The sequence below is a fragment of the Leisingera aquaemixtae genome (assembly GCF_019801145.1).
Taxonomy (GTDB): Bacteria; Pseudomonadota; Alphaproteobacteria; order Rhodobacterales; family Rhodobacteraceae; genus Leisingera; species Leisingera aquaemixtae_A.
In genome coordinates, this window is record NZ_JAHVJQ010000006.1 from 165,303 (window position 1) to 342,880 (window position 177,578).

Annotated in this window: 170 protein-coding genes, 6 tRNA genes and 1 riboswitch (1 of these 177 only partly in view); of the genes, 99 read left to right on the forward strand and 77 right to left on the reverse strand. The window is 65.1% G+C overall.

The annotated features are described in order from the left end of the window. Positions 1-858: the 5' portion of a pirin family protein gene (locus KUW17_RS15825; RefSeq protein WP_222480845.1), read on the reverse strand. The gene continues 54 nt to the left of window position 1, outside the view; 858 of the gene's 912 nt are visible here — the first part of the coding sequence; its start codon is at positions 856-858; the stop codon falls past the left edge of the window. A gap of 215 nt (positions 859-1,073) precedes the next feature. Between KUW17_RS15825 and KUW17_RS15830 the strand changes: the two genes are divergently transcribed. Then, positions 1,074-2,267 (forward strand): adenylate/guanylate cyclase domain-containing protein, encoded by a 1,194-nt coding sequence (locus tag KUW17_RS15830; RefSeq protein WP_222480848.1) that lies wholly within the window; start codon positions 1,074-1,076, stop codon positions 2,265-2,267. A 34-nt stretch (positions 2,268-2,301) separates the two neighbouring features. Here the strand turns inward: KUW17_RS15830 and KUW17_RS15835 are convergent, their stop codons facing one another. Together KUW17_RS15835 and KUW17_RS15840 are read right to left on the reverse strand one after the other, a co-directional pair. Then, a complete protein-coding gene (locus KUW17_RS15835; RefSeq protein WP_222480850.1) occupies positions 2,302-3,489 on the reverse strand; it encodes a reductive dehalogenase in 1,188 nt (395 codons plus the stop codon). 54 nt (positions 3,490-3,543) lie between these two features. After that, entirely contained in the window at positions 3,544-4,419 is an 876-nt protein-coding gene (locus KUW17_RS15840; protein ID WP_222480852.1) for a LysR family transcriptional regulator, read from the reverse strand. Between the two features lie 121 nt (positions 4,420-4,540). Here KUW17_RS15840 and KUW17_RS15845 point away from each other — a divergent pair, with 121 nt between their 5' ends. Together KUW17_RS15845 and KUW17_RS15850 are read left to right on the forward strand one after the other, a co-directional pair. Then, positions 4,541-5,497: an NAD(P)-dependent oxidoreductase gene (locus KUW17_RS15845; protein ID WP_222481172.1), complete on the forward strand. Its 957-nt coding sequence runs from the start codon at positions 4,541-4,543 to the stop codon at positions 5,495-5,497. Positions 5,498-5,601: 104 nt separating this feature from the next. Continuing rightward, positions 5,602-6,078, forward strand: coding sequence for a hypothetical protein (locus KUW17_RS15850; RefSeq protein WP_222480854.1), 477 nt, complete (start codon positions 5,602-5,604; stop codon positions 6,076-6,078). A 16-nt stretch (positions 6,079-6,094) separates the two neighbouring features. On the opposite strand, the gene KUW17_RS15855 is transcribed toward KUW17_RS15850, so the two are convergent. The 3 genes from KUW17_RS15855 to KUW17_RS15865 are packed head-to-tail and all read right to left on the reverse strand — an operon-like array spanning position 6,095 to position 8,938. Continuing rightward, entirely contained in the window at positions 6,095-6,727 is a 633-nt protein-coding gene (locus tag KUW17_RS15855) for a TadE/TadG family type IV pilus assembly protein (RefSeq protein WP_222480856.1), read from the reverse strand. A gap of 4 nt (positions 6,728-6,731) precedes the next feature. Further along, entirely contained in the window at positions 6,732-7,268 is a 537-nt protein-coding gene (locus KUW17_RS15860; protein ID WP_222480858.1) for a TadE/TadG family type IV pilus assembly protein, read from the reverse strand. Then, entirely contained in the window at positions 7,265-8,938 is a 1,674-nt protein-coding gene (locus KUW17_RS15865) for a TadE/TadG family type IV pilus assembly protein (protein ID WP_222480860.1), read from the reverse strand. The genes KUW17_RS15860 and KUW17_RS15865 overlap by 4 nt, the downstream gene beginning before the upstream one ends. 338 nt (positions 8,939-9,276) lie before the next feature. On the opposite strand from KUW17_RS15865, the gene KUW17_RS15870 reads away from it, so the two are divergent. The 18 genes from KUW17_RS15870 (at position 9,277) to ribD (ending at position 26,199) form a co-directional block, all read left to right on the forward strand. Further along, complete coding sequence (locus tag KUW17_RS15870; RefSeq protein ID WP_222480862.1) at positions 9,277-10,707, forward strand: Glu/Leu/Phe/Val family dehydrogenase; 1,431 nt, start codon at positions 9,277-9,279, stop codon at positions 10,705-10,707. 268 nt (positions 10,708-10,975) lie between these two features. After that, positions 10,976-12,229: a sarcosine oxidase subunit beta family protein gene (locus KUW17_RS15875; RefSeq protein WP_222480865.1), complete on the forward strand. Its 1,254-nt coding sequence runs from the start codon at positions 10,976-10,978 to the stop codon at positions 12,227-12,229. A 66-nt stretch (positions 12,230-12,295) separates the two neighbouring features. Further along, on the forward strand, positions 12,296-12,565 hold the full coding sequence (locus KUW17_RS15880) for a sarcosine oxidase subunit delta (protein ID WP_222480867.1): 270 nt from the start codon (positions 12,296-12,298) through the stop codon (positions 12,563-12,565). Further along, complete coding sequence (locus KUW17_RS15885; protein ID WP_222480869.1) at positions 12,562-15,507, forward strand: sarcosine oxidase subunit alpha family protein; 2,946 nt, start codon at positions 12,562-12,564, stop codon at positions 15,505-15,507. Before KUW17_RS15880 ends, KUW17_RS15885 begins: the two co-directional genes overlap by 4 nt. After that, positions 15,500-16,045 carry a sarcosine oxidase subunit gamma gene (locus KUW17_RS15890; RefSeq protein WP_222480871.1) on the forward strand — a complete coding sequence of 182 codons (546 nt, stop codon included), beginning with the start codon at positions 15,500-15,502 and terminating at the stop codon, positions 16,043-16,045. Before KUW17_RS15885 ends, KUW17_RS15890 begins: the two co-directional genes overlap by 8 nt. A 37-nt stretch (positions 16,046-16,082) precedes the next feature. After that, positions 16,083-16,421, forward strand: a complete 339-nt coding sequence (locus tag KUW17_RS15895) for a hypothetical protein (protein WP_222480873.1) — start codon at positions 16,083-16,085, stop codon at positions 16,419-16,421. A gap of 1 nt (position 16,422) precedes the next feature. Further along, entirely contained in the window at positions 16,423-18,420 is a 1,998-nt protein-coding gene (gene dnaG, locus KUW17_RS15900; protein ID WP_222480875.1) for a DNA primase, read from the forward strand. Positions 18,421-18,552: 132 nt separating this feature from the next. Next, on the forward strand, positions 18,553-20,535 hold the full coding sequence (gene rpoD, locus KUW17_RS15905; RefSeq protein WP_222480876.1) for an RNA polymerase sigma factor RpoD: 1,983 nt from the start codon (positions 18,553-18,555) through the stop codon (positions 20,533-20,535). A 32-nt stretch (positions 20,536-20,567) separates the two neighbouring features. Then, entirely contained in the window at positions 20,568-20,921 is a 354-nt protein-coding gene (locus KUW17_RS15910; RefSeq protein WP_222480878.1) for a hypothetical protein, read from the forward strand. Between the two features lie 27 nt (positions 20,922-20,948). Next, a complete protein-coding gene (locus KUW17_RS15915; protein ID WP_222480880.1) occupies positions 20,949-21,380 on the forward strand; it encodes a thiol-disulfide oxidoreductase DCC family protein in 432 nt (143 codons plus the stop codon). Next, entirely contained in the window at positions 21,377-21,922 is a 546-nt protein-coding gene (locus KUW17_RS15920; protein WP_222480881.1) for a DUF4166 domain-containing protein, read from the forward strand. Before KUW17_RS15915 ends, KUW17_RS15920 begins: the two co-directional genes overlap by 4 nt. An 86-nt stretch (positions 21,923-22,008) precedes the next feature. Beyond that, complete coding sequence (locus KUW17_RS15925) at positions 22,009-22,305, forward strand: hypothetical protein (protein ID WP_222480883.1); 297 nt, start codon at positions 22,009-22,011, stop codon at positions 22,303-22,305. Positions 22,306-22,411: 106 nt separating this feature from the next. Next, positions 22,412-22,813: a hypothetical protein gene (locus tag KUW17_RS15930; RefSeq protein WP_222480885.1), complete on the forward strand. Its 402-nt coding sequence runs from the start codon at positions 22,412-22,414 to the stop codon at positions 22,811-22,813. 385 nt (positions 22,814-23,198) lie between these two features. After that, entirely contained in the window at positions 23,199-23,564 is a 366-nt protein-coding gene (locus KUW17_RS15935) for a hypothetical protein (RefSeq protein ID WP_261397238.1), read from the forward strand. Between the two features lie 48 nt (positions 23,565-23,612). Next, the gene (locus KUW17_RS15940; RefSeq protein WP_222480890.1) at positions 23,613-24,038 is read left to right on the forward strand and encodes a hypothetical protein; all 426 of its coding nucleotides are present in this window, start codon (positions 23,613-23,615) and stop codon (positions 24,036-24,038) included. A 57-nt stretch (positions 24,039-24,095) separates the two neighbouring features. Next, a complete protein-coding gene (locus KUW17_RS15945; RefSeq protein WP_222480892.1) occupies positions 24,096-24,512 on the forward strand; it encodes a secondary thiamine-phosphate synthase enzyme YjbQ in 417 nt (138 codons plus the stop codon). A 122-nt stretch (positions 24,513-24,634) separates the two neighbouring features. Beyond that, positions 24,635-25,102: a transcriptional regulator NrdR gene (nrdR, locus tag KUW17_RS15950; RefSeq protein ID WP_027236911.1), complete on the forward strand. Its 468-nt coding sequence runs from the start codon at positions 24,635-24,637 to the stop codon at positions 25,100-25,102. Further along, on the forward strand, positions 25,102-26,199 hold the full coding sequence (ribD, locus tag KUW17_RS15955; protein WP_222480894.1) for a bifunctional diaminohydroxyphosphoribosylaminopyrimidine deaminase/5-amino-6-(5-phosphoribosylamino)uracil reductase RibD: 1,098 nt from the start codon (positions 25,102-25,104) through the stop codon (positions 26,197-26,199). The genes nrdR and ribD overlap by 1 nt, the downstream gene beginning before the upstream one ends. A 36-nt stretch (positions 26,200-26,235) precedes the next feature. Here the strand turns inward: ribD and KUW17_RS15960 are convergent, their stop codons facing one another. From KUW17_RS15960 to KUW17_RS15970, 3 genes are all read right to left on the reverse strand, one after another. Continuing rightward, complete coding sequence (locus KUW17_RS15960; RefSeq protein ID WP_222480896.1) at positions 26,236-28,248, reverse strand: capsular polysaccharide biosynthesis protein; 2,013 nt, start codon at positions 28,246-28,248, stop codon at positions 26,236-26,238. Between the two features lie 5 nt (positions 28,249-28,253). Further along, a complete protein-coding gene (locus KUW17_RS15965; RefSeq protein ID WP_261397249.1) occupies positions 28,254-29,351 on the reverse strand; it encodes a polysaccharide biosynthesis/export family protein in 1,098 nt (365 codons plus the stop codon). A gap of 133 nt (positions 29,352-29,484) precedes the next feature. Then, a complete protein-coding gene (locus tag KUW17_RS15970) occupies positions 29,485-30,777 on the reverse strand; it encodes a capsule biosynthesis protein (RefSeq protein WP_222480900.1) in 1,293 nt (430 codons plus the stop codon). 163 nt (positions 30,778-30,940) lie between these two features. On the opposite strand from KUW17_RS15970, the gene KUW17_RS15975 reads away from it, so the two are divergent. The 6 genes from KUW17_RS15975 to KUW17_RS16000 all read left to right on the forward strand — a co-directional run bounded on the left by KUW17_RS15975 (position 30,941) and on the right by KUW17_RS16000 (position 35,241). Next, positions 30,941-31,528, forward strand: a complete 588-nt coding sequence (locus tag KUW17_RS15975) for a riboflavin synthase (RefSeq protein WP_222480902.1) — start codon at positions 30,941-30,943, stop codon at positions 31,526-31,528. Between the two features lie 214 nt (positions 31,529-31,742). Beyond that, a complete protein-coding gene (ribB, locus tag KUW17_RS15980) occupies positions 31,743-32,870 on the forward strand; it encodes a 3,4-dihydroxy-2-butanone-4-phosphate synthase (RefSeq protein ID WP_222480904.1) in 1,128 nt (375 codons plus the stop codon). Position 32,871: 1 nt separating this feature from the next. Then, a complete protein-coding gene (locus KUW17_RS15985) occupies positions 32,872-33,423 on the forward strand; it encodes a 6,7-dimethyl-8-ribityllumazine synthase (RefSeq protein ID WP_222480906.1) in 552 nt (183 codons plus the stop codon). Beyond that, entirely contained in the window at positions 33,420-33,902 is a 483-nt protein-coding gene (gene nusB / locus KUW17_RS15990; protein WP_222480908.1) for a transcription antitermination factor NusB, read from the forward strand. Before KUW17_RS15985 ends, nusB begins: the two co-directional genes overlap by 4 nt. Positions 33,903-34,072: 170 nt before the next feature. Continuing rightward, a complete protein-coding gene (locus tag KUW17_RS15995; RefSeq protein ID WP_222480910.1) occupies positions 34,073-34,402 on the forward strand; it encodes a hypothetical protein in 330 nt (109 codons plus the stop codon). A 356-nt stretch (positions 34,403-34,758) separates the two neighbouring features. Continuing rightward, positions 34,759-35,241 (forward strand): MmcB family DNA repair protein, encoded by a 483-nt coding sequence (locus KUW17_RS16000; RefSeq protein WP_222480912.1) that lies wholly within the window; start codon positions 34,759-34,761, stop codon positions 35,239-35,241. Between the two features lie 123 nt (positions 35,242-35,364). On the opposite strand, the gene KUW17_RS16005 is transcribed toward KUW17_RS16000, so the two are convergent. Continuing rightward, positions 35,365-35,550 (reverse strand): DUF6324 family protein, encoded by a 186-nt coding sequence (locus KUW17_RS16005; RefSeq protein ID WP_222480915.1) that lies wholly within the window; start codon positions 35,548-35,550, stop codon positions 35,365-35,367. 90 nt (positions 35,551-35,640) lie between these two features. On the opposite strand from KUW17_RS16005, the gene KUW17_RS16010 reads away from it, so the two are divergent. Then, on the forward strand, positions 35,641-36,138 hold the full coding sequence (locus tag KUW17_RS16010; protein ID WP_222480917.1) for a GNAT family N-acetyltransferase: 498 nt from the start codon (positions 35,641-35,643) through the stop codon (positions 36,136-36,138). 187 nt (positions 36,139-36,325) lie between these two features. Then, positions 36,326-36,402 (forward strand) — tRNA-His (locus KUW17_RS16015). Positions 36,403-36,694: 292 nt separating this feature from the next. On the opposite strand, the gene KUW17_RS16020 is transcribed toward KUW17_RS16015, so the two are convergent. Then, positions 36,695-37,015: a hypothetical protein gene (locus tag KUW17_RS16020; RefSeq protein WP_261397239.1), complete on the reverse strand. Its 321-nt coding sequence runs from the start codon at positions 37,013-37,015 to the stop codon at positions 36,695-36,697. A gap of 196 nt (positions 37,016-37,211) precedes the next feature. On the opposite strand from KUW17_RS16020, the gene KUW17_RS16025 reads away from it, so the two are divergent. Continuing rightward, a complete protein-coding gene (locus KUW17_RS16025) occupies positions 37,212-37,793 on the forward strand; it encodes a hypothetical protein (RefSeq protein WP_222480921.1) in 582 nt (193 codons plus the stop codon). A gap of 11 nt (positions 37,794-37,804) precedes the next feature. Here the strand turns inward: KUW17_RS16025 and KUW17_RS16030 are convergent, their stop codons facing one another. Next, positions 37,805-38,110 carry a DUF6476 family protein gene (locus tag KUW17_RS16030; protein ID WP_222480923.1) on the reverse strand — a complete coding sequence of 102 codons (306 nt, stop codon included), beginning with the start codon at positions 38,108-38,110 and terminating at the stop codon, positions 37,805-37,807. Between KUW17_RS16030 and KUW17_RS16035 the strand changes: the two genes are divergently transcribed. From KUW17_RS16035 to KUW17_RS16050, 4 genes are all read left to right on the forward strand, one after another. Next, positions 38,109-39,134, forward strand: a complete 1,026-nt coding sequence (locus tag KUW17_RS16035; RefSeq protein ID WP_222480925.1) for an RluA family pseudouridine synthase — start codon at positions 38,109-38,111, stop codon at positions 39,132-39,134. The genes KUW17_RS16030 and KUW17_RS16035 overlap by 2 nt on opposite strands. 161 nt (positions 39,135-39,295) lie before the next feature. Beyond that, positions 39,296-40,192 (forward strand): RNA polymerase sigma factor RpoH, encoded by an 897-nt coding sequence (rpoH, locus tag KUW17_RS16040; RefSeq protein WP_222480926.1) that lies wholly within the window; start codon positions 39,296-39,298, stop codon positions 40,190-40,192. 62 nt (positions 40,193-40,254) lie between these two features. Continuing rightward, positions 40,255-40,494 carry a hypothetical protein gene (locus KUW17_RS16045; protein ID WP_222480928.1) on the forward strand — a complete coding sequence of 80 codons (240 nt, stop codon included), beginning with the start codon at positions 40,255-40,257 and terminating at the stop codon, positions 40,492-40,494. Between the two features lie 212 nt (positions 40,495-40,706). Continuing rightward, positions 40,707-40,976 carry a DksA/TraR family C4-type zinc finger protein gene (locus tag KUW17_RS16050; RefSeq protein WP_222480930.1) on the forward strand — a complete coding sequence of 90 codons (270 nt, stop codon included), beginning with the start codon at positions 40,707-40,709 and terminating at the stop codon, positions 40,974-40,976. A 16-nt stretch (positions 40,977-40,992) separates the two neighbouring features. Here KUW17_RS16050 and KUW17_RS16055 read toward each other — a convergent pair whose 3' ends face one another. The 6 genes from KUW17_RS16055 to KUW17_RS16080 form a co-directional block, all read right to left on the reverse strand. Beyond that, entirely contained in the window at positions 40,993-42,318 is a 1,326-nt protein-coding gene (locus KUW17_RS16055; protein WP_222480931.1) for a methyltransferase family protein, read from the reverse strand. A 191-nt stretch (positions 42,319-42,509) separates the two neighbouring features. Further along, positions 42,510-42,734, reverse strand: a complete 225-nt coding sequence (locus tag KUW17_RS16060; protein ID WP_222480934.1) for a hypothetical protein — start codon at positions 42,732-42,734, stop codon at positions 42,510-42,512. After that, entirely contained in the window at positions 42,735-43,214 is a 480-nt protein-coding gene (locus KUW17_RS16065) for a GNAT family N-acetyltransferase (RefSeq protein ID WP_222480936.1), read from the reverse strand. Continuing rightward, the gene (locus tag KUW17_RS16070; protein ID WP_222480939.1) at positions 43,214-45,034 is read right to left on the reverse strand and encodes a M3 family oligoendopeptidase; all 1,821 of its coding nucleotides are present in this window, start codon (positions 45,032-45,034) and stop codon (positions 43,214-43,216) included. Before KUW17_RS16070 ends, KUW17_RS16065 begins: the two co-directional genes overlap by 1 nt. A 156-nt stretch (positions 45,035-45,190) precedes the next feature. Next, positions 45,191-46,153 (reverse strand): alpha/beta fold hydrolase, encoded by a 963-nt coding sequence (locus KUW17_RS16075; protein ID WP_222480941.1) that lies wholly within the window; start codon positions 46,151-46,153, stop codon positions 45,191-45,193. Then, positions 46,153-46,443 (reverse strand): SCP2 sterol-binding domain-containing protein, encoded by a 291-nt coding sequence (locus tag KUW17_RS16080; protein ID WP_222480943.1) that lies wholly within the window; start codon positions 46,441-46,443, stop codon positions 46,153-46,155. Before KUW17_RS16080 ends, KUW17_RS16075 begins: the two co-directional genes overlap by 1 nt. Positions 46,444-46,542: 99 nt before the next feature. Between KUW17_RS16080 and KUW17_RS16085 the strand changes: the two genes are divergently transcribed. The 5 genes from KUW17_RS16085 (at position 46,543) to KUW17_RS16105 (ending at position 51,685) form a co-directional block, all read left to right on the forward strand. Beyond that, positions 46,543-47,109, forward strand: a complete 567-nt coding sequence (locus KUW17_RS16085; protein WP_222480945.1) for a tetratricopeptide repeat protein — start codon at positions 46,543-46,545, stop codon at positions 47,107-47,109. A gap of 28 nt (positions 47,110-47,137) precedes the next feature. Then, positions 47,138-50,092, forward strand: coding sequence for a helicase-related protein (locus KUW17_RS16090; RefSeq protein ID WP_222480947.1), 2,955 nt, complete (start codon positions 47,138-47,140; stop codon positions 50,090-50,092). A 7-nt stretch (positions 50,093-50,099) separates the two neighbouring features. Beyond that, positions 50,100-50,474, forward strand: a complete 375-nt coding sequence (locus tag KUW17_RS16095) for an RNA-binding S4 domain-containing protein (RefSeq protein WP_222480949.1) — start codon at positions 50,100-50,102, stop codon at positions 50,472-50,474. Between the two features lie 62 nt (positions 50,475-50,536). Further along, entirely contained in the window at positions 50,537-50,875 is a 339-nt protein-coding gene (gene fdxA / locus KUW17_RS16100) for a ferredoxin FdxA (RefSeq protein ID WP_019294695.1), read from the forward strand. Between the two features lie 300 nt (positions 50,876-51,175). After that, positions 51,176-51,685: a CarD family transcriptional regulator gene (locus tag KUW17_RS16105; protein WP_222480951.1), complete on the forward strand. Its 510-nt coding sequence runs from the start codon at positions 51,176-51,178 to the stop codon at positions 51,683-51,685. A gap of 67 nt (positions 51,686-51,752) precedes the next feature. Here KUW17_RS16105 and cobS (KUW17_RS16110) read toward each other — a convergent pair whose 3' ends face one another. Next, positions 51,753-52,511 carry an adenosylcobinamide-GDP ribazoletransferase gene (cobS, locus tag KUW17_RS16110; RefSeq protein WP_222480952.1) on the reverse strand — a complete coding sequence of 253 codons (759 nt, stop codon included), beginning with the start codon at positions 52,509-52,511 and terminating at the stop codon, positions 51,753-51,755. A 100-nt stretch (positions 52,512-52,611) separates the two neighbouring features. On the opposite strand from cobS (KUW17_RS16110), the gene cobT (KUW17_RS16115) reads away from it, so the two are divergent. Beyond that, positions 52,612-53,628 (forward strand): nicotinate-nucleotide--dimethylbenzimidazole phosphoribosyltransferase, encoded by a 1,017-nt coding sequence (gene cobT, locus KUW17_RS16115; protein WP_222480954.1) that lies wholly within the window; start codon positions 52,612-52,614, stop codon positions 53,626-53,628. Positions 53,629-53,684: 56 nt separating this feature from the next. On the opposite strand, the gene KUW17_RS16120 is transcribed toward cobT (KUW17_RS16115), so the two are convergent. The 3 genes from KUW17_RS16120 to KUW17_RS16130 form a co-directional block, all read right to left on the reverse strand. Next, positions 53,685-55,574: a monovalent cation:proton antiporter-2 (CPA2) family protein gene (locus KUW17_RS16120; RefSeq protein ID WP_222480956.1), complete on the reverse strand. Its 1,890-nt coding sequence runs from the start codon at positions 55,572-55,574 to the stop codon at positions 53,685-53,687. Between the two features lie 90 nt (positions 55,575-55,664). Next, positions 55,665-56,885, reverse strand: a complete 1,221-nt coding sequence (locus tag KUW17_RS16125; protein ID WP_222480958.1) for a PAS domain-containing protein — start codon at positions 56,883-56,885, stop codon at positions 55,665-55,667. Positions 56,886-56,952: 67 nt separating this feature from the next. Beyond that, positions 56,953-57,408 carry an Lrp/AsnC family transcriptional regulator gene (locus KUW17_RS16130; RefSeq protein ID WP_222480960.1) on the reverse strand — a complete coding sequence of 152 codons (456 nt, stop codon included), beginning with the start codon at positions 57,406-57,408 and terminating at the stop codon, positions 56,953-56,955. A 151-nt stretch (positions 57,409-57,559) separates the two neighbouring features. Here KUW17_RS16130 and hppD point away from each other — a divergent pair, with 151 nt between their 5' ends. Then, positions 57,560-58,660: a 4-hydroxyphenylpyruvate dioxygenase gene (hppD, locus tag KUW17_RS16135; RefSeq protein WP_222480962.1), complete on the forward strand. Its 1,101-nt coding sequence runs from the start codon at positions 57,560-57,562 to the stop codon at positions 58,658-58,660. A 254-nt stretch (positions 58,661-58,914) separates the two neighbouring features. Here hppD and KUW17_RS16140 read toward each other — a convergent pair whose 3' ends face one another. Next, positions 58,915-61,503 carry a hypothetical protein gene (locus KUW17_RS16140; RefSeq protein ID WP_222480964.1) on the reverse strand — a complete coding sequence of 863 codons (2,589 nt, stop codon included), beginning with the start codon at positions 61,501-61,503 and terminating at the stop codon, positions 58,915-58,917. A 176-nt stretch (positions 61,504-61,679) separates the two neighbouring features. On the opposite strand from KUW17_RS16140, the gene KUW17_RS16145 reads away from it, so the two are divergent. Then, positions 61,680-62,411: an SIMPL domain-containing protein gene (locus tag KUW17_RS16145; RefSeq protein ID WP_222480967.1), complete on the forward strand. Its 732-nt coding sequence runs from the start codon at positions 61,680-61,682 to the stop codon at positions 62,409-62,411. 52 nt (positions 62,412-62,463) lie between these two features. Here KUW17_RS16145 and KUW17_RS16150 read toward each other — a convergent pair whose 3' ends face one another. The 3 genes from KUW17_RS16150 to KUW17_RS16160 form a co-directional block, all read right to left on the reverse strand. After that, positions 62,464-63,756, reverse strand: coding sequence for an O-acetylhomoserine aminocarboxypropyltransferase/cysteine synthase family protein (locus KUW17_RS16150; RefSeq protein WP_222480968.1), 1,293 nt, complete (start codon positions 63,754-63,756; stop codon positions 62,464-62,466). A 338-nt stretch (positions 63,757-64,094) separates the two neighbouring features. After that, positions 64,095-64,170: transfer RNA gene (locus KUW17_RS16155), tRNA-Thr, on the reverse strand. Between the two features lie 211 nt (positions 64,171-64,381). Next, complete coding sequence (locus tag KUW17_RS16160) at positions 64,382-64,873, reverse strand: hypothetical protein (protein WP_222480970.1); 492 nt, start codon at positions 64,871-64,873, stop codon at positions 64,382-64,384. A gap of 166 nt (positions 64,874-65,039) precedes the next feature. On the opposite strand from KUW17_RS16160, the gene KUW17_RS16165 reads away from it, so the two are divergent. Further along, positions 65,040-66,029 carry a hypothetical protein gene (locus tag KUW17_RS16165; protein ID WP_222480972.1) on the forward strand — a complete coding sequence of 330 codons (990 nt, stop codon included), beginning with the start codon at positions 65,040-65,042 and terminating at the stop codon, positions 66,027-66,029. Positions 66,030-66,035: 6 nt separating this feature from the next. On the opposite strand, the gene KUW17_RS16170 is transcribed toward KUW17_RS16165, so the two are convergent. The 8 genes from KUW17_RS16170 to thiC form a co-directional block, all read right to left on the reverse strand. Next, positions 66,036-67,394, reverse strand: a complete 1,359-nt coding sequence (locus KUW17_RS16170; protein ID WP_222480974.1) for an amidase — start codon at positions 67,392-67,394, stop codon at positions 66,036-66,038. Between the two features lie 115 nt (positions 67,395-67,509). Then, entirely contained in the window at positions 67,510-68,214 is a 705-nt protein-coding gene (locus KUW17_RS16175) for a hydroxymethylpyrimidine/phosphomethylpyrimidine kinase (RefSeq protein ID WP_222480976.1), read from the reverse strand. After that, a complete protein-coding gene (locus KUW17_RS16180) occupies positions 68,211-69,179 on the reverse strand; it encodes a HesA/MoeB/ThiF family protein (protein WP_222480978.1) in 969 nt (322 codons plus the stop codon). Before KUW17_RS16180 ends, KUW17_RS16175 begins: the two co-directional genes overlap by 4 nt. Further along, complete coding sequence (locus tag KUW17_RS16185) at positions 69,176-69,781, reverse strand: thiamine phosphate synthase (protein ID WP_222480980.1); 606 nt, start codon at positions 69,779-69,781, stop codon at positions 69,176-69,178. Before KUW17_RS16185 ends, KUW17_RS16180 begins: the two co-directional genes overlap by 4 nt. Continuing rightward, positions 69,781-70,548, reverse strand: a complete 768-nt coding sequence (locus tag KUW17_RS16190; protein WP_222480982.1) for a thiazole synthase — start codon at positions 70,546-70,548, stop codon at positions 69,781-69,783. Before KUW17_RS16190 ends, KUW17_RS16185 begins: the two co-directional genes overlap by 1 nt. Before the next feature lies 1 nt (position 70,549). After that, a complete protein-coding gene (gene thiS, locus KUW17_RS16195; RefSeq protein ID WP_222480984.1) occupies positions 70,550-70,747 on the reverse strand; it encodes a sulfur carrier protein ThiS in 198 nt (65 codons plus the stop codon). Next, positions 70,716-71,684 carry an FAD-dependent oxidoreductase gene (locus KUW17_RS16200; RefSeq protein ID WP_222480986.1) on the reverse strand — a complete coding sequence of 323 codons (969 nt, stop codon included), beginning with the start codon at positions 71,682-71,684 and terminating at the stop codon, positions 70,716-70,718. The genes thiS and KUW17_RS16200 overlap by 32 nt, the downstream gene beginning before the upstream one ends. After that, complete coding sequence (thiC, locus tag KUW17_RS16205) at positions 71,681-73,495, reverse strand: phosphomethylpyrimidine synthase ThiC (RefSeq protein WP_222480987.1); 1,815 nt, start codon at positions 73,493-73,495, stop codon at positions 71,681-71,683. Before thiC ends, KUW17_RS16200 begins: the two co-directional genes overlap by 4 nt. A gap of 139 nt (positions 73,496-73,634) precedes the next feature. Then, a riboswitch (TPP riboswitch) is annotated at positions 73,635-73,763 on the reverse strand. 213 nt (positions 73,764-73,976) lie between these two features. On the opposite strand from thiC, the gene bioB reads away from it, so the two are divergent. The 12 genes from bioB (at position 73,977) to KUW17_RS16265 (ending at position 86,368) form a co-directional block, all read left to right on the forward strand. Next, a complete protein-coding gene (bioB, locus tag KUW17_RS16210; RefSeq protein ID WP_019294655.1) occupies positions 73,977-74,954 on the forward strand; it encodes a biotin synthase BioB in 978 nt (325 codons plus the stop codon). Continuing rightward, positions 74,954-76,093, forward strand: coding sequence for an 8-amino-7-oxononanoate synthase (locus tag KUW17_RS16215; protein WP_222480989.1), 1,140 nt, complete (start codon positions 74,954-74,956; stop codon positions 76,091-76,093). Before bioB ends, KUW17_RS16215 begins: the two co-directional genes overlap by 1 nt. Then, complete coding sequence (bioD, locus tag KUW17_RS16220) at positions 76,090-76,716, forward strand: dethiobiotin synthase (protein ID WP_222480991.1); 627 nt, start codon at positions 76,090-76,092, stop codon at positions 76,714-76,716. The genes KUW17_RS16215 and bioD overlap by 4 nt, the downstream gene beginning before the upstream one ends. Continuing rightward, complete coding sequence (gene bioA / locus KUW17_RS16225) at positions 76,713-78,011, forward strand: adenosylmethionine--8-amino-7-oxononanoate transaminase (protein WP_222480994.1); 1,299 nt, start codon at positions 76,713-76,715, stop codon at positions 78,009-78,011. Before bioD ends, bioA begins: the two co-directional genes overlap by 4 nt. Before the next feature lie 3 nt (positions 78,012-78,014). Next, positions 78,015-78,629: a pimeloyl-ACP methyl esterase BioG family protein gene (locus tag KUW17_RS16230; protein WP_222480995.1), complete on the forward strand. Its 615-nt coding sequence runs from the start codon at positions 78,015-78,017 to the stop codon at positions 78,627-78,629. Next, positions 78,629-79,420, forward strand: coding sequence for a malonyl-ACP O-methyltransferase BioC (gene bioC / locus KUW17_RS16235; RefSeq protein WP_222480997.1), 792 nt, complete (start codon positions 78,629-78,631; stop codon positions 79,418-79,420). The genes KUW17_RS16230 and bioC overlap by 1 nt, the downstream gene beginning before the upstream one ends. A 164-nt stretch (positions 79,421-79,584) precedes the next feature. Next, positions 79,585-80,553, forward strand: coding sequence for an ABC transporter substrate-binding protein (locus tag KUW17_RS16240; protein WP_222480999.1), 969 nt, complete (start codon positions 79,585-79,587; stop codon positions 80,551-80,553). Positions 80,554-80,936: 383 nt separating this feature from the next. Beyond that, a complete protein-coding gene (locus tag KUW17_RS16245) occupies positions 80,937-81,902 on the forward strand; it encodes an ABC transporter substrate-binding protein (protein WP_222481001.1) in 966 nt (321 codons plus the stop codon). 10 nt (positions 81,903-81,912) lie between these two features. Next, positions 81,913-82,965, forward strand: a complete 1,053-nt coding sequence (locus KUW17_RS16250) for a glycine betaine/L-proline ABC transporter ATP-binding protein (RefSeq protein WP_222481003.1) — start codon at positions 81,913-81,915, stop codon at positions 82,963-82,965. Further along, positions 82,965-85,001 (forward strand): ABC transporter permease, encoded by a 2,037-nt coding sequence (locus KUW17_RS16255; protein ID WP_222481006.1) that lies wholly within the window; start codon positions 82,965-82,967, stop codon positions 84,999-85,001. Before KUW17_RS16250 ends, KUW17_RS16255 begins: the two co-directional genes overlap by 1 nt. Positions 85,002-85,124: 123 nt before the next feature. Then, positions 85,125-85,787, forward strand: coding sequence for an NnrU family protein (locus KUW17_RS16260; protein ID WP_222481173.1), 663 nt, complete (start codon positions 85,125-85,127; stop codon positions 85,785-85,787). 62 nt (positions 85,788-85,849) lie between these two features. Then, positions 85,850-86,368: a DUF2478 domain-containing protein gene (locus KUW17_RS16265; RefSeq protein WP_222481175.1), complete on the forward strand. Its 519-nt coding sequence runs from the start codon at positions 85,850-85,852 to the stop codon at positions 86,366-86,368. 134 nt (positions 86,369-86,502) lie between these two features. Here KUW17_RS16265 and KUW17_RS16270 read toward each other — a convergent pair. Continuing rightward, positions 86,503-86,586 (reverse strand) — tRNA-Tyr (locus KUW17_RS16270). A 120-nt stretch (positions 86,587-86,706) separates the two neighbouring features. Here KUW17_RS16270 and rlmB point away from each other — a divergent pair. The 3 genes from rlmB (at position 86,707) to KUW17_RS16285 (ending at position 88,719) form a co-directional block, all read left to right on the forward strand. Next, a complete protein-coding gene (gene rlmB / locus KUW17_RS16275) occupies positions 86,707-87,483 on the forward strand; it encodes a 23S rRNA (guanosine(2251)-2'-O)-methyltransferase RlmB (protein ID WP_222481008.1) in 777 nt (258 codons plus the stop codon). A gap of 111 nt (positions 87,484-87,594) precedes the next feature. Further along, on the forward strand, positions 87,595-88,044 hold the full coding sequence (locus tag KUW17_RS16280; RefSeq protein WP_261397241.1) for a YHS domain-containing (seleno)protein: 450 nt from the start codon (positions 87,595-87,597) through the stop codon (positions 88,042-88,044). Positions 88,045-88,248: 204 nt separating this feature from the next. Beyond that, entirely contained in the window at positions 88,249-88,719 is a 471-nt protein-coding gene (locus KUW17_RS16285; RefSeq protein WP_222481010.1) for a CoA-binding protein, read from the forward strand. 241 nt (positions 88,720-88,960) lie between these two features. On the opposite strand, the gene KUW17_RS16290 is transcribed toward KUW17_RS16285, so the two are convergent. Together KUW17_RS16290 and hisF are read right to left on the reverse strand one after the other, a co-directional pair. Continuing rightward, positions 88,961-89,278, reverse strand: coding sequence for a phosphoribosyl-ATP diphosphatase (locus KUW17_RS16290; RefSeq protein ID WP_222481012.1), 318 nt, complete (start codon positions 89,276-89,278; stop codon positions 88,961-88,963). 11 nt (positions 89,279-89,289) lie between these two features. Next, the gene (gene hisF / locus KUW17_RS16295; protein ID WP_222481014.1) at positions 89,290-90,051 is read right to left on the reverse strand and encodes an imidazole glycerol phosphate synthase subunit HisF; all 762 of its coding nucleotides are present in this window, start codon (positions 90,049-90,051) and stop codon (positions 89,290-89,292) included. Positions 90,052-90,261: 210 nt separating this feature from the next. On the opposite strand from hisF, the gene KUW17_RS16300 reads away from it, so the two are divergent. Then, positions 90,262-90,708 carry a DUF302 domain-containing protein gene (locus tag KUW17_RS16300; RefSeq protein ID WP_222481016.1) on the forward strand — a complete coding sequence of 149 codons (447 nt, stop codon included), beginning with the start codon at positions 90,262-90,264 and terminating at the stop codon, positions 90,706-90,708. Positions 90,709-90,710: 2 nt separating this feature from the next. Here the strand turns inward: KUW17_RS16300 and KUW17_RS16305 are convergent, their stop codons facing one another. Next, positions 90,711-90,998 carry a hypothetical protein gene (locus tag KUW17_RS16305; protein ID WP_222481019.1) on the reverse strand — a complete coding sequence of 96 codons (288 nt, stop codon included), beginning with the start codon at positions 90,996-90,998 and terminating at the stop codon, positions 90,711-90,713. Between the two features lie 35 nt (positions 90,999-91,033). Beyond that, the gene (hisA, locus tag KUW17_RS16310) at positions 91,034-91,756 is read right to left on the reverse strand and encodes a 1-(5-phosphoribosyl)-5-[(5-phosphoribosylamino)methylideneamino]imidazole-4-carboxamide isomerase (protein ID WP_222481021.1); all 723 of its coding nucleotides are present in this window, start codon (positions 91,754-91,756) and stop codon (positions 91,034-91,036) included. 135 nt (positions 91,757-91,891) lie between these two features. Here hisA and KUW17_RS16315 point away from each other — a divergent pair, with 135 nt between their 5' ends. After that, positions 91,892-92,278: a DUF2147 domain-containing protein gene (locus KUW17_RS16315; RefSeq protein ID WP_222481023.1), complete on the forward strand. Its 387-nt coding sequence runs from the start codon at positions 91,892-91,894 to the stop codon at positions 92,276-92,278. A gap of 18 nt (positions 92,279-92,296) precedes the next feature. Here KUW17_RS16315 and KUW17_RS16320 read toward each other — a convergent pair whose 3' ends face one another. Then, complete coding sequence (locus KUW17_RS16320) at positions 92,297-92,548, reverse strand: WGR domain-containing protein (protein WP_222481025.1); 252 nt, start codon at positions 92,546-92,548, stop codon at positions 92,297-92,299. Positions 92,549-92,658: 110 nt separating this feature from the next. Next, positions 92,659-93,195 (reverse strand): peroxiredoxin-like family protein, encoded by a 537-nt coding sequence (locus KUW17_RS16325; RefSeq protein ID WP_222481027.1) that lies wholly within the window; start codon positions 93,193-93,195, stop codon positions 92,659-92,661. Between the two features lie 114 nt (positions 93,196-93,309). Here KUW17_RS16325 and KUW17_RS16330 point away from each other — a divergent pair, with 114 nt between their 5' ends. Continuing rightward, positions 93,310-94,041, forward strand: a complete 732-nt coding sequence (locus KUW17_RS16330; protein WP_222481029.1) for an AraC family transcriptional regulator — start codon at positions 93,310-93,312, stop codon at positions 94,039-94,041. 66 nt (positions 94,042-94,107) lie between these two features. Here KUW17_RS16330 and hisH read toward each other — a convergent pair whose 3' ends face one another. Together hisH and hisB are read right to left on the reverse strand one after the other, a co-directional pair. Further along, complete coding sequence (gene hisH, locus KUW17_RS16335) at positions 94,108-94,746, reverse strand: imidazole glycerol phosphate synthase subunit HisH (RefSeq protein WP_222481031.1); 639 nt, start codon at positions 94,744-94,746, stop codon at positions 94,108-94,110. Positions 94,747-94,881: 135 nt separating this feature from the next. Further along, a complete protein-coding gene (gene hisB / locus KUW17_RS16340) occupies positions 94,882-95,469 on the reverse strand; it encodes an imidazoleglycerol-phosphate dehydratase HisB (protein WP_027236985.1) in 588 nt (195 codons plus the stop codon). 196 nt (positions 95,470-95,665) lie between these two features. Between hisB and KUW17_RS16345 the strand changes: the two genes are divergently transcribed. After that, complete coding sequence (locus tag KUW17_RS16345) at positions 95,666-95,905, forward strand: Lrp/AsnC family transcriptional regulator (RefSeq protein WP_039179418.1); 240 nt, start codon at positions 95,666-95,668, stop codon at positions 95,903-95,905. A gap of 73 nt (positions 95,906-95,978) precedes the next feature. Here KUW17_RS16345 and KUW17_RS16350 read toward each other — a convergent pair whose 3' ends face one another. The 7 genes from KUW17_RS16350 to KUW17_RS16380 all read right to left on the reverse strand — a co-directional run bounded on the left by KUW17_RS16350 (position 95,979) and on the right by KUW17_RS16380 (position 100,466). After that, positions 95,979-97,331 (reverse strand): aminotransferase, encoded by a 1,353-nt coding sequence (locus KUW17_RS16350; protein WP_222481033.1) that lies wholly within the window; start codon positions 97,329-97,331, stop codon positions 95,979-95,981. Positions 97,332-97,483: 152 nt separating this feature from the next. Beyond that, positions 97,484-97,558 (reverse strand) — tRNA-Gly (locus KUW17_RS16355). A 143-nt stretch (positions 97,559-97,701) separates the two neighbouring features. Beyond that, positions 97,702-97,776 (reverse strand) — tRNA-Gly (locus tag KUW17_RS16360). Between the two features lie 90 nt (positions 97,777-97,866). Continuing rightward, positions 97,867-98,280, reverse strand: coding sequence for a very short patch repair endonuclease (locus tag KUW17_RS16365; RefSeq protein WP_222481035.1), 414 nt, complete (start codon positions 98,278-98,280; stop codon positions 97,867-97,869). Further along, positions 98,265-99,167, reverse strand: coding sequence for a NaeI family type II restriction endonuclease (locus KUW17_RS16370; protein WP_222481037.1), 903 nt, complete (start codon positions 99,165-99,167; stop codon positions 98,265-98,267). The genes KUW17_RS16365 and KUW17_RS16370 overlap by 16 nt, the downstream gene beginning before the upstream one ends. 120 nt (positions 99,168-99,287) lie before the next feature. Continuing rightward, the gene (locus KUW17_RS16375) at positions 99,288-100,247 is read right to left on the reverse strand and encodes a DNA cytosine methyltransferase (protein WP_222481039.1); all 960 of its coding nucleotides are present in this window, start codon (positions 100,245-100,247) and stop codon (positions 99,288-99,290) included. A gap of 144 nt (positions 100,248-100,391) precedes the next feature. Then, positions 100,392-100,466, reverse strand: a tRNA-Gly gene (locus KUW17_RS16380). A 157-nt stretch (positions 100,467-100,623) separates the two neighbouring features. Between KUW17_RS16380 and KUW17_RS16385 the strand changes: the two genes are divergently transcribed. After that, positions 100,624-100,809, forward strand: a complete 186-nt coding sequence (locus tag KUW17_RS16385; protein WP_222481041.1) for a hypothetical protein — start codon at positions 100,624-100,626, stop codon at positions 100,807-100,809. Between the two features lie 178 nt (positions 100,810-100,987). Here KUW17_RS16385 and KUW17_RS16390 read toward each other — a convergent pair whose 3' ends face one another. The 3 genes from KUW17_RS16390 to KUW17_RS16400 all read right to left on the reverse strand — a co-directional run bounded on the left by KUW17_RS16390 (position 100,988) and on the right by KUW17_RS16400 (position 107,772). Next, on the reverse strand, positions 100,988-104,431 hold the full coding sequence (locus KUW17_RS16390) for a pyruvate carboxylase (RefSeq protein WP_222481043.1): 3,444 nt from the start codon (positions 104,429-104,431) through the stop codon (positions 100,988-100,990). A gap of 324 nt (positions 104,432-104,755) precedes the next feature. Beyond that, positions 104,756-105,901: an alpha-hydroxy acid oxidase gene (locus tag KUW17_RS16395; protein WP_222481045.1), complete on the reverse strand. Its 1,146-nt coding sequence runs from the start codon at positions 105,899-105,901 to the stop codon at positions 104,756-104,758. An 80-nt stretch (positions 105,902-105,981) separates the two neighbouring features. Continuing rightward, complete coding sequence (locus tag KUW17_RS16400) at positions 105,982-107,772, reverse strand: sensor domain-containing diguanylate cyclase (RefSeq protein WP_222481047.1); 1,791 nt, start codon at positions 107,770-107,772, stop codon at positions 105,982-105,984. 204 nt (positions 107,773-107,976) lie between these two features. Here KUW17_RS16400 and KUW17_RS16405 point away from each other — a divergent pair, with 204 nt between their 5' ends. Next, positions 107,977-110,334: an ATP-dependent helicase gene (locus tag KUW17_RS16405; protein WP_222481049.1), complete on the forward strand. Its 2,358-nt coding sequence runs from the start codon at positions 107,977-107,979 to the stop codon at positions 110,332-110,334. Positions 110,335-110,361: 27 nt separating this feature from the next. On the opposite strand, the gene KUW17_RS16410 is transcribed toward KUW17_RS16405, so the two are convergent. The 3 genes from KUW17_RS16410 to KUW17_RS16420 all read right to left on the reverse strand — a co-directional run bounded on the left by KUW17_RS16410 (position 110,362) and on the right by KUW17_RS16420 (position 112,538). Further along, entirely contained in the window at positions 110,362-111,225 is an 864-nt protein-coding gene (locus KUW17_RS16410; protein ID WP_222481051.1) for an EamA family transporter, read from the reverse strand. Then, complete coding sequence (locus KUW17_RS16415) at positions 111,226-112,014, reverse strand: phosphodiesterase (protein WP_222481053.1); 789 nt, start codon at positions 112,012-112,014, stop codon at positions 111,226-111,228. It lies immediately after the preceding gene. Positions 112,015-112,328: 314 nt separating this feature from the next. Then, entirely contained in the window at positions 112,329-112,538 is a 210-nt protein-coding gene (locus KUW17_RS16420) for a DUF1127 domain-containing protein (RefSeq protein WP_222481055.1), read from the reverse strand. 341 nt (positions 112,539-112,879) lie between these two features. On the opposite strand from KUW17_RS16420, the gene KUW17_RS16425 reads away from it, so the two are divergent. From KUW17_RS16425 to mraY, 8 genes are all read left to right on the forward strand, one after another. Continuing rightward, a complete protein-coding gene (locus KUW17_RS16425) occupies positions 112,880-113,944 on the forward strand; it encodes an Mrp/NBP35 family ATP-binding protein (protein WP_222481057.1) in 1,065 nt (354 codons plus the stop codon). 887 nt (positions 113,945-114,831) lie between these two features. Beyond that, positions 114,832-115,335: a division/cell wall cluster transcriptional repressor MraZ gene (gene mraZ / locus KUW17_RS16430; RefSeq protein ID WP_222509711.1), complete on the forward strand. Its 504-nt coding sequence runs from the start codon at positions 114,832-114,834 to the stop codon at positions 115,333-115,335. A gap of 3 nt (positions 115,336-115,338) precedes the next feature. After that, the gene (gene rsmH, locus KUW17_RS16435; RefSeq protein WP_222481061.1) at positions 115,339-116,331 is read left to right on the forward strand and encodes a 16S rRNA (cytosine(1402)-N(4))-methyltransferase RsmH; all 993 of its coding nucleotides are present in this window, start codon (positions 115,339-115,341) and stop codon (positions 116,329-116,331) included. Then, positions 116,328-116,681: a cell division protein FtsL gene (locus KUW17_RS16440; RefSeq protein WP_222481063.1), complete on the forward strand. Its 354-nt coding sequence runs from the start codon at positions 116,328-116,330 to the stop codon at positions 116,679-116,681. Before rsmH ends, KUW17_RS16440 begins: the two co-directional genes overlap by 4 nt. Next, on the forward strand, positions 116,678-118,462 hold the full coding sequence (locus KUW17_RS16445) for a peptidoglycan D,D-transpeptidase FtsI family protein (RefSeq protein ID WP_222481065.1): 1,785 nt from the start codon (positions 116,678-116,680) through the stop codon (positions 118,460-118,462). Before KUW17_RS16440 ends, KUW17_RS16445 begins: the two co-directional genes overlap by 4 nt. 19 nt (positions 118,463-118,481) lie before the next feature. Beyond that, entirely contained in the window at positions 118,482-119,969 is a 1,488-nt protein-coding gene (locus KUW17_RS16450) for a UDP-N-acetylmuramoyl-L-alanyl-D-glutamate--2,6-diaminopimelate ligase (protein ID WP_222481068.1), read from the forward strand. Then, positions 119,966-121,366, forward strand: coding sequence for a UDP-N-acetylmuramoyl-tripeptide--D-alanyl-D-alanine ligase (murF, locus tag KUW17_RS16455; protein ID WP_222481070.1), 1,401 nt, complete (start codon positions 119,966-119,968; stop codon positions 121,364-121,366). Before KUW17_RS16450 ends, murF begins: the two co-directional genes overlap by 4 nt. A gap of 20 nt (positions 121,367-121,386) precedes the next feature. Next, complete coding sequence (gene mraY, locus KUW17_RS16460) at positions 121,387-122,469, forward strand: phospho-N-acetylmuramoyl-pentapeptide-transferase (protein WP_222481071.1); 1,083 nt, start codon at positions 121,387-121,389, stop codon at positions 122,467-122,469. Positions 122,470-122,801: 332 nt separating this feature from the next. Here mraY and KUW17_RS16465 read toward each other — a convergent pair whose 3' ends face one another. Beyond that, positions 122,802-123,716: a glutaminase gene (locus KUW17_RS16465; protein ID WP_222481073.1), complete on the reverse strand. Its 915-nt coding sequence runs from the start codon at positions 123,714-123,716 to the stop codon at positions 122,802-122,804. Between the two features lie 129 nt (positions 123,717-123,845). Between KUW17_RS16465 and murD the strand changes: the two genes are divergently transcribed. Next, a complete protein-coding gene (murD, locus tag KUW17_RS16470) occupies positions 123,846-125,246 on the forward strand; it encodes a UDP-N-acetylmuramoyl-L-alanine--D-glutamate ligase (protein ID WP_222481075.1) in 1,401 nt (466 codons plus the stop codon). Positions 125,247-125,253: 7 nt separating this feature from the next. Here murD and KUW17_RS16475 read toward each other — a convergent pair whose 3' ends face one another. Continuing rightward, positions 125,254-125,418: a hypothetical protein gene (locus tag KUW17_RS16475; RefSeq protein WP_222481077.1), complete on the reverse strand. Its 165-nt coding sequence runs from the start codon at positions 125,416-125,418 to the stop codon at positions 125,254-125,256. Between the two features lie 92 nt (positions 125,419-125,510). Here KUW17_RS16475 and KUW17_RS16480 point away from each other — a divergent pair, with 92 nt between their 5' ends. Continuing rightward, the gene (locus tag KUW17_RS16480) at positions 125,511-126,407 is read left to right on the forward strand and encodes a LysR substrate-binding domain-containing protein (protein ID WP_222481079.1); all 897 of its coding nucleotides are present in this window, start codon (positions 125,511-125,513) and stop codon (positions 126,405-126,407) included. 58 nt (positions 126,408-126,465) lie between these two features. On the opposite strand, the gene KUW17_RS16485 is transcribed toward KUW17_RS16480, so the two are convergent. Then, positions 126,466-127,647 (reverse strand): NAD(P)/FAD-dependent oxidoreductase, encoded by a 1,182-nt coding sequence (locus KUW17_RS16485; RefSeq protein ID WP_222481081.1) that lies wholly within the window; start codon positions 127,645-127,647, stop codon positions 126,466-126,468. 234 nt (positions 127,648-127,881) lie between these two features. On the opposite strand from KUW17_RS16485, the gene ftsW reads away from it, so the two are divergent. The 16 genes from ftsW (at position 127,882) to KUW17_RS16565 (ending at position 146,013) form a co-directional block, all read left to right on the forward strand. Beyond that, the gene (ftsW, locus tag KUW17_RS16490; RefSeq protein WP_222481083.1) at positions 127,882-129,048 is read left to right on the forward strand and encodes a putative lipid II flippase FtsW; all 1,167 of its coding nucleotides are present in this window, start codon (positions 127,882-127,884) and stop codon (positions 129,046-129,048) included. 27 nt (positions 129,049-129,075) lie between these two features. Further along, positions 129,076-130,167 carry a UDP-N-acetylglucosamine--N-acetylmuramyl-(pentapeptide) pyrophosphoryl-undecaprenol N-acetylglucosamine transferase gene (locus KUW17_RS16495; RefSeq protein ID WP_222481085.1) on the forward strand — a complete coding sequence of 364 codons (1,092 nt, stop codon included), beginning with the start codon at positions 129,076-129,078 and terminating at the stop codon, positions 130,165-130,167. A 5-nt stretch (positions 130,168-130,172) separates the two neighbouring features. Further along, a complete protein-coding gene (gene murC / locus KUW17_RS16500) occupies positions 130,173-131,570 on the forward strand; it encodes a UDP-N-acetylmuramate--L-alanine ligase (protein ID WP_222481087.1) in 1,398 nt (465 codons plus the stop codon). Positions 131,571-131,649: 79 nt separating this feature from the next. After that, positions 131,650-132,837 carry an APC family permease gene (locus KUW17_RS16505; RefSeq protein WP_222481088.1) on the forward strand — a complete coding sequence of 396 codons (1,188 nt, stop codon included), beginning with the start codon at positions 131,650-131,652 and terminating at the stop codon, positions 132,835-132,837. After that, positions 132,834-133,082: a DUF2484 family protein gene (locus KUW17_RS16510; RefSeq protein ID WP_222481090.1), complete on the forward strand. Its 249-nt coding sequence runs from the start codon at positions 132,834-132,836 to the stop codon at positions 133,080-133,082. Before KUW17_RS16505 ends, KUW17_RS16510 begins: the two co-directional genes overlap by 4 nt. Positions 133,083-133,209: 127 nt before the next feature. Further along, positions 133,210-133,542, forward strand: coding sequence for a hypothetical protein (locus tag KUW17_RS16515; protein WP_222481092.1), 333 nt, complete (start codon positions 133,210-133,212; stop codon positions 133,540-133,542). Continuing rightward, positions 133,467-134,408: a UDP-N-acetylmuramate dehydrogenase gene (murB, locus tag KUW17_RS16520; protein ID WP_222481094.1), complete on the forward strand. Its 942-nt coding sequence runs from the start codon at positions 133,467-133,469 to the stop codon at positions 134,406-134,408. Before KUW17_RS16515 ends, murB begins: the two co-directional genes overlap by 76 nt. Before the next feature lie 334 nt (positions 134,409-134,742). Further along, positions 134,743-135,621 (forward strand): D-alanine--D-alanine ligase, encoded by an 879-nt coding sequence (locus tag KUW17_RS16525; protein ID WP_409996781.1) that lies wholly within the window; start codon positions 134,743-134,745, stop codon positions 135,619-135,621. After that, a complete protein-coding gene (locus KUW17_RS16530) occupies positions 135,609-136,502 on the forward strand; it encodes a cell division protein FtsQ/DivIB (RefSeq protein ID WP_222481098.1) in 894 nt (297 codons plus the stop codon). Before KUW17_RS16525 ends, KUW17_RS16530 begins: the two co-directional genes overlap by 13 nt. Before the next feature lies 1 nt (position 136,503). After that, positions 136,504-137,838, forward strand: a complete 1,335-nt coding sequence (gene ftsA, locus KUW17_RS16535; RefSeq protein ID WP_222481100.1) for a cell division protein FtsA — start codon at positions 136,504-136,506, stop codon at positions 137,836-137,838. 386 nt (positions 137,839-138,224) lie between these two features. After that, a complete protein-coding gene (gene ftsZ, locus KUW17_RS16540; RefSeq protein WP_222481102.1) occupies positions 138,225-139,943 on the forward strand; it encodes a cell division protein FtsZ in 1,719 nt (572 codons plus the stop codon). A 212-nt stretch (positions 139,944-140,155) separates the two neighbouring features. Then, positions 140,156-141,091, forward strand: a complete 936-nt coding sequence (lpxC, locus tag KUW17_RS16545) for a UDP-3-O-acyl-N-acetylglucosamine deacetylase (RefSeq protein WP_222481105.1) — start codon at positions 140,156-140,158, stop codon at positions 141,089-141,091. 237 nt (positions 141,092-141,328) lie between these two features. Next, a complete protein-coding gene (locus KUW17_RS16550; RefSeq protein ID WP_222481107.1) occupies positions 141,329-142,177 on the forward strand; it encodes an outer membrane protein assembly factor BamD in 849 nt (282 codons plus the stop codon). A gap of 27 nt (positions 142,178-142,204) precedes the next feature. Continuing rightward, a complete protein-coding gene (recN, locus tag KUW17_RS16555) occupies positions 142,205-143,854 on the forward strand; it encodes a DNA repair protein RecN (RefSeq protein ID WP_222481110.1) in 1,650 nt (549 codons plus the stop codon). A gap of 88 nt (positions 143,855-143,942) precedes the next feature. After that, positions 143,943-145,625: a chloride channel protein gene (locus KUW17_RS16560; RefSeq protein ID WP_222481112.1), complete on the forward strand. Its 1,683-nt coding sequence runs from the start codon at positions 143,943-143,945 to the stop codon at positions 145,623-145,625. A gap of 169 nt (positions 145,626-145,794) precedes the next feature. Beyond that, positions 145,795-146,013, forward strand: a complete 219-nt coding sequence (locus KUW17_RS16565) for a hypothetical protein (RefSeq protein WP_226429710.1) — start codon at positions 145,795-145,797, stop codon at positions 146,011-146,013. A gap of 238 nt (positions 146,014-146,251) precedes the next feature. Here KUW17_RS16565 and KUW17_RS16570 read toward each other — a convergent pair whose 3' ends face one another. The 5 genes from KUW17_RS16570 to KUW17_RS16590 all read right to left on the reverse strand — a co-directional run bounded on the left by KUW17_RS16570 (position 146,252) and on the right by KUW17_RS16590 (position 153,398). After that, positions 146,252-146,593 (reverse strand): DUF427 domain-containing protein, encoded by a 342-nt coding sequence (locus KUW17_RS16570; protein ID WP_222481114.1) that lies wholly within the window; start codon positions 146,591-146,593, stop codon positions 146,252-146,254. 63 nt (positions 146,594-146,656) lie between these two features. Beyond that, entirely contained in the window at positions 146,657-148,447 is a 1,791-nt protein-coding gene (locus tag KUW17_RS16575; RefSeq protein WP_222481116.1) for an aminopeptidase P family protein, read from the reverse strand. An 815-nt stretch (positions 148,448-149,262) separates the two neighbouring features. After that, the gene (cobT, locus tag KUW17_RS16580) at positions 149,263-151,140 is read right to left on the reverse strand and encodes a cobaltochelatase subunit CobT (protein WP_222481118.1); all 1,878 of its coding nucleotides are present in this window, start codon (positions 151,138-151,140) and stop codon (positions 149,263-149,265) included. Positions 151,141-151,334: 194 nt separating this feature from the next. Next, a complete protein-coding gene (gene cobS / locus KUW17_RS16585; protein WP_039179315.1) occupies positions 151,335-152,321 on the reverse strand; it encodes a cobaltochelatase subunit CobS in 987 nt (328 codons plus the stop codon). Positions 152,322-152,774: 453 nt separating this feature from the next. Further along, positions 152,775-153,398: a DnaJ domain-containing protein gene (locus tag KUW17_RS16590; RefSeq protein ID WP_222481120.1), complete on the reverse strand. Its 624-nt coding sequence runs from the start codon at positions 153,396-153,398 to the stop codon at positions 152,775-152,777. 105 nt (positions 153,399-153,503) lie between these two features. Between KUW17_RS16590 and KUW17_RS16595 the strand changes: the two genes are divergently transcribed. Further along, positions 153,504-153,758, forward strand: a complete 255-nt coding sequence (locus tag KUW17_RS16595; protein ID WP_222481122.1) for a BolA family protein — start codon at positions 153,504-153,506, stop codon at positions 153,756-153,758. A 73-nt stretch (positions 153,759-153,831) separates the two neighbouring features. Here KUW17_RS16595 and KUW17_RS16600 read toward each other — a convergent pair whose 3' ends face one another. The 4 genes from KUW17_RS16600 to KUW17_RS16615 all read right to left on the reverse strand — a co-directional run bounded on the left by KUW17_RS16600 (position 153,832) and on the right by KUW17_RS16615 (position 158,376). Continuing rightward, on the reverse strand, positions 153,832-154,326 hold the full coding sequence (locus KUW17_RS16600) for a DUF4177 domain-containing protein (protein ID WP_222481124.1): 495 nt from the start codon (positions 154,324-154,326) through the stop codon (positions 153,832-153,834). 170 nt (positions 154,327-154,496) lie between these two features. After that, the gene (gene pepT / locus KUW17_RS16605) at positions 154,497-155,738 is read right to left on the reverse strand and encodes a peptidase T (RefSeq protein ID WP_222481126.1); all 1,242 of its coding nucleotides are present in this window, start codon (positions 155,736-155,738) and stop codon (positions 154,497-154,499) included. 212 nt (positions 155,739-155,950) lie between these two features. Beyond that, positions 155,951-157,462 (reverse strand): Asp-tRNA(Asn)/Glu-tRNA(Gln) amidotransferase subunit GatB, encoded by a 1,512-nt coding sequence (gatB, locus tag KUW17_RS16610; RefSeq protein WP_222481129.1) that lies wholly within the window; start codon positions 157,460-157,462, stop codon positions 155,951-155,953. A gap of 179 nt (positions 157,463-157,641) precedes the next feature. Continuing rightward, positions 157,642-158,376, reverse strand: coding sequence for a hypothetical protein (locus KUW17_RS16615; RefSeq protein ID WP_222481131.1), 735 nt, complete (start codon positions 158,374-158,376; stop codon positions 157,642-157,644). A gap of 105 nt (positions 158,377-158,481) precedes the next feature. Between KUW17_RS16615 and KUW17_RS16620 the strand changes: the two genes are divergently transcribed. Both KUW17_RS16620 and KUW17_RS16625 read left to right on the forward strand, forming a co-directional pair. After that, on the forward strand, positions 158,482-158,814 hold the full coding sequence (locus KUW17_RS16620) for a winged helix-turn-helix transcriptional regulator (protein ID WP_222481133.1): 333 nt from the start codon (positions 158,482-158,484) through the stop codon (positions 158,812-158,814). A gap of 100 nt (positions 158,815-158,914) precedes the next feature. Next, positions 158,915-161,272, forward strand: a complete 2,358-nt coding sequence (locus KUW17_RS16625; RefSeq protein ID WP_222481135.1) for a Tex family protein — start codon at positions 158,915-158,917, stop codon at positions 161,270-161,272. 42 nt (positions 161,273-161,314) lie between these two features. Here KUW17_RS16625 and KUW17_RS16630 read toward each other — a convergent pair whose 3' ends face one another. The 3 genes from KUW17_RS16630 to pepN form a co-directional block, all read right to left on the reverse strand. Beyond that, on the reverse strand, positions 161,315-162,601 hold the full coding sequence (locus tag KUW17_RS16630) for a hypothetical protein (protein ID WP_222481137.1): 1,287 nt from the start codon (positions 162,599-162,601) through the stop codon (positions 161,315-161,317). A 183-nt stretch (positions 162,602-162,784) separates the two neighbouring features. Then, the gene (locus KUW17_RS16635; RefSeq protein WP_222481139.1) at positions 162,785-163,243 is read right to left on the reverse strand and encodes a hypothetical protein; all 459 of its coding nucleotides are present in this window, start codon (positions 163,241-163,243) and stop codon (positions 162,785-162,787) included. Beyond that, positions 163,236-165,788, reverse strand: coding sequence for an aminopeptidase N (pepN, locus tag KUW17_RS16640; protein WP_222481141.1), 2,553 nt, complete (start codon positions 165,786-165,788; stop codon positions 163,236-163,238). Before pepN ends, KUW17_RS16635 begins: the two co-directional genes overlap by 8 nt. Positions 165,789-166,010: 222 nt before the next feature. On the opposite strand from pepN, the gene KUW17_RS16645 reads away from it, so the two are divergent. The 3 genes from KUW17_RS16645 (at position 166,011) to KUW17_RS16655 (ending at position 169,575) form a co-directional block, all read left to right on the forward strand. Next, entirely contained in the window at positions 166,011-168,158 is a 2,148-nt protein-coding gene (locus KUW17_RS16645) for a malate synthase G (RefSeq protein ID WP_222481143.1), read from the forward strand. Positions 168,159-168,267: 109 nt separating this feature from the next. Further along, on the forward strand, positions 168,268-168,696 hold the full coding sequence (locus tag KUW17_RS16650) for a GlcG/HbpS family heme-binding protein (protein ID WP_222481145.1): 429 nt from the start codon (positions 168,268-168,270) through the stop codon (positions 168,694-168,696). A 102-nt stretch (positions 168,697-168,798) separates the two neighbouring features. Further along, positions 168,799-169,575, forward strand: a complete 777-nt coding sequence (locus KUW17_RS16655) for a gamma-glutamyl-gamma-aminobutyrate hydrolase family protein (protein WP_222481147.1) — start codon at positions 168,799-168,801, stop codon at positions 169,573-169,575. A gap of 105 nt (positions 169,576-169,680) precedes the next feature. Here KUW17_RS16655 and KUW17_RS16660 read toward each other — a convergent pair whose 3' ends face one another. After that, entirely contained in the window at positions 169,681-171,921 is a 2,241-nt protein-coding gene (locus tag KUW17_RS16660) for a xanthine dehydrogenase family protein molybdopterin-binding subunit (RefSeq protein WP_222481149.1), read from the reverse strand. A 3-nt stretch (positions 171,922-171,924) separates the two neighbouring features. Continuing rightward, positions 171,925-172,389, reverse strand: a complete 465-nt coding sequence (locus KUW17_RS16665) for a (2Fe-2S)-binding protein (protein ID WP_222481151.1) — start codon at positions 172,387-172,389, stop codon at positions 171,925-171,927. 93 nt (positions 172,390-172,482) lie between these two features. Between KUW17_RS16665 and KUW17_RS16670 the strand changes: the two genes are divergently transcribed. Then, entirely contained in the window at positions 172,483-173,064 is a 582-nt protein-coding gene (locus KUW17_RS16670) for a TetR/AcrR family transcriptional regulator (protein ID WP_222481152.1), read from the forward strand. A 31-nt stretch (positions 173,065-173,095) separates the two neighbouring features. Here the strand turns inward: KUW17_RS16670 and kynA are convergent, their stop codons facing one another. From kynA to KUW17_RS16690, 4 genes are all read right to left on the reverse strand, one after another. After that, positions 173,096-173,929: a tryptophan 2,3-dioxygenase gene (gene kynA / locus KUW17_RS16675; protein WP_222481154.1), complete on the reverse strand. Its 834-nt coding sequence runs from the start codon at positions 173,927-173,929 to the stop codon at positions 173,096-173,098. Between the two features lie 148 nt (positions 173,930-174,077). Further along, positions 174,078-175,271: a kynureninase gene (kynU, locus tag KUW17_RS16680; protein WP_222481156.1), complete on the reverse strand. Its 1,194-nt coding sequence runs from the start codon at positions 175,269-175,271 to the stop codon at positions 174,078-174,080. 81 nt (positions 175,272-175,352) lie between these two features. After that, positions 175,353-175,730: an MmcQ/YjbR family DNA-binding protein gene (locus KUW17_RS16685; protein ID WP_222481182.1), complete on the reverse strand. Its 378-nt coding sequence runs from the start codon at positions 175,728-175,730 to the stop codon at positions 175,353-175,355. Next, positions 175,730-176,482 (reverse strand): SDR family NAD(P)-dependent oxidoreductase, encoded by a 753-nt coding sequence (locus KUW17_RS16690; protein ID WP_222481158.1) that lies wholly within the window; start codon positions 176,480-176,482, stop codon positions 175,730-175,732. Before KUW17_RS16690 ends, KUW17_RS16685 begins: the two co-directional genes overlap by 1 nt. Before the next feature lie 356 nt (positions 176,483-176,838). On the opposite strand from KUW17_RS16690, the gene KUW17_RS16695 reads away from it, so the two are divergent. Both KUW17_RS16695 and KUW17_RS16700 read left to right on the forward strand, forming a co-directional pair. Beyond that, positions 176,839-177,288, forward strand: coding sequence for a methyltransferase family protein (locus KUW17_RS16695; protein ID WP_222481160.1), 450 nt, complete (start codon positions 176,839-176,841; stop codon positions 177,286-177,288). 138 nt (positions 177,289-177,426) lie between these two features. Then, positions 177,427-177,578 (forward strand): hypothetical protein (locus tag KUW17_RS16700; RefSeq protein ID WP_222481184.1); only part of this gene is annotated, 152 nt, incomplete at its 3' end.

The window sequence follows — 177,578 nt, forward strand, 5'->3', positions numbered from 1 at the left end:
CAGTTCGGCCTGCGTGTTCATCACGATCGGCCCGTGCCAGGCCACCGGCTCGTTGATCGGCGCGCCGGAGATCAGCAGGAAGCGCACGCCATCCGGCCCGGCCTGCACGGTGATCTCATCGCCGGTGCCAAAGCGGATCAGGGTGCGGTCGCCGGACAGGTCGCGGATGTTGACCTCCTGGCCTGCGACTTCCTTCTCCAGCAGCACGCCTTGCGGGGCGGAGGCATCGGCGAAGGCCGCTTCACCTTCGAACACATAGGCAAAGGCCCGGCGGTAGGTGTCGATCGGCAGGGTCTTTTTCACCCCTGCCGGGATGAAGACGTCCAGATACTGCGGGTCGGCGGCGATGCCGTCGACCAGCCCGCGCTTGCCCCAGAAATCGCCGGCAATCACTTTTACCCGGGTTCCGTCGTCGTCGATGATCTCAGGGATTTCGGTGCCCTTGATGTCTTGGTAGCGCGGCGCGGTCATCTTCTGGCTGGCGGGCAGGTTGCCCCACAGCTGGAAGCCGTGCATCTGACCCTTGGCGTTGCCCGCGGGCATCTCCTGATGCAGGATGCCCGATCCCGCGGTCATCCACTGCACGTCGCCTGCGCCCAAGGTGCCTTCATTGCCCAGCGAGTCACCGTGTTCGACCGTGCCTGCCAGCACATAGGTGATGGTCTCGATGCCGCGGTGCGGGTGCCAGGGGAAGCCGCGCAGGTAGTCCTCCGGATTATTGTTGCGGAAGTCGTCGAACAGCAGGAACGGGTCCAGTTCCGACGGGTCCTGAAAGCCGAAGGCGCGGTGCAGTTTGACGCCCGCGCCCTCGGTATGCGGCTGCGCCGGGCGGGTTTCGAGGATGGGTCTGAGGGACATTTGCCTGCCTCCTGTGAACGGTGTGTGCCGTTAAGATAGGTTGTGCGGAGCAGCGGGGAAACCAGGGCGGTTTCACGCGCCCTGTGCGCGGGTGAACAGAACGCGGAGCAGCCCGCAGGGCTGCCCGGCCCAACGGGACGCGGTGCCGCAGGCGCCAAGGACGGGCGGGAGCTTCCCTGTTGCCGGGTGCGGAGCAGCCGGCGTAGCCTGTGCATATGACGGATGCTCCCGATCTTTTACTCCGCTTGCCGCCGGACCGGCGCGGCGCGGCGGTGCGCCTGATCTCCTATATGCTGGGGGAGGGGCGGGCGGCCAAGGACCCGGACAAGGTGCTGGAAAAGATGTGCAGCCTGATCCGGGCTGCGGGGGTGCCCTTGCAGCGGGCGGCCTCCATCGTGCAGCTGCTGCACGCGGAGGCGGTTGCTAGCGCCCGCTTCTGGGAACACGGGCAAGGCACCCGTAGCGAGTTGTTTCCGTTCAACGCGGATAGCGGCGACGGCTACGCGCGTTCCCCCGCTGCCGATGTGCACCGGACCGGAGAATGGGTGGTGCTGTGGCTGCCGGACACGCCGGATGACCGCTACGGGATCGTTCCGGACCTGAAGGCAGAAGGGTATACCCACTACATCATGGCACCGGTGTTCATGGCGATCGGCACCGCGGGCATCTTCAGCTTTGCCACCCGCGAGCCGCAGGGGTTTTCGCAGGATGACCTCCTGTTTCTGCGCGCCGTGCTTCCGGCGATGGCGGCCTGCCAGGAGGTGCTCGCCACGGCCCGGGCCATGCAGGAGGTGCTGAGGATCTACGCCGGCGAGGAGCCGCAGCGGCGGATCCTGTCGGGCGACGTGCGCCGGGGCGAGGTGATGCGGATCCGCTCTGCCATCCTGTTTGTCGACATGCGACGGTTTACCGAACTGACAGCAGGCATGAGCGCCGAAGGCGCCACCGGGCTGCTCAATGCCTATTACGATTGCATCGTGCCGCCCATCGAGGCGGCCGGCGGGGAAGTGCTGAAATTCATAGGTGACGGCGTCCTTGCGGTTTTCCGGGATGAGGAGGACGGGGCGCAGACCTGTGCCCGGGCGCTGGGCGCCTCCCGGGAAGCGTTGGCACGGGTTGCGGCCCGTACCGCTGCGCCGCAATTCGATGTTGGCATCGCCCTGCATTTTGGCGAAGTGGCCTTTGGCAATGTCGGCTCCGGCATGCGGCTCGACTACACCGTGATCGGGCGCGACGTGAACCTGGCGGCGCGGGTGGCGGGGCTATGCGGCTCACTGGGCGAACCGCTGCTGGTGTCGTCCGAGTTCCGGCAGAGGGCGGGGCTGGAAGGGTGTTCGCTGGGGGCGCAAAGCCTCAAGGGGTTGCAGACAGAGGAGGAGGTGTTTGCGCTTCCGCTGCTGTCATCCTGAAGCCCCGCCCGGCGCTTGTTCACGGCGGCGCGGGCTATTGCTTTCCTCCGGCGGCTTGCTGCCACCATTCAGATGGTTTTCTGCGGCCGCCATGGCTTCCGGCCAGCCGCAGTGCCAGCTTGCGCAGCGGTCCCAGCGCCAGTTTCAGCCACAGCCGGTTCCGGCGCTTGGAATAGTCGCGGTTGAACGGGCAGACCCGCATGCATATGGCGCAGTCCGAGGACATCTTGGCCCAGAAGGAAAAACATTTCTCGGCGTCAGAGGTCCATTTCCTTACACCTTTGATTGCCGAGACATTGGCAGTTTCGGTGGAGGGCGGCCCATAGGGCAGCGCCTTGACCGGGCAGGCGTCTGCGCATTTGGTGCAGATGTTGCAGAACTCTTTCACACCTAGCGGCTGCGGCCCATCATGGGAGAGCGGCAGATTGGTGAAGATCTTGGAGAACCTGAGGCGCGGCCCATACTCGGGTGTGATCACCATCTGGTTGCGCGCGTATTCGCCGAGGCCTGCCTTCACCGCGTAGGGGATCACCAGCCCGGTGTCATTCATTGACGGCACCGCCTCATACCCCAGGTTGCGGATATAGGCGGCAAGCTGCATCACGATAGAGGCTTCGTGGCTGTATTCCCGCCCCGTCGCAGCGCCTGCCAGCGCCGAGGGGTAGGTGGCAACCAGCTCCTTGTCCATCTCATGGCCCAGCACGATCACGCTGGTCAGCCCGTCTGGCAGATCATGCGGCGCTTCGGACATGTCGCGGGCATCGACGCGGGCGGTGTAAAGCCAGCGTTCATCCAGATCGGTGATACCGCAGAGGTCGGCACCGAAGAATTTGGCGATGCGCTTCATCTCGGCGGACATCTTTGCCGGGTCGTCGATCTCCAGGGCGTCCTTGGCCACCGGAGTATCCGGGCGGATGGCGGCCTGGAACCCTTCGCGGATGCCCTCGTGCGCCCGCCGTGAGGAGACCACGTCGGAAATCAGCCAGGCCGCATTGCGCAGGGCGAAGTCGCGCTGTGTAAACCCGTCGCCGCGCCGGGGCGCCGCTTCCATCCGGTAGGAGGAGAAGAATTTCGCTGTGTGCTTGGACTTTACCCGGTCATCCCAAAAGGCGCGGGTGAAGATGTCGTTGCGTTGCGAGAACCGCTCGAATCCGTCGGTGACTTCGATTCCCGCGGCTGCGTCGCCGTCGCGCTGGGGCGGGGTGTTCTGTGGCCAGGGCATGGGCGGACGGTATCCGTCGTCAAGCCGCCGGGCAAGACGCGCCGGAGGCTTTTCTTAACAAAACAAGGAGACGACCCAGTCCCGCACCATGGCAACCTCAGCACTGTTGGGGGCCTCGCCGGCGGCGGGCATCAGGTAGTGGCCCTGGCCCATCGGGATCTCCGCGCCCGCCACAGGCGCCAGCCGGCCCAGCGACAGCGGCAGTTCGGCATAGCGGCGCATCAGCATGGCCACACCGGCGCCGGAGGCTGCCATTTCGATCGCCGCCAATGAGGTGTCGACATAAAGCGGTGCGGAGCGGTCCTTGAGCGGCACGCCCGCCTGCTCCGACAGGCGCAGCCAGTGGTCCTGGTAGCCGTGGATGTGAATCAGAGTCTGGCCGAACAGCTGATCCACCGATTTCAGCTGCTCCGCCAGCTGCGGTTGGGCCACCGGAATCACGCTTTCGGTTGCCAGCAAATGCGCGCGGCGGTCGAACCAGCCGGACGGCCCCAGCCGCAGGTCGATATCCACGTCCTCGTCCTGGGTGCTGTCGGCCCAGACAGCGGAGATCAGACGGATGCGGATATGCGGGTGCGCCGCGTGAAAGGCCCCCAGCCGCGGCGCCACCCACAGGACCGCAGTAGAGACCGGCGCCCGCAGGGTCACGGTCCGGGTCTGCGCATGCCCCAGCAGCCCGCGCGTGGAGTAGGCAATGTCGGTCAGCGCCTGCGCTACCGAGGGGTAGTAGGCGTGGCCCAGCTGCGTCAGCTCCAGATGACGGGCGCGGCGGATGAACAGAGTGATGCCAAAGCTTTTCTCCAGGCTGCGGACCTGGTGGCTGACGGCGGCCTGGGTCAGGCCCAGCTCATCAGCGGCAGCGGTGAAGCTGTGCAGACGGGCGGCGGCCTCAAAGGCGCGCAGCCAGACGAGGTTGGGCAGATCGGACATTTACGTTGCAAAAATTCTTGGGGTCAGGTCGCGTTATTATTCGTTTTTGTTTTAGTTGAGGTCAAGCTAGCCCTTTTGCAAGCGATTACCCCGGGAGGAGAAACGGGACATGAAAACGGATATGAAGATCGGCTTCATCGGCCTCGGCAATGTTGGCGGCAAGCTGGCGGGCAGCCTAGTGCGCAACGGGCTGGATGTGGCTGTGCATGACCTGGACGCGGCGCTGGTTGAAAAATTCATGGAGCGCGGCGCCAAGGCAGGCGGCAGCCCGGCACAGATGATGCAGGACTGCGATGCGGTGATCACCTGCCTGCCCAGCCCGGCGGCCTCTGATGCGGTGGTCACTGAGATGCTGCCGCATGTGAAACCCGGTAAGATCTGGATGGAAATGTCCACCACTGACGTGGAAGAGGTGAAACGCCTCGGCGCCCTGATTGTCGAGCGCGGCGGCGAGCCGGTCGACTGCCCGGTCTCCGGCGGCTGCCACCGCGCCGATACCGGAAATATCTCAATCTACGCAGGCTGCGAGCGCGCGACCTTCGACCGCATCTTGCCGATCCTGACCACCATGGGCCGCCGCATCCTGCATGTGGGGGAGATCGGCAACTCCTCCACCCTCAAAGTGATGACCAACTACCTGGCCAACCTGAACCTGCTGGCAGTCATGGAAGCGCTGACGGTGATGAAGGCCTGCGGCATGGATCTGGGCATGACCTTCGAGGCGATCTCGATGTCGTCGGGCACCTCCTTTGCGCATGAGACCGAAAGCCAGCTGATCCTGTCGGGTTCGCGCGATGTGAATTTCACCATGGATCTGGTGATGAAGGACATCGGCCTGTTCCAGACCCTGGCCGACCGCCACAACGTGCCGCTGGAGCTGTCGCCCCTGATGATCGAGATGATGAAGGACGGCCAGCGCCGCTATGGCGAGCGGGCGCAGTCGGACCGGATGATCGAGCGCCTGGAAGAGGCCACCGGCCTGTCGATCACCGCGCCGGGCTTCCCGCAGGAACTGATCGACGATGAGCCGGAAGAGCCGGGTTACGAGGTGGTCGTGCGCCGCGCTGCTGCGGAATAAGTTTCCCCGACCAGCACGGCTGCATTCAGCCCCCGGTGCGCCGGGGGCTGTTTTCTTTTGCCGATCCGGTCTATGCCCGGCAGGGCAGCAAAGGGGAGCAGCGAATGAGCAAGGAAGTTCTGGCCACGATTGAGGCATCGGCCGGCCGGCGTGTCATGGGAACGGCGATGCTGGGGCTGACGGGGGGGCTGCTGGTCTACGTCGCCTTTGCCGCGCCGCCGTCGCCTGCCTGGCTGGTGTTCCTGGTGGCGGTCGGCACTGCCGCGCTGTGGCTGGCGGTGCGGATGTGGCAGGCAACTGTCCACCGGATCGAATTGACGGCAGAAGAGCTGCGCTGCTCGGACGGACAGGTGATCGCGCGGGTGGAGGATATCGAAGCTATCGACCGCGGCTTCTTTGCCTTCAAGCCGTCCAACGGTTTCCTGATCCGAACCGGCACCCAAGGCAGCAGGGCCTGGATGCCGGGGTTGTGGTGGCGGTCAGGCCGCCGGATCGGCATTGGCGGGGTGACGCCGGGATCGCAGGGCAAGGCGATGTCAGAAATTCTGGCCGCGATGCTGATGCAGCGCGGCCAGGGCTGATTGAGTCGGAGGGTGATCAGGCGGGCGGCGAAACCTTCTCCGCGTTGTCGTTGTGGTTGTTGCCGTTGCCCTTGTCCTCCAGGAACACGACTTGCGGTGCAAAGCGCGGGCGGGTGAAGACAAAGTTCTCCAGATCGAACATCGGGATGCCCACGTCAAAGGCCGGCTGGACCTCGTTCCAGGTTTCCACCAGGATCACACGCTCCTGATCGGGCACCGCCGGAAGATTATCTTTGACGGCATTGATTGTTCCATCGGCCCATTCGTCGTAGGCGCTGCCGCGCACCTTGGACCAGTCGACATAGTAACGCTCATCGGCTTCGTCCCAGCGGATGACCGAGATGCGGGTCGACAGGGTGCTGTCGCCGCGCACCAGTTCCTGGGCGAGCGCGTACATGCTGTCGATATAGTCCTCGTTCACATAGTTGGTTTCCCGTGAAATCAGGTCTGACACGGTATAGGCCGCCTTCATGTTGATGCTTTCCTGCCGGAAGGCGTCAAAGAAGGTGTAGATGGCGGTGAACATGCCAAGAAGCAGCGGGACGTAGAGAACAAACTCCAGCGTGATGTTGCCATCGGTCCTGTTTACGAAGCGGCGGGCGGACCCGGGCAGATGCCGGGACAGGCGGCGGGAGAGGAGAGTCAGCATGGCGTTACCTCGGTTCCTGGACGAAGGCGGATGATGCGATCAGATTGACGCGGCCGTCGCCGTCCTTGCTCAGATCTTTGCCCAAGCCCCAGGTCGGGAAGATCGGTTCGAACTTCATGCAGGCGCGGATGAACATCAGCTCGTTGGACTGGCCGTTGACGAAGGTGCGCACTGGCTGAACGTCCTCGGCGTTGTCGATGCAGTCCGGGGTCGGGTCGATCGGCGTCCAGGCAAAGGGGTCAAGCCGCAGCATTTCCAGGCGCAGCGACGTGTCGCACTCGTCAATGAAGCCGGAGAGGGTGCAAATCTGGTCGCGCAGCTCGTCATGGGTCATGTCGCCGCCGGTGCTGAGGCGGATGTCGCGGACGGTCTGGTCCACCGCCCGCTCCAGTTGCGAGTGGCGGAGGTTGATCATGCCCAGTTCGACGGTGGACATCAGGACCATCAGGAAGGCTGGGAGAACGATGACGAATTCCACGGTGAAATTGCCATCTTCGCGCTGCCTGAAACGGCGCAAGGCTTGTGTGGTACGGCGTATCATTGGGTCAGCCTCAGCTGGCGGATGGAAGTTGCGATCGAGGAGAAGGCGTCGGAGATTTCCAGGCCTTCCACGTCAAAGAAGTGGGCCGGCGAGCTGGCGCAGTCCTCCAGCACCTTGATGCCGCCGGAGGGGGCTTCAAAGCCGACCGAGTAGATGATCACGCCCTGATCCTTGGTGATGTTGCACATTGTCTTGGTGTGCTGGTCCTTGGCGGTCCGGTTGTGGAAATAGCGGCCGGCGTTGAACCAGTCGGCCCAGGCGCTGCTGCTGAACTCATAGAGATGTTTCGCGATATGGGCCAAGGAGACCTGGGCATGCAGTTCCTGATAGGTCAGCTGCTTAAGGCTTTCCCCGCCTTCCTCTGCTTTTTCTTCGCATTGCCCGCTTTCATTGCATTGCTGGTAGGTGCCCTGACCGTACGGGTGGTCCTCCCACCTGCCCATATGGGGCCAGTAGTAGTTCTTTTCCCCGTTCGAGTGGTAGATGGAGTAAACGCCGACGGAATCGTCGTCCGAGTAGATCTTGTCGGTGTGGGGGGCCGCTGCGTTATACCAGACATCCGACATCCCGTCCCGGCGGGAGGGATTGAGCATGTACTGGTTGGTGTTCTGCCCGTCCGACATCAGGATGATGATCTTCAGGGTGTCGCCGCTGCCATAGTCGGTCGGCCGGTTCAGGAAGTTCGCGTCGATTTCGCCGTCAGCAACCAGCGCGTTCACGACGTTGCGTGCGGTCGGATCCAGCAGGGCGCTGCCCCACTTCATTCCGATATCGATCGAGGTGTTGCCATAGGCTGTCAGGCTGTCGATGTAGGCATGCAGTTCGGCGGCATCGTTGGTGAAGGGCAAGATGGCCGAACCGTCCCGGGTCGGGCAGACCGGGCGGTCGATCATGTTCTCGGAGTAGGTGAACGTGTCGAAATGCGCGGTGCGCTCCATGACTTCATTCTGGTACAGAGTGTGCTTGCTGAACTGGTCAGACACGAAGTTCACGCAGTAAGAATAGTCATGCTCTTGCGAGACATTGGGATACTTGCTGAGCAGAGCCTGGCCTGCATTCACCTGGGTGGCATAGGGAATGATCGAGATCGACAGGTTGCTGATATCCGTGTTGCTGGTGATTTGTGTCACGAAGGATTTCGCGGCTGCCTTCAGGTTCACCAGGCGGTTGCCCGAGTTCATCGAACCCGAAATGTCCAGCACCATGGAGATTTCGACGCTGCCGATGGTTTCCTCGGCGCGTGAGTTCGCGTAAAGCGGCATCTCCTCGACGCCGGCGAACCTCAGAAGATGAACTTCGAAGTCCGTGTCGATCGTGGCTTCGACGCTCTTGTAACCCAGACCTTGCTGGACGGTCGGGGTGCTGTAGTATTCGCTGAGCCCGGCTTTGCTGAGGTAGTCCTGCACAACCACCGCGGGCTCCAATTCCTGATCGAGGTCGGCAGCGGCCAGAACCGCGCGGTCCAGCGTATACTGCAGATGCGTCCGGTCGCGTTCCATCCGCATCAGGTCGACCCCGATGCCGCCGATGGCCAGCATGGCAAGGAAGCAGAGCAGCGCCTGATTGGCGAGCACGCCGTCCTCTTCCCTGAGGAACCCCCTCACCTTTGCCAGGCATCGCCGCATCAGCGGATTGGCAAGTGCGGTGGAACTTTTGTGACGTATACTCATCTGAATACCCCCTGCCGGCTTGGGAACGGGTCAGCACGGCTTTCGCAGCGGAATTTACACTTATTAATGCTTGGTAAAGGTGGCGGAATTGGGGCGGGATTGAGCCGGAAAATCTCCAATTGCCACCGATTGGGTTTTCAGTAGAGGGGCGCATTCCGGTGTTGTTGCGCTGCCGGGGACAATCGCCTCCCCATAAATAGCGAATCGCGCATCAGTTTCTAAGATACGAATCTTTTTGGCCGGAAAGGGTCAAAAAGGTCGCACTCCCCCGGTAACTCTGCATAGAGTGAGGGGGCCATCGGCAGCGAGTCGATGTTTGAGCACGGAGATGATTTTAAATGACCATCCGCACAGAGCCGAGCTTCCGCGAGAGCGTGGACCTGATGTACAACCGGGCCGTCAAGCTGATGGACCTGCCGCCAGGGCTGGAAGAGAAGATCAGGGTCTGCAACGCGACTTACACGGTGCGGTTCGGTGTGCGCCTGCGCGGTTCCATGCATACGTTCACCGGCTACCGCTCAGTGCATTCGGAACACATGGAGCCGGTAAAGGGCGGCATTCGCTATGCCACCGGCGTCAATCAGGACGAGGTGGAGGCGCTGGCGGCGCTGATGACCTACAAATGCGCCCTGGTGGAGGCGCCGTTCGGCGGCTCCAAGGGGGGCTTGTGCATTGATCCCCGCGAATACGAGGAGCATGAGCTGGAGCTGATCACCCGCCGCTTTGCCTATGAGCTGGCCAAGCGCGACCTGATCAACCCGTCGCAGAACGTGCCTGCGCCCGACATGGGCACCGGCGAGCGCGAGATGGCCTGGATTGCAGACCAGTACGCGCGCATGAACACCACCGATATCAACGCCAAGGCCTGCGTCACCGGCAAGCCGCTGAACGCAGGCGGCATCTCGGGCCGGGTGGAGGCGACAGGCCGCGGGGTGCAATACGCCCTGCGCGAGTTCTTCCGCTATGAAGAGGACAAGGCTGCCGCTGGGCTTGCCGGGAAGCTGGATGGCAAGCGGATTATCGTCCAGGGCCTTGGCAACGTGGGTTACCACGCAGCCAAGTTCCTGTCCGAGGAAGACGGCGCGCGCATCACCGGTATCATTGAGCGTGACGGCGGGCTTTTCAGCGTCGACGGCCTCGACGTGGAGGCAGTGCGCAACTGGATCGTCAAGCACGGCGGCGTGTCAGGCTACCCGGATGCGCAGTTCGTGGAGGACGGCAGCCAGCTGCTGGAAGAAGAATGCGAGATCCTGATCCCCGCTGCGCTGGAGGGGGTGATCAACCTTTCCAATGCCGAACGTGTCAAGGCGCCGCTGATCATCGAGGCCGCAAACGGACCTGTCACCGCCGGCGCGGATGAGATCCTGCGCAAAAAGGGCTGCGTGATCATTCCGGACATGTATGCCAACGCGGGCGGTGTGACTGTCTCCTACTTTGAATGGGTGAAGAACCTCAGCCATATCCGCTTCGGCCGCATGCAGCGCCGCCAGGAAGAGGCGCGCCACCAGCTGGTGATCGACGAGCTGCAGCGACTGGATGACGTGATGGGCGATACCTGGTCGATGTCGCCGGACTTCAAGGACAAGTACCTGAAGGGGGCGGGCGAGCTGGAGCTGGTGCGCTCCGGCCTGGATGACACCATGCGGGCGGCTTACCAGTCGATGCGCGAAGTCTGGCACAGCCGCGACGACGTGACCGACCTGCGCACCGCGGCCTATCTGGTGTCGATCGACAAGGTCGCCAAGAGCTACCACGCCAAGGGTCTCTGACAGGGCGCAACTTTGAAAACTGTCTGCCGGGGCGGAGGGGAAACTCTCCGCCCTGTTTTTCTGCAGCCGGTTCACAATACGTCATCTGCCGTCGCAAATAGAACTAGACACAAGTGATCAGTTCATGTGATTTGCGGCAAAGCCGTGCTGAAGTGCCGCAAAACAAGCCTTGGGGCTAGGAGCAGCACGCGAAAGCGGATAGCAATGCCGCCAAGGCCCGGGTTGAATTTTGCCGGGCGGCGGAAGTGATTTGACGGGGAGGGATGACATGCGGTTTTCGGGCTGGCGTGTGCTTCGCGAGGGGCTCACCGGAAACAAGGGGTGGAAGCCTCACTGGCGGGACCCTGAACCCAAATCCGAATATGACGTGGTGATCATCGGCGGCGGCGGCCACGGGCTGGCAACCGCTTATTACCTAGCCAAGGAGCATGGCATCACCAATGTCGCGGTGCTGGAGAAGGGCTACCTTGGCGGCGGCAACGTCGGTCGCAATACCACCATTGTCCGGGCAAACTACTACCTGCCGGGCAACTCGGAGTTCTATTCCCATTCCTTGCGGCTCTGGGAAGGGATGGAGCAGGACCTCAATTATAACGCGATGATGTCCCAGCGCGGTATCATCAATCTGTTTCACAACGACGGCCAGCGCGACGCCGCCGTGCGCCGGGGCAATTCCATCGTCAACCAGGGGGATGACGCGGAGATCCTGAGCCGGGACGACCTGCGCCGGATGGCGCCGTTCCTGAACTTCGACAATGCCCGCTTTCCGATCATGGGCGGCCTGATGCAGCGCCGGGCTGGCACCGCGCGCCATGACGCGGTCGCCTGGGGCTATGCCCGCGCTGCCGACATGCGCGGGGTGGATCTGATCCAGAACTGCGAAGTTACCGGCATCGACGTCGAGAACGGCAAAGTGGTGGGCGTGCAGACCGCGCGCGGCCCGATCCGCGCCAAGAAGGTGGCGCTGGCGGCCGCGGGCCGCTCCGGCCAGGTTGCGGCGATGGCAGGGCTGACGCTGCCGATCGAAAGCCATGTGCTGCAGGCTTTTGTCTCGGAAGGGCTGAAGCCGATCGTGGACCATGTGATCACCTTTGCCGAGGGGCATCTTTACATCAGCCAGTCGGACAAGGGCGGCATGGTGTTCGGCAGCTACCTGGATTTCTACAGTTCCTACGCTGCGCGGGGCAATCTGCCGATGGTGGAGCATACGATGGAGAGTTTTGTGGCGATGGTGCCTGCGCTCAGCAAGGCGCGGCTGTTGCGCAGCTGGGGCGGCATCATGGACATGACGCCGGACGGCTCCCCGATCATTGATCATTCGCCGATTGATGGCCTCTACCTGAACTGCGGCTGGTGTTACGGCGGCTTCAAGGCAACGCCGGGATCGGGCAGCGTTTATGCGCATCTGATTGCCACGGACCGGCCGCACGGGGCAGCCACGAAATTCAAGCTCGACCGCTTCCGCAGCGGCGTTGGCCTGATGGACGAGGAGGGGACCGGTGCGCAGCATAACCTGCACTAAGCGTTTGAAGCGCGCCGGGCATGCCTCCGGCGGGAGTATTTTTGCAAAGATGAAGGAGCGCCGGTCATGAGAATTACCTGTCCGCTCTGCGGCGAGAGGGACCGCCGCGAATTCTATTACAAAGGCGCTGCACTTGTGCGCCCGGCTGAAGGCGAGGATCTGGATGCCTGGCATCAGTATGTGAACCTGCGGGAGAACCCGGCAGGGCCGCTGGATGAGCTGTGGTATCACGAGATGGGGTGCAATTCCTGGCTGAAGGTCACCCGCAATACCGCGACGCATGAGATCCTGGCGGTGCAACTGGCATCCGAGGCCGGGCTGGGAGGGCAAAAATGAGACTTCCCGGAAAAGGTTTGAACCAGGGTGCGAAGCCGATCACCTTCGCCTTCAACGGCCGCCACATGATGGGGCTTGAGGGCGACACGCTGGCCTCGGCGCTTTTGGCAAATGACGTGCATCTGGTGGGGCGGTCGTTCAAATACCACCGCCCGCGCGGGGTGCTGACCGCGGGCAGCGAGGAGCCGAACGCGCTGGTGACCATCGGCACCGGCGGCCAGCAGGATCCGAACGTGCGGGCCACCCAGCAGGAGCTGTTCGAGGGGCTGGAGGCACGCAGCCAGAATTGCTGGCCTTCGGTCGAGCGCGATCTGATGGCGCTGAACGACCTGGCGGCGCCGTTCTTTGGCGCGGGGTTCTATTACAAGACCTTCATGTGGCCGGCGGCGTTCTGGGAGAAGGTCTATGAGCCGCTGATCCGCAACGCGGCAGGCCTTGGCGCGCTGTCGGGCCAGGCGGATCAGGACCGCTATGAGAAGGCCTTTGCGTTCTGCGACGTGCTGGTGATCGGCTCCGGCCCCGCCGGGCTGATGGCGGCGCTGACTGCGGGCCGGGCCGGGGCCGATGTGATCCTGGCAGAGGAAGACAGCCGCATGGGCGGCCGCCTGCTGGCAGAGCGCGAGGAGATCGGCGGCAAGCCGGGTCATGCTTGGGCGGCAGAAGTGCTGGCCGAGCTGGAGGCGATGGATAATGTGCGGCTGATGACCCGTACTGCCGTCACCGGCGCCTACGACCAGGGCACCTACGGCGCGCTGGAGCGGGTCTCGCACCATCTGCCGCGGCGGCATTCGCTGAAGGGCAGCCATCTGCCGCGCGAATGCTTCTGGCGGATCGCGGCCAAACACGCAGTGCTGGCGGCGGGCGCGATCGAGCGCCCGGTGGCGTTCCGCAACAACGACCGGCCCGGCATCATGATGGCGGGCGCCGTGCGCGCCTATCTGAACCGCTGGGGGGTGGCGCCGGGCGAACGCGTCACCGTCTTTGCCAACAACGATCAGGCGCACCGGACGGCGCGCGACCTGCATGACGCGGGTGTGCATATCGCGGCGGTGATCGACAGCCGCCACGAGGCGCCGGATGGCGGCCCCTATCAGGTGATCAAGGGTGCGCAGGTCTGTGACAGTGCCGGGCGTCAGCGGCTGGAGAGCATCACCGTGCGCTCGGTCAGGGGCGAGGAGAAGATCCAGACCGACTGCCTGGCGATGTCCGGTGGCTGGAACCCCTCGGTGCATCTGACCTGTCATCTGAACAGCCGGCCGGTGTGGACGCGCGAAGCACTGGCCTTTGTGCCAGCCGAAGGCGCAGTGCCGGGCATGGTCACAGCTGGCGCCTGCAATGGCACATTCTCTACCGCAGGTGCGCTGCGCGAGGGCGCCGTGGCTGCTGGCAAAGTTCTGGAGGCGCTGGGCCTGAAATCCTCCGCGGCCGAGCTGCCAGATGCAGAGGATGACCCTTACCGCATCTCGGCGCTGTGGGCGGTGCCGGGCAAGGGCCGCGCCTGGCTCGACTTCCAGAATGACGTAACCGTCAAGGACGTGAAGCAGGCGGCCACCGAAAACTTCCGCTCGGTCGAGCATATGAAGCGCTATACCACGCAGGGCATGGCGACCGATCAGGGCAAGAACTCCAACGTCGCAGCGCTGGCGGTGCTGGCGGATGCGACCGGCCGGACAATCCCTGAGACTGGCACCACCACCTTCCGCCCGCCGTTTGTGCCGGTGTCGCTGGGGGCGATGGGGGCAGGGGCCACGGATGAGGGCTTCAAGCCGCAGCGCTTCCTGACCTCGCACGGCGAGAGCGACACCCGCGGGGCGCATCAGCTGGAAGTGGGCCTGTGGTACCGCGCTGCCTATTTCCCGAAGCCGGGCGAGACCAGCTGGCGCCAGTCCTGCGACCGCGAAGTGACCACGGTGCGCAATGCTGTGGGCATCTGCGATGTCTCCACCCTGGGCAAGATCGACATCCAGGGGCCGGACGCGGGCAAATTCCTGGATTTCCTCTACACCAACACCTTCAGCACGCTGAAGGTGGGCAGGGTCCGTTACGGGCTGATGCTGCGCGAGGACGGTTTTGTCATGGATGACGGCACCACCGCGCGGGTGGGCGAAAACCACTTTGTCATGACCACCACCACCGCCGCCGCAGGGCAGGTGATGGCGCATATGGAGTTCGTGAGCCAGGTGCTCTACCCGGAATGGGACGTGCGCTTTACCTCTGTGACGGAGCAATGGGCGCAGTTTGCCGTGGCCGGGCCGAAATCGCGGGAACTGCTGAACGGGCTGATCGACGAGGAGGTGAACGGTGAGACCTGGCCCTTCATGGGTTGCGGCGGGGCGACCGTTCTGGGCGTCAAGGGGCGGCTGTTCCGGATCTCCTTCTCGGGCGAGCATGCCTATGAGGTGGCGGTGCCTGCGCGCTATGGCGAGAGCCTGTACCGCGAGCTGCTGAAGCGGGCGGAGGCGATGGGCGGCGGCGCCTATGGCATGGAAGCGCTCAATGTCCTGCGGATCGAGAAGGGCCTGATCACGCACGCCGAGATCAACGGCACCGTGACCGCCTTTGACCTGGGCCTGCAGGGGATGATGTCCAAGAAGAAGGATTTCCTGGGCAAGGCCATGTCCACGCGCGAAGGCCTGATGGCCGAAGACCGGATGCGCCTTGTGGGACTGAAACCCGTTGGTGCTGCCAAGGAAATCACCGCCGGCGCGCATCTGTTCACGCCGGGCGACCCGGTCGAGCGGATTTATGACCAGGGCTATGTAACCTCGGCCGGCTATTCGCCGACGCTTGGTCATTCGATTGGCCTGGCATTCCTGAAAGAGGGGCCGGAGCGGATTGGCGAGACCGTACGCCTGGTCGATCATATGCGCGGTGTGGATACCCTGTGCGAGGTTGTTTCGCCTGTGTTCTTTGATCCCGAAGGAGACCGTGCCCGTGGCTGATTTGATTGCAAAGAGCCCCTGCGAGGGGCTGCTGCCGGTAACCATTGGCGGCATAAGCCTGACTGAGGAACAGCCCGGCAGCATGTGGGCCTTGGCGCCATTCAAGGGGCAGGAGAAGGCGCTGGGCAAGGCGCTGGAGGCGGCGCATGGCATGGCCTTCCCGGCGGTGAACCGCGCAACCGGCAAGGCAGGCAGCCGGGCTGTCTGGTTCGGCCGGGAGATGGCGCTGCTGATGGGGCCGGAGCCTGACGCCAATCTGGCCGAGCATGCCGCGCTGACGGATCAGAGCGACGCCTGGGCAGTGGTTCGGCTGGAGGGGGCTGGGGCCGAGGACGTGCTGGCGCGGCTGGTGCCGGTGGATCTGCGCCCGCACGTCTTCAAGCGCGGCCATACCGTGCGGACGGAACTGAAGCACATGATGGCCTCGGTGACCCGCACCGGGCCGCAGGCGTTTCAGATCATGGTGTTCCGCTCGATGGCAAAAACGCTTGTGCATGATTTGAAAACAGCGATGGAAGCCGTCACGGCGCGGGGGTAACCTGCGGGGATCACCAACTGATTCCCGGAGCGCATCTATGATCCGCATCGCCCTTGCAGCCGCCTTGCTGGCGGCGCCGGCCTATGCTTCTGAAACCAAAGAAGAAAGCTGCAAATACCAGGGCCAGGTCATGGCCGCGGTGCAGCAGGCCCGGCTGGACCGGGTGAAGCAGGAAGAGGTGGAACAGGTGATTCTGGACAGCGATCCGGAATGGCCAGATGCCTATTCCAATGCCATCCCGCAGCTGACGCAGCATGTCTATGCAATGAAGCGGCGCGACCTGAAGAGCACCGATCTCGGCGCGCTGTTCGAACAGCAGTGCCTGCAGAACTGGGATCAGATCCAGGCGATGCAGAAACAGCTGAAGTCGAACTGATATGTCCCTGCCGCCCGGCTTTCTGGATGAACTGCGCACCCGCATCAGCATATCTGATGTTGTCGGGCGCAAGGTCATGTGGGACCAGCGCAAGTCGCAGCCGGGCAAGGGCGACTACTGGGGGCCGTGCCCCTTCCACCACGAAAAGACCGCTTCGTTTCACGTCGAGGACCGCAAGGGATTCTATTACTGCTTCGGCTGCCACGCCAAGGGTGATGCGCTGAAGTTTGTCCAGGAAACCGAGAACGTCGGTTTCATGGAGGCGGTGGAGATCCTGGCGAATGAGGCGGGCATGGAGATGCCCAAGCGCGATCCGCGCGCGCAGGAAAAGCAGGACCGCCGGACGCTGCTGGCAGAAGTCATGGAGCAGGCGGTGCAGTTCTTCCGCCTGCAGCTCAAGACCAATGCCGCCCAGGACGCCCGCGCCTATCTGCAGCGGCGGGGCATGACGGCGCAGGCGCTGGACCGCTGGGAAATCGGCTTTGCTCCTGACGGCTGGCAGAACCTGTGGGACGCTTTGCGCGGCAAGAACGTGCCCGAGGATCTGATCATCGGCGCGGGGCTGGCCAAGCCGTCGAATAAGGGCGGCAAGCCCTATGACACCTTCCGCAACCGGATCATGTTCCCGATCCGCGATGCGCGCGGCCGTGCGATTGCCTTTGGCGGCCGGGCGATGGACCCCAATGACAACGCCAAATACCTGAACTCGCCTGAGACCGAGCTGTTCGACAAGGGCCGCAGCCTTTACAATCACGGGCCGGCGCGGGCGGCCTCCGGGCGCGGTTCCACGCTGGTTGTCGCCGAAGGCTACATGGATGTGATTGCGCTGTCGGAGGGCGGTTTCCAGTCCTCCGTGGCGCCGCTCGGCACCGCGATCACTGAAAACCAGCTGCAGATGCTGTGGCGCATGTCGGATGAGCCGATCATCGCGCTGGATGGTGACACTGCAGGCATTCGCGCCGCCATGCGGCTGATCGACCTGGCGCTGCCCCTGCTGGAAGCGGGCAAGTCGCTGCGCTTTGCCATCATGCCGGAAGGCAAGGACCCGGACGACATGATCCGCAGCGAAGGGCCGGAAGCGGTGCAGGCGGTGCTGGATCAGGCGATTCCGATGGTCAAGCTGCTGTGGCAGCGCGAGACCGAGGGCAAGGTCTTTGACAGCCCCGAGCGCAAGGCCGCGCTCGACAAAAGCTTGCGGGAAAAGATCAAGCTGATCCGCGATCCGTCGATCCGCAAGCACTACGGCGAGGACGTCAAGGAAATGCGCTGGCAGCTGTTCCGAGGCAGCCGGGGCGGCAGCGAGGGCGGTTTTCCGCAGCGCGGCGGCAAGGGCGGCGGCTTCCGCGACGGCGCCCGCGCGCCCTGGAAGCCAGGAAAGGGCTTTGGCGCGATCCCGCAGCCGCGGGCAACCACCCGCGCCTCGCTGGTGGCAGGCGCCAATGATGAATCCTTTGCCGCCATGCGCGAAGCGGTGATCCTGGCGACAGCCATCACCACGCCGGAAGTGATCCCGGAATTCGAGACCAGCCTGGAGCGCCTGCAATGCGCCGACCCGGACCTGGCAGCGCTGCGCGACATGGTGCTGCGCCACGGCATCGACGCGCCGGAGCGGCTGCGCGAGGAAATCGACTGGTCTTTGGGCCCTCATGCCCTTGAAAACCTCTTTGCCCTTCGCCACGTTGCAATCATCCCCTGCCTGCGCAAACCCGGCGACACCGAACTGGCCAGCATGACCCTGGCGGAAGAGCTCGCAAAACTCGAAGCGCGGCGCGGGCTGGATGCGGAACTGGCAGAAGCCGAAGAGGATTTGCACGGCCTTGCGGATGAGGCGCTGACCTGGCGGCTGCGGCAGGCGGCAGAGGCCAAGAACAAGGCCGTGCGCAGCGAAAATGAGGACAAGGCGACATATGACGTGGGCAAGAATGGCGCGCGGCTCAACCGGGATGAGCGCGATGCCTTCGGTGCCCTTTTGGACCGGATCGGCTTTTCCGAGAAGTGACGCGCAGTGTGATTCTGCGTTTTGCTAAGGAAGAGCACAGGAAAATTGGGTAAACGGGGTGACGAATCGGATGATCGCGCTAATGATTCGCGTGATTCGAACCGCCCCGCAGCCCCTGAGTAGGAGCAATGAATGGCCGCCAAAGACACCGACGACCGCAAACCTGACGATCAGGACGCCGAAATCTCCCTTGATATGAGCCAGGCTCAGGTCAAGAAGATGATCGCGGAAGCCCGCGAGAAAGGCTACATCACCTACGATCAGCTCAATCAGGTTCTGCCGCCGGATCAGGTCAGCTCGGAACAGATCGAAGACGTGATGTCGATGCTCAGCGAGATGGGCATCAACATCATCGAGGACGAAGAGGCCGAGGAAGAAGAGAACAAGGGCACCACCGACCTTGTGACCACCGAAGGCCCGCGCGAAGTTGCGCTGGCCGGCGCCCAGACCGAAAAGCTGGACCGCACCGACGACCCGGTGCGCATGTACCTGCGCGAAATGGGCTCGGTCGAGCTTTTGAGCCGCGAAGGCGAGATCGCGATTGCGAAACGCATCGAGGCGGGCCGCAACACCATGATCGCCGGCCTGTGTGAAAGCCCGCTGACCTTCCAGGCGATCACCATCTGGCACGACGAACTCCTGTCCGAGGACATCCTGCTGCGCGACGTCATCGACCTGGAGGCCACCTTCGGCAACCAGCTGGATGAGGACGGCGAAGAGGAGCCGGTTGTCGACACCTCCGCCGTGGCAGCATCCAAGCCGGCCAAGGAAGAAGGCCCGGAGCTGGACGCCGACGGCAACCCGATTGCCAGCGATGATGATGACGACGAGGACGATCAGGCCAACATGTCGCTGGCCGCGATGGAAGCCGCGCTCAAGGACCGGGTGCTGGTCACGCTGGAGCGGATCTCCACCGACTTCGCCGAGCTTAGCGAAATGCAGGACAGCCGGATTTCGGCAACTCTGAACGAGGACGGCTCTTTCAGCACTGATGACGAGGCGCGCTATCAGTCGCTGCGCTCGGAAATCGTTGAGCTGGTGAACGGCCTGCACCTGCACAACAACCGTATCGAAGCGCTGATCGACCAGCTTTATGGCATCAACCGCCGCGTCATGCAGATCGACAGCTCGATGGTGAAGCTGGCCGACCAGGCCCGCATCAATCGCCGCGAGTTCGTGGACGCCTACCGCGGCCGCGAGCTGGACCCGAACTGGCTGTCCGACATGGGCGAGAAGCCGGGCCGCGGCTGGCAGATGTTCATCGAACGCTCCACTGACAAGGTCGAGGAGCTGCGCGCCGACATGGCCCAGGTGGGCCAGTATGTGGGTCTGGACATCTCCGAATTCCGCCGCATCGTGCAGCAGGTCCAAAAGGGTGAGAAGGAAGCCCGCCAGGCCAAGAAGGAAATGGTCGAGGCCAACCTTCGCCTGGTGATTTCGATCGCCAAGAAATATACCAACCGCGGCCTGCAGTTCCTGGACTTGATCCAGGAAGGCAACATCGGCCTGATGAAGGCGGTGGATAAGTTCGAATACCGCCGCGGCTACAAGTTCTCGACCTATGCGACCTGGTGGATCCGCCAGGCCATCACCCGTTCGATTGCCGACCAGGCCCGCACCATCCGGATCCCGGTCCACATGATCGAGACCATCAACAAGCTGGTCCGCACCGGCCGCCAGATGCTGCACGAGATCGGCCGCGAGCCGACCCCGGAAGAACTGGCCGACAAGCTACAGATGCCGCTGGAGAAGGTCCGCAAGGTGATGAAGATTGCCAAGGAGCCTATCTCTCTCGAAACCCCGATCGGCGACGAGGAAGATTCGCAGCTGGGCGATTTCATCGAGGACAAGAATGCCGTGCTGCCCTTGGACAGCGCCATTCAGGAGAACCTCAAGGAAACCACCACCCGGGTTCTGGCCTCGCTCACCCCGCGTGAGGAGCGGGTTCTGCGGATGCGTTTCGGCATCGGCATGAACACCGACCACACCCTGGAAGAGGTCGGCCAGCAGTTCAGCGTGACCCGCGAACGGATCCGCCAGATCGAGGCGAAGGCGCTCAGGAAACTGAAGCACCCCAGCCGCAGCCGCAAGCTGCGCAGCTTCCTGGATCAATAAAGTTGAAGGCGCCCTGCGGGGCGCCTTTTCATTTGCGAGGAACCAATGGCTTCAACGAATATTGGGCAAATCGAATTTTCAATGAATATGTCAAGCTGCGGCAATCAAGTGACAAGGTTTTTGTTACATACGGAGACTTGGCAGAGATGATTGGGCGTCAGGGGGAGCATAGATTGCTGGGGGCTCCCTTAGATCTGGTGCGGGCGATCTGTGAAAAGGAGAAACTTCCTGACTTTGCAACTGTTGTTATAGATCAGAAAAGTTTGAAGTCAGGGGAAATGAAACCATCGCCGAAGGCTTTGGAAAAGTACGGTAGTTGGCCCGGTTTGAGAGCTGAGCAGGCGCGTGTTTTGGCGTTTGATTGGAACACGGTTGAAGTCGAATAGGCAACTTTCTGAAAGAGACAGTAAACGGTGGAGAGCACCCGGCTAACAATTGACAACCTCATCGTCTTCGACGGCGAATGCGTGCTGTGTTCAGGCTTCTTCCGCTTCATGCTGCTCCATGACCGGTCTCGGCTGTTTGCATTTGCCACCGCGCAATCGCCGCTGGGGCAGCGGCTGTACCGTGAGCTGGGCCTGCCTGCGGATGACTTCGAGACCAACCTGGTGATCGTCGGTGGCCGCACCTATCAGCGGCTTGATGCCTTCGCCGCGGCGATGCGGGCGCTGCCGTGGCCCTGGCCGGTGTTGTCATTATGCCGGTTTCTGCCGCGCGGGCTTAAGGATGCGCTCTATTTCAGCATCGCCCGCAACCGCTACAGCCTGTTCGGGCGCCATGAACGCTGCATGATCCCCGGCCCCGAGATCCGCGTCCGCTTTGCCAGCGGGGGCTATGGCGCATGAGGGATGCCTTTGGCGAGATCATAGCCGTGCATAGGCTGCAGGTGCCGCCGGCCCTGATGCGGTTTCATACCGCGCCTCCTGCGCGCAGCCTTGGTGTGGTCAGGGTTGAAGGCGGCAACCGCTGGGCGCGGCTGCTGGCCGGGCTGGCGGGCTTCCCGCCGCCGATGGCGCAGACCCGTTTCCGCCTCGACGTCGCGCAGCAGGGCACGGGCCACGTCTGGCGGCGCTGCTTCGGCAGGCATCAGACCCGGTCCCACCTGCGATTCGATCCGCGCCGGGGCAGGGCGGTGGAACGCTTCGGGCCGGTCGAGCTGGAGCTTTCGGCCAGCGTGCAGCAGGGGGCGCTGCTGGTCACGGTCGAAAGGGCCCGCCTGTTCGGGCTGCCGCTGCCGCGCGCGCTGTGCCCCGTCAGCGCGGCGATGGAGTTCGAGACCCCGCAGGGGCACCTGGGTTTTGACATCTCTGCCAGCCTGCCGCGCATCGGCCTGCTGGTGCGCTACAGCGGCCATATCGCGCTGCCGGAGCTGAACCTGAAGCGTTAACCATTTGCTAACCCTGTCGTTGCCTGCCCGCGCGGTGAACCGTAGGTTTTCCGTATCCGCATGGAACTTCCGGGGGGGGGAAGAAGATGTCCGCAGAAGCCGATCTGGACCGGGCGCTGGATGCGCTGGCACAGAAACTCGAAGAGCTGAACGACCTGACGCGTGCCAACCGCTTCATGGTCGAGGCAATGGCTGGGCAAGGGGATGCGCTGAAGCAGATGAGCCGCCGCCGCACCAGGGACATGCTGCGCTGCCAGGCCCGGGCGCAGTTTCACCCTGATACCGGAACCGCGCCTGACGCGGCAGTGCTGGCCATTCTGGAAGAAGTGCTGGGCAGCCGAGGGGAAAGCGCCGAGATCATTCCGTTTCCTGCCCGCGCCTGAACCCGGCACCGCACACATTTGCGAGAGGCCGGGGGCAGGGCCGCGAACACCTCTTGAGGCTGTTGCGCTACTCCCTATGCTGACTTCAGCAAAGGGATATTTCCGGATGAGAAACCTCGTTACCGCCGCCGCCCTGGCCTGTGCCACTGCCTTGCCGGCGGCAGCTGATACCTTTATCGCGAACCGCGGCGTGCGCGTGCTGCCGGTCAATGACATTGTCTACGAGGTGGTGCCGGGCCGTTCCGGCGGCACCTGGGAATACTGGTGCGCTGCTGCCGAATACGCCCGCCGCGTGCTGGGCGCGAACTGGACGGACCGTTACTACGTTGTGCGCGGCCGCGATGTCAGCGTCACAACCGGGCGCCGCTCGTCGGTGCAATTCACCCTCTATCCGGACCGGGCAGGGGTGCCGTCCAGGATCGGCTGGCTGTCTCTGGGCTTCCGTCCCGGCGACAGTTTGTCGGTGCAGCAGGGCTATGGCTACTGCTCGCAAGCGTCGCCGCTTTAACCGGCAGCCAGCGGGCGGCCATAGCCGATGCGGGGCGTTCACAAACGGCCACGGCAAGGTGTTGCTGCAGACCGGCCGCGGTGCGAAACCGGCTGCCGCAAATGCCTCCGAACACTTTTCTCCGCCGAATGCCGGGCAGGGGCAGGCATCTTGAGACCGGCTTAAGCTTTTGAATGGGGGCAGCTTTCAGGGTGCCGCAGCTCTTTCTGCGACAGCCTGCACCTTGCTGCCATAAACAATGGCGCCGCCGCACGGCAGTGTGAGTGGCCCGTGTGTCAATTCTCCCTATCCTAGAAGCGGGGGGCACCGGTCTGTGCCCCGTTCGTCTAAGGGAGCTGCCATGAAACCTGTTGCCGCCGCTGCAATCGCTGCCACGTCGCTGATGATGGCCTTCCCGGCAAGCCTGGACGCCAAAGCCAGCCGTCACAGCATCCGCGTCAATCCGGTGTCTGACGGTATTTTCGAAGTCATCCCCGGGGCTGGCAATGGGATACTGTTCTGGTGCGGGGCTGCGGATTACGCCCAACGCGTGCTCCGGGTGCCCTGGAGCGCCAAATTGCACATCTCCCGCGGGCTGGGGCCCAGCGAAACAACCGGCCGCCGCTCAGCGGTCCAGTTCACGCTGGATGCAAATCTGGCCGCAGCCGCCCCAACCGGCGGATACGGGTCTGTTAACAGCCTGCAAGCTGGTGATACAATGAATGTTCAGAGAGCTTTTGATTATTGCTTTGTGCCGTTCGGGCGGCCGTGAATTCATTCAGGTCCGCGGCCTTCCCGGAACAGCGAGATGGAGGTTGAGATGACCAGCAAGAAACTGTGGCTGCCGGGCGTGCTGGCACTGGTTCTGTCCGTTCCGGTGCCTGCATCCGCGTGGCGTTCGATAAACCGGAATGAGGTGCTGCCGGTGTCCGAAGGCGTTTGGGAGGTGGTGGCCCGGAGCCGGTCCGGCGCGCAGGATTACTGGTGCAGCATTGCCGATTTTGCCATCCGCCAGCTGCGGGCGCCCGCGAACCAGCGGATCTACGTCTGGCGCGGCGAGGGGCCGTCAGTGAACCGGCCCGGGCGCAAGGCGGTGCAATTTGCCTTTGGCCTGCCGCCTGGGGTGCCTGACCGCTCCGGCAGCCTGTCGCTGAATGTGCGCGAGGCGGGCGACAGCCTGCGGGTGACTTCTGCGCAGAACTACTGCTACGACCGGCTGCCCGGGCGCGACCGTTTTCTGCCATAGGAGCGGCTGCTGAGGGAGCGGGTTGCCTGAGCCGGGGGTTTCAGCCAGAAAGACTTCATGCATCACGACTTCACCATCCCGACCCGCGGGCAGGGGCTTTATGAATTCACCCGCGATGTGCGGGCCTGGGTGGCGGACAGCGGCTTGCAGGACGGGCTGCTGACCCTGTTTGTCCGCCATACGTCCTGTTCCCTGCTGGTCCAGGAAAATGCCGACCCTGAAGTGCAGAGCGATTTGCGCGCATTCTTCACCCGTCTGGTGCCGCCCTCATCCGATCCTTCGATGGCCTATTTGCGCCACACCTATGAGGGGCCCGACGATATGCCAGCGCACATTAAGGCGGCGATGATGCCGGTCAGCCTGTCCATTCCGGTCCGCCGCGGCGCGCCGGTTCTGGGGACCTGGCAGGGCATTTTTCTGTTCGAGCACCGCGATGCGCCGCATCAGCGGCGGGTGGCCGGACACCTGGTCTGAACCTCTTTATCTAGCGGCGGTAATTCCCCCCTACCCAAATTCTGGAGGGTGGCCTATAGTTGTGGATAACCGGGGAAATACCGGCACAATAAACAGGCTGACAGGATTGAGGGAGCAGGCGGATGCGCTGCCCATTTTGCGGAAATATCGACACTCAGGTCAAGGATTCACGCCCTGCCGAGGATCATGTTTCGATCCGGCGGCGCCGGTTCTGCCCGGCCTGCGGCGGCCGTTTCACCACCTACGAACGGGTGCAGCTGCGCGATCTGGTGGTGATCAAGTCCAATGGCAAGCGCGAGGATTTCGACCGCGACAAGCTGGAGCGCTCGATCCGCATTTCGATGCAGAAACGCCCGATTGAGCCGGAGCGCATCGATCAGATGATTTCCGGCATCGTGCGGCGGCTGGAGAGCATGGGCGAGACCGATATCCCGTCGAAGAAGATCGGCGAGATCGTGATGGAGGCGCTGGCCCGGATCGACACCGTGGCCTATGTGCGCTTTGCCAGCGTGTACAAGAACTTTCAGGCGGCGGATGATTTCGAGGATTTCGTTCACGAGCTGCGCCCGCCGGTGGCGCCGGAAGAATAATGGACACAGACCACCGTTTCATGGCGCTGGCGCTGTCGCTGGGACGGCGCGGGCAGGGCAATTGCTGGCCGAACCCGGCTGTCGGCTGCGTCATCGTGCAGGGCGGCCGCGTGGTCGGCCGCGGCTGGACCAAGCCGGGCGGACGCCCGCACGCCGAAACCGAAGCTTTGGCGCAGGCCGGAGAAGCCGCCCGCGGCGCCAGGGCCTATGTCACACTGGAGCCTTGTGCCCATCAGGGCGAAACACCGCCCTGCGCCCAGGCTCTGATCGATGCCGGGGTGGCGCGGGTTGTCGTCGCGATCGGCGACAGCGATCCGCGGGTTTCCGGCCACGGGATCCGGATGCTGCGTGAAGCGGGCATCAGGGTGGACACCGGCGTCTGGGGCGCCCAGGCGGCACGCGACCATGCCGGGTTTTTTCTCAAGACGGAACAGGGCCGCCCGCTGGTGACGCTGAAGCTGGCCAGCAGCTTTGACGGCCGCATCGCCACCGGATCGGGGCGCAGCAAATGGATCACCGGACCGGAGGCGCGCCGCGCCGTGCACGCGATGCGCGCCCGCCATGACGCGGTGATGGTCGGCGGCGGCACCGCGCGGGCGGATGATCCCTCGCTGACGGTGCGTGATCTGGGGGTGGAGCGGCAGCCCGTGCGGGTGGTGATCTCTCGCCATCTGGACCTGCCGCTGATGGGGCAGCTGGCCCGTACCGCCCGGGAGGTGCCGGTCTGGCTGTGCCACGGCCACGGTGCCGACCATGAGCGCCTTCAGGCCTGGGAAGGCCTGGGCGCCAGGCTGATCCCCTGCGCGTCGCACGGGGTTCAGCTTGATGCCGGAGACGTGCTGCAGCAGCTGGGGCAGGCGGGGCTTACCCGGGTGTTCTGCGAGGGCGGCAGCGCCTTGGCGGCTTCGCTTCTGGCGTTTGATCTGGTCGACGAGCTGATCGGCTTCACCGCCGGTCTGGGCATTGGGGCCGAAGGGCTGCCGTCGATTGGTGCGCTGGGCGTCGGCCGCCTGGAGGAGGCGCCGTGCTTCGAACTGGTCGAGACCCGCGCTGTCGGCAAGGACATCCTGCACCGCTGGACCCGCGCGCTGCGCTGAACCCGGTAATGTCTCCAGGGATCAGCCGGGCGCACGTCAGCGCCAGAGGCGGGCGTAGGTGGCGAACAGCCCCTGCAGCTTTGACAGCATCCGGTTGCCAAGGCCCGGATGCGGCAGGCGGCCCTCGCGCAGCCGCATCACCGCTACCTCTGCAGGGCAGGGTTGTCTGGTGACCGGGTCGAAATAGCGCGGGTAGTCGATCAGGGCAGCATGGGCGAGGCCCAGAAGCGGCACCTGCGCCTGCCGCCAGGACGGCGCTGGCGCCAGATCCCGGGTCAGCCCCCAGCCCGCGTAGAAAGGCGTGCCGAGCGTGGTGACTTTGACCCCGCGCAGCAGCGCCTCGAACCCCAGCAGAGAGGTCATCGTCCAGACTTCCTGCACATTCTCCAGCAGGGCCATCGGATCCGCATGGGCCGCAACCGCATCCGCCACTCCTCCGGCATCGATACGCCCGGCCCGCAGGCCTGCCTCCACGTCTGGATGCGGTTTGTAGATGATCACCGCGTCCGGGTTGGCTTCCCTCGCCGTGCGCAGGAGATCCAGATTGGTCCGGACCGTTCCAGCACCGCAGAGGATCGAGGCATCATCCTCCACCTGGCCCGGCACCAGGATCCGGCGGCCCTCAGGCAAGGCAGGAACGGCGCCGCCGAGATTGTATTTCGACACATGGTCCCGGACCAGGGATTGCACCAATCGTTCGGCCCGTAGCGCCTGCGCCAGGGTCAGCTCCGCGCGGCTTGCAATCAGCGCATCAAGGTCCGAGGGCTGGCGCGGATCGTAGTAGATCCCGCGCCGGTCGGTGACCAATGACAGCGGCGGCACCAGCTGCGCCCCCAGCCCGCGCGAGCGCAGGAACCCGTCCTCCACCCGCACCGCACCGGCGTGGACGTCTGCGGCCTTGCCTGCCCAGACCATCCGGTTGCGCCCGCCGGCCTGCGCCTTGGCAGGATCTTCGGTGAACTGAATCCGTTTTTCCGAACCAAAGAACTTCTGCAGCGGCTTGCGCTTCCACATCCGCATGCCTGAGGCCGCCCAGCCGCGATGGTCCTGCCGCCAGGCCCGTGCTTTTGCTTCCAGATTGTCCAGCACCGTTTCCAGGCTGCACAGCTCATCCCGGAACGGGTCGTACCATTTCGGATAGAGGATCATCGCGGCCGCAAACAGCTGCGCCCGTGTCAGCTGCCGCTGGCGCCGGGGCGGGGCGGCATCGTCGATGCTCAATCCCCAGCCCGCATAGAACGGCTGTCCGAACACCCGCGGCTTGTGGCCGGCCAGGATCGCTTCGAACCCCAGCTGCGAGGAGACGGTATAGACCCCGACTGCGCCCTCCAGCAGCGTCCAGGGAGAGACAGTGCCGGTGAACAGTTCAACCCGTCCCTGCGCATCACCGGTATCGTAGTATCCCGCCCGGTAGCCGCGCAGCGTCTCGGGGTGGGTCTTGATCAGAACGCGGGCACCGGGATGCTCCTCCTGTGCAAAGGCCAGCATCTCCAGAAACCGTGCCCGGTCCGCGCGCGAGGCGGTGACAGAGGCATCGTCCCGCGCCTGATCCGCGACCAGAACATAGCCGGGCGCCGGCATCGGTGTTTCAGGATCAAACGCGTTGTACTTGCTGAGATGCGCTTCTTTCAGGCGGGTGATGGCGTCGCGCGCCCGCTGCATCAAGTGGGCGTCGTCGAGCGGATGGCCGGCCAGTAATTGCTCCAGATCCGAAGGCACGGAGGCATTGAAATGCACCCCCGCCCGATCCAGCAGCAGCCCTATCGGCGGCTCGCCCGCGCGGCCGGGGTGCAGCGAGCGCAGAAACGCGTCCTCCACCCGCAGCAGCCCGCAGCCGCGCTTCTCCGCCACCGCAAGGCCGCGGTGGGCGGTGGGGGAGGCCCCCCAGATGCCGACCAGGTCGTCTGCCTGCGGCAGCCCCAAGCGGATGTTGTAGCCGGACAATTCCAGGATCCGCCGCACCCGGCGCTGGGTCAGAAAACCGCCGTTGTAAACAAAAAGCCGGGATGCAGTGCTCCCGGCTTCGTGGCGGCCTGAATTCAGGCTCATTCTGTTTAGCTGCCGCTGATTGCGGTAGAGGTACTGGCCAGCGATCCCACCGGCGCCAGAAGCAGCGAGATGGTCTTGGTCCACTGGGCATAGGGCGCTTCGGTGACGTAAAGCGTGTCGTCGTCGCGGATCACAAAGTCGCGGGCCATGAATAGCCCGTTCGGCTGCGTCAGGTTCAGCACATAGACCATGCGCTGGGCGCCGATCAGGTCATTGCGGCCCAACACCTGGTTGGCAATCTCGGCCGGCTCGTTGCGCAGCACGAACACGCCCGTCGGGTCTGCGGCGGTGGAGATCAGCCCGCCCACCTGGGCAATGGCTTCCAGTGCTGAAAGGTCCTGGCTTTCGAACGGCACCCGCGCCTGGGCAGAGGTCGCGCCGAGAGCGGTGAAGGACCGGGTGTCCTCCTCCACCAGAATGCGGTCGCCGCCGCGCAGGGCGACGTCCAGCTCGGGATGGTCAAACAGGTCCTGGAACCAGATCTTGCCCTTCTGGCTGCCGCGGATCACGGTGACCTGGGCGATCTCAGGCTGGATCGTCACGCCGCCGGCCTGGGCCAGCATCGCGGACAGGGTCCGGGTCGGGCGTTCGATCGGGTAGATGCCCTGGGCGCCCACCGAGCCGGTCAGGCTGACGGTGGCGCCATCACCGGCCAGGCGGCGCACTTGCACCTGCGGGTCGGGGGTCTGGTCTTCGAGCTTGCTGGTGATGGTCTCGCGCAGCTGCTCCGGCGTGTTGCCGGAGGCACGCAGACGGCCGGCGTAGGGCACGAAAATATAGCCGGCGCTGTCGACCTGCACCTCTTCCAGCACGGTGGAGTTGGAGGTCTCGGCGGCCAGCAGGCCGTCATCGACGTTTTCCCAGACGGTCAGGCCCAGCACGTCGCCGGGGCGGATGGTGTCTGAGGTCAGCTTGCCCGCAGAGGTGAAGCTGGAGGCAAAGCCAAGCGCGGGAACCACTGCGGTTGCCCGGGCGACGCGGTCATTGACCGAAACGATGAAGGCATCGCCTTCGCGCTGCACCGAACCGGCAAAGATCTGGCTCTTGCTGGGGCCGACTTTCGGCAGGCCGCAGGACGCAGCAAGGGTCAATGCCGCCAGCATTGCCACGGGGCGCGCCCAGCGAAGGGGAACGGATATCACTGCTCGGTCTCCTCGACCTTTATTGTTTGCCTCAAGTTTTACCGGCAAACTAACCGGCTGGCTGAAAAAAATCCAGTCTTTGGAAGGATCCGCTTCAGGTCACCAGCCGCAACTGTTGCCGCGGAGCCGCTGTTCCCAGCCGCAGCGCGTCATAGGGATCTTCGTCCGCCAGCATCATATCGGCGACCTGGCGCAGCAGCTGGCGGCGCCCTTCGCGGGAATAATAGCCGCCCGGCACTTGCGAAGTTTCCAGCAGGAACCGCCGGTAATCCTTGTAGGCGCGGCTGTCTGGGCGGGAGGGCGCGGCAAAGAACTGGGCCAGCGGCTGTTCCGAGACGAACTCCGGCTTGCCATAGACAGCGCGCCCGAACACCCGCAAGGGAATGCCGCGCCACAGCACCTGCTGGCCGGCCGTGGAATTGACCGTCACCGCGCTGCGCGCTTCGTTCAAGAGCTGTGCCAGCTTGCCGCCGCGCACATAATGCACCCGCCCGGCAACGCCATGCTCCCGCGCCAGCCGGCGCAGGGTGCGGCGCACCTGGGCGCGGCCGTCTTCCAGCGGATGCGCCTTGATCACCAGGTGATGGTGGCGCGGAGCGCCTTCGGCAAAGCCGGTGATCACCTCGGCCAGAAAATCCCCCATGCTGGTGAATGGGGAATGCATCTGGAAGGAGCTGTCGTGCTCCAGCTGCAGCAGCGCCAGATGGTAGGGGAAGCCACCATTGCGGATGCGCCGCTCTGCCAACCGCCGCTCCAGCGCCTGTGCGGGCATCAGCAGCAGGCGTTTGAGGTAAAGCTGGAATTCCTTGGTCACCGGCAGCGCCCGGTGCGGGCGGAAATTGCGGTATCTGCGGTTCTGGAACATCACGAACCAATGGTACAGCGCGCCGTAGAACACGTGCTGGCGCATGTCGCCCCAGTGTGCAGGGGGCAGCGGCGCCTCCATGTCCGAGAGCGCCAGCGCTTCCTGCATCTCGGGAACCGTCATTTCCATCAGCCGCGAATGGCCATTGGCGCCGCCGCGTTCATAAGTGACCCAGTAGGGCCGCAGGTAGCCTTCCTCGAACACATGTACGGTAATGCCGCGCTGCCGGGCTGTCTCAACCGCGGCGGCATGGATCGGGCGGGTGTCGCCGTAAAGCACGATATCAGTGATGCCGCGGCTCTCCAGCAGCCCGGCCAGCACCTCCGGCCAGTCCTGCAGGCAGCCGGTGAACGGGATATAGCTGTCCCTGCCGCGCCAGAATGCCTGGTCGCCGGCATTGAACCCCACCCGCGCGACCTCGCACCCTGCGGCCCGCAGCATCCGGCCAAGCGCGGCAAAGAACGGCCCGTGCGGGCCTTGCAGGAACAGGAAGCTTCGGTGTTTTACAGGGGGGCTTGGCATCACATGGGCGGCTGTACAGGGGCGTATTCGGGAATTGATTAACATTTGACTGGGGCGAAACTATGGCTGCGCCACCAGCAAAGGCAAGCCGGGGCTTGTGAAGGCTGCGCGGCTTGGCTACCTCTGCGGCAGGAATGACATATGACCTGCGGGGAGCGCACCCATGTTTACTGGCATCATCACCGATGTGGGCACCATTGCCGAGCTGGAGCAGCAGGGCGATCTGCGCGCCCGCATCCGCACGGCCTACGACACTGCCACCATCGACCTCGGCGCCTCGATTGCCTCGGACGGCGTCTGCCTGACGGTGATCGCCCTGGGCGAGGATTGGTACGACGTGCAGATTTCGGCAGAGACCGTGTCCAAGACCAACTTGGACAGCTGGGCCGTGGGCAAGCGGGTGAACCTGGAGCGCGCCCTGAAGGTGGGCGATGAACTGGGCGGCCACATCGTCTCCGGCCATGTGGATGGCGTCGCCGAAGTGGTTGAAATGAAGGACGAGGGCGACAGCACCCGCGTCACCCTGCGCGCGCCAGAGGCGCTGGCCCGCTTCATCGCACCCAAGGGCTCGGTTGCGCTGAACGGCACCTCTTTGACGGTGAACGATGTGGACGGCCGCGACTTCGGTATCAACTTCATCCCGCACACCAAGGAAGTCACCACCTGGGGCGATGTGAAGACGGGCGACCGCATCAACCTGGAAATCGATACCCTGGCCCGCTACGTTGCGCGGCTGCAGGAAGCGGGCTGAGCGGGCCCGCCCTTCATCTTTCGAAAATACTCCGGGGTGAGGCCGGAGGCCGAGGGGCAGGGTTCCTCATCATCTTGTGCGCAGATGCACAGGACGCGTCCGGACGTCTGGTTGCCGTTTGCAGGACTGGCATTTGCCGCCGGCCTGGGCTATCTGGCTGGGAAAGAACCCGCAGTGCCAGGCGTGCTGCCCATGCGCATCGAAAGGCTGCCATATGAGTTTTGAAACACCGGGGCCGGTTGAGGCGCAATTGCGCGATGCCATCAGCCCGATCGAAGAGATCATCGAAGAGGCCCGCCAGGGCCGCATGTTCATCCTTGTGGACCACGAGGACCGCGAGAACGAAGGCGACCTGGTAATCCCCGCCCAGCACGCCGATGCGGCTGCCATCAACTTCATGGCGACCCATGGCCGCGGCCTGATCTGCTTGACCATGCCGGCCGAGCGGATCGAGGAACTGGGCCTGCCCATGATGGCCATGCACAACTCCTCGCGCCACGAAACCGCCTTTACCGTTTCCATCGAAGCCCGCGAGGGCGTGTCCACCGGCATCTCCGCCGCCGACCGGGCGCTGACCGTGGCCACCGCCATCGACCTGAAAAAGACCGCCGCCGATATCGCGACGCCGGGCCATGTGTTTCCGCTGCGCGCGCGCCGGGGCGGGGTGCTGGTGCGCGCGGGCCATACAGAGGCAGGCTGCGACGTCGCCCGTCTGGCCGGCCTCTACCCGTCGTCGGTGATCTGCGAGATCATGAGGGAAGACGGCACCATGGCGCGGCTGCCCGACCTGGTGGAATATGCGCAGAAGCACGGACTGAAGATTGGCACCATTTCCGACCTGATCACCTACCGCGCCCGCAACGACAACCTCGTGGTGGAAACCTCGCGTGAGACCGTGATTTCGGAGTTCGGCGGCGAGTGGGAAATGCGGCTGTTCACCGACCAGACCCACGGCATCGAACACGTGGTGATGATCAAGGGCGACATCACCACGCCGGAGCCGGTGCTGGTGCGCACCCATGCGCTGCATGAGGCGACCGACCTGCTGGGCCTCGGACCGAAATCGGCGCGGCAGCTGCCGCGCTCGATGGAGATCATCGCCGAGGAGGGCCGCGGCGTGGTGACCCTGTTCCGCCAGCCGCGCAACGCGCTTTATGCTAATGAGGACGAAGGCCCGCGCACGGTGACCATCAAGCAGACCGGCATCGGCGCCCAGATCCTGTCGAGCCTGGGCCTGCATGAACTGGTCCTGCTGACCGACTCGCCCTCGACCAAATATGTCGGGCTGGATGCCTATGGCCTGTCCATCACCGGCAGCCGCCCCATTCTGAAGGACGCTTGATATGGCTGGACATGAAACCCATTACACGCTGCCGCGCGCCGAGTTCGAAAAGCCGGTGAAGCTGCTGATCGTTGTCGCGCCGTACTACAAGGACATCGCCGACAACCTGGTTGCGGGCGCCGCAGCCGAGATCGAAGCCGCAGGCGGCACCTTTGAGATCGCCGAAGTGCCGGGCGCGCTGGAAGTGCCGACCGCAATTGCCATCGCCGACCGCACCTCCAACTTCGACGGCTACGTGGCGCTGGGCTGTGTGATCCGCGGCGAGACCACCCATTATGACACCGTCTGCAACGACAGCTCCCGCGCGATCCAGCTGATGGGGCTGCAGGGCCTGTGCATTGGCAACGGCATCCTGACCGTGGAAAACCGCAAGCAGGCCGAGGTGCGCGCCGATACCGCCGATCAGAACAAAGGCGGCGGCGCGGCAGCTGCGGCCTTGCATCTGATCGCGCTCACGCGTAAGTGGGGCGCCCAGACCAAAGGCATCGGCTTCAAGGCGCCCGCAGGGGCGTATCGGGTTGCCGGTTCAGACAACGGATCCACCAGCGCATGAGCACCCAGGACAGCCGCCCCAAGGGCAACGGCAAGAATCAGATGAGATCGGCAGCGCGGCTTTACGCCGTGCAGGCGCTGTTCCAGATGGAACACAGCGGCCTCACCTTCGACAAGGTGATCGTCGAATTTGAGGACCACCGTTTTGGCGCTGTCTACGAGGGCGACGAAATGGCGGAAGGCGACACCACTGTTTTCCGCAAGCTGGTGCGCGAAGCGGTGAACCATCAGGCGCGGATCGACCAGATGACCGACCGGGCGCTGGTGGCGAAATGGCCGATTGCCCGTATCGACCCGACCCTGCGGGCGCTGTTCCGCGCGGCCGGCGCCGAGCTGACCCAGTCCGACACCCCGCCCAAGGTGGTGATCAACGAGTTTGTCGATATCGCCCGCGCCTTCTTCCCCGAAGGCAAGGAGGCGAAATTCGTCAATGCCGTGCTCGACCATATGGCGCGCGAGGCGCGGCCGGAAGCGTTCTGAGCCGCCATCTGCCGCAGAATTGAGCTGAAAAAAGGGCGCGCCTCCGGGCGCGCTTTTTTCGTGCGGCCAAGGCGGGCAAATGGTGCGGCAAAATCCGCTCATTCCCTCCGGAACCGCTGGACGGCGCCGCAAAGGCTGCTAACCTCTTCTTGCATATCTGGAGGACTCAGATGCCTGAACTGGTGAAAATGTATATCCGCAACGTGGTGATCGGCTTTGGGATTGCAGCCGCCTTTGTGGCGGTTCTCCTGTGGTTCAACGTGGCGAACCTGTGGTCGCTGGTCGCCGCCTCCGACGTTGGCCTGCTGGCAGTGTTCTTGTTGTGGTTCATGCACGGGATCGTCTTTGCCGGCGTGCAGTTCGCCTGGGCCGTAATGGCAATGGCGGAAAAGGACAGCGGCCCGCGCCGCGGCACCCCGGTGGCTCATGAATTTCAACCGGTGCGCGTCCCGGCCGAGGAGCAATCCCGGCAGAAGCGCCAGCTGAACAGCGGCCGCTGAGCAGCGAAGGCAGCCGAAATTCAGCCGCGCTTTCCGGACCGGAAGGCGCGGTTTTCTTTTGCGGGGCAGGAGAAGAAAAGCGGCGGGACCACCAGTCAACCGTGCGGCTTTGATTCCCGAGGACCTGTATATACAGGTGGGCGCCAGGTAAACGGACCAGGATCCGGACAGAGCCAGCTCCCTCGGAATTGCTTAAGGCCACCGGAATGCTGCCTGTCACGAGAAGGGCAGAACCCGCCAAGCCCGTAAGTAAGCCGACAAGGGCGCCGTTACAAGAGGGCCGGTGCCATCCATTGGCGATTCGCTGCGAAAGCGCGGGATTGCAATTTGTTCCCTAATTGTTCACATTTGTCCGCATGATGGAAGATCTGCAGCCTGGACAGAGACTTGCCCGCGGGGTGTCGCGCTATCTGCGGTCCCTGGGCTTTGCCCCGCTGGAGGAGTTCGTGCCGGCCCGCGGCTTGCGCGTCGATGTCATGGCGCTGGGCCCCAAGGGGGAACTGTGGGTGATCGAGTGCAAGTCCAGCCGCGCCGACTACCAGTCAGACAGCAAGTGGGAGGGCTACCTGGAGTGGTGCGACCGCTACTTCTGGGCGGTGGACATGGATTTCCCGGCCGAATTGCTGCCCGACGGAACCGGGCTGATCATCGCCGACCCCTATGATGCTGAAATCATTCGCATGGCGCCGGAGGACAAGCTGGCGCCGGCCCGGCGCAAGAAGCTGGTGCAGAAATTCGCCACGGACGCTGCCCGCCGCCTGCAAACCCTGCGCGATCCGCGCCTGGGAAAGGACGGGCTGCTGCTGGGCGGGGCGGGAGAGGAACTGCCGGAGGCGTGAAGCTAAGCAGGGGCCGTCCCGCGCCTGCAGATGCCCCGGCTGCGCCGGCGCCCTTTGGCACCCTCGGGTCCGCCGCGCGTCTGCGGCGCACCACGGTTCAACAGGGGGCTCAGGGGGCCGGGATTACTTGATGCTGCGCGCTGCCAGGGCTGCGGCGCGGAGTTCGTCGGCAATCTCTTCGGCTTCCTCGGGGTCGAAGTCCATCGGGATCTCGACGCCGCCCGCCTCGATGAAAATCCGCACCATGCCCTGATCGGTCGGGCCGATCTGCATGTTTGCTTCCACGTCGCGTTCGGTATTGATGCCCATTTTGCACTCCACTGGCGGCCAGCCGCTTGAATGCCGGTGCTAGCCCGGCACAGGCTGAAACGCAAGCCGGGTTTGCGCTACACTGCCTGCATGAAGGATGTGACTCTGCGCCGATTCGCCCCGACCGACATGCAATGGCTGGTGGCTCGCCACCAGGACCTCTATGCCCGCGAGGCCGGTTTCGACGACAGCTTCGGGCCGCTGGTCGCCGATATCCTGCACAGCTTTTGCGCCGGCCACGATCCGGCCTGCGAACGGGGATGGATGGCCGAATGCGGCGGCGAAAGGCTGGGCACGGTGTTCTGTATGAAGAAGGATGACGAGACGGCGCAGCTGCGGTTGTTCCTGCTGACGCCCAAGGCGCGCGGCAAGGGGCTGGGCAAGCGGCTGCTGCGCGACTGCATGGAATTCGCCCGCGCCGCCGGCTATCGCGGCATGATGCTGAAAACCCACCAGAGCCACCGCACCGCCTGTGCCCTGTACCAGGCTTTCGGCTGGCAGTTGCAGGACAGCCGCCCGGTGCGCAACTATGGCCAGGATCTGATGGAGCAGACCTGGAGCCTGTCTTTCCAGAACGCAGAGGCGTGATGACGGCAGGACGCGGCGCCGCGGGAAAATTGGGTGTAAACGCAAGCGGTTGTGGATAACTTTCCGCTCCGGTTCCCATGCCGGGCGGAGCGTTTGACGGCCGGAAAACGGCGCGGTTGTTTTCTGAAAAAGAATGGTGAAAAACCTCTTGCACGCCCCCGGGGTGTGCTATAAATGCCCCCTCAGTGCCGCCTTAGCTCAGTTGGTTAGAGCGCTGGATTGTGGATCCAGAGGTCCCCCGTTCAAGCCGGGGAGGCGGTACCATCCTCTCTCACAGATCTGCCTGCCTTTTGTGCTCTTTTGCGGCTGCATTAGAGCAAAGCGCGTGCCGCCTCCTGCCATTCGCGCAGAGCACCTCCGGGGCATGCGGTGCCACTAACAAGGCGGCCGACGGGCGGATTTTCATGTTTTTTTAGGGGTGCCCCGGTGGCGGCCTGCACTAGCTCAGCGCAACGGAAGCTGGCTTTCGGGTGCTGGCAGAAATGGCCGTGCGGCGTCCAGCCGGAACCGGGTATTGCTTGGACGGCGGAAGTATCCCGCCGCCCCGGCGGAGGGCTTAATCTGCTGGACCGGTTGTCGTCGTTGTTGTTGTCGAGCTGTCATCGTCGTCAGCAATCACAACCAGAAGCAGGGCGCCGCCGACAACAGCCGCGGTGGCTTCGGCAGAAAGGCCGGTCTCAGGCAGCCCGTTGGTATTGGCCTGTGCCACGGTCTGGGCACCGGGAGCCTGGCATGTGACCTGCAGCGAGCCGTTCGCAAGATAGGTGGCAGAGACAGGCGTTCCGGCACCGCAGGCCAGGCGCCGCTTGGCCTCTTCCAGTGCCGGATCCGCCTGGGCAAATGCGGCCTGGCTGGCGAAAGTCAGCGGAATTATCATGGTGATTGCCTGCAAGATACTGGTACGCATGGGAAAAAGCCCTTATGATTTGTGAACACTTTTAGGTTAGCCAGCGGCCGGCTGCCAAGCAACATAACGCTGCAGCCGCGGCGGGGCTCCGGCAAAATGCCGCGCAGCGGTGCTGAGCGATAAGCGGTTTCGGGCCACTGTTAAGAGTCTTAGTGAGGGTGAGGACATGTTCAAGGCAGCGATAAGCAGTGTGATTGCAGGGGTTTCCAGCCTGGGGGTGGCTGCTGCGCCCGCCTTGGCTCAGGCGCCCGGGCCGATTGTCTACTCAGTTGTGGTGCCCGCCGGGGAGTTCGGTTCGGCGGCGTATTTGGCAGAGCTTCTGGGAACTCTGGCCGCGGCCAAGGCCTTTTGCCGGGCCACCGGTGATTCTGCGCTTCAGGTGGATTGCTTGTCGGAGCGGCTGGAGACCGCGGCCGGCGGCATTCCCCAGGGCACCGACTATGACGAGGTGCGCGGGGTGCTGCAGGACACGTCAGCGCGGCTGAAGCGGCTGGCCCGCCAGAACAGGGATCCGGGCCGGGGCCGGGTGACTGTCACCAGCTCTGCGAACCCGGCTGAACGCACCGCCCGCCCGCTGACCCCGGTGACCGCCGCGGCCCAGGCTGCGGTGAACCAGGAAGCCGCCCGTATCCTCGAGGAAGCCGCAACCGTTCTCTTGCGCAGTGCCGAGGCCGCTCAGGAGCGCCAGACACAATATGCCCAGATTGCCGCGGCAATCGATTCCAACAAGGTGCTGCTGAGGTCCTGACCGGACCCGGCTCAGTCGGCGATCTGAATGTCCTGACGCAGCGCGCCGGACTCGCGGTCGAAGATCAGGATGCGGTTGTCCCGGCTGACAATGGCGATCCAGCCGCGCCCCAGCGTCACCGCTTCGGCTTCCACGCCCTCGGGCAGGGCGATTTCTGCGGGAAGCGTTGCCTCATTGCCTTGCAGGCGGATGACAAGCAGCGAGATTATCAATACAAGCCCGCCAATCATCACCACCGTCAGGGTGGTCACCAGCCGCCGCAGGAACCGGATCTGCGGCGGTTCCTGTTGGATTTCGGTCTCGGAAGGATCAGTCATGGGCAGCCGCCGGATTGAGTTTGTCATCGCGGAAAACCCGCCTAAGCGGCTTGATAAAGCGGTTTCGCGCGATGTGCCAGAGGAGGCGTCGCTGTCGCGCACCCGGCTGGCCCGGCTGATCGAGGAGGGCGCGCTGACGGTCGACGGCGCCGTGGTGCAGGATGCTAAGGCCAGGGTCGAAGCGGGCGCGCTGATCGCCATTCTAGTGGAGGAGGCTGAGGACAGCCACATCGGCCCCGAGGATATCCCGCTGGAGATCGTCTATGAGGACGATGACCTCATCGTCATCAACAAGCCTGCGGGCATGGTGGTGCATCCGGCGCCGGGATCGCCCTCGGGCACGCTGGTCAACGCGCTGCTGCACCATTTCGGCGGCAACCTTTCCGGCGTCGGCGGCGTCAAACGCCCCGGTATCGTGCACCGGATCGACAAGGAAACCAGCGGCCTTCTTGTGGTGGCCAAATCCGACGCTGCCCACCAGGGCCTGGCGGCGCAGTTCGAGAAGCACACGGTGGAGCGTTACTATCAGGCGGTCTGCTACGGCGTGCCGGACGGCAACGACCCCCGCCTGCGCGGGGTGAAGGGTGCCAGCTTTGAACCCGGCAATATCCTCAAGCTCACCACCCAGCTGGCGCGGCACAAGACCGACCGCCAGCGTCAGGCAGTTCTGTTCCAGGGCGGCCGCCACGCGGTGACCCGGGCCCGGATCTGCGAAAGCTTCGGCAATCCGCCCTCTGCGGCGCTGATCGAATGCTGGCTGGAGACCGGCCGCACCCACCAGATCCGGGTGCATATGGCCCATGCCGGCCACGGGCTGATTGGCGACCCCACCTATGGCGGCCGCCGCAAATTGGCCGCCAAGGCGCTGAGCCCGGCGGCGCAGGCCGCGGTGCAGGCTTTCCCGCGTCAGGCGCTGCATGCGGCGGTGCTTGGGTTTGATCATCCGGTGACCGGTGAGGCTCTCAGATTCGAGGCCCCGCTGCCGCAGGACATGGCTGGTCTGCTGGCGGTTTTGCGCCAGTAAACTGACAGCAAATAAGCGTGTTCCGTCCTGTGATGCAATTCACAGACGAAAAGACTCGGGCTAACATAGAAGAATTCCTTAAGCGGTCCTTGAAAAGGACTTAGCGCTAACACATATGCGCTAATGTTAAGTCCTTATACATTTTGGGAGGGACACTTTATATGGCGAATTATGCAAACTTGCCTGCCCCGACGCCCGAAGGCGGCCTGAACCGGTATCTCCAGGAAATCCGCAAGTTTCCGCTATTGGAGCCGGAAGAGGAATACATGCTGGCCAAGCGCTGGGTCGAGGAACAGGATGCGGCTTCGGCCCACAAGATGGTGACGTCCCATCTGCGGCTCGCGGCCAAAATCGCCATGGGCTACCGCGGCTACGGCCTGCCGCAGGCGGAAGTGATCTCCGAGGCCAACGTCGGCCTGATGCAGGCGGTGAAACGTTTCGACCCGGAAAAGGGCTTCCGCCTGGCAACCTACGCCATGTGGTGGATCCGCGCCTCGATCCAGGAATACATCCTGCGCTCTTGGTCGCTGGTGAAGCTGGGCACCACCTCGGCGCAGAAAAAACTGTTCTTCAACCTGCGTAAGGCGAAGGCCCGCATCGGCGCGCTGGAGGAGGGCGACCTGCGCCCCGAAAACGTCGCGCAGATTGCCAATGACCTTGGCGTGACCGAGGAAGAAGTGATCTCGATGAACCGCCGGATGTCCGGCGGCGATGCGTCCTTGAATGCCACTGTCGGCTCTGAGGGCGAAGGCACCATGCAGTGGCAGGACTGGCTGGAGGATGAAGACGCTGACCAGGCCGGCGACTACGAAGCCCGCGATGAGCTGGAAGCCCGCCGCGAGCTGCTGGCAGAGGCGCTGGACGTGCTGAATGACCGGGAGAAGGACATCCTGACCCAGCGCCGCCTGATGGATCAGGTGGTCACCCTGGAGGAACTGAGCACGCAGTACAACGTCAGCCGCGAGCGGATCCGCCAGATCGAGGTGCGCGCGTTCGAGAAACTGCAGAAGAAGATGCGCGATCTGGCAATGGAAAAGGGCATGCTGACCGGCGCCTGATTTCCGGAATTGGCAGCAAAGTTGAAAGGCGGTGCAGTGCACCGCCTTTTTTTTCCCTGGCGATGATGCTGGCTTTACGGCATTGGTGCTGCCGCCATGTTTCGCGTGCGAAACATTGGGTCAACAACGCTGACCCGGAGAGCTGGCGGATGCTGGCGGTAAACCTGTCTGGCACGGGCCTGGCGGAATACTGGGTGCGCGGCTGGATAGGGAGGCTGGCAGAATTGCTGGCGGACTGTGCTAGGCGCGGCTGGCTGAAATCACTCTGGTTGCTGGCGAAGCTTGCTGTCTGGCTGCCCTGACGGGTGGCTGGAGCGCTGGCTGCTTGCTGCCGGTGATTCTGGCTTGCTTGCAATTTCTGCATTCTATGTAGCTGGCAGCTGCAGGGCGGTCAATGGAAAATGCAATAAAATCAAATAGTTGACAGAATCGCTCAGAAATTGCCGCCAGCTGCCTCTGGTCAGGCCTCCCTCCCGCTCCTAAAATCACATCCTCTGGCACGGGAGGAAGGATCATGGCAGGCGGCTGGGCGCAGGACGGCGCGGTGAATGAGCAGATCGAGGCGTCGATCAATGATGAGCTTGCACGGATGAAGGCCCAGAAACGGCCGGTGGGCGAAAGCCTCACCCATTGCGCCGAATGCGAGGAGCCGATCCCGGAAAAGCGCCGCATCGCCATTTCCGGCGTTAAGCTCTGCATCGACTGCCAGCAGGAGCGCGACGGCGCCCATCAGGCCCGCGGCGGCATCAACCGGCGCGGTTCCAAGGACAGCCAGCTGAAATAACTTTACCTGCCTCCGGTCAGGTTGGTTTGCCGTCCGGTACGTGGACGGGCGCGGGCGCAAGGCCGTTAGGCGGGCAGTAGCGCAGCATGGGGATCAGGCGGCCTAGCCAGCGCAGTTTGCCGTGTTGTTCGATCCACAGCGCATAGGCGACATAGGTTGGATCCTCGGACAGGTGCTTTTCCTCGGCCTTGGCACGCAGGAAATAGATTCCGTTGATGCCCAGCAGCAGCAGGCAGTGGCGCAGCGCCTCGGCGGCGCCTTCGGTGGTGAAGAAGGGCACCGACAGCAGCCACCAGGAGATGTTCTTGAACAGATACGACGGGTGGCGGGTCCAGCGGTAGGGGCCGTTGGTGATGATGCCGCGGTGGGTCAGGTTGGAAAACCGGATGCCAAAGGAGGCATTGGCCCAGGCCCACAGCACCTTGGATGTGATGATGGCAGCGCCCCAAAGGAACACCCAGGGCCCCCAGCTGTCTCCGAACATGTCCAGCCAGCCGATGCCGTCGTTGTACTCCAGATACTTGCGGCCGATGACGGAAAAGAACGGCACATACATCGCCAGGGTCACCACCCAGCCCCAGAACAGCGGGTTGCAGGAGCGGATATGCGAATTGGTGAGCCGCAGGGTCAGAACATAGCCGATGCTGACAAAGGCCAGGTCGACACCTACCGCCAGCCGGCCGGTGTAGCTGACAAAGGCGGGAAAGCTCTCCACCGCCGCGGTCAGCGGGGTTTCCAGCAGATAGGCGGCATTGCCGCTGAAATAGACAAACATCAGCGGCAGAAAGAACCCCTTGATCAGCCAGCCGAGGCCGAAGTCCAGCAATGCTGCCCGCTCCGCCAGGGGCAGGCGGCCCAGAAACAGATTGCCGGCGTGGAAATAACCGTCCTCTGGCGCGTCCATCCAAGGATCGGTGGCGATGAAATAGGGAACCGCCAGAAGCAGCAGCACCGGGAGGCAGGTGCGGCATGCCTCCCAGAACGGCGAGTAGAAAGAACGGTGGTACTCCGGAAACAGCCAATAGGCCGCGGCGATCACGGCCAGGGTGCCCCAGAGGCCGATCAGCTTCACCAGGATCCGGGGCCAGTTGATGCGCTGCCATTGCAGCACTGCAGGCTGCACAAGCCCGGCTGTTTTATGGCGGTACACCCGCAGCACCAGGACTTCATGCGCCATCATCGGCAGCGCGGTGGCCAGCATCGCAAAAACCCCGGCCTCGACCCGTCCGGTTCCGGTGCCCCGCATCAGGATCAAGGCGGCAAAGTAGCCTGCAAGGCCGAGCAGCATGGTGACTTGGCTGGTCGCTGAGGTTGGCGGGGCTGATCTGGGGTGTTCACTCATTCTGCTCGAACCGGATGCTCATTCCGTTGCCACATGATGCTAGCCCGCGCCCGCGCGGTTTCATCTTTTTTACTGCGGATTGCCTGCGGGAGCGTGCCGGAGGGCAGTCAATTGAAGTGAGTGCGGGCAGGGGGACGCCTGATCCTGGCAGAGCCGTTGCGGCCCGGCACTCCGCCATGAACTGCGGGCTTTCATCGCCTTTTGCGCCGCAGCCAGCGGCGGATCAGCTTTATGTCCATGGCGGCGATCAGCACGCCAAGCGGGATCATCCAGAAGCCGAGGACCGGCAGGAACCCGAATATCCCGCCCAATATCAGCAGAACCCCCAGCAGCAGCCTCAGCCCGGGCGGAACCCGGGCGCGCACCCAGGCAAAGAACGGGCGGAAGCGTTCTTTCAGGGAGGGCTTTCGCGTCATTCAGCGGCCTTTCAGCTCCATCCTCAGAATATGCTGGGGGCCGGCCAGTCCGTGGGGGTGGATGCCGCCGGTATCCTGAAATCCGCCCTTCAGATAGCAGCGGATGGCGCCGGGGTTCTGCAGGTTGACTGTCAGCACCACTGCGCCGCGGCCGGGGTAAAGGGCGGGCAGATAGGTTTTCAGGGCCGCCACGGTGGCGGTGGCAAGGCCTTTGCCCTGTTCGCCGCGGTCGATCATAAAAGCTCGCAGACCCAGGTCTTGCGGTGCAGCGAAGCTGTAAGTCTCATGATACAGCCGGTCGATCTTGAAAAAGCCGGCCGCGCCGCTGCCGTTGAGGATGGCGTGGAAATCCACGCCATCCTCATCTTCTTCAAAGGCCTGCGCCACGGTCCCGGAAAAGCGGGTCTGATCCGGCTCCACCTGAATATGGCGCACCAGGTCAAACTCGCTGCGGGCCACCGGGCGCAGGCTGAGGGTCATTACTCCTCCATCGCCTCCAGCTCATCAATGAAGCCGGAGATCATGCTGAGGCCCTTGTCCCAGAATTTCGGATCGGTGGCATCGAGGCCAAAGGGCGCCAGCAGCTCCTTGTGGTGCTTGGAGCCGCCCGCCTTGAGCATCTCGAAATACTTGTCCTCGAAGCCCTCTGCGCCGCTGGCGTAGACAGAATAGAGCGCGTTCACCAGCCCGTCGCCAAAGGCATAGGCGTAGACATAGAAGGGCGAATGCACGAAGTGGGGGATGTAGGCCCAAAAGGTCTCGTACCCGTCCATGTATTCAAAGGCTTCGCCCAAGCTTTCCGCCTGCACCGACATCCAGATGGCGTTGATGTCATCCGGGGTCAGCTCACCCTCGGCTCGGGCGGCGTGCAGCTTGCATTCGAAGTCATAGAAGGCGATCTGGCGCACAACCGTGTTGATCATGTCCTCGACCTTGCCCGCCAGCAGCACCTTGCGCTGCTCTTTGGTTTCGGCCTTGTCAAGCATCTTGCGGAAGGTGAGCATCTCGCCGAACACGGACGCGGTCTCCGCCAGGGTCAGCGGGGTGGAGGAGAGCATCTCGCCCTGTTCCGCCGCCAGCACCTGGTGCACGCCGTGGCCCAGCTCATGCGCCAGGGTCATCACGTCGCGCGGCTTGCCCAGATAATTCAGCATCACATAGGGGTGCACGTTGGTGACGGTCGGATGGGCAAAGGCGCCGGGGGCCTTGCCGGGCTTCACGCCGGCGTCGATCCAGCCTTTGGAGAAAAACGGCGCGGCGATCTCCCCCATGCGGGGATCAAAGGCGTCATAGGCCTCCATCACCGTCTTTTCGGCCTCATCCCAGCCAATCGTGCGGGTGTCTTCCAGCGGCAGCGGCGCGTTGCGGTCCCAGACCTGCATCACATCCAGCCCCAACCATTTGCGCTTCAGCTCGTAGTAGCGGTGGCTGAGCTTGGGGTAGGCAGCAACCACCGCCTCGCGCAGCGCCTCGACGACCTCGGGCTCCACGTCGTTGGACAGGTGGCGGCCGGTCTGCGGGCTGGGCATGCCGCGCCAGCGGTCGATGATTTCCTTTTCCTTGGCTTGCGTGTTGTGGACGCGGGCAAAGGTCTTGATGTTCTCGCTGAACACGCGGGCCAATTCGCGGGCCGCGGCCTCGCGCTTGCTGCGGTCCTGCTCGGTCAGCAGGTTCAGGGTGCCCTCGATGTTCAGCTCTTCGCCGTTCACGGTGAAGGTGAGGCCCGCGATGGTCTCGTCGAACAGCTTCTCCCAGGCGTCGCCGACGATGCCGAGATCGTGCATGAACTTCTCCAGCTCGTCCGACAGCTGGTAGGGTTTCATCGCGCGGATGCGGCGGAACACACTGGCATAGCGGGCAAGCTCCGCATTGGCGGCCAGATGCGCCTGCATCGCGTCGTCTTCGATCCGGTTCAGCTCCAGCGTGAAGAACACCAGGGGGGTGGTGGCGATGGTGACCTTCTCCTGGCAGTCTGACAGGAAGGCGGCGCGGTCGGCGTCGGTGGTCAGCTGGTAATAACGCAGGCCGGCAAAGGACATGATGCGGCCGGCGATGTTGTTGATCTTCTCATTGCGCTGCACGCATTCCAGCAGCCCGTCTGCATCCAGATCCGCCAGCTTGCCCTCGTAATCGGCGGCAAAGGCGGCGCATTCCTTCTCCAGCCAGTCCAGGTCGCGGGCCAGTTCGGGGGCGTCCTCAGACGCATAAAGATCGCTGAGGTCCCATTCCGGCAGATCGCCGAGGCCGCCGGAACCGGCAGTGGCGTTTGCGTCGCGAACGGGGAAGGGAAGCTGGAACATGGGGGCTCCTGTCATGAGAAATGCTTTGACCCAACATCTAAGGGCGGGCTTGCGGGATCACAAGCAGCCGGCTGCGGAACCGGGAGAGAATGGCAGAAGCGGGTAAGGGCCTCGTAAACGGTGCGTGCGCAGCCTGCGCAACGGGGCAGCGGAGAGTCAGCGGCTGTACTGGTCAAACAGGCGGCACATGCGGGAAAACACGCGGGTTCGGATTTCCGGGGTTTCCATCATCACCTCGTGCTGGGCGCCCTTGATCAGCTCCAGCTCGCCGCCCGGCCAGCGGTTCATGCGGTCGTGGACCGCCTCTGGATTGACGATCTGCTCTTCGGTGCCCAGGAAGGTGATGCAGGGCAGGGCAGGCGAGGGCATGGCTGCCAGTTCGGCGCATTCCTGCAGGCTGACACGCAGCCATTGGATGGTGGGGCCGCCAAGCGCCAGATCGGGCTGGGCCGCCAGCTGAGCATGCATCAGCCGGTACATCTCGGGGTCTGTGGTCAGCGTGTTGCCCTCAAACGGCGTGATCTGAACATACTGATCCAGCGCGGTGGTCGGCAGCAGCCGTTTGTCCAGCCGCAGATACGGCGCGATGCTGCCCAGGAGGCTGGCAAGCGGCCGCAGCAGCGGTGGGATCTGGATGCCCCACATCGGGCCGGTGAAACAGCAGGAATTGACTTCCAGCCCCTCGATCAGCGCCCGCAGGCCGATAGCGCCGCCCATCGAATGGCCAACCAGGTGCCAGGGCCGTGGCAGCTCCAGCTGCGCGGCCAGCGCGGCCAGCGCCTGCACATCTTTCTGAAAATCGGTGAAATGCCCGACATGGCCCAGCCGCCGTTCCGCCAGCATTCGCCCGGACAGCCCCTGGCCGCGCCAGTCAACCGTCAGGGTGGCATAGCCGCGGGCGGCAAACTCCGCCGCGGCGAGCCCGTATTTTTCGACATACTCGGTGCGCCCCGGGAACAGCAGGACCGTGCCCTTTGCCTCCCCGTCCGGGCGCCAGTGGCCCGCGCGGATGCGCAGGCCATCCGATGTGTGCACCCAATGGGCTGCGCCGCCCGCCGGTCCCCGCGCGATCTCCGCGAACAGGGGGGCGGGCTGCAGATCCACCGGGGTTCCGTCCATCAGGCCAGTGCCGAGGCGAGCTGCATCGCCGTGCCCATGTCGCCGTCAATGGTCAGCTTGCCGGACATGAAGGCGGCAGTCGGGTTCAGGTCGCCTTCCAGGATCGACTGGAAGGTGTCGGCGTCGGCGGACATGGTCACATCCGCCTCTTCGTCGGCGACGCGGGCGCCTGCGCTGTCCAGCATGATGGCGCCCAGGCCTTCGATCTGGAATTTGGCGGAGGCGGTGAATTCGCCTGCGTCCAGTTTGCCGTTCAGGGCTTCTGCCGCCTGCTCAAGGGTAACGCTCATATCGGTCCTCAATCTGTTTGGCGCGCTTATAGCACAAACCTGTGAAGCCATAGCAGCTAATACTGGAAAATGCAGCGCGCGGGATTACACTGGGGTATCATGCTGGCAAATTTCCCAAAGCTCAAAGCTATCGTGGCGGCAGCGGCGGCCACTGCCGCGCTATCCCTGTCCGGAAGCGGCGCGGCGCAGCAGCTTACCGCCGAGGTCCTGCTGCAGGACCTGGCGCAATCGGAGAAGTCCGAGGCTGCAGCGATCGACCGCGAGCTGCAGGCGCTGTGGGCCAGGAGCGGCTCTCCGGCGATGGATCTGCTGCTGCGGCGGGGACGCGACGCAATGGAGCGCGGCGACCTGCAGGAGGCGGTGGAGCATCTGACCGCGCTGACAGATCACGCGCCGGAATTCGCCCGCGGCTGGTACGAACGCGCGCGGGTCTATTTCGAGATCGGCCTCTACGGCCCTTCAATAGCGGATCTGGAACGGTCGCTGGCGCTGAACCCGCAGGATTACAACGCGATCTATGCGCTGGGCGTGGTGTTTGAGCAGTTCCGCCAGCCGGAGCGCGCCTATGAGGCCTACCAGCGCGCCAAGGCTATACATCCGCACCACGAGGAAGTAAGCAGCGCCCTCGAACGTCTGAAGCCCTCTATCGAGGGCAGGGAACTGTAAGCCCCTTTGGGGCGCGGGGGCTGAAGATATGGCAAGCGCATCGCGGATCGTGGCCGTCCTGGGCCCGACCAATACCGGCAAAACCCATTATGCCATCGAACGGATGCTGGGCTACCGCACCGGGGTGATGGGCTTTCCGCTGCGCCTGCTGGCGCGCGAGGTCTACGACAAGGTCGTGGCGGCACGCGGGCCTTCGGTGGTGGCGCTGGTCACCGGCGAGGAGCGCATTGTGCCGCCCCGGGCGCAGTACTGGATCTGCACGGTGGAGGCGATGCCGGAGGGCATGGGCTGCGACTTCCTGGCCATCGACGAGATCCAGCTTTGCGCCGACCCGGAGCGCGGCCATGTGTTCACCGACCGGCTGCTGCGCGCCCGCGGCACCCAAGAGACGCTGTTCCTGGGCGCCGACACCATGCGCGGGCCGATCTCGGCGCTGGTGCCGGGCGTCGAATTCCACCGCCGCGAGCGGATGTCCGATCTGGTCTATGCGGGTTCGAAAAAGATCAGCCGGATGCCGCCGCGCACCGCCATCGTCGGGTTTTCGGTCGACAGCGTCTATGCGATTGCCGAGCTGATCCGCCGCCAGAAGGGCGGCGCGGCAGTGGTGATGGGCGCGCTTTCCCCGCGGACGCGGAATGCCCAGGTGGCGCTGTATCAGAATGGGGAGGTCGACTACCTGGTTGCCACCGATGCCATCGGCATGGGCCTCAACCTCGACATCGACCATGTGGCGTTTTCTTCTACCACCAAGTTCGACGGCCGCCGGATGCGCCCGCTGGCGCCCAATGAACTGGCGCAGATCGCAGGCCGCGCAGGCCGGGGGATGAGCCACGGCACCTTTGGCGTCACCGGCGATGCCCGGCCGCTGGACGAGGGCACCGCCTCGGCGATCATGAACCACCAGTTCACACCGCTGAAAAAGCTCAACTGGCGCTCTGCCGATCTGCAGTTCGGCACGGTCGAGGCGCTGATCAATGCGCTCGAATCAAGCCCGGCGAATGAAAACCTGACCAAGGCGCGCGAAGCCGATGATCTGGGTGCGCTGAAGATGCTGTCGCGGGAATCCGCCGTTATTGCCCGCACCACCAATGCGCAATCGGTGAAACTGCTGTGGGATGTCTGCCGGATCCCGGATTTCCGCGGCATCTCCCATGCTGAGCACGCCTCGCTTCTGGGGGTGATTTTCGAGCATCTGCACGGCGGCGGGGTGGTGCCGGACGACTGGATGGCCCGCCAGATAAAGCGGATTGACCGCACCGACGGAAACATCGACACATTGTCCAAGCGTCTGGCATTTATCCGGACGTGGACATATGTCGCGCAGCGGAATGGCTGGCTGCGTGACGAAAGCCATTGGCGCGGGGAGACGCGCGCTGTAGAAGACAGGTTGTCAGATGCTCTGCATGAGCGCTTGACTCAGCGATTTGTGGACCGGCGCACGTCTGTGCTGTTGCGGCGGCTCAAACAGAAGGAGGCCCTTTTGGCCGAAGTGAATGACAAGGGTGAAGTGACGGTCGAAGGCGAATTCGTCGGCCGTCTGGAAGGGTTCCGGTTCAGCCCGGACAAAGGTGCGCAGGGTGCCGAGGCGAAAGCCTTGAAGGCGGCCTCGCTGCAGGCTTTGGCGCCGCAATTCCATCTGCGTGCGGACCGGTTCTACAACGCGCCCGACACCGAGATCGATTTTACCGAGCAGGGCGGCCTGATGTGGGGCGAGCACGCGGTGGGCAAGCTGGTTCCCGGCGCAGACGCGCTGAACCCGCGGATCGAGGTCTTCGTCGATGACGCCGCCGGGCCGGATGTTGCCCAGAAAGTCGAGCGCCGCCTGCTGCATTTCATCACCCGCAAGATCAACGCGCTGTTCGAGCCGCTGTTGAACCTGCAGAAGGATGAGGAGCTGACTGGCCTGGCGCGCGGCTTTGCCTTCCGCATGGTCGAAAACCTCGGCGTGCTGCCCCGTGCCGGTGTGGCGCAGGAGGTCAAGGACCTGGATCAGGACGCCCGCGGCGCGCTGCGCAAGCATGGTATCCGGTTCGGCCAGTTCACCATCTTCATGCCGCTCTTGCTGAAGCCCGCGCCGACCCGTCTGCGCCTGGTGCTGTGGTCGCTGGCCAACGGCCTGCAGGACTTCCCCGAGGCGCCGCCGCCGGGCCTGGTCACCGTGCCGTCGATCAAGGACGCGCCCGAAGGCTATGACACCATGTCCGGCTACCGTGCGGCAGGCGAGCGGATGATCCGCATCGACATGCTGGAGCGCCTGGCCGACATGCTGCGCAGCGAAGACAGCCGCGGCGGCTTTGAAGCCAAGGCCGACATGCTGTCGATCACCGGCATGACGCTGGAGCAGTTCGCCGATCTCATGCAGGGCCTGGGCTACAAGGCCGAGAAAGGCGAGCGCGAGAAGGTGAAGCCGGCCGATGCCGTGGTTGCCGAAACCGGCGCGCCTGCCGAAGGGCAGCCGGTGATGGATGCCGCCGCAGAGGCGGAGAGCACCCCGGCCGCGGCACCGGCCGCCGAGGGCGAGCCTGCGCCGGCGGATGTGCCTGCCGGCACCGAAGCCATCGCGGACGAGGGCGTTGCCCCCATCGCCGAGGAGCCGGCCGAGCCGGCAGCCGAAGCGCCCGTTGCGGAAACGGCCGCGGATGAAACCCCGGTTGGCGAAGCTGCCGATGCGGCCGTCGACGCGCCGGAGGTGGAAGTCTTCTATACCTTCACCTGGGGCGGCAACCGCGGCGGACGCCAAGGCGGCGGCCAGCGCCAGCAGAACCGCCGCCCGCAGGGCGAGGGCAAGCCTGGCGGCAAGGGCAAGCCGCGCGGCGCCAAGGGCGGCGACCGCGGCGACCGCGGTAAGCCGGGCCGCAAGGGCGGTCCGCGCCAGGATCAGGGCGCCAAGACCTATTCCTCGCGTCCCGCCAAGAAGGAAAAGCAGATCGACCCCGACAACCCCTTTGCCGCAGCGCTGATGGGGCTGAAGCAGGGCGACTGATCCGGCCATGGCCGAAGGGGCGCCCAAGATCCGCATCGACAAGTGGCTGTGGCATGCGCGGTTTTTCAAAACCCGCAGCCTGGCCGCGAAACAGGTCAGTGCGGGCCATGTGCGCCTCAACGGCACCAAGGCCCTGAAACCGGCTCAGAACGTCACCCCGGGCGACGTTCTGACCTTTGCCCAGGCCAAGGTGATCCGCGTGGTGCGGGTGGAGGCCATCGGCGAGCGGCGCGGCCCGGCGCCGGAAGCGCAGGCGCTGTACTTCGACATGACGGAAAGGCAGGAAAAAGTTCCGGCCAATCCGAAGTTCGAGGGAAAAGGCCGCCCGGACAAAAAAGCCCGCAGGGCGCTTGATCTTACCCGCAAGCCCGAGGGCTTTTGACGCCTTGAAGTGCAGCCGCGTCTGGATTAGCTAGGCGCAAACGGATAACGGGACTCGGTACAATGACCTATGTCGTGACGGAAAACTGCATCGCCTGCAAATACACCGACTGTGTCGAGGTGTGCCCGGTGGACTGTTTTTATGAGGGTGAGAACACTCTGGTGATCCATCCCGACGAATGCATCGACTGCGGCGTCTGCGAACCGGAATGCCCGGCTGATGCGATCCGCCCGGATACCGAGCCGGACATGGACAAATGGGTTGAGTTCAACCGCAAGTACGCCGAGCTGTGGCCGGTGATTGTCTCCAAGAAAGACCCGATGCCGGGTTACGAGGAGCGCGACGGCGAAGAGGGCAAGATGGAGAAGTATTTCTCCGAGGCGCCCGGCGAAGGCGGCTGATTCTCTGCCGCCAGGGGCGATGCCGCATTTGTGCGGAAAACCGCCGCATTGCACGGGGAATTTACGCCCCCTTGCCAGCAGGCCGCCTTTCGGGCGGCCCTGTTTTATGATATACTTAAGGCGTAAATGACATAAACAATCGGAGTCCGCCCCCGGCGCACGCCTCTGGCGGTGCGCGTTATTGGGCGGTATTTCTGCGGAGAAAATGTCCTGGAACTGGTCAGAGCAAAATGACCGGAGCCGGGTGTTTTGTTCGCCTTAGTGCCGGTTCTGCCCGGCTGTGAGTGAGGAAAAACCTGTATGACCAAGTCGAAGAAGCTCGAATTCCGCCCCAATGATTACGTGGTCTACCCGGCGCATGGCGTGGGTCAGATCATCTCGATCGAGGAGCAGGAAGTCGCTGGCTTTGCGCTGGAGCTTTTCGTGATCACCTTCGAAAAGGACAAGATGACCCTGCGGGTGCCGACCAACAAGGCAACTGAAGTGGGTATGCGTTCGCTGAGCTCGCCGGACGTGATCGACCAGGCGATGAAGACCCTCAAAGGCAAGGCCAAGGTCAAGCGCGCCATGTGGTCGCGCCGCGCTCAGGAGTATGAGCAGAAGATCAATTCCGGCGATCTGATCTCAATCGCCGAGGTGGTGCGCGACCTGCACCGCACCGACGACCAGCGCGAGCAGAGCTACTCCGAGCGCCAGCTGTACGAAGCTGCGCTAGAGCGCCTGACCCGCGAAGTGGCTGCCGTCTCCGGCAACGACGAGATCGCCGCGGCCAAGCAGGTGGATGAGGTTCTGACCTCCCGCGCTGCCTGATCTTCCGGACCTAATGACTGATGGGCCGTGCCTGAAAAGGCGCGGCCTTTTTCATGGCCGGCCCGGTTCAGCCGCAGATGGCGAGGAGCGCAAGCAGCCCGGCAATCTCAGCCGCCTGCTGCGAGGCCCCCAGGATATCGCCGGTCTGGCCGCCGATCTTGGCCTTGGCCAGGGCGCCCAGGCACAGGGCGGCCGCGGCCATCGCCAGGGCCGCGCCCAAGGCCGCGCTGCCAATCAGCGGCAGCGACAGGGCAACCGCCAGCCCGGCTGCCAGCAGGCAGGGCAGGGCGCGGGGGCGGCCCACGGTTTGCGACAGCCCCGCCGCCCGCGCATTGGGCAGCGCCGCCATCAGCGCGGGCATTGCGGCCCGGCTCATCATCGCCAGCGCCAGCAGCGGCCAGACCCCGGCCGCATCCAGCAGCGCGGCAAGGGCGCTCCAGCGCAGGCCCAGCCCCAGGATCAGCGCAATCACCCCGTAGGCGCCAATGCGGCTGTCCTTCATGATCTCAAGCCGCCTCTCGCGGCTGAAACCGCCCCACAGCCCGTCGGCAGTATCCGCGAGCCCGTCTTCGTGCATGGCGCCTGTCAGCAAGACCTGCATTGCCAGCGCCAGACCGGCCGCCACCATGGCGGGCAGGCCCGCCGCCAGCGCCAGCGCGGCCAGCAGCGCTGCGGGCAGCGCAACCGCGAGCCCGGCCAGCGGAAACGCCCAGACCGCCCGGGACTGGCGCTGGAAGGCTTGCGGCGGCAGATGCGGCAGCGGCAGCCGGGTCAGCAGCACCAGCGCCAGCAGGATGTCTTTTGCCTGAATGTCGTTTTTTTGCATTTGCGGGCCTATTGCAGTGCTTGCGGCAGGGCTGCCAGCGGGTAAACAGGGTGAAACCGCTTTATCCGCGTCACCCGCTCAGATGCAACGAGGCTTTCCCATGCTGCCACAGCTTTCTTCCCTTGATGATTTCCGCGCCGCACTGGCTGGCGCGCCCGCGCAGGACCAGACGGCGCTGGATGGCGCCGCCGAGCGCAACGGGCAGCTGACCAAGCCGCCGGGCGCGCTGGGGCGGCTGGAGGACCTGGCAGTGTGGTACGGCGGCTGGCGCGGCAGCGCGCGGCCCCAGATCGCCGCGCCGCAGGTGATTGTCTTTGCCGGCAACCACGGTGTGACCGCGCAGGGCGTATCCGCCTTCCCGCCCGAGGTCACCGCGCAGATGGTGATCAACTTCGAGCATGGCGGTGCCGCGATCAACCAGCTGGCCAAGCTGGCGGGCGCCCGCATGGATGTGCATGCGCTGGAACTGGACCACCCGACTGCCGATTTCACTAAAGGCGCCGCGATGCGCCAGGACGAGCTGCTGGCGGCGCTGCAGACCGGCTGGGACGCGGTGGACCCGAGCGCGGACCTGCTGGTGGTCGGCGAAATGGGCATCGGCAACACCACCCCCGCCGCGGCGCTGGCCTGTGCGCTGTTCGGCGGCGAAGCGGCGGACTGGACCGGGCGCGGCACCGGTGTGGACGACGCGGGCCTTGCCAACAAGACCCGTGTGGTGGCCGAAGGCGTTGCCCTGCACCGTGATGCGGTCCGCGACGGGCTGGACGCGCTGGCCTGCCTGGGCGGGCGCGAGATTGCCGCCATGGCGGGCGCCATTGCTGCGGCCCGCGTGCTGCGCATCCCGGTGATCCTGGACGGCTTCATCTGCTGCGCTGCCGCCGCCTGCCTGCTGCAGACTTCCGATGGGGCGCTGGACCACGCGGTGGCAGGCCATCAGAGCGCTGAGGGCGCGCACAGCGCCTTGCTGGCTAAACTGGGCAAGCAGCCGCTGCTGTCGCTCGGCCTGCGGCTGGGCGAGGCCTCCGGCGCCGCGCTGGCAATCCAGGTGCTGAAAGGCGCCATTGCCTGCCACAGCGGCATGGCGACATTTGCAGAGGCGGGGGTGGCTGACGGCTGATAGGTCCGCTGGCCCTGCGCATCAAAACAAAGCCCCGGCCAGTGCCGGGGCTTTTCTCATTCAGCAGCTTCAGCTGATTTCTTGCGCTTGCGTTCCGCCATTTCGAAGATGGCGCTTTCGATCGCCTTCTCCAGCTCCTGCGCGCGTTCGATATAGGCAGGGTTCTGGCTGGCGGGCACGCCGGGCATCCAATGCTGCGCCAGGTCGCGCAGGTTCTGGCGGTCATGGGCATAGAAAGTCTGCGCCGCCTGCGCTGCCTCATATTCGCTGAGGCCGACGTTCTCCAGCACATAGCGGCCGGCGCGGACCGAGCTGTCGAACAGCTCGCGCACGATGTCGTCGGCGCCGGCCTGGTACAGCTCATAGACATGATTGCGGTCCTTGGCGCGGGCGATGATATGCAGGTCCGGGTAGGACCGGCGCACATGGGACACCATCTTGACCACGCCCTCGGGGTCATCCAGCGCCACCACAAAGACCTTGGCCTTGGCGATGCCCGCGGCTTTCAGAAGCTCCGGGCGGGTGGGGTCGCCAAGGAAGCTCTTGACCCCGAAACGGCGCATCAGCTGCACCGCCTCCATGTCGTGATCCAGCACCACGGTCTTGAAGCCGCTGGCCTGCACCAGCCGGTTGACGATCTGCCCGAACCGCCCGATGCCCGCGATGATCACCGGGCCTTCCTCGTCGATCTCGTCCGGCTCCTGCGCCTGCAGCGGCTCGCCCATGCGCTTGGACAGCAGGTCATAGGCAATGAACAGCAGCGGGGTGATCAGCATCGACAGCGCAATCACCAGCAGCAGTTTCTCCGACAGCGCCTCCGGCAGGACGTTGAGCTGGGTGGAAAAGGCCAGCAGCACAAAGCCGAACTCCCCGGCCTGCGCAAGGCTGAGGGTGAACAGCCACAGCCGGCGGCGGCGCAGGCCAAAGGCGCGGCCGACAACAAACAGCACCGCGCCCTTGGCGATGATGACCAGGAGCGCAAGGCCGATCAGGTCGCCGGGGTCGGCTAGGAACAGGCGGTAGTCGATGCCGGCCCCGACGGTAATGAAGAACAGGCCCAGGAGCAGACCCTTGAAGGGGTTGAGGTCGCTTTCCATCTCGTGCCGGAATTCCGAGTTGGCCAGCACCACCCCCGCGAGGAAGGCGCCGAGCGCCGGCGACAGGCCGACCAGGGTCATCAGGAACGAGATGCCGACCACAATCATCAGCGCCAGGGCAGTGTACATTTCACGCAGGTTGGAGGCGTGGATGAAGCGGAACAGCGGCCGTGTCAGATAGATGCCTGCCAGGATGATGAAGGCGATGGCGGCGAGGGTGACCAGCGCCACCGCCCAGCCCGGCAGCCCTTCCACCAGAGACAGGGAGCCGTGGCCGCCATGGCCGCCCACGCCCTCGCGGCTGATGGAGCCGTCAGCGGTAAACTGGGGGATAGCGTAGCTGCCTAGGAGCGGCAGAAACGCCAGAATCGGGATCACCGCAATGTCCTGGGTCAGCAGCACCGAGAAGGCGGCGCGGCCGCCGCCGGTGCGCATCAGCCCCTTCTCCGAGAGCGTCTGCAAAACGATCGCGGTGGAGGACAGCGACAGCGCCAGGCCGACCGCGAGGCTGACATGCCAGGTTTCTCCTGCAGCCATGGCAGCGCCCATCAGGACAACGGTCGAGGCGGTAATCTGCATGCCGCCCAGGCCGATCAGCTTGTCCCGCATCGCCCAAAGCGCCCGCGGCTCCAGTTCCAGGCCGATCAGGAACAGCATCATCACCACGCCGAACTCGGCGAAATGGCGCAGATCCTCGGTTTCGGTGCCGGTCAGGCCCAGCACCGGCCCAATAGCGATGCCCGCCGCCAGGTAGCCCAGCACCGAGCCAAGCCCGAGCCGGGCCGCCAGCGGCACCGCGATGACGGCGGCCGCCAGATAAATTGTTGCCTGATAGAAAAACTCTTCCATGGAAAAGGTATCGCAAGCCTGCCCCGGCCTTGGCAATGGCTTTCCCGGCTGCGCCGCCATGTTCCGGGCAAAACGGCGCCTGCCGGGCGGTTATTGCTCCAGCATTCTGATCTCTTCGCTGAGTTTGCCGATCCGGTCCAGGCGCCGCGAAATCCGTTCCTGGAAGCCGCCCAGCTGGTCGATGATGTCCGCCAGGGTTTCGCCGGAATCGGTCAGCCGTGCGCTTTCGATCTTGAGCAGCACCCGGGTGGAGCTGAGGCCGAGGAAATGGCGGTGCATGATCTGGCAGGCCGCGGTGATCCGCGAGGCTTCTCCGTCCACCTCTCTCATGCCCTCCTCGGAGCGTTTCACCTGCTCCTTCACCAGATTGCTGAGGATGTCTCGCTCCGCTTCCATGTCTGCTTCGCCCATATTGCGGCGCTCTTCCTGCAGCTGGTTGTCGCATTCGATCAGGATCCGCGCCATGCCTTCGACAAACAGGCTGGCATTCACAGAGGACTTGATCTTGGCAAAATTGCTGTTCTTGCCCATCACGTGGGCGGCAAACCAGTCCGACATCTGCCGCGACATGGCGCCATAGTTCTGCGACAGCACTGTCACCGGCCCGCCGGAGGGCTCGATCCGCGACGCCAGAACCCGAAGATTGTGGGGAATGGTGTGCATCGCATCGAAATCGGTGATCAGGCCCTCGGTTTCTTCAACCAGGGTTTCGGCGTCCTTCAGCATGCTGGTCAGCTCCCGGACCCGGGCGTGCGGCTGGTTGCCCAGCCCCTGGTCGCGGGCAATCAGCTCCTGGCTGAGGGCATGGGCGGCAAACTGGTGGTAGTTCTCATAGCCCTGGCCGGCCAGCCAGTCGAGCAGGTACCGGGCGCTGTCCTCCGGGCTGGCGCCCTCGTCCTTTTCGCGCTTCAGCATTTTGGCATAAAGCCCGCGCACCTCGTCAAACAGCTTGCTGCTGGGTTTGATCCGCGCGGACAGATAGCCGTCCTGGCAGGGCACGACCACGGCGAAGACCCAGTAGTACAGGCCGTCCTTGGCCTTGTTCTTGACATAGGCGCCAATCGCCTCGCCGCGCTGGATGGTTTCCCAGAACAGCGAAAACACGCCCTTGGGCATGTCCGGGTGGCGGATCACTTTGTGGGGGGCGCCGATCAGCTCAGACCAGGAGTAGGCACCGACGCGGCGGAACACATAGTTGCCGGCCTGGATCACCCCGCGGCTGTCGGTTCTGGAAAAAAACACCTCGTTCAGGCCAAACGGAGCCTCCCCGCTGGAGGGGCGGGTTTCGACACGGCGGTCTACAAATGACACGGAACAATTCCACTTTAGGTTACAGTAGTCGTTGCCGCATCTTTACGCCCAATTCCTTCCCGCTTGGTTAAGTCGGCAGCGGCGCATCGCGTTTTAATTGAGCCATGACGATCTGGCTCTGGACACGCGAAACGCCGGGATGAGGCAGCAGAATGTCGTGGATCAGGGCGTTCAGCGCCTGCAGGTCGGTGCAATAGACCCGCAGCAGGTAGTCGGCCTCGCCGGTCATGGTCCAGGCGGAGGTGATTTGCGGCTGGCTGGCGACCAGGCGGGCGAATCCCTTGGATTGTTCAGGCCCGTGGCTGCCCAGATGCACCTGGATGAATCCCTGCACGGCCAGCCCCAGCTTGGCAGGGTTCAGCCGGGCAGCGTAGCCTTCGATGTAACCTTCTGCCTCCAGCCGCTGCCGCCGCCGCCCGGCCTGGCTGGGGGACAGATTGAGAATCTCGCCCAGTTCCTGCGCGGTCAGATGGGCGTTCTTCTGCAGCGATGCGAGCAATTTAGTGTCTGTAGGATCCAGCATGCGTATATTCCTCTTGTCCGCACCATTTGGCGCGTGAAACTCGCGTGTTTCAAGGCCTGTCTGCAGAACTACGCGGAAAACATGCATCGCGAATGCGGTATTCTTGATTCAAGAATTCACATTGTCCCGCATGACATGAAGGAGACGCGCAATGGGTCCTTTCCCGCACAACGCCCCGAGATCCGAAATCACCCCCGAGAACCCGGCCGGCACCGATGGCTTTGAGTTTGTCGAATTCGCAAGCCCCGAGCCGGAAGAGCTGCGGGCGCTGTTCGCCCGCATGGGCTACGAGCTGGTCGGCCGCCGCAAGGACCAGCCGCTGGTGGAACTGTGGCAGCAGGGGGATGTCACCTACATCCTGAATGCCGACCCGGAGAGCTTTGCCGCCAAATTCGTGGAAGAGCACGGCCCCTGCGCCCCGGCGATGGGCTGGCGCGTTGCCGACGCGCAGAAGGCTTTCGCGCACGCGGTTGCCAAAGGCGCCGAGGCCTATGAGGGGCCGGGCAAGGTCATGGATGTGCCGGCGATCAAGGGCATCGGCGGTTCGCTGATCTACTTCATCGACCAGTATTACGACACTTCGCCCTACAACACCGAGTTCGAGTGGCTGAAACAGTCCAAGCCGCGCGGCGACGGGTTCTACTACCTCGATCACCTGACCCACAACGTCTACAAGGGCAACATGGACAAGTGGTTCAAGTTCTACGAGGAGCTGTTCAACTTCAAGGAGATCCGTTTCTTCGATATCCAGGGCAAATACACCGGCCTGTTCAGCCGCGCGCTGACCTCGCCCTGCGGCCGCATCCGGATCCCGATCAACGAAGACCGCGGCGAGACCGGCCAGATCGTGTCCTACCTCAAGAAATACAACGGCGAAGGCATCCAGCACATCGCGGTCGGCACCGAGGACATCTATGCCAGCACCGACGCGATTGCCGATAAGGGCCTGAAGTTCATGCCCGGCCCGAACGACACCTATTACGAGTTGTCCAAGGAGCGGGTGCACGGCCATGACGAGCCGCTGGACCGCATGAAGAAACACGGCATCCTGATCGACGGCGAAGGCGTGGTGGACGGCGGCGAGACCCGCATCCTGCTGCAGATCTTCTCGAAAACCGTGATCGGCCCGATCTTCTTCGAGTTCATCCAGCGCAAGGGCGACGACGGCTTCGGCGAAGGCAACTTCAAGGCGCTGTTTGAATCGATCGAGCGCGAGCAGATCGAAAGCGGTGAGATCCAGGCCGCGGAATAAGCGCTGCAGGAAACCGGAAGAGAACCGGACTGCGCCGGGCCTGCCATGCAGGCCCGGCTTTTTTGCGGCTGGCCGTCAGCGGGGAGAGGGGGGAACCTGCCGCCGCTCCCCAAACCCGGGCGGATACCATGAGGGGCTGAGGGGCATGGGACCTAACGGGGATAAGCAAAGGCAGTGGCTGAGGGGCGAGCAGCGGCGCAGAAAGCTGCGCGCGAAGCCAGCTGCAAGCGGCAAAGCTGCCTGAACGCGGCAGCTTAGCCGTTGGGCATGGTCAGGGTGCGGTTGCGGCCGCCTTTCTGGTACTGCAGCTGGCTTTCGCCAATGGCGATCACCCGGCCGCCGTCGATGCGGTCGCCGACCTGCACCTTCTTGTAGCGGCCCGAGGGCAGACGCACCAGCGCGCGGCGGTCGGAGGCGGTGCCATAGACCCCGATCAGGTTCAGCTTGCGCAGGTTGAGCGCCTTGCTGACGGTGGCGCGGCGCGCGACCGATGCGCTGGTCGGAATGCGCGGCGGCGTGGCGGCCGCGGCGGGCGGCACGGCGGCTGCAGTCTGCACTTGGTTCTGCGCGTTGCGGCGCGCGCGGTCGACCAGATTGGCGAAATTGGCAGGCCGGCCGCGCGGCACGACCGAGGACGCGATGGCCTGGGCAGTGACCGGCAGCTGTTCCTCTTCGGCCGGCTTCAGGCTGGCCGGGCGCTGCCGCGGGCGCAGGCTCGCCAGTTCAGCCCGGCTGAGGCCGCCGTTCTGGGCCCGCTCCACCTGCTCCGCCAGGTTTTCCGGCCGGGCCTTGGGCCGCTTGCGCGACAGCACCTGGTTGCGGGCGACCTCTTCCGCCAGCGCCTCGGCGGCCGGATCGGCGCGGTCCGGCGCGCGCGGCGGCACCTTCTTGGGGCGGCCGAGGTAAACCGTGATGCCGTCGGGGTTCACCGCGCCCTCGGGCGTGGCCTTGACCAGCCCGCGCGCATCAAGGTCAAACGCAGACCCTGCCGCGGCGGGGGAGGCGATGGCGGCCGGAACGTCGTCGCGGGCAAAGGAGTCCGCTTGCGGCAGCGCCACCGCGTCGGCGGCGATTTCCGTGTGGTCGACGGAAGCGGTGTAGAGCTCATCAAGGCCGGTTGCGGCGGGGAAATCGTCCAGTTCCGGCGCTACGGGCCAGACACCGGTGGCCGCATAGCGCGCGGCCTGGGCCAGCTCATCCAGCGGCTCTGGCGCTGTATCTTCAGCCGCGCCAGGCAACAGGGCCTCGGAGTCCAGGAAGGCGGAGCCGGTGCCTTCTTCCGGCAGGTCTACCCCGTCGGCAGCGGCTTCATCTTCGGCTGAAGGGTCCGCAGCGCTGTCTTCGACCTCCGGCAATGCGGTCTCACCGGTGTCCTGCAAACCCGGGTCGGGCTGATCCGCCAGCACGCTGACCTGCGGCGCAATTTCTTCCGGCTGCCCGCCTGTCCCGGAGGACGGTGCAGCGGCGGTTCCGCTGCTCTGGCCGTCACCGGTGCTGATTGCCGGGGCAGGGGACAGATCCCGGTTGTCCACGGGGCCGGCGCCGAAGAAGCCGTCCTCGCCGAACAGGGCCCAGACCGCAACCGTGGCCAGGATGAGCAGCAGCAGTGCCGTCAGGGCGAGGCCAAGGAAGCGCGGTTTACCGGTGCCCGCGGTCTTGCGGTCCGCAGCCGGTTCCGGCGGCGGGGCGGGGGCGGCGGGGGACGGCGCGCGCAGGGCAGCCGGGGCTGGCGGGATTGTCCGCGGCGGCGCGGGCGGCCCGGCCTTGTCTTCTGCCAGGTCAGCACCCGGGGCGCCCAGCGGCTTCACCGGTCCGGGCGCATTTGCGGGCTGGAGGCCGGCGGACAGCGCCGCAGCAGGTTTCTCCGGTGCGATCTTTCCTTCGGGTGCGGGCGCAGGCGGCACAATCCTGCTGCGTATTTCAGGCGCCGCGGCCCGGCGGCTGGAAAACCCCGAGGCCTCCGGCGCCGGTGCCGGCGCAGCCTGGGCGGGCGGCGGCGGTGCCGGCGGCAGCGTTACCGGTGCCGCAGCAGGCGCCGCAGTCTGCGGGGCTGCTGGTGCCGCCTTGGCGGCAGACTCCTCAGTCTTGTCCGGCCCGGTCTCTTGCTCCGGTTCCGGCGCCGAGGTCTCGGCGATTTCCTCCGCGGCAGAAACCGGTTGCCGTGCGGCTTCGGGCTGCGCCGGTTCCCTCTCGGCCGGGGCTTCTGCGACTGCGGATGTGCTGCTTTCGGTGGCGATTTCAGCTTCACCCTCAACCCCGGTCTCACCGTCAGCCGCGGTGTCAGCGTCAGCCCCAGGCGCGGGCAAAGCCGCGGGGCCGATCACTTCAACCGCCTGATCGTCCGGTTCCACCTCGGTGCCGCGGATCGCCCGCGTGGTGCCAAAGAAAGGTTCGCCCTGAAATCCGCCGTCTTCCGGCGCCGCGACGAAACTCACCGGGCCGAACCCGTGTTCGACCGCAAATGTCTCTGCCTCATCCAGCGTTTCCAGCGCCACTGCGGCCACATGGGTCACGCCGCCGTTGGCGCAGATGTCAAAGGCCAGCTCATCCACCGTGTAAGGCGTGGCTCCTTCCAGCGCCTGCCGCGCCGCCTCGATGCGCTCGCCGGCAGGCAGATCGCCGGTTTCAATGCTCAGATAGCGGATCTGGTCATTCGGCAGGATCAGCTTGCTGTGAATCCCGTCCGGCGCCAGCCGCAGCGCATCGACGCGCATTGCCGCCAGTGCGGCGGGCAGATCCTCGGTGTCAAACGGCGTGCTGCCGACGCTCCTCCAGCCGTCCTTGGCACGGTGGATCAGAGCGATCCCGTCAGCGGAAAGCGAAAGAGCAAAGGCCGGTTTCATGCTTTGGGTCAAACCATCCAAATCCATACTGCCCGGGGCTGTCTGGCGTGCCCGGTGTTTTGCCGCGGACCTTAAAGCAGGAACCTGCCGAGTTAAAGGAAAAGACGGGCGGCCGGCCTTGCGGGCGGCGGATTGCCGTCCCCATGTAAAAGGCATTCGAAAAGGAGCTTTTTAGGATGAAAGCAAAGAAACTTCTGGCCGCCGCCCTGATGCTGTCGATGAGCGCAGGCGCCCTGGCAGCAAGCGAAGCAGCAGCCCCGCGGCAGATCACGGTCACCGGCGAAAGCACCCTGCAGGTGGCGCCTGAACTGGCCACCATCACCCTGGGCGTGACGGAGGAGGCCGGGGAAGCCGCCGCCGCCATGGCCGCGGTGTCTGACGCCATGACAGCAGTGATTGCCCGGCTCAAGGATGCCGGCATCGCAGCAGAGGACATGCAGACCCAACAGATTTCCATGCACCCCGTCTGGTCGCAGGACCGCTCTTACGACAGCGGCGGGCGGCGCGAGATCACCGGTTTCGAGGCGTCGAACACGCTGATGGTGCGGGTGCGCGATCTGGATGGTCTGGGACCGGTGCTGGACAAGGTGCTGGCCGCCGGCGCCAACCGGTTTCAGGGTCTGAACTTTGGTGTCGAGGACCCCTCGGCGGTCACCGGCAGGATCCGCGGCGAGGCGGTCAAGGATGCGATCCGCAAGGCGCAGCAGCTGGCGGAAGCAGCCGGCATGGAGCTGGGACCGGTGCGCTCGATCAGCGAGCACGGCGGCGGCGGCGGGCCGCGGCCGATGATGGCAATGGACATGGCGCGCCAGGAGTCGATGCCGATCGAAGCGGGGGAGCTGACCTTCACGCACAATGTCTCGGTGGTGTTCGACATGTCCGTGCCGGGCGGCGAGAGCAGCGAATAGCAAAAAGGCCGGGCAGGGCGCCCGGCCAGTCATTTCATAGGGCTGCAGCGTTTCAGCCGCAGGCCTTGGCCAATGCCTGGTCAAGATCGCGGATCAAATCGTCCGCATCTTCGATCCCGATCGACACGCGCACCACGTTGGGGCTGGCGCCCGCGGCTTCCTGCTGTTCCGGCGTCAGCTGCCGGTGGGTGGTGGAGGCCGAGTGGATGATCAGCGAGCGGGTGTCGCCGAGGTTGGCCACATGGCTGAAGATTTCCAGCGAGTCCACCAGCTTGATGCAGGCCTCATAGCCGCCCTTGACCGCAAAGGTGAACAGCCCGCCGGTGCCCTTGGGATAGAGCTCGCTGGCGCGCTCGTAATAGGGCGAGGACGGCAGGCCTGCATAGGTCACATAGTCGATCCGGTCGTCATTCTCGAGCCATTCGGCAACCTTGCGGGCGTTCTCGCAATGACGCTGCATTCGCAGGGACAGGGTCTCGACGCCCAGCAGCGTGTAATGCGCCGCCTGCGGGTTCATCGTCATGCCCAGGTCGCGCAGGCCGATGGCAATGCCGTGGAAGGTAAAGGCCAGCGGGCCGAAGGTCTCATGGAACTTGAGCCCGTGATAGGCCGGTTCCGGCGCCGACAGGGACGGGAACTTGTCATTTGCCGACCAGTCGAACTTGCCGCTGTCGACGATGCAGCCGCCGGTCACGGTGCCGTTGCCGGTCAGGTATTTGGTGGTTGAATGCACCACCAGCGTCGCGCCGTGCTCGATCGGGCGGCACAGGTAGGGCGTGGCAGAGGTGTTGTCGACGATCAGCGGGATGCCGGCGCCATCGCTGATATCCGCTAGCGCCCGGATGTCGGTCACGTAGCCGCCGGGGTTGGCCACGGATTCGCAGAACACCGCGCGGGTGTTTTCGTCGATCGCCGCCTTGACCGCCTCCAGGTCATCGGTGTCGACGAATTTCGCCGACCAGCCGAAGCGCTTGATGGTCTGGCTGAACTGGGTGACGGTGCCGCCATAAAGGCGGGTCGAGGCGACCACGTTGCAGCCCGGCCCCATCAGCGGGAACAGCGCCATGATCTGCGCCGCATGGCCGGAGGAGCAGCAGACCGCGCCAACACCGCCCTCCAGCGTCGCCAGCCGCTCCTGCAGCACCGCAACGGTGGGGTTGGTCAGGCGGGAATAGATGAAGCCGACTTCCTGCAGGTTGAACAGCGCCGCCGCGTGCTCGGCATCGCGGAAGACGTAAGCGGTGCTCTGATAGATCGGCGTCTGCCGCGCGCCAGTGGCCGGATCCGGTTTGGCGCCGGCGTGGATCTGCAAGGTGTCAAAACCATAGGACGGGGCGTCGGTCATCAGTGGGTCTCCCTGAAAGCTCTTCTGTTTCGCGCGCACCACAGCATGGCTGGGTCCGGAAGGCAATCGCGCGAATGCCGCAGCGAAACCCTGCCGCCCGCCGCCCGCCGCCTTGCGGCGCCTGCGCTCTCCGGGTTGCGAAAGCCGGGTATTGGAGTGTCTCTGCGCGCGAGGCGCGGATGGGGCCCTGACATTTGGGGGCTTAGGGGATGCGGCGGCTGAAGTAGAAGACGCCATCCTTCACGAAAGTGAACGCAGGCGAAATGGTCTCCGACATGGTCTACGGCTCCTTGCATGTGCAAAAAGCTGGAGTAAAACCAATGCTTTAGCTGAAGTAGTGGTGCCCCCACACGGACTCGAACCGCGGACCTACTGATTACAAATCAGTTGCTCTACCAGCTGAGCTATAGGGGCACTTAGCTGTGGAACCGCGCTTAGCATCCTTCGCGGGTCCCTCGCAAGAGGTCTTTTTCAGCAAAGGAACAGGCTGGCTGGCACGCGTGGCCGCCGCGCAAATGGCCGGTGCCCAAAGGGGCTGGTCCCGGATATGCTTGCGCGGCATTGCGGCGAAGTTTCCGGCAACTTCAGCCGCCAGCCTCGGGCCGGATCCGGGGGCCGGTCAGGCTCACTGCAGGGGCTGGCCGTTGCGACCGAAGGTCAGGCTTTCGCGGCTCAGGTCGTCATAGGTCACCTCGACAGAAACCTGCTGGATCGAGCCCAGCGGATAGCTGCGGTAGGGCAGGCCGTCTTCTTCCTTGATCATGTTGGGAAAGCCTTCCTCCAGGTGGCAGTCCGGCAGCGGCCAGATTTCCGGCGCCTGTCCGTTCACCCCCAGCTTGACCTGCGCCAGGCCGCAGCGCCAGGACCACAGATGGGTCACATAGAGCAGGTCCTGGCCGTCGAATTCGCGCACGTGGATCCAGTTGCCGTGGGTGGCGGCCAGGATCGGCTTCACTTCCAGCGCGGTGGTGAAGCGGCCGGTGGCCTCCTGCGGCTCTGCCGCCAGTGCGGTTTGCGCAGGTGCTGGTTCGGGTGCCGCCGCCGCGGCTTCCGGTGCGCTGCTGTCCGCCCCGGGCTGCGCCGCAGCCGCGATGATCGCCAGGATCACATCAATCATAATCTGTCTCCGCTTGCGGCGCCCTATGCGTCACAGGGCCGCCCGAATGTCCCAATGGCCTGTTGCGCGGCATCCTGCCGGCTTATAGCTACCGTAGCAGGCAGGTCTGCCCGCACCCTTAACAGCAGTCCTAACCGCCCGGCAGAGACGGAAAACGGGGAAAACAATGGCAAATGCCCCCTTCAACGTGATGGTTGTCGGCCAATCTGGCCGGCTGCAGTACGAGGCGCTGCTGTTTGCCGCGTCGCTGCGCCAGTGTTCCCCGGGGTTTGCCGGCCGCCTGTTTGTGGCGGTGCCGCAGCCGGGCCCGCTGTGGGACAAGGACCCCGGCATCCGCAATCAGGATGTCCTGCAGGCGCTTGCGGATCTGGGCGCGGAGATCCTGCCGTTCGACAGCACGGTGTTCGGGGCGGCTTACCCCTATGGCAACAAGATCGAAGCGCTGCAGGCGCTGCCGCAGGGCGAGCGGTTTGTGTTCTTTGACACCGACACGCTGATCACCGGCGAACTGGCGGAGGTTCCGTTTGATTTCTCCCGCCCCTCGGCGTCCCTCAGGGTGGAGGGCACCTGGCCCAAGCCGACGCTTTACGGGCCGGGCTACGCCGGGATCTGGCAGGCGCTGTATTCCCGCTTCGGCCTCGATTTCCAGGCCAGCCTCGACTTCAGCCAGCCGGATGAATACTGGAAGCGCTACCTCTACTTCAATGCGGGCTTCTTCTATGGCGCCTGCCCGCGGGCCTTCGGCAAGCGGTTCCTGGTCTATGCGCAATCGGTCCGGAACGACCCGCCGCCGGAACTGGCGGGCCAAAGCCTGGACCCCTGGCTGGACCAGATCGTGCTGCCCCTGGTGATCCATTCCTTCGGCGGCGGCCGGGATGCGCTTCCGGCAGGCTATCTCGACGGCGAAACCAGCTGCCATTACCGGTTGTTCCCGCTGCTTTATGCGCGCGAAAGCGACCGGGTGGTGGAGGTGCTGCACGAGGTTGCCGCGCCGAACCGGATCAAGAAGGTGCTGAAGGGCTACGAGCCGATCAAGCGCATGGTCTACCAGGGCCGCGGCGAGAAAGTGCGGGCGCTGTTCGACCGCGAAAACCTGCCCCGGCGCGAGCAGGCGATCCGCAACCGGATCAAATCAGAAGGCTTCTGGATGCGCTGAGGCGGGTCAGCCCTGAAGCGCCCGCTCGATGCCGCGGGCAAACTGCAGCAGCCGCGCATCCGATCCTTTCGGCCCGGTGATATGCAGCCCGGCCGGCATCCCGTCAGCGGATTGACCAAAGGGGATCGAGATTGAGGGCAGCTCCATCGGCGGCGTCAGCGTCACCGTGCACCAGTCCTCGGTGATCTCTCCGTCGCGCAGGTCCGCGGAAAACGGCATGCCTGTGGCGGTGGGCCAGAGGGCGAAGTCATAGCGTTCAAAGAATGCGGTTACGTCCGTCCAGACCCGGGCGCGGGTTGTCTGATAGGCAATCAGCTCCGTCAGGCCGCGCCCTTCGGCCTGGGCACAGGCGGTGCGGTAGCTTTCGCCAGCCAGCGCCATGTCCGGCGCCAGCGCCGCACGGATCTGAAGCGCGCATTGGCCGCGGATGATATCGCCATGCGCCATGAGCGGCTCCAGCGGCGGTGCGTCTTCTGCCACTTGCCAGCCCATGTCCTGGCAAAGCCTTTCAACCGGGGCAATCGCGGCCAGCACCGACCGCTCCACGCTGGCCCCGAACGGCGCTAGCGACAGCGCCACCCGGCCAGAACGCGGGGCAGGAGGCTGTTCCAGGTCCGCCAGCCGCGGCAGCGCCTGCCAGAAGCCCAGCGGCTGGCAGGCCGCATTGCCCTGCATCACCTCCAGCATCAGCACCAGGTCCCGCACTGTCCGCGCCATCGACCCCGGCACCGACAGCCCGTCAAAGGGCGCCGGGTTCGGGCCATAGGGGATCAGGCCGGAGGTCGGGCGCATCCCCACGACGCCGCACCAGGCGGCGGGCGTGCGGGTGCTGCCGCCAAGGTCGGAACCATCGGCCAGCGCCGCCATGCCTGCCGCCAGCGCTGCCGCCGCGCCGCCGGAACTGCCTGCTACCGATTTCTGGGGGGCCAGCGGGTTGCGGGTGGTGCCCGCGACCAGATTGGTTGTCTGGCCGGACAGCGTGAACTCTGGTGTATTGGTCTTGCCGGTAATCACCGCACCGGCTGCGCGCAGCCGGGCCACATGCAGCGCGTCGTGATCCGGCACATGTGATTCAAAGCTCCGCGAGCCCCAGGTGGTGCGCAGGCCCTCGGTTTCGAAGCAATCCTTGATGGCTACTGGCAGCCCATGCAGCGGCCCGGCAAATTCCCCGCGTGCGGCCATCGCATCCAGCTCCGCAGCCCGCGCCTCAGCCGCTGCCCAATCCAGTGTGATGAAAGCGTTAACCGTGCCCTCCCGCGCCTCGGTCTGCGCCTTGTGGGCCGCCAGCACCTCCCGCGCGCTTAGCTCCCGCGCACGCAGCTTGGCGGCCATCGATTCGGCGGTGAGCGCGGTGATATCGGTCATGCGGCGGGTCTCCGGGTCGAGGTGGCAGCGGTGCTGCCGCGACCCTAGGGAGCCTGCCCGCTCAGCTCCGTCCTGAAACCGGCCTGAAAACCGCCTGCCAGCGACCTTGCCGCGGTCAGCGGCGCAGCCAGCGGTGCACGGCATCTTTGGCCTTGCTGCAAGCATCCGGCAGAGCGGCGCCCTGCGCCAGATGGCAGGCGGCGGCGGTGGCAAGGCTGCATCCAGTGCCGCGTTTTGAAACCGGCAGCCGCTGCGCCGCAAGGGGAATGACAGCGCCGTCCTGTGTGAACAGCAGGTCGGTGCACTCGGTGCCGGTTCCGTGCCCGCCCTTGACCAGCACAGCCTGCACGCCTTGGGCCAGCAGCGCCGCAGCCTTCACTTCAATTGAGCCGCCGACGCCTGCCAGCACTTCCAGCTCCGCCAGATTGGGCGTGACCAGCGCCGCGCGGCGCAGCAAGGTGCCAAACCCGTCCGCGTCCATCAGCGTGCCGCCGGAACTGGCCTTCAGAACCGGGTCCAGCACAATGGGCAGCCCGGCTGGCAGGGCAAGGCCCACAGCCTCTGCCGCCTCAGCAGAGCCAAGCATGCCGATCTTGACGGCTCCCGGCGCCGGGGCTGTTGCCAGGGCAGCGTGGACCTGTTCTGCCACAGCCGTGGGCGGGCAGGGGTGAACACCCAGAACCGCCGCATCTGTCTGCACGGTGACGGCTGTCACCACCGGACGGACCGTAACGGCCAGCTCTGCGGCCATTGCCGTATCCCGTGTCAGCCCCGCACCGCCGCTGCTGTCGGTGCCGCCAATGGCCAGGATCACCGTCATGCGCTGTTCCCTGCGGCGAGCAGGGCCAGATCGCTGTACCCCGCTTGCCGCAGATCCTGCGCCGCGCCCCAGGCCCGCAGCCCGCTGCGGCAGCACAGCACGACCCGCCCTTCGCGCGGCAGACCCGCGGCGGGCAGATCCGCGCGGGCGATCCGCAGGGCCTGCGGCACCGGCAACTCAGGCGCCTCCGTGGTGTCACGCAGCTCGATCACCGTGTCCTGGGCCGTGATGTGGCTGGCAGCGATGAATGGCAGGGCACCCTCCGGCTCCTCGGCTTCGTCAAAGCGGAAGGAACTAACCTGCAAATCCTCCAGCCGGAAAACAAACAGCTGCCCCAGTGGCGAGGGCCGGTGATCCAGCAGCGCCTTCAGCGCCAGTTGCGCCTGCAGGGCGCCGACCATGCCCACCACAGGCCCCATCACACCGGCGGTTGCGCAGGTTGCGGCCTGTGCGGGCAGGTCCGGGAACACCGCCCGCAGCGACGGCGCGCCGCCGCAGAAGCCCCCGGCATAGCCCGACTGCCCAAGCGCAGAGGCCGAAATCAGCGCCTTGCCCTGCCTCAGGCACTCGTCCGAGAGGATATAAGTTACCGCAAAACTGTCCGCCGCATCTACCACCAGATCGGCGTCCGCCACAATCTGCTCCGCGTTAGCTGCGTCAAGGCGCCGGGCCTGCGCTGTGACCTGTAGGTCCGGATTGGCCGCCAGCAGGTGCTGCCGGGCCGCCTCCGCCTTGGGCAAACCGATGTCTGCGGTGGAATAGAGCACCTGCCGGTGCAGGTTGCTCTCCTCCACCACGTCGCCATCCATCACCGTGATCCGCCCGACACCCGCGCCGCCCAGGTATTGCAGCACCGGACAGCCAAGCCCCCCGGCGCCTACCACCAGCACATGGGCGCGGGCGAGGCGTGCCTGGCCCTCTGCACCGACCTCCGGCAGGATCATCTGGCGCGCATAGCGGCTCATGCGTCCTCCCGGATCCGGCAAGCCTCCACCCATTCGCGGGTGCGGGCCTCAGGATCATCGGCTATCTGGATGTCTGTCACCACCGCAGCGCTGTCGGCGCCCGCTGCAAAGACCCCCGGCAGCCGCTCCGGCGTCAGCCCGCCGATGGCCACCAGCGGCACATCGCCTGCCATTTGCTTCCAGCGCGTCACCCGCTCCAGCCCCTGCGGCCCCCATTTCATCTTCTTCAGGAGCGTCGGATAGACCGGACCCAGCGCCACATACTCCGGCCCAAGGGACAAGGCGCGGTCCAGCTCCGCCTCGTCATGGGTCGACAGGCCAAAGCGGACCCCCTTGCGGCGCAGCGCGGCAAAGTCGGCACTGTCCATGTCCTCCTGCCCCAGGTGCACAAAGCCGCAGTTCAGATCCAGCGCCGCCTGCCAATAGTCATTGACCACCAGCTGCGCATCATGCACCGCGCAGAAATCCCGCGCCCGGGCGATCTGGCGGCGCACCTCGGCCTCCGGCTGGTCCTTGATGCGCAGCTGCACCAGTTTGGCGCCTTGAGGAACCAGCAGCTCCAGACGGCCGACATGACCGGCAATCAAATAAAACCGTTCCATCATGCAAACTCCGCCATTCCCAGAACCGGGGTTGAGGGCACCGCCATGTCGCGCCGCTCCATCGGATCGGCAGCAAAGCCGGCACGGCCTGCCTCAACCGCCAGCGCCATTGCCCGGGCCATCCCGGCAGGGTCGCCGGCCTTGGCCACGGCAGTGTTCAGCAGCACCGCGTCCATGCCCAGCTCCATCGCCTGGGCCGCGTCCGAAGGGCGCCCGATGCCGGCGTCCACAATCAGCGGGACATCCGGAAAATGCGCCCGCATCGCGCGCAAGGCATCCGGGTTGCGCAGGCCCTGGCCGGAGCCGATCGGCGCGCCCCAGGGCATCAGCACTTCGCAGCCCGCCTCCAAGAGCTTCGCCCCGACCACCAGATCATCGGTGGTATAGGGGAACACCTGGAACCCCTCGCCGCACAGGATGCGCGCCGCCTCCACCAGCCCGAACACATCCGGCTGCAGCGTGTCGGAATGGCCGATCACCTCCAGCTTGATCCAGGGCGTATCGAACAACTCCCGCGCCATTTGGGCGGTGGTCACGGCCTCCTGCACCGAATGGCAGCCGGCCGTATTGGGCAGGATGCGGCAGCCGGTTTCCCGCAGCCCCTGCCAGAAGCCCGCACCCGAGCCATCGGCGGTCTCGCGGCGCAGGGAAACGGTGAGGATCTCCGTGCCGCTGGATTTCACCGCCTCCGCCAGAACGGCGGGTGAGGGGTATTGCGCGGTGCCCAAAAGCAGGCGCGAGGTGATTTCACTTCCGTAAACCCTCATCTCAGCCTCCCTGCATCGGGGCGAGCACTTCCAGCTGGTCGCCTTCGGCCAGCTGCGTCACCGCCCGCTGGCTGCGGGCCACAAAGCTGCCGTTCAGCGCGGTGGCAACCGCAGGGCTGGCAAACCCCAGTTCCTGCAGTGCGGCCTCCACGGTGCCGCCCGCAACCTCATGCGGTTTGGCGTTCACAATGATCTGCATGGCTATGGTCCTGACAAAATTGGGCGGCAAGTTCCTTGGCCAGTGCTGGGGCCAGAAGGAAGCCGTGGCGGTAAAGGCCGTTCACATGGGTGGTGTCGCCGCGGTGGCTGAGCCGCGGCACATTGTCGGCAAAGGCCGGGCGCAGGCCGGTACCGGTCTCGATCACGCTGGCCTCGCCCAGCCCGGGGTGCAGGGCAAACGCGGCGCCCAGCAGTTCCAGCAGCGAACGCACGGTGATGGGCCGCCAGGAGCTGCTTTCGATCATGGTGGCACCGATCATGTAGATGCCGTCCCCGCGCGGCACCAGGTAGACGGGAATGCGCGGATGCAGCAGGCGGATGGTGCGGGTGATCCCGATGTCCGGCGCCTCGATCACCGCCATTTCGCCGCGCACCGGGCGCAGGCCCGGCAGGCTGGCTGCCATGCCGCGGCAATCGACGTCCACCTGTTCCGGGGCAGGGGTGCCATAGCGGATCTGGACCCCAAGATCCTGCACTGCACGGGTAAGGTCGCGCAGTGCCCGGCGCGGGTCGAGATGGGCTTCCTCCGCAAAGAACAGCCCCTGTTGGAACCGCCCGGCAAGGGCCGGCTCCAGCGCCGCGATCTCAGCTGCGCCCACTGCGCGGTGGCTTTCAGTGCGGCGGGCAAAGCGGGTGAGCTCGGCGGTGTCGCGCGGCGGCGCCACGACCAGCGTGCCGCGTTTCACCACTTCGGTCACCTGCTGCCACCAGGCGATGGCCCCGGCGCCCAGCCGAACCACCTGCGGATCGGCGGTTTCGCCCTCGCACCAGGGCGCGAGCATGCCGCCCGCGAACCAGGAGCAAGGGTTGTTGTCCGGCGCATCCCCGGCCTCGTAGATGGTCACCGCCAGCCCCCGGCGGGCAAGCTCATAGGCGCTGGCGAGGCCGGCCACGCCGGCCCCTGCGATGGTGATCATTCCGCCGGCTCCGCAGCCTCGGCGGCAGGCACATACAGCTCGCCGCCCTCGCGGAACTTGGCGGCCATTGCCTCCATGCCTTCCTTCTGCGCCTCGGAGCGGATGTCGTGGCTGATCCGCATGGAGCAGAACTTCGGCCCGCACATGGAGCAGAAATGGGCGACCTTATGGGCCTGTTTCGGCAGGGTCTGGTCGTGAAATTCGCGCGCGGTGTCGGGGTCCAGCGACAGGTTGAACTGATCTTCCCAGCGGAATTCGAACCGGGCGCGGCTGAGGGCATCGTCGCGGCGCTGCGCCCCCGGCAGCCCCTTGGCGAGGTCGGCGGCATGGGCCGCGATCTTGTAGGTGATCACCCCGGTCTTGACGTCGTCGCGGTCGGGCAGGCCTAGGTGCTCCTTGGGCGTCACGTAGCACAGCATCGCGCAGCCGAACCAGCCGATCATCGCCGCGCCGATGCCGCTGGTGATGTGGTCATAGCCCGGCGCAATATCGGTGGTCAGCGGCCCAAGGGTGTAGAACGGCGCCTCGTGGCAGCACTCCAGCTGCTTGTCCATGTTCTCCTTGATCTTGTGCATGGCGACATGGCCCGGCCCTTCGATCATCACCTGGCAGTCCTTGGCCCAGGCGATCTTGGTCAGCTCACCCAGGGTTTCCAGCTCGGCAAACTGCGCCTCGTCATTGGCGTCCGCAATGGAGCCCGGCCGCAGCCCGTCGCCCAAAGAGAAGCTCACATCATACTGGCGGCAGATGTCGCAGATTTCCTCAAAATGTTCATAGAGGAAGCTCTCCTTGTGGTGATGCAGGCACCACTTGGCCATGATCGACCCGCCGCGCGAGACGATCCCCGTCACCCGGTTCACCGTCATCGGCACCATATGCAAACGCACGCCCGCATGGATGGTGAAGTAGTCGACGCCCTGTTCCGCCTGCTCGATCAGCGTGTCGCGGAACACTTCCCAGGTCAGGTCCTCGGCGATGCCGTTCACCTTCTCCAGCGCCTGGTAGATCGGCACTGTGCCGATCGGCACGGGGGAGTTGCGCACGATCCATTCGCGGGTGTTGTGGATGTTGCGGCCGGTGGACAGGTCCATCACCGTGTCGGCGCCCCAGCGGATCGCCCAGACCAGCTTGTCGACCTCTTCCTCCATCGAGGAGGTCACGGCGCTGGTGCCCATATTGGCGTTGATCTTCACCTTGAAATTGCGGCCGATGATCATCGGCTCGATTTCCGGGTGGTTGATGTTGGCGGGGATGATGGCACGGCCTGCAGCGATTTCCTGGCGTACGAATTCCGGCGTGACGTAGTCGGGGATATTGGCGCCGAAGTCATTGCCGTCGCGGTTCGCGTGGCAGGGCGACAGCTCGCGCAGCTGGTTTTCGCGGATCGCCACGAACTCCATCTCCGGCGTGATGATGCCCGCACGTGCATAGGCCAGCTGGGTCGGCGCCTTGCCGTCCTTGCCGCGCAACGGGGCGGGCTTCACCGGGAACTCCGGCGTCAGACGGTCGCCTTCGACAAACCCGTTGTCCTCCGGCTTCACGTCGCGGCCCTGGTAGCTCTCGACATCGCCCCGCGCCTCGATCCACTGGCGGCGCAGCTGCGGCAGGCCCTGGCGGATGTCGGTCAGCACATCCGGGTCGGTATAGGGGCCGGAGCTGTCATAGACCGGCAGCGGCGCCTCGCCCGCGGTGGGGTGGGTGGAGATCTCGCGCATCGGCACGCGGATGTCCTCATGGACCTCGCCGCTGACGTAGATCTTGCGCGATGCGGGCAATGCGCCCGTGGTGATCTTGGGGTTGGGGACGTTCATCTGGTGTTCCTCCGGGCCTTCGGTTCAAAAACACCAATTGAGCCGGGACGGAGGAAAACGGGCAGGGGGGGTGTACAGCCGGTGTACGGCCGGTGCACGCATGCTGCCTGTTCGAAACACGGGTTGCCGCCGGGGGCGCCGCGCCATGCTTCTAGCTTCCTACGCCAGTATCAACTGGGTCAGGTTCAAAGGGTCGCGCCGCCGGTCCGGGATGCCCCGTACCATGACGCCTCTCAGTCCCTTGGGCGGGACTCCCCTGCGTGCCTATAGGGCTAGGGGAGGTGCGGGGTTTGCGTCAACCGGAATCTTTGTAGATTATTTTTTGGTATTAATATCAATTCTGTATTGGCCTTATTGGCGCGGTATTGGGGCAAATCGCTGCAGCGCAGCTTTGATGCTTGATCGGGGGCTGCAAAATTATCTATAAAAACCGGAAGCGCCATCCGCGCATGGCCAACAGGTATAGAGAACAGGAGACAGCATGCTGGACGCTGCACCCATCCGCACCGACTGGACCCGCGAGGAAGCGGAAGCGATTTATAACAAACCTTTCATGGACTTGCTGTTTCAGGCGCATACCGTGCACCGGCAGTATTTCGACCCCAACCAGGTGCAGAAATCCAAGCTCCTCAGCATCAAGACCGGCGGCTGTGCCGAGGACTGCGCCTATTGCTCCCAGTCGGCCCGCAACGGCGCGCAGCTCTCGGCCTCCAAGCTGATCGAGGTGCAGCGGGTGATCGCCGAGGCCAAAAAAGCCAAGGAAGGCGGCGCCACCCGTTACTGCATGGGCGCCGCCTGGCGCTCGCCCAAGGACCGCGACATGGCGGCGCTGGAGGCGATGGTGCAGGGCGTCAAGGACCTGGGCATGGAAACCTGCATGACCCTGGGCATGCTGGACGAGGAACAGGTGTTCCGCCTGCGCGATGCCGGTCTCGACTACTACAATCACAACATCGACACCTCGGAGCGCTACTACTCCGAAATCATCACCACCCGCACCTTTGCCGACCGTATCGACACCCTGAACCGGGTGCGCGAAGCGGGCATCAAGGTCTGCTCCGGCGGCATCGTCGGCATGGGGGAAAAGCAGCTCGACCGTATCGACATGATGCTGGCGCTGGCCACGCTGGAGGTGCATCCGGATTCGGTGCCGGTCAACATGCTGATCCCGATCGCCGACACGCCGCTGGCCAATGTCGAGAAGCTGGACCCGATCGAATTCGTGCGTTCCGTGGCGCTGGCCCGCATCCTAATGCCGAAATCGCATGTGCGCCTGTCCGCGGGCCGCACAGATATGTCGGACGAGATGCAGGCGATGTGCTTCTTTGCCGGTGCCAACTCGATCTTTGTGGGCGACACGCTGCTGACCGCGGACAACCCCGAAGAGGACAAGGACCAGCAGCTGTTCGACCGTCTGGGCATCACCGCGATGGCGGCAGGCTGCGACGGCAGCCGCTAATGGCGGGCGCCTTCCCGAGGCATGAGAAATCGCTGGAAGCGCTGCGCACGCGCGGGCGCTACCGGCAGCTGATGCCGCGGGACGGGTATGACTTTGCCTCCAACGACTACCTCGGGCTGGCGGGCAGCGATGTGCTGCGCGCGGCCGCCGCAGACGCGCTGGCGCGCGGGGTGCCGGTGGGGGCGGGCGGCTCGCGCCTCTTGCGCGGCAATGACGCGGAACACCAGCGTCTGGAAGCTGAGGCGGCTGAATTCTTCGGCACTGAGGCCGCGTTGTTCATGGGTGGCGGTTTCAACGCCAATCAGGCGATCTTCTCCACCCTGCCGCAGCAGGGCGATCTGGTGCTCTATGATGCGCTGATCCATGCCAGCACCCATGACGGGATGCGGCTGGGCCGGGCAGAGACCCGCAGCTTTGCACACAGCGATGCGGAGGACGCGGCACGGGTGCTGAAGGACTGGCGCTCGTCAGGCGGTTCAGGCCAGGTCTGGATCGCGGTTGAGGCGGTCTACTCCATGGATGGAGACCTCGCCCCGCTGGAGGCGCTGTTGGCGCTGGCGGATGCAGAGGGCGCCGTGCTGGTGGTGGATGAGGCGCATTCTTCCGGCGTGTTCGGCGACCTGGGCTGCGGGCTGGCGCATGAAATCGCCCGCCGCCCCAACGTTCTTTCCTTACACACCTGCGGCAAGGCGCTGGGCGCCTCGGGCGCGTTGATCTGCGGTCAGCGGGTGCTGATCGAGACGCTGATCAACAAGGCGCGCGGGTTCATCTTTGCCACCGCGCCGTCGCCGCTGAACGCGGCGCTGGTGCGGGCGGCCTTGCAGGAACTTCAGCAGAACCCGGGCCGCCGCGAACAGGCGTGGCAGGGAATTACCCATGCGCAAGGCGAGGCCAAGCGCCTGTGCGGGCTGGAAGGGTTCCAAAGCCAGATCCTGCCGGTGGTGATCGGCGATGACAAGCGCACCATGGCGCTGGCTTCGCGGATGCAAGGCCATGGTTATGACATCCGCGGCATCCGCCCGCCGACAGTGCCGCGCGGCACCTCGCGGCTGCGGCTGTCGATCACGTTGAACACGGGGGCAGAGGTCATCACCCAGATGTTCGAAGACCTCGCCCGGGAAATGGAGACAACCCCATGAACGCGCTGATCGTGACCGGAACCGATACCGGCATCGGCAAGACCATCTTCTCGGCCGGCCTGGTGCAGGCGCTGGGCGCCACCTATTGGAAGCCGGTGCAATCGGGGCTGGAGGACGAGACCGACAGCCAGACCGTGGCCCGCCTGTCGGGCCGCCCGGCGCTGCCGGAAGGCTATCTGCTGCAGCTGCCCGCCTCGCCGCATCTGTCGGCAGAGGCCGAAGGCGTGGAGATCGACCCGGATGCGCTGCCCTTGCCCGAGGTTGACGGCGTGCTGGTGGCCGAAGGCGCAGGCGGGCTGATGGTGCCGCTGAACCGCAAGGTGCTGTATCTCGATCTGTTTGCCCGCTGGGGCGCGCCGGTGATCCTCTGCGCCCGGACCCAGCTGGGCACGATCAACCACACGCTGCTGTCGCTGAAAGCGCTGCGCGATGCGGGCTGCCCGGTGGTCGGCGTGGCCTTCATCGGTGACGCGGAACCGGCGGTGGAGGAAACCATCTGCCAATTCGGCCAGGCGGCGCACCTGGGGCGGCTGCCGGTGCTGGGCGAGCTGACCTCTGACGCGCTGGCCGTGGCCTTTCAGGCCAGCATCCGGGTGGATCTGATCAAGGAGGCGCTGGCATGAGTGCCGCAGACCTCACCCAGCTGGAGTTTGACCAGCAGCATCTCTGGCATCCCTACACCAATGTCGCCAAGCCCGGCCCGACCTTCGTGGTGAAGGAAAGCGAAGGTATGTACATCACCCTGGACGACGGCACCCGGCTGATCGACGCCATGTCGTCCTGGTGGTGCATGATGCACGGCCACAAGAACCCGGCGATCACCAAGGCAATCCACGACCAGCTCGACACCCTGCCGCATGTGATGTTCGGCGGGCTGACCCATGACCCGGCCATCGACCTGGGCCGCAAGCTCTTGGAGATCACGCCCGAAAGCCTTACCCGCATCTTCTATTGCGACTCTGGATCGGTCTCGGTGGAGGTGGCGATGAAGATGGCGGTGCAATACCAGCACGCTATCGGCCAGGCGGGGCGCAAGGAATTTGCCACCATCCGCTCCGGCTATCACGGCGACACCTGGAAGGCGATGAGCGTCTGCGACCCGGATACCGGCATGCACCACCTGTTCCAGGGCGCGCTGAGCGTGCAGCACTTCGTCTCCCGCCCGCCGATCCGCATTCATCAGGACTGGAATGACGACCCGGCGCAGAACGGCCTGGGCGAGCTGCGGGCAGTGCTGGAGGCCAACGCCGAGAGGATCGCCGCCTTCATCCTGGAGCCCGTGGTGCAGGGCACCGGCGGGATGTATTTCTATCACCCCGAATATCTCAATCAGGCACGGCGCTTGTGCGATGAGCTGGGCATCCTCCTGATCTTCGACGAGATCGCCACCGGCTTCGGCCGCACAGGCGAGCTGTTCGCAACCAATTTCTGCAGTGTCGAGCCGGACATCATCTGCCTCGGCAAGGGGCTGACCGGCGGCCATATCTCTTTCGCCTGCACCATGACCAACGACCGCGTGGCGGAAGGCATCGGCGGCGGCAACCCCGGGCTGTTCATGCACGGGCCGACCTATATGGGCAACCCGCTGGCCTGTGCCGCGGCCAAGGCGTCGCTGGACCTGCTCACGGGGCAGGACTGGCGCGGCACGGTGGCGGCAATCGGCGAACAGATGCAGGCCGAACTGGCCCCGGCGCGCGATCTGCCGAATGTGGCGGACGTGCGGGTGCTGGGCGCCATCGGCGTCATAGAGATGAAGCACCGCGTCTCAGCCGACGAGGCGCATGCCCGGGCGCATGACATGGGCGTGTTCCTGCGCCCGTTCGGCACCAACATCTACACCATGCCGCCCTTCATCACGGCGCCGGAGCAGCTGAGCGAAATCACCGCAGGCATGCTGCGGCTGGCGCGGGAGCTGTAGAACATGGAGTTCCGCTGGCTCAAACAGGACAGTGCAGCCGAGGCCATCGTGGTCTTCGGCGGCTGGGCTGTGGGGCCGGAGGTGTTCTGGCACCTGGATGGCCCGCAGGACATCCTGTTTGCCAGTGATTACACGCGTCTGGACGCGGAGCTGCCGGATCTGTCCGGTTACGGGCGGGTCAGCCTGCTGGCCTGGTCGTTCGGCGTCGCCTCATATGCCCATTGGCAGCAGGGACGCCCCGACCCCTTTGCCCGCAAAGTGGCAGTAAACGGCAGCCTGCAGCCGGTGAACCGCAGCGCGGGCATTCCGCCCGCCGTGTTCCGCCGCACCGTGGAGACCCTGAGCCTGGAAAGCTATCAGCAGTTCCTGGCCCGCGTGTTCGGCGCCCCGCAAGAGGCCGAGGCGCTGGACGTGGAGGCGCGGCGGGCCGAGCTGCTGGCGGTTGAGCGCCGCGGAGACGCGCCGCAGATGCGGTTCAGCCGGGTCTGGATCAGCTCCGGCGACAAGATTTTTCCGCCCGCCAATCTGGCCCGCGCCTGGGCCGGGCAGAACGTGTCGCATCTGGATGCGCCGCATGCGCCGTTTGACCGGTTTGCCCAGTGGGAGGAGCTGTTCTGATGAAGGATATGCAGCCCCCGCATCTGGATCAGTCCCGCGTGCGCCAGAGTTTTCGGCGCGGGCTGGAGAGTTATCACGGCTCGGCCTCCGTGCAGGCGGATATTGCCGGCCAGCTGGCCGCGATGCTGCAGCAGCAAGGCGCGCCGCGGCGCTTCGCCAGCGTCCTGGAGTTCGGGTGCGGCACCGGCCATCTGACGCGGCAGCTGCTGCAGCGGTTCCAGGCGGACAGCCTGATCCTGAATGACCTGGTGCCGGAAGCCGCACAGGTGCTGCAGGCGCTGGATGGCACAGCCCCGGCGCAGGCCCGGTTCGCGGGCGGCCCGATCGAAATCCTGCCGCTGCCGCAAGAGCTGGATCTGATCGCCTCTGCCTCTACCGTGCAGTGGATCCCGGATTTGGCCGGCTTGGCCGCGCGGCTGGCAGCGCATCTGAAACCGGGCGGCTGGCTGGCGCTCTCAGGCTTCGGCCGCGGCCAGTTCCGCGAGCTTGCGGCGCTGGGTTCCGCCGCTGCGGCCCCCAGCTATCTGGACGCGGATGAATGGCCGGCGGTCCTGCCGCACGGCATGGAAATCCTTCAGATTACACAGCGCCCGGTGGTGCTGGAGTTCAGCTCTGCTATGCACTTGCTGAAGCACCTGCGCCAGACCGGTGTGAACGGCCATGCCCAGCAAAACTGGAGCCGCCGGCGTCTGCGGGAGTTCGAAGAGGCCTACCGCGCGCGTTTCGGCCGCAACGGCATTCTGCCGCTGACCTATGATCCTGTGCTGCTGGTGGCCCGCAAGGCCGCCTGAGCAAAGCCAGCGCGCTTTGCGCAAGTTTTAGGTTTTTTCCTGTCCGGCCGGGCTGCGGTTCCGGGGCGGCGTTAATCTTTGTCAACTCCCGCCTGCTATCCCGGGTCCCGGAGCTGCGCCGAGGCGCGGCGCGTGGGACGACTGGCAGTACGGGAGTTGCGCCAATGAAATTCAATGTTTTTGCCGCGGCATTGGCGGCGCTGGCGGTTTCGGGGGCCGCCGAAGCAGCTGATATGGGGGATGCCGGTACACCGATCCGTCTGTCGCTGAACAACTGGACGGGCCAACACCTGTCGACCTACATCGCCGGCGGCATGCTGGAGGAGGCGGGCTATACCGTCGAATATGTCGAGGCGGACCTGAACGACCTGTACGGTGAAATCGCCACCGGCGACGTGCATGCGATGGTGGAGATCTGGACCAGCAGCGACCCTGCAGAATATTTCGATCTGGTGGATGAAGGGCGGCTGGAAAACCTGGGCGACATGGGGCTGGACGCGCGCAACGGCGTGGTGTTTCCGCCTTACGTGGCGCAGATGTGCCCCGGCCTGCCCAACTGGGAGGCGCTGCGCGACTGCGCCGGCATTTTCTCAGAGGACGGCAAGGGCAAGCGCGGCATCTACCTGGCCTACCCGGAATCCTGGGGCTCGCCCGGCGCCGACCGGATCCGTGCGCTGGAGCTGCCGTTCGACGTGGTCGCGGCCGAGTCCGAGGCGGCGATGATCGAGGCCTTCCAGACGGCCTACCGCGAGAAGCGTCCGGTGATCTCCACCTTCTGGGCGCCGCACTGGGCAATGTCCTCTTATGCGCTGCAGTTCGTGCGCCTGCCCAAGCCGGAGCCCGCCTGTTACACTGATCCGTCCTGGGGGCCGAACCCCAAGGCCACCGGCGACTGCGATTTCTACCGCGGCGGCGTGGTCAAGGCGAGCTGGCCGGGGCTCAAGGACCGCTGGCCTGCCGCTTATGAAATCCTGAAGAACTACCAGCTGAGCATCTGGGATCAGCAGCCGCTGATCGGGCTGGTCGATGTCCGCGGCGAAACCCCGCGGGGCGCCGCCCGCGGCTGGCTGGCAGTGAACCGCGCCAAATGGATGCCGGTCGTCGAGGAGGCCACCGGCAAGGGCCGCTCCTGACCCCGGAAATCCGTGCAGTATTCCGAACCGGCGCCTCCGCAATGCGGGGGCGCTTTCTTATTCGCGGCAGGCGGCCTGCAGCTGCCGGCGCCGCCGCGCAGCCCCTGGCGGGGCGGGAGCGGGTGATTCCAGAACTTGTCTGTTTGCACAAAATCTTAAACCGTCAATCAAAATATTTCGCCTTTTGTGCCGCATTCACTCGACAAACTGTCGTAATATGTTCCAATACTTGCATTATCCCCGGCCACACTTGGGTCATGGGTGCCTGCCGCAAATAACAACACTGGCCGCAAGGCCGGGCAGGCGCCATGAACCGCCGGGTTCCAAAAGACGCGCCAGGCCGGAAAACAGGCCGCGCAAGCACAACGACAGGGAGTATTGAGATGAACTTCAAGGGATATGCGCTGGCGCTGGGCGCCGCAACAATGACGGTTGCCGCGGGCATCGCCTCCGCCGCCGAACTGGGCGACACCGGCAAGCCGATCAAGCTGGCGGTGAATGAATGGACCGGCCAGCATGTGACCACCCACATCGCAGGCGAGATGCTCAAGGCCGCGGGCTACGACGTTGAATATGTCTCTGCCGGGATGATGAACCAGTTCCAGGCAATTGCCGATGGCGACATCCACGCGACGCTGGAAATCTGGTCTTCCAACGTGTCCGACGAATACGCCAAGAAGGTCGAGGAAGGCACCGTCGTCGAGCTTGGCGATCTGGAGCTGAACGCCCGCGAAGGCATCGCCTATCCGGCGCATGTGGCCGAGATCTGCCCCGGCCTGCCGGCCTGGGAGGCGCTGAAGGACTGCGCCGCGCAATTCGCCACCGCCGAAACCCTGCCCGAAGGCCGCCTGGTTGATTATCCGGCCGACTGGGGCACCCCGGGCGCCGACCGCATGACCGGCCTGGCGCTGCCATTCAAGGCCGTGCCAGCGGGCTCTGAGGCAGCGCTGATCGTTGAGCTGCGCGCTGCGACCGAACGCAAGACGCCGCTGCTGATCACCTTCTGGCAGCCGCATTGGGCGATGTCGGCCTATGACGTGAAATTCGTCGACCTGCCGCCGGGCGAGGATGCCTGCTTCTCCGATCCCGCCTGGGGCCCGAACCCCGATGCGGTGAACGATTGCGACTTCTCTCCCTCGCGCATCTTCAAGGCCGCTTGGTCCGGCACCGCGGAAACCTGGCCTGCGGCGTTTGAGATCCTGTCAAACTACACCCTGGCTGTTGAGGACCAGCAGCCGATGATGGGCGCGATCGATGTGGACGGCGGCAAGGTCGAAGAGGTAGTTGCCGAATGGATGGCCGCCAACGAGGACAAGTGGCGCCCGGTTGTCGACGCCGCAATCAACTGAGCCCAGCCCAGTGAGCGGCTCAGAGACGCCTGCCATCACCTGCCGGAATGTCTGGCAGGTGTTTGGCAACAACGCAGACAGCGCCCTGAAAGAGGCGCTGTCGCGGCACGAAACACCCGAAGCGGCTGCCCAGGAACTGCGCGGCAAGGGGCTGATCCCGGCGGTGCAGGACGCCTCCTTTGACGTGAAGGAGGGGGAGCTGTTTGTGATCATGGGGCTGTCGGGTTCCGGCAAGTCGACCCTGATCCGCTGCATCTCGCACCTGCTGCACGCCACTGGCGGCGAAATCCGCATCGACGGCGAGAATATCGTCGAGGCCAGCCCCAAGCGGCTGATCGAGTTGCGCCGCAAGAAGCTGGGCATGGTGTTCCAGCACTTCGGCCTGTTCCCGCATATGACCGTGGCCGAAAACGTGGCCTACCCGCTGCGGGTGCAGGGCGTGAAGAAGAAACAGCGGCTGGCCAAGGCGCAGGAGGTGATCGAACTGGTCGGCCTCGGCGGGCGCGAAAAGAACTTCCCGCGTGAACTTTCAGGCGGCCAGCGTCAGCGCGTCGGCATCGCCCGCTCACTGGTGGCCGATTGCTCGGTCTGGTTCCTGGATGAGCCGTTCTCGGCGCTGGACCCGCTGATCCGGCGGCAGCTGCAGGATGAGTTCCTGGAGATCCAGGCCAAGCTCAGGACCACCATCGTATTCATCACCCATGACATCAACGAGGCGCTGAAACTGGCTGACCGCATCGCCATCATGCGCGATGGCAAGGTGGTGCAGATCGGCACGCCTGCTGACATCGTGCTGCGCCCGGTCGATGACTATGTGCGGGAGTTCTCCAAGGATGTGGCCAAGGGCCAGCACGCGCATGTGTCCTCGGTGATGCAGCCAGGCGAACACCATGTCTACGGCGCCGACGATCCCGGCCTGCGCCAGGACATGACGCTGGACGCAGCCCTTGCGCGCTGCATGGAGCTGTACGAGCCGGTGCCGGTCCGCACGGATGACGGCAAGCTGGTCGGCGTGGTGAACCCTGCAGACCTCGCTGCCGCGCTGCAGGTGGAGCAGGGCTGATGGCGTCTCTCTCAAAAGGCTCGATTGCGGCGCTGATCGCGGCCGTGGTGGGCGCCCTGTGCCTGCTGCTGGAAAGCAGCGCGCCGTGGCTTGTGAAATTCCCCGCCGCCTGGGTACTGCCCGCCACCGACTGGGTCGGGGCCGCCATGGAATGGTTCCTGGCGCTGATCAAACCCGCCGCGCGCAGTTTCTCGGCGCTGATGTTCTATCCGATGGAAGCGGCGAACTACGTGCTGAGCCACACGCCCTGGCCGCTGGTCATCTGCGCCACCACGGCGCTGGCCTGGACCCTGGGCGGCGTGCGGATGGCGCTGATGGCCGTTGTAGGTTTGGGCTTTGTGCTGGCGTCGGGGTACTGGCCCGAAAGCATGAACACCCTGGCGCTGGTTGCCGTCTCGGTCCCCTTGGCGCTGATCATCGGCGGCGGCATCGGCATCCTTGCCAATGAATATCCGCGTATTCGCCAGCCGGTGCAGGCGGTGCTCGACATCATGCAGACGGTGCCGACCTTTGCCTACTTGACGCCGTTGCTGGTGCTGTTCGGCTTTGGCCCTGTGGTGGGCCTCATCGCTTCCGCCATCTACGCGGCGCCGCCGATGGCGCGCAACGTGCTGTTGGGTCTCGAACGGGTGGAGCCGGAAATCAAGGAAGCTGCCATTATGGCTGGCGGCACCCGCCTGCAGCAGCTGTTCCAGTGCGAGATCCCCTCCGCCGGGCAGCAGATCATGGTGGGCGTCAACCAATGCCTGATGGCGGCGCTGTCGATGGTGATCATTGCCGCCGTTATCGGCGGCTTTGACGACATTGGCTGGGAGGTCCTCCTGACCATGCGCAAGGCCCAGTTCGGCCAGAGCCTTCTGGCGGGCCTGGTGATCGTGATCTTCGCGATCCTGATCGACCGGATGAGCGGCACGCTGACCCAGGACCGGCGCGACAAACACGATGTGCGCGTTGCCTGGGGCATCCTGGCGCTGGGCGTCCTGGTCAGCGCGGCCTTCTGGGGCAGCGTTCAGCAACCTGGCAACTACGGCTTGTTCAACCCGGTGGCGGATAGTGTCGACCGCGGCCTCTCGTCCTTTACCAGCGCCAATGCAGAGTTCCTGACCGCGCTCAAGAACAACGTGCTGTTCTATGTGCTGCTGCCGATGCGGATCGGGCTGGATCAGGCGGTTCTGCCCTTCACCTGGGGCTTTTCCTGGACTCCGATGATGAGCCTGGGGCTGTTCGCCGCGGGCGCCGCTGCCGGAGTTGTTTTTGCCTTGCGCGGCCAGATGGCGCTGGGGGTGATGCTGCTGATTGCCGCCGGCATGCTCGAGACAGGCATCTCCCAGCTGCCCTGGCCCTTTGTGCTTGTAGGGGCGGGCGCGCTGGCCTGGGTCGCAGGCGGGCGCGGGCTGGCCATCCTGACGGTGGTGCTCTTGGGCACCATCCTGCTCTCCGGCCTGTGGGAGCGGGCGCTCCTGTCGCTCTATCTGTCCGGTGCAGCGGTCTTTGCCTGTGCGGTGATGGGCGGGGCCATCGGCCTGGCCTCCGCCGTGTCGCCCGGTGTCTGGCGCGTGGTGCGTCCGATCTGCGACATGCTGCAGACCATTCCGCTGTTCGTGTTCCTGATCCCGGTGCTGATGGTGTTCCAGATCGGCGAGTTCTCCGCCTTCCTGGCGATCATCGCCTATGCCATCGTGCCGATGATCCGCTACACGCGGCACGGGCTGGTCTCGACGCCGGAGGAGATGATCGAGGCCGCGACCGCCTCCGGCGCCACCAAGTGGCAGATGCTCAAGGACATCCGCGCGCCTTATGCGGCGCCGTCGATCCTGCTGGGGCTCAATCAGACCATTCTCTATGCCTTTGCGATGCTGGTCATTGCGGCGCTGATCGGCACCACCGGCCTTGGCCAGTCGATCTATCTGGCGCTGGGGCAGGCGGATGTGGGGCTGGGCATCTCGGCTGGCGCGGCGATGGCGATCCTTGCCCTGATCGCCGACCGCATGGTGCAAGGTTTTGCAGAGGAGCGGCGCAAGGCCCTGGGTTTGTGAACCTCTGGCATAACAATGAAAAGGGCGCCCGCGCGGCGCCCTTTTTTGATTTGGGGCAACGTTATACACTGCCCGCCCGCCTATAGCTGCACAGAAGACTGATCTATGACCGGAGAGACCCCGATGGGCTGGCTTGAATTCACCGCTGCGCTGCTCTTGTTCCTGGCCAGCCACGCCATCCCTGTGCGCCCGCCGGTGCGGCCCTGGCTGGTCAGCCGCCTGGGCCTGCGCGGCTATATCATCGCCTACAGCCTGCTGTCGCTGGCTATCCTGGCCTGGCTGGTCGTGGCCGCCGCCCGCGCGCCTTATGTCGGCGTGCTGCCCTATTGGGAGGGCTTCCGCTGGGTGCCGCTGCTGGTGATGCCGCTGGCCTGCCTGCTGGCGGTGGCGGGCATGATGCGGCAGAATCCGTTCAGCTTTGGCGGCCTGGGGTTGCGTGCCTTTGATCCGGCGGACCCCGGCATCCTGGCTGTCAGCCGCCACCCGCTGCTGGCGGCGATGGCGCTCTGGGCCGGGGCGCATCTGCTGGCAAACGGCGACCTGGCGCATGTGATTCTGTTCGGCCTCTTTGCGGGCTTTGCCTGGATGGGCATGGCGCTGATCGACAAGCGCAAGCAGCGCCAGATGGGGCAGGGCGAATGGCGCCGCCTCAGCCGCAACACCGCGCGGCTGAACCTTGCCCGGCTGCGGCCCTCGGGCAGCGAGGCCGCGCTGGCCGCGGCAGTGTTCCTGGCTCTTCTGCTTCTGCACGCCCCCGTCATCGGCTACCAACCGCTGCCCTGGTAGGGGTTGACCCCGGCGCCCGCATGACCACCTATGAAACGACACGAGACTGGAGAATACAACCGATGCACCTGGCCTATGTGATGACCGAAGAACGCGGTGCCACTGACCGTTTGCTGAGCGAACTGGCCGAACGGCTGCAGGCCAAAGGCATCCGCCTGGCCGGCATCGTGCAGACCAATGTGGAATGCTACGACAAGGAGCTATGCGACATGGATGTGCGGGTGCTGCCGGACGGCGAGACCATCCGCATTTCGCAATCCCTGGGCGCCGGCGCCCGCGGCTGCCGCCTGAACCCGGAGGCGCTGGAACAGGCGGTCGGGCAGGTCTCTGCCACCCTGCAGTCGGACCCGGCGCCGCAGCTGATGATCGTCAACAAATTCGGCAAGCACGAGGCCGAGGGGCGCGGCATGCGGCCCATCATCGGCGAGGCGCTGGCGCTGGGCATCCCGGTGATTTCCGGCGTCAACAAGATGAACGTGGAGCCGTTCCAGGCCTTTGCCGACGGCATGGCTGTTGCGGCGGGCCCTGATCTGGATGCGCTGGCCGAATGGGCGGAGCAGGCCGTGGCCGAGACTGCCTGACCAAAACTTTGCCGTTTGAAATCAAAGGAAAGGCCCGCGAAGTTCACGCGGGCTTTTTTTGCCGTGCTGCGCAGCGCGCGGCTTGTCCAGCCTGCTGCTGAACCACCTTCGTCTAGTCTGAAAAAAAGAGAAGATGGTGGGCGACCCTGGAATCGAACCAGGCGTGCGTCTCCGCGAGGGAGTTACAGTCCCCTGCCACACCTTGCGGCCTGTCGCCCACTGTCAGTTGCTTGTTGCACCTGATGTGGAGGCGTGATTACAAGCAGGCCAAACGGGCGTCAACCGGAAAAACGCAAGTTTTTCGCACGCCCCGCAAATTCTTTCTGCCGGAGAGCAAAATGTCCAAGAAACCCAAATGGGTCGTCGAAAAAGAACAGGCCAAACGGGCCGCCGCAGCGGAAACCGTATGGCTGTTCGGGCTGCATGCGGTGCGCGATGCGCTGCTCAATCCCAAGCGCGAAAAACTGCGCCTGATGGTGACCATGAACGCGCAGGCGAAGCTGGCGGATGCCATTGCAGAGTCTGGTATCGAGGCAGAGGTCATCGACCCGCGCAAGTTCAACCCGCCGATCGACCCGCAGTCGGTGCACCAGGGCGCGGCGCTGGAGGTGAAGCCGCTGAACTGGGGCGGGCTGGCCGAAAACTGCATCGGGGCTGAGGCGCCGCGGGTGCTGTTGCTGGACCGGGTCACCGACCCGCATAATGTCGGCGCGATCCTGCGCTCAGCCGAGGTGCTGGGCGCCAGCGCGGTGATCGGCACCCGCCACCACTCGGCACCTGAAACCGGGGCGCTGGCCAAGACCGCCAGCGGCGCACTGGAGCGCCAGCCTTATCTGCGGATGCGCAACCTGGCCGACACCATCACTGAACTGCAGGGCATGGGTTTTACCGTGCTGGGCCTGGATGGCGAGGCCGATCAGACCATCGAAACCGCGCTGGAGGGCAAGCAGCACCTGCCGGTGGCGCTGGTGCTGGGGGCCGAGGGGCCCGGCCTGCGCCAGAAGACCAAGGAAACCGTGGACGCGCTGGTCAAGATCGACGCCGCGGGCGGTTTCGGCTCGCTCAATGTCTCCAACGCAGCCGCCATCGCGCTTTATGCCTCGATAGCGCGCTAGGCGCCTGCACGAACTGTCACAGCGCGATCACATCTGCGTATGCTCTCTTTGCAAGCCCAACCCGGTGCGGCAGAGTCGGAAGCCTGTTACGAGACTGAAAAGGAGAGCATCTTGGCCTTGCGTCTGGTCCTGATGTCAGTTGCGGTTTTCTTCCTGTCCCTGGCTGGTGCGGCCAGGGCAGACATGGCTGTTTTCTCCTCCCAGGGCGGTGTTGCAATCGGCGGCTATGATGCGGTCGCCTTTTTTGAGCACGGCGCGGCAGAACAGGGGCGGCGCAGCCATGCGGTGATGTGGAAGGGGGTCGTGTGGCGCTTTGCCTCCGCCGGCAACCAGGCCCGGTTCGAGTCGAACCCGCGGGCCTATGCCCCGGCCTTTGGCGGCTATTGCGCCTATGCGATGTCGCAGGGACAGGTCCATTCCGGCGATCCCAGGATCTGGGCCATCGTGGACGGCGAACTGTTTCTGCTGAACAACCGCAGGGTTCACCAGCTGTGGCAGGCGGACAAGGTGCAGATGATCGCGGATGGGCATTCGCATTGGCCGGCAGTCCTGCGCAGATAGCTTGTCACCTCACAAATTCGCGATTACCCCTTTTTTTTCTCAGACTGTGACCCATATTCAATACAGACTGCGGAGTGGAACCACCGCAGATCTTTTTCACTGTCCCTCGTTCCATACCTTGCGCCCGGTTCGTCCGGGCGCATTTTTATTTGCGGGCAGCGAATCCCGCTTTGCCGCGGCCGGCGCCGCGGCTAGGGTGCGGGCATGACAGACTACAGCGATGAGCATCTGAAGAAAGTCTTGCAAAGGGCCAAGACCGTAGCGGTGGTGGGCGTGTCGATGAACCCAGTGCGCCCCAGCTACTATGTGGCGCGCTATCTGGGCCTCAAGGGGTTCCGGGTGATTCCGGTGAACCCGGGCCATGCCGGCAAGACTCTGTTCGGTGAAACCGTGCGGGCCAGCCTGTCGGAGATTGATCTGCCGGTGGATATGGTCGACATCTTCCGCCGCTCAGAGGCGGTTCCGCCGGTCGTGGACGAGGCGCTGGAGGCGTTTCCCAAGCTGCAGACCATCTGGATGCAGATCGGGGTGGAGCACGCTGAGGCGGCTGCCAAGGCCGAGGCGCGCGGGGTGACGGTGATCCAGAACCGCTGCCCCAAGATCGAATACCAGCGCCTGTTCGGCGAGCTGCGCATGGGCGGCTTTGCCACCGGAATCATATCCTCGAAACTCTGACAGCCGGCGCGGGGCAGGGCGCTCCCGCCCGCAGCCGCCGTCCTGCCGGACGGCATGCACGCTTGGGCCGGGCGCCGCTGCGCGGCGCAAGGGAATTTCTGAGAAGCCATTGAGGGGCAAAGGTGCCCTCAATGGCCGAGCCGATTGTGTTTTTCTTGGCGCGTCAAGGACAAGCCGCGCGTGCCGCGCGGAGGCTGCGCCTCCCTTGACCCGCCGCAAACGGGCCGGCCGAGCGCTGGGTTCAGCCCTTGGGCCGGCTGGCCTTCTCGGCAATGCCGCTGAGGCCCTGGCGTTCTGCAAGCACCTGCAGCACATCATCCAGCGCCACATCGCGGGCCGCCAGCATCACCAGGAAATGATAGAGCACATCGGCGCCTTCGGAGGCGAGCCCTGCCTTGTTATCTTTCACCGCTTCGATGATCGCCTCAATGGCTTCCTCGCCGAATTTCTCGGCGCATTTCTCCGGCCCCTTGGCGAGCAGCTTGGCGGTCCAGCTGGTCTCCGGATCGGCCCCTTTGCGCGCCAGTATGGTGGCTTCGAGATCGTGCAGCAGGCTCATCACATGCCCCTTCAGTTCAGCCGCATCGGAATGCCGGCGGCAGCCATGTGTTCCTTGGCTTCCTGGATCGTGTATTCGCCGAAGTGGAAGATCGAGGCCGCCAGCACCGCGCTGGCGCCGCCCTTGGTCACGCCTTCCACCAGGTGATCCAGGTTGCCGACGCCGCCCGAGGCGATCACCGGCACGTCCACCGCATCGGAAATCGCCTTGGTCAGCGGCAGGTTAAAGCCGGATTTGGTGCCGTCCCGGTCCATCGAGGTGAGCAGGATTTCCCCGGCGCCCTTGGCCACCACGGTCCGTGCGAATTCCACCGCGTCAATTCCGGTCGGCTTGCGGCCGCCATGGGTGAAAATCTCCCAGCGGCCCGGCTCCACCGTCTTGGCGTCAATGGCGCAGACGATGCACTGGCTGCCGAACTGATCCGCGGCTTCGGCGATCACATCCGGATTTGCCACCGCGGCTGAGTTGAAGGAGACCTTGTCGGCGCCTGCCAGCAGCAGCGCCCGCACGTCATCCTTGGTCCGCACCCCGCCGCCCACGGTCAGCGGCACAAAACATTGCTCGGCGGTGCGCTGGACCATGTCGAACATGGTGCCGCGGTTTTCATGGGTCGCGTGAATGTCGAGAAAGCAGATCTCATCCGCGCCGGCCGCATCATAGGCCTTGGCGCATTCCACCGGATCGCCCGCATCGCGCAGGCCGACAAAGTTGACACCCTTGACCACGCGCCCGTCAGCGACGTCGAGACAGGGAATGATACGGGTTTTCAGCATGGATCGTGCCTTTCAAGCTGCTTGCCCCGTGGGTACGCAAAGCCTGCGGCAAGCGCAACAGATATGGCAGATGCTGCGCGTTTTGGTCCGGCCCTCTTGCGCGGTCCGCACGGAACCGCCGGAACCGGGTGGTCTCGCAGAAGTGAATTGCCCCTGCGGGATGACAGCCCCGATGATGTGCAGATGTCCCTGATTTCCGGAGTATCCGTTATGAAAAAATCTCTTCCCCTCGCAGGCGCCATCGCGATTGCCTCCGCACTTCCTGCCGCCGCAGAACTGGTGACGGTCCCAAGCCAGAAGCCCGTCGGCGAAACCATGGACGCGCTGCAGGCCGCGGTGGAGGGCGCGGGCGCCACTGTCTTTGCCCGGGTGGATCACGCCGCAGGTGCGCAGGCGGCGGGGATGGAGCTGGCGGGATCGCAGCTCCTGATCTTCGGCAACCCCAAGCTCGGCACCCCGGCGATGCAGGCGGATATGCGGGCAGGGCTCTATCTGCCGCTCAAGGTGCTGGCTTACCAGGATGCGGATGGCCAGGTCTGGCTGACCTATCAGGATCCGGCAGAAATGCTCTCAGGCCTCGAAATCCCCGCTGATGCAGAATTCGTTGCCAAGATGCAGGGCGCCTTGGGCAAGCTGACCGCAAAAGCGGCGGAATAGGCTCAGCGCCGGGACGCCAGATAGCGCGAGACCGCAATGGCGATGCCCCACAGCAGCCCGGCCCCAAGCGAAACCGGGCCAAAGATCAGCGGCCCCCAGGCGGCAAAGACCCCCATGGAATAGGCGGTCTCTCCAATGTCGCGGCCCAGCACCACGCAGGGGTTGGCGAACCCCTCGTGGATTTCGCAATCAAAGCCGAACCCCAGCAGCATCACAAACGCGATGCACAACAGCCAAAGCACGATTGGCCCTATGGTCAGGACGGCAAGGATGCGGCGGACAAGGCGCATGCGGTTTCCTTTCGCCGGGGCTCACCGGGCAGGCGTCAGGCTTTCAGAACCGCCAGCGCCTCTTTCAGGTCAATGGCGCCATCATACAGCGCCCGGCCCGAAATCGCACCGTTCAGCGGTGCGCCGCAGGATTTGAGCGCCCGCAGATCGTTCAGCGAGGAGACGCCGCCGGAGGCAATCACCGGGATGCTGACCGCATTGGCCAAGTCGGCGGTGGCCTCGACATTCGGGCCCTTCATCGCGCCGTCGCGCAGGATGTCGGTATAGATGATCGCGGCCACGCCGGCGTCCTCGAACGACTTGGCGAGGTCGGTGACCATCACGTCGGTTTCCTCGGCCCAGCCCTTGGTTGCGACCTTGCCGTTGCGGGCGTCGATGCCGACCGCGACCTTGCCGGGGAATTCCCGCGCCGCCTCGCGCACCAGGTCCGGGTTCTCCACCGCCACGGTGCCCAGGATCACCCGCGCCAGGCCCTTGCTGATCCAGCGCTCAATGGTAGCCATGTCGCGGATGCCGCCGCCCAGCTGCGCGGGCACCTTGGTCTGCTTCAGGATCTCCTCCACCGGCGCCGCATTCACCGGCTCGCCGGCAAAGGCGCCGTTGAGGTCCACCAGATGCAGCCACTCGCAGCCCGCCTCGACAAACTCCAGCGCCTGCGCGGCGGGGTTGTCATTGAACACTGTGGTCTTGTCCATCTCGCCATGCAGCAGGCGCACGGCCTGGCCGTCTTTGAGGTCAATCGCGGGGTAGAGGATCATCCGGGCGGTCCTTCGTGAAATCAAGCTGGCGGTGTTTTGCACAAGCGCGGTCTGAAATGCAACGCGACCCGAAGTCAACCTTGCCTCAAAGACCGCATCAGGGACAGGCTGCCTGAAAAACAGGGAGGAAATGGAATGAAACATCTACTGGCAGGCATTGCTGTTGCCTTGGGGCTGGCAGGCGCCGCGGCGGCGGACCCGGTGCTTGGCGTCTGGAAGACCCAGCCCGACGACGGCTCCTATGCCCACATCCAGATGGCTCAATGCGGTGCCGCGGTCTGCGGCAAGATCGCCCGCACCTTCAACAGCGAAGGCGAGTACAAGTCCCCCAACATCGGCAAGACGCTGGTGATCGACATGGTTCCGAACGGCGACGGCTCATATGAGGGCAAGGTCTGGCGGCCGTCCAACGACAAGATCTACACCGGCAAGATGGATCTGGCGGGCAGCTCCCTGGCCTTGCGGGGCTGCGTCGCGGGCGGGCTGATCTGCTCCAAACAGACCTGGACCCGCGTCCAGTAACCGCCTCGGGGGCTGCCGCTACAGCAGCCCCAGCTGCACCGGGATCGGCGCATAGCCGCGTTTCAGCTGCCGGTCCCGGAACCCTTCAAAGATTGCCAGCGCCTCGTCGTGCGCCGCAAAATAGGTCCGCTTCTGCGCGCCGCCGGGCGCGTTCAGCGGACCGGACACACGCTCAACACACCAGTCGCCGAACAGCGTCGGCGTCAGGCTCAGCTGGCAATAGCGGTGCTTGCCTTCGGCGTGGTCGTATTTCTCGAAACGGATGTGCAAGGGAGGGGCTGCCGCAGTGACAAAAGGTCCGCTCCGTATGCCTCGAAGCGGACCCCTTGTCTATTGCTCAAACCGGCGAAGTGCACCGGCCCCCGCGGCAGCTGTGACGCTTACACATCACCCGTGTATTCGCCGCGCGCCGGGTAGTTGTTGGGAATGGCAAAATCCAGCGCCGCCACCAGCTCGGCGAAATGCGGGCGCACAAACGGCATGGTCTGCACCGAGCCGTAATACAGCGTCTGCTCCGGCGTCACCAGGAACAGGCCGGGTTCCGAAAACAGCGCCGGCTCTTCAATCCCGATCGAGGTCTTGCCGCGCGAAGTAGAGATATACAGCCCCCATTCCTTGGCCACAGACAGCGGCAGGCCGTACCCGAACCGCAGTTCCTTGGCTTCGATCTTGTCGGCCATTGCACGTGTGCGGTCCTCGCCGTCAGAGCTGATGGCGATGCAGTTGACGCCGCGCTCGGCAAAGGCTGCGACCTTCTTCTCGAATTCCTTCAGATAGGTGGCGCAGATCGGGCAGTGCAGACCGCGGTAGAAGCAGATCACGGTGCCGCGCTCGGCCGTTTCCGAGGACAGGTCAAACTGCCCGTGGTCCAGTGTCGGCAGGGTCAGGTCCGGGGTCTTCTGGCGGGGGATCAGCATTCAATTGGTCCTCGTGAGTGGTGGGTAAGTTGTGTGAGCGGTGGTGCTTGCCTCAATGTATCGCGCAGTTTACTGTCGTATAAATCCGAAAAACCTGATGGAAACACCGAAAACATGGACCGCCTCACGACTTTAATGGATCGATTCCAGCTCGCCGTGCGGGCCGCTGACCCGGGCGAGGCCAACCTTCTCTCTCTGGCGGACGCGGCAGGGGAGCCGGTGCGGATCCTCTACAGCACCCGCGGACCGTTGGCGGATCCGGCTCCGGGCGCGGTCATGTGGGCAGCGCGGGTGGAATGGTCGGGGCAAAGCAACCCGTTCCTGGCCGCCCTGCCGCCGGTGGTGGAGTATGACGTTTCAGGCAATGCCGAGGCGCAGGGGCTGGTCAGGCTGATGCGGGACGAGGCAGAGGGCCAGCACTGCGGCGCGCAATCGGTGATCAACCGGCTGGGCGAGGTGCTGATGGTGCGCCTGTTGCGCAACCAGATCCGGAAAGGCGCGACAGAGCCGGGGCTGCTGGCGGGCCTCGCCGACCCGCGCCTCAGCCGGGCCATCGTGGCGATGCATGACCATCCGGGCCGCCTTTGGACCAATGCCGACCTGGCGCAGGAGGCGGGCCTGTCGCTGTCGCGCTTTGCGGAACTCTTTGCGGCAGAGGTCGGCGAAACCCCGATCGGCTACCTGCGCCGCTGGCGGCTGATTCTGGCGCATCAGGACCTCGCACGCGGCGACCGGGTGGAGGCAGTGGCACGCCGATATGCCTACACCAGTCCCGAGGGCTTCACCCGCGCCTTCCGAAAAGCCTATGGCGTCGCACCGGTTTCGCTGCGCACCGCTGCTGCTTGAACGCTGCAGCTTTCATCTTTCCCAAAGTACTCCCGCCGGAGGCCACGGCGCGCCAGCGCCGTCCCCTTACGGTTTCCAGGTCAGGAAGTTCCCGATCATCCGCAAGCCAGTGGCCTGGCTTTTCTCCGGGTGGAACTGCATGCCCACCATCGTGTCCCGGCCGATGACCGCGGTCACATCGCCGGCATAATCCACATGCGCCAGCCGCTCCGCCGGATTCGCTACCCGGAAATGGTAGGAATGCACGAAATACACGTGATCGCCGCTCTGGATGCCGTCAAACACCGGGTGCGCGTGGTCGATCACCAGATCGTTCCAGCCCATATGCGGCACCTTAAGGGAGGCATCCGCGGGCGTGATCTTCACCACATCGCCGCCGACCCAGCCTAGGCCCGGTGTCTCCTCATACTCATGCCCGGTGGTCGCCATCAGCTGCATGCCGACGCAGATGCCGAGGAACGGACGGCCCTTCTGCTCCACCGCCTCGACCATGGCGTCATAGATGCCCTTGTGGCCGCGCAGTTCAGCCGCGCAGGCGGGGAAGGCGCCGTCGCCGGGCAGCACCAGCCGGTCGGCCCGCGCGACCACTTCGGCGTCAGAGGTCACCACGACCTCGCCCGCATCCATTTCCCGCGCCATGCGCTGAAACGCCTTTTCGGCGGAGTGCAGGTTGCCGGACTCATAGTCGATGATGGCGGTGAGCATGGGAATTCCCCTTTGGTTTCTGCGAGGGGCCAGTGATGGCCCGGCTGCAAGCCGGGCAGCGCCCGTCCGCCCCCATGGGCGGGCGCTTTGCTTCCGCCCGCGGTCGGGCGCCGCCCTCAGCGTGTCGCTTGCAGGTTACAGCGCGCCCTTGGTGGACGGAATCGCATCCGCCTTGCGCGGGTCGGTCTCCACCGCCAGCCGCAGCGCGCGGGCCACTGCCTTGAACGCCGCCTCGGCGATGTGGTGGCTGTTGAACCCGTGCAGCTGGTCGATGTGCAGGGTGATGCCGCCATGGGTGCTCAGGGCCTGAAAGAACTCGCGTACCAGCTCGGTATCGAATGCGCCGATCTTCTGGGTCGGCAGTTCAACATTCCAGATCAGAAAGGGGCGCGCCGACAGATCCAGCGCGCAGCGCACCTGGGCGTCATCCATCGGCAGGTGGCACTCGCCGTAGCGGCGGATGCCCTTCTTGTCCCCCAGCGCCTGCACCAGCGCCTGACCCAGCGCGATGCCGGTGTCCTCCACCGTGTGGTGGTCGTCGATGTGGTAATCGCCCTTGGCGCGGATGGTCATGTCGATCAGCGAATGGCGCGCCAGCTGGTCCAGCATATGGTCGAAAAAGCCGACCCCGGTCTGGTTGTCATAAACCCCGGTGCCGTCGAGGTTGATCTCGACAGAGATATCGGTTTCCGCAGTCTTGCGGGTCACTTTGGCGGTACGCATTGCGGGCTGTCCTTCGTCATGCTGCACGCGCGCTTATAGGGCGGGCAGGGGGCACGGCTCAAGTGCGGCATTGTGCATGGGGGTCAATCTGTTGCAGCAATCCCGGCCTTGTCCTGGTCCCATCCCGGCCTATTGCACCCGGATGCGCCGCATGCGAGCTTGGGCGCAAATCCGTGACCATTCAAAAGGGGCACCCATGTCCACCTGCGTCTTTGTCCAGATCCGCTGCAAACCCGGCACCACCTACAAGGTGGCCGAAGAGATTGCCCTGCGCGAAATCCATTCCGAGCTTTACTCCACCAGCGGCAACTTCGACCTGCTGATGAAGCTCTACATCCCGACGGGTGAGGATGTCGGCAAATACATCAACGACCAGCTGTTGCAGATCGAAGGGATCGAGCGGTCGCTGACCACGATGACCTACAAGGTGTTCTGAGGCATCCGGAACTCAGGCCGCAGACAGAAAAACGCCCCGCAGTGCGGGGCGTTTTCTTTTTCAGTGCAGGGGATCAGGCGGCGATCAGCCCCTGCTCCTGCAATTCGGCATACGCCGCATCAACACCTGCCTTCATCCGCGCCAGCATGTCGTCCACCTCGGCTTTGGTGATGATGATCGGCGGGCACAGCGCCAGCGCGTTGCCCGCGACCGCCCGCAGGATCAGGCCGTTCTCCTGGCAGGCCTTCTGCGCCGCCGCGCCTGCTGCGCCTTTGTCAAAGCTGGCACCGGTGGTCTTGTTCGACACCAGCTCCAGCGCCGCGATCAACCCCTTGCCGCGCACCTCGCCGACCAGCGGATGATCGGTGAAGATCTCGCGCAGCTGCGCCTGCATATAGGCGCCCACGTCCGCGGCGTGCTCGAACAGGTTGTCGCGCTCATAGATCTCCAGCGTTTTCAGTGCCGCGGCACAGGCCGCCGGGTGGCCGGAGTAGGTGTAGCCGTGACCAAAGACGCCGACCTCATTGGTCTGGTCAATCATCGCCTCATACATGTAACCCGGGATGACCGAGGCCGAGATCGGGAAATAGGCCGAGCTCAGCTGCTTGGCAAAGGTCATCAGGTCGGGCTTGATGCCCATGGTGGTGCAGCCGAAATCGGCGCCGGTGCGCCCGAAGCCGCAGATCACCTCATCGGCCCAGACCAGGATGCCATGCTTGCGCAACAGCGCCTGCAGCTTCTCGTAATAGCCCTCCGGCGGCACGATCACGCCGGACGCGCCGGTGATCGGCTCGACAATCATCGCTGCGATGGTGTCGGGGTCCTCCGCCAGGATCTGCTGTTCCAGGTTGCTGATGATCCGGTCGACAAACTGCTCCTCGGTCTCATTGCCCTGGCGGCCGGTATAGTAATGCGGCGCGTCCGAGCGCAGGATGTGCAGCGCCTCCAGCGGCGCGTCGAAATGCGCCAGATTCGCGGGCAGGGAGGTCAGCGAACCGGCCGCCACCGTCACCCCGTGATAACCGCGCTCGCGGGTGATGATCTTGCGCTTCTCCGGCTTGCCGATGGCGTTGAAGTAATAGCGCAGCATCTTGTAGTGGGTGTCATTCGCGTCCGAGCCGGAGTTGCCAAAGAAGATATAGGCATCCTCCACCGGCACCATCGCCTTCAGCTTCTCGGCCAGCTCCATGATCGGCTTGTGGGTCTTGCCGCCGAAGGTGTGGGTGAACGGCAGCTTGTGCAGCTGCTCGGTGATTGCATCCATCACCTCGGTGTTGCTGTAGCCCAGCGAGGTGCACCACAGGCCTGCCAGCCCTTCGATGTATTTGTTGCCGTCCGTGTCATAGACATAGATGCCTTCGCCGCGGTCCAGGCACAGCTGCTCGGTCGCGGTGAAATTGGTGGTGGGATAGATGACTGGGGCCATGGCCAAACTCCTGCGATGATCTGCCCGTGAGCATTGTTTGGCAGTAGCATTGGCCTGTTTTTCAGCCCGCGTCAAAGGAATTTGATCAAATTTCACGAGGGCGTTTGAAAAAGCGAAAGGCCGCCCTGGAGGGCGGCCTTTTCGTTTCCCGATGGAGCGGGCGATGAGATTCGAACTCACGACCCTTACCTTGGCAAGGTAATGCTCTACCCCTGAGCTACGCCCGCGCTGCCATCCGGTGACGCGGTGAATAGGAAATCCGCGCGCAGGCCGCAAGCGGAAAATGACAGTTCAGTGAAGAAAGTGCCGCCGGTGCCGCGGTGCAGAAAAGCGAAAGGCCGCCCCGAAGGCGGCCTGTCCGTTTTCCCGATGGAGCGGGCGATGAGATTCGAACTCACGACCCTTACCTTGGCAAGGTAATGCTCTACCCCTGAGCTACGCCCGCGCTGCCATTCGGTGAGGCGGTGTTTAGGGTTTTCCCAAACGGGCCGCAAGAGGAAAATTTCAGAACCTCGCAAGTATCTGTGGATAAGCATTATTCTGCCGCTGTAAGGAAGTCTGCGAGGCGGTCTTTCAGGGCGGCAAGATCCTTGGTCTCGCATTCCCAGATTGTCAGCACCTGCCAGCCCGCCGCCTGCAGCGCGGCCAGATGCTCGGCGTCGCGCTCCGCATTCCGGTGCAGCTTCGGCTCCCAATAGTCGCGGCGCGAGGCCGGGATGCGCCCGGCGCGGCAGTCATGCAGATGCCAGAAACAGCCATGCACAAAGATCACCTTGCGGCGCGGCCCGAACACCAGGTCGGGCTTGCCCGGCAGGTCCTTGCGGTGCAGGCGGTAGCGGTAGCCCATGCCATGCACCATCCGCCGCACCAGCATTTCCGGCTTGGTGTGCTTGGCGCGGATCTTGGCCATATTGGCGCTGCGCCGTTCCGGTGTCAGGGTGTCGGCCATTCCACGTGGTGCCTGGATTGTTCCACCATGCGGGCATGGTAGCTGTTTTCAATCCGGCAGGAAATGAAGGCGCTGGCCGGGCAGGGCGGCAGCCCCAGCGCTTTGATCAGCTGGGCATCCTTCTGGCCTTCCAGCAGCACGATCCGCTCGCGCGCCAGCATGTCGCGGGTGCCATGGCCGCCGTCGGCGCGGATGCGGCGCATGAAATCCTTCTGCTGCGCCACCGCCTCAACCACATCACGCGGCACCGGGCGGCCCTGGATCAGCCGGAACAGCCGCGCCATACGCTCGTTGCCGGTCTCTCCCGCAAAGATCTGCTCCACCGCCGCCTCATCTGCGGTGCGCCAGAAATTGGCGGGGTAGGGCTGGTCCTTCAGCAGCCACAGGATATGGCGGAACCCCTCGGCGGAAATGCTGCGCTTGGCATCCTTGTTCTGGCCTTGGGTCAGGTATTCCGGCCGGGCGATGATCAGCCCCAAATAGCAGCGCGCCCGCACTTCATCCGCGGCGACCAGCAGGCAGGCGCAATCAATCGCCTCGGTGGGGATCATCCAATTGCCGCCCATCGTGTGCTTGATGTCGACATCCTGGCCCAGGATTTCTGTGTCCAGCCGCCCCTTGCGCAGCTTCAGCAGCGCCCGCAGCTCGATCTCGACCCGGGTGCCGATATAGGTTTTTTCGGTTTTCTCCAGCTCTTCATAAGCGCGCCGCCCGGTCTTGGGCGTCATGATCACATCGTCGATGCATTGGCGCAGCATCTGCGGCACATCGTATTCCAGCGCCAGCGCGCCGCCGGCACGGGTGGTGATCTCCTCCGCCAGCGGAAAGAGGACGCCAAAATCCGGATGGCCGGGGAGCACAAGGCTGTCGGGAAGTTTCTGTTTCATGAATGTCCACGCCCGGCCGCAAGGCCGGGCAGCGCCCGTCCCGCCCCCCATGGGGCAGGCGCGACGCTTCCACCGCGCCGGGCCGGGCGCTGCCCTTGGCTCTGAGATAAGAGAGAGGCTTTACGCCCGCACGGCATGCAGCTTCGGCTTGGCAATCGCCGCCTTCAACTCACGCGCCACCGCCTCTGCCACCGGCGGCGGGAAGGCGTTGCCGACCTGGCGGTAGGCATTGGTCTTGGCGCCGGTGAAATGCCATGCGTCCGGGAAGCCCTGAATGCGCGCCACCATCCGCACCGTTAGGCGCGGCATGTCGTTGTGGAACGGATCCGGGGCTTCATTTGCGATGGTGCGCCCCTCAACCCCCAGCGCCGCCCAGGCGCGCCGCGCGCGGGTCGGCCCCAAATCGGGCCCCCCGTGTTTCTTGGAGCCGCCGACGATGGTCGGCGCAATCTCATCCGCCTTGGCGGCCCAATCATCCGCCCCGCGCCAGCCGCGCTCCTTCATCAGGTCGATCAGGGTTGCACCAACGGTCGGCGGGTTGTGCGGCAGCGGTTCGGGCCAGTTGAACTGGCCGGCAAATTCCTTGCGCAGGGCAACAATCGCCACACGCGGCCGCAGCTGCGGCACACCGAAGTCGGAAGCATTCAGCAGGCGCCAGTCGGTTTCATAGCCCAGCTTCGACAGCTGCTTTTTCAGCTTCTCGCGGTAGTCATGGAACACCGCATCCAGAAAGCCGCGCACGTTCTCGATCATCACCGCGCGGGGGCGGGTCGAATCCACAATCTCGATCGCATCATCGAACAGGTTGCGCTCGTCCTTCTCGCCCAGCTGCTTGCCCGCGACCGAAAACGGCGGGCAGGGCAGGCCACCGGCCAACAGGTCGATGCCTTTGTAGTCGCCCGCGACGTCCTTGAACTTGCGCACGTCTTCTTCCAGCACGTTCCACGCGGGGCGGTTGTGGCGCAGGGTGGCGCAGCAGTGCTTGTCGATCTCAACCAGCGCCGTGTGGTCAAAGCCCGCCGCCTCGAGACCGAGGGCCTGGCCGCCCGCACCTGCGCATAGTTCTACCGATGTCAGCATTCTGCTCTGCCTGTCCGTTTCTGTTCTTGCTCTGTTCCTATGCGGTAAAGCGATTCCGCACAAGGTTTTCTGCACCCGGCCAGACTAAGCGGAAATGCTGAAAAGCGAAAGGCCGCCCCGAGGGCGGCCTGTCCGTTTTCCCGATGGAGCGGGCGATGAGATTCGAACTCACGACCCTTACCTTGGCAAGGTAATGCTCTACCCCTGAGCTACGCCCGCGCTGCCATCCGGTGAGCGGTGAAATAGGGTCTCCGCCCGCTGCCTGCAAGAGGAAAATCGGCAGCGGGAGAAAAAAATCCGCACCGGCAGCGACGGAACGGCGGGGGATCGGCGTACCACCTGCAAACAACCGGATTTTTCAGGGGAGACCGAGGCTATGAATTGGAAGGATTACTTGCGGATCACCAGCCTGGGCGCAGCGATTGCCCTGGGGATGCTGGTGCACAGCGCACAGCACGCCAGTTCACCGCAGGCTGACAGCTGGGCCGGGCAGGTCGAGGGGCTGAAACCTGTGCATGTTGAAACCGTGACCCTTCCAGAAGCCGCAGCATTCAACGCCTGACGGCCTGGCAACAGCCAGAAATCCTGCGCGGCTTTTCGGGTGCGAAACACCGGGCCGGCGCTAGTTCTCCGCGCCGGAAAACTGGCCGGAATTCGCGCCGAACTTCGGTTCCCCTCACAAAGAGAAAGGGCGCCCCGCTGCCGGCAGGGCGCCCTTCCGAATTTTCCAGCCTTCCGGCTTATTCCAGCTCGACCAGCAGATCCTTGGCGTCAATCTGGCCGCCGGCCTGAACGTGCACGGCCTTCACAACCGCGTCGCGCTCTGCGTGGATGCCGGTTTCCATCTTCATCGCTTCGATGGTCAGCAGCATGTCGCCTTCGTGCACCTGCTGGCCCACCTGCACCGCGACAGAGGCCACAACACCCGGCATCGGCGCGCCGACGTGGTTCGGGTTGCCTGCTTCCGCCTTGGCGCGGACTTCGGTCGAGGCCTTGACCAGACGGTTCGGCACCCGGATCACGCGGGGCTGGCCGTTCAGCTCGAAGAAGACCTTCACTTCGCCCTTCTCGTCGGTCTCGGAAATCGCCTGCAGGCGGATTTCCAGGGTCTTGCCCGGATCGATCTCGGCGGTGATCTCCTCACCTGGCTCCATGCCATAGAAGAAGGTCTTGGTCGGCAGGGTGCGCACCGGGCCGTACTGGCGGTGGCGGCCCATGTAGTCGAGGAACACCTTCGGATACATCAGGTAGCCGTTCAGGTCCTCGTCATCGACCTTGAAGCCTTCCAGCTCTTTCGACAGCTCCGCGCGGACCGCTTCCAGATTCACCGGCTCCAGATGCTTGCCCGGGCGTTCGGTGTTGGGCGCTTCACCCTTCAGAACCTTGGACACGATACCTTCCGGGAAGCCGCCCGGGGGCTGGCCCAGGTTGCCGCGCATCATGTCGACCACCGAGTCGGGGAAGGCCACGTCGGTTTCCGGGTTTTCGACCTCTTCGCGCGTCAGGCCCTGGGAGACCATCATCAGCGCCATGTCGCCAACCACCTTGGACGAGGGGGTCACTTTCACGATATCGCCGAACATCTGGTTCACGTCGGCATAGGTCTGCGCCACGTCAGCCCATTTTTCTTCCAGCCCCAGCGAGCGCGCCTGCGCCTTCAGGTTGGTGAACTGGCCGCCCGGCATCTCGTGCAGGTAGACCTCGGAGGCCGGGGCCTGCAGGCCGCTTTCGAACGCCGCATACTGCGCCCGCACCTGTTCCCAGTAGCCGGAGATCTCGCGCACCTTGGAAATGTCGATGCCGGTGTCGCGGTCGGTGTTGCGCAGCGCCTCGACGATGGAGCCCAGGCAGGGCTGCGAGGTGCCGCCGGAGAAGGCGTCCATCGCCGCATCCACCGCATCCACGCCGGCATCCGCCGCCGCCAGGATGGTGGCACCGGCCACGCCGGAGGTGTCATGGGTGTGGAAGTGGACCGGCAGGCCGACCTCTTCTTTCAGCGCCTTGACCAGCTGGCGGGCAGCGGCAGGCTTCAACAGGCCAGCCATGTCCTTCAGGCCCAGGATGTGGGCGCCGGCTGCTTCCAGCTCTTTCGCCATGCCGACATAGTACTTGAGGTCGTACTTGGCGCGGTTCGGGTCCAGGATATCGCCGGTATAGCAGATGGTGCCTTCGCAGACCTTGCCGCTCTCGACCACCGCGTCCATGGCAACGCGCATGTTCTCGACCCAGTTCAGCGAGTCGAAGACGCGGAACACGTCGACGCCGGTGGTGGCCGCCTGGCGCACGAACTCCTGCACCACGTTGTCCGGATAGTTGGTGTAGCCGACGCCGTTGGAGGCGCGCAGCAGCATCTGGGTCATCAGGTTCGGCATCCGCTCGCGCAGGTCGCGCAGGCGCTGCCAGGGGCATTCCTGCAAAAAGCGGTAGGCCACGTCAAAGGTCGCACCGCCCCAGCACTCGACCGAGAACAGCTGGCTCAGGTTTTGCGCATAGGCCGGCGCCACCTTGATCATGTCGATCGAGCGCATCCGGGTCGCCAGCAGGGACTGGTGGCCGTCGCGCATCGTGGTGTCGGTCAGCAAGAGCTGGCGCTGCGACTTCATCCAGTCGGCCACCGCCTGGGCACCCTTCTGCTCCAGCAGATTGCGGGTGCCATAGGGCAGGTTGCCCACTTCCGCTTTCGGTGCGCGCGGCTCCTTCAGGTCGGCGGCGGGAGCGGCGCGGCCTTCGGTCTCCGGGTGGCCGTTCACGGTGATGTCCGCGATATAGGTCAGCACCTTGGTGCCGCGGTCGCGGCGCTTCTTGAACTGGAACAGATCCGGCGTCTCGTCGATGAACTTGGTGGTGTATTCATTCGACAGGAAGGTCGGGTGCTTCAGCAGGTTTTCGACAAAGGCGATGTTGGTGGAAACACCGCGGACCCGGAATTCGCGCAGCGCGCGGTCCATGCGGGCAATCGCCTTTTCCGGGGTCGGCGCCCAGGCGGTCACCTTGGTCAGCAGCGAGTCATAGTAGCGGGTGATCACGCCGCCCGCGTATGCGGTGCCGCCGTCCAGGCGGATGCCCATGCCGGTGGCGGAACGGTAGGCGGTGATGCGGCCGTAGTCCGGGATGAAGTTGTTCAGCGGATCTTCGGTGGTGACGCGGGTCTGCAGCGCGTGGCCGTTCAGGCGGATATCGTCCTGGCTGGCCTTGCCGGTCGCCTCGGCAATGGTCTTGCCTTCGGCGATCAGGATCTGCGCCTGCACGATGTCGATGCCGGTGACCTCTTCGGTCACGGTATGCTCCACCTGCACCCGCGGGTTCACTTCGATGAAGTAGAACTTGCCGTCGTTCATATCCATTAGGAATTCGACGGTGCCCGCGCATTCATAGTTCACATGCTGGCAGATCTTGCGGCCCAGGTCGCACAGTTCTGCGCGCTGTTCTTCGCTCAGGTACGGGGCAGGGGCGCGCTCAACCACTTTCTGGTTGCGGCGCTGGACCGAGCAGTCCCGTTCGTACAGGTGATAGATCTCGCCGTGCTTGTCGCCCAGGATCTGCACCTCGACGTGGCGGGCGCGGGTGATCATCTTCTCCAGATAGCCCTCGCCGTTGCCGAATGCGGCTTCCGCCTCGCGGCGGCCTTCCAGGACTTTCTCTTCCAGCTCCTTCTCGGCATGGATCGGACGCATGCCGCGGCCGCCGCCGCCCCAGGAGGCCTTCAGCATCAGCGGGTAGCCGATCTCGGCCGCTTCCTTGCGGATCGCGTCCATGTCGTCGCCCAGCACCTCGGTTGCCGGAATCACCGGCACGCCGGCGGCAATTGCCACCTTGCGGGCAGAGGCCTTGTCGCCAAGGGCGCGCATGGTTTCGGCCTTGGGGCCGATGAAGGTGATGCCGTTGCGGGCGCAGGCATCCACGAAATCCGGGTTCTCGGACAGCAGGCCGTACCCGGGGTGGATCGCATCGGCGCCGCTTTCCTTGGCCACCCGGATGATCTCGTCGATCGACAGATAGGCCGCAACCGGGCCCATGCCTTCGCCGATGCGGTAGGCCTCGTCCGCCTTGAACCGGTGCAGGCCGAGCTTGTCTTCCTCGGCATAGACGGCGACGGTGCGCTTGCCCATCTCGTTGGCTGCGCGCATCACGCGGATCGCGATCTCGCCACGGTTGGCAATCAGGATTTTTTTGAAGTCGGTCATTTCACCCTCGGGGTCCGTGCAAGTTGGTGCAGTGTTAGGCGGATATTAGCGGCTGGTATAGACGTAGTTCTGGGTATTTCCGGCATGATTGCGCTCTCAAGCGGCCTGTTTTTCCATTCCTGATCCGCGTTTTGCCCATTCCGGCTGTCAGGCGGGTCCAGCCGCCCAATCTGCTAACATTTACAGATTCCGCCAAAATTTTGCATCTGCAGCATGGTTTTGTAACTATTTTTTCCGCGCCGCAGCGAAAATATGACGTTGCGGATGCGTCATTTTGGCGCAATTTTCCCGGTTTTGCACGAAATGCGCCGGCCGGCAGTGCAGTCAGGCCAATTTCCGCAGCTGCAGGCTGCGCGCCTCCGTCAGGCTGGACAGGCCCAGCTGGCCCATATTGGCTTCCAGATCCTTGGTCAGAATGCTGATCAGATGCGCCGGACCGGCCTCGCCCAGGGCGGCCAGCGCATAGTGGAAGGCGCGCCCCAGCATGATGAAATCCGCCCCCAGCGCCAGCGCCCGCAGGATGTCCAGCCCGCCCTCGATGCCGCTGTCGAAAATGACAGGAACGGTAACGGCCTCGCGCACCTCCGGCAGCAGGCTGATGGCGGGCGGGCAGCCGTCGAACTGCCGGCCGCCGTGGTTGGACAGCCAGATGGCATCGGCGCCCGCCTCCTGCAGCCGCCGCGCATCTTCGGCCCGCTGCACGCCTTTGATGATGAACGGCCCGTCCCAGTTGTGCCGCAGCCAGTCGACATAGGCCCAGTCGGGCGAGGTCCGCAGCAGATAGCCGATATGCGCGGTTGGCGGCAGGTTGGCCTGTTCGCCGCCGATGTATTTATCCAGCGTCCGCATGTGCGGCATCCCGGCCCGGGCCATTCCCAGCGCCCAGGCGGGCCGCATTGCGATCTGCGCCAAGAGCCGCGGGGTCAGCCGGGGCGGCTGCGTCAGGCCGGAGCGGGTCTGCCGTTCCCGGCGCGAGGCGACCGGCACATCCACCGTCAGCACCAGGGTGCGGAACCCCGCATCCCGCGCCCGCGCCAGCAGGTCGGTGCGGATGCCCTCATCCTTCGGCGGGTAGAGCTGAAACCAGGCATCCTTGCCCAGATGCGGCGCCAGATCCTCCGGCATCTGGCTGGCCACGGTGGACAGGCAATAGGGGATGCCCGCGGCGGCGGCGCTGCGGGCCAGGATGCCCTCGGCATCGGGCCAGATCAGGCCGGACATGCCGACGGGCGCCACGCCAAAAGGGCAGGCGTATGCGGCCCCCAGAAGCTCAATCGACAGATCCGTCTCCAGCGGCCCGTGCAGCACCGACGGCAGCATGCCGATCCTGTCCAGCCCGGTGCGGTTCTGCGCCTTGGCGGCCTCAGTCCCGGTGCCGCTGTCCAGATACTCCCAGACGAACTTCGGCAGCCGCTGTCTGGCGCGGTCTTTCAGATCGCTAAGGCCCGGGTAATTCTGATGCAATTCCATGCAGCTATTGGTACGCGGCCGTCAGGAGAGTGCAAGAAAAAGCGCCGGAACCGGCCAGCGGCCCCGGCTTCTTGCGGCGCCTAGGCCGCTGCGTCCTTGTCCTGAGCGCTGCCGGCGGCGGCGATCTGCGCCGGCGGGTTGCGCGGCGCCGCCGCCGTTCCCTCGGCAACGCAGACCTGGTTGCGCCCCTTGGCCTTGGCCTCATACAGCGCCTCGTCGGAGGCGCGCAGCAGATCCTGCGGCATGGTGCCATGCGCCGGGTAATGGGCAACGCCCAGCGAAATGGAAATCCGCGGCAGCGCCTTTTCGCCGTAACGCACCACCACGTCCTCGACGGCCTGCCGCAGCAGCTCCGCCTTGGTGACAGCATCCTCCGGGCGCACGCCCGGCAGAAGCAGCGCAAATTCCTCGCCGCCGGGACGGCAAGCCACCTCTTCGCCGTCACAGGCCTGCTCCAGCGCCGTGCCCACCGCCCGCAGCACCATGTCGCCTGCATCATGGCCGTGATTGTCATTGAATTTCTTGAAGTGGTCGACGTCGATCGACACCACGCTCAGCGGCCGTCCGCGGCTCTGGCTGGCACCCACGAATTTGCGCAGGCACTCGGTCATGTGGCGGCGGTTGAACAGGCCGGTCAGCGGGTCGCGCACCGACTGGTCGTGCAGCTGGTCGCGCATCCGCACGTTGGCAATCGCCATGCTGATCTGCTCCGCGCACATCTGCGCCAGCTGCTTGCAGCCGGAGAAATCCCCGGCCCGGCTCGGCCGCGACCGCAGGTGCATCAGGCCGACGGTCTCGCCATGCGCCAGGATCGGGAAGCAGAAATAGGGCCGCCCGTCATGCGGTTCCGCGTGGGCGCAGGTGAACTCCACTTCCGAGGCGCCGAACTCATAGGTCCGGCCGCGGCGCAGCCCCCAGCATTCGCCCGGCTGGATGTGGTCCTTGTGGCTGCCGCCGTTCCAGCTGGCACAGCCGTCCAGCACGTCGCGCGAATTGGAGAACACATAGATGCTGCCCTCGGAATCCGGCAGCAGATGGCTCATGAATTCGGACACCATGTCGAACAGCTCATCCAGCGAGCGGCAGGATTGCAGCCATTCGTTCAGCTCGCCCAACAGCTTCACTTCCCGTGCCAGCTGCAGCTGGTTTGCCATGATCTCCTGATCCTTGGCAGACCGCTCCTCAACCTGGCGCAGGCTGCGGCGGTTGGATTTGAAAACAACCGCCGACACGATGGCCATCGCCGTCACTGTCACCAGCGAAATCAGCGCCAGAGACATGCGGACACGGGAAATGAAGGTGTTCCGCACATCGGTAATGTCCGAGTAGAACTCGATCGCCCCGATGAAAATGCCATCGTGCATGACCGGGGAATAGACTTCGGCCACCTCGCGGTTCGGGATGGAGCCGTCGGGATTGACCGCGGTCATCAGCCCGTCCACCTCGGTCGCGGGCTTTTCTTCATGCTTGTAGTAGACGACGCCCTGCGAGACGGCGGTCTGGAAATACTCCTTGGTGTTCCGCTGGCCGATTTCCTCGGCGCGGGTGGACCAGAAAATAGTCCCGTCCGACTCGAACAGTTTCAGCCGGTACACGTCCGAGGTTTTCGGCACCAGGTTCAGATATTCCCGGTCGTGCTCATCCAGTTCGCCGAGCACAAAAGCGTCCTTGCTGTTTGAAAGGTGCAGCAGAACCGCCCGCCGCCAGGTGTCGGCCTGCTTGCGCAGGTCCGCTTCCAGCATCCGGTCCACGATGGGCGAAGGGACGGAATAAACGGCCCAGGCCGACAGCGCGGCCGCTGCCAGCATCAGGGGCAGCAGCAGCAGGGTCTTGAGCTTGGAAAGAAGCTTTCCGGCGGGCCGGTGTGTCATGATGGTCCCCAGTCAAACGGCGTTTGCGTTAATATTGCGCAGCAGGCTTTACAGAACATGAATTTCCCGCCTCCGCTTGTGCTGAATAGGCAAAATGCACGCTAAAAGGTGCCTTGACGGTGTCGCTGATTTTCCTGCGATCCGGGCGAACAGACTGTGAACGTCCTCTTTCCGCCGGACCTGAATCACGCTAGGATCACGGCCATGAGCAGTTTTGACGAAATGGACGCCTTTGAGGGCGCATCGCTGTCGTCCCGCGCCATGGGCGCGCGGGTGATGCCCTATCTGGACACGCTGAACCCGGCCCAGCGGGAGGCGGTGGAATGCCTCGACGGCCCGGTGCTGATGCTGGCGGGCGCCGGCACCGGCAAGACCAAGGCGCTGACCACCCGCATCGTGCATCTCCTCAGCACCGGTCGCGCGCGCCCGAACGAGATCCTGTCGGTGACCTTCACCAACAAGGCCGCGCGCGAGATGAAAGAACGGGTCGGCGGCATGCTCGGCCAGGCGGTCGAGGGGATGCCCTGGCTCGGCACCTTCCACTCGATCTGCGTCAAGCTCTTGCGCCGCCACGCCGAACTGGCGGGGCTGAAATCGAATTTCACCATTCTCGACACCGACGACCAGATCCGGCTCTTGAAACAGCTGATCCAGGCCGCAGGCATCGACGACAAGCGCTGGCCCGCGCGGATGCTGGCAAACATCATCGACGACTGGAAGAACCGCGCCCTGACACCTGAAAAGGTGCCGGTTGCAGACGCCAGCGCCTACAACAGCCGCGGCACCGAGTTTTACGCCCAGTATCAGACCCGCCTGCGCGAACTGAACGCGGTCGATTTCGGCGATCTGCTCCTGCACATGGTGACGATCTTCCAGAACCACCCGGACGTGCTGGAGCAGTACCAGCGCTGGTTCAAATACATCATGGTGGACGAATACCAGGATACCAACGTCGCCCAGTACCTCTGGCTGCGGCTGCTGGCCGGCGCGCACAAGAACGTCTGCTGCGTCGGCGACGACGACCAGTCGATCTATGGCTGGCGCGGCGCCGAGGTCGGCAACATCCTGCGGTTCGAGAAGGATTTTCCCGGCGCCATGGTGGTGCGGCTGGAGCAGAACTACCGCTCCACCGGCCATATCCTGGCCGCCGCGTCCAACGTGATCCGCGGCAATGCCGGCCGTCTGGGCAAGGAGCTGTGGACCGATGCCGGCGACGGCGAAAAGGTCCGCCTGATCGGCCATTGGGACGGCGAGGAAGAGGCCCGCTGGATCGGCGAGGAGATCGAGGCGATGCAGCGCGGCACCCGTGGTCAGTCGCCCATCGGCCTCAACAGCATGGCCATCCTGGTCCGCGCCTCCCACCAGATGCGCGCGTTCGAGGACCGCTTTCTGACCATCGGCCTGCCGTACCGGGTGATAGGCGGCCCGCGGTTCTATGAGCGGATGGAGATCCGCGATGCCATGGCTTATTTCCGCGTCGTGGTCTCCCCCGACGACGACCTGGCGTTCGAACGCATCGTCAACACCCCCAAGCGCGGCCTTGGCGACAAGGCGCAGCAGACCATTCAGACCATCGCGCGCGAGAACGGCGTCTCTCTGGTCGAGGGCGCCCGGCTGGCGGTCGAGAGCGGCCAGATCAAGGGCAAGGGCGGCGGCGCCCTGCGTGAACTGGTCGAGGGCATTGCCCGCTGGGGCCGGATGGCCGGCGACGCGGACATCACCCACATGGAGCTGGCCGAGATCATCCTGGACGAGTCGGGCTACACCGCCATGTGGCAGAACGACAAGAACCCGGACTCACCGGGCCGCCTGGAAAACCTCAAGGAACTGGTGAAGGCGCTGGAAAGCTTCGAGAACCTGCAGGGCTTCCTCGAACACGTCAGCCTGGTGATGGACAACGACAAGCAGGACGCGGACGAGAAGGTCTCGATCATGACCCTGCACGCCGCCAAGGGCCTGGAGTTTCCCGCCGTTTTTCTGCCGGGCTGGGAGGACGGGCTGTTCCCCTCGCAGCGCTCGATGGACGAAAGCGGCCTCAAGGGGCTCGAGGAGGAACGCCGCCTGGCCTATGTCGGCATCACAAGGGCAGAGGAAATCTGCACCATCTCCTTTGCCGGCAACCGCCGGGTCTTCGGCCAGTGGCAGTCGCAGCTGCCCTCGCGCTTCATTGACGAGCTGCCCGAAGAACACGTCGAGGTGCTGACCCCGCCGGGCCTCTACGGCGGCGGCTATGGCGCTGCAGCACCGGGCGCGGGGCAGGTGCGGTCCACCATCGAGGAAAAGGTGGCGCAGGCCGACGGCTACAACTCCCCCGGCTGGAAACGGATGCAGGCCCGCGCGGGCCAGTACGGCATGTCCCAGCCCAAGGAGAGCAAGCATCAGGTGATCGATCTCACCGCCACCTCCAGCTTCACCCTGGGGGAGCGGGTGTTCCACCAGAAGTTCGGCTATGGCGCCATCACCGGCATCGAGGGCGACAAGCTGGAAATTGATTTCGAGAAGGCTGGCCCCAAGAAGGTGGTTGCCAAATTCGTCACCGCCACAGACGACGTGCCGTTCTGACCGGCGGCGGGGACAGCCCCGCCGCGATCACCGCAGCGCAATCATCGCAATGCCGATGGCAATCAGCACCGCCCAGCCGAGGCGGCTGAGGCCGCGCGGCTCCTTCAGCACCAGCGCCGCCAGGATCACCGACACCGGGATCGACACCTGCCGCACCGCGCTTACCGCCGCCGCCTCGGCGCCCAGCTGGAACACCCGCAGGATCAAGAGGTACGACAGGTAGGACGACAGCCCGGCAAACAGGATGCGCCAGGGGTTCTGCGCCCAGCCCCGCACCACGCCCAGCAAGGGCGCCGACTGCCCCCGGTCCTCCCAGGCGCGCAAGGCCCCCATGGCCGCCGTCACCAGGATATAGGTCCAGAACAGGAACGGCGCGCTGGTGGTGCCCTGCATCGCCGCCGCATCGGAAATCGAATAGGCAGCCGACCCCAGCATCGCCATCGCCGCCATGGCAAAGGCGCGCGGATCATCCAGCAAGCGTCCCTTGCCCTTCTGGATCATCAGCCCGGCCCAGATGATCAGCCCCATGCCCAGCAGGGCCGCCCCGGTATAGCTGCGGTCCAGCACCAGCCAGCTGAAGGCGGCAATCGCCAGGGGCGAGGAGCGCACGATCGGGTAATAGGCCGACAGGTTTCCCCGCCGCAGCGCCGACAGGGTGCCGTAGTAGTAAACCGTCAGCCCCAGTGCCGAGGCCAGAACCAGCGGCCAGATCCCGGCGGGCAGGGCGGGGGTCTGCCCGGCCAGCGCCATGTGCAGGCCTGCAAACACCACCCACGACAGGCACACGCCGGTATAGCAGGACACCGGATGCGCCACGCCCTTCAGCGTCAGGTCCCGCAGCGGGTGGGTGACCGCCGACAGCAGCACCAGCAGGATCCACAGCAGTTCCACTTAGGAGGCAGCCCCCTGGCCCGGCCGGTCCAGATAGGCGTCGAAATGCACCGTCACCTGATCGCTGCTTACCTGCACCACGCCATAGGCCAAGGGCTCGACGCTGTATTCGCTGCCGGCCCGCTCAGGCACCAGCGGGATCTGGTGGTTGGTGCTGGGCAAAGAGGTGAAGCTGTATCCGCGCCAGTTCACATAGGTCATCCGGTGCACATGGCCGAAGAAGATGTGGCGGATGTTCCGCCCTTTCTGCAGTGCTGCGTGAAAACCTTCCGGATCGCGCAGCTTGATGTCGTCGACATAAGGCAGCCCGATATCAAACGGCGGGTGGTGCAGGAACAGGAACACCGGCGCCTCACCCGCGGCCTCCAGCTCCGCCTCCAGCCAGGCCAGCCGGTCCGCGCACAGCTCCCCGTCATGTACGTCCGGCCCGCCGGTGAGGGTGTCGAGGAACAGGAACCTGGCGCCGCCGGCTGCGTGGCTGTGCTGCACGAACCCGCCGCCGTCGCGCGGATGATCGGCAAAGACGCTCAGGAAGTTCCCCCGTACGTCATGATTCCCGAGCATCAGGAAGGCCGGCAGCGGAAGCGCCGCCAGCTGCTCCTGCAGCCAGCCATACGCCGCGGGATCGCCCTCGTCGGCCAGATCGCCGGAGATCACGCAGAACGCGGCGTCCTGGTGCCATTCGGCGATATCTGCCAGCACCCGCTGCAGATTCGCCGCCGGATCGCCGCCGTTCAGCGGCACGCCGGGCGCCATCAGGTGAATATCGGTGAGATGGATGAACTTCATGACGCGGTCCCGCAAATGCCTGTTGCCATTGCTGGCACTAGACCCCGAGGCGCGCGCTTTGGATAGCGGAAAAACGTCAGCCTCCCGGTCCGGGCGCGGCAATACCTGCCCCCGGAATCAAGAAACGGCGGCGCCCAGGGAGGAGGAGGGGCACCGCCGTTCTGTCAAACACCGGGAGTTAGGGAGGAGGAGTTCCCGGTGATCCAAACCCGGCTTTTGAGGCCGGTATAGGGTGCGGTGGCATCAGGGAGGAGGAGGATGCCACCGCCAAAGACAGGTCCCTCAAGGGAGGAGGAGGAAGGACCTGATCTCTATCAGTTGTTCTCGTAAGCCGCCTGATAGGCGACGCGCTTGATTTCGGACCGGTTCAGGCCCAGGTCTGCCAGGTCGCGGCCGGACAGCGCCGACAGCTCGTTGACGGTCTTGCGGTACAGGCGGTAGCGGACGAACTTGACCAGCAGGGCATCCAGGAAGCCAACCGGGGATGCGACGCTCACCGCGGAGATCTGTTGTGCTGCTGCCATAATCATGTTCCTTCGTCTAACCGTACCGTCTTGTGCCGTCGTGGCGTTTCTTGAATGACAATTTAAGGAAATGCCGCGGATGCACAATCCCGCGCGTCGTCAATGCCGCTATGCAGCATCTGCATGGGTGACGCAGGGTAGGCCTTTGTAATTGGCCAAGATTTTCAGCAGCCCGTTATCCGCCTGTATAATTTCAGGGCACTGCGCTGCGGCCTGCGCATGGCTGGCGGGGCGGCAGCTTGACAGGCCCGGGCTTTTTGCTGCGGCAAACGCGCTGGCCGGGTTCCAAGCGCGGCGGCGCACACATATATATGGGCCGGATTTGACGCAGGAGAGCAGCCATGGGTGTCACGCAACAGCAGATTCACGCAGTATTGGAACGGCTGGCCCTGCCGGACGGCGGCACCCTGGTCTCGCGCGACATGCTGCGGGCGCTGCGCATCGAGGGCAGCAAGGTGAGCTTCGTGATCGAGGCGCCGAGCCCCGAGATCGCCAAGCTGATGGAGCCCTTGCGCAAGGCCGCCGAGGCGGCGGTGCTGTCGCTGGAGGGAGTCGAAACCGTCTCCGCCGCGCTGACCGCCCACGCCCCCCAGCAGCCCGCCCCCAGCCTCAAGGTCGGCGGCCACCCGAAACCGCAGGCCGGGCCGCTGAAACCGGCGGGCGTCAAGCGCATCCTGGCGGTTGCGTCCGGCAAGGGCGGGGTGGGCAAATCCACCGTGTCGTCGAACCTCGCCGTGGCGCTGGCCAAACAGGGCCGCAAGGTCGGCCTGCTGGATGCCGACATCTACGGCCCCTCCCAGCCCCGGATGATGGGCGCCACCGGACGGCCGGCCAGCCCCGACGGCAAGACCATCGAGCCGCTGCACGCCCATGGCGTCACCCTGATGTCGATCGGCTTCATGCTGGAAGAGGGCAAGGCGGTGGTCTGGCGCGGCCCGATGCTGATGGGCGCGCTGCAGCAGATGCTGGGGCAGGTGAACTGGGGCGAGCTGGACGTTCTGATCGTCGACCTGCCGCCCGGCACCGGCGACGTGCAGCTGACGCTCTGCACCAAGGCGGAGCTGTCCGGCGCCATCGTGGTCTCCACCCCGCAGGACGTGGCGCTGCTTGATGCGCGCAAGGCCATGGACATGTTCAAGACGCTGAAGACCCCGGTGCTGGGGCTGATCGAGAACATGTCCTTCTTCACCTGCCCGGACTGCGGCGGCGAGCATCACATCTTCGGCCACGGCGGCGTTGCGGCCGAGGCGGAGGCGCTGGGCCTGCCGCTGCTGGGCGCGCTGCCGATTGACCTGGAAACCCGGCTGGCCGGCGACAGCGGCACGCCGGTTGCTGCGGGGGAGGGGGCGATGGCCCGGGCCTATGCCCGGATCGCCGAAGGGCTGATCGGCGGCGGCATGGCCTGAGACGCGCAGCCGACCCTCTATAAAAGTGTCCTGAAAGGCCCGCCGCTCTGGCGGGCCTTTTGCCTGGCTGGTGGTGACGGGATGCTGCCGCTTGGGTGCACGGCGGCCTTCGGCCTTGTCCCGCGCTGCAATTTGGGCGCCGATGGGATTGCCTGCCCGAAATGGGACTGCATGGCACCTGCTGCACCCCGCGGAATTTTGCGGGACGGCCGGGAATGCATGGGACGGCTGGGAATTCACGGGACCGGCGGGAATTCATGGGCGGCATGGGAAATCATGGCCCTTTTCCCGTTATTGCCCTCTTGCGGTTGCGAATCACTTGGTGCCGAAACGCTGCCGCAGGGCGTTTCCGGTGCTGCCGCAGGTCGAAAGCTGAGAACGTAAGGGGAACTTCCTGAAATTCTGGAGCCGCTGCAGCGGAATCGCGGGAAACTATGGGAAAAAAATTGCGGCTGCAACTCATCTCTATATCTAGTGTTTGCGCTGGAGTTAATCACAAGAAGTTCCGGAATTGGCTCTGAATCGGCTGCGAATCCCGGTCGAATCCGTGGAAACATTGTCAAGGCTTCGGCGGTTTCCCGCAGAAAACAGTTGCAGGGCCATCAATTCCCATAGTATCCCTAATTCATCAGATGAGACGAGGGACGGGGCGCTAAACGACCCCAAAACCAAAAACAAAACAAGCAGGTTTCATACAGGCCTTCGCTTTCATCAAACAAGAGATCCGGCGCGCGGGCGAGCAGACATCCCCCCAGGTGGCGCGTGCAGTCGGACATCCCGCAAAGCGGGCCAAGGCGGCGGGTTGATCAGTGGCAGCAGATCAACCCGCCCCTTTTCATTCTGGGGGACGGATCAACGCGAGGGACGCGCGAAAAGGGAACGGTAACTTGGGCCGCAGGTTCAGAGGCGAAAGCCACCACAAGGTGGACAGCAAGGGGCGGGTGTCAATCCCGGCCTCTTTTCGCCGTGTGCTGGAGGCCGCCGACCCGAACTGGCAGCCGGGCCAGAACCCGGAACTGGTGATCGTCTACGGCGACCAGCGCCGCAATTTCCTGGAATGCTATACTATAGAGGCGATCGAGGAGGTCGACGCCAAGATCGACCAGCTCCCGCGCGGCTCGATGCAGCGCAAGATGCTGCAGCGCATGTTCCACGGCCAGTCGTTCCCGACCAACGTGGATGAGACCGGCCGCCTGGTGCTGCCGGCCAAGCTGCGCCAGAAGATCGACCTTGAGGCAGAGGCCTTTTTCATCGCCGCAGGCGACACCTTCCAGATCTGGAAGCCGGAAACCTACGAGGCAGAGGAACTGGCCCAAGCCGAAAAATGGATGGAGGACCTGCCCGAGGACTTCGATCCGATGGAATTCCTAGATGGCGCCGGGGGCGCTTGAGACATGACCCAGGACCAAACAGCTGCCAATGGTCCCCACATTCCCGTCCTTCTGCGCCCGCTGCTGCAGGCGGTGGCGCCGGTCACGGGGCGCTGGCTTGACGGCACTTTCGGCGCGGGCGGCTACACCCGCGGCCTGCTGGAAGCCGGCGCCGAGCAGGTCATCGGCGTGGACCGCGACCCGCTGGCCTTTGAACTCGCCAAACCCTGGGCGGGGGAGTACGGCGACCGCCTGATCCTGCAGCCCGGCGTCTTTTCCCGCATGGATGAATACGCCCGGGACCTCGATGGCGTGGTGCTGGACCTTGGCGTCTCCTCGATGCAGCTGGATCTTGCCGAACGCGGCTTCTCCTTTATGAAGGACGGCCCGCTGGATATGCGGATGTCCCAGTCCGGCCCCTCTGCTGCCGACCTGATTGCGGAACTGACCGAGGCGCAGATCGCCGACATTCTGTTCCACTACGGCGAGGAGCGCGCCAGCCGCCGCATCGCCAAAGCCATTGTAAAAGAACGCACAATCGAGCCGATCACCACCACCCTGCGCCTTGCGGGCATCATCGAGAGCTGCCTGCCGCGCCCCAAGCCCGGCCAGTCGCATCCCGCGACCCGCAGCTTCCAGGGCCTGCGCATCGCAGTGAACGCCGAATATGACGAGCTGTTCGAGGGCCTTCTGGCCGCCGAGCGCGCGCTGAAGCCCGGCGGCCTCTTGGCGGTTGTCACCTTCCACTCGGTCGAGGACCGCATGGTCAAGCGCTTCTTCCAGCACCGCGCAGGGAAAACCGGTCGCGCCAACCGCTATGCGCCGGAGCAACAGGAAACCCCAGCCCAATTCGAGCTGGTCACCCGCAAGGCGGTGGGGCCGGACGAGCAGGAGCTGGCCGAAAACCCGCGCTCCCGGTCCGCCCGCCTGCGGGTCGGGCGCCGCACCGATGCCGCACCCGGGCCGATCTCGGCCAAGGAGCTTGGAATGCCGCAGCTGAAAGAGGCGCGTAAATGAAGACTTTGCTGTATGCCGCAACCTGCCTGGCCGTCTTCGGCCTCGCCTTCTGGGCCTACCGCGAAAATTACGCCACCCAGCAGGTGCTCAAGGAAACCCGCGCGCTGCAGCGCGAGATCGGCGCCGCCCAGGTGCGTCTCAGCGTGCTGCGCGCCGAATGGGCCTACCTCAACCGCCCGCAGCGGCTGCGCGACCTGGCCGACATCAATTTCGACCGCCTCGGCCTCTTGCCGCTGCGCCCGGATCAGTTCGGCCGCGTGGATGAGGTCTCCTACCCGGCGCCGCCGGAGCTGGAGATCGAAAACGAGATCGAAGTCTCCGGCCTGAACGCAGGGAGCAGCCAGCCATGATCCGCACGCCGCTCCGCCCGCTGGCCCGCATCCTGCACGCCCGTGCCTCTGGCGAGAACCCGGACGTGATCGAAAAGGAAAACATCAGCCTGCGCCATCAGGAGATGCAGGTGCAGGCCCGCCAGCGTGCCGAGGGGCGGCTCTTGGTACTGGGGCTGTTCTTTGTCTGCGCCTTCGGGGCGATCATCGCCCGCATGGGCATGACCGCGGTATCGGAACCGGCGGAACCCATTGCCAGCGTTCCCGGCGCGGCCATCGCCGCGCAGCGCGCCGATATCGTTGACCGCAACGGCAGCCTGCTGGCCACCAATTTCGAAACCCATTCCCTCTACGCCCAGCCGCCGCAGATGATTGACCCCGTCGGCGCCGCGGAAAAGCTGGTGGAGATCTTCCCCGACCTCGACCGCGAGCGGCTGATCAAGGATTTCACCGGCAAGCGCAAGTTCCTGTGGGTGAAGAAGAAAATCAGCCCGGAGCAGCTCCAGGCGGTGCATGACATCGGCGATCCCGGCCTGATGTTCGGCCCGCGCGAGATGCGCCTGTACCCCAATGGCCGCCTCGCCGCCCATGTGCTGGGCGGCGCCGGCTTTGGCAAGGAGGGCGTGAACGCCGCCGAGGTGATCGGCGTCGCCGGTGTCGAACGGCAGTTCGACGATTACCTGCGCGACCCGGCAAATGCAGGCAAACCGCTGCAGCTGTCCCTCGACCTCACCGTGCAGGCGGCGGCAGAGCAGGTGCTTTATGGCGGCATGAAGCTGATGAACGCCAAGGGCGCCACCTCGATCCTGATGGACGCCCACACCGGCGAGGTGATCTCGGTGGTGTCCTTCCCGGATTTTGACCCCAACGACCGGCCGCGGCCGCCGACCTCCGGCTTTGATCCCTCCGACAGCCCGCTGTTCAACCGCGCGGTGCAGGGGGTCTATGAGCTCGGCTCCACCTTCAAGATTTTCACCGCCGCCCAGGCGATGGAACTGGGGCTGGTCGGCGCCGACACCGTGATCGACACCCGCGGGCCGCTGCGCTGGGGCCGTTTCGCGATCCGCGATTTCCGCAACTACGGCAATGAGATGTCGGTGACCAAGATCATCGTCAAATCCTCCAACATCGGCACCGCGCGGCTGGCGCAGCAGATCGGGGTGGAGCGGCAGAAAAGCTTCCTCAGCGATCTTGGCATGCTGGAGCCGACCCCGTTTGAAATTTCCGAGGCCAAGGGCGGCAAGCCGCTTTTGCCCGGCAACTGGTCGGAGCTGTCGGCGATGACCATTTCCTACGGCCACGGCATTTCCACCACGCCGATGCATCTGGCGGCGGGCTATGCAGCGATTGCCAACGGCGGCCGCTACGTGGCGCCGACGATTCTGAAACAGGCCGCGCCGCAGCTGGGCGAACGGGTGATGAGCACCGCAACCGCCGCCGCCGCGCGCAAGATGTTGCGCAAGGTGGTGAGCGAAGGCACCGCGTCTTTTGCCGAGGTCGAGGGCTACCAGGTCGGCGGCAAGACCGGCACCGCGGACAAGCCCAAACCCCGCGGCGGCTATTACGAGGATAAGGTGATTGCCACTTTTGCCTCTATTTTCCCGGCACATGACCCGAAATACGTGCTGATCGTGACGCTGGACGAACCATCCATCATTGCCCACGGCGAGGAGCGCCGCACCGCAGGCTGGACTGCCACCCCGGTGGCGGCGGAGATGATCGGCCGCGTCGCGCCGCTCCTGGGCCTGCGTCCGCAAGTTGAACCCGCAGAGGTGACTGGTATAACCCTCACCTCGAACTAACCAAGGGTAGAGGGCCGCCATGAGCAGCAGCAGACCAGACCAGCCCCTGAGCCAATTGGGGCTGACCGCCCGCGGCGGCGCCGACCCGCAGATCCGCGGCCTGGCGGTGGACAGCCGCGAGGTGCGCGCGGGGTTCCTTTTTGCAGCGCTGCCGGGCAGCCAGGTGCATGGCGCCAAGTTCATCCCCGCCGCGCTGGAAAAAGGCGCCGCTGCGATCCTGACCGACGCTGCGGGCGCGGGCATCGCCGCCAAGGTGCTGGACGAAAGCCACGCCGCGCTGGTGGTGGTCGAGGACCCGCGACAGACGCTGGCCTACGCCGCCGCCCTGTGGTTTGGTGGCCAGCCGCAGACCGTGGTGGCCGTGACCGGCACCAACGGCAAGACCTCGGTCGCCACTTTCGTGCGCCAGATCTGGACCGAGCTGGGCCATGAGGCCGTCAACATGGGCACCACCGGCATCGAGGGCGCCTGGAGCTACCCGCTGGCCCATACCACGCCGGAACCGATCACCCTGCACCGCGCCCTGGCAGAGGCCGCGGCGGCAGGGGTCACCCACGCGGCGATGGAGGCGTCCTCGCACGGTCTCGACCAGCGGCGTCTGGACGGGGTTCAGCTGGCCGCCGCCGGGTTCACCAATTTCACCCAGGACCATCTGGACTATCACGAGACATTCGACGCCTATTTCACCGCCAAGGCGGGCCTGTTCCGCCGGGTGCTGCCGGAGGAGGGCGTCGCCGTCATCAACATGAACGACCCCCGCGGCGCCGAGATGCGCGCCGTCGCCGCCGCCCGCGGGCAGGAAGTGATTTCCGTGGGCCGCGGCCTGGGCGATCTGAACCTGATGGGGATGCGCTATGACGGCACCGGGCAGGACGTGCGGTTCTCCTGGCATGACAAGCCCTATCAGGTGCGCTTGAACCTCATTGGTGGCTTCCAGGCGGAAAACGTGCTCTTGGCCTGCGGGCTGGTGATTGCCGCCGGCGAGGACCCGGAGCGGGTGTTTGAAACCCTGCCGCATCTGACCACCGTGCGCGGCCGGATGCAGCTGGCGGCGTCGCGCGACAATGGCTCTGCCGTGTTTGTCGATTACGCCCATACCCCTGATGCCGTTGCCAGCGCCATCAAGGCGCTGCGCCCGCATGTGCTGGGCCGGCTGATTGCCATCGTCGGCGCCGGCGGCGACCGTGACACCACCAAGCGGCCGCTGATGGGGCAGGCGGCGCACGAGAACGCCGATGTGGTGATCGTCACCGACGACAACCCCCGCAGCGAGGATCCGGCCATCATCCGCGCCGCGGTGAAGGGCGGCGCGCCGGACTGTATCGAGATCGGCGACCGGGCTGAGGCGATCCTGCGCGGCGCTGACATGCTGCAGGCGGGCGATGCGCTGATCGTCTGCGGCAAGGGCCATGAGACCGGCCAGACCGTGGGCGACACGGTGCTGCCGTTTGACGATGTGGAACAGGCCAGCATTGCCGTGGCCGCGCTGGACGGGAGGATCGCATGACGCTCTGGACCGCAGATGAGGCAGCCGCCGCCACCGGCGGGCGGGCGCAGGGGGACTGGGCCGTCTCCGGCCTGTCGATCGACACCCGCACCATCGAACCCGGCGATATGTTCGTGGCGCTGAAGGCCGCGCGCGACGGCCATGACTTCGCGGCGCAGGCGCTGGAAAAGGGGGCAGGCGCGGCGCTGGTCTCCCGCATTCCGGATGGGGTGCCTGAGGATGCGCCGCTTTTGATCGTCGACGATGTGCAGGCGGGGCTGGAGGCCTTGGGCCGCGCGTCGCGCGCCCGCACGCAGGCCAAGGTCGTTGCGGTGACCGGCTCGGTCGGCAAGACCTCGACCAAGGAAATGCTGGCGCGGATGCTGTCGGACCAGGGCCGCACCCATGCCGCCGTTGCCAGCTACAACAACCACTGGGGCGTGCCGCTGACGCTGGCGCGGATGCCGCGCGATACCGAGTATGCGGTGATCGAGATCGGCATGAACCACCCCGGCGAGATCGCGCCGCTGGCAAAACAGGCGCGCCCGCATGTGGCGATGGTGACGACGGTGGCCGCGGTGCATCTGGAGGCTTTTGAAAACGTCGAGGGCATCGCGGCTGAGAAGGCTGCGATCATGGAGGGGCTGGAGCCCGGCGGCGTCGCGGTTTTGAATGCCGATATTGCTGAGGCCCATGTACTGCGCGACGTGGCCGCTGGTCTGGGTGCGACCGCCCGCTGGTTTGGCGAAAGCGCCGCAGACTACACCCTGCATTCTGCCGGGATCGAGGGCGAGGAGACCGTTGCCCGCGCCACCGCAGCGGGGCGCGAAGTTGAGCTGCACATTCAATCGCTTGGCGCCCATTTCGCGATGAATGCGCTGGGCGCGATGGCCTGTGTTGAAGCCTTGGGGGCCGACCCGGTTAAAGCCGTCGAAAGCCTCGCCCTGTGGTCGCCGGTCAAGGGCCGCGGCGTGCGCGAGACGGTCCGGCTGGTGAGCGGCGCCATTACCCTGCTGGACGACAGCTATAACGCCAACCCGACCTCGATGGCGGCGGCGCTGGCAGTGCTGGCGGCCACGCCGGGGCAAGGGCGCAGGATCGCCTATGTCGGTGACATGAAGGAGCTTGGCCCGCAGGAGGTGGAGCTTCACGCCGGGCTGGCCGGTCTGGCCGCGGTTGAGGGCATCGACAGGATCCACTGCATCGGTCCGCTGATGCAGGCTTTGCATGGTGCTTTGCCGGAGGGCAAGCGCGGCGGCTGGTACGCAACCAGCGCCGAGGCGGTGCCCGGCCTTGCAGAGGAAATCCGCGGCGGCGACATCGTGCTGGCCAAGGGCTCTCTCAGCATGGCGCTGGCCAGGATTGTTGACGGCATCCGCGAAATGGGCCACTCCGGCCCCACAAAAGAAAACGCGTAAAACACGAGGGAAGGGCCCAGATGCTCTATTGGCTGACCGCTTTGTCGGACGGAGGGGATTTTTTCAACCTCTTCCGCTATATCACCTTCCGCGCAGGCGGCGCCTTCATGACCGCGCTGATCTTCGGCTTCCTGTTCGGCAAGCCGCTGATCAACGTGCTGCGCCGCAAGCAGGGCAAGGGCCAGCCGATCCGCGATGACGGGCCTGAGGGGCATTTCTCCAAGGCGGGCACCCCGACCATGGGCGGCCTCCTGGTGGTGGGCGCGCTGCTGACCGCGACGCTGATGTGGGCGCGCTGGGACAATCCCTTTGTCTGGCTGGTGCTGTTCGTGACGCTGGCCTATGGCCTGATCGGCTTTGCCGATGATTACGCGAAGGTTTCCAAGCAGACCACCGCGGGCGTGCCGGGCAAGCTGCGGCTGGCACTGGGGATCATGATCGCGGTCACTGCGGCGCTGTGGGCTGCGGCCTATCACCCGGCGCCGCTGCAGAACCAGCTGGCGCTGCCGGTGTTCAAGGACACGCTGATCAATCTCGGGATCTTCTATGTTCCGTTCTCGATCTGTGTGGTGGTGGGCGCTGCCAATGCGGTGAACCTGACCGACGGGCTGGATGGCCTTGCGATCATGCCGGTGATGATTGCGGCCGGAACCCTGGGCGTCATTGCCTATGCGGTGGGCCGCGTCGACTTCACCGAGTATCTGGACGTGCATTATGTGCCCGGCACCGGCGAAATCCTGATCTTCTGTGCGGCGCTGTTCGGCGCGGGCCTTGGCTTCCTGTGGTACAACGCGCCGCCCGCGGCGGTGTTCATGGGCGACACCGGCTCGCTGGCCCTGGGCGGCGCGCTGGGCGCCATCGCCATTGCCACCAAGCACGAACTGGTGCTGGCCATCGTCGGCGGTCTGTTCGTGGTCGAGGCGCTGTCGGTAATCATTCAGGTCCTCTACTTCAAGCGCACCGGCCGCCGGGTGTTCCTGATGGCGCCGATCCATCACCACTACGAGAAGAAGGGCTGGGCCGAGCCGCAGATCGTGATCCGCTTCTGGATCATCTCGTTGATCCTGGCGATGATCGGCCTGGCGACGCTGAAGGTGCGGTAAAACACACCGTTTGGCCGCCGCGCCATGTCTTTGGCGGGGCGGTTTTCTGTCAACTCTGGTTTATGGAACCGCCCGGGGCTGCTGCGTCGGGCGGTTTGTCTTTTGAAGAAGGCGGCGCCGCCGGAGGGGCGGAGCATCGGATGGCCGTTGTCAGCGGCCATGTCCGTCTATCGGCCTGTGCGGACCCGCCCTGCACCCAATGAGGAGGTGGTCTGAGGGGGCCGGTCTCCTGGTCTTCTCGTTGCAACGCTTGGAGACTAACCCGGCCGGGTGAAGATGTGGTGAGGGCAGCGTACGGTGGGTGCGCAACAGCCATGCAGGCAAGCCGGTTTTCAGAACACCGACCAATCCATCTCGCGCGCCAGCAGCTCCATCGCCTCGGTGCCCAGCTTGGAGTTTCCATTGTGGTCCAGTCCCGGCGACCAGACCGCGATGCTGGCTTTGCCCGGCACGATGGCCAAAATGCCGCCGCCAACCCCGCTTTTGGCGGGCAGGCCGACGCGGTAGGCGAACTCGCCCGACCCGTCATAATGGCCGCAGGTCAGCATCAGCGCATTCAGCCGCCGCACCCGGTCCTGCGACACCAGCGCCGGTTTGGCGCCGCCGCCGATCAGGAAACGGCCCGCCTTGGCCAGCTGCACCGTGGTCAGTTCGGTGGCGCACTGGTGGAAATAGGTGCCCAGTGTTTTCTCCGGCGGGTTCTTGAGGTTGCCGAAGGACGCAAGGAAATTCGCATGGGCAAAGTTGCGGTGGCCGTGGCGGGTCTCCGAGCTGGCCACCGCCTTGTTGATGTGGATGTCCTCGTCCTCTGCCGCGGCGCGGATGAAGGCGAGGATTTCCGCCAGCGCCTCCTTGGGCGCGCGGCCGGCCAGCAGCTCATCCGTGGTGACGATGGCGCCTGCGTTGACGAAAGGGTTGCGGGGGCGGCCGCGCTCATGCTCCAGCTGGACGATAGAATTGAACGCTGTGCCCGAGGGCTCGCGCCCGACACGGCTCCACAGCTGGTCGCCCGCGCGGCCAAGCGCGATGGCCAGGGTGAACACCTTGGTGATGCTTTGCGCGGAGAACCGGGTCAGCGCGTCGCCCGCGTGGAACAGGCTGCCATCCGCGGTGGCCACCGCGATGGCGAACTGGTCCGGGTCGACCTGTCCCAACTCCGGAATATAGCCGGCGACGGCGCCGCGGTCGGTGCGGCTCTGCATTTCAGCACTGATCCGGTCGAGCAAAACCTGCAATTCCGCGGCCACGGGGGATCCTTCCTTCTTGATTTGCCCGGAATCTCCGGCATGGGCCGGCGCTTGTCAATCTGACGGCTCTGGCAAAGCCTGAGCGGATCGGTTAGCGGTTCTGGCAACAGGTCTAAGGGAGGGCAGGTGATGATCCCGGTCAAAGGATATGAGGGCGCCAAGGTGGCGGTGCTGGGGCTGGGGCGCTCTGGCCTGGCGACGGCGCGGGCCCTGCGCGCAGGCGATGCGGAGCCCTTGTGCTGGGACGACAACCCGGCAGCGCGCGAGGCGGCGGAGGCGGAAGGCTTCACCTGCCGCGGTCTGCACAAAGCCGGCGCCTTTGACGATGTGGCGGCGCTGATCACCTCGCCCGGCATTCCGCATCTCTATCCCAAGCCCAACCCGGTGATCCGCGCCGCGATCGAGGCCGGGGTGCCGGTGGACAATGACATCGGGCTGTTCTTCCGCTCCTTTGCCGATGCCGAGTGGCAGATGTATGACCAGCCGCCGCGGGTGGTGGCGGTCACCGGATCCAACGGCAAATCGACCACGGTGGCGCTGCTGCACCACATCCTGCAGGAAGCGGGCCGCGAGAGCCAGCTGGCGGGCAATATCGGCCGCGGCGTGCTGGATATCGACCCGCCGGGCGAGGGCGGCGTGGTGGTGCTGGAGCTGTCGAGCTACCAGACCGAATTGGCCCGTGCGCTGACCCCGGATGTGGCGGTGTTCACCAACCTGTCGCCTGACCATCTGGACCGGCATGGCGGCATGGGCGGCTATTTCGCCGCCAAGCGCCGCCTGTTTGCCGAGGGCGGGCCGGACCGCGCCGTCATTGGCATTGACGAGGACGAGGGGCTGTTCCTGGCGGGCCAGCTGTCGGAGGGCGCGGGCGACGACCGGGTGATCCGGATTTCCGCCGCGCGCAAGCTGACCGGGCCGGGCTGGCAGGTCTTTGCGCGTAAAGGTTTTTTGAGCGAGTACCGCAAGGGGCGGCAGGCGGCCTCCATCGACCTGCGGGAGATGATGGGCCTGCCGGGCGCGCATAACCACCAGAACGCCTGCGCGGCCTATGCGGCGGCGCGCACCCTGGGGCTGGCGCCGCGGCTGATTGGCGAGGCGATGGCCACATTCCCGGGCCTGCCGCACCGCAGCCAGACCATCGCAGAGGCAGATGGCGTGCGCTATGTGAATGACAGCAAGGCCACCAACCTGGACAGCGCGGTGAAGGCGCTGAGCGCGTTCAAAAACATCCGCTGGATCTGCGGCGGGCTGGAAAAGGACGGCGGGCTGGACGCCCTGCAGGGGCAGACTGCCAATGTGCGCAAGGCCTATGTGATCGGCCGCGAGGCGGCAGGGTTTGCGCTGCAGCTGGATGTGGAGGCCGAGGTCTGCACCACCATGGCAGCGGCTGTGGAGCGCGCCATGGCGGAGGCTGAGGACGGCGACACGGTGCTGCTGGCGCCGGCCGCGGCGAGCTTTGATCAGTATGACAACTTCGAGCAGCGCGGCGATGACTTCGTGGCCGAGGTAAAGGCGCGGCTGGAAACCTAGGCTCGGGTCAAAGACCGATGTCGCGCAGCAGGTGCTCTGGCAGGTGGCTCAGCCGCCTGCGGGCCAGCTGCTGCCCGGCGGCCTGGCCGGCCGGGGCGTCCTTGTGCCGCTGCGAGGCAAAAAAACTGCTGATAACGTGCCAGATGTTCATCTGTGAAAGCATTTCAGCCATGGGCTTGATCCTTGTTCTGTCTGAACAAGATGTGGCCGCTTGCCGCGTCAATGACCAATTGAATCTCAGCGGTCCTGGTATAAGCTGTGTTGATGGATCGTTCTGTAAATCCCCTGCCGCCGCTGCCGGCGGTGCGCGTCTTTGAGGCAGCGGCCCGGCTGGGCAGTTTCAGCCGCGCGGCTGAGGAGCTGGCGATGACGCAGGCGGCGGTCAGCTATCAGATCAAGCTGCTGGAGGACCGGGCGGGCCGGCCCCTTTTCAAAAGGCTGCCGCGCGGGGTGGCCCCGACCGCGGCGGGCAAGGCGCTGCAGCGGCATGCCGGCGAGGCGCTGGACCTGCTGCGCCAGGGGTGGGCGGACCTGCGCGGCAGCGGCGGCGAGGAGCTGGTGATTAGCACCATCACCAGCTTTGCCGCCTTCATTCTGGGCCCCCGGCTGGGCCTTTTCCAGGTGGCGCATCCCGGCATCACCACCCGGGTCGATGTCAATCCGCGGGTGGCGGACCTGCTGGCAGGGGAGGCCAGTGTGGCGATCCGGGCCGGCCGCGGCAGCTGGCCGGGGCTGGCGGCGGACCTCTTGATCCGCGGCAGCTACACGCCGCTGCTGACACCGGCGCTGATGGAGGCCTACGGCCCCATCGAGGAACCGGCGGACCTGCTACGGGTGCCGCTGGTCGATGCCGGCGACCCGGCCTGGGCGCTGTGGTTCCGCGCTGCCGGCGTTGAACCGCCGAAGCAGGCGGAGCAGCACAGTCTGGGCACCCAGATGCTGGAAGTGCAGGCGGCGCTGGCCGGCCACGGCGCCTGCCTGATGACACCGGCCTATGCCCGCGGCCTGATTGCCAGCGGTGCGCTGGTGCAGCCGTTCGATCTGGTGACGGAAGATGATATTTCGGTCTGGCTGGTCTGCCCGGAGGCACGCCGGGATGCGCCAGCCATCGCCGCCTTCCGCAGCTGGCTGCTGGCAGAGGTGGCGGAACTGGCCGGGTAAAGTTTAGCAGGAAAGGGTGGGGCGGCTTCAGGCTCACCCAAGCGGAAAACCTTGAGGCTCAGCCCTTGGCGGCGATGGCAGTGCCGGCGGCGAAACCTGACGACCAGGCCCATTGGAAGTTGTAGCCACCGAGCCAGCCGGTCACGTCCACCGCTTCGCCGATGGCATAGAGACCGGGGGCCGCTTTGGCCTCCATCGTCTTGGAGGAGAGGCCGTCGGTGCAGATGCCGCCCAGGGTGACTTCGGCGGTGCGGTAGCCCTCGGTGCCGGCGGGCAGCAGATGCCAGTTCTGCAGCGCCTCGCACAACGCGGTGAGCGCGGCGTCGGACTGGTCCGCCAGGCGGCCCTTGAGGCCGAGCTGCGGGGCGAGGAAATCCACCAGCTTGCCCGGCAGATGGCGGCTGAGTTCGGTGGTCAGGTCGCGGCGGCCCTCGGCCTGGCGCTGCTCGCGCAGGAGATCGTAGAGAGGTATGTCCGGGATCAGGTTCACCGAGATCTCCTCGCCCTCGCGCCAGTAGGAGGAGAGCTGCAGAACCGAGGGCCCCGAGAGGCCGCGGTGGGTGAACAGCAGCGCCTCGTCGAAGGAGGTGCGGGCGTTCGAGAGCCGGGCGGGCAGGGAGACCCCGGCCAGCGGCTGGAATCGGCCGTCGGGGAAGGTGAAGGGCACCAGGCCTGCGCGGGTTTCGGTGACTTCCAGCCCGAACTGACGGGCGAGGTCATAGGCGAGGCCAGTGGCGCCCATCTTGGGGATCGACTTGCCGCCGGTGGCCAGCACCAGATTGCGGCAGGCGACACTCAGCGGTTTGCCCTCGCGCAGCAGCTGGACACGGTAGCCGCCGGCAGTCTGCTCAACGCTTTCGACGGAGGTTTGCAGCCACAGGTCCGCGCCGCCCGCCCGCATCTCCTCCACCAGCATGGCGATGATCTGCTTGGCGGAGCCGTCGCAGAACAGCTGGCCCAGGGTCTTTTCGTGCCAGGCGATGCCGTGGCGGTCCACCAGTTCGATGAAATCCCACTGGGTGTAGCGGGCCAGCGCCGACTTGCAGAAATGCGGATTGGCGGACAGGTAGTTCTTCGCCTCGGCATACATGTTGGTGAAGTTGCAGCGGCCGCCGCCGGAGATGCGGATCTTCTCGCCCGGCGCCTTGGCGTGGTCGATCACCAAGGCGCTGCCGCCGGCATGGCGGGCGCACATCATGCCAGCCGCGCCGGCGCCGAGAATCAGAGTGTTTACCTGCATGGGCCGCATCGACCATGGAACCGGAAGCGGCGCAAGGGGGATGCCGGGCGGCGGAGATTTGCGGATTGCCCCCGCCGTGCGGGCAGCTTCTTGCTGTCAAGACCGCCTCAGCGCGGGGCGGTGGTTTTCCGCCGAACTGTGTTCTTTTTCTGGCGCCGCGGCTCACGTTTCGTTACAGTTTCTGTGAGACCCCGAAAAATGGGGCGGAACGAGGCATATAGTGGCGGTATTCCCATGACTGAGATGGTCTATGGCGCGGTTCCCGTGCAGGCTGGTGAGCCGATTCTTCCTAAGTGGTGGCGGACGCTGGATAAATGGACGATGTCCTGCATCCTGATGCTGTTCGTGATCGGTTTGCTGCTGGGGCTGGCGGCCTCGGTGCCGCTGGCGGAGAGGAACGGGTTCGGCAATTTCCACTATGTGCAGCGCCAGGCGGTGTTCGGGCTGACGGCGCTGGCCGCGATGCTGATGACCTCGGTGATGTCGCCCACGCTGGTGCGGCGGCTGGCGGTGGTCGGCTTTGCCGTGGCCTTTGTCGCGCTGGCCTTCCTGCCGATTTTCGGCACCGATTTCGGCAAGGGCGCGGTGCGCTGGTATTCGCTTGGTTTTGCCTCGCTGCAGCCCTCGGAGTTCCTGAAGCCGGGCTTCATCGTGGTGGCCGCCTGGATGATCGCCGCCAGCCAGCAGATCAATGGCCCGCCGGGCACGCTGATGTCCTTTGCGCTGTGCATGATGGTGGTGATGATGCTGGTTTTGCAGCCGGATTTCGGCCAGGCGAGCCTGATCCTGTTCGGCTGGGGGGTGATGTATTTCGTCGCCGGCGCGCCGATGCTGCTGCTGGTCTGCATGGCCGCGGTGGTCGTTATGGGCGGTGTGTTTGCCTATAACAGCTCCGAGCATTTTGCCCGCCGCATCGACGGCTTTCTGAACCCTGACATCGATCCGACCACCCAGCTGGGCTATGCCACCAACGCGATCCGCGAGGGCGGGCTGTTCGGGGTCGGCGTCGGCGAGGGGCAGGTGAAATGGTCGCTGCCGGATGCCCATACCGATTTCATCGTCGCCGTTGCGGCAGAGGAATACGGGCTGGTGCTGGTGGCGGTGCTGATCGCGCTTTACGCCTCCATCGTGGTCCGCTCGCTGTTCCGGCTGATGCGCGAGCGCGATACTTTCATCCGTCTCGCGGGCACCGGCCTCGTGTGCATGTTCGGCGTGCAGGCGATGATCAACATGGGGGTTGCGGTGCGGCTCTTGCCCGCCAAAGGCATGACCTTGCCGTTTGTCAGCTACGGCGGATCCTCGCTGATTGCCACCGGCATCGCAGTCGGTATGCTCCTTGCCTTTACCCGGACGCGCCCGCAGGGCGGGATTGCCGACTACCTGAACGGCCGCGGCCGCTGACGAGATTTGGGAAAGAGACCAGCTGCGATGGCACAGAAAATGCTTTTGATGGCTGCCGGGGGAACCGGCGGCCATATGTTTCCTGCACAGGCGCTGGCCGAGATGATGCTGGCACGCGGCTGGCGGGTGAAGCTGTCGACGGATGCGCGCGGCGCGCGCTACACCGCGTCTTTTCCGAGCGCGGTTGAAATCTCGCAGGTGTCCTCCGCCACCTTTGCCCGCGGCGGGCTGCTGGCCAAGGCGCTGGTGGGGCCGAAGATTGCCGGCGGTGTCTTGTCGATGGCAATGCAGATGCGCCGCGACCGGCCGGATGCGGTGATCGGCTTCGGCGGCTACCCGTCGATCCCGGCGCTGGGGGCGGCAACGCTGCTGAAGCTGCCGCGGATGATCCATGAGCAGAACGGCGTGCTGGGGCGGGTGAACCAGGTCTTTGCCACCCGCGTGGCGGGCGTCGCCTGCGGCACCTGGCCCACCACGCTGCCGGACGGCGTGCCGCATGAGCATGTCGGCAACCCGGTGCGCAGCGCGGTGAAGGAGCGGGCAGGCGCCGGCTATATCCCGCCGGGGGATTACCCGATGTCGCTGCTGGTCATGGGCGGCAGCCAGGGCGCGCGGATCCTCAGCGATGTGGTGCCCGCCGCGGTGGCGGCGCTGCCGGAGGGCATCCGCAGGCACCTGCGCGTCTCGCATCAGGCGCGCGAAGAGGACCTGGCGCGGGTCAGTGCCTTCTACGCCGAGCACGGCATAAATGGCGATGTGCAGACCTTCTTCACCGATGTGCCCGCCCGCATGTCGGAGGCGCAGCTGGTGATCTCGCGCTCGGGCGCGTCCTCGGTCGCTGATATCTCGATCATCGGGCGGCCGTCGATCCTGATCCCCTTTGCCGCCGCCGCAGGCGACCACCAGACCGCCAACGCCCGCGGGCTGGTTGACGCCAATGCCGCCGTGATGATCCCGGAAAGCGCCCTTGATATCCCGGTGCTGGCAGAGCATATGGGCGCAATTCTGAGTAACCCGCAGGCTGCCGCGCAGATGGCAACCGCCGCACTGAGCGCCGGGGTCCCCGATGCCGCCGAACGTCTGGCGGCACTGGTGGAGCAACTGGCCGAGGAAGGATAAACGTTATGAACCCAGCAACCAAACTGCCCGGTGACGTCGGCCCGATCCATTTCGTGGGTATCGGGGGCATCGGCATGTCGGGCATCGCCGAGGTGCTCTTGAACCTCGGGTACATGGTGCAGGGCTCGGATCTGAAATCCTCCAAGATCACCCAGCGGCTGGAGAAGCTGGGCGCGCGCGTTTTCACCGGCCAGAAGGCGGAGAACCTTGAGGAGGCCGCGGTTGTGGTGATCTCCTCGGCGATCAAGCCAGGCAACCCGGAGCTGGACGAGGCCCGCCTGCGCGGCCTGCCGGTGGTGCGCCGGGCCGACATGCTGGCGGAGCTGATGCGGCTCAAGTCCAACGTCGCCATCGCCGGCACCCACGGCAAGACCACCACCACCACCATGATGGCAGAGCTGATGGTGGCCGGCGGCTTCGACCCGACCATCGTCAACGGCGGCATCATTCACGCCTATGGCTCGAACGCGCGGATGGGGCAGGGCGAATGGATGGTGGTCGAGGCGGATGAGAGCGACGGCTCCTTCAACCGGCTGCCCGCAACCATCGCCGTGGTGACCAATATCGACCCGGAGCATATGGAGCACTGGGGCGATTTCGACACGCTGCGCGACGGCTTCCTGGAATTTGTCTCCAACATCCCGTTCTACGGCATCGCCGTCTGCTGCACCGACCACCCCGAGGTGCAGGCGCTGGTGGGCCGGATTTCCGACCGCCGGGTGGTGACCTATGGCTTCAATGCGCAGGCCGATGTGCGCGCTGTCAATCTGACCTACAAGGCCGGCGTGGCGCATTTCGACGTGGTGCTGCAGGCCGAGGACCGGGTGATCGAGGGCTGCACCCTGCCGATGCCGGGAGACCATAATGTCTCCAATGCGCTGTCCGCGGTTGCGGTGGCGCGGCACCTGGGCATGAACAGCACCGAGATCCGCGAGGCGCTGGCGGCCTTCGGCGGGGTGAACCGGCGGTTCACCAAGGTGGGCGAAGTGAACGGCGTCACCATCATCGACGACTACGGCCACCACCCGGTGGAGATCGCCGCAGTGCTGAAAGCGGCGCGCCAGGCCTGCGAGGGCCGGGTGATCGCGGTGCATCAGCCGCACCGCTATTCGCGCCTGTCGAACCTGTTCGACGACTTCTGCGCCTGCTTCAACGAGGCCGACGTGGTGGCGATTGCCGAGGTCTTTGCCGCCGGCGAGGAGCCGATCGAAGGCGCCAGCCGCGATGATCTGGTCGAGGGCCTGATCCGCCACGGCCACCGCCACGCCCGCGCCATTCTGAGCGAGGACGACCTGGAACGCCTGGTGCGCGAGCAGGCGCGGCCCGGCGACATGGTGGTCTGCCTGGGCGCCGGCACCATCAGCACCTGGGCCAACGGCCTGCCTGAACGGCTCCTGAGTTGATTTTGCCAGCGGCGGCCATATCCTGCGCCGGATTGGCGGGTGCTTGTGGTTTTGCCGGGTGCAGAACGGGGGACGGGATATGAATGCGCCGCTGAAGCGCCGAATAGGGCTGGGGCTGCTGACGGCCTATGGCGTCGGGGTAATGGTTGGCGCGGGCATCTACGTGCTGGTTGGCGCGGTTGCTGCCGATGCTGGCATTTGGGCGCCGGTCTCCTTCCTGATTGCTGGAATAATCGCGGCACCGACGGCACTGAGCTATGCCGAGTTTTCAACACGGCTGCCGGAGGCAGCGGGCGAGGCCGCTTTTGTCGGCCAGGGGCTGTCCTCGCAAGCGCTGGCTGTGATCGTCGGCTTTGCTATCTCGGCGGCGGGCGCTGTGTCGGCAGGCGCGGTCCTGCGCGGCGGGGTTGGGTATCTGACGCAGGTTCTGCCGGTCGGAAGCGAGCTGGCGATGATCTGCCTGGGCGCGGCGCTGGTGGCGGTGGCAGTGCTGGGGGTGCTGGAGAGCCTGGCCCTGGCGGCGGTTTTCACGGCGGTTGAGGTGCTGGGGCTTGCGCTTGTGGTCTGGGCCGGGGCGGGCAGCGCCCCTGCGCAGGACTGGATTGCCGCGGAACCCGTGGCCTTGACCGGGATAGGCCTGGGGGCGGTGCTGGCTTTCTTTGCTTTTATCGGCTTTGAGGACATCGTGAATATGGCCGAAGAGGTCGAGCGCCCGCTGGTGACCCTGCCGCGGGCGATCCTGATTTCGCTGGCCATTACATCGGTTGTCTACGGGCTGGTGTCCTGGGCCGCCGTGCGGACGGTGCCGCTGGCACAGCTGGGAGCGTCCGAAAGCCCGCTGGCATTAGTCTGGCAGACTGCGCGCGGCGGTAACGCAGAGTTTCTGTCCGCAATTGCGGTTTTTGCGGCTTTGAACGGGGTGCTGGCGCAGATTGTCATGGCTTCCCGCGTGCTTTTCGGGCTAGGGCGGAGAACGTCGGCGCTGGCGGTGTTTCACACGGCAAGCCCGCGGTTTGGCACGCCGGTGCTGGCCACATTGCTGGTTGGGGCGGCGGTCATTCTTTGTGCGCTGTTTGTGCCTGTAGCCAGGCTTGCAGGGGTCACCTCAGCACTTCTGCTGTCAGTATTTGTTCTGGTGAACCTTGCATTGATCATTGAAAAAAGGCGTGCTCCGCAAGCCGGTTTCCGTATCCCAATGGCGGTGCCCGTGCTGGGAACGGTCTTGTCTGCCGGAGCGCTCGCCATAGCCGTTTGGGGGCTGCTGTGACCTTATCCCTGACCCTTGCCGCCGTCTGGGCGCTGTCCGCCAATATCCTGGCGATGATCCCCAGCCGCGACAACCACTGGCGGCGTGCCTATGTGCTGATTGCACTGGGCATCCCGCTCTTGGGCTATGTCACTTATGAAAACGGCCCCTGGTGGGGGCTGGCGGTGCTGCTGGCGGGGATGTCGGTGCTGCGCTGGCCGGTGCTGTATTTCGGGCGCTGGCTGAAACGTGCGCTCGGGCTGTAAATCTCCGCAAAACTGCCGCTCTTGGGAAAAGCTTAACCTTTTCTTCCGGCCGTCCTGATAATCAGACGGGAATATCTCGTGTTCCCGTTTGACGCCGGCGCGTTTCCGCTGGCGGTGGAGGCTGCCTTTGGCTGCTGTTTCGGCGATTTGGCTGGTTTTCGGCATGGTTTGGCTGGCCGCGTTCTACGTTCTGGCGCGGGCAAAGCGGCGCGGCACGGCGGCGGCTGGCGCCCTGGTCTGGCTGACGGCGCTTGTCTGGCTGGCCGCGCGGCTGCTGTTTGAGGCGGAGACCGGCCGCCGTGGCCTGTTATCCCTTTATCTTGGCGGCCACCTCGTCTACGGACTATGTTCGCTTGCAGGCTGGAACATGGGACGGAAACGAAAATGGCGGCGCAGAGTGAAATTATTCTTCCGGCGGTGCGCGGGCGGCTTACCCGGCAGAAACCGCTTGCAGAGCTGACCTGGCTGCGCGTCGGCGGCCCGGCGGAGCATCTCTTCCAGCCCGCTGACATTCAGGACCTCGCGGACTTCCTGCGCCAGCTGGACCCGGACGTGCAGGTGTTTCCCATGGGGGTGGGCTCCAACCTGATCGTGCGCGACGGCGGCCTGCGCGCGGTGGTGATCCGGCTGGGCCGGGGCTTCAACGGCATCGAGGCGGACGGCGGTACCGTTACCGCGGGCGCGGCGGCGCTGGACGCGCATGTGGCCAAGAAGGCCGCGGATGCAGGCATCGACCTCACCTTTCTGCGCACCATTCCCGGCTCCATCGGCGGGGCGGTGCGGATGAACGCGGGCTGCTACGGCAGCTACACCGCCGATGTGTTCGTGTCGGCGACCATCGTGACCCGCCAGGGCGACATCCGCGAGATTACCGCGCAGGAACTGGACTTTCAGTACCGCCAGACCGCCTTGCCGGAGGGTGCGGTGCTGGTCTCCGCCACCCTGCGCGGACCCAAGGGCGACCCGGCAGAGCTGCACGCAAGGATGGAAGCGCAGCTGCAGAAACGCGATGAGACCCAGCCGGTCAGGGACCGTTCGGCCGGTTCCACCTTCCGCAACCCGGCGGGGTTCTCTTCCACCGGCCGGGCCGATGATGTGCATGATCTGAAGGCCTGGAAGGTGATCGACAACGCCGGCATGCGCGGCGCCCGGCGCGGCGGCGCCCAGATGAGCGAGAAGCATTCCAACTTCCTGATCAACACCGGTGGCGCAACTGCCGCAGATCTGGAGGGGCTGGGCGAAGATGTGCGGAAAAAGGTTTACGAGGATTCCGGCATCACGCTAGAGTGGGAAATCATGCGGATTGGTGATCCGCTTCCCGAATAACTGAAAAACCGGCGCGTTTTTAAGGGGGTATCCCCCGCTGCACGGGCCGGGCAGCTGCCAAAGCTGGCCCTTGGGGAGCGGTCAATCTTAACCGTGGTAAAGATCCCGTTAACGTGCCGGTAAGATTTTCGGCGCTAGGGTGCGGAAGAGGCGGCAATGGACTGCCGGTTACAGGGGCGCACAGCCCCGCAGGCATCAGCCGGGACGCTCCGGCGCAAAGACATAAGAACGGCCCGCAACGGGTCCCAAGAAACAGGGGCGCAAAGCCCCGCGTATATTGAGGCGCTTCGTGGTGAGTAAGTCGAGCAGGGCACTCCCGAAAGTCGCGGTGCTGATGGGCGGACCGTCAGCCGAACGCGAGGTATCGCTGTCCAGCGGCCGTGAATGCGCGGCAGCGCTGCGCGGCGAGGGGTTCGAGGTTGTTGAGGTGGATGCAGGCGCGGACCTGCACGCGCGCCTGTTGGACATCAAGCCGGATGTGGTGTTCAACGCGCTGCACGGGCGCTGGGGCGAGGACGGCTGCGTCCAGGGCGTGCTGGAATGGCTGCAGATCCCCTATACCCATTCCGGTGTGCTGGCCTCGGCGCTGGCAATGGACAAGCAGCGCTCCAAGGAGGTCTACCGCTCTGCCGGGCTGCCGGTTGTGGACAGCGGCCTGTTTGCCAAGGAAGACGTGAGCGCCGGCCATGTGATGGCGCCGCCCTATGTGGTTAAGCCCAACAACGAGGGCTCCAGCGTCGGCATCTATATCGTGCATGAGGCTGCCAACGGCCCGCCGCAGCTGGCGCCGGAAATGCCCGCCGAGGTGATGGTGGAAACCTATGCGCCGGGGCGTGAGCTGACCACCACCGTGGTCGGGGACAAGGCGCTGACTGTCACCGATATCCTGACCGACGGCTGGTATGATTACGACGCCAAGTACAAGCCCGGCGGCTCGCGCCATGTGCTGCCCGCAGACGTGCCGCGGGAAATCTTCGACCTGTGCCTGGAATACGCGCTGAAGGCGCATGACGCGCTGGGCTGCCGCGGTGTCAGCCGCACCGACTTCCGCTGGGATGAGGCGCGCGGCGCCAGCGGCCTGGTGCTGCTGGAGACCAACACCCAGCCCGGCATGACGCCGACCTCGCTGGCGCCGGAGCAGGCGGCCCATTGCGGCATGACATTCGGCGAACTCTGCGCCTGGATGGTGGAGGACGCCTCATGCAACCGCTGAAGGGCTGGTTCCGCAAGCCGGAGGAGGGGCGGTGCGACCCGGCGCCGTCGCGGCTGAAATACCGGCTGCAGCGCTGGATGCTGACGCCGGGCATCCGTTTCGGCCTGCGCTTCGGGGTGCCGTTCTGCCTGGTCTTTGCGGCCGGCGCGGCCTATCTGGCCGACGAGGGGCGCCGCGACACGCTGCAGGCGATGGTCAACGATGCCCGCGCTGCGATCCAGGAGCGCCCTGAATTCATGGTCAATGTGATGGCGGTGGACGGGGCCGGCACCAGCGTGGCGCAGGACATCCGCGAGGTGGTGCCGGTGGATTTCCCGGTCAGCTCCTTTGATCTGGACCTGGAACAGATCCGCGACGTGATCACCGGGCTGGACCCGGTGAAAACCGCCAGCGTCAGGATCCGCCCCGGCGGCATCCTGCAGGTGGACGTCGAGGAGCGCCAGCCGGCGCTGATCTGGCGCAGCCGCGAAGGGCTGGCGCTGCTGGATGAGAACGGCATTCACGTGGCCGAGCTGGGCCGCCGCAGCCTGCATCCGGATCTGCCGCTGATCGCAGGCAAGGGGGCGGCCAAGCACGCCGCAGAGGCGCTGCGGCTGTTTGCGGCGGCAAAGCCGCTGGGGCCGCGGCTGCGCGGCCTGGTGCGGGTCGGCGAGCGGCGCTGGGACGTGGTTCTGGACCGCAAGCAGCGCATCATGCTGCCGGCCGGGAACCCGGTGCGGGCGCTGGAGCGGGTGCTGGCGGTAAGCGAAGTGCAGGATTTGCTGGAACGGGATGTTGCGGCGGTGGACGTGCGCCTGGCTGGGCGCCCGACCGTGCGGATGACCGAAAACTCAGTGGAAAACTGGTGGCGGATCCGGCAGTTGAATGGGGGCGGGCAGTAACATGACAGATCTCTATCAATCGCAGCGGGCGATGCGGCAGATGCGCCGCCAGGCGATGCAGCGCGGCGTGGTCGCGATCCTGGACGTGGGCAGTTCCAAGATCGCCTGCCTTGTGCTGCGCTTTGACGGCACCGGGCGGCTCAGCGAGGACGGCTCGATCGGGGCCCTGGCCGGGCAGTCCGGGTTCCGGGTGATCGGCGCCGCCACCACGCGGTCGCGCGGGGTGCAGTTCGGCGAGATCACCGCCATGCAGGAGACCGAGCGCGCGATCCGCACCGCGGTGCAGGCGGCGCAGAAGATGGCAGAGGTGCGGGTCGATCACGTGATCGCCTGTTTCTCCGGCGCCAATCCGCGCTCTTACGGGCTGGATGCCAAGCTGGACCTTGAGGGGCAGGTGGTGTCCGAGCATGAGGTGGCGCAGGTGCTGGCCTCCTGCGAGGTGCCGGAATACGGCGCGGGCCGCGAGGTGCTGCACGCGCAGCCGGTGAACTTCGCGCTCGACAACCGCTCCGGCCTGGGCGATCCGCGCGGCCAGATGGGCCAGACGCTGGCGGTCGACATGCACATGCTGACGGTGGACGCGATTGCGGTGCAAAACCTGGTGCGCTGCATCCAGCGCTGCGACCTGGAGCTGGCGGGGATTGCGTCCTCGGCCTATGCCTCCGGCTTCTCGGCGCTGGTCGAGGATGAGCAGGAGCTGGGCGCCGCCTGCATCGACATGGGCGGCGGCACCACCTCGATCTCGATCTTCATGAAGAAGCACATGATCTATGCCGACGCGGTGCGGCTGGGCGGCGACCACATCACCAGCGACATCTCTATGGGGCTGGGGGTGCCGCTGGCGAACGCCGAGCGGATCAAGACCTTCAACGGCGGCGTGCACGCCACCGGCGCCGACGACCGCGAGATCATCGACATCGGCGGCGACACCGGCGACTGGGAGCACGACCGCCGCACCGTCAGCCGGGCCGAGCTGATCGGCATCATGCGGCCGCGGGTCGAGGAGATCCTGGAGGAGGTGCGCGCACGGCTGGATGCGGCCGGGTTCGAATGCCTGCCCAGCCAGCAGATCGTGCTGACCGGCGGCTCCAGCCAGATCATGGGGCTGGACGGGCTGGCCAGCCGCATCCTCGGCCAGCAGGTGCGCCTGGGCCGCCCGCTGCGCGTCCACGGCCTGCCGCAGTCGGCGACCGGGCCGGGCTTTGCCTCGGCTGTCGGGCTGTGCCTGTTTGCCGCCCACCCGCAGGATGAGTGGTGGGACTTCGAGATGCCGGCAGGCCGCCACCCGGCTGGCACCCTGGGCCGCGCGGTGCGCTGGTTCCGGGACAACTGGTAAAGCCGGGAGCAGGGCTGCAAATCAATTCACCCGGAACGGGCAAAGAGGGCGTGACAGCGTCTTAATGACCCGTTAGGTTGTTCTTAACGTCCGCAAAAATGCGGCGAGTCAGCAGGCCGGGCAGTGGCCAGCCAAATTTCGGAACCAGACCTCCTCTGCAAAGCATTTTGCGGCCGGAGAGGTTTTGTTGTGTGTGGCTTGTGCTTGATCCGCAATATCTGCTAGGGACGGCGAAATACCGCGGCTTTAGCCTTAGAATGAGGCCTTATTTTGTGGCTCGTCGCGCTTTTTGGGATGACGAAACACCCTCTCCGCGGTAAGATTATGGTGAATAGGACAGGAATAAGCCCTTTGCGGGAAGGGCAGGTAACACAGGCGGTATGAGCATGACGTTGAACCTTTCGATGCCCGGGAATGAAGAGTTGAAGCCGAAGATCACCGTGTTCGGTGTCGGCGGCGCCGGCGGCAATGCCGTGAACAACATGATCGCCAAGGAACTGGACGGCGTCGAATTCGTCGTGGCCAATACCGACGCGCAGGCGCTGCAGCAGAGCTCGGCCAAGAGCCGCATCCAGCTGGGCGTGAAAGTCACCGAAGGCCTGGGCGCAGGCGCCCGCCCGCAGGTGGGCTCTGCCGCGGCTGAGGAAAGCATCGAACAGATCGTCGATCACCTGGCGGGCGCGCATATGTGCTTCATCACCGCCGGCATGGGCGGCGGCACCGGCACCGGTGCGGCGCCGATCATCGCGCAGGCGGCCCGTGAGCTCGGCGTGCTGACCGTCGGCGTTGTCACCAAGCCGTTCCAGTTCGAGGGCCTGAAGCGGATGCGCCAGGCCGAAGCGGGCGTTGAAAGCCTGCAAAAGGTGGTCGACACCCTGATCATCATCCCGAACCAGAACCTGTTCCGCCTGGCCAACGAGAAGACCACCTTCACCGAGGCGTTCTCGATGGCCGATGACGTGCTGTACCAGGGCGTCAAGGGCGTCACCGACCTGATGGTCCGCCCCGGCCTGATCAACCTCGACTTTGCCGACGTCCGCGCGGTGATGGACGAGATGGGCAAGGCGATGATGGGCACCGGCGAGGGCGAGGGCGAGGACCGTGCGGTGCAGGCCGCCGAGAAGGCGATTGCCAACCCGCTGCTGGACGAGATCAGCCTGAAGGGCGCCCGCGGCGTGCTGATCAACATCACCGGCAGCCACGACCTGACCCTGTTCGAGCTGGACGAGGCCGCCAACCGCATCCGCGAGGAAGTGGACCCGGACGCCAACATCATCGTCGGCTCCACCCTGGACACCGGCATGGAAGGCCGGATGCGGGTGTCGGTCGTTGCCACCGGCATCGACGCCGTGGATGTGAACTCCGAAGTCCCGGTGCCGCGCCGCCCGATGTCGGCGCCGCTGCGCCAGACCGTCAGCGTCGAGGAAAACCGCGCCGCGCCGCTGGAGCTGGAAACCCCGGTGGAGCAGCCGGCAGTTGCCGCATCCGCGCCGGCGCCGGCCGCGGCCGAGCCTGCCCCGGTTATGGAAGAGCCCTCCCTGTTCGAGGAAATGAATGTGCAGCAGGCTGCTGAACAGGAGGAAGAGGTCTTTGAAGAGGTGGAGCAACTGAACGACGACGGCCTGCCGCCGCCCGCTTACCAGCCGAAGGTTCCGGAATTCCGCCCGCAGGCGGATGCCGGCGAAACCCCGCAGGCCGCCTTTGTCGCGCCCAAGGCGCCGGCCCCCGGCACCCCGTCGCCGCAAGCGCTGGAGCGCCTGCAGGCCGCCGCCCAGCGGGCGCAGCAGCCGCAGGCTCCTCAGCAGCAGCCGGTGCGCCCGGTTGCCCCTGCCGCCCAGGCCCCGCAGCAGCAATCCCAGCAGCCCCAGCAGGGCCAGCAGCAGCCCGAGGGCCAGCGCCGTTTCGGCCTCAATTCGCTGATCCACCGGATGACCGGCAGCGCCGATGCGCCCGCGGGCAAGCAGCAGCCCCAGGCAGTGCGCCAGCAGCCCGCAATGCACGCGCAGGCGCCGGCAGCCCAGCCGCAGCCGGTGCAGCAGCAACAGCAGGATCCTGACCAGGAACGCATCGAAATCCCCGCTTTCCTGCGCCGCCAGGCCAACTGACACATCACATATCGCCAGGAAAAAGCCGCCTTCGGGCGGCTTTTTTTATTTTATTATCAGCGTATTGAGTGGTTCTGAGCGGTGTTTTGCTTATCTGTTACGGTCATGTTTCAAACCGTTACAAAGATTGAGTTGTAGGAATTTTTGCAAAACCTTAACTCTCGTCCGCAACACGGCCCCCTGAGGCCGGACATAGTGGAAAGAGGCGCAAAGTGCAGAATACGCTCAAAGCATCGGTGGCATTCGAAGGGGTCGGACTGCACTCCGGCAAACCCGCGCGCATGGTCTTGATCCCGGCTCCGGCGGGGCATGGCATCGTGTTCAAGCGCACCGATATCGCCTTGGGCAATACCGTGGTTCCGGCACGCTGGGACCTGGTTGAGCGCAGCCCGCTCTGCACCCGCCTGGTCAACGCGGCCGGCGTCAGCGTCTCCACTGTCGAACACATCATGGCGGCCCTGGCTGGCTGCGGCGTGCACAACGCGCTGATCGAGATCGACGGCCCGGAAGTTCCGATTTTGGACGGCTCCTCGGCCCCGTTCGTGCGCGGCATCATGAGCCAGGGCGTGCAGAGCCTGGGCGTGCCGGTCGTGGCCTATGAAGTGCTGAAGCCGGTGACGGTCGAGAAGGACGGCGCCCGCGCCACCCTGCTGCCCAGCGACCGGCTGACCATCGAATTCCACATCGATTTTGCCGAGGCCGCCATCGGCCGCCAGAGCAAGGAACTGGACATGCGCAACGGCAGCTTTGCGCGCGAGCTGTGCGACAGCCGCACCTTCTGCCGCCAGGCGGATGTCGAAACCATGCAGGCCAACGGCCTGGCTCTGGGCGGTGTGCCCGGCGAGAACGCCGTTGTGTTTGACGGGGAACGGGTCGAGAGCGGTGCGGGCCTGCGCCACTCGGACGAGCCTGTACGCCACAAGATGCTTGATGCGCTGGGTGACCTGGCGCTGGCTGGGGGGCCGGTCTTGGGGCGCTACGTTGGGGAGCGTGCGGGGCACGCGCTGACCAACACTTTGCTGCGGGCCCTGTTTGCGGAGCCGGGTGCGGTCCGGGCCGTCGCCTGCGATGCAGCGATGACCGCACGGCTGCCAGGGCAGGGGCTGATCTGGTCGGAAATCCCGGCCGAACAGCGCCGCGTGGCATAAGGCAGAAAACCAGGAACGAGCGGCAGACTGGCCCGGGACCCCAATTGTCCCGGGTCTTTTCCTGTGGCGGGCGCGCGGAAGCGGCCCGGCACGTCCGGGCAGCCTTGACCGCCGGCGGCTTTCGATGCCATGTGAACGCGGAAATAGCGAAAGGCGTTTTGCGCGCCATTTGAATATGCTAGAGACGGCCTAACCGGGGCGGACACCCGTAAGGCAACGACGGTGAGGTGAGGCACTATGAACGGCATCAGGGCAGGAGCCAAAACCCTCGGCGCGGTCCTTCTGATGGCGGCCCTTGCGGGCTGCGGCGGAGACGGCGGCGCGGTCAAGCGGGGCGAGTCGCTGGAGGCCTTCTCACCGGAGCACATCTATGAGCGCGGCGAGTTCGAGCTGGCCAACCGCCGGGCCAAGGATGCGGCCTATTACTTCTCCGAGATCGAGCGCCTGTATCCCTATTCCGAATGGGCCAAGCAGGCGGTGATCATGCAGGCCTTTGCCCATCACACCAGCAAGGATTACGAGAACAGCCGCGCCGCTGCGCAGCGGTTCATTGACTTCTATCCGGCGGATGAGGATGCGGCCTATGCCCAGTATCTGCTGGCGCTGAGCTATTACGACCAGATCGACGAGGTGGGCCGCGACCAGGGCCTGACCTTCCAGGCGCTGCAGGCGCTGCGCACCGTGATCGAGGTCTATCCGGACAGCGAATACGCCAATTCCGCGATCCTGAAGTTCGACCTGGCCTTTGACCACCTGGCGGGCAAGGAAATGGAGATCGGCCGCTATTACCTGCGCCGGGGCCATTACACCTCTGCGATCAACCGCTTCCGGGTGGTGGTGGAGGATTTCCAGACCACCAGCCACACCGCGGAGGCGCTGCACCGGCTGGTCGAGTCCTATCTGTCGCTGGGCCTGACAGCGGAGGCGCAGACCGCCGCCGCCATTCTGGGCCACAACTTCCAGTCCACCGAATGGTACGAGGACAGCTACCGCCTGCTGGGGGCAAACGGGCTCAAGCCCAAGGACCGCGGCAACAACTGGCTGAGCCAGATTTACCGTCAGACGCTGAAAGGGCAGTGGCTGTAACGGCCGCTGCGGCAATGGGGCGGGGCAATGCTGCGCGCGCTTGAGATCCGGGATATCCTGATCATTGATCACCTGGAGCTGAATTTTCAGCCCGGGCTGAATGTGCTGACCGGCGAGACCGGGGCAGGCAAATCCATTCTGCTGGACAGCCTGGGCTTTGTGCTGGGCTGGCGCGGCCGTGCCGAACTGGTGCGCCAGGGCGCCTCCCAGGGCGAGGTGCTGGCGGAGTTCGACCTGGGTCAGGGCCATCCGGCCCATGCCATCCTGGAAGAGGCGGGCCTGCCGGGCGGCGACAGCCTGATCCTGCGCCGGGTGAACACGGCGGAAGGGCGCAAGACCGCCTGGGTCAATGACCGGCGCTGCTCGGGCGAGGTGCTGCGGGCGCTGTCGGAGACGCTGGTGGAGCTGCACGGGCAGCACGACGACCGCGGGCTCTTGAACCCGCGCGGCCATATGGCGCTGCTGGATCAGTATGCCGGGGTGCAGGCGCTGCTGGGGGCGGTGCGCAGCGCATGGAGCGATGCGGCCAAGGCCCGCAAGACGGTGGCGGCCACCCGCGCGGCGCTGGACGCGGTGCGGGCCGAGGAGGAGTTCCTGCGCCATGCGGTTGCCGAGCTGGACAAGCTGAACCCGCAGCCGGGCGAGGACGAGGCGCTGGACACCCGCCGCCGCCAGATGCAGGCGGCCGAGCGCATCCGCGGCGACATCGCCCGCGCCCATGCGCTGCTGAGCGAGGGCGCCGAAAGTGCCATGGGCGAGGCGCGGCGCTGGCTCGAGGGCGTCGCTGGCCGCGAGGACGAGACCGGCCTGGATGAGCCGCTGGCGGCATTGTCGCGGGCGATGATCGAGCTGGGCGATGCCCAGGACGGCGTTGAACGGGTGCTGGGGGCGCTGGACTTCAATCCCGGCGAGCTGGAGGACTGCGAGGAGCGCCTGTTTGCGATCCGCGCCCTGGCGCGCAAGCACGGGGTGGCCGCCGACGAACTGGGCGGCTACGCCGAAACCCTGCGCGCCAAGCTGGCCGCGCTGGATGCGGGCGACCAGGATCTGGCGGACCAGGAGGCTGCGCTGAAGGCGGCAGAGGCGGCCTATGCGCAAGCCGCGGAGCAGCTGAGCGCCGCCCGCCGCGAAAGCGCCGCGGCACTGGATCAGGCGGTGATGGCCGAACTGGCGCCGCTCAAGATGGAGCGGGCGGTGTTCGAGACCCGCATCAGCGCCGCTGAGCCGGGGCCGGAGGGCACCGACACGGTGGCCTTCACCGTCGCCACCAACCCGGGCGCGCCCGCAGGGGCGCTGAACAAGATCGCCTCCGGCGGCGAGCTGAGCCGGTTCCTGCTGGCGCTCAAGGTCTGCCTGCGCGGCGACGACGCCAGCAAGACGCTGATTTTCGACGAGATCGACCGCGGTGTCGGCGGCGCCACCGCGGATGCGGTGGGGCGGCGCCTGCGCAGCCTTGCCAGCGGCGGCCAGGTGCTGGTGGTGACCCACTCGCCGCAGGTGGCGGCGCTTGGCGGCCATCACTGGCAGGTGCGCAAGCAGGTGGTCGACGGCATGACTCTGTCGCAGGTGGTGCCGCTGGCCGAGGCCGAGCGGGTGGATGAGCTTGCCCGCATGGTCTCAGGCGATACCATCACCGAGGAGGCCCGCGCCGCGGCCCGTGCTTTGCTGGCCGGATAACCTGTCCCGGCGGGACGGCGGGTGAGGGTTCCTTAACCGGCTTGCGGCAATTGTAGGCCATTGAAAACAAAAGGCCCGCTTGCAGCATATGGCAGAAGAAATCCGATCCGCCCTCATCGCCCATCTGATGCAAATGCTGGCTGGCCTGAAGGATATCTGGCGGGTGCTGCGTAACCGCGGCCCCAGCCAGTTCCAGTTCTGGCTGATCGCGCTGCTGATCGGCATCGCGGCAGGCTTTGCGGCGCTGTTCTTCCGCAAGGGGATCACCGCGCTGCAGGCCTGGGTCTATGGCGCGCCGGATCTGGACTACCTGCATTCCTTTGCCCAGGGGCTGCCCTGGTACACGCTGGTGGCTATTGCTGCGGGCGGCGGGCTGGTGGTGGGCATCATCCTGGACCGGTTCACCCCGGACGGGCGGGTGCGCTCGGTTGCCGATGTGATCGAGGGCGCCGCGCTGCATGACGGGCGGGTCGAGCACAAGGCAGGGCTGGCCTCGGCGCTGTCGTCCTTCATCACCCTGTCCACCGGCGGATCCACCGGCCGCGAAGGGCCGGTGGTGCACCTTGCGGGGGTAATCGCCAGCTGGGTCAGCAACCGCATTAATGCCGACGGTGTCACCGGGCGCGACCTCTTGGGCTGCGCGGTGGCGGCGGCGGTCTCGGCCAGTTTCAACGCGCCGATTGCCGGGGCGCTGTTTGCGATGGAGGTGGTGCTGCGGCATTTCTCTGTCAACGCCTTTGCGCCGATCGTGGTGGCCTCGGTCGCGGGCACCGTGATCAACCGGCTGGAATACGGCGACGTCACCGAATTCACCCTCAACACCCCCGGTGCGCTGCAGTTCTATGTGGAGCTGCCGGCCTTTCTGATCCTTGGCCTGATCTGCGGCCTGGTGGCAGTGGCGCAGATGCGCTCGATCTTCTTTGCCGAGAAGGTCGGCAACGCGGTGCAGCAGCGCCTGTGCCTGCCGCGCTGGCTGCGCCCGGCGGTGTCAGGTGCCATGCTGGGGGTGATCGCGGTGTGGTTCCCGCATATCATCGGTGTCGGCTACGAGACCACGGTGCTGGCGCTGACCGGCGGGCTGCTCTTGGGGCAAGCGGTGGTCTTCACGGTGGTGAAGACCGCGGCGGTGGCGATCACCATGGGCGGGCGCATGGGCGGCGGGGTGTTTTCGCCGTCGCTGATGATCGGGGCGCTGACCGGGCTGGCCTTCGGCCTCATTGCGACCTCGGTGCTGCCGGATGTGTCCGGCACCCACACGCTTTATGCCTTTGCCGGCATGGGGGCGGTTGCGGCAGCGGTTCTTGGCGCGCCGATCTCCACCACGCTGATCGTGTTCGAGCTGACCGGCGACTGGCAGATCGGCCTGGCGGTGATGGTGTCGGTCTCCATGTCCACCGCGCTGGCCTCGCGGCTGGTCGACCGGTCCTTCTTCCTTACCCAGCTGGAGCGGCGCGACATCCACTGCGCCGCCGGTCCGCAGGCCTACCTGCTGTCAATGCTGCGCGCCGGTGCGGTGATGCGGCCGATGGGCGACAGCCGCTGCGCTTCGCTGGAGGACTGCCAGGCGCTGGTGGAGCAGGGGCTGTGCATCCGCGCCTCCGCCTCGCTGGAGGCAGCGATGCCGGTGTTCGACCGCGCCGAAATCCCCTATTTGCCGGTGCACCTGGTGGAGGATGGCAAGGAGGAGGTGATCGGCGCGCTGTACCATGTGGACGCGCTGAAGGCTTACAACCGCGCCCTGGCGGCCACCGCCGCGGAAGAGCACAGATAGGCCGGGCCGGGCGGTTGCGGCTGCTGCAATAAGAACCCGCGCGGGTTTAGGGGAAACTTCCCAAGGTTTTCCCCGTAGCTGTGAGATTTCCGCTACAGGTTAAGGATTAATTAATCTGTGCATTGCCCTGCGACAATGTCTTGCTGAACATTGCAGGTGAAATATCGCAATGCACACTCACACGGCAGGCAACAAAATGCGAAACTTCGAAACCGGCCCAGAAGAGGCTGGTGCGAAAACCAAGGCGGACGAGCGGGAAAACGAACGGGCGGCACTGGAAGCGGTGATCAATTACGCGATCCAATGCGCGCGTGAAACGGATATTCTGGGCGCCGGCGACGCGCTGGAGGAAGCCAGGCTGAACCTCAGCCGGGCGGTGCTCGCCTAGAGGCCGGTTCCCGATCCTGATCCGCAGCACATGACACCGGACCCCGCCGAATGGGCGGCAGGCCCGCGCCTGTGCCGCTGGCTGTCGGCGCCGGCAGATGAACAGGCGGCAACGTCAGGCTGCAATGGAAAACACCGGCGCCAGGGCGCCGGTGCATCTGTTCTCCGGATAAATTAAACCATCCGCGTGCTAGGCCCGCGCGGCCAGGCTGCGCCCTGGCCGCTGCCAGATGAATGGCTCAGACCTGCTCCACCTTGACCGAGTCGCTCAGCACAAAGGCCAGGTGGCCCTTGATCTCCGCCACGTCCTCCTTCGGGTCCTCATAGCTCCAGGCGGCGTTTTCGGTCACCGAGGATTTGTTGGCGATCGAGAAATAGCTGGCGTCGCCCTTGTGCGGGCAATGGGTGGTCTTGCTGGTGCGGTCCAGGAACGCCATCGCGATGTCGTCGCGCGGGAAATAGATGACCGGATCCAGATCGCCCTCCGTCAGCTCCAGTGCATTGGCGGTTTCCCCCAATACGGCGCCGCCGGAGCGGACAGTCCAGGTGCCTTCGGCCTTGCGGATACGGATATTGGTCATGCGTGTTTTCCCATTCTCTTCGTTCGTGTCGTCTTTGTGTTCAGTCTATGTAACAGCCAGGTGTCACAAGGGGGCGGTCGCGGCATCAAGCCACGCCTTTGCGGCGGGGCTGAGCAGCGGGCCGATCTTGGCTGCAACCTCCAGGTGGTAGCTGTCGAGCCAGTCTCTTTCGTCTGCGGTCAGCATGGAGGCATTCACCAGCCGCCGGTCAACCGGGGCAAAGGTGAGCGTGCGCCAGCACAGCATGTCGCGCTCCGGGTCGCTGGTGTCAAGGGCCGGGGCCGTTTCAACAACCAGAAGGTTCTCGATCCGGATGCCAAAGGCGCCTTCCCGGTAGTATCCGGGCTCATTGGACAGGATCATGCCGGGTTCCAGCGGCACATGGCTGGTGCGTGCCAGCCGCTGCGGGCCTTCATGCACGCTGAGATAGGCGCCGACGCCGTGGCCGAGCCCGTGGTTGAAGTCCTGGCCTGCCAGCCACAGCGGCATCCGGCCGATGCATTCGATGTCGCGGCCCGCCAGCCCCTTGGGCCAGCGCAGGCGGGACATGGCGATCATGCCCTGCAGCACGCGGGTGAAGGCGGCGCGCTCCTCCTTGCCGGGGGTGCCGATGGCGATGGTGCGGGTGATGTCGGTGGTGCCGTCCAGATACTGGCCGCCGCTGTCCATGACCAGCAGGTGGCCGTCCTCCAGCCGTGTATCCGTCTCCTCGGTCACGCGGTAATGCATGACGGCGCCGTTCTCGCCGGTGCCTGCAATGGTCTCAAAGCTGATGTCGCGCAGGGCGGGGTCTTCGCTGCGCAGGGCCTCCAGTTTTTTCACCACATCGATCTCTGTGATGGTGCCGGGCGCCTGGGCGTCGAGCCAGGCCAGCATCTCCACGATGGCGGCACCGTCGCGCAGGTGCGCCGCGGCGCTGCCCGCGATTTCGGCCCCGTTCTTGCGCGCCTTGGGCAGGGCGCAGGGGTCGCCGGCGGGGACCATGCGGTCGCCAAGCGCGTCGGCCACGATCTGCGGCACGGTGCCGGAATCGGCGGCGACGGAGCCATTGAGGGCGGCCGTGGCCTTGAGGAAGTCCTCAGGCGCATGAATGGTGACGGAACTGTCGAAATGGCCTTCAAGCCCTTCCAGTTTCTCTGCCGCCATGAACAGGTCCACCCGCGCGTCACCGTGCAGGATGGCAAAGCCATGCGCCACCGGGTTGCGGGCCACGTCGCTGCCACGGATGTTCAGCAGCCACATGATGCTGTCGGGCAGGGTGATGACGGCCGCTGCCTGTCCTGCATCGCGCAGTTCCTTAGCCAGCCGCGCGCATTTGTCTGCGGCGCTTTCGCCTGCGTAGTCCAGCGGGTGGGCAGCAACCGGCTGCATCGGCGGCGCGGGCTGGTCTGCCCAGATCCGGTCCACCAGGTTCCCGCATTGCACCAGGGTGATGCCGCTGCCCTTCAGCTCTTTTTCCAGCGAGGTGATCTGCCCGGCAGCATGCAGCCAGGGGTCGAAGCCGACCTTGCCGCCACTGGGCAGCTGTTCCTTCAGCCAGTCCGCCAGCTGCACGTCGGGCCAGGGCACGGGGGTGTAGTCCGCGGCGACCTGGCGTTTCACCTGGGTGCGGTAGCGGCCGTCGATGAAGACGCCGGCGATGTCCTGCAGCACTGCGCAGAACCCGGCCGAACCTGTGAAGCCGGTGAGCCAGCTGAGGCGCTCGTCATGCGGCGCCACATATTCGCCCTGGTGGGCATCGGCGCGCGGCACCAGGAAGCCGTCCAGCCCTTCCGCCGCCAGTTCCTTGCGCAGCGCCGCCAGCCGGGGCGGCCCCTGTTCCGGGCGGGCAGTCACATCGAAGGTCTGATACATCGGCGTCTCTCCTGCTTAAAAGGGCGGGCGGCAGCAGGGGACACCCCGGGGCCGCGGCAAAGAAAATGCGCGGGCCCGGAGCGCGCGCCCCTTCTTGTCCCAAATCGCCCTGCTGCTGGCAAGGGCGGCGGAGGAGAGAATGTTGCCGACCTGACGGAACAAGCGGGAAGGCTTGGGCGCAGCGGCGGCTCCCGCCCGGCCTGACGGCATCAGAGATGCCCTGCGGCCGGTTGGGCCAAGCGCCGGATGCGAAGCATCCGGCGCCGCCGCGCGCGTCAGCGCGCGGCCATGCCCAAGGCTGAGGGCGGCATCGCAAGATGCTGGCCAAAGGCGCGGGAGCACTACGCTATCTCAGTCGTATACTGATTTGGGTAAAGCGAACCGTCTTACGGGCAGGGCTGGGGCACAAGCCCCTTGGCCAAGAGGTACCGGACGAGCTCATCCGCGCTACTGGTCAATGCAAGGTTTTCAGCAGTGAGACGAGCCATCTCCCGCTGAGCCGAACCAGTTTTACATAGCCCTGATACACTAGAAAGGTGTCTAATTCGGTCTTTCTGCTGTTTAACGCACGAACGGTAGCAGTTGATTGTTTGATTGATCTGCGAACAAGTCTGTTTTTCAGATCGGGGGTGGGAAGGAGGCATGTCGGTTTTCCTAATCCGTTTTGTTTCAGACCATAGGAAATAAAACAGTTCGCCCGCACCCTAACTATGCAGCTGCAGGAACCAGTATGTCATTTAACCCGTTAACTTTCCAGGGCAAAAAATAACCCGCTCTGCAAGAGCGCACTGCGGGTTATCGTTCTTAGTGACAACTTAGCTCGCCCGTTTGATGCCCATGACGCGGGCGCGGGCGCGCGGATCGCTGTCGAACAGGGCGGCCAGCTGCTCTGTCATCGCCCCGGCCAGCTGCTCCACATCGGTGATCGTCACCGCGCGCTGGTAGTAGCGGGTCACGTCATGGCCGATGCCGATCGCCAGCAGCTCCACCTGCTTGCGCTTCTCCACCATCGCAATCACGTCGCGCAGGTGTTTTTCCAGGTAGTTCGCCGGGTTCACCGACAGCGTCGAATCATCCACCGGCGCGCCGTCGGAGATCACCATCAGGATCTTGCGGGCCTCGCGCCGCGCCACCATGCGGCGGTGCGCCCATTCCAGCGCCTCGCCGTCGATGTTTTCCTTCAGCAGGCCCTCTTTCATCATCAGGCCCAGGTTGGTGCGGGTGCGGCGCATCGGGGCGTCGGCGGCCTTGTAGATGATGTGGCGCAGGTCGTTCAGGCGGCCCGGCTGCTGCGGGCGGCCGTCGTTCAGCCAGGCCTCGCGCGCCAGCCCGCCTTTCCAGGCGCGGGTGGTGAAGCCGAGGACTTCGACCTTCACGTTGCAGCGCTCCAGCGTCCGGGCCAGCACGTCGGCGCAGATTGCCGCGATGGAGATCGGGCGGCCGCGCATCGAGCCGGAGTTGTCGAGCAGCAGCGTCACCACGGTGTCGCGGAACTCGGTGTCCTTTTCGACCTTGAAGCTGAGCGGCGTGGTCGGGTTGGCGACAACCCGCGCCAGGCGGCCTGCATCCAGGATGCCTTCCTCGCGGTCAAACTCCCAGGAACGGTTCTGCTGCGCCTGCAGGCGGCGCTGCAGCTTGTTGGCAAGGCGGCTCACGGCGCCCTTCAGCGGCTCCAGCTGCTGGTCGAGATAGGCGCGCAGACGCTCCAGCTCGGCAGGCTCGGCCAGCTCCTCGGCGTTGATTTCCTCGTCATGGGCATCCTGGAACACCTTGTAATCCGGGTCGGCGTCGGAGACCGGCGGCGGGGCAGGCGGCTCCAGCGGCGCCTCGCCATCGGGCATCTCGGTGTCCTCGGCCAGATCGTCGTCGGCCATCTCGTCCATCGAGACCTGGGCCTGGCTTTCGTCCTGCTGCTGCTCCTGGCTCTGCTCGGGTGACGCGTCGGCCTGTTCCTCCTCGCTATCGTCCTGGCCGGTGCTGTCCGGGTCCTGCTGCTCCTCGGCGTTCTCCTCGGCCTCGTCGCCCGCGTCGTCGTCCATATCATCCGGGTCATCGCCCAGCTGGTCGCCATAGCCGAGATCGGAGATCACCTGCCGCGCCAGCTTGGCGAAGGCGGCCTGATCGGCAATGGTTTCGTCCAGGTTCTCCAGCGTGCCGCCGGCCTGGGATTCGATAAAGCCGCGCCACAGCTCCATGATGTTGGAGGCGCCTTCGGGCAGGTCGCGGCCCGTCGCCAGATGGCGGATCAGATACCCCGCGGCAGCAGCCAGCGGCGCCTCGGAGGAGGATTTCATCTGATCATAACCGCGGCGGATCGACTCGTTGCGGATCTTCACGTCGATGTTGGACGCGGTGCCGGGCATGTGGCGGGCGCCCATCGCCTCGCAGCGGGCGGTTTCCATCGCCTCATAGAGGTCGCGGGCCATTTCGCCCTGCGGCACGTATTTTGCGTGGGTCGCGTCGTCGTGGAACTTGTGGCGCAGCGCCAGCGCGTCCGCGGTGCCGCGGGCCAAGAGCACCTCCTCGCGGGTCATCCGGCGGGAGACCTGCGGCAGCCGCATGGTGTCGCCGGACAGGCCCGAGGGGTCGACCGTGTAGCTGACGGTCAGCTCCGGGTCGTTGGCCATCACCTTGGTGGCCTCAGAGAGAGCCTTCTTGAACGGATCGGCTGGGTTGTCGTTCGGCTTTTTCATGGTCGCACCTTATCCGCTTATCAGCATCGCCTTAGCCTCCGGCAAAGTCCAGTGCGCGTCCTGCGGAGAGGGCAGCGCCCGGCCCGGCGGGGCGGGAAGCAAAGCGCCCGCCCGTTTTGCCGGAGGCAAACCTTCGGTTTGACGGGGGGCGGGTCGGGCTCTGCCCGGCCTTGCGGCCGGGCGGCACATTGCTGTTAGCCCAGCGAAACGCTCGCGGCGCTCTCCGGCAGCTCCTCGTCAAAGCAGCGCTGATAGAACTCAGCCACGGTCTGACGCTCCAGCTCGTCGCATTTGTTCAGGAACGACAGGCGGAAGGCATAGCCCACGTTGCGGAAGATCTCGGCGTTCTGGGCCCAGTTGATCACCGTCCGCGGCGACATCACGGTCGACAGATCGCCGTTCATGAAGGCGGTGCGGGTGAGGTCGGCAACGGTCACCATCTGGGAGATCTTCTTGCGGCCCTCGGCAGTGTTGTAATGCGGCGCCTTGGACAGAACGATGGCGCTTTCGGCGTCATGGCTCAGGTAGTTCAGGGTCGAGACCAGCGACCAGCGGTCCATCTGCGCCTGGTTGATCTGCTGGGTGCCGTGGTACAGCCCGGTGGTGTCGCCAAGGCCAACGGTGTTGGCGGTGGCAAACAGGCGGAAGAACGGGTTCGGGGTGATGATCTCGTTCTGGTCCAGCAGGGTCAGCTTGCCGTCATGCTCCAGCACCCGCTGGATCACGAACATCACGTCGGCGCGGCCGGCGTCGTATTCGTCGAACACGATCGCAACCGGGTTGCGCAGTGCCCAGGGCAGGATGCCCTCGTGGAACTCAGTGACCTGCTTGCCGTCGCGCAGCTTGATCGCGTCCTTGCCGATCAGGTCGATACGGGAGATGTGGCTGTCCAGGTTCACCCGGACGGAGGGCCAGTTCAGCCGCGCCGCAACCTGCTCGATGTGGGTCGACTTGCCGGTGCCGTGGTAGCCCTGGATCATCACACGGCGGTTGTGGCTGAAGCCCGCCAGGATCGCCAGCGTGGTTTCCGGGTCGAACTTGTAGGTGTGGTCCATCGCAGGCACCCGCTCGGAGCCCTCGGCAAAGCCCTTGACCGTCATGTCCGTGTCGATCCCGAACACATCGCGCACCGAAATTGTTTCGGTCGGTTTCGCATTCATATCCACAAAGCCGTCGGTCATCGCAGTCGATCCTTATCCCTCTTCCCTGCTGTCAGGGGCCAATTCGCGGGATTGGTGCCTGATCTGACGGGCAAGGGCAAGGGAAAGTCGCGCCGGAATCCAGCTGAAGCAGAGATTGTTCCCGAACTGGACAGGCAGGTCCGGGGCAGGCAGGAGCTGAATGAGCTGCGAAGGACGAGGCGGCGCCGGTGCCAGGCTGGCGGTTCCAGACGTACTGCGCCCCCGGCCGGGCAGCAGGGGGCGCGAATTACCGGATCATTGTTAGCTATGGGGGGACAAGCTGCGTCCGGTATGTCCCTGCGTAACGGTTCAGTGCCGGGGGCGTCAAAGAAATAAAATCTCTATCATAAATTTTCGGCAAAAGACCGCCCATTGCCGCAGGCGCGGGCAGGCGCTGCGGCAAGGAAAAAGGGCGGCTGCCGCCGCCCTGCTGTCCGGAAATTTCTGCGGCGCTTACTTGAAGCTGCGGCTGTCCTTGATCTGGTCCCAGGCCCAGCGGACTTCCTGCAGCTGCTCCTCCTGGCTGCGGTCGCCGCCGTTCATGTCCGGGTGCAGCACCTTGATCAGCTTCTTGTAAGCCTTGCGGATGTCGGCCTTGGACCAGTCGTCCTTGGCCTCCAGGATTTCGATGGCGCGGCGCTCGGTGGGCGGCAGGCGGCGGCCCGCCTTGGCGGCGCGGCCCGGGTTCTGGGTGGCGTTGGCGCCCAGCACCTGGTGCGGATCCTCGATGCCCAGCCGCGCCCAGGCGCGGGCCTCGGGGTCGCCCATCGGCTTGGTCTCGCGCTCCCAAACCTTGTCCTTGGAGCGCTGTGCGTTCAGCTCCGCCTCGGTGGTGCCTTCGAAGAAGTTCCAGCTGTTGTTGTACTCGCGCACATGCTCCTGGCAGAACCAGTAGAAGTCATCCAGCACGTCCGGCGCCTTGGGGGCGCGGAACTTGCCGGCTTCCTGGCAGCCTTCCTTGTCGCAGACGCGCTGGGACGTCTCAGACGCACCCGTGGCAGCGCGCCGCCCGCGCGGGTTCTTCTTCTTGGCGGAGCGGACGGACATATCGAAGCCAAAGGGATCGGATTTGGACATGGGCGCACCTTCTAGACGCATCTGTTCGACTCGGAGGCAGCAGTTTAGTCTAAGGGGCGCCAGATTGAAGGGGGCGCAGGCAAAAAATATGGGGATGAGCGGAAAATGAGCATGAAGCAGGAAATGGAAGCGGCGTTGCAGGCGGCCTTTGCCCCGAGCGCGCTGGAAGTGGTCAACGAAAGCCACAAGCACGCGGGCCACGCAGGCGACGACGGCTCGGGCGAGAGCCATTTTGCGGTGATGATCCGCGCCGAGGCCTTTCAGGGCATGAACCGGGTGCAGCAGCACCGCGCGGTGCACAAGGCGCTGGGGGGTATCGTGCCGCGCATCCACGCGCTGGCGCTGGATACCGGCGCCTGAGGCGCCGCGGCGCACGGACGCGCCCGCCCTGAGAGGGGGCTAGGGCGGGCAGTCTGCCCGCCATTCACGGGCTCTACTTATCGCCGTCTTTCAGACCGGCCCGTGCCTTCAGCGCTGCGGTCATGCCGGAAACCGGGCTCAGTTCCTCAACCCCGTCGTCGGCCTGCATCCTGGCCGCACCCGGTCCCGGAACCTGTTCCGCTTCCGGCGGCGCTTCGGGATCGCCTGCCGCGGCCGTCAGCCGCGGTGTTTGCGGTTCGCTGTGGCGGAACGCAACGGAGGGCGCGGCGGGCTCCTTGCGGCTTGCTGCCGGGGCCTGTGCCGGTTTCTCCGCCGCGATGGCGCGGCGGAACACCATCACGTTGCGCCAGTTGGTCGTCGATCCGGTCAGGCCGGAGCGTTCCTCGCTGGGCAGCAGTTCGGCGCGCTGGAACTCCCAGCCTTCCGCGGCCATCTCATTGAGCAGGATCTCCACCGAATTGGCAAAGCGCGCCTCCGGTGTCTTCACCCCCTTGGCCTTGGTGCCTTTCTGCGGTGCCGGGACAACCTTGTACTCGAATGCCTGCATGAACGTCTCCTGTCTTGCCGCGCAGGTTTAGCCGAAAGAGGGATGCGGTCAAGGGCGCGGCATCCGGCCCATGCGCGGCAGGGCGCCGTTTCCCTGCGAGGAGAACGGCCCGGAAAACACGCGTTTCCCGGGCCGGAGTTTTTGCAAAATTCCGCTTGCCGCAGCCGGTCTCAGCCTGTTTCCGCCGCCATCTGCACCAGCGTCAGGCAGACCTCCGTGGCCTTGGCCATGTCTTGCACCGAAATCCATTCCAGCGGCCCGTGCACATTCTGCATGCCGGTGAAGATGTTGGGCGTCGGCACCCCCAGCTCGGTCAGCCGCGAGCCGTCGGTGCCGCCGCGGATCGGGGCCGTGACGGGGATGATCCCATGCGCCTCGCAGGCCGCCAGCGCCAGCTCCACCGGGGTCATGTCGTTTTCCAGCCAGTACCGCATGTTACGGTATTGCGGGAAGATTTCGCAGGTGATCCCGGCCCGCGGCTCCGAGGCCTGCACCGCTTCGCAGACCTTTTGCAGCAGTTCGCCCTTAGCGGCCAGCCCGTCGAGTTCGAAGTCGCGCAGGATCAGCTTGATCTCCATCTCCGAAGACCCGCCGTTCATGTCGGTGATATGGATGAACCCCTCGCGCTCCTCGGTGGTTTCCGGCGTCATGGTGGCTTGCGGCAGGGTCTGCACGATCTTTGCCGCCAGATGCGCGGCGTTCACCATCTTCTCCTTGGCCCAGCCGGGGTGGATCGACACGCCCTTGACGCTCACCACCGCGCGGTCGGCAGAGAAGCTCTCATAGACGATCTCGCCTGCTTCGCCGCCGTCCAGCGTATAGGCGAAATCCACGCCCAGGTCCTTGGGCAGCTGCGCGCCGACGCCGCGGCCGATTTCCTCGTCCGGGGTGAAGGCGAGGCGGATCTTCGGGTGTTTGATCTTCGGGTTCGCCAGCAGATGCCGCGCCAGGGTCATCACGATGGCGACGCCCGCCTTGTCGTCAGCCCCCAATAGGGTGAGGCCGGAGGCAGTGATCAGGTCGTCCCCCTGTTTGGAGGCGAGGTAGGGGGATTTTTGCGGCGACAGCACCAGGTCCGGGTTGTCGGGATAGGTGATATCACCACCGTCATACCCTTTGATCACCCGCGGCTTGACGCCGGTGGCATTGAACTGCGGCGCGGTGTCGACGTGAGCGAGCAGGCCGATAGCCGGCCCCGGCGCAGTGGCGGGAATGGTGGCCAGCACGACGCCGTAATCGGTGAGCGTCACCTCCTCAGCACCGGTCTCCTGCAGCTCTGCCACCAGCAGGTTCAGCATGTCGAACTGGATTTCGGTGCTGGGCGTCGTGGCTGAGGTCTCGTCGCTCTGGCTGTCGATGGCGGCGTAGCGGACCAGGCGGTCCTCGAGTTCCTGATCGAAAATGCGTTCCATGAAACCTCCGGTATTTTGGCGGGAGCAAAGCCGTTGTAGCAAGGAAGGTCAATGCATGTGTTCCGCCCGGCCGGGACGGGCGTTGCCCTCAGTGAAACGGCACCACCCGGTGCACAAGGGGTGTACAGGGGGTGCACGCATATCACCCCGCCTTCCGGCACAAAAAAAGGGCGCCGCGAGGGCGCCCTTTAGAATTTCCTGTCCCGCGGGAATCAGCCGCCCAGTTTCTTGGCGACCAGCTCGTTCACCGCCTTGGGATTGGCCTTGCCGCCGGTGGCCTTCATCACCTGGCCGACAAACCAGCCCGCCAGCTTCGGGTTCACCTTGGCCTTCTCCACCTGCGCCGGGTTGGCGGCGATGATTTCGTCCAAAGCGGTCTCGATGGCGCCAGTATCTGTAACCTGCTTCATGCCGCGTTCCTCGACGATCTGGGCCGGGTCGCCGCCCTCGGTATAGACGATCTCGAACAGGTCCTTGGCGATCTTGCCGGAGATCGCATCCGAGGAAATCAGGTCGATGATGCCGCCCAGCTGGGCAGGGGAGACCGGGGATTCGGTGATCGTGTGGTCTTCTTTCTTCAGGCGGCCGAACAGCTCGTTGATGACCCAGTTCGCGGCCAGCTTGCCGCTGCGGCCCTTGGCGGTTTCCTCAAAGAAGGCCGCCGATTCCACATCCGCGGTCAGCACCGAGGCGTCATAGTCGGAAAGGCCGAAGTCATTGATGAAACGCGCCTTTTTCTCGTCCGGAAGCTCCGGCAGGTTGGCGGCGATATCATCGACCCAGGCCTGCTCAATTTCCAGCGGCAGCAGGTCAGGATCGGGGAAATAGCGGTAGTCATGCGCCTCTTCCTTGGAGCGCATGGAACGGGTTTCGCCCTTGTCCGGGTCGTACAGGCGGGTTTCCTGCACCACTTCGCCGCCGCCCTCAAGGATGGCGATCTGGCGGCGCGCCTCCACTTCAATGGCCTGCTGGATAAAGCGCATGGAGTTCATGTTCTTGATCTCGCAGCGGGTGCCGAGGTGGCTGAAGTCCTGGGTTTCCTGGTACTTCTCGTACTGGCCCGGCAGGCAGACCGAGACGTTCACGTCGGCGCGCAGGTTGCCGTTCTGCATGTTGCCGTCGCAGGTGCCCAGGTACTGCATGATCTGGCGCAGCTTGGCGATATAGGCCGCCGCTTCTTCCGGCCCGCGGATGTCGGGGCGGGAGACGATTTCCATCAGGCAGACGCCGGTGCGGTTCAGGTCGACAAAGGACATGTTGGGATCCATGTCGTGGATCGACTTGCCCGCGTCCTGTTCCATGTGGATGCGTTCGATCCGCACGGTGCGCGCGGTGCCGTCGCCCAGTTCCACCAGCACTTCGCCTTCGCCCACAATGGGATGATAAAGCTGGGAAATCTGGTAGCCCTGCGGCAGGTCGGGGTAGAAATAGTTCTTGCGGTCAAAGGCGGACCACAGGTTGATGTCCGCTTTCAGGCCCAGGCCGGTGCGCACCGCCTGCTCGACGCAGTATTCGTTGATCACCGGCAGCATGCCGGGCATCGCCGCGTCCACGAAAGCCACGTTGGAGTTCGGCTCGGCGCCGAATTTGGTGGAGGCGCCGGAGAACAGCTTGGCATTGGAGCTGACCTGGGCATGCACCTCCATGCCGATGACCAGTTCCCAGTCATGCTTGGCGCCCGCGATCACCTTGGGCTTGGGGAGTTCATATGTCAGGTCGAGCATGGTTTTCCGCCGTATCCGAATGTCCTTGGTTGGCAAGCGTTCTAGGCCAGTGCGGCAGGGGGAGCAAGAGCCGCGAGGGCGGGAAAAAGCGGCCATTGGGCGGAAATCAGGCTGTTATGTTCCGGCGCGGAAGCGGAAGCCGGAAGGCGGCAGCTCAATTCAGCTGCCGCGAGGTGCCTTTAGGCTGTGGCCAGCCGCTGGCTGCTGCGGCGCAGGGCGCCGAGGGAAAACAGCTGGAAGGCAATGAACACCGGCACGAAGTATTCCGGGAACAGGGCCAGCGGATAGGCGTTGATGATATTGGGATTGTCAAAGGACATCAGCTGCAGGGCGCCTGCCGAGGTTGCGATACCAAGGCTGACCGCTACGGCGAAATCCAGCAGGCCGATGTAGCTGGCGCGGCGCACCAGGGCCTCGGCGTTCGCATCGCCGCGGTTCAGGGCACGCATCGCCTGGATCGCCGCGATGCCCGCGAGAATGTCGCCGATGCCCGCGGGCAGTGCGAATTGCCAGGGCAGGTCCCCCATCAGCCAGCCGATCAGAAACACGCCGCCCATCAGCCGGAGGCTTTGAATGCTGATCAGATGCGCGTGGCTGAGCCCGTGCAGGATAGCCCGGCCCGTGACTGTCAGGCGGCCCATGGCCCAGAGAAGCAAGGCCCCGCCGATAAGCGGCATCAGCGCGTAAGGCGGATCGGTGATTTCGAGGGGCGGCATGAGTATGCCGGCTTTGGCCAGTATTGTGACCAGCGGATACCATAGTCCAAGCAGGGCGGTGGTGACGGCGACACCTGCCGCCGCTTGTCTCGGCGGCAGGCCTGACCTGAGAGCGCCGATGCTGACAAGGCCAATTGCAAAGGCTGGCAGGATGACCGCGAAGGTTTGAACGTAAACAGTGGCGAGAGATTCGAACATTTGCCTTACTCCTACTGGACTGGCTGCATGTGAGTCCTGTTGTGGTAGTGACTATCAAATATGTAGTAACTTCACATTTGCAAGCTGGGCGCTTAAATTATCCCTATGAGCCAGCAGCCACGCGAAAATTGCCCGGTTCTGCGGGCGTCGAATGTCATGGGGGACCAATGGGTTCTTCTGATCCTGCGGGAGTTTTTTCTGGAAGGGCCGCGCCGGTTCCAGGACCTGCAGGACATCTTGAAGATCTCTCCTAACACCCTGTCAGGACGGCTGCGCAGGCTGGAGGAAAACGGCGTGCTGGAGCGGCAGGCCTATTCGCAGAACCCGCCGCGGTGGGAGTACCATCTGACCAAAAGCGGCGAGGCCCTGGCCCCGGTCATGAATGCGATCCGGGCTTGGGGTGAGGCGCATACTCCGGATCTGCCGGAAGGGTCCTGAAATCACTGGCGGGTGGCCGCCGGATACGCATTGAGCTCTTGGCGGCGTGCGCCGGCAGGGCTAGAACTGGCAGCCCGAGAAGAATTTTGAGGAGGCCGCCATGGACACATCCGCCCGCATCAGCCAGACCATTGCAACGGAAATCGGCGCCGCCGCCAAGCAGGTGAGCGCGGCTGTGGCGCTGCTGGACGAGGGCGCCACGGTGCCGTTTGTCGCGCGCTACCGCAAGGAGGCGACCGGCGGGCTGGACGACACCCAGCTGCGTACCCTGGCGGAGCGGCTGGAATATCTGCGCGAGCTGGAAAAACGGCGGGCGGCGATCCTCGAGTCGATCAAGGGGCAGGACAAGCTGACCGATGATCTGGCGGCCTCGATCGCCAAGGCGGAGACCAAGGCGCAGCTGGAGGATATCTATCTGCCCTACAAGCCCAAGCGGCGCACCAAGGCGATGATCGCCAAGGAAAACGGGCTGGAGCCGCTGACGGATGCCATCCTGGCGGACCGCAGCGCCGATCCGGAGAAGCTTGCGGAAGGGTATATTTCCGAGGCCGTCGCCACAGTGAAGGACGCGCTGAACGGAGCGCGCGATATCCTGACCGAGCGGCTGACCGAAAACGCCGCCCTGCTGGGCCGGCTGCGGGAGTTCCTGCAGCGGGAGGCAGTGCTGACAGCCAAGGTGGTCGAGGGCAAGGAGCAGGAGGGCGCCAAGTTCTCCGACTACTTCGCGCATTCCGAGCGCTGGGCGGATGTGCCCTCGCACCGGGCGCTGGCGATGCTGCGCGGCTCCAACGAGGGCGTGCTGACGCTGGACGTCGGGCCGGAGCCGGAAGAGGGCGTGGCACGGGCCGAGGCGATGGTCGCGGCGGAGCTGGGCGCGGGCGGCAACGGGCCGGGCGACAAGTGGCTGCGCAAGGTGGCGGGCTGGACCTGGCGGGTGAAGCTGAGCCTCTCGATGATGCTGGAACTGATGGGTGATCTGCGCGGGCGGGCGCAGGAGGACGCCATTCAGGTTTTTGCCCGCAACCTCAAGGACCTGCTGTTTGCAGCTCCGGCCGGTGCGCGACCGACTCTCGGGCTGGACCCGGGCATCCGCACCGGCGTCAAAGCGGCAGTGGTCGATGCAACCGGGAAACTGGTGGCCACCGAGACCTTGTACCCGTTCCAGCCAAAGAACGATCTGCGCGGGGCGCAGGTGTCGATTGTGAAACTGATCGCCGAACACGGGGTGGAGCTGATCGCCATCGGCAACGGCACCGCCAGCCGCGAGACCGAGCGGATGGTGGCCGAAGTGCTGAAACATATGCCTGCCAAGATCAAGGCGCCGACCAAGGTGGTGGTGTCTGAGGCCGGCGCCTCGGTCTATTCCGCTTCCGAGCTCGCAGCGCGGGAGTTCCCGGATCTGGATGTGAGCTTGCGCGGGGCGGTGTCGATTGCCCGGCGCCTGCAGGACCCGCTGGCGGAGCTGGTGAAGATCGAACCCAAGAGCATCGGCGTCGGCCAGTACCAGCATGACGTGGACCAGCATAAGCTGTCGAAGTCGCTGGAGGCAGTGATCGAGGACGTGGTGAACGCAGTCGGCGTCGACCTCAACATGGCCTCAGCCCCGCTGCTCTCTCATGTCTCGGGCCTCGGCCCCGGCCTGGCGGAGGCGATTGTGGCGCACCGCAACATGAACGGCGCATTCAGCTCGCGCAAGGAACTGCTGAAGGTGGCGCGGCTTGGCCCCAAGGCGTTTGAGCAATGCGCGGGCTTCCTGCGCATCCGCGACGGCAAGGAGCCGCTGGATGCCTCGTCAGTTCACCCCGAAAGCTATGATGTGGCACGCAAGATCGTCGCTGCCTGCGGCCGCGATATCCGCCAGATCATGGGCGACGGCGCGGCGCTGAAGTCCCTGCGGGCGGAGGATTTTACCGGCGGAGACGTCGGCCTGCCCACGGTGCGCGACATTTTCCAGGAACTGGAAAAGCCGGGCCGCGACCCGCGCCCGTCCTTTGTGACCGCGTCCTTCAAGGACGGGGTGGAGGAGATCACCGACCTGAAGCCGGGGATGGTGCTGGAGGGCACGGTGACAAACGTGGCGGCCTTTGGCGCGTTCGTCGATATCGGCGTCCATCAGGACGGGCTGGTGCATGTCAGCCAGCTGGCAGACCGGTTCGTGAAGGACCCGCACGAGGTGGTGAAGACGGGCCAAGTGGTCAAGGTCACCGTCACCGAGGTGGACGTGCCGCGCAAGCGGATCGGGCTCACCATGAAAAAGGACGGCGGCGCCTCAGCCAAGGAGGAGCGCAACGCGCGCGGGCCCTCCAAGGGAGCAGGACCGCGCCGCGGCGGCAAGCCGGGCGGGTATCAGGGCGGCGGCAAGGGCAGGGCGTCTGCCGCGCCGAAAGGCGGCCAGAGCCGGGATCAGGGCACCGGCGCGCTGGGCGCTGCCTTGATGGACGCCTTCAAGAAGAAATGAGGAAACGGGGCTTTGGCCCCGTTTTTCAACGATTGCGGGCAGTCACGCGGGGCTGAATTCCAGCCCTCTTTCGGTAAAGGCAACTTTCTGGCCGCCTTCGATCTCCTCGCGGAACTGGCCCGCGATGGCCTGCAGCGCACCGGCATGGCCGCTGGCGGCAAACCGGCTGACGGAGCGGATGCGGGCGCTGTTGTCGAAGCCTTCGGCGGCATGGGCCCAGATCAGCGGGTGCAGCTCTTTCAGGTGGTCCCGGATCAGCCAGGCCGCGGCCTGTGCAATCTTCAGCCGCGGCGCGTCGGCCTGCAGGTCGCGCCCCAGCCCATTGGGCAGGGCAACGGTGCAATAAGCGGCCAGCAGGTTGATCATCTCCTGCGAGGCATCGGCCCGGACGATATCGCGCAACCCGTCGAGGAAGAAACGGGTATCGACTCGGGCGCAGGCCTGATCGTCGATGGTGATGGCATCGAAATAGACCCAGGCGTAGCCGCCCGCGCCCCAGGTGGCCTCGGTGCGCGCGGCGGTGCGCCGGGCCTCCAGCTCCAGCGCGGCGTAGGAGCCGGAGCTGCGCGGCAGCATGTAGGTGCCGAGCGCGCGCATGTGGCGGTGGTTGGCTGGGGCCAGATCAATCAGCGCGCTGTAGGCGTCCGCCACCTGCATGGTTGCGGCGCTGCGGCCGACATAGAGCGCGCATTGCGCGGCTTGCAGGAACGGGCTGTCCTTGCTGGCCTGCGCGATCGGGCCCAGCAGCGCAGCAGCACGGTCAAAATGGGCTGCGCAGCGGCGGCGGGCCGGCTGCTGCGGCGCATCCCCGCCCTCAGCGCCGCGCCAGGCCCAGCCGATGTCGATATGGGCCAGCGCCACCAGGGCAGTCAGATAGGGGTCGCGGCGGTTCTCTGCCCGCAGCGCCTCAAACGCCATCAGGCCGCGGATCAGGGCGCGGCTGCCGGCATCGCCGTTTTCGGCCAGCGCGTGCTCGGTTGCGGTCACCACGTCGGCGCGGGCGCCATAGGCGATGAGATCGGCCAGCGGCAGGCCGCAGCGGGCGGCGGCGCGGCTTTCGTCGGCCTCGCGGATCTGCTGCGACAGCTTCTCCCAAAGCTCCTGGCGGGCCAGGAACTGGCCCCGGTCCTGGGCTTCGATGCAGGCCGGGTCGCCTTCTGCGCTGCAGACCGGGATCGACAGGCTGTCTTCCAGGCGGCGGGGCAGAAGCTGTTCGGCAGGGGCCGGAGAAGGGGCGGGGGCCTGGCGTGCGGCTGGCCGGGACCGGCTGGAAACAAGACCTGAAATCCGGGTCAGAAGATCCCGTGCCTGTCGAGACTGTGTGAGCATTTGTGCTTCCTGATGAGTGGCAGCTTATCGTTGTTCACAGTCTCGTCAGGCAATGGGGCGCAAAGATGGCGGCAGTGGGGAAGTTCATGCGCGGCGGCGGATATTTGCGCAGTTTCGCAGACAATCCGAAATGGATTTGCCGGGCTTTTAACGAAGGGCGCCAGAATGCCGTGAAGAAGGGTGTCAAAATGCCGTGAAATGGTGGCGTTCGGTGCGGATTCCGCGCCGCTGAAACTCAGCATCTATTTCCTGGTGCGGCGGCGTGGCCTCTTGCGGCAGGCGGATGCGTTTGCCGCTCTTCAGGATCAGTGTGGCGCGGACCGAGAAATCCCAGCGGGTGTCAAAGCGTACCCTGTCTATCTCGCCAAGCTCTGCCGCGCCATTCAGCCCGCCGCTGAACCATTCGATCCGGCTGGCGGAAATTCTGAGGCCCGACAAGGGGTTGCGGATCAGGTCCAAAAGCGCCGGGATAACCGGCAGGGTCAGCAGGATTACCAGCCACAGGGCCGCATCCAGCACCCGCCACAGCACCAGAAGCGCCAGCAGCCAGCCGCATGTCGCCAGAATGGCCGCGGGGGAGCGGCCCCGGCGGGAAAAGCTGTAGTCCTCCGCCGGGGGGCATGTTTCAGGCGTTTCAGGCATCCAGGATCCGGGTCACCATTTCATTGGTGTCGCGGCTGAGGCCCTCTGTCCCGGCAATCCGGCTGAGCTGGGCGCGGATCAGCGACTGGCGGCCCGCGTCATAGCGCTTCCAGGTCTGGAAGGCGGCGCACATGCGGGCGGTGGTCTGCGGATTCAGGCTGTCCAGCGCGATCAGGTTTTCGGCCAGCAGCTGATAGCCCTCGCCGCTGGCATGGTGGAAGCCCGCGTGGTTGCCCGCCAGCGCGCCGAAGACCGCGCGGAAGCGGTTGGGGTTCTTCATGTCGAACAGCGGGTGTTTGGTAAGAGCGGCGGCGGTTGCAGCCGTATTCTCCGGCGCGGCGCAGGCGATCTGCAGGGCAAACCACTTGTCCATCACCAGCCGGTCGTCCTGCCACTGATCGAAGAACGCCTGGCTTTGCGCCTCGCCTTTCTCGGCCTTCATCAGGGCGCCAAGGGCAGCATACTGCTGGGTCATGTTGTCCGCGGCGGCATACTGGCGCGCGGCCTGTTCGCCACCGTCCAGCCGGGTCAGCAAAGACAGGATGCGGCCATTGAGGGCGCGTTTGCCGGCGCTTTCGGCATCCGGGGCATAGGGGCCTTCGACCGTGGTTGCGGCATAAAGCCGGGGCAGGCTGGTTTCCAGCTGCTGCGCCAGGGTCTGGGTAAAGGTCTCAGCCGCGTCGTAAATCTTCTGCGGATCGGGTGTATAGCCGCGCTCATGCAGGGTCTGGGCGATGTCGGCCTGACTGGGCGGCGACAGTACAAGCGCGCGGAAGGCCGGGTCCTGTTCGTCGTCGCGCACCAGTTTTTCCAGCGCGTCCAGATAGGCCGCATCGGGTGCCGCCCCGTCCAGCACCATGGCAACCCGGGTTTCCTTGGCCAGCGCATTGCCGGCCTCCCAGCGGTTGAACGGGTCGGTGTCATGCGCCAGCAAAAAGGCGCGCTCGGCGTTGGTGGTCTCGCGCTCCAGGATCACCGGGGCGGAGAATTCGCGCAGGATGGAAGGAACCGGCTTGGAGGCGAGGCCGTCGAAGGTGAAGCTCTGCTTGGCGTCGGTCAGTTCCAGCACTTGCGTGCCGCGCACCTCGTCGCCGTTGGGGGACAACAGGCCCACCGCCATCGGAATGACCCGCGGCGCCTTGTCGGGCTGGCCCGGCGTCGGCGGCGTCGATTGCTCAAACGTCAAGGTATAGGTGCCATCGGCGTAATCTTCGGAGACCTTGACCCGCGGGGTGCCCGCCTGGCTGTACCACAGCTTGAACTGGCTGAGGTCGCGCCCGGTGGCATCCTCGAACACTTTCAGCCAGTCCTCGATGGTGCAGGCCTGGCCGTCGTGGCGCTCGAAATAGAGCTTCAGCGCCTTGTAATAGTTGTCATCGCCCACCAGCCGCTTGAGCATGCCGATCACCTCGGCGCCCTTTTCATAGACGGTGGCGGTGTAGAAGTTGTTGATTTCCTGGAAGGCTTCGGGCCGCGGCGGATGGGCGAGGGGGCCGTTGTCCTCCGGGAACTGGCGGGCGCGGAGCGTAATCACGTCGTCGATCCGCTTCACCGGCTCCGAGCGCATGTCGGCGGTGAACTGGGCGTCGCGAAATACCGTCAGCCCTTCCTTCAGGCACAGCTGGAACCAGTCGCGGCAGGTGATGCGGTTGCCGGTCCAGTTGTGGAAATACTCATGCGCGATGATCGCCTCGATGCGTTCGAAATTGGCATCCGTGGAGGTTTCGGGCGAGGCCAGAACACAGGAGGAGTTGAAGATGTTCAGCCCCTTGTTCTCCATCGCGCCCATGTTGAAGTCGTCCACGGCGACAATATTGAACAGGTCGAGGTCGTATTCGAGGCCGTAGACGTCCTCGTCCCATTTCATCGACTTTTTCAGCGCCTCCATGCCAAAGGCGCATTTGCCTTCGTCGCCGGGGCGGACCCAGATGTTCAGCTCCACATCCTTGCCAGAGCGCGTGGTGAAGCTGCCGGGATGGTTCACCAGGTCGCCCGCCACCAGCGCAAACAGATAGGCCGGTTTCGGCCAGGGATCATGCCATTCGGCCCAGCCCTCGCCCGCGCCCATCGGGTTGCCGTTTGACAGCATCACCGGCTCGTCGCCCTCGATCCGCACGGTGAAGGTGGACATCACGTCTGGGCGGTCCGGGTAATAGGTGATCTTGCGGAAGCCCTCGGCCTCGCACTGGGTGCAGTACATGCGGTTGGACATGTATAGCCCCTCCAGCGCGGTATTGCCGGCCGGGTTGATCTCCACCTCGGCTTCCCAAGTGAATGGGGCGCTGGGCACCTCGCATTTTAGGCCGCCCTCGACCAGTTCCGGCGTGACCGGCTGGCCGTCGATTTTGGCGGACATCAGTTTCAGCTCTTCGCCGTGCAGGAAGAACGTCTTGTCTGCCGCGTCCGGCTTGGGGGCAAAGCGGATCTTGCTCAGGACGCGGGTGGTTTCCGGTGCCAGGCGGAAGGTCAGGTGAACGCTTTCGACGTCATATCCGAAGGGCGTGTAGTCTTTCAGGTAGAAGGTCTGGGGCGTATCTTTGGCCATTCTCGCTCTCCTCGGAACTGCTTCTTTTCAGGTGTAGAGGATAGAGGCGGGACTGCAAGCGGATTGGCGGTTGAAATGCCGCTTCCGGAAAATCCGCAGCACTTTCTTGAAAATCAAGAAATTGAGTTCGGTTTCACCGATGGGGTGTTTTGTTGCTGACTGGAAACTTCTGCCCTAGTTAGATGTCAGCATACAGTGGTGTACCGCCGGAAGGAGCAAGTCATGAGCCGGGTCGAGAAACAGGGAATTCAGGTGGCGCCGGAGCTGGCGGATTTCATCGAGAAACAGGCGCTGCCGGGCACCGGGATCGAGGCCGAGGCGTTCTGGAAAGGCCTGGCGGAGCTGGTGAACAGCTTCGGCCCGGAAAACCGCGCGCTGCTGGCGAAACGCGAGGAAATCCAGGCCAGGATCGACGCCTGGCACATCGCCAACCGCGACAAGCCGCATGACCACGAAGCCTACAAGGCGTTTCTGGCCGACATCGGCTACCTGCTGCCGGAGGGCGGCGATTTCGAGATCGAAACGCAGAACGTGGACCCTGAGATCGCCAAGGTTCCGGGGCCGCAGCTGGTGGTGCCGATCACCAATGCCCGCTATGCGCTGAACGCGGCCAATGCGCGCTGGGGCAGCCTGTATGACGGGTTCTACGGCACCGATGCGATGGGAACCCCGGCGCCCAAGGGCGGCTATGACAAGGGCCGCGGCGCGCGGGTTGTGGCGCGGGCGCGGGTGTTCCTGGATGAGGCGTTCCCGATCAATGGCGCCAGCCACGCGGACGTGCGCCGCTATCACGTGCAGGACGGCCAGCTGCTGATCGACGACCTGCCGCTGGCGCAGCCGGAGAAATTCGCAGGCTACCGCGGCAACCCCAAGGCGCCGGAATCCGTGCTGCTGCGCAACAACGGGCTGCATGTGGAACTGGTGTTCGACCGCGCCCATGCTATCGGCGCCCGCGACCAGGCGGGGCTGGCAGACGTGCGGCTGGAAAGCGCGATGTCGGCGATCATGGACTGCGAGGATTCGGTCGCCTGCGTCGATGCCGAGGACAAGGTACAGGCCTATTCCAACTGGCTGGGGCTGATGAAGGGCGATCTGGAGGCAGAGCTGGAGAAGGGCGGCAAGACCATCACCCGCCGCCTGAACCCGGACTTCGGCTATACCGCGCCGGACGGCTCGGCCATGTCCGTCAAGGGCCGCGCCCTGTTGTGGGTGCGCAATGTGGGCCATCTGATGACCAATCCAGCAGTACTGGATAAGGACGGAAACGAGGCATACGAGGGCCTGCTGGATGCGCTGATCACCGTGATGATCGCCAAGCACGACCTGAAGCGCGAGGGCGGCAACTCTGCCCACGGCTCTGTCTACGTGGTGAAGCCCAAGATGCACGGGCCGGAAGAGGTCGCCTTTACCGACCGGATCTTCGACAAGGTCGAGGATATCCTGGGCCTGCCGCGCCACACCGTGAAGATCGGCATCATGGACGAGGAGCGCCGCACCTCAGTGAACCTCAAGGAATGCATCCGCGCCGCCAAGCACCGGGTCGCCTTCATCAACACCGGCTTCCTCGACCGCACCGGTGACGAGATCCACACCTCGATGGAGGCGGGGCCGTTCTCCCGTAAGGATTTCATCAAGCGCAAGGGCTGGATTGGCGCCTATGAGAACCTGAACGTCGACATCGGCCTGGAATGTGGGCTGAGCGGCAAGGCACAGATCGGCAAGGGCATGTGGGCGATGCCGGACATGATGGCGGCGATGCTGGAGCAGAAGATCGAGCACCCGAAATCCGGCGCCAACTGCGCCTGGGTGCCGAGCCCGACCGCCGCGACCCTGCACGCGCTGCATTACCACAAGGTTGATGTGCTGGCGGTGCAGGCCAAGTTGAAAGAGGGCGGCCGCCGCGCCCATGTGGACGGCATCCTGGAAATCCCGCTGGCGACCTACCGCAAGTGGACCCCGCGCCAGATTGCCCGCGAAGTGGACAACAACGCGCAAGGGATCCTCGGCTATGTGGTGCGCTGGATCGATCAGGGCGTCGGCTGCTCCAAGGTGCCGGACATCAATGACGTCGGCCTGATGGAGGATCGCGCCACCTGCCGGATTTCCGCCCAGCATATCGCCAACTGGCTGCACCATGGTGTCGTCTCCGAAGAGGAAGTCATGGGCAGCCTGCGCAAGATGGCCAAAGTGGTGGATGAGCAGAACCGCGGCGACAATACCTACCGCGCGATGGCACCGGGCTATGACACCATCGCCTTCAAGGCGGCCTGCGATCTGGTGTTCAAGGGGCGGGTGCAGCCTTCCGGCTATACTGAGCCGGTGCTGCACGCCCGGCGGCTGGAGCTGAAGGCCCAGGAAGCCGCGGCCTGACCGCGGCAAACTGACCGGATGAAACAGTTTCCCCGCAACAAGGGGTAGTCAAAGGGGGCCTTTTGGCCTCCTTTTCTGTTCCGTAACGTTAGGAGAGGAGGCTGAACTGATGGCTGGGATTTCACTGGAGCAGGCGCGCACCATCATCCGGGTGGCGCTGGAGAAGGGGCATGAGCTGAACCTGAAACCGCTGTCGGTGGTGGTGCTGGACGCTGGCGGCCATGTGCAGGCGTTTGAGCGTGAGGACGGCGCCGCTCCGGGCCGCTTCCCGATTGCGCATGGCAAGGCCTACGGCTCGGTGATGCTGGGCATGGCGGGCAGCGCCCAGATGGCGCGGGCAGAGGCGCAGGCCTATTTCATGGCAGCGGTGAACGGCGTTTACGGCGGCCAGGTGGTGCCGGTGCCGGGCGGCGTGCTGGTGCGCGGCGCGGACGGCGCGGTGATCGGCGCGGTTGGCGTGACCGGCGACACCTCGGACAACGACGCCATTGCGGCTGTGGCGGGCATCGAAGCCGCGGGCCTCAAGGGCGAGATCTGAGCCTCAAGTGCGTGCGTGAACAGAGCGTTGCGCCATCACTGCGGTTGAACCCGTGCCCTGGCAGGGCTAGATTTTCTGCCAGGAAACGGAGACATGCGGAATATGGCACGACCCAAGGTTGGCATTATCGGCAATTCTTATCTGCTGAACGATCAGTACCCCGTGCATGCGGGCGGGACGATGAATTCCGAGGCGATTGCCGAGGTGGCGGGCTGCATGCCGCTGATGATCCCTTCGGACCCGCGGTTCGTGACTGTCGAGGAGCTGCTGAATACCTTCGACGGCTTCCTGCTGACCGGCGGGCGGCCCAATGTGCATCCCAATGAGTACGGCGAGGCCGAGACCGATGCACATGGCGCCTTTGATCGGGCGCGCGATGCGATCACCCTGCCGCTGATCCGCGCTTGCGTCGAGCGCGGCCAGCCGTTCCTGGGCATCTGCCGCGGCTTTCAGGAAGTGAACGTGGCAATGGGCGGCACCCTGCACCCGGAAATCCGCGACCTGCCGGGGCGGATGAACCACCGGATGCCGCCGGACGGCACGCTGGAGGAAAAATTCGCCCTGCGTCATACGGTCAAGTTCAACTCCGGCGGGGTGTTCCACCGCCTGTTCGGTGCTGAGGAAGTGATGACGAACACGCTGCACGGCCAGGGCATCAAGCGCCCGGGTGCGCGGGTTGTCATTGACGGCCACGCGCCGGACGGCACGCCGGAAGCGGTCTATATCAAGGATGCGCCGGGCTTTACTCTGTCGGTGCAATGGCACCCGGAGTGGGAGGCGGCAGCGGACCCGGTGTCCCGCCCGTTGTTTGAGGCTTTCGGCGGGGCGGTGCGGGCCTGGTCCGCAGGCGGACAGGCCGGGTTGCAAAAGACGGCATAGGCACATTCCACGTTGAGCGCGGTTTGAAGCGGCTTTGCCCTGGTGCAGAGGCTGGCCTGAGCTGCCGGCGTTGCGGCCCGCCCGGCGGGCAGGCCGCTGCCAGCGTCAGATCAGCAGATCAAAGTCATGCATCAGCGGCAGCCGCCGGGCGCGTTTGCCGGTGAGGTCGAACAGTGCGTTGGCCAGCGCCGGGGCCGCGGGCGGGGTGCCGGGCTCGCCTGCGCCGCTGATATGCGTTTGTTCTTCCAGAATACGCACCTCCACCTCGGGCATCGTGCGCATGCGGATGGCGTCGTAATCGGGGAAGTTCCCTTGTTCCGCCGCGCCTTCGGCAAAAGTGATCTCGCCGAACATCGCTGCTGACAGCCCATAGGCCATGCCGCCGAACATCTGTGCTTCCAGGTTCCGCGGATCCAGCGCAACGCCCAGATCGGCGGCGATCCAGGCCTTTCTGAGGCGGATCAGTCCGTCTTCCTCCGCCACTTCAATCACCTGCGCCACCGGGGTGCCGAAGCTGTAGGTCATGGCAACGCCCCGGCCCACGCCGTCAGCCGTCTTGCCGGTCCAGCCGGACATCTCCTTGGCCGCTTCCAGAACCTTGGCCGCGGGCGCCCATTCCTGGCGGGTCAGGGCCAGCCGGAACTCCAGCGGGTCGGCTCCGGCCGCATGGGCCATTTCGTCCATGAAGCTTTCCATGAAAAAGCCGTTGAAGGACGCCCCGACAGACCGCCAGGCGCCGATCGGGACCTGCAGCTCCGCGGCGTGGCCGCGGATGCGGTAGTTGGGGATGCCGTAGGGCTGGTTGAAGGCGCCGTCGACAAGTGTTGTGTCTGGGCCGGCGGGAGTCATACCGAACCAGCGGCTCATCAGCTGCGGGGGCAGCGCCTGGCTGGCGATCTGTCCATCCAGCAGAACCGCGCTGCCGTCCTTCACCGCGCCCCGCATCCGGGCCATGGCGCCGGGGCGGTAGAAGTCATGGGTCATGTCCTCTTCCCGGCTCCAGGTGAGCTGCACCGGAGTGCCCCGCATCTGCCGCGCCAGCTTGGCGGCATAGACCGAGAAGTCCAACTCGCCGCGCCGCCCGAAGCCGCCGCCCATCATCGGGGTGTTCACCTCGACCTGTTCGGGGTCGATCCCCAACGCATCGGCGCAGTGATTGCGGGTGAGAAGCGGCCCCTGATTGCCGCTCCAGAGCTGCAGTTTGCTGCCGTCGTAGAGCGCGGTGGCGTTCAGCGGCTCCATCGTCGCGTGGGCAAGGAAGGGCACCTCGTATTCGGCGGAAATTTCCTGCGCCCCTTGGGGAAGTGCAGAGACATCGCCATCGTCGCGCAGGGTGGAGTTCGGCTCAGCGTCAAAGGCAGCGCGGATGGCGTCCTGGATTTCCGCTTGCGTGCCCGGAATGGGGGCAGGCCCCCAGTCTGCGGCGACCGCTTCGGCGGCCTGGATGGCGAGCCATGTGTTGTTTGCAACCACGGCAAAGGCATTGCCCAGGTCCACCACTTGTTCGACGCCCGGCATCTGCAGCGCTTCGCTGGCATCAAAGCCGTTCATGGTGCCGCCAAGGTGCGGGTTCGCCTTGAGGGCCGCGAACTTCATCCCCGGCAGGCGGACGTCGATGCCGAATTTAGCGGTGCCGGTGGCCTTGCCGGGCATGTCCACACGCGGCTGCGCCTTGCCCAGCAGCTTCCATTCGCTGCGGTGGCGCAGCTGGGCCTCGACCGGTTCCAGCCCGGCGGCCTCAGCAGCCAGCTCGGTATAGGCAATCTCGATGTTGCCGGGGGCAATCACCTTGCCGTCCCTGGTGGACAGCTGGCTGCTGGCAATGCCCAGCCGGTTGGCCGCGGCAAGCTTCAGCGTTTCCCGGGCAGAGGCGCCCGCGGCCCTCATCCGTTCATACCCGTCCTTCATCGAGGAGGAGCCGCCGGTCACCTGCATGTCCATCAGCTTGCCCGCATGGCCAAGCGCCTCGCCCAGCGAATGCATAAACCGCGATTTGTCGTAGCCTTTGGAAGGGATCACCTCTCCCAGCAGGGCCGCGTTGTAATAGGCGGTGGCGGCCGGGCCGTGGATGACCTCAACCTGGTCCAGAGTCACGTCCAGCTCTTCGGCGATCAATGCGGCCCAGGTGGTGTGCACGCCCTGGCCCATCTCGGCGCGCGGGGCGATCAGGGTGATCTTTTCGCCAGAGATCATCACAAACGGGTTGAAGGCGGCTTCGCCTTCCGCCGGCTTCAGCGGGTTCGGGGCAGGGCGGCTGACGTAATAGGCGCCGAAGGCAACGCCGCCGACAATGGCGGCAGAGCCGATCAGGAAGCTGCGGCGGGCGATTTTCTTGAAACTGGCCATCGGTTACGCCTCCTGCATCTTCTGGGCGGCGGAATGGATGGCGGCGCGGATGCGCGGGTAGGTGCCGCAGCGGCACAGGTTGCCCTGCATCGCCTCGTCAATTTCCGCGTCCGAGGGCGCAGGGTTCGCCGCCAGCAGGCTCGCCGCCTGCATGATCTGGCCGGACTGGCAGTAGCCGCATTGGGCCACCTGATGCTCCACCCAGGCCTGCTGGATCGCCGCCATCGCGTCCGGCGTGCCGATGCCCTCGATCGTGGTGACCTCGCCCCAGACATCGGACAGCGCCACCTGACAGGAGCGCACCGCCTCGCCGTCGATATGGACGGTGCAGGCCCCGCAGGCGGCCACGCCGCAGCCGAACTTGGTGCCGGTGAGGCCAACCTCATCCCGCAAAACCCAGAGGAGGGGCACATCATCAGGCAGATTGACCTGATGGGTTTTTCCATTAATGCGCAGGTCTGTTGGCATGGCGGGGCTCCCTTGCTGTGCTGTTGACAAAAATAACGAGTTTTGTCAGGGTGTCAATTGACATTTTTTACAAACAATGTCAGAAGCGGAAATATGAACATGGCAGGCATTGACCCGAAACAGCAGGCAATCCTTGAGGCCGCCTGGATGGCGTTCTCAACTTACGGATTCCGCAAAACCTCGATGGATGACATCGCCAAGGGCGCGGGCATGTCGCGGCCGGCACTGTATCTGCATTTCAAGAACAAGGAAGCGATCTTCCGGGCGCTGGTTGCCGCCTATTACGGCGCAGCGGCTGCCGGGGTGCGGGCGGCGCTGGCGGAACCGGGGCCGCTGCCGGAGCGGCTGCTGGCGGCCTTCCAGGGCCAGGCCGGGGAGGGCGTGCAAATGATGATGTCCTCGCCGCACGGGATGGAGCTGTTCGAGATCACCAAAAGCGTTGCGGGCGAAGTGATCGCCGAGGGCGAGGCCGCCCTGAGCGGGATCTACGCGGAGTGGCTGCAGCAGCAGGCTGCGGCCGGGCGTGCGGTGCTGAGCGGCGATGCCGCGGTGATTGCCCGAACCCTCTGCGCCTCATTGAAGGGGATCAAGCAGACTGCCGCGGATTACGAGGCTTACCAGGACGGGGTGCGCCAGCTGGCTGCCCTGGCCGGGGCAGGGCTGACGCCGCGGTGATGCGGGCCGGAAAATCCAGCCCGCAAGCGTTTCAGAGCTCGGTGCGCAGGTGCCACAGCTCTGGGAACAGCTCCACCTCCAGCATCCGTTTCAGATAGCTGACGCCGCCGGTGCCGCCGGTGCCGCGCTTGAAGCCGATCACGCGCTCCACCGTGGTCACATGGTTGAAGCGCCAGCGGCGGAAATAGTCCTCGAAATCCACCAGCTTTTCCGCCAGCTCATACAGTTCCCAGTGGGCCCCGGTGTCGCGGTAGACCTCGGTCCAGGCGGCCTGCACCGCCTCATGCGGCTGATAGGCTTCGCTGACGTCGCGGTTCAGCACTTCCTCCGGCAGAGTAAAGCTCTGCGCCAGCGCCTTCAGCGCCACGTCATAAAGCGACGGCTGCGCCAGTTCCGCCTCCAGCAGCGCCAGAATGTCCGGCCGGTGCGAGTGCGGCCGCAGCATCGCCTTGTTGCGGTTGCCCAGCATGAATTCGATCTGCCGGTACTGGTGCGACTGGAAGCCGGAGCTTTGGCCCAGCTCATCGCGGAAGGCGGTGTAGTCCGAGGGCGTCATGGTGCGCAGAACGTCCCAGGCGGAATTCAGCTGCTCAAAGATGCGCGCCACCCGCGCCAGCATCTTGAACGCCTGCCGCGCCTGGCCGCCCAGCAGCCTTTCGCGGGCGGCGCTCAGCTCGTGAATGGCCAGCCGCATCCACAGTTCTGAGGTCTGGTGCTGAATGATGAACAGCATCTCGTCGTGGGTATTGGTCCATGTCTTCTGCGCGTTCAGCAGCATGTCGAGCGACAGGTAATCGCCATAGGACATGCGCCCGTCAAAGGACATCTGGGCGCCGTCGTCGGCGGGATCGTAGGGTTGGGTCATCACATCATTCCTTTTCCTAAATTCAGTATATGTCAGGGAAGGGAATGCGTCCTCCGGTTCAGGGTGCCGCATTGGGCCAGGCGGCGCCACAGCGCGACCCAGCCCGCCGGGCGGCAAAGCGGCAGATGGTATGAGCGGGTGCGGCGCATCAGGTGACCGCGTGGCGGACCATGTATTCCGGCAGGTCCCAAAGGGCATTGGTCATCACATCGGTGATGATCTCTGCCGCCGCGCGCACGTCGCCCTCGTCGATATACAGCGGGGTGAAGCCGAAGCGCATGATGTCGGGCGCCCGGAAGTCGCCGATCACACCGCGGGCAATCAGCGCCTGCATCGCGGCATAGCCTTCGTCGAATTTGAACGACACCTGGCTGCCGCGGAAGGCCGGGTCGCGGGGCGAGGCGAGTTCCAGCTGCGGGCAATTCGCTTCCACCTCGGCGATAAACAGATCGCAGAGCGCGATGGACTTTGCGCGCACGGTGTCCATATCCGCCATGTCCCAGATATCCATCGCCGCCTCCAGCGCGGTCAGCTGCAGGATCGGCGGGGTGCCGACGCGCATCCGGTCGATGCCCTGGCCCGGGCGGTAGTCCAGGTCGAAGGCAAAGGGCGCCTCATGCCCCAGCCAGCCGGACAGGGCCGGGCGGGCGGTCTCCGCGTGGCGCGGCGAGACATAGATGAAGGCCGGCGCGCCGGGGCCACCATTCAGGTACTTGTAGGTGCAGCCAACAGCGAAATCGGCCTTGCACCCGGCCAGATCCACCGGAATGGCGCCCGCTGAATGGGCCAGGTCCCAGACCGTCAGCACGCCATGGGCGTGGGCTTTTTCGGTCAGCGCTTTCATGTCGTGCTTGCGGCCGGTGCGGTAATCCACCTCGGTGATCATCAGCACCGCGATCTCATCGGTGATGGCGTCCGCCACCGCCTCCGGGTCCACGACGCGCAACTCATACTCCGGCCCCAGCGATTTCAGCAGCCCGTCTGCCATATACAGGTCGGTTGGGAAGTTGCCATTATCCGACAGCACCACCTTGCGGCCCGGGTTCAGCTCCAGAGCTGAGGCCACCGCCTGATAGACCTTGATCGACAGCGTGTCGCCCATCACCACATGGCCGGGCTCCGCCCCGATCAGCCGCCCGATCCGGTCCCCCAGCGCCCTGGGCTTGTCCATCCAGCCGGCCTTGTTCCAGCCGGTGATCAGCATCTGGCCCCATTCGTCCTGCATCATCGACCCTACCCGCTCCTTGGCGGCGCGGGGCAGGGGGCCCAGCGAGTTGCCGTCCAGATAGATCACGCCTTCCGGCAGGTCGAACATCGCCTTGGTTGCGGCAAAATCGGTCATGGGGGGCCTCACGTCGATTGGATATTTCAAGCTTAAAGCTTTTAGCGTTTGCTACCGCATCCGGGCCGCTCTGTCCAGTGCCTAGCCGCTGGCTGGCCGGGGATCCGGTATCCCGAACTCGGCGCGCTTCTTCTTCGAAAGCTTCGCAGTGACCATCTGATAGGACAGGGTGATCTGTTCTTTCAGCTCCGCATCCGTCAGGCCGTCTTCGGCAAATTGCTGCAGCCATTTCATGCCCCGCGACGCCAAATAGGGCGCCGGGCGGACCCCAGGGCGCTCTTGCAGAACCTCATAGGCAATCTCGCCTGCTTTGAAGGTGAAGGCGTCCCTGCCATCGGCCCAGCCGCAGACAGCAAACAGCTTGCCGCCCGCCTTCCAAACGTCAGAATTGCCCCACTGCACCACATGCTCCGCCGCCGGGAAAGTGGCGCAGAATGCGTTGAACCCCTCCCGGTCCATCACATCTGCCCGCCCGAGATTTCGATGCACTGGCCGTTCACCGACCCGGACCCCGGACCGCAGAGCCACAGGGCAGCCGCGGCCACTTCCTCCGGTTCGATCAGACGCTTGTGCCGGTTGGCGTTGACCATCACGTCCAGTGCCTCCACCGCGCTCATCCCCGAACGCTGCGAGATCGAGGTGATATTGCGCTCCACAATCGGCGTGTCCACGTATCCCGGGCACAGCGCGTTGAAGGTGAACGGCGTGCCTAGGTAATCCTCGCTCAGCGCCCGTGTGAGCCCGATCAGCCCGTGTTTGGTGGCCGAATAACAGGCCGCGCCCTTCAGTCCGCGCAGGCCCGCGACAGAGGAGACCGTGATCACCCGCCCCCAGTCGGTCTGCCGCATCGATTTGAAGCTTTCGCGGATGGTCAGAAACGCGCCGTCCAGGTTGGTTGCCATCATGTTGCGCCAGAAGTCCATCGAGGTCTTGTGCAGCGCCGCACCCTCGGCAACACCGGCATTGGCGACGCATATTTGGATGGGGCCGCGCGCCGCCACCGCCTGGGCGATCTTGGTCTGAACGTCCTCCTCGCTGCGCACATCCATTGCCAGCGGGTGCAGGCCATCGGCGGCCGCTTCTTCCAGCACTTCCTGCCTGCGGCCGGTGATGGTGACCTGCGCCCCTGCCGCCGCCAATCCGTGGGCGATCGCCAGACCGATCCCCGTGCCGCCGCCAGTCACCAGCGCGTGTTTGCCTTGCAATGCCATGTTGTCCGGCCTCCCTGTTTTGCGGCTCAGCCTATCCGGGCTCAGCCGTGTGGCAACCCCGCCGTGCCGTCACGGCGCCGCCATAGTGCGGGAATGCGCGTTTCAGTGGCAGCCGCCCGGCGCGGCACCGGGCCGGCCGGCCGTTCAGTACACAAAGAAATACATAGGCATCCGGACGAAACTATGCAGGATCATGCCGCAAGCGGGAACGGATTCGCCGTTTTCGCGGCATGTGGGGCAAATTGTCCTTTTCTTTCAATCCCGGCCGAACAGGTCTGGACGAGCAGGCCGGATAAGGGAAGGTTGCCCGCGATGCGTGTTGTTTCGGACAGAATACTGCAAGGGGGCAGGGCGTGATGCGGTGGCTGGATGTGCCGCCCCTCTGGCTGGCCGGATTTGTTGCGGCCGCTTGGCTGCAAGCGGCGCAATTTGCCTTCGGGCTATCCTTTGGCGGGGCCTGGGCGGAGTTCCTGGCGGGCATTCTGGTGGGCGGCGGCATTCTTCTGGCATTGCTCGCGATCACCGAGATGCGGCGGCAGCAGACCACGGTCATCCCGCATCAGACACCCAGCCGCCTGGTGCAATCCGGGATCTTCAGCCGCACCCGCAATCCGATCTACCTGGGCGATGTGCTGATACTTGCTGGTTTTGTCCTGTGGTTTGATGCGGTGCTGTCACTGCCGCTGATCCCAGTGTTCCTGTGGGTTCTGGAGAAGCGGTTTGTCATTCCCGAAGAAGACCGGATGCGGCGGACCTTCCGGGCGGACTGGGCGCGCTATGAACAGAAGGTGCGCCGCTGGGTATGACGTTGGCGCGGCATTGCAGCGTGACTTTGCGGCAACGCAGCAAAATCCTTGCGCAATAATCTTGCGCATAGTAGATGAAATCATTGTGATCCGTACCCAGAGGATGCTGGCACGGGCAGGACGAGGGGGACCGACAAGGTGAAAATAGGGACACCAAAAGAAACATTCCCGGGTGAAAACCGTGTAGCGATGACGCCGGAGTCTGCGGCGCAGCTGCAGAAGCTGGGGTACACTTGCGCGATCGAGACCGGGGCGGGGGCTGCGGCGGGGTTTTCCGATGCGGCTTATGA

What these genes read in the sequence shown, in the direction of transcription:
- KUW17_RS15830 (WP_222480848.1), top strand. Translation starts at nt 1,074, where the DNA reads ATGACGGATGCTCCCGATCTTTTACTCCGCTTGCCGCCGGACCGGCGC.
- KUW17_RS15835 (WP_222480850.1), bottom strand. Translation starts at nt 3,489, where the DNA reads ATGCCCTGGCCACAGAACACCCCGCCCCAGCGCGACGGCGACGCAGCC.
- KUW17_RS15840 (WP_222480852.1), bottom strand. Translation starts at nt 4,419, where the DNA reads ATGTCCGATCTGCCCAACCTCGTCTGGCTGCGCGCCTTTGAGGCCGCC.
- KUW17_RS15845 (WP_222481172.1), top strand. Translation starts at nt 4,541, where the DNA reads ATGAAGATCGGCTTCATCGGCCTCGGCAATGTTGGCGGCAAGCTGGCG.
- KUW17_RS15850 (WP_222480854.1), top strand. Translation starts at nt 5,602, where the DNA reads ATGAGCAAGGAAGTTCTGGCCACGATTGAGGCATCGGCCGGCCGGCGT.
- KUW17_RS15855 (WP_222480856.1), bottom strand. Translation starts at nt 6,727, where the DNA reads ATGCTGACTCTCCTCTCCCGCCGCCTGTCCCGGCATCTGCCCGGGTCC.
- KUW17_RS15860 (WP_222480858.1), bottom strand. Translation starts at nt 7,268, where the DNA reads ATGATACGCCGTACCACACAAGCCTTGCGCCGTTTCAGGCAGCGCGAA.
- KUW17_RS15865 (WP_222480860.1), bottom strand. Translation starts at nt 8,938, where the DNA reads ATGAGTATACGTCACAAAAGTTCCACCGCACTTGCCAATCCGCTGATG.
- KUW17_RS15870 (WP_222480862.1), top strand. Translation starts at nt 9,277, where the DNA reads ATGACCATCCGCACAGAGCCGAGCTTCCGCGAGAGCGTGGACCTGATG.
- KUW17_RS15875 (WP_222480865.1), top strand. Translation starts at nt 10,976, where the DNA reads ATGCGGTTTTCGGGCTGGCGTGTGCTTCGCGAGGGGCTCACCGGAAAC.
- KUW17_RS15880 (WP_222480867.1), top strand. Translation starts at nt 12,296, where the DNA reads ATGAGAATTACCTGTCCGCTCTGCGGCGAGAGGGACCGCCGCGAATTC.
- KUW17_RS15885 (WP_222480869.1), top strand. Translation starts at nt 12,562, where the DNA reads ATGAGACTTCCCGGAAAAGGTTTGAACCAGGGTGCGAAGCCGATCACC.
- KUW17_RS15895 (WP_222480873.1), top strand. Translation starts at nt 16,083, where the DNA reads ATGATCCGCATCGCCCTTGCAGCCGCCTTGCTGGCGGCGCCGGCCTAT.
- dnaG (WP_222480875.1), top strand. Translation starts at nt 16,423, where the DNA reads ATGTCCCTGCCGCCCGGCTTTCTGGATGAACTGCGCACCCGCATCAGC.
- rpoD (WP_222480876.1), top strand. Translation starts at nt 18,553, where the DNA reads ATGGCCGCCAAAGACACCGACGACCGCAAACCTGACGATCAGGACGCC.
- KUW17_RS15920 (WP_222480881.1), top strand. Translation starts at nt 21,377, where the DNA reads ATGAGGGATGCCTTTGGCGAGATCATAGCCGTGCATAGGCTGCAGGTG.
- KUW17_RS15925 (WP_222480883.1), top strand. Translation starts at nt 22,009, where the DNA reads ATGTCCGCAGAAGCCGATCTGGACCGGGCGCTGGATGCGCTGGCACAG.
- KUW17_RS15930 (WP_222480885.1), top strand. Translation starts at nt 22,412, where the DNA reads ATGAGAAACCTCGTTACCGCCGCCGCCCTGGCCTGTGCCACTGCCTTG.
- KUW17_RS15935 (WP_261397238.1), top strand. Translation starts at nt 23,199, where the DNA reads ATGGCCTTCCCGGCAAGCCTGGACGCCAAAGCCAGCCGTCACAGCATC.
- KUW17_RS15940 (WP_222480890.1), top strand. Translation starts at nt 23,613, where the DNA reads ATGACCAGCAAGAAACTGTGGCTGCCGGGCGTGCTGGCACTGGTTCTG.
- KUW17_RS15945 (WP_222480892.1), top strand. Translation starts at nt 24,096, where the DNA reads ATGCATCACGACTTCACCATCCCGACCCGCGGGCAGGGGCTTTATGAA.
- nrdR (WP_027236911.1), top strand. Translation starts at nt 24,635, where the DNA reads ATGCGCTGCCCATTTTGCGGAAATATCGACACTCAGGTCAAGGATTCA.
- ribD (WP_222480894.1), top strand. Translation starts at nt 25,102, where the DNA reads ATGGACACAGACCACCGTTTCATGGCGCTGGCGCTGTCGCTGGGACGG.
- KUW17_RS15960 (WP_222480896.1), bottom strand. Translation starts at nt 28,248, where the DNA reads ATGAGCCTGAATTCAGGCCGCCACGAAGCCGGGAGCACTGCATCCCGG.
- KUW17_RS15965 (WP_261397249.1), bottom strand. Translation starts at nt 29,351, where the DNA reads ATGCTGGCGGCATTGACCCTTGCTGCGTCCTGCGGCCTGCCGAAAGTC.
- KUW17_RS15970 (WP_222480900.1), bottom strand. Translation starts at nt 30,777, where the DNA reads ATGCCAAGCCCCCCTGTAAAACACCGAAGCTTCCTGTTCCTGCAAGGC.
- KUW17_RS15975 (WP_222480902.1), top strand. Translation starts at nt 30,941, where the DNA reads ATGTTTACTGGCATCATCACCGATGTGGGCACCATTGCCGAGCTGGAG.
- ribB (WP_222480904.1), top strand. Translation starts at nt 31,743, where the DNA reads ATGAGTTTTGAAACACCGGGGCCGGTTGAGGCGCAATTGCGCGATGCC.
- KUW17_RS15985 (WP_222480906.1), top strand. Translation starts at nt 32,872, where the DNA reads ATGGCTGGACATGAAACCCATTACACGCTGCCGCGCGCCGAGTTCGAA.
- nusB (WP_222480908.1), top strand. Translation starts at nt 33,420, where the DNA reads ATGAGCACCCAGGACAGCCGCCCCAAGGGCAACGGCAAGAATCAGATG.
- KUW17_RS15995 (WP_222480910.1), top strand. Translation starts at nt 34,073, where the DNA reads ATGCCTGAACTGGTGAAAATGTATATCCGCAACGTGGTGATCGGCTTT.
- KUW17_RS16000 (WP_222480912.1), top strand. Translation starts at nt 34,759, where the DNA reads ATGATGGAAGATCTGCAGCCTGGACAGAGACTTGCCCGCGGGGTGTCG.
- KUW17_RS16005 (WP_222480915.1), bottom strand. Translation starts at nt 35,550, where the DNA reads ATGGGCATCAATACCGAACGCGACGTGGAAGCAAACATGCAGATCGGC.
- KUW17_RS16010 (WP_222480917.1), top strand. Translation starts at nt 35,641, where the DNA reads ATGAAGGATGTGACTCTGCGCCGATTCGCCCCGACCGACATGCAATGG.
- KUW17_RS16020 (WP_261397239.1), bottom strand. Translation starts at nt 37,015, where the DNA reads ATGATAATTCCGCTGACTTTCGCCAGCCAGGCCGCATTTGCCCAGGCG.
- KUW17_RS16025 (WP_222480921.1), top strand. Translation starts at nt 37,212, where the DNA reads ATGTTCAAGGCAGCGATAAGCAGTGTGATTGCAGGGGTTTCCAGCCTG.
- KUW17_RS16035 (WP_222480925.1), top strand. Translation starts at nt 38,109, where the DNA reads ATGGGCAGCCGCCGGATTGAGTTTGTCATCGCGGAAAACCCGCCTAAG.
- KUW17_RS16030 (WP_222480923.1), bottom strand. Translation starts at nt 38,110, where the DNA reads ATGACTGATCCTTCCGAGACCGAAATCCAACAGGAACCGCCGCAGATC.
- rpoH (WP_222480926.1), top strand. Translation starts at nt 39,296, where the DNA reads ATGGCGAATTATGCAAACTTGCCTGCCCCGACGCCCGAAGGCGGCCTG.
- KUW17_RS16045 (WP_222480928.1), top strand. Translation starts at nt 40,255, where the DNA reads ATGATGCTGGCTTTACGGCATTGGTGCTGCCGCCATGTTTCGCGTGCG.
- KUW17_RS16050 (WP_222480930.1), top strand. Translation starts at nt 40,707, where the DNA reads ATGGCAGGCGGCTGGGCGCAGGACGGCGCGGTGAATGAGCAGATCGAG.
- KUW17_RS16055 (WP_222480931.1), bottom strand. Translation starts at nt 42,318, where the DNA reads ATGAGTGAACACCCCAGATCAGCCCCGCCAACCTCAGCGACCAGCCAA.
- KUW17_RS16060 (WP_222480934.1), bottom strand. Translation starts at nt 42,734, where the DNA reads ATGACGCGAAAGCCCTCCCTGAAAGAACGCTTCCGCCCGTTCTTTGCC.
- KUW17_RS16065 (WP_222480936.1), bottom strand. Translation starts at nt 43,214, where the DNA reads ATGACCCTCAGCCTGCGCCCGGTGGCCCGCAGCGAGTTTGACCTGGTG.
- KUW17_RS16070 (WP_222480939.1), bottom strand. Translation starts at nt 45,034, where the DNA reads ATGTTCCAGCTTCCCTTCCCCGTTCGCGACGCAAACGCCACTGCCGGT.
- KUW17_RS16075 (WP_222480941.1), bottom strand. Translation starts at nt 46,153, where the DNA reads ATGGACGGAACCCCGGTGGATCTGCAGCCCGCCCCCCTGTTCGCGGAG.
- KUW17_RS16080 (WP_222480943.1), bottom strand. Translation starts at nt 46,443, where the DNA reads ATGAGCGTTACCCTTGAGCAGGCGGCAGAAGCCCTGAACGGCAAACTG.
- KUW17_RS16085 (WP_222480945.1), top strand. Translation starts at nt 46,543, where the DNA reads ATGCTGGCAAATTTCCCAAAGCTCAAAGCTATCGTGGCGGCAGCGGCG.
- KUW17_RS16090 (WP_222480947.1), top strand. Translation starts at nt 47,138, where the DNA reads ATGGCAAGCGCATCGCGGATCGTGGCCGTCCTGGGCCCGACCAATACC.
- KUW17_RS16095 (WP_222480949.1), top strand. Translation starts at nt 50,100, where the DNA reads ATGGCCGAAGGGGCGCCCAAGATCCGCATCGACAAGTGGCTGTGGCAT.
- fdxA (WP_019294695.1), top strand. Translation starts at nt 50,537, where the DNA reads ATGACCTATGTCGTGACGGAAAACTGCATCGCCTGCAAATACACCGAC.
- KUW17_RS16105 (WP_222480951.1), top strand. Translation starts at nt 51,176, where the DNA reads ATGACCAAGTCGAAGAAGCTCGAATTCCGCCCCAATGATTACGTGGTC.
- cobS (WP_222480952.1), bottom strand. Translation starts at nt 52,511, where the DNA reads ATGCAAAAAAACGACATTCAGGCAAAAGACATCCTGCTGGCGCTGGTG.
- cobT (WP_222480954.1), top strand. Translation starts at nt 52,612, where the DNA reads ATGCTGCCACAGCTTTCTTCCCTTGATGATTTCCGCGCCGCACTGGCT.
- KUW17_RS16120 (WP_222480956.1), bottom strand. Translation starts at nt 55,574, where the DNA reads ATGGAAGAGTTTTTCTATCAGGCAACAATTTATCTGGCGGCCGCCGTC.
- KUW17_RS16130 (WP_222480960.1), bottom strand. Translation starts at nt 57,408, where the DNA reads ATGCTGGATCCTACAGACACTAAATTGCTCGCATCGCTGCAGAAGAAC.
- hppD (WP_222480962.1), top strand. Translation starts at nt 57,560, where the DNA reads ATGGGTCCTTTCCCGCACAACGCCCCGAGATCCGAAATCACCCCCGAG.
- KUW17_RS16140 (WP_222480964.1), bottom strand. Translation starts at nt 61,503, where the DNA reads ATGAAACCGGCCTTTGCTCTTTCGCTTTCCGCTGACGGGATCGCTCTG.
- KUW17_RS16145 (WP_222480967.1), top strand. Translation starts at nt 61,680, where the DNA reads ATGAAAGCAAAGAAACTTCTGGCCGCCGCCCTGATGCTGTCGATGAGC.
- KUW17_RS16150 (WP_222480968.1), bottom strand. Translation starts at nt 63,756, where the DNA reads ATGACCGACGCCCCGTCCTATGGTTTTGACACCTTGCAGATCCACGCC.
- KUW17_RS16160 (WP_222480970.1), bottom strand. Translation starts at nt 64,873, where the DNA reads ATGATTGATGTGATCCTGGCGATCATCGCGGCTGCGGCGCAGCCCGGG.
- KUW17_RS16165 (WP_222480972.1), top strand. Translation starts at nt 65,040, where the DNA reads ATGGCAAATGCCCCCTTCAACGTGATGGTTGTCGGCCAATCTGGCCGG.
- KUW17_RS16170 (WP_222480974.1), bottom strand. Translation starts at nt 67,394, where the DNA reads ATGACCGATATCACCGCGCTCACCGCCGAATCGATGGCCGCCAAGCTG.
- KUW17_RS16175 (WP_222480976.1), bottom strand. Translation starts at nt 68,214, where the DNA reads ATGACGGTGATCCTGGCCATTGGCGGCACCGACAGCAGCGGCGGTGCG.
- KUW17_RS16180 (WP_222480978.1), bottom strand. Translation starts at nt 69,179, where the DNA reads ATGAGCCGCTATGCGCGCCAGATGATCCTGCCGGAGGTCGGTGCAGAG.
- KUW17_RS16185 (WP_222480980.1), bottom strand. Translation starts at nt 69,781, where the DNA reads ATGGAACGGTTTTATTTGATTGCCGGTCATGTCGGCCGTCTGGAGCTG.
- KUW17_RS16190 (WP_222480982.1), bottom strand. Translation starts at nt 70,548, where the DNA reads ATGAGGGTTTACGGAAGTGAAATCACCTCGCGCCTGCTTTTGGGCACC.
- thiS (WP_222480984.1), bottom strand. Translation starts at nt 70,747, where the DNA reads ATGCAGATCATTGTGAACGCCAAACCGCATGAGGTTGCGGGCGGCACC.
- KUW17_RS16200 (WP_222480986.1), bottom strand. Translation starts at nt 71,684, where the DNA reads ATGATCACCATCGCAGGGGCCGGCGTGGCCGGCCTCGCCAGCGCCTAT.
- thiC (WP_222480987.1), bottom strand. Translation starts at nt 73,495, where the DNA reads ATGAACGTCCCCAACCCCAAGATCACCACGGGCGCATTGCCCGCATCG.
- bioB (WP_019294655.1), top strand. Translation starts at nt 73,977, where the DNA reads ATGCTGGACGCTGCACCCATCCGCACCGACTGGACCCGCGAGGAAGCG.
- KUW17_RS16215 (WP_222480989.1), top strand. Translation starts at nt 74,954, where the DNA reads ATGGCGGGCGCCTTCCCGAGGCATGAGAAATCGCTGGAAGCGCTGCGC.
- bioD (WP_222480991.1), top strand. Translation starts at nt 76,090, where the DNA reads ATGAACGCGCTGATCGTGACCGGAACCGATACCGGCATCGGCAAGACC.
- bioA (WP_222480994.1), top strand. Translation starts at nt 76,713, where the DNA reads ATGAGTGCCGCAGACCTCACCCAGCTGGAGTTTGACCAGCAGCATCTC.
- KUW17_RS16230 (WP_222480995.1), top strand. Translation starts at nt 78,015, where the DNA reads ATGGAGTTCCGCTGGCTCAAACAGGACAGTGCAGCCGAGGCCATCGTG.
- bioC (WP_222480997.1), top strand. Translation starts at nt 78,629, where the DNA reads ATGAAGGATATGCAGCCCCCGCATCTGGATCAGTCCCGCGTGCGCCAG.
- KUW17_RS16240 (WP_222480999.1), top strand. Translation starts at nt 79,585, where the DNA reads ATGAAATTCAATGTTTTTGCCGCGGCATTGGCGGCGCTGGCGGTTTCG.
- KUW17_RS16245 (WP_222481001.1), top strand. Translation starts at nt 80,937, where the DNA reads ATGAACTTCAAGGGATATGCGCTGGCGCTGGGCGCCGCAACAATGACG.
- KUW17_RS16255 (WP_222481006.1), top strand. Translation starts at nt 82,965, where the DNA reads ATGGCGTCTCTCTCAAAAGGCTCGATTGCGGCGCTGATCGCGGCCGTG.
- KUW17_RS16260 (WP_222481173.1), top strand. Translation starts at nt 85,125, where the DNA reads ATGGGCTGGCTTGAATTCACCGCTGCGCTGCTCTTGTTCCTGGCCAGC.
- KUW17_RS16265 (WP_222481175.1), top strand. Translation starts at nt 85,850, where the DNA reads ATGCACCTGGCCTATGTGATGACCGAAGAACGCGGTGCCACTGACCGT.
- rlmB (WP_222481008.1), top strand. Translation starts at nt 86,707, where the DNA reads ATGTCCAAGAAACCCAAATGGGTCGTCGAAAAAGAACAGGCCAAACGG.
- KUW17_RS16285 (WP_222481010.1), top strand. Translation starts at nt 88,249, where the DNA reads ATGACAGACTACAGCGATGAGCATCTGAAGAAAGTCTTGCAAAGGGCC.
- KUW17_RS16290 (WP_222481012.1), bottom strand. Translation starts at nt 89,278, where the DNA reads ATGAGCCTGCTGCACGATCTCGAAGCCACCATACTGGCGCGCAAAGGG.
- hisF (WP_222481014.1), bottom strand. Translation starts at nt 90,051, where the DNA reads ATGCTGAAAACCCGTATCATTCCCTGTCTCGACGTCGCTGACGGGCGC.
- KUW17_RS16300 (WP_222481016.1), top strand. Translation starts at nt 90,262, where the DNA reads ATGAAAAAATCTCTTCCCCTCGCAGGCGCCATCGCGATTGCCTCCGCA.
- KUW17_RS16305 (WP_222481019.1), bottom strand. Translation starts at nt 90,998, where the DNA reads ATGCGCCTTGTCCGCCGCATCCTTGCCGTCCTGACCATAGGGCCAATC.
- hisA (WP_222481021.1), bottom strand. Translation starts at nt 91,756, where the DNA reads ATGATCCTCTACCCCGCGATTGACCTCAAAGACGGCCAGGCCGTGCGC.
- KUW17_RS16315 (WP_222481023.1), top strand. Translation starts at nt 91,892, where the DNA reads ATGAAACATCTACTGGCAGGCATTGCTGTTGCCTTGGGGCTGGCAGGC.
- KUW17_RS16325 (WP_222481027.1), bottom strand. Translation starts at nt 93,195, where the DNA reads ATGCTGATCCCCCGCCAGAAGACCCCGGACCTGACCCTGCCGACACTG.
- KUW17_RS16330 (WP_222481029.1), top strand. Translation starts at nt 93,310, where the DNA reads ATGGACCGCCTCACGACTTTAATGGATCGATTCCAGCTCGCCGTGCGG.
- hisH (WP_222481031.1), bottom strand. Translation starts at nt 94,746, where the DNA reads ATGCTCACCGCCATCATCGACTATGAGTCCGGCAACCTGCACTCCGCC.
- hisB (WP_027236985.1), bottom strand. Translation starts at nt 95,469, where the DNA reads ATGCGTACCGCCAAAGTGACCCGCAAGACTGCGGAAACCGATATCTCT.
- KUW17_RS16345 (WP_039179418.1), top strand. Translation starts at nt 95,666, where the DNA reads ATGTCCACCTGCGTCTTTGTCCAGATCCGCTGCAAACCCGGCACCACC.
- KUW17_RS16350 (WP_222481033.1), bottom strand. Translation starts at nt 97,331, where the DNA reads ATGGCCCCAGTCATCTATCCCACCACCAATTTCACCGCGACCGAGCAG.
- KUW17_RS16365 (WP_222481035.1), bottom strand. Translation starts at nt 98,280, where the DNA reads ATGGCCGACACCCTGACACCGGAACGGCGCAGCGCCAATATGGCCAAG.
- KUW17_RS16370 (WP_222481037.1), bottom strand. Translation starts at nt 99,167, where the DNA reads ATGAAACAGAAACTTCCCGACAGCCTTGTGCTCCCCGGCCATCCGGAT.
- KUW17_RS16375 (WP_222481039.1), bottom strand. Translation starts at nt 100,247, where the DNA reads ATGCTGACATCGGTAGAACTATGCGCAGGTGCGGGCGGCCAGGCCCTC.
- KUW17_RS16385 (WP_222481041.1), top strand. Translation starts at nt 100,624, where the DNA reads ATGAATTGGAAGGATTACTTGCGGATCACCAGCCTGGGCGCAGCGATT.
- KUW17_RS16390 (WP_222481043.1), bottom strand. Translation starts at nt 104,431, where the DNA reads ATGACCGACTTCAAAAAAATCCTGATTGCCAACCGTGGCGAGATCGCG.
- KUW17_RS16395 (WP_222481045.1), bottom strand. Translation starts at nt 105,901, where the DNA reads ATGGAATTGCATCAGAATTACCCGGGCCTTAGCGATCTGAAAGACCGC.
- KUW17_RS16400 (WP_222481047.1), bottom strand. Translation starts at nt 107,772, where the DNA reads ATGACACACCGGCCCGCCGGAAAGCTTCTTTCCAAGCTCAAGACCCTG.
- KUW17_RS16405 (WP_222481049.1), top strand. Translation starts at nt 107,977, where the DNA reads ATGAGCAGTTTTGACGAAATGGACGCCTTTGAGGGCGCATCGCTGTCG.
- KUW17_RS16415 (WP_222481053.1), bottom strand. Translation starts at nt 112,014, where the DNA reads ATGAAGTTCATCCATCTCACCGATATTCACCTGATGGCGCCCGGCGTG.
- KUW17_RS16420 (WP_222481055.1), bottom strand. Translation starts at nt 112,538, where the DNA reads ATGGCAGCAGCACAACAGATCTCCGCGGTGAGCGTCGCATCCCCGGTT.
- KUW17_RS16425 (WP_222481057.1), top strand. Translation starts at nt 112,880, where the DNA reads ATGGGTGTCACGCAACAGCAGATTCACGCAGTATTGGAACGGCTGGCC.
- rsmH (WP_222481061.1), top strand. Translation starts at nt 115,339, where the DNA reads ATGACCCAGGACCAAACAGCTGCCAATGGTCCCCACATTCCCGTCCTT.
- KUW17_RS16440 (WP_222481063.1), top strand. Translation starts at nt 116,328, where the DNA reads ATGAAGACTTTGCTGTATGCCGCAACCTGCCTGGCCGTCTTCGGCCTC.
- KUW17_RS16445 (WP_222481065.1), top strand. Translation starts at nt 116,678, where the DNA reads ATGATCCGCACGCCGCTCCGCCCGCTGGCCCGCATCCTGCACGCCCGT.
- KUW17_RS16450 (WP_222481068.1), top strand. Translation starts at nt 118,482, where the DNA reads ATGAGCAGCAGCAGACCAGACCAGCCCCTGAGCCAATTGGGGCTGACC.
- murF (WP_222481070.1), top strand. Translation starts at nt 119,966, where the DNA reads ATGACGCTCTGGACCGCAGATGAGGCAGCCGCCGCCACCGGCGGGCGG.
- mraY (WP_222481071.1), top strand. Translation starts at nt 121,387, where the DNA reads ATGCTCTATTGGCTGACCGCTTTGTCGGACGGAGGGGATTTTTTCAAC.
- murD (WP_222481075.1), top strand. Translation starts at nt 123,846, where the DNA reads ATGATCCCGGTCAAAGGATATGAGGGCGCCAAGGTGGCGGTGCTGGGG.
- KUW17_RS16475 (WP_222481077.1), bottom strand. Translation starts at nt 125,418, where the DNA reads ATGGCTGAAATGCTTTCACAGATGAACATCTGGCACGTTATCAGCAGT.
- KUW17_RS16480 (WP_222481079.1), top strand. Translation starts at nt 125,511, where the DNA reads ATGGATCGTTCTGTAAATCCCCTGCCGCCGCTGCCGGCGGTGCGCGTC.
- KUW17_RS16485 (WP_222481081.1), bottom strand. Translation starts at nt 127,647, where the DNA reads ATGCAGGTAAACACTCTGATTCTCGGCGCCGGCGCGGCTGGCATGATG.
- ftsW (WP_222481083.1), top strand. Translation starts at nt 127,882, where the DNA reads ATGACTGAGATGGTCTATGGCGCGGTTCCCGTGCAGGCTGGTGAGCCG.
- KUW17_RS16495 (WP_222481085.1), top strand. Translation starts at nt 129,076, where the DNA reads ATGGCACAGAAAATGCTTTTGATGGCTGCCGGGGGAACCGGCGGCCAT.
- murC (WP_222481087.1), top strand. Translation starts at nt 130,173, where the DNA reads ATGAACCCAGCAACCAAACTGCCCGGTGACGTCGGCCCGATCCATTTC.
- KUW17_RS16505 (WP_222481088.1), top strand. Translation starts at nt 131,650, where the DNA reads ATGAATGCGCCGCTGAAGCGCCGAATAGGGCTGGGGCTGCTGACGGCC.
- murB (WP_222481094.1), top strand. Translation starts at nt 133,467, where the DNA reads ATGGCGGCGCAGAGTGAAATTATTCTTCCGGCGGTGCGCGGGCGGCTT.
- KUW17_RS16525 (WP_409996781.1), top strand. Translation starts at nt 134,743, where the DNA reads ATGGGCGGACCGTCAGCCGAACGCGAGGTATCGCTGTCCAGCGGCCGT.
- KUW17_RS16530 (WP_222481098.1), top strand. Translation starts at nt 135,609, where the DNA reads ATGCAACCGCTGAAGGGCTGGTTCCGCAAGCCGGAGGAGGGGCGGTGC.
- ftsA (WP_222481100.1), top strand. Translation starts at nt 136,504, where the DNA reads ATGACAGATCTCTATCAATCGCAGCGGGCGATGCGGCAGATGCGCCGC.
- ftsZ (WP_222481102.1), top strand. Translation starts at nt 138,225, where the DNA reads ATGACGTTGAACCTTTCGATGCCCGGGAATGAAGAGTTGAAGCCGAAG.
- KUW17_RS16550 (WP_222481107.1), top strand. Translation starts at nt 141,329, where the DNA reads ATGAACGGCATCAGGGCAGGAGCCAAAACCCTCGGCGCGGTCCTTCTG.
- recN (WP_222481110.1), top strand. Translation starts at nt 142,205, where the DNA reads ATGCTGCGCGCGCTTGAGATCCGGGATATCCTGATCATTGATCACCTG.
- KUW17_RS16560 (WP_222481112.1), top strand. Translation starts at nt 143,943, where the DNA reads ATGGCAGAAGAAATCCGATCCGCCCTCATCGCCCATCTGATGCAAATG.
- KUW17_RS16565 (WP_226429710.1), top strand. Translation starts at nt 145,795, where the DNA reads ATGCACACTCACACGGCAGGCAACAAAATGCGAAACTTCGAAACCGGC.
- KUW17_RS16570 (WP_222481114.1), bottom strand. Translation starts at nt 146,593, where the DNA reads ATGACCAATATCCGTATCCGCAAGGCCGAAGGCACCTGGACTGTCCGC.
- KUW17_RS16575 (WP_222481116.1), bottom strand. Translation starts at nt 148,447, where the DNA reads ATGTATCAGACCTTCGATGTGACTGCCCGCCCGGAACAGGGGCCGCCC.
- cobT (WP_222481118.1), bottom strand. Translation starts at nt 151,140, where the DNA reads ATGAAAAAGCCGAACGACAACCCAGCCGATCCGTTCAAGAAGGCTCTC.
- cobS (WP_039179315.1), bottom strand. Translation starts at nt 152,321, where the DNA reads ATGACCGACGGCTTTGTGGATATGAATGCGAAACCGACCGAAACAATT.
- KUW17_RS16590 (WP_222481120.1), bottom strand. Translation starts at nt 153,398, where the DNA reads ATGTCCAAATCCGATCCCTTTGGCTTCGATATGTCCGTCCGCTCCGCC.
- KUW17_RS16595 (WP_222481122.1), top strand. Translation starts at nt 153,504, where the DNA reads ATGAGCATGAAGCAGGAAATGGAAGCGGCGTTGCAGGCGGCCTTTGCC.
- KUW17_RS16600 (WP_222481124.1), bottom strand. Translation starts at nt 154,326, where the DNA reads ATGCAGGCATTCGAGTACAAGGTTGTCCCGGCACCGCAGAAAGGCACC.
- pepT (WP_222481126.1), bottom strand. Translation starts at nt 155,738, where the DNA reads ATGGAACGCATTTTCGATCAGGAACTCGAGGACCGCCTGGTCCGCTAC.
- gatB (WP_222481129.1), bottom strand. Translation starts at nt 157,462, where the DNA reads ATGCTCGACCTGACATATGAACTCCCCAAGCCCAAGGTGATCGCGGGC.
- KUW17_RS16615 (WP_222481131.1), bottom strand. Translation starts at nt 158,376, where the DNA reads ATGTTCGAATCTCTCGCCACTGTTTACGTTCAAACCTTCGCGGTCATC.
- KUW17_RS16620 (WP_222481133.1), top strand. Translation starts at nt 158,482, where the DNA reads ATGAGCCAGCAGCCACGCGAAAATTGCCCGGTTCTGCGGGCGTCGAAT.
- KUW17_RS16625 (WP_222481135.1), top strand. Translation starts at nt 158,915, where the DNA reads ATGGACACATCCGCCCGCATCAGCCAGACCATTGCAACGGAAATCGGC.
- KUW17_RS16630 (WP_222481137.1), bottom strand. Translation starts at nt 162,601, where the DNA reads ATGCTCACACAGTCTCGACAGGCACGGGATCTTCTGACCCGGATTTCA.
- KUW17_RS16635 (WP_222481139.1), bottom strand. Translation starts at nt 163,243, where the DNA reads ATGCCTGAAACGCCTGAAACATGCCCCCCGGCGGAGGACTACAGCTTT.
- pepN (WP_222481141.1), bottom strand. Translation starts at nt 165,788, where the DNA reads ATGGCCAAAGATACGCCCCAGACCTTCTACCTGAAAGACTACACGCCC.
- KUW17_RS16645 (WP_222481143.1), top strand. Translation starts at nt 166,011, where the DNA reads ATGAGCCGGGTCGAGAAACAGGGAATTCAGGTGGCGCCGGAGCTGGCG.
- KUW17_RS16650 (WP_222481145.1), top strand. Translation starts at nt 168,268, where the DNA reads ATGGCTGGGATTTCACTGGAGCAGGCGCGCACCATCATCCGGGTGGCG.
- KUW17_RS16655 (WP_222481147.1), top strand. Translation starts at nt 168,799, where the DNA reads ATGGCACGACCCAAGGTTGGCATTATCGGCAATTCTTATCTGCTGAAC.
- KUW17_RS16660 (WP_222481149.1), bottom strand. Translation starts at nt 171,921, where the DNA reads ATGGCCAGTTTCAAGAAAATCGCCCGCCGCAGCTTCCTGATCGGCTCT.
- KUW17_RS16665 (WP_222481151.1), bottom strand. Translation starts at nt 172,389, where the DNA reads ATGCCAACAGACCTGCGCATTAATGGAAAAACCCATCAGGTCAATCTG.
- KUW17_RS16670 (WP_222481152.1), top strand. Translation starts at nt 172,483, where the DNA reads ATGAACATGGCAGGCATTGACCCGAAACAGCAGGCAATCCTTGAGGCC.
- kynA (WP_222481154.1), bottom strand. Translation starts at nt 173,929, where the DNA reads ATGACCCAACCCTACGATCCCGCCGACGACGGCGCCCAGATGTCCTTT.
- kynU (WP_222481156.1), bottom strand. Translation starts at nt 175,271, where the DNA reads ATGACCGATTTTGCCGCAACCAAGGCGATGTTCGACCTGCCGGAAGGC.
- KUW17_RS16685 (WP_222481182.1), bottom strand. Translation starts at nt 175,730, where the DNA reads ATGGACCGGGAGGGGTTCAACGCATTCTGCGCCACTTTCCCGGCGGCG.
- KUW17_RS16690 (WP_222481158.1), bottom strand. Translation starts at nt 176,482, where the DNA reads ATGGCATTGCAAGGCAAACACGCGCTGGTGACTGGCGGCGGCACGGGG.
- KUW17_RS16695 (WP_222481160.1), top strand. Translation starts at nt 176,839, where the DNA reads ATGCGGTGGCTGGATGTGCCGCCCCTCTGGCTGGCCGGATTTGTTGCG.